Annotated in this window: 201 protein-coding genes, 2 tRNA genes, 1 pseudogene and 1 riboswitch (2 of these 205 cut by a window edge); of the genes and pseudogenes, 107 read left to right on the top strand and 97 right to left on the bottom strand. The window is 67.1% G+C overall.

Translation table 11 applies throughout. The features are described 5' to 3' along the window. The 3 genes from AGI3411_RS06380 to AGI3411_RS06390 form a co-directional block, all read right to left on the bottom strand. A protein-coding gene (locus AGI3411_RS06380; RefSeq protein WP_129526552.1) for a DEAD/DEAH box helicase crosses the window boundary here: on the bottom strand, window positions 1–845 show its 5' portion. 628 nt of this gene lie to the left of the window's left edge; only the first 845 of its 1,473 coding nucleotides appear in the window; it begins with the start codon at window positions 843–845; the stop codon falls past the left edge of the window. 374 nt (window positions 846–1,219) lie between these two features. Continuing rightward, the gene (locus tag AGI3411_RS06385; protein WP_129526553.1) at window positions 1,220–1,555 is read right to left on the bottom strand and encodes an AzlD domain-containing protein; all 336 of its coding nucleotides are present in this window, start codon (window positions 1,553–1,555) and stop codon (window positions 1,220–1,222) included. After that, a complete protein-coding gene (locus AGI3411_RS06390) occupies window positions 1,552–2,259 on the bottom strand; it encodes an AzlC family ABC transporter permease (RefSeq protein ID WP_129526554.1) in 708 nt (235 codons plus the stop codon). The genes AGI3411_RS06385 and AGI3411_RS06390 overlap by 4 nt, the downstream gene beginning before the upstream one ends. Before the next feature lie 287 nt (window positions 2,260–2,546). Between AGI3411_RS06390 and AGI3411_RS06395 the strand changes: the two genes are divergently transcribed. The 4 genes from AGI3411_RS06395 (at window position 2,547) to AGI3411_RS06410 (ending at window position 5,350) form a co-directional block, all read left to right on the top strand. Continuing rightward, entirely contained in the window at window positions 2,547–3,467 is a 921-nt protein-coding gene (locus tag AGI3411_RS06395) for a branched-chain amino acid transaminase (protein WP_129526555.1), read from the top strand. A 79-nt stretch (window positions 3,468–3,546) separates the two neighbouring features. Further along, window positions 3,547–3,768 (top strand): zinc-finger domain-containing protein, encoded by a 222-nt coding sequence (locus AGI3411_RS06400; RefSeq protein WP_043543783.1) that lies wholly within the window; start codon window positions 3,547–3,549, stop codon window positions 3,766–3,768. Between the two features lie 41 nt (window positions 3,769–3,809). Then, window positions 3,810–4,232: a YybH family protein gene (locus tag AGI3411_RS06405; protein ID WP_129526556.1), complete on the top strand. Its 423-nt coding sequence runs from the start codon at window positions 3,810–3,812 to the stop codon at window positions 4,230–4,232. Window positions 4,233–4,249: 17 nt separating this feature from the next. Continuing rightward, the gene (locus tag AGI3411_RS06410; protein WP_129526557.1) at window positions 4,250–5,350 is read left to right on the top strand and encodes a YheT family hydrolase; all 1,101 of its coding nucleotides are present in this window, start codon (window positions 4,250–4,252) and stop codon (window positions 5,348–5,350) included. A gap of 27 nt (window positions 5,351–5,377) precedes the next feature. Here the strand turns inward: AGI3411_RS06410 and AGI3411_RS06415 are convergent, their stop codons facing one another. Then, window positions 5,378–6,901 (bottom strand): M48 family metalloprotease, encoded by a 1,524-nt coding sequence (locus tag AGI3411_RS06415; protein ID WP_129526558.1) that lies wholly within the window; start codon window positions 6,899–6,901, stop codon window positions 5,378–5,380. 57 nt (window positions 6,902–6,958) lie between these two features. Between AGI3411_RS06415 and galU the strand changes: the two genes are divergently transcribed. Then, complete coding sequence (galU, locus tag AGI3411_RS06420) at window positions 6,959–7,810, top strand: UTP--glucose-1-phosphate uridylyltransferase GalU (RefSeq protein ID WP_129526559.1); 852 nt, start codon at window positions 6,959–6,961, stop codon at window positions 7,808–7,810. A gap of 19 nt (window positions 7,811–7,829) precedes the next feature. On the opposite strand, the gene AGI3411_RS06425 is transcribed toward galU, so the two are convergent. The 5 genes and pseudogenes from AGI3411_RS06425 to AGI3411_RS06445 all read right to left on the bottom strand — a co-directional run bounded on the left by AGI3411_RS06425 (window position 7,830) and on the right by AGI3411_RS06445 (window position 14,944). Continuing rightward, complete coding sequence (locus tag AGI3411_RS06425; RefSeq protein ID WP_129526560.1) at window positions 7,830–8,693, bottom strand: cytochrome c oxidase assembly protein; 864 nt, start codon at window positions 8,691–8,693, stop codon at window positions 7,830–7,832. A 96-nt stretch (window positions 8,694–8,789) separates the two neighbouring features. Further along, window positions 8,790–9,891, bottom strand: a pseudogene (locus AGI3411_RS06430) (porin). 53 nt (window positions 9,892–9,944) lie between these two features. Next, the gene (gene mgtA, locus AGI3411_RS06435; protein ID WP_129526561.1) at window positions 9,945–12,743 is read right to left on the bottom strand and encodes a magnesium-translocating P-type ATPase; all 2,799 of its coding nucleotides are present in this window, start codon (window positions 12,741–12,743) and stop codon (window positions 9,945–9,947) included. 417 nt (window positions 12,744–13,160) lie between these two features. After that, window positions 13,161–13,493: a hypothetical protein gene (locus AGI3411_RS06440; protein WP_129526562.1), complete on the bottom strand. Its 333-nt coding sequence runs from the start codon at window positions 13,491–13,493 to the stop codon at window positions 13,161–13,163. A 446-nt stretch (window positions 13,494–13,939) separates the two neighbouring features. Then, on the bottom strand, window positions 13,940–14,944 hold the full coding sequence (locus AGI3411_RS06445; RefSeq protein WP_129526563.1) for a sodium:calcium antiporter: 1,005 nt from the start codon (window positions 14,942–14,944) through the stop codon (window positions 13,940–13,942). A gap of 78 nt (window positions 14,945–15,022) precedes the next feature. Beyond that, window positions 15,023–15,182: riboswitch (yybP-ykoY riboswitch) on the bottom strand. A gap of 128 nt (window positions 15,183–15,310) precedes the next feature. On the opposite strand from AGI3411_RS06445, the gene AGI3411_RS06450 reads away from it, so the two are divergent. After that, entirely contained in the window at window positions 15,311–16,654 is a 1,344-nt protein-coding gene (locus tag AGI3411_RS06450; protein WP_129526564.1) for an aminopeptidase P N-terminal domain-containing protein, read from the top strand. A gap of 29 nt (window positions 16,655–16,683) precedes the next feature. Here the strand turns inward: AGI3411_RS06450 and AGI3411_RS06455 are convergent, their stop codons facing one another. After that, the gene (locus tag AGI3411_RS06455) at window positions 16,684–17,160 is read right to left on the bottom strand and encodes a TM2 domain-containing protein (RefSeq protein WP_129526565.1); all 477 of its coding nucleotides are present in this window, start codon (window positions 17,158–17,160) and stop codon (window positions 16,684–16,686) included. An 80-nt stretch (window positions 17,161–17,240) separates the two neighbouring features. Between AGI3411_RS06455 and AGI3411_RS06460 the strand changes: the two genes are divergently transcribed. From AGI3411_RS06460 to ruvA, 6 genes are all read left to right on the top strand, one after another. Further along, complete coding sequence (locus AGI3411_RS06460; protein WP_129526566.1) at window positions 17,241–18,410, top strand: UbiH/UbiF/VisC/COQ6 family ubiquinone biosynthesis hydroxylase; 1,170 nt, start codon at window positions 17,241–17,243, stop codon at window positions 18,408–18,410. Between the two features lie 116 nt (window positions 18,411–18,526). Further along, on the top strand, window positions 18,527–19,552 hold the full coding sequence (gene dusB, locus AGI3411_RS06465) for a tRNA dihydrouridine synthase DusB (RefSeq protein ID WP_165359096.1): 1,026 nt from the start codon (window positions 18,527–18,529) through the stop codon (window positions 19,550–19,552). Window positions 19,553–19,588: 36 nt separating this feature from the next. After that, entirely contained in the window at window positions 19,589–19,828 is a 240-nt protein-coding gene (locus AGI3411_RS06470) for a helix-turn-helix domain-containing protein (protein ID WP_006217670.1), read from the top strand. Window positions 19,829–19,931: 103 nt separating this feature from the next. Beyond that, the gene (purH, locus tag AGI3411_RS06475; RefSeq protein WP_129526568.1) at window positions 19,932–21,521 is read left to right on the top strand and encodes a bifunctional phosphoribosylaminoimidazolecarboxamide formyltransferase/IMP cyclohydrolase; all 1,590 of its coding nucleotides are present in this window, start codon (window positions 19,932–19,934) and stop codon (window positions 21,519–21,521) included. Next, window positions 21,521–22,069 carry a crossover junction endodeoxyribonuclease RuvC gene (gene ruvC / locus AGI3411_RS06480; protein WP_129526569.1) on the top strand — a complete coding sequence of 183 codons (549 nt, stop codon included), beginning with the start codon at window positions 21,521–21,523 and terminating at the stop codon, window positions 22,067–22,069. The genes purH and ruvC overlap by 1 nt, the downstream gene beginning before the upstream one ends. Window positions 22,070–22,188: 119 nt before the next feature. After that, a complete protein-coding gene (gene ruvA, locus AGI3411_RS06485) occupies window positions 22,189–22,761 on the top strand; it encodes a Holliday junction branch migration protein RuvA (protein ID WP_129526570.1) in 573 nt (190 codons plus the stop codon). 21 nt (window positions 22,762–22,782) lie between these two features. Here ruvA and AGI3411_RS06490 read toward each other — a convergent pair whose 3' ends face one another. The 5 genes from AGI3411_RS06490 to AGI3411_RS06510 all read right to left on the bottom strand — a co-directional run bounded on the left by AGI3411_RS06490 (window position 22,783) and on the right by AGI3411_RS06510 (window position 28,247). Then, the gene (locus AGI3411_RS06490) at window positions 22,783–23,691 is read right to left on the bottom strand and encodes a complex I NDUFA9 subunit family protein (RefSeq protein ID WP_129526571.1); all 909 of its coding nucleotides are present in this window, start codon (window positions 23,689–23,691) and stop codon (window positions 22,783–22,785) included. 102 nt (window positions 23,692–23,793) lie between these two features. Further along, entirely contained in the window at window positions 23,794–24,759 is a 966-nt protein-coding gene (locus tag AGI3411_RS06495; protein WP_129526572.1) for a threo-3-hydroxy-L-aspartate ammonia-lyase, read from the bottom strand. Between the two features lie 83 nt (window positions 24,760–24,842). Next, window positions 24,843–25,916 (bottom strand): Holliday junction branch migration DNA helicase RuvB, encoded by a 1,074-nt coding sequence (gene ruvB, locus AGI3411_RS06500; protein ID WP_043543803.1) that lies wholly within the window; start codon window positions 25,914–25,916, stop codon window positions 24,843–24,845. Between the two features lie 85 nt (window positions 25,917–26,001). Then, a complete protein-coding gene (risK, locus tag AGI3411_RS06505; RefSeq protein ID WP_129526573.1) occupies window positions 26,002–27,546 on the bottom strand; it encodes a sensor histidine kinase RisK in 1,545 nt (514 codons plus the stop codon). Next, the gene (locus AGI3411_RS06510; RefSeq protein ID WP_129526574.1) at window positions 27,546–28,247 is read right to left on the bottom strand and encodes a response regulator; all 702 of its coding nucleotides are present in this window, start codon (window positions 28,245–28,247) and stop codon (window positions 27,546–27,548) included. The genes risK and AGI3411_RS06510 overlap by 1 nt, the downstream gene beginning before the upstream one ends. A gap of 226 nt (window positions 28,248–28,473) precedes the next feature. On the opposite strand from AGI3411_RS06510, the gene AGI3411_RS06515 reads away from it, so the two are divergent. Both AGI3411_RS06515 and recQ read left to right on the top strand, forming a co-directional pair. Then, window positions 28,474–29,748 (top strand): fimbria/pilus outer membrane usher protein, encoded by a 1,275-nt coding sequence (locus AGI3411_RS06515; protein ID WP_244240269.1) that lies wholly within the window; start codon window positions 28,474–28,476, stop codon window positions 29,746–29,748. A gap of 94 nt (window positions 29,749–29,842) precedes the next feature. Further along, window positions 29,843–31,672 (top strand): DNA helicase RecQ, encoded by a 1,830-nt coding sequence (recQ, locus tag AGI3411_RS06520; protein ID WP_129526576.1) that lies wholly within the window; start codon window positions 29,843–29,845, stop codon window positions 31,670–31,672. Between the two features lie 6 nt (window positions 31,673–31,678). Here recQ and AGI3411_RS06525 read toward each other — a convergent pair whose 3' ends face one another. Both AGI3411_RS06525 and AGI3411_RS06530 read right to left on the bottom strand, forming a co-directional pair. Continuing rightward, window positions 31,679–32,731: a cytochrome d ubiquinol oxidase subunit II gene (locus tag AGI3411_RS06525; RefSeq protein ID WP_129526577.1), complete on the bottom strand. Its 1,053-nt coding sequence runs from the start codon at window positions 32,729–32,731 to the stop codon at window positions 31,679–31,681. After that, complete coding sequence (locus tag AGI3411_RS06530; protein WP_129526578.1) at window positions 32,728–34,071, bottom strand: cytochrome ubiquinol oxidase subunit I; 1,344 nt, start codon at window positions 34,069–34,071, stop codon at window positions 32,728–32,730. Before AGI3411_RS06530 ends, AGI3411_RS06525 begins: the two co-directional genes overlap by 4 nt. Window positions 34,072–34,207: 136 nt before the next feature. Between AGI3411_RS06530 and AGI3411_RS06535 the strand changes: the two genes are divergently transcribed. The 4 genes from AGI3411_RS06535 to minE all read left to right on the top strand — a co-directional run bounded on the left by AGI3411_RS06535 (window position 34,208) and on the right by minE (window position 38,206). Beyond that, window positions 34,208–35,974 carry a glutamine--tRNA ligase/YqeY domain fusion protein gene (locus AGI3411_RS06535; RefSeq protein ID WP_129526579.1) on the top strand — a complete coding sequence of 589 codons (1,767 nt, stop codon included), beginning with the start codon at window positions 34,208–34,210 and terminating at the stop codon, window positions 35,972–35,974. A gap of 147 nt (window positions 35,975–36,121) precedes the next feature. Further along, window positions 36,122–36,991, top strand: a complete 870-nt coding sequence (minC, locus tag AGI3411_RS06540) for a septum site-determining protein MinC (RefSeq protein WP_129526580.1) — start codon at window positions 36,122–36,124, stop codon at window positions 36,989–36,991. A 138-nt stretch (window positions 36,992–37,129) separates the two neighbouring features. Continuing rightward, window positions 37,130–37,945 (top strand): septum site-determining protein MinD, encoded by an 816-nt coding sequence (minD, locus tag AGI3411_RS06545; RefSeq protein WP_129526581.1) that lies wholly within the window; start codon window positions 37,130–37,132, stop codon window positions 37,943–37,945. A 3-nt stretch (window positions 37,946–37,948) separates the two neighbouring features. Then, window positions 37,949–38,206, top strand: coding sequence for a cell division topological specificity factor MinE (gene minE, locus AGI3411_RS06550; RefSeq protein ID WP_129526582.1), 258 nt, complete (start codon window positions 37,949–37,951; stop codon window positions 38,204–38,206). A 91-nt stretch (window positions 38,207–38,297) separates the two neighbouring features. Here minE and AGI3411_RS06555 read toward each other — a convergent pair whose 3' ends face one another. From AGI3411_RS06555 to AGI3411_RS06570, 4 genes are all read right to left on the bottom strand, one after another. Further along, window positions 38,298–38,522: a glycine zipper 2TM domain-containing protein gene (locus AGI3411_RS06555; RefSeq protein WP_129526583.1), complete on the bottom strand. Its 225-nt coding sequence runs from the start codon at window positions 38,520–38,522 to the stop codon at window positions 38,298–38,300. A gap of 189 nt (window positions 38,523–38,711) precedes the next feature. Beyond that, a complete protein-coding gene (locus tag AGI3411_RS06560) occupies window positions 38,712–39,245 on the bottom strand; it encodes an isochorismatase family protein (protein ID WP_129526584.1) in 534 nt (177 codons plus the stop codon). 261 nt (window positions 39,246–39,506) lie between these two features. Beyond that, window positions 39,507–41,180, bottom strand: a complete 1,674-nt coding sequence (gene ettA, locus AGI3411_RS06565) for an energy-dependent translational throttle protein EttA (protein WP_129526585.1) — start codon at window positions 41,178–41,180, stop codon at window positions 39,507–39,509. Window positions 41,181–41,286: 106 nt separating this feature from the next. After that, window positions 41,287–42,207: a DMT family transporter gene (locus AGI3411_RS06570; protein WP_129526586.1), complete on the bottom strand. Its 921-nt coding sequence runs from the start codon at window positions 42,205–42,207 to the stop codon at window positions 41,287–41,289. A gap of 96 nt (window positions 42,208–42,303) precedes the next feature. Here AGI3411_RS06570 and AGI3411_RS06575 point away from each other — a divergent pair, with 96 nt between their 5' ends. Together AGI3411_RS06575 and AGI3411_RS06580 are read left to right on the top strand one after the other, a co-directional pair. Further along, window positions 42,304–43,152, top strand: a complete 849-nt coding sequence (locus tag AGI3411_RS06575; RefSeq protein WP_129526587.1) for an AraC family transcriptional regulator — start codon at window positions 42,304–42,306, stop codon at window positions 43,150–43,152. Window positions 43,153–43,217: 65 nt separating this feature from the next. Then, window positions 43,218–43,745, top strand: coding sequence for a hypothetical protein (locus AGI3411_RS06580; protein WP_129526588.1), 528 nt, complete (start codon window positions 43,218–43,220; stop codon window positions 43,743–43,745). Window positions 43,746–43,803: 58 nt separating this feature from the next. Here the strand turns inward: AGI3411_RS06580 and AGI3411_RS06585 are convergent, their stop codons facing one another. The 6 genes from AGI3411_RS06585 to AGI3411_RS06610 all read right to left on the bottom strand — a co-directional run bounded on the left by AGI3411_RS06585 (window position 43,804) and on the right by AGI3411_RS06610 (window position 50,081). Beyond that, the gene (locus tag AGI3411_RS06585) at window positions 43,804–44,799 is read right to left on the bottom strand and encodes an ABC transporter ATP-binding protein (protein ID WP_129526589.1); all 996 of its coding nucleotides are present in this window, start codon (window positions 44,797–44,799) and stop codon (window positions 43,804–43,806) included. After that, window positions 44,796–45,842 (bottom strand): ABC transporter ATP-binding protein, encoded by a 1,047-nt coding sequence (locus AGI3411_RS06590; protein WP_244240270.1) that lies wholly within the window; start codon window positions 45,840–45,842, stop codon window positions 44,796–44,798. Before AGI3411_RS06590 ends, AGI3411_RS06585 begins: the two co-directional genes overlap by 4 nt. A 10-nt stretch (window positions 45,843–45,852) precedes the next feature. Continuing rightward, the gene (locus tag AGI3411_RS06595) at window positions 45,853–46,767 is read right to left on the bottom strand and encodes an ABC transporter permease (RefSeq protein WP_129526590.1); all 915 of its coding nucleotides are present in this window, start codon (window positions 46,765–46,767) and stop codon (window positions 45,853–45,855) included. Then, a complete protein-coding gene (locus AGI3411_RS06600; protein ID WP_129526591.1) occupies window positions 46,767–47,756 on the bottom strand; it encodes an ABC transporter permease in 990 nt (329 codons plus the stop codon). Before AGI3411_RS06600 ends, AGI3411_RS06595 begins: the two co-directional genes overlap by 1 nt. A 60-nt stretch (window positions 47,757–47,816) precedes the next feature. After that, window positions 47,817–49,388, bottom strand: a complete 1,572-nt coding sequence (locus tag AGI3411_RS06605; protein ID WP_129526592.1) for an ABC transporter substrate-binding protein — start codon at window positions 49,386–49,388, stop codon at window positions 47,817–47,819. Between the two features lie 195 nt (window positions 49,389–49,583). Next, window positions 49,584–50,081 (bottom strand): MarR family winged helix-turn-helix transcriptional regulator, encoded by a 498-nt coding sequence (locus AGI3411_RS06610; protein ID WP_129526761.1) that lies wholly within the window; start codon window positions 50,079–50,081, stop codon window positions 49,584–49,586. 330 nt (window positions 50,082–50,411) lie between these two features. Here AGI3411_RS06610 and AGI3411_RS06615 point away from each other — a divergent pair, with 330 nt between their 5' ends. The 14 genes from AGI3411_RS06615 (at window position 50,412) to AGI3411_RS06680 (ending at window position 67,726) form a co-directional block, all read left to right on the top strand. Next, the gene (locus tag AGI3411_RS06615) at window positions 50,412–52,634 is read left to right on the top strand and encodes an indolepyruvate ferredoxin oxidoreductase subunit alpha (RefSeq protein WP_129526593.1); all 2,223 of its coding nucleotides are present in this window, start codon (window positions 50,412–50,414) and stop codon (window positions 52,632–52,634) included. A 29-nt stretch (window positions 52,635–52,663) separates the two neighbouring features. Beyond that, window positions 52,664–54,208, top strand: coding sequence for an indolepyruvate oxidoreductase subunit beta family protein (locus AGI3411_RS06620; RefSeq protein WP_129526594.1), 1,545 nt, complete (start codon window positions 52,664–52,666; stop codon window positions 54,206–54,208). 26 nt (window positions 54,209–54,234) lie between these two features. Continuing rightward, window positions 54,235–55,212, top strand: a complete 978-nt coding sequence (locus AGI3411_RS06625) for a PDR/VanB family oxidoreductase (protein WP_129526595.1) — start codon at window positions 54,235–54,237, stop codon at window positions 55,210–55,212. A 23-nt stretch (window positions 55,213–55,235) separates the two neighbouring features. Continuing rightward, the gene (locus AGI3411_RS06630; protein ID WP_129526596.1) at window positions 55,236–56,555 is read left to right on the top strand and encodes an aromatic ring-hydroxylating dioxygenase subunit alpha; all 1,320 of its coding nucleotides are present in this window, start codon (window positions 55,236–55,238) and stop codon (window positions 56,553–56,555) included. Next, window positions 56,552–57,043: an aromatic-ring-hydroxylating dioxygenase subunit beta gene (locus AGI3411_RS06635; RefSeq protein ID WP_129526597.1), complete on the top strand. Its 492-nt coding sequence runs from the start codon at window positions 56,552–56,554 to the stop codon at window positions 57,041–57,043. The genes AGI3411_RS06630 and AGI3411_RS06635 overlap by 4 nt, the downstream gene beginning before the upstream one ends. 9 nt (window positions 57,044–57,052) lie before the next feature. Then, window positions 57,053–58,687 (top strand): AMP-binding protein, encoded by a 1,635-nt coding sequence (locus AGI3411_RS06640; RefSeq protein ID WP_129526598.1) that lies wholly within the window; start codon window positions 57,053–57,055, stop codon window positions 58,685–58,687. After that, the gene (locus AGI3411_RS06645; protein ID WP_129526599.1) at window positions 58,684–59,850 is read left to right on the top strand and encodes a thiolase family protein; all 1,167 of its coding nucleotides are present in this window, start codon (window positions 58,684–58,686) and stop codon (window positions 59,848–59,850) included. Before AGI3411_RS06640 ends, AGI3411_RS06645 begins: the two co-directional genes overlap by 4 nt. Continuing rightward, window positions 59,847–61,088: an SDR family NAD(P)-dependent oxidoreductase gene (locus tag AGI3411_RS06650; protein WP_129526600.1), complete on the top strand. Its 1,242-nt coding sequence runs from the start codon at window positions 59,847–59,849 to the stop codon at window positions 61,086–61,088. Before AGI3411_RS06645 ends, AGI3411_RS06650 begins: the two co-directional genes overlap by 4 nt. A 45-nt stretch (window positions 61,089–61,133) precedes the next feature. Beyond that, a complete protein-coding gene (locus AGI3411_RS06655; protein ID WP_013391690.1) occupies window positions 61,134–61,919 on the top strand; it encodes a cyclase family protein in 786 nt (261 codons plus the stop codon). 32 nt (window positions 61,920–61,951) lie between these two features. Continuing rightward, window positions 61,952–62,680 (top strand): SDR family NAD(P)-dependent oxidoreductase, encoded by a 729-nt coding sequence (locus AGI3411_RS06660; RefSeq protein WP_129526601.1) that lies wholly within the window; start codon window positions 61,952–61,954, stop codon window positions 62,678–62,680. 174 nt (window positions 62,681–62,854) lie between these two features. Next, window positions 62,855–64,003, top strand: coding sequence for an ABC transporter substrate-binding protein (locus tag AGI3411_RS06665; RefSeq protein WP_129526602.1), 1,149 nt, complete (start codon window positions 62,855–62,857; stop codon window positions 64,001–64,003). 154 nt (window positions 64,004–64,157) lie between these two features. Continuing rightward, entirely contained in the window at window positions 64,158–65,198 is a 1,041-nt protein-coding gene (locus tag AGI3411_RS06670; RefSeq protein WP_129526603.1) for a branched-chain amino acid ABC transporter permease, read from the top strand. Continuing rightward, a complete protein-coding gene (locus AGI3411_RS06675; protein WP_129526604.1) occupies window positions 65,195–66,988 on the top strand; it encodes a branched-chain amino acid ABC transporter ATP-binding protein/permease in 1,794 nt (597 codons plus the stop codon). The genes AGI3411_RS06670 and AGI3411_RS06675 overlap by 4 nt, the downstream gene beginning before the upstream one ends. Beyond that, on the top strand, window positions 66,989–67,726 hold the full coding sequence (locus tag AGI3411_RS06680; protein WP_129526605.1) for an ABC transporter ATP-binding protein: 738 nt from the start codon (window positions 66,989–66,991) through the stop codon (window positions 67,724–67,726). A 166-nt stretch (window positions 67,727–67,892) separates the two neighbouring features. Here AGI3411_RS06680 and AGI3411_RS06685 read toward each other — a convergent pair whose 3' ends face one another. Next, window positions 67,893–68,828 carry a glycosyltransferase family 2 protein gene (locus AGI3411_RS06685; protein WP_129526606.1) on the bottom strand — a complete coding sequence of 312 codons (936 nt, stop codon included), beginning with the start codon at window positions 68,826–68,828 and terminating at the stop codon, window positions 67,893–67,895. 223 nt (window positions 68,829–69,051) lie between these two features. Between AGI3411_RS06685 and AGI3411_RS06690 the strand changes: the two genes are divergently transcribed. Beyond that, entirely contained in the window at window positions 69,052–70,029 is a 978-nt protein-coding gene (locus AGI3411_RS06690; RefSeq protein ID WP_129526607.1) for a LysR family transcriptional regulator, read from the top strand. A gap of 135 nt (window positions 70,030–70,164) precedes the next feature. On the opposite strand, the gene AGI3411_RS30510 is transcribed toward AGI3411_RS06690, so the two are convergent. The 4 genes from AGI3411_RS30510 to AGI3411_RS06705 all read right to left on the bottom strand — a co-directional run bounded on the left by AGI3411_RS30510 (window position 70,165) and on the right by AGI3411_RS06705 (window position 72,867). Then, window positions 70,165–70,293, bottom strand: coding sequence for a hypothetical protein (locus tag AGI3411_RS30510; protein ID WP_006226408.1), 129 nt, complete (start codon window positions 70,291–70,293; stop codon window positions 70,165–70,167). A gap of 198 nt (window positions 70,294–70,491) precedes the next feature. After that, window positions 70,492–71,424 (bottom strand): sugar kinase, encoded by a 933-nt coding sequence (locus tag AGI3411_RS06695; RefSeq protein ID WP_129526608.1) that lies wholly within the window; start codon window positions 71,422–71,424, stop codon window positions 70,492–70,494. Next, window positions 71,417–72,058 carry a bifunctional 4-hydroxy-2-oxoglutarate aldolase/2-dehydro-3-deoxy-phosphogluconate aldolase gene (locus AGI3411_RS06700; RefSeq protein WP_129526609.1) on the bottom strand — a complete coding sequence of 214 codons (642 nt, stop codon included), beginning with the start codon at window positions 72,056–72,058 and terminating at the stop codon, window positions 71,417–71,419. The genes AGI3411_RS06695 and AGI3411_RS06700 overlap by 8 nt, the downstream gene beginning before the upstream one ends. Window positions 72,059–72,081: 23 nt before the next feature. Then, window positions 72,082–72,867 carry an IclR family transcriptional regulator gene (locus AGI3411_RS06705; RefSeq protein WP_129526610.1) on the bottom strand — a complete coding sequence of 262 codons (786 nt, stop codon included), beginning with the start codon at window positions 72,865–72,867 and terminating at the stop codon, window positions 72,082–72,084. A 240-nt stretch (window positions 72,868–73,107) separates the two neighbouring features. Between AGI3411_RS06705 and uvrA the strand changes: the two genes are divergently transcribed. The 3 genes from uvrA to AGI3411_RS06720 are packed head-to-tail and all read left to right on the top strand — an operon-like array spanning window position 73,108 to window position 80,702. Continuing rightward, window positions 73,108–78,870, top strand: coding sequence for an excinuclease ABC subunit UvrA (gene uvrA / locus AGI3411_RS06710; RefSeq protein ID WP_129526611.1), 5,763 nt, complete (start codon window positions 73,108–73,110; stop codon window positions 78,868–78,870). A 5-nt stretch (window positions 78,871–78,875) separates the two neighbouring features. Continuing rightward, a complete protein-coding gene (locus AGI3411_RS06715; RefSeq protein WP_129526612.1) occupies window positions 78,876–80,012 on the top strand; it encodes an aminodeoxychorismate synthase component I in 1,137 nt (378 codons plus the stop codon). A gap of 57 nt (window positions 80,013–80,069) precedes the next feature. Then, window positions 80,070–80,702: an aminotransferase class IV family protein gene (locus AGI3411_RS06720; RefSeq protein WP_129526613.1), complete on the top strand. Its 633-nt coding sequence runs from the start codon at window positions 80,070–80,072 to the stop codon at window positions 80,700–80,702. 25 nt (window positions 80,703–80,727) lie between these two features. On the opposite strand, the gene AGI3411_RS06725 is transcribed toward AGI3411_RS06720, so the two are convergent. Beyond that, window positions 80,728–81,630, bottom strand: a complete 903-nt coding sequence (locus tag AGI3411_RS06725) for a LysR family transcriptional regulator (protein WP_129526614.1) — start codon at window positions 81,628–81,630, stop codon at window positions 80,728–80,730. A gap of 210 nt (window positions 81,631–81,840) precedes the next feature. On the opposite strand from AGI3411_RS06725, the gene AGI3411_RS06730 reads away from it, so the two are divergent. The 3 genes from AGI3411_RS06730 to AGI3411_RS06740 are packed head-to-tail and all read left to right on the top strand — an operon-like array spanning window position 81,841 to window position 83,903. Beyond that, window positions 81,841–83,100 carry an aromatic ring-hydroxylating dioxygenase subunit alpha gene (locus tag AGI3411_RS06730; RefSeq protein WP_129526615.1) on the top strand — a complete coding sequence of 420 codons (1,260 nt, stop codon included), beginning with the start codon at window positions 81,841–81,843 and terminating at the stop codon, window positions 83,098–83,100. A gap of 2 nt (window positions 83,101–83,102) precedes the next feature. Beyond that, the gene (locus AGI3411_RS06735; protein ID WP_129526616.1) at window positions 83,103–83,576 is read left to right on the top strand and encodes an aromatic-ring-hydroxylating dioxygenase subunit beta; all 474 of its coding nucleotides are present in this window, start codon (window positions 83,103–83,105) and stop codon (window positions 83,574–83,576) included. A gap of 15 nt (window positions 83,577–83,591) precedes the next feature. Continuing rightward, on the top strand, window positions 83,592–83,903 hold the full coding sequence (locus AGI3411_RS06740) for a non-heme iron oxygenase ferredoxin subunit (protein WP_043542442.1): 312 nt from the start codon (window positions 83,592–83,594) through the stop codon (window positions 83,901–83,903). Window positions 83,904–83,931: 28 nt separating this feature from the next. Here AGI3411_RS06740 and AGI3411_RS06745 read toward each other — a convergent pair whose 3' ends face one another. The 4 genes from AGI3411_RS06745 to AGI3411_RS06760 all read right to left on the bottom strand — a co-directional run bounded on the left by AGI3411_RS06745 (window position 83,932) and on the right by AGI3411_RS06760 (window position 89,859). Continuing rightward, complete coding sequence (locus tag AGI3411_RS06745; RefSeq protein ID WP_129526617.1) at window positions 83,932–84,774, bottom strand: tRNA threonylcarbamoyladenosine dehydratase; 843 nt, start codon at window positions 84,772–84,774, stop codon at window positions 83,932–83,934. Window positions 84,775–85,272: 498 nt separating this feature from the next. Then, the gene (locus AGI3411_RS06750) at window positions 85,273–86,703 is read right to left on the bottom strand and encodes an efflux transporter outer membrane subunit (protein WP_129526618.1); all 1,431 of its coding nucleotides are present in this window, start codon (window positions 86,701–86,703) and stop codon (window positions 85,273–85,275) included. A 5-nt stretch (window positions 86,704–86,708) separates the two neighbouring features. Further along, on the bottom strand, window positions 86,709–88,667 hold the full coding sequence (locus AGI3411_RS06755; RefSeq protein ID WP_129526619.1) for a MacB family efflux pump subunit: 1,959 nt from the start codon (window positions 88,665–88,667) through the stop codon (window positions 86,709–86,711). 1 nt (window position 88,668) lies between these two features. Continuing rightward, complete coding sequence (locus AGI3411_RS06760) at window positions 88,669–89,859, bottom strand: efflux RND transporter periplasmic adaptor subunit (RefSeq protein ID WP_129526620.1); 1,191 nt, start codon at window positions 89,857–89,859, stop codon at window positions 88,669–88,671. A 411-nt stretch (window positions 89,860–90,270) separates the two neighbouring features. On the opposite strand from AGI3411_RS06760, the gene AGI3411_RS06765 reads away from it, so the two are divergent. The 6 genes from AGI3411_RS06765 to purU all read left to right on the top strand — a co-directional run bounded on the left by AGI3411_RS06765 (window position 90,271) and on the right by purU (window position 95,548). Further along, entirely contained in the window at window positions 90,271–91,479 is a 1,209-nt protein-coding gene (locus tag AGI3411_RS06765; RefSeq protein ID WP_129526621.1) for an MFS transporter, read from the top strand. Window positions 91,480–91,481: 2 nt separating this feature from the next. Next, window positions 91,482–92,141, top strand: a complete 660-nt coding sequence (locus AGI3411_RS06770) for a gamma-glutamylcyclotransferase (RefSeq protein WP_129526622.1) — start codon at window positions 91,482–91,484, stop codon at window positions 92,139–92,141. Between the two features lie 113 nt (window positions 92,142–92,254). Next, window positions 92,255–92,884 (top strand): pyridoxamine 5'-phosphate oxidase, encoded by a 630-nt coding sequence (gene pdxH, locus AGI3411_RS06775; RefSeq protein WP_129526623.1) that lies wholly within the window; start codon window positions 92,255–92,257, stop codon window positions 92,882–92,884. A gap of 39 nt (window positions 92,885–92,923) precedes the next feature. Further along, window positions 92,924–93,448: a flavin reductase family protein gene (locus tag AGI3411_RS06780; RefSeq protein ID WP_129526624.1), complete on the top strand. Its 525-nt coding sequence runs from the start codon at window positions 92,924–92,926 to the stop codon at window positions 93,446–93,448. Continuing rightward, a complete protein-coding gene (locus AGI3411_RS06785) occupies window positions 93,445–94,554 on the top strand; it encodes an NAD(P)/FAD-dependent oxidoreductase (RefSeq protein WP_129526625.1) in 1,110 nt (369 codons plus the stop codon). Before AGI3411_RS06780 ends, AGI3411_RS06785 begins: the two co-directional genes overlap by 4 nt. 139 nt (window positions 94,555–94,693) lie before the next feature. Continuing rightward, entirely contained in the window at window positions 94,694–95,548 is an 855-nt protein-coding gene (gene purU, locus AGI3411_RS06790) for a formyltetrahydrofolate deformylase (RefSeq protein WP_129526626.1), read from the top strand. Between the two features lie 38 nt (window positions 95,549–95,586). Here purU and AGI3411_RS06795 read toward each other — a convergent pair whose 3' ends face one another. Together AGI3411_RS06795 and AGI3411_RS06800 are read right to left on the bottom strand one after the other, a co-directional pair. Continuing rightward, the gene (locus AGI3411_RS06795) at window positions 95,587–97,260 is read right to left on the bottom strand and encodes a SulP family inorganic anion transporter (RefSeq protein ID WP_129526627.1); all 1,674 of its coding nucleotides are present in this window, start codon (window positions 97,258–97,260) and stop codon (window positions 95,587–95,589) included. A gap of 188 nt (window positions 97,261–97,448) precedes the next feature. After that, on the bottom strand, window positions 97,449–98,351 hold the full coding sequence (locus tag AGI3411_RS06800; protein ID WP_129526628.1) for a LysR family transcriptional regulator: 903 nt from the start codon (window positions 98,349–98,351) through the stop codon (window positions 97,449–97,451). Window positions 98,352–98,474: 123 nt separating this feature from the next. On the opposite strand from AGI3411_RS06800, the gene AGI3411_RS06805 reads away from it, so the two are divergent. From AGI3411_RS06805 to AGI3411_RS06815, 3 genes are read left to right on the top strand one after another with little or no spacing between them, the layout of a single operon-like run. After that, window positions 98,475–100,175, top strand: coding sequence for an acyl-CoA dehydrogenase family protein (locus AGI3411_RS06805; protein WP_129526629.1), 1,701 nt, complete (start codon window positions 98,475–98,477; stop codon window positions 100,173–100,175). A 48-nt stretch (window positions 100,176–100,223) separates the two neighbouring features. Next, on the top strand, window positions 100,224–101,204 hold the full coding sequence (locus AGI3411_RS06810; protein ID WP_129526630.1) for a Bug family tripartite tricarboxylate transporter substrate binding protein: 981 nt from the start codon (window positions 100,224–100,226) through the stop codon (window positions 101,202–101,204). 12 nt (window positions 101,205–101,216) lie between these two features. Beyond that, the gene (locus AGI3411_RS06815) at window positions 101,217–102,344 is read left to right on the top strand and encodes a CaiB/BaiF CoA transferase family protein (protein WP_129526631.1); all 1,128 of its coding nucleotides are present in this window, start codon (window positions 101,217–101,219) and stop codon (window positions 102,342–102,344) included. Window positions 102,345–102,364: 20 nt separating this feature from the next. Here the strand turns inward: AGI3411_RS06815 and ggt are convergent, their stop codons facing one another. Continuing rightward, on the bottom strand, window positions 102,365–104,122 hold the full coding sequence (ggt, locus tag AGI3411_RS06820; RefSeq protein WP_129526632.1) for a gamma-glutamyltransferase: 1,758 nt from the start codon (window positions 104,120–104,122) through the stop codon (window positions 102,365–102,367). Window positions 104,123–104,232: 110 nt separating this feature from the next. Between ggt and AGI3411_RS06825 the strand changes: the two genes are divergently transcribed. Beyond that, entirely contained in the window at window positions 104,233–105,138 is a 906-nt protein-coding gene (locus AGI3411_RS06825) for a LysR family transcriptional regulator (RefSeq protein ID WP_129526633.1), read from the top strand. Window positions 105,139–105,233: 95 nt separating this feature from the next. Here AGI3411_RS06825 and AGI3411_RS06830 read toward each other — a convergent pair whose 3' ends face one another. Next, window positions 105,234–106,226: a tripartite tricarboxylate transporter substrate binding protein BugE gene (locus AGI3411_RS06830; RefSeq protein WP_129526634.1), complete on the bottom strand. Its 993-nt coding sequence runs from the start codon at window positions 106,224–106,226 to the stop codon at window positions 105,234–105,236. A gap of 241 nt (window positions 106,227–106,467) precedes the next feature. Between AGI3411_RS06830 and AGI3411_RS06835 the strand changes: the two genes are divergently transcribed. After that, complete coding sequence (locus AGI3411_RS06835) at window positions 106,468–107,361, top strand: AEC family transporter (protein WP_129526635.1); 894 nt, start codon at window positions 106,468–106,470, stop codon at window positions 107,359–107,361. A gap of 97 nt (window positions 107,362–107,458) precedes the next feature. On the opposite strand, the gene fumC is transcribed toward AGI3411_RS06835, so the two are convergent. After that, window positions 107,459–108,844 (bottom strand): class II fumarate hydratase, encoded by a 1,386-nt coding sequence (gene fumC, locus AGI3411_RS06840; protein ID WP_129526636.1) that lies wholly within the window; start codon window positions 108,842–108,844, stop codon window positions 107,459–107,461. A gap of 163 nt (window positions 108,845–109,007) precedes the next feature. Between fumC and tsaE the strand changes: the two genes are divergently transcribed. Both tsaE and AGI3411_RS06850 read left to right on the top strand, forming a co-directional pair. Then, window positions 109,008–109,547, top strand: coding sequence for a tRNA (adenosine(37)-N6)-threonylcarbamoyltransferase complex ATPase subunit type 1 TsaE (tsaE, locus tag AGI3411_RS06845; RefSeq protein ID WP_129526637.1), 540 nt, complete (start codon window positions 109,008–109,010; stop codon window positions 109,545–109,547). After that, window positions 109,475–110,860 carry an N-acetylmuramoyl-L-alanine amidase gene (locus tag AGI3411_RS06850; RefSeq protein ID WP_165359086.1) on the top strand — a complete coding sequence of 462 codons (1,386 nt, stop codon included), beginning with the start codon at window positions 109,475–109,477 and terminating at the stop codon, window positions 110,858–110,860. Before tsaE ends, AGI3411_RS06850 begins: the two co-directional genes overlap by 73 nt. A 117-nt stretch (window positions 110,861–110,977) precedes the next feature. Here the strand turns inward: AGI3411_RS06850 and AGI3411_RS06855 are convergent, their stop codons facing one another. Then, on the bottom strand, window positions 110,978–111,619 hold the full coding sequence (locus AGI3411_RS06855) for a VTT domain-containing protein (protein WP_129526638.1): 642 nt from the start codon (window positions 111,617–111,619) through the stop codon (window positions 110,978–110,980). Between the two features lie 104 nt (window positions 111,620–111,723). On the opposite strand from AGI3411_RS06855, the gene mutL reads away from it, so the two are divergent. Further along, on the top strand, window positions 111,724–113,640 hold the full coding sequence (gene mutL / locus AGI3411_RS06860) for a DNA mismatch repair endonuclease MutL (RefSeq protein ID WP_129526639.1): 1,917 nt from the start codon (window positions 111,724–111,726) through the stop codon (window positions 113,638–113,640). A 2-nt stretch (window positions 113,641–113,642) separates the two neighbouring features. Then, entirely contained in the window at window positions 113,643–114,608 is a 966-nt protein-coding gene (gene miaA / locus AGI3411_RS06865) for a tRNA (adenosine(37)-N6)-dimethylallyltransferase MiaA (RefSeq protein WP_129526640.1), read from the top strand. Between the two features lie 96 nt (window positions 114,609–114,704). On the opposite strand, the gene purM is transcribed toward miaA, so the two are convergent. Beyond that, a complete protein-coding gene (gene purM, locus AGI3411_RS06870) occupies window positions 114,705–115,754 on the bottom strand; it encodes a phosphoribosylformylglycinamidine cyclo-ligase (RefSeq protein ID WP_129526641.1) in 1,050 nt (349 codons plus the stop codon). A gap of 418 nt (window positions 115,755–116,172) precedes the next feature. Between purM and hda the strand changes: the two genes are divergently transcribed. Genes hda through AGI3411_RS06890 form a run of 4 tightly spaced genes read left to right on the top strand, consistent with a single transcriptional unit; the run spans window position 116,173 to window position 119,420 of the window. Beyond that, window positions 116,173–116,874: a DnaA regulatory inactivator Hda gene (gene hda / locus AGI3411_RS06875; RefSeq protein WP_129526642.1), complete on the top strand. Its 702-nt coding sequence runs from the start codon at window positions 116,173–116,175 to the stop codon at window positions 116,872–116,874. After that, entirely contained in the window at window positions 116,871–117,569 is a 699-nt protein-coding gene (locus AGI3411_RS06880; RefSeq protein WP_129526643.1) for an HAD family hydrolase, read from the top strand. Before hda ends, AGI3411_RS06880 begins: the two co-directional genes overlap by 4 nt. Then, the gene (gene pcnB / locus AGI3411_RS06885; protein WP_129526644.1) at window positions 117,570–118,928 is read left to right on the top strand and encodes a polynucleotide adenylyltransferase PcnB; all 1,359 of its coding nucleotides are present in this window, start codon (window positions 117,570–117,572) and stop codon (window positions 118,926–118,928) included. It begins immediately after the preceding gene. Window positions 118,929–118,931: 3 nt separating this feature from the next. After that, window positions 118,932–119,420, top strand: a complete 489-nt coding sequence (locus AGI3411_RS06890) for a 2-amino-4-hydroxy-6-hydroxymethyldihydropteridine diphosphokinase (protein ID WP_129526645.1) — start codon at window positions 118,932–118,934, stop codon at window positions 119,418–119,420. 250 nt (window positions 119,421–119,670) lie between these two features. On the opposite strand, the gene AGI3411_RS06895 is transcribed toward AGI3411_RS06890, so the two are convergent. Genes AGI3411_RS06895 through AGI3411_RS06910 form a run of 4 tightly spaced genes read right to left on the bottom strand, consistent with a single transcriptional unit; the run spans window position 119,671 to window position 123,474 of the window. Then, window positions 119,671–120,585 (bottom strand): sugar kinase, encoded by a 915-nt coding sequence (locus tag AGI3411_RS06895; protein ID WP_129526646.1) that lies wholly within the window; start codon window positions 120,583–120,585, stop codon window positions 119,671–119,673. Window positions 120,586–120,623: 38 nt separating this feature from the next. Beyond that, on the bottom strand, window positions 120,624–121,457 hold the full coding sequence (locus AGI3411_RS06900; protein ID WP_129526647.1) for an HpcH/HpaI aldolase/citrate lyase family protein: 834 nt from the start codon (window positions 121,455–121,457) through the stop codon (window positions 120,624–120,626). After that, on the bottom strand, window positions 121,454–122,647 hold the full coding sequence (locus tag AGI3411_RS06905; protein WP_129526648.1) for a CaiB/BaiF CoA transferase family protein: 1,194 nt from the start codon (window positions 122,645–122,647) through the stop codon (window positions 121,454–121,456). The genes AGI3411_RS06900 and AGI3411_RS06905 overlap by 4 nt, the downstream gene beginning before the upstream one ends. Next, complete coding sequence (locus tag AGI3411_RS06910) at window positions 122,644–123,474, bottom strand: HTD2 family dehydratase (RefSeq protein ID WP_129526649.1); 831 nt, start codon at window positions 123,472–123,474, stop codon at window positions 122,644–122,646. Before AGI3411_RS06910 ends, AGI3411_RS06905 begins: the two co-directional genes overlap by 4 nt. Before the next feature lie 149 nt (window positions 123,475–123,623). Here AGI3411_RS06910 and AGI3411_RS06915 point away from each other — a divergent pair, with 149 nt between their 5' ends. Continuing rightward, window positions 123,624–124,517, top strand: a complete 894-nt coding sequence (locus AGI3411_RS06915; RefSeq protein WP_129526650.1) for a LysR substrate-binding domain-containing protein — start codon at window positions 123,624–123,626, stop codon at window positions 124,515–124,517. Between the two features lie 15 nt (window positions 124,518–124,532). Here AGI3411_RS06915 and paaG read toward each other — a convergent pair whose 3' ends face one another. From paaG to AGI3411_RS06930, 3 genes are read right to left on the bottom strand one after another with little or no spacing between them, the layout of a single operon-like run. Then, a complete protein-coding gene (paaG, locus tag AGI3411_RS06920; protein WP_129526651.1) occupies window positions 124,533–125,345 on the bottom strand; it encodes a 2-(1,2-epoxy-1,2-dihydrophenyl)acetyl-CoA isomerase PaaG in 813 nt (270 codons plus the stop codon). Continuing rightward, window positions 125,342–126,454, bottom strand: coding sequence for an acyl-CoA dehydrogenase family protein (locus AGI3411_RS06925; RefSeq protein ID WP_129526652.1), 1,113 nt, complete (start codon window positions 126,452–126,454; stop codon window positions 125,342–125,344). Before AGI3411_RS06925 ends, paaG begins: the two co-directional genes overlap by 4 nt. Before the next feature lie 37 nt (window positions 126,455–126,491). Further along, a complete protein-coding gene (locus tag AGI3411_RS06930) occupies window positions 126,492–127,682 on the bottom strand; it encodes an acyl-CoA dehydrogenase family protein (protein ID WP_129526653.1) in 1,191 nt (396 codons plus the stop codon). Between the two features lie 199 nt (window positions 127,683–127,881). Here AGI3411_RS06930 and AGI3411_RS06935 point away from each other — a divergent pair, with 199 nt between their 5' ends. Genes AGI3411_RS06935 through AGI3411_RS06955 form a run of 5 tightly spaced genes read left to right on the top strand, consistent with a single transcriptional unit; the run spans window position 127,882 to window position 133,009 of the window. Further along, window positions 127,882–128,286: a Zn-ribbon domain-containing OB-fold protein gene (locus tag AGI3411_RS06935; RefSeq protein ID WP_129526654.1), complete on the top strand. Its 405-nt coding sequence runs from the start codon at window positions 127,882–127,884 to the stop codon at window positions 128,284–128,286. Further along, complete coding sequence (locus AGI3411_RS06940) at window positions 128,283–129,455, top strand: thiolase (protein WP_129526655.1); 1,173 nt, start codon at window positions 128,283–128,285, stop codon at window positions 129,453–129,455. Before AGI3411_RS06935 ends, AGI3411_RS06940 begins: the two co-directional genes overlap by 4 nt. 17 nt (window positions 129,456–129,472) lie before the next feature. Further along, complete coding sequence (locus AGI3411_RS06945; RefSeq protein WP_129526656.1) at window positions 129,473–130,993, top strand: class I adenylate-forming enzyme family protein; 1,521 nt, start codon at window positions 129,473–129,475, stop codon at window positions 130,991–130,993. Between the two features lie 55 nt (window positions 130,994–131,048). Then, entirely contained in the window at window positions 131,049–132,026 is a 978-nt protein-coding gene (locus AGI3411_RS06950; RefSeq protein ID WP_129526657.1) for a Bug family tripartite tricarboxylate transporter substrate binding protein, read from the top strand. 17 nt (window positions 132,027–132,043) lie between these two features. Continuing rightward, window positions 132,044–133,009 carry an NAD(P)H-dependent flavin oxidoreductase gene (locus AGI3411_RS06955; protein WP_129526658.1) on the top strand — a complete coding sequence of 322 codons (966 nt, stop codon included), beginning with the start codon at window positions 132,044–132,046 and terminating at the stop codon, window positions 133,007–133,009. A 92-nt stretch (window positions 133,010–133,101) separates the two neighbouring features. Here the strand turns inward: AGI3411_RS06955 and AGI3411_RS06960 are convergent, their stop codons facing one another. Continuing rightward, entirely contained in the window at window positions 133,102–134,085 is a 984-nt protein-coding gene (locus tag AGI3411_RS06960) for a Bug family tripartite tricarboxylate transporter substrate binding protein (protein ID WP_129526659.1), read from the bottom strand. 186 nt (window positions 134,086–134,271) lie between these two features. Next, window positions 134,272–135,171: a LysR family transcriptional regulator gene (locus tag AGI3411_RS06965; protein WP_043542479.1), complete on the bottom strand. Its 900-nt coding sequence runs from the start codon at window positions 135,169–135,171 to the stop codon at window positions 134,272–134,274. 147 nt (window positions 135,172–135,318) lie between these two features. Between AGI3411_RS06965 and AGI3411_RS06970 the strand changes: the two genes are divergently transcribed. From AGI3411_RS06970 to AGI3411_RS06980, 3 genes are read left to right on the top strand one after another with little or no spacing between them, the layout of a single operon-like run. Continuing rightward, window positions 135,319–136,233, top strand: coding sequence for an SDR family NAD(P)-dependent oxidoreductase (locus AGI3411_RS06970; RefSeq protein WP_129526660.1), 915 nt, complete (start codon window positions 135,319–135,321; stop codon window positions 136,231–136,233). Between the two features lie 7 nt (window positions 136,234–136,240). Next, on the top strand, window positions 136,241–137,101 hold the full coding sequence (locus AGI3411_RS06975) for a MaoC/PaaZ C-terminal domain-containing protein (RefSeq protein ID WP_129526661.1): 861 nt from the start codon (window positions 136,241–136,243) through the stop codon (window positions 137,099–137,101). Next, window positions 137,098–138,333, top strand: a complete 1,236-nt coding sequence (locus AGI3411_RS06980; protein ID WP_129526662.1) for a CaiB/BaiF CoA transferase family protein — start codon at window positions 137,098–137,100, stop codon at window positions 138,331–138,333. The genes AGI3411_RS06975 and AGI3411_RS06980 overlap by 4 nt, the downstream gene beginning before the upstream one ends. 96 nt (window positions 138,334–138,429) lie before the next feature. Here the strand turns inward: AGI3411_RS06980 and AGI3411_RS06985 are convergent, their stop codons facing one another. Both AGI3411_RS06985 and AGI3411_RS06990 read right to left on the bottom strand, forming a co-directional pair. After that, on the bottom strand, window positions 138,430–139,953 hold the full coding sequence (locus AGI3411_RS06985) for a fumarate hydratase (RefSeq protein WP_129526663.1): 1,524 nt from the start codon (window positions 139,951–139,953) through the stop codon (window positions 138,430–138,432). A gap of 149 nt (window positions 139,954–140,102) precedes the next feature. Beyond that, window positions 140,103–140,870, bottom strand: coding sequence for a crotonase/enoyl-CoA hydratase family protein (locus tag AGI3411_RS06990; protein WP_129526664.1), 768 nt, complete (start codon window positions 140,868–140,870; stop codon window positions 140,103–140,105). 268 nt (window positions 140,871–141,138) lie between these two features. Here AGI3411_RS06990 and glyQ point away from each other — a divergent pair, with 268 nt between their 5' ends. From glyQ to def, 8 genes are all read left to right on the top strand, one after another. Next, on the top strand, window positions 141,139–142,050 hold the full coding sequence (glyQ, locus tag AGI3411_RS06995; RefSeq protein ID WP_088138525.1) for a glycine--tRNA ligase subunit alpha: 912 nt from the start codon (window positions 141,139–141,141) through the stop codon (window positions 142,048–142,050). Continuing rightward, a complete protein-coding gene (glyS, locus tag AGI3411_RS07000; protein ID WP_129526665.1) occupies window positions 142,051–144,189 on the top strand; it encodes a glycine--tRNA ligase subunit beta in 2,139 nt (712 codons plus the stop codon). Next, the gene (gene gmhB / locus AGI3411_RS07005; protein WP_129526666.1) at window positions 144,186–144,725 is read left to right on the top strand and encodes a D-glycero-beta-D-manno-heptose 1,7-bisphosphate 7-phosphatase; all 540 of its coding nucleotides are present in this window, start codon (window positions 144,186–144,188) and stop codon (window positions 144,723–144,725) included. The genes glyS and gmhB overlap by 4 nt, the downstream gene beginning before the upstream one ends. A 4-nt stretch (window positions 144,726–144,729) precedes the next feature. Beyond that, window positions 144,730–145,458, top strand: a complete 729-nt coding sequence (locus AGI3411_RS07010; protein ID WP_129526667.1) for a lysophospholipid acyltransferase family protein — start codon at window positions 144,730–144,732, stop codon at window positions 145,456–145,458. After that, window positions 145,445–146,422 carry a M48 family metallopeptidase gene (locus AGI3411_RS07015; RefSeq protein WP_129526668.1) on the top strand — a complete coding sequence of 326 codons (978 nt, stop codon included), beginning with the start codon at window positions 145,445–145,447 and terminating at the stop codon, window positions 146,420–146,422. Before AGI3411_RS07010 ends, AGI3411_RS07015 begins: the two co-directional genes overlap by 14 nt. 45 nt (window positions 146,423–146,467) lie before the next feature. Beyond that, entirely contained in the window at window positions 146,468–147,610 is a 1,143-nt protein-coding gene (locus AGI3411_RS07020; protein WP_129526669.1) for a 2-aminoethylphosphonate--pyruvate transaminase, read from the top strand. Window positions 147,611–147,621: 11 nt separating this feature from the next. Next, window positions 147,622–148,017, top strand: a complete 396-nt coding sequence (gene gloA, locus AGI3411_RS07025; protein WP_129526670.1) for a lactoylglutathione lyase — start codon at window positions 147,622–147,624, stop codon at window positions 148,015–148,017. Window positions 148,018–148,129: 112 nt separating this feature from the next. Continuing rightward, on the top strand, window positions 148,130–148,663 hold the full coding sequence (gene def / locus AGI3411_RS07030; RefSeq protein ID WP_129526671.1) for a peptide deformylase: 534 nt from the start codon (window positions 148,130–148,132) through the stop codon (window positions 148,661–148,663). 32 nt (window positions 148,664–148,695) lie between these two features. Here def and AGI3411_RS07035 read toward each other — a convergent pair whose 3' ends face one another. Beyond that, complete coding sequence (locus AGI3411_RS07035) at window positions 148,696–150,960, bottom strand: acyl-CoA dehydrogenase (protein ID WP_129526672.1); 2,265 nt, start codon at window positions 150,958–150,960, stop codon at window positions 148,696–148,698. Window positions 150,961–151,091: 131 nt separating this feature from the next. Here AGI3411_RS07035 and AGI3411_RS07040 point away from each other — a divergent pair, with 131 nt between their 5' ends. Further along, the gene (locus AGI3411_RS07040) at window positions 151,092–152,321 is read left to right on the top strand and encodes a nucleoside recognition domain-containing protein (RefSeq protein WP_129526673.1); all 1,230 of its coding nucleotides are present in this window, start codon (window positions 151,092–151,094) and stop codon (window positions 152,319–152,321) included. 40 nt (window positions 152,322–152,361) lie between these two features. Here AGI3411_RS07040 and pyk read toward each other — a convergent pair whose 3' ends face one another. Then, window positions 152,362–153,804 (bottom strand): pyruvate kinase, encoded by a 1,443-nt coding sequence (gene pyk / locus AGI3411_RS07045; protein WP_129526674.1) that lies wholly within the window; start codon window positions 153,802–153,804, stop codon window positions 152,362–152,364. 105 nt (window positions 153,805–153,909) lie between these two features. Between pyk and AGI3411_RS07050 the strand changes: the two genes are divergently transcribed. Then, window positions 153,910–155,052, top strand: coding sequence for a glycerate kinase (locus AGI3411_RS07050; protein ID WP_129526675.1), 1,143 nt, complete (start codon window positions 153,910–153,912; stop codon window positions 155,050–155,052). Between the two features lie 50 nt (window positions 155,053–155,102). Here AGI3411_RS07050 and rsmA read toward each other — a convergent pair whose 3' ends face one another. Genes rsmA through AGI3411_RS07065 form a run of 3 tightly spaced genes read right to left on the bottom strand, consistent with a single transcriptional unit; the run spans window position 155,103 to window position 159,916 of the window. Further along, window positions 155,103–155,894, bottom strand: coding sequence for a 16S rRNA (adenine(1518)-N(6)/adenine(1519)-N(6))-dimethyltransferase RsmA (gene rsmA / locus AGI3411_RS07055; protein ID WP_129526676.1), 792 nt, complete (start codon window positions 155,892–155,894; stop codon window positions 155,103–155,105). An 18-nt stretch (window positions 155,895–155,912) separates the two neighbouring features. Then, complete coding sequence (locus AGI3411_RS07060) at window positions 155,913–157,520, bottom strand: peptidylprolyl isomerase (protein WP_129526677.1); 1,608 nt, start codon at window positions 157,518–157,520, stop codon at window positions 155,913–155,915. After that, the gene (locus tag AGI3411_RS07065; RefSeq protein ID WP_129526678.1) at window positions 157,517–159,916 is read right to left on the bottom strand and encodes an LPS-assembly protein LptD; all 2,400 of its coding nucleotides are present in this window, start codon (window positions 159,914–159,916) and stop codon (window positions 157,517–157,519) included. Before AGI3411_RS07065 ends, AGI3411_RS07060 begins: the two co-directional genes overlap by 4 nt. Window positions 159,917–160,084: 168 nt before the next feature. Here AGI3411_RS07065 and AGI3411_RS07070 point away from each other — a divergent pair, with 168 nt between their 5' ends. The 6 genes from AGI3411_RS07070 (at window position 160,085) to AGI3411_RS07095 (ending at window position 165,081) form a co-directional block, all read left to right on the top strand. Further along, the gene (locus AGI3411_RS07070; RefSeq protein ID WP_129526679.1) at window positions 160,085–161,125 is read left to right on the top strand and encodes an aminoglycoside phosphotransferase family protein; all 1,041 of its coding nucleotides are present in this window, start codon (window positions 160,085–160,087) and stop codon (window positions 161,123–161,125) included. Then, the gene (gene murU, locus AGI3411_RS07075) at window positions 161,125–161,811 is read left to right on the top strand and encodes an N-acetylmuramate alpha-1-phosphate uridylyltransferase MurU (RefSeq protein ID WP_129526680.1); all 687 of its coding nucleotides are present in this window, start codon (window positions 161,125–161,127) and stop codon (window positions 161,809–161,811) included. The genes AGI3411_RS07070 and murU overlap by 1 nt, the downstream gene beginning before the upstream one ends. Before the next feature lie 144 nt (window positions 161,812–161,955). Then, window positions 161,956–162,654 (top strand): DUF6776 family protein, encoded by a 699-nt coding sequence (locus tag AGI3411_RS07080; RefSeq protein ID WP_129526681.1) that lies wholly within the window; start codon window positions 161,956–161,958, stop codon window positions 162,652–162,654. 122 nt (window positions 162,655–162,776) lie between these two features. Continuing rightward, the gene (locus tag AGI3411_RS07085) at window positions 162,777–164,405 is read left to right on the top strand and encodes an FAD-dependent oxidoreductase (RefSeq protein WP_129526682.1); all 1,629 of its coding nucleotides are present in this window, start codon (window positions 162,777–162,779) and stop codon (window positions 164,403–164,405) included. Continuing rightward, window positions 164,402–164,629, top strand: coding sequence for a hypothetical protein (locus AGI3411_RS07090; protein ID WP_129526683.1), 228 nt, complete (start codon window positions 164,402–164,404; stop codon window positions 164,627–164,629). The genes AGI3411_RS07085 and AGI3411_RS07090 overlap by 4 nt, the downstream gene beginning before the upstream one ends. Continuing rightward, window positions 164,626–165,081 (top strand): MarR family winged helix-turn-helix transcriptional regulator, encoded by a 456-nt coding sequence (locus tag AGI3411_RS07095; RefSeq protein WP_129526684.1) that lies wholly within the window; start codon window positions 164,626–164,628, stop codon window positions 165,079–165,081. The genes AGI3411_RS07090 and AGI3411_RS07095 overlap by 4 nt, the downstream gene beginning before the upstream one ends. Before the next feature lie 4 nt (window positions 165,082–165,085). Here AGI3411_RS07095 and AGI3411_RS07100 read toward each other — a convergent pair whose 3' ends face one another. From AGI3411_RS07100 to AGI3411_RS07110, 3 genes are all read right to left on the bottom strand, one after another. Next, a complete protein-coding gene (locus tag AGI3411_RS07100; RefSeq protein ID WP_129526685.1) occupies window positions 165,086–165,412 on the bottom strand; it encodes a 4a-hydroxytetrahydrobiopterin dehydratase in 327 nt (108 codons plus the stop codon). 98 nt (window positions 165,413–165,510) lie between these two features. Beyond that, entirely contained in the window at window positions 165,511–166,158 is a 648-nt protein-coding gene (locus AGI3411_RS07105) for a YiaD family glycine zipper/OmpA-like lipoprotein (RefSeq protein WP_129526686.1), read from the bottom strand. A gap of 157 nt (window positions 166,159–166,315) precedes the next feature. After that, a complete protein-coding gene (locus AGI3411_RS07110) occupies window positions 166,316–166,972 on the bottom strand; it encodes an HAD family hydrolase (RefSeq protein ID WP_129526687.1) in 657 nt (218 codons plus the stop codon). A 279-nt stretch (window positions 166,973–167,251) separates the two neighbouring features. Here AGI3411_RS07110 and AGI3411_RS07115 point away from each other — a divergent pair, with 279 nt between their 5' ends. Together AGI3411_RS07115 and AGI3411_RS07120 are read left to right on the top strand one after the other, a co-directional pair. Then, complete coding sequence (locus tag AGI3411_RS07115; protein ID WP_129526688.1) at window positions 167,252–167,620, top strand: hypothetical protein; 369 nt, start codon at window positions 167,252–167,254, stop codon at window positions 167,618–167,620. Window positions 167,621–167,709: 89 nt separating this feature from the next. Beyond that, window positions 167,710–168,711 (top strand): FKBP-type peptidyl-prolyl cis-trans isomerase N-terminal domain-containing protein, encoded by a 1,002-nt coding sequence (locus tag AGI3411_RS07120; RefSeq protein ID WP_165359087.1) that lies wholly within the window; start codon window positions 167,710–167,712, stop codon window positions 168,709–168,711. Window positions 168,712–168,757: 46 nt separating this feature from the next. Here AGI3411_RS07120 and AGI3411_RS07125 read toward each other — a convergent pair whose 3' ends face one another. The 8 genes from AGI3411_RS07125 to AGI3411_RS07160 all read right to left on the bottom strand — a co-directional run bounded on the left by AGI3411_RS07125 (window position 168,758) and on the right by AGI3411_RS07160 (window position 178,109). Further along, the gene (locus AGI3411_RS07125) at window positions 168,758–169,480 is read right to left on the bottom strand and encodes an SDR family NAD(P)-dependent oxidoreductase (RefSeq protein WP_129526690.1); all 723 of its coding nucleotides are present in this window, start codon (window positions 169,478–169,480) and stop codon (window positions 168,758–168,760) included. A gap of 2 nt (window positions 169,481–169,482) precedes the next feature. Beyond that, window positions 169,483–170,526 (bottom strand): histone deacetylase family protein, encoded by a 1,044-nt coding sequence (locus AGI3411_RS07130; RefSeq protein ID WP_129526691.1) that lies wholly within the window; start codon window positions 170,524–170,526, stop codon window positions 169,483–169,485. 30 nt (window positions 170,527–170,556) lie between these two features. Beyond that, entirely contained in the window at window positions 170,557–172,155 is a 1,599-nt protein-coding gene (locus AGI3411_RS07135; protein WP_129526692.1) for an ABC transporter ATP-binding protein, read from the bottom strand. Between the two features lie 3 nt (window positions 172,156–172,158). Further along, window positions 172,159–172,995, bottom strand: a complete 837-nt coding sequence (locus AGI3411_RS07140) for an ABC transporter permease (RefSeq protein WP_129526693.1) — start codon at window positions 172,993–172,995, stop codon at window positions 172,159–172,161. Continuing rightward, entirely contained in the window at window positions 172,992–173,969 is a 978-nt protein-coding gene (locus tag AGI3411_RS07145; RefSeq protein WP_425265321.1) for an ABC transporter permease, read from the bottom strand. Before AGI3411_RS07145 ends, AGI3411_RS07140 begins: the two co-directional genes overlap by 4 nt. A gap of 16 nt (window positions 173,970–173,985) precedes the next feature. Further along, entirely contained in the window at window positions 173,986–175,578 is a 1,593-nt protein-coding gene (locus tag AGI3411_RS07150) for an ABC transporter substrate-binding protein (RefSeq protein ID WP_129526695.1), read from the bottom strand. A gap of 90 nt (window positions 175,579–175,668) precedes the next feature. Next, a complete protein-coding gene (locus AGI3411_RS07155) occupies window positions 175,669–176,949 on the bottom strand; it encodes an aspartate aminotransferase family protein (RefSeq protein ID WP_129526696.1) in 1,281 nt (426 codons plus the stop codon). 56 nt (window positions 176,950–177,005) lie between these two features. After that, entirely contained in the window at window positions 177,006–178,109 is a 1,104-nt protein-coding gene (locus AGI3411_RS07160; RefSeq protein ID WP_244240279.1) for a phosphotransferase, read from the bottom strand. A 220-nt stretch (window positions 178,110–178,329) separates the two neighbouring features. Between AGI3411_RS07160 and AGI3411_RS07165 the strand changes: the two genes are divergently transcribed. Next, a complete protein-coding gene (locus tag AGI3411_RS07165; protein WP_244240271.1) occupies window positions 178,330–179,124 on the top strand; it encodes a GntR family transcriptional regulator in 795 nt (264 codons plus the stop codon). A gap of 226 nt (window positions 179,125–179,350) precedes the next feature. Here the strand turns inward: AGI3411_RS07165 and AGI3411_RS07170 are convergent. Together AGI3411_RS07170 and AGI3411_RS07175 are read right to left on the bottom strand one after the other, a co-directional pair. Continuing rightward, window positions 179,351–179,426, bottom strand: a tRNA-Lys gene (locus AGI3411_RS07170). A gap of 152 nt (window positions 179,427–179,578) precedes the next feature. Then, window positions 179,579–180,325, bottom strand: coding sequence for a 3-oxoacyl-ACP reductase family protein (locus AGI3411_RS07175; protein ID WP_129526698.1), 747 nt, complete (start codon window positions 180,323–180,325; stop codon window positions 179,579–179,581). Between the two features lie 116 nt (window positions 180,326–180,441). On the opposite strand from AGI3411_RS07175, the gene AGI3411_RS07180 reads away from it, so the two are divergent. Both AGI3411_RS07180 and AGI3411_RS07185 read left to right on the top strand, forming a co-directional pair. Continuing rightward, complete coding sequence (locus tag AGI3411_RS07180; protein WP_129526764.1) at window positions 180,442–181,068, top strand: TetR/AcrR family transcriptional regulator; 627 nt, start codon at window positions 180,442–180,444, stop codon at window positions 181,066–181,068. Between the two features lie 11 nt (window positions 181,069–181,079). Then, window positions 181,080–182,669, top strand: coding sequence for a sensor domain-containing diguanylate cyclase (locus tag AGI3411_RS07185; protein ID WP_129526699.1), 1,590 nt, complete (start codon window positions 181,080–181,082; stop codon window positions 182,667–182,669). An 8-nt stretch (window positions 182,670–182,677) separates the two neighbouring features. Here AGI3411_RS07185 and AGI3411_RS07190 read toward each other — a convergent pair whose 3' ends face one another. After that, complete coding sequence (locus tag AGI3411_RS07190; protein ID WP_129526700.1) at window positions 182,678–184,753, bottom strand: AsmA family protein; 2,076 nt, start codon at window positions 184,751–184,753, stop codon at window positions 182,678–182,680. Window positions 184,754–185,103: 350 nt separating this feature from the next. Between AGI3411_RS07190 and AGI3411_RS07195 the strand changes: the two genes are divergently transcribed. After that, window positions 185,104–187,029, top strand: a complete 1,926-nt coding sequence (locus tag AGI3411_RS07195; protein WP_129526701.1) for an LTA synthase family protein — start codon at window positions 185,104–185,106, stop codon at window positions 187,027–187,029. On the opposite strand, the gene AGI3411_RS07200 is transcribed toward AGI3411_RS07195, so the two are convergent. Then, window positions 187,013–187,618, bottom strand: coding sequence for a DNA-3-methyladenine glycosylase I (locus AGI3411_RS07200; RefSeq protein WP_129526702.1), 606 nt, complete (start codon window positions 187,616–187,618; stop codon window positions 187,013–187,015). The two genes, AGI3411_RS07195 and AGI3411_RS07200, sit on opposite strands and share 17 nt — an antisense overlap. Window positions 187,619–187,834: 216 nt before the next feature. Between AGI3411_RS07200 and AGI3411_RS07205 the strand changes: the two genes are divergently transcribed. Beyond that, window positions 187,835–188,296, top strand: coding sequence for a YkgJ family cysteine cluster protein (locus tag AGI3411_RS07205; protein WP_129526703.1), 462 nt, complete (start codon window positions 187,835–187,837; stop codon window positions 188,294–188,296). A 140-nt stretch (window positions 188,297–188,436) separates the two neighbouring features. Here the strand turns inward: AGI3411_RS07205 and AGI3411_RS07210 are convergent, their stop codons facing one another. Continuing rightward, window positions 188,437–189,216 carry a helix-turn-helix domain-containing protein gene (locus AGI3411_RS07210; RefSeq protein WP_129526704.1) on the bottom strand — a complete coding sequence of 260 codons (780 nt, stop codon included), beginning with the start codon at window positions 189,214–189,216 and terminating at the stop codon, window positions 188,437–188,439. Window positions 189,217–189,321: 105 nt separating this feature from the next. Between AGI3411_RS07210 and AGI3411_RS07215 the strand changes: the two genes are divergently transcribed. From AGI3411_RS07215 to AGI3411_RS07225, 3 genes are all read left to right on the top strand, one after another. Further along, complete coding sequence (locus AGI3411_RS07215; RefSeq protein WP_129526705.1) at window positions 189,322–189,762, top strand: ferric uptake regulation protein; 441 nt, start codon at window positions 189,322–189,324, stop codon at window positions 189,760–189,762. Next, window positions 189,759–190,178 (top strand): hypothetical protein, encoded by a 420-nt coding sequence (locus AGI3411_RS07220; RefSeq protein ID WP_129526706.1) that lies wholly within the window; start codon window positions 189,759–189,761, stop codon window positions 190,176–190,178. The genes AGI3411_RS07215 and AGI3411_RS07220 overlap by 4 nt, the downstream gene beginning before the upstream one ends. 147 nt (window positions 190,179–190,325) lie before the next feature. Beyond that, on the top strand, window positions 190,326–190,613 hold the full coding sequence (locus AGI3411_RS07225) for a ClpX C4-type zinc finger protein (protein ID WP_129526707.1): 288 nt from the start codon (window positions 190,326–190,328) through the stop codon (window positions 190,611–190,613). Between the two features lie 7 nt (window positions 190,614–190,620). Here AGI3411_RS07225 and AGI3411_RS07230 read toward each other — a convergent pair whose 3' ends face one another. After that, window positions 190,621–191,532: a LysR family transcriptional regulator gene (locus tag AGI3411_RS07230; protein ID WP_165359089.1), complete on the bottom strand. Its 912-nt coding sequence runs from the start codon at window positions 191,530–191,532 to the stop codon at window positions 190,621–190,623. 162 nt (window positions 191,533–191,694) lie between these two features. On the opposite strand from AGI3411_RS07230, the gene AGI3411_RS07235 reads away from it, so the two are divergent. The 4 genes from AGI3411_RS07235 to AGI3411_RS07250 are packed head-to-tail and all read left to right on the top strand — an operon-like array spanning window position 191,695 to window position 196,142. After that, on the top strand, window positions 191,695–193,392 hold the full coding sequence (locus AGI3411_RS07235; RefSeq protein ID WP_244240272.1) for a sulfatase-like hydrolase/transferase: 1,698 nt from the start codon (window positions 191,695–191,697) through the stop codon (window positions 193,390–193,392). Beyond that, the gene (locus tag AGI3411_RS07240) at window positions 193,382–193,834 is read left to right on the top strand and encodes a cupin domain-containing protein (RefSeq protein WP_129526710.1); all 453 of its coding nucleotides are present in this window, start codon (window positions 193,382–193,384) and stop codon (window positions 193,832–193,834) included. The genes AGI3411_RS07235 and AGI3411_RS07240 overlap by 11 nt, the downstream gene beginning before the upstream one ends. A gap of 60 nt (window positions 193,835–193,894) precedes the next feature. Next, a complete protein-coding gene (locus tag AGI3411_RS07245) occupies window positions 193,895–195,262 on the top strand; it encodes an MFS transporter (RefSeq protein WP_129526711.1) in 1,368 nt (455 codons plus the stop codon). A 19-nt stretch (window positions 195,263–195,281) separates the two neighbouring features. After that, window positions 195,282–196,142: an alpha/beta hydrolase gene (locus AGI3411_RS07250; protein ID WP_129526712.1), complete on the top strand. Its 861-nt coding sequence runs from the start codon at window positions 195,282–195,284 to the stop codon at window positions 196,140–196,142. An 11-nt stretch (window positions 196,143–196,153) separates the two neighbouring features. On the opposite strand, the gene ycaC is transcribed toward AGI3411_RS07250, so the two are convergent. Beyond that, a complete protein-coding gene (ycaC, locus tag AGI3411_RS07255; RefSeq protein WP_129526713.1) occupies window positions 196,154–196,780 on the bottom strand; it encodes an isochorismate family cysteine hydrolase YcaC in 627 nt (208 codons plus the stop codon). Window positions 196,781–196,985: 205 nt separating this feature from the next. Between ycaC and AGI3411_RS07260 the strand changes: the two genes are divergently transcribed. Further along, window positions 196,986–197,981, top strand: a complete 996-nt coding sequence (locus AGI3411_RS07260) for a LysR family transcriptional regulator (RefSeq protein ID WP_244240273.1) — start codon at window positions 196,986–196,988, stop codon at window positions 197,979–197,981. Here the strand turns inward: AGI3411_RS07260 and AGI3411_RS07265 are convergent. The 6 genes from AGI3411_RS07265 to AGI3411_RS07290 all read right to left on the bottom strand — a co-directional run bounded on the left by AGI3411_RS07265 (window position 197,900) and on the right by AGI3411_RS07290 (window position 203,729). After that, window positions 197,900–198,814, bottom strand: coding sequence for an SMP-30/gluconolactonase/LRE family protein (locus tag AGI3411_RS07265; RefSeq protein WP_129526714.1), 915 nt, complete (start codon window positions 198,812–198,814; stop codon window positions 197,900–197,902). The two genes, AGI3411_RS07260 and AGI3411_RS07265, sit on opposite strands and share 82 nt — an antisense overlap. A 56-nt stretch (window positions 198,815–198,870) precedes the next feature. After that, on the bottom strand, window positions 198,871–199,704 hold the full coding sequence (locus AGI3411_RS07270; RefSeq protein WP_043542530.1) for an NAD-dependent epimerase/dehydratase family protein: 834 nt from the start codon (window positions 199,702–199,704) through the stop codon (window positions 198,871–198,873). A gap of 37 nt (window positions 199,705–199,741) precedes the next feature. Further along, on the bottom strand, window positions 199,742–200,734 hold the full coding sequence (locus AGI3411_RS07275; RefSeq protein ID WP_129526715.1) for a TRAP transporter substrate-binding protein: 993 nt from the start codon (window positions 200,732–200,734) through the stop codon (window positions 199,742–199,744). A gap of 72 nt (window positions 200,735–200,806) precedes the next feature. Then, window positions 200,807–202,078, bottom strand: coding sequence for a TRAP transporter large permease (locus tag AGI3411_RS07280; RefSeq protein WP_129526716.1), 1,272 nt, complete (start codon window positions 202,076–202,078; stop codon window positions 200,807–200,809). After that, window positions 202,075–202,614 carry a TRAP transporter small permease gene (locus AGI3411_RS07285; protein WP_244240275.1) on the bottom strand — a complete coding sequence of 180 codons (540 nt, stop codon included), beginning with the start codon at window positions 202,612–202,614 and terminating at the stop codon, window positions 202,075–202,077. Before AGI3411_RS07285 ends, AGI3411_RS07280 begins: the two co-directional genes overlap by 4 nt. A gap of 179 nt (window positions 202,615–202,793) precedes the next feature. Then, the gene (locus AGI3411_RS07290; protein ID WP_129526718.1) at window positions 202,794–203,729 is read right to left on the bottom strand and encodes a 3-hydroxyacyl-CoA dehydrogenase family protein; all 936 of its coding nucleotides are present in this window, start codon (window positions 203,727–203,729) and stop codon (window positions 202,794–202,796) included. Between the two features lie 143 nt (window positions 203,730–203,872). Here AGI3411_RS07290 and AGI3411_RS07295 point away from each other — a divergent pair, with 143 nt between their 5' ends. After that, window positions 203,873–204,766 carry a LysR family transcriptional regulator gene (locus tag AGI3411_RS07295; RefSeq protein ID WP_043542535.1) on the top strand — a complete coding sequence of 298 codons (894 nt, stop codon included), beginning with the start codon at window positions 203,873–203,875 and terminating at the stop codon, window positions 204,764–204,766. Window positions 204,767–204,841: 75 nt separating this feature from the next. Here AGI3411_RS07295 and AGI3411_RS07300 read toward each other — a convergent pair. The 6 genes from AGI3411_RS07300 to mnmC form a co-directional block, all read right to left on the bottom strand. After that, window positions 204,842–204,917: transfer RNA gene (locus tag AGI3411_RS07300), tRNA-Lys, on the bottom strand. A 140-nt stretch (window positions 204,918–205,057) separates the two neighbouring features. Further along, on the bottom strand, window positions 205,058–205,855 hold the full coding sequence (locus tag AGI3411_RS07305; protein ID WP_129526719.1) for a MetQ/NlpA family ABC transporter substrate-binding protein: 798 nt from the start codon (window positions 205,853–205,855) through the stop codon (window positions 205,058–205,060). 56 nt (window positions 205,856–205,911) lie between these two features. Next, window positions 205,912–206,565, bottom strand: coding sequence for a methionine ABC transporter permease (locus AGI3411_RS07310; protein WP_043542537.1), 654 nt, complete (start codon window positions 206,563–206,565; stop codon window positions 205,912–205,914). Beyond that, on the bottom strand, window positions 206,522–207,610 hold the full coding sequence (locus AGI3411_RS07315; protein ID WP_129526720.1) for a methionine ABC transporter ATP-binding protein: 1,089 nt from the start codon (window positions 207,608–207,610) through the stop codon (window positions 206,522–206,524). The genes AGI3411_RS07310 and AGI3411_RS07315 overlap by 44 nt, the downstream gene beginning before the upstream one ends. Before the next feature lie 228 nt (window positions 207,611–207,838). Beyond that, complete coding sequence (locus tag AGI3411_RS07320) at window positions 207,839–210,064, bottom strand: glycoside hydrolase family 31 protein (RefSeq protein WP_129526721.1); 2,226 nt, start codon at window positions 210,062–210,064, stop codon at window positions 207,839–207,841. Between the two features lie 270 nt (window positions 210,065–210,334). Next, window positions 210,335–212,206 carry a bifunctional tRNA (5-methylaminomethyl-2-thiouridine)(34)-methyltransferase MnmC2/FAD-dependent 5-carboxymethylaminomethyl-2-thiouridine(34) oxidoreductase MnmC1 gene (mnmC, locus tag AGI3411_RS07325; RefSeq protein WP_129526722.1) on the bottom strand — a complete coding sequence of 624 codons (1,872 nt, stop codon included), beginning with the start codon at window positions 212,204–212,206 and terminating at the stop codon, window positions 210,335–210,337. A 142-nt stretch (window positions 212,207–212,348) separates the two neighbouring features. Between mnmC and AGI3411_RS07330 the strand changes: the two genes are divergently transcribed. Further along, the gene (locus AGI3411_RS07330; protein WP_129526723.1) at window positions 212,349–213,224 is read left to right on the top strand and encodes an inositol monophosphatase family protein; all 876 of its coding nucleotides are present in this window, start codon (window positions 212,349–212,351) and stop codon (window positions 213,222–213,224) included. Between the two features lie 8 nt (window positions 213,225–213,232). Here AGI3411_RS07330 and AGI3411_RS07335 read toward each other — a convergent pair whose 3' ends face one another. Next, entirely contained in the window at window positions 213,233–214,930 is a 1,698-nt protein-coding gene (locus tag AGI3411_RS07335) for an AMP-binding protein (RefSeq protein WP_165359090.1), read from the bottom strand. 77 nt (window positions 214,931–215,007) lie between these two features. Between AGI3411_RS07335 and AGI3411_RS07340 the strand changes: the two genes are divergently transcribed. After that, complete coding sequence (locus AGI3411_RS07340; protein ID WP_129526725.1) at window positions 215,008–216,204, top strand: M20 aminoacylase family protein; 1,197 nt, start codon at window positions 215,008–215,010, stop codon at window positions 216,202–216,204. A 3-nt stretch (window positions 216,205–216,207) separates the two neighbouring features. Here AGI3411_RS07340 and AGI3411_RS07345 read toward each other — a convergent pair whose 3' ends face one another. Beyond that, window positions 216,208–217,101, bottom strand: coding sequence for a LysR family transcriptional regulator (locus AGI3411_RS07345; RefSeq protein WP_129526726.1), 894 nt, complete (start codon window positions 217,099–217,101; stop codon window positions 216,208–216,210). A gap of 114 nt (window positions 217,102–217,215) precedes the next feature. Between AGI3411_RS07345 and AGI3411_RS07350 the strand changes: the two genes are divergently transcribed. The 4 genes from AGI3411_RS07350 (at window position 217,216) to pagP (ending at window position 220,996) form a co-directional block, all read left to right on the top strand. Continuing rightward, the gene (locus AGI3411_RS07350) at window positions 217,216–218,301 is read left to right on the top strand and encodes a YeiH family protein (RefSeq protein ID WP_165359091.1); all 1,086 of its coding nucleotides are present in this window, start codon (window positions 217,216–217,218) and stop codon (window positions 218,299–218,301) included. 106 nt (window positions 218,302–218,407) lie between these two features. Then, window positions 218,408–218,818 (top strand): acyl-CoA thioesterase, encoded by a 411-nt coding sequence (locus AGI3411_RS07355; protein WP_129526727.1) that lies wholly within the window; start codon window positions 218,408–218,410, stop codon window positions 218,816–218,818. 10 nt (window positions 218,819–218,828) lie between these two features. Then, complete coding sequence (gene mgtE, locus AGI3411_RS07360; protein WP_129526728.1) at window positions 218,829–220,301, top strand: magnesium transporter; 1,473 nt, start codon at window positions 218,829–218,831, stop codon at window positions 220,299–220,301. 137 nt (window positions 220,302–220,438) lie between these two features. After that, a complete protein-coding gene (pagP, locus tag AGI3411_RS07365; RefSeq protein WP_129526729.1) occupies window positions 220,439–220,996 on the top strand; it encodes a lipid IV(A) palmitoyltransferase PagP in 558 nt (185 codons plus the stop codon). A 10-nt stretch (window positions 220,997–221,006) separates the two neighbouring features. Here the strand turns inward: pagP and AGI3411_RS07370 are convergent, their stop codons facing one another. The 5 genes from AGI3411_RS07370 to AGI3411_RS07390 all read right to left on the bottom strand — a co-directional run. Further along, window positions 221,007–221,618, bottom strand: coding sequence for a gamma-glutamylcyclotransferase (locus tag AGI3411_RS07370; protein WP_129526730.1), 612 nt, complete (start codon window positions 221,616–221,618; stop codon window positions 221,007–221,009). A gap of 160 nt (window positions 221,619–221,778) precedes the next feature. Continuing rightward, entirely contained in the window at window positions 221,779–222,237 is a 459-nt protein-coding gene (locus AGI3411_RS07375) for an Lrp/AsnC family transcriptional regulator (protein ID WP_062685465.1), read from the bottom strand. Window positions 222,238–222,310: 73 nt separating this feature from the next. After that, window positions 222,311–223,093, bottom strand: a complete 783-nt coding sequence (locus AGI3411_RS07380) for an SDR family oxidoreductase (RefSeq protein WP_129526731.1) — start codon at window positions 223,091–223,093, stop codon at window positions 222,311–222,313. A gap of 127 nt (window positions 223,094–223,220) precedes the next feature. Next, window positions 223,221–224,915, bottom strand: a complete 1,695-nt coding sequence (locus AGI3411_RS07385; protein ID WP_129526732.1) for a thiamine pyrophosphate-binding protein — start codon at window positions 224,913–224,915, stop codon at window positions 223,221–223,223. A 52-nt stretch (window positions 224,916–224,967) separates the two neighbouring features. Continuing rightward, a protein-coding gene (locus AGI3411_RS07390) for a tripartite tricarboxylate transporter substrate binding protein (RefSeq protein ID WP_425265320.1) crosses the window boundary here: on the bottom strand, window positions 224,968–225,805 show its 3' portion. The gene runs 137 nt beyond the window's last position; 838 of the gene's 975 nt are visible here — the last part of the coding sequence; its start codon lies beyond the right edge, outside the window; the stop codon is at window positions 224,968–224,970.

A 225,805-nucleotide genomic window follows, 5' to 3' on the forward strand; every position in this document is an offset into this window, starting at 1 on the left:
TCGCGGGCCAGGCGCGCCGTGCCGATCTTGGTGTTGGAAAACACGATGACCTGGTTCAGGCCGCGCGACTTCACCAGGTGGACGACGGCGGCGCGCTTGGCGTCACTCGGCATCTTGTAGGCGATCTGCGTGATCGTCGCGGCGGTGGCGTTGCGCGCGGCGACTTCGATTTCGACGGGGTGGTTCAGGTACGAACGGCCGAGCTTGCGGATTTCGTTGCTGAACGTGGCGGAGAACAGCAGGCCCTGACGCTGCGGGGGCAGCAGGCGGATGATGCGCTCGAGGTCGGGCAGGAAGCCCATGTCCAGCATGCGGTCCGCTTCGTCGAGCACCAGGATGCCGACCTGGCTCAGGTTCACGTTCTTCTGCTCGACGTGGTCGAGCAGGCGGCCCGGCGTAGCCACCAGCACTTCGCAGCCGCGGCGCAGCGCCTCCTTCTGGGGACCGATATCGACGCCGCCGAACACCACCGCCGAACGCAGCGGCGTCTGCTTGCTGTAGCGCTTGACGCTTTCGTACACCTGATCCGCGAGTTCGCGCGTGGGCGTGAGGATCAGCGCGCGCACCGGATGGCGCGCGGGCGACGCGCTGGTGTTGGCCAGCGGCATGAGGCGATGCAGGATGGGCAGCGTGAAGGCCGCCGTCTTGCCCGTGCCGGTCTGCGCGGCGCCCATGACGTCACGGCCTTCCACCACGACGGGGATGGCCTGGGCCTGGATAGGCGTGGGAGTGGTGTAGCCGGTTTCGGCGACGGACTGCAACAGCAGGGGGTGCAGCCCGAAATCGGCGAACGTCGGCGCGGGCGCTTCAGCGGCGGGTGCTACGGGTTGGGTGGATTCAGTCATCAGGGTTAGGCAGATACCGGGACCAATGAAAAAGAACAAAACGAGAGTGCTGCATGCACTGCACTACATATGCATCGGGACAACCTGAACACGCGCAATCGCATCGCGACGGCACGCAAACAGACGCGAACCGCAAGCGGCATCGCGCGCAATCTGCATCCTGCCTTGCAGGCCAGGCGGCGCATTCTGGATTCGATACTTATGAGGGCAGTACCAGGCCCGGATTGCTGTGGATAACTTGATTTTAGCGCAGCCGCATTGCCGCACGGTCAAGCCGGCCTCCGAAAGGCGTTACGAAGCCCCTTGGAGGCATGCCGCAAGCGCCCGCCAGGCATACCAAAAGCGTCCACCAAATGGACACTTTCAAAAAAACGTCAGCCCGCCAGCCAGCGCAGGCCCCACAGGACCAGCATGCCCGCCACGATGACCAGGACCGCGCTGCGGGTACGCAGAAAAACCAGGACGGCCACCACGCCGGCGACCAGCTTGTAGTCGAACACGGGCCCCAGCCCCGCCTTCCAGGGCAGCAGGTCGGGCACGAGAATGGCGGTCAGGGCGGCGGCGGGTGCGTAGCGCAGGGCCCGGCGCACCCCATCCGGCAAGGGGATGTAGTCGCCGAACAGCATGAAGCCGGCGCGGGTCAGCACGCTGCACAGCGCCAGGAGCAGGATGGCGGAATAGACGTAGATTTCGGAAGGCCAGAGCGTCATTGGCGGGCCTTGAAGTAGCGTTCCGCGCCGATGCCCGCGACGACGCCCGCCACCACGGCGGCCGCCAGGCCCAAGCGCAGGGGCAGCGCCTGCCCGGTCCAGGCCACCAGCCCGGCCGCCAGCATGGAAACCAGCATGGGCTTGGAGTTGGCCAGCGGCACCGTGATCGCCAGCAGCGCCAGCACCGCGGCGAAATCCAGCGACCAGTCCGCGGGCACCATCGTGCCCAGGTAGATGCCGACGATGGAGGACGTCTGCCAGACGAGCCAGCCCGGCGCGATCGTTCCCAGGAAGTACCAGAGCTGTTCGCGCGTGCCGCGCTCGACCGCGTCGCCGTATCGCGGCATGAACAGCACGAAGCCCATATCGGTTGTGAAATAGCCGAGGCCCAGCCGCTTGGGCCAGGACAGGTGGCGGAAATAGGGCTGCAGCGCCGCGCCGAAAATCAGGAACCGCAGGTTCACGACGCAGCCCGCGGCAAAGATCAGCCAGAGCGGCGCGCCCGTGGCGATGAGCGGCAGGGACGTCAACTGGGCGGAACCGGCGTACAGCAGCAGGGTCATCGCCAGCGCCATGGATTCGGTCAGACCCGACTTGACCATGGCCACTCCGGTGACGAGCCCCCAGGTCGCCGTGGCGATCAATGCGGGCACGATGGCATGGACACCGGCGCGGAAAGCGGTGGCGCGTTCCCGTCGGACCACGGCTGGATCTTCGGTTTCAGGAAGCGCGGATTCAGAGGACAACGGCTGGCCTCTGGCGACTCGGACAGGACGACATGGATACTCTGGAGAAAAGGAACGCACGACAACCCGTTCGCCCGCCGGAATCACAACGCGCGGCCCTGGCGGCCGCGCCGGGGCGCGAATAGGCGCGTATTGTAACCTCGCTGCTTGATACAATATGCGCCTCAGGATTCTTGGGCCTTGCCGGCCGGGCGCGCAGCGATTGCGACGCCGCGGGCCGCGCACGCTCTATATGGGAGAACACCATGTCGATGGCTGACCGCGACGGTTTCATCTGGTATGACGGCAAGCTCGTCCCGTGGCGAGACGCGACGACGCACGTCCTGACGCACTCCCTGCACTATGGCCTGTCGGTCTTCGAGGGCGTGCGCGCCTACCGCGCCGAGATCGGCACCGCCATCTTCCGCCTCCAGGACCACACCAACCGCCTGTTCAACTCGGCGCATATCTACCAGATCCCCATGCCGTTCGATCGCGAAACGATCAACGAGGCCCAGCGTACGGTCGTGCGCGAGAACCAGCTGGAATCCGGCTACCTGCGCCCCCTGGTGTTCTACGGCCCCGAAAAAATGGGCGTCTCGCCCAAGGGCGCCCGGGTACACGTGGCGATCGCCGCCTGGCCCTGGGGCGCCTACCTGGGCGAAGAAGCCTTGTCCCAGGGCATCCGGGTCAAGGTGTCGTCCTTCGCGCGCCAGCACGTGAACGTCACTATGCCGCGCGCCAAGGTGGCCACCACCTACGCCAACTCCATCCTGGCCAATACCGAGGCCCTGCAGGATGGCTACGACGAAGCCCTGCTGCTGGATACCGAAGGTTTCGTGGCGGAGGGCTCGGGCGAGAACCTCTTCATCGTCAAGGACGGCGTGCTCTGCGAACCCGAGATCGCGTCCGCCCTGACCGGCATTACCCGCAGCACCATTCACGCGCTGGCCGCCGATCTCGGCCTGCGGGTGGTGACCAAGCGCCTGACCCGCGACGACGTCTACATCGCCGACGAGGCATTTTTCACCGGCACCGCCGCCGAAGTAACGCCCATTCGCGAAGTGGACAACCGCCAGATCGGCTCCGGCCGGCGCGGCCCGGTCACCGAGCAATTGCAGAAAGCATTTTTTGACGTGGTGAATGGCCGCAACCCGAAGTACCATCACTGGCTGAGCAAAGTCTAATCCGCGCGGCCTAGTCCCACGACCAGGCCGCACTACTGCCCCAACCTGCCGTTTACCGGTTTTTTTTTCAGGAAGATCCATGACCGCTGCTGCCCCGGCCGCCGTCCCCCACTCCCACGAAGTCATCGAAGTCGGCGCGGAAGACCTGCCCGTTTTCTGTCCCGGCCCCAAGGCGCCCCTCTGGAGCATGCATCCCCGCGTCTTCCTGGACGTGGCCCGCACCGGTTCGGCCAGCTGCGCCTACTGTGGCGCCGAGTACCGCCTGAAGGCCGGCACGGTCCTGCACGGCCACGGGCACTGATTCCCGCCACGCCCTATAACGCACGCCCCGTTTCCTCAGCCATGTTCGCCACGCCCGAAGAAGCAGAACACGCGTTCTACGAAGCCCTTGAGCAGGCGGACAGCGTCCGCCTGATGCAAGTCTGGGCGGACGACGAGGAAGTCGTCTGCATCCACCCGGGAGGCCTGCGCATCGTCGGCCACTCGGCGGTGCACGAGTCCTGGCAACAGATGCTGGCCAACGGCCCCCTGCACATCCGCCCGTTGCGCCCGCTGGTCATGCTCAGCATGATGTGCGCGGTACACGTGCTGGTGGAACAGGTGGCAGTGCGTACGCGGGAAGGCACGCAATTCGCCAATTGCTATGCCACGAACATCTACCACAAGGGCCCCACCGGCTGGCGCATGGTCATGCACCACGCTTCGCCGGCGCCCACGGAAGCCGGGGTGCTCGACTTGCACGACGTACCCGATATGTTGCACTGAACCGGGTGGATTCCTCGTTGGCCGCTGCTCGTCTTGATACAACGCCCTGCCCCGTTCCCTCCTGGCTGCCCGGAGGCGACAGCCAGACGGTTTACGCCGCCTTGTTCGCGCAGTACCACCGCATCGCGTTCGTGCGCGAACGGGTGGACACGCCCGACACCGATTTCGTCGACTTCGACTGGACCGGTCCGGGGCTGTTTCCGCACAAGGCGGCCGACGGCGCGCCAGTGAGCGGGCAGCGTCCCGTCGCCAACGGCAAGACCGCCGCGGCCAGGTGGATGACGGACGCGGACTGGAAATCGCTGCCGCACAATCCCGACACCCCTGCCCTGATCCTGTTCCACGGCCTGGAAGGTGGCAGCAACAGCCGCTATGCGCAGTCCATCGCGCATCATTTCCGGGCGCGCGGCTGGATCGTGGTGATCGCGCATTTCCGCGGCTGCTCCGGCGTGCCCAACCGCCTGGCGCGGGCCTACTACTCCGGCGACTCGGCCGAAGTGGGCTTCATGCTGGAAACCGTGCGCCAGCGCATTCCGCACGCGCGCTGGCATGCGGTGGGCGTCTCGCTGGGCGGCAACGCGCTGCTGAAATACCTGGGAGAACACCAGGAGGACACCCGCTGGCTGACCGCTTGCGCGGGCGTATCCGCGCCGCTGGACCTGGTGGCTTGCGGCAAGACGCTGTCCACGGGCGTGTTCAACCGCCGGGTCTACACCGCCCACTTCCTGAAGACGCTCAAGCACAAGGTGCTGGAAAAGGCGCACCGCTTCCCGGGCGCCGTGGACGTCATGCGCATTGCCCACGCGCACGATCTGCGCGAGTTCGACGATACCTACACGGCGCCCATGCATGGCTTCCGGAACGCGCTGGATTACTGGACGCGCGCGTCCAGCAAGCCCTGGCTGCCCAAGATAGCCGTGCCCACGCTGGTGCTCAATGCCCGCAACGATCCCTTCATCCCGGCCGCGTCGCTGCCCGGGCCGCAGGAGTGCTCGCCCTCCATCCTGCTTCACCAGCCCTCGGACGGCGGGCACGCCGGCTTTCCGACCGGCAGTTTCCCGGCCCACCTGAACTGGCTGCCGCAGCGGCTGGGGCGCTTCTTCGAATCCGGCCTGTAGGGCGGCGCGGGGCGCGTCCCGTGCGCCTCAGCCCGACTTGAAGCGTTCGAGCAGCTGGCGCTCTTCGGCCAGCTTGTCCTTCACTTCCTTGATCTGCACGTCGATCTGCGACTGCTCGTAGAAATCGGTGGACATGCCGCGCGCCTGCTGCAGCTGCGATTCGGCGGCGGCGAACGCGCCGGTCATCACATAGAAGCGCGCCAGATCCCTGCGCGCCTCCACGGGCTTGCCGTTGCGCTCCTCGCTTTGCGCCAGCATCTGGTACAGGCTGGGCTCGTCGTTGCCCCATTGCTTGATCTTGGCCCGCAGATACTCTTGCGCGTCCGTGTGGCGGCCGACGCTCTGCAGCGCCTGGGCGTAGGCGATGCCCAGGGCGCGCTGGTCGGGCCAGCGCTTGACGGCGGCCTGGGACAGTTCCAGCGCCTTGGGATATTCCTTGCGCGCCAGCGCGATGTCCACGCCGAGTTTCGCCATCTGGGACGAATTGCGGCCGTCCGCGGCGGCCAGGTTCAGGTTGCGCTCGGCCTCGGCCTGGTTGTTGCGCTGAAACGCCTGCAGCGCCAGGCCATAGTAGGCGGCGGAGCGGCGCACGCCGGAGAGGGCCTGCACCTCGTCCTGCAATTGCTGCCCGGCGGAACGCAGGCTGACGGCGTCGCGCCCCTGCACCACGCGCATCTTGGCGCGCAGGTACCAGAAATCGTCGCTGTCCACGTGGCGGGACGCCGGCAGGCCGCGCACGCGGTTCTGCACGTCGGACATACGTTCGATGGACAGCGGGTGCGTGCTGGCCCAGGAGCCGCCGCCCGCGCCTTCGTTCAGGCGCGACGCATTCATGAGGCGCGCGAACATCTGCGACATGCCCTGGGCGTCGTAGCCCGCCTTGGTGAGCATCTGGAACCCCGCGCGGTCGGCCTCGCGTTCCGCGTCGCGCGAGAAACCCAGCTGGCGGTTGATGGCCGCGGCCTGGCCGAACGCCGCCACGCCCACGGCCAGGTTGCCGCCGCCGCCAGCCAGGGCCGCCAGCAGCGCGCCGGCCAGGCTGGCCAGCATCAGCATGCCGTTCTGGTTCTGCTGCGTCATGCCGCGCGCGATATGGCGCTGCACGACGTGGCCGATTTCGTGCGCCAGCACCGCCGCCAGCTCGGATTCGCTGGCGGAAGACACGATCAGGCCGGTATTGACACCGATGTACCCGCCAGGCATGGCGAAAGCGTTGATTTCGGGGTCGCGCACGCCGAACATCTCGACGTCGGGCACGCCCCCGGGAGCGAAGGACGCCAGCTTGCGGCCCATCGTGGTGAGGTACTGGCTGAGTTCGGGGTCGTCGATGTAGGTCGGGTCGCGCCGGCCCTGGGCCATGATGGCCTGCCCCAGGCTGCGTTCCAGCATGGGGGACAGTTCGGCCGAGGAGGCCGAGCCCATGGAGGGCAGGCCCACCGGCTGCGCCCAGGCGGCAACCGGGAGGCCGGGCACGGCCAGGGCGGCGGACAGACCGATGATTGCGCCCCGTTTCGCAATCGAGCAAATGGATGGCATTTTCCTGCGGTTCATAAGCCTATGATAGCGATGCGCTTAAAATGTTTCATCGATACCCCCAACGAGGTCTCAATGCGTCCCGTCCGTAAAGCCGTTTTCCCTGTCGCCGGCATGGGCACGCGCTTCCTGCCCGCCACCAAGGCGATGCCCAAGGAAATGCTGCCCGTGGTCGACAAACCGCTGATCCAATATGCCGTGGAAGAAGCCGTCGCCGCCGGCATCACCGACCTTATTTTCGTGACAGGGCGCAACAAACGCGCAATCGAAGACCACTTCGACTCCGCTCCCGAACTGGAATCCGACCTGGAAAGCAAGGGCAAGCATGAACTCCTGGCGATGGTGCGGGGCATTCTACCCGCGCACGTCAACTGCCTCTACATCCGCCAATCGGCCCCGCTGGGGCTGGGCCACGCCGTGCTGTCGGCCGCTCCCGCCGTGGGCGACGAACCGTTCGCCGTGCTGCTCGCGGACGACCTCATCGATTCCGACACCCCCGCGTTGAAGCAGCTGGTGGACGTGGCCATCGCCCAGAACGCCAGCGTGCTGGGCGTGCAGGACGTGCCCCGGGCCGATACCCGCAAGTACGGGATCGTGGCCACCCGCGAGGGCGATGCCCGCTCGGACGGCCGCACGGAACGCGTCACCCATATCGTTGAAAAGCCCGATCCCGAGGCCGCGCCCTCGACGCTGGCCGTGGTGGGCCGGTACGTGCTGGAAGCCGCCATCTTCGACCACCTGCGCTCGACCAAGATGGGCGCCGGCAACGAAATCCAGCTTACGGACGGGATCGCCTCGATGATGCGGGAGCGCGCCGTGTTCGCGCACCGCTACGAAGGCGTGCGCTACGACTGCGGCAGCAAGGCCGGCATGTTCCAGGCCACCGTGGCGCTGGGCAAGAAATACCACGGCCTGGAACCGGAATGAACCCAGGCGCGGCAAGCGCCTAGGCTGACGACACCGCGCGGGCCTTGGCGCGCGCCTGCGCGTCGCGGTCCGCCTTGCGCAACCGCCCCCTGGCCGACAGCCGCATCAGGGTTCCCAGGGCCACCATCAGGCCGATCACCTCGACCAGCGCGGCCGGGATCCACATGGTCAGCCCGCCGATGGTCTGGTCGGTCTGGGCAGACATCGCGATAGCGCGGCCGCACAGCTCGAACAAAGGATAGATATCGCTTTCCGTGAAAGCGATGACCGCGCCCGCCACCATTTGCGGCAGCATCGTCAGCACGGGCGAAATGACCCGGCCGCCGGGCGTCATGGCCGCGGGCGGCGCGGGACGGCGGTCCAGGATCAGGTTCCAGTACATGAACCCACTGATCACCACCGACCAGTTCATCAGGCGGTAGAGCCGCCAGTCGAGCATCGAATAGAACTGCACCGACGGGATCAGCCAGACCAGCACCAGGAAGACGAACAGCGACGGCACGAAGATCTTGTTGGTCAACACCGCCACCGTGGCGCGGCCCGCGCCGGTGCGTAGGAAGTCGCGCAGCCGGATGCGCCAGGCCATGGGCAGGCCCGCCCGCATGACCTGCCCCGGGAACGCCGCCATCACCAGCAACGGCCCCAGATGGTGCAGGACCAGGTGCTGGATGCGGTGGATGAAGAACATGCGCTCGGCGTAGTAATCCAGCCGAGTGTGCATCGACAGGTACAGCAGCACCAGGCCGGCCCAGAACAGGACCTTGCGGACGCCGGTGACGTGGTGGACGCGCTGGCCGCGCACGAACAGCACGATGGCGACCAGAAAGGAAGCCACCAGCGTGGGAGAGAACTCCCAGGGTACGAGCCATTCGAGACTATCCATGCAAACCGTCCGGGAAACTTCGGGAAAGACGAGGACCGGGGCCAGGCGCCAAGTCCCGTCGATTGTAGTAGACCCCGGCGCGGACCGCCCCGGCCCTCAGAAACGGTGCGAAATGCCCGTACCGACCCGGGTGGTGTGGGAATGGGCGGGATCGAACTGGTCGTCCAGCGTGTAGTTCGAGGCATAGCCCGCAAAGGCATAGAGCGTCGTGCGCGGGGAAAGGCCGTAGGTGTAGCCCAGCGTCATCACCTGCGCATTGCGCGCCGCCGCGCCGTTGTCCCAGCGCCAGTCCGGATGCGCCAGCGACCATTGCAACAGCACGGTGCCGGGCCCCGCCGGCACGCTGGCGCCAACCAGCCAGGCGTCCACCGTGCCGCCGCGGACGAAGGCGGCCGGCCCCAGGTTCTGGCCCAGGCCGTCCGGATCGCCGCCGTCCATGCCGGCGTAGCCGTTGCGCTGGCGCGACCAGGCCAGGGACAGTTTCAGCACCTCGAAATCGTAGGAAGCCCCGAGCTGGACGGCCTGCGGCCGCCCATTGCTGCCCGCCGGCGCGTCCGCCAGCCGGAGTTGATCCCAGGTGGCGACCGCCAGCAGGGGGCCGTCCTCGTACTTCAGGCCCGCGCTGATCGCGCGGTTGTTCGCGGCGGTGCGGAAGCGGTCCCGGCCGTCGGCATCGAAGGCGTAGCCGACGCCCGCCTGGAAGCCCCGCCAGACCGGCGAGAAGTAGTTCACGAGGTTATCGAACTGGTAATTGTCGGATGCCTTGAACGTGGCGCCCATGCCCATTTCCTTCCAGGAGGCGATCTCCAGGGCGTTGCCGTAGACCTGCCCCACCGTGTGCTGGCGGCCCAGCCGCCATTCGCCGTAGTCGTCATGGCCAAGGCCGACCCAGGCCGCGTAGTTGAACAGGCGGTCGTCGTCCGCCGCTTTGCCCGAAGACGGATCGAAGCCGCTTTCCAGCTGGAAGCGGGAGCGCCAGCCGCCCCCCCATGTCTTCCGTTCCTGTCAGCCCCCACAGGGAGTCGGTGAGCCCGCCGTTGAGCAGGCCGGCATGGCTGCCCTGCCCCGACGTATTTGTCACGGCCATGCCGGCATCCACCACGCCGTACAGTTGCACGCCCGGGGTGCCGTCGGCGGCCGCCGCCGGGGGAAGCGCCATGCCTGCCGCCGCCAGCGCGCCCAGAAAAACAATCTTCATGAATATCTCCTGATTCGGCGGCGGGCATGCTGCCCGCCGCCTGGCGCCACGGCCTATTGCCAGCCGTAGCGGCGTACCCAGATCCCTTTCAGCAGCTGCGTCAGCACGCAATAGCCCAGCAGGATGCCCGCCAGCCACGGGAAGTAGCTCCACGGTAACGCCTGCAGCTGGAAGTACTGGGCCAGCGGCGAAAACGGCAGCAGCAGCCCCAGGGTCACCACCATCAGCGTCATCCCCATCAGCGGCCATGCGGCCCGGCTTTGCAGGAAGGGGATCTTGCGCGTGCGGATCATATGGACGATAAGCGTCTGCGACAGCAGGCCTTCGACGAACCAGCCCGACTGGAACAGCGTCTGGTGTTCCGGCGCGTTGGCCTGGAATACGTACCACATGAGCGCATACGTGGCGATATCGAAAACCGAGCTGATCGGCCCGAAGAACACCATGAAGCGCCCCAGGCCGTCGGGGTCCCATTGCTGGGGCCGTTTCAGCAATTCTTCGTCCACATTGTCGAACGGAATCGCCGTCTGGGAGATGTCGTACATCAAATTCTGCAACAGCAGATGGATGGGCAGCATGGGCAGGAACGGCAGGAAAGCGCTGGCCACCAGGACCGAAAAGACGTTGCCGAAATTCGAGCTGGCCGTCATTTTCAGGTACTTGAGCATGTTGCAGAAGGTCTTGCGGCCTTCGATCACGCCGTCTTCCAGCACCATCAGGCTCTTTTCCAGCAGGATGATGTCGGCGGCCTCTTTCGAGATGTCGACCGCCGAGTCCACGGAGATCCCCACGTCCGCAGCCCGCAGCGCTGGCGCGTCGTTGATGCCGTCGCCCATGAATCCCACCGTGCAGCCCTGCGCCCTGAGGCTGCGCACGATCCGCTCCTTGTGGGCCGGCGTCAGGCGGGCGAACACATTGGCTTCCCGCACGGAGGCGGCCAGTTGCCGGTCGTCCATTTTCTCGATGTCGGCGCCCAGATAGACCTTGCGGACCTCGAAACCCACTTCGCGGCAGACCTTCAGCGTGACCAGCTCCACGTCGCCCGTCAGCACCTTCACTTCGACGCCGGAATTCCTTAGCGCCGCGAGCGCCGGCCCGGTGGATTCCTTGGGCGGGTCCAGGAACGCGATGTATCCGACCAGCACCAGCTCGGACTCGTCCGCCACGCCATAGGCTTCCTGGGTGGGCGGCATTTCCTTGACGCCCACGGCGATGACGCGCAGGCCGTCGCGGTTCAGCTCCGCGGTGACGCGGCGGATGTCCGCCCGCCGGACCTCGGTCAGCAGGTGCACCTCGTTGCCCACCCGCAGGCGGGTGCACACGGACAGCATTTCCTCTAGCGCTCCCTTGCAGATCAGCTCGTGATGGTCGCGGCCGTTCTCGGTTTCGTTCACCACGACCGACATGCGGCGCCGCGAGAAATCGAACGGGATCTCGTCGACCTTGCGGTACTTCGCGGCCAGGTTCAGCTTGCGCTCCACTTCGGCGTGCTGCAGCACGGCCACGTCCAGCAGGTTCTTCAGGCCCGTCTGATAGTGGCTGTTGAGATAGGCATAGGCCAGCACGTCGTCGCAGCTTGCGCCGTAGACGTCTGTGTGCCGCTCCAGCACGATGCGGTCCTGGGTCAGGGTGCCGGTCTTGTCGGTGCACAGCACGTTCATCGCCCCCAGGTTCTGGATGGCGTCGAGGCGCTTGACGACCACTTTGCGGCGCGACATGCGCAAGGCGCCCTTGGCCAGCGTGGCCGTAACGATCATCGGCAGCATTTCGGGCGTCAGGCCCACGGCGATGGCCAGGGCGAACAGCAGCGCTTCCAGCCAGTCGCCCTTGGTGAAGCCATTGATCAGCAGGACGATGGGCGCCATGACCAGCATGAACCGGATCAGCACCCAGCTCACGCGGTTGATGCCTTGCTGGAACTGGGTGGGCGCCCGGCTGACCTGGGTGACGCGTCCGGCCAACTGGCCGAAATAGGTCCGCGATCCGGTCGCGACCACCAGTGCGCTGCCGGCGCCGCTGACCACGTTGGTGCCCATGAAGGCCATGTTCTCCAGTTCGAGCGCGTTGGCCGTCGAGGCGCGCTGGCGGGCGTACTTTTCGACGGGCAGGGACTCGCCGGTCAGGGCGGCCTGCGCCACGAACAGATCCTTGGCCCCGAGAATGCGGCAATCGGCGGGAATCATGTCGCCGGCCGACAGCAGCACCACGTCGCCCGGCACCAGCTCGGCCAGGGGAACCTCGACCTGCCTCGATCCGCTGACATGCAGCGTCCCGCCGAAAAAGCGGTGGGCGCCACTGCCGTCCGGATCGGCGGGATCGCTGCGCAGGACGGTAGCGGTGTTCTGCACCATGGCCTTCAGGGCCTCCGCCGACCGGTTGGAGCGCCGCTCCTGCGCGAACCGCAGCACGGTGGAAATCAGCACCATGGATCCGATGATGAGGGCCGCGGTCCAGGACTGGTCCTCGGGCTCGGCCATGCGGACGTCGGTGATCCACGACAGGATCGCCAGGGCGGTCAGCAGCAGGTTGAACGGGTTGCGGTAGGAGAGCCAGAGGTGGGCATACCAGGACAGCGGTTTTTCGTGATCGACCTCATTGGCGCCGTAACGCTCGCGCGAGGTCTGGGCCTGGGCTTCGGACAGCCCGCCCCGGCCGCTGCCGAACAGGGAGAACAATGCGCCGTCGTCCTGACGCGACAGGTCCAGCATCTGCCGGTTGGCATGGCGGCCGACCTCGGAGGATACGGTGGCGGCATCCCCGGCCCGCAAAGGCATCGGCGAGCGGCGGAAATGGCGGCCGGTGCGCCGCAAGCCGGCGGCGGACGAAAAGAATGACTTCAGGAACTTCATCATCGGAGTGCTCCGGATTCTTGGTGTTGTCGGAGACACGGACGCCCCCTCCGCGGCGGCCGCGCGCGGCCAGCCGGGACCGCGGCTTGCCTGGAGGGCAAACCGTCGGCCGGCTTACGGGCGTGCGCAGGCACCGGGGCGATGTTGCCGGTGTCCGGATCGCGTCGTAGATGCGCCGGGTGCGGAAAACGGAAGGGAAGCAGGAGGATCGATCCGGACCGGAAGAAAGGGCGCACGCGATGTGGGCCAGGCCGGGGATCCAGGGCTGCGGACTCCATACGGACCGGAATGACTATCCGATCGTCGGCTCGCAGCGAGAAGACGGGTCAGACAGGCATGCCGATGCCGCGCACGGGGCGCAATCGAGGCTCGGGGTCTAATGCACTGGGCATGATCTCTCCTGTGAGGGGAATGGCGGCGTCAGGCCAGCGCGGCCTGCGCGCCGAAATGCACGTGGCGCACCACGGGGTTGGCGCTCAGCCGGCGCGCCTGCGACATCAGCTCTGCCCGCAACTCCGGGGGGCAATTGACGGTGATGCAGGCGGACGCCATGCCCGGGTCCTGACCCTGATCGATCTGGACCTGCGAGACGGCCAGGCCGGCGGCGCTGAAGTCGAGATAGATCTGCTTGCGCAAGGCGCCCAGCTCGTCGCGCGGACAGATGACCGTCAAGCGCGAAGTGCCGCGGCGGCGGCTCAGGGCGGCGGCACGGTCCACGCCGGCGCGGCGCAGGAACAAGTCGAAGAAACGCATAACGACCTCCATTGCAAGAATGGGGAGCGTGATCGCGAGTACGCGCGCACGCCTGCGCGGCGCATGGCGGACGGACACGGAAAACAAACGTGCGCGAACGCGGGCGCTGCGGCTAGCGGCGGTTCTGGCGGTTTACGTTGGGGAGGTTCCCGGCAAGCCGATGGCTTGCGCTGTTGCCCCGGCCGGAGCCTGGGGCTTGGGATACGACCGCAACCTGTTCAACAGGCTGCGGCAGACGGAGTTCTGCGTGGACCTGTCAAACAGCGGCGTCGATGCAAGATCGACAACTTTCGCCGGAATCGGTATTCACGAAGACTGCTCCTGGGATGGATAACGCACAAGAGTTTACGCGGGTTTTTACTGATGGACAAGGCTTTGCCCACGGAAAAAGCGGGATTCGGTTCGAAAAAGCGGCGGCGCGGTCGGGATCCGCGCCGCCAGCCCGATCAAGCGTAGAAATGCCAGCCCAGATAAGCGGCGAACAAGGCGTACAAACCGCCCACCGCGGACAGGGCGGGCACGCTCATGGCCGAGCGGTGGAAACGCAGCCACAGCAGGCTGATCGACAGCATGGTGAACAGGCCCGCCGCCAGCAAGGGGGCGTCCAGCATCCACGGCGTCATGAAGATGCCCAGCGCGCTGGGGATGGTGGCCTGGATCATCATCGCACCCGAAATATTGGCGAGCGCCAGCCGCTCCTTGCCCTGCCGCACCCAGATCAGGGCGTTCATAATCTCGGGCAGCTCGGTCGCGACGGGCGCCAGCAGCAAGGCGGCGACGTGGGGCGAAGCGCCCATGGCCACGCCCAGCACCTCGATCTGATTCACGAAGACGTGCGACGCCCCGGCGATCACCACCAGCGCCAGGACCGTCTGCGTGATCGCCCAGGACAAGGCCGGATCCTCATCGCCGGGACGCAGCTTTAGCGGTTCCAGGTCTTCGCTGTCCAGGCTTTCTTCGTCGTTGCTGAGCTCGCGCTTGACGTAGAGGCCGTAGGTCGCCAGGAACAGGATGCCCAGCCAGGGCTTCCACGCGAACGCCAGCAGGCCCAGGCCCACCTTGAAGATGAAGATACCCAGAAACCAGGCCTGGTCGCGGGCCAGCCGGCGCTGATCCGCGTTGATACAGGCCGCCTGGTTGGGCCGGCCGCGGCGCGCGCGCCACAGGGCCAGGCCGACGACCGCATAGGCCAGCGTGGCCAGCACTAGCGGTCCGCCCATGGCCGCGCCGACACCGATGTCTTTTTGTTCAGGTGTGTCGCCAAAGACCACGGCCATGAAGGTCACCGCGCTTTCCGGCAAGGCGGTGCCGAAGGCGGCAAGCACGGTGCCGGTGGCGGTGGCGCCCAGCGCGAAGCGGTGGCCGACCCATTCGACGCCGTTCACGAAGAACTCGCACGCGAAATAGATCACTGCCGCAGACAGGAAGAACAGGAACAGGGTGAGCAACATATAGACGCAGCCGGACGAGCAGAAACCATTGGCGCGACATCGCGGCTCGCCCGGCTAGGGTGAACGCAATGCGGCCAAAGGTCTCGCCTGGCTGATCCATGCGGCGGGCGTGCCGCCGAGCATGGAAACCGCTAGCGCCATGGAGTTCTAGCGGCTGCTCTGCAGCGCTGAACCACCAAGTCTGTTGACGCTAGCTCCTTTGGGGGCAAAGGATGGCTACTCCCCAATGACAGAGCGGCGATTGTAGCAGCTTGGCCGCACCCGTCCAGCAATTCCCGCGATGGCGGCGCGGGGTGTCGTGTTTCGGGGATGGCGGGTAAAGTAAACGGCATCCGCACCTTTGCCGGGGTTTGCGCCCCGTCCGCCATGAGCCTGCCTCCCGACGACATTTCCCCTTTCGCCGCCCGGCGCCAGCGCCTGATGGACCAGATGCGCGCGGAGGGGGGCGGCATCGCCATCCTGGCGACCGCGCCGGAAGCCATCCGCAACCGTGACGCCGAATACCCGTACCGGCACGACAGCGATTTCTTCTACCTGACCGGTTTTACCGAGCCGGACGCCTGGCTTGTGCTGGTCGCCGGCGCGTCCGACCGCTCCCTGCTCTTCTGCCGGCCGCGCAATGTCGAGCACGAGATCTGGGAGGGCAAGCGCTTCGGCCCCGAGGCTGCCGCGGCGCATTTCGGCTTCGACGATGCCCACCCTGTCGACGCGCTGGACGAACTGATGCCCACGCTGCTGCTCGACCACCCCACGCTGTACGCCCCCCTCGCCGGTGACAAGCGCACCGACGGCCGGCTGCACCGCTGGCTGGCGGCGGCGCGCGAAGCCAGCCGCGGCGGGCATGCCCCGCCCGTCCGGCAGCAGGATCTCCGCGCGACGCTGGCGGAAATGCGGCTGATCAAGGACGCCTCGGAAATCGCGGCGATGCGGCGCGCGGCGAAGATTTCCGCCGGCGCCCACGTCCGCGCCATGCGCGTCTGCCGCGCCGGCATGCGCGAATTCGAGCTCGAAGCCGAACTGCTCTATGAATTCCGCCGCCACGGCGCGCAGTCGGTGGCCTACAACAGTATCGTGGCCGCCGGCGCGAACGCCTGCGTGCTGCACTATCCGGCCGGCGAAGCGGTGCTTCGCGACGGCGACCTGGTCCTGATCGACGCGGGCTGCGAAGTGGACAGCTACGCCAGCGACATCACCCGCACCTTTCCGGTCAACGGCCGCTACAGCGGCCCGCAGCGCGCGCTGTACGACCTGACGGTGGCCGCCCAGGAAGCCGCGGCCCAGGCCACGGCGCCCGGCCGCAACTTCAACGAAGGCCATCAGGCCGCGCTGCGCGTGCTGGCGCAAGGCATGATCGACCTGAAGCTGCTGAAGGGATCGCTGGACGGCGTGCTGGAATCCGGCGACTACAGCCGTTTCTACATGCACCGCACCGGGCACTGGCTGGGCCTGGACGTCCACGACGTGGGCGACTACCGCCAGCCCGGCCCCGCCCAGGGCGCCGAGCGCCCCTGGCGCAAACTGGAAGCCGGCATGATGCTGACCATCGAACCGGGCATCTACGTGCGGCCCGCCAACGACGTGCCCGAGGCCTACTGGAACATCGGCATCCGCACGGAAGACGACGCGCTGGTCACCGACGAGGGTTGCGAGCTCATCACGCGGGGCGTGCCGGTGCAGGCCGGCGAGATCGAGGCGCTGATGCGTGAATAGGCGCGGCCGGCATAGGCGCGCGGCCGGCGCTAGAAAACGTAGCCGTCCAGCCAACCCATGGCCACCCAGGTGTAGACCACCACCATGGCGATGGCGAACATCGAGGCGATGGCGCCGACCAGGCAGGCCATGATGGCGACCAGCACCGGCCCCCAGCCGGTTTTCGTGGGCCGACCCAGGCCGGCGTTGTAGAGCCGGTCGAATTTTTCGTCCGGCATCAGCGAGAACACCGCGCTTTCGATGAACCCGTCGATCATGGGGATGAACAGCAGGAAGAAGGCGGGGTTGTCGTACCAGACCGGATAGAAGCGGTAGGCGCAGAAGCCGCAGGCCAGGGCCAGCGCGGTCACCAGCCAGGCATGGCGGCGGCCCAGATACCACCAATGCGCGCCCAGCCAGCCGAACAGGCAGGCAAGCAGCCCCACGGCGACCTTACCGCGCGGGCGGCGGGCGGATGTGGCGGACAACGGGGAAGAAGCCTGGGCTTGGGCTTGGGCCTGCGTCATGTCAATCAACCGGAAAAGGAAACCATGGCGCCAAGACGCGCCGGCTGCCCGCGATTGTAGTGGACGGTTAAAATCCTCGGATGACCTCATCCGCCTTCGACATTGCGATTCTCGGCGCAGGCCCCGTGGGCCGCGTGCTGGCCCTGATGTTGGCGCGCGTGGCGCCGGATCCGGCCCGCATCGCCTTGCTCGCGGGCAACGCGCCCGTCCCGGCCGCGCCGGCGGCGGCCGTGCCCGCCACGGACCCCCGGGTGCTGGCCATGAACCACGGCAGCCGCGTGCTACTGGAGTCGCTGCATGCCTGGCCCGACCGCTCGGCCGACATCCGCAACATCCACGTGTCGCAACGCGGACGCCTGGGCCGCACCCTGATCCAGAATACCGATTTCGGCGTGCCCCAGCTGGGCAGCGTGGTTGCGTATTCCGGCTTGCACGCCAAGCTGGACGAGCGCGTGGCCGCCTGCGGCGTCACCGTGCTGGCGGGGCCGCCCGCCCAGATCGGCCGCCAGGACGCGGATGGCGTGCGCGTCCTGCAGGGCGAGGCCGAGCTGCTATGCCAGGTTGCCGTGCAGTCCGACGGCGCCGGCGCGGCCGACGTGCGCCGCGACTACGGTCAGCATGCCGTGCTGACCACGGCCCATGCAACCCTGCCCCGCCGCGGCTGGGCCTGGGAACGCTTCACGGCGGAAGGCCCGCTGGCCCTGCTGCCTCATCCGCAGACGCCGGACGCTTATTCGGTCGTCTGGTGCAGCGCGCCCGGCCGTGCCGCCGAACTGGCCGCGCTGGACAATGCCGCCTTTTCGCAGGCGCTGTCCGCGGCCTTCGGCGACCGCCTGGGCCGCCTGTCCAGCCAGGCGCCCCGCCACGTCTTTCCCCTGGCGCTCAGCGCGCGCCGCGCCCAGGTGCACGGCCGCGTGGCAGCGATCGGCAATGCCGCCCAGACCCTGCACCCCGTCGCAGGCCAGGGCCTGAACCTGGGCTTGCGGGATGCGGCCCGCCTGGCGCAGACACTCGGCGGCTGGCTGGCCCATCCCGGCGCCAACCCGGCCTCCGCTCTGACGGAATTCGCCCGCGCCCGCCACGTCGACCGCGCCCTCACCGCCGGCCTGACCGACCTGATGCCCCGGGTCTTCTCGACCGGCCTGGCCCCCGTGGAGCATGCCTGCGGCCTGGCCCTGCTGGCGCTGGACCTGGCATCCCCGCTGCGCGCACCGCTGGCGCAGCATCTGCTGCAAGGGTTCCGCGCCTGATTTCCCTTCAATCCGGCCCCGAAAAGGGGCGGGATCTGTTTGCCGTCGCCTCCTTTGGTTACCGGGCATTTGTCCGATGGAAAAAGGGGTTCGATCGAGCCGGTTAAAATGTGAGCATGCGCATAGGCCAATGGTCCCTTCCGAACAACGTTCTTGTCGCGCCCATGGCGGGCGTGACGGACCGTCCTTTCCGCCAGCTATGCAAGAAGCTGGGGGCGGGTTATGCCGTCTCGGAAATGGCCGCCAGCAACCCCAAGCTATGGGATAGCGTCAAGACCTCCCGGCGCCTGAACCACGACGGCGAAATCGCCCCGATCTCGGTGCAGATCGCCGGCGCCGACCCCGCCATGATGGCGGAGGCCGCGGTCTTCAACGCCAATAAAGGGGCCCGGATCATCGACATCAACATGGGTTGTCCAGTCAAGAAGGTCTGCAACGTCGCCTCCGGGTCGGCGCTGCTGCGCCACGAAGACCTGATCGCCCGCATTCTCGATGCTGTGGTGTCGGCCTGCGCGCCCCTCGGCGTTCCGGTCACCCTCAAGACCCGGACCGGCTGGGACCGCGAAAGCCGCAACGCCGTGCGGGTGGCGAAAATGGCGGAAAACGCCGGCATTTCCGCGCTGACCCTGCATGGCCGCACTCGCGCCGACCTCTATACGGGGGAGGCGGAATATGACACTATCCGCGCCGTCAAGGCCGAGCTCGATATTCCCGTGATCGCCAACGGAGATATCGATTCTCCTGAAAAAGCCAGGCGCGTCCTGGATTACACTGGCGCCGATGCGGTCATGATCGGGCGCGCGGCCCAAGGCCGTCCCTGGATTTTCCGCGAAATCGACCACTACCTGCGCACGGGCGAAACACTGGCCCCTCCCTCTTACGGGGAAATGCGCGAGCTGCTGCTCGAACACCTGGACGACCATTACCGGTTCTACGGCGAGCACACCGGCGTACGCACGGCGCGCAAGCACATCGGCTGGTATCTGGACGGCCTGCCGGGCGCGGATTCGTTCTGCGCCCGCATGAATCTGATCGACAATACCCGAGACCAGTGGCGGGCCGTGTCGGACTGGTTCGACATCATCTCGCGCGACGGCGAGCCTTATCCGGCGCCGGTCGCAGAAGCCCTGCTGGCGGCATGACCGCCTCAACACCAACATAAAAATATCTGTACTCAAATGAGCAAGAAAGATGTCCTGGAAGAATGCGTGCGCGCCAGCCTGGAGCGCTATTTCGAAGACTTGGGCGAATCCGAACCCCACGACATGTGGGACATGGTGATGCGTTGCGTGGAACGCCCGGTGCTCGAAGTAGCGCTGGAGCGGTCCGGCGGCAACCAGTCGCGCGCATCCGAGATGCTGGGCATCACCCGCAACACCCTGCGCAAGAAGCTGCTGGCGCACAATATCCAGGTATAGCTTTCCCACGCGGACGGCCGCCACAGCGCGCCGCCCGCTCCTCCAGATTTCCCATCCTGACCAGAACGAGAAAGGCGCACCCGCCCCACTCCCGTCCCTCACCATGAAAATCGAAACCGCCCTGCTTTCGGTGTCCGACAAGACCGGCATCGTTGAATTTGCCCGCGCCCTCGCCGCGCGAGGCGTGCGCCTGCTGTCGACCGGCGGCACCGCCAAGCTGTTGGCCGACTCCGGCCTGACCGTCACCGAAGTGGCCGCCCACACGGGTTCGCCCGAAATCCTGGACGGCCGCGTCAAGACGCTGCATCCGAAGATCCACGGCGGCCTGCTGGCCCGCCGCGACAGCGCCGAGCACATGGCTACCATCAAGGAAGCCGGTATCGATCGCATCGACATGCTGGTGGTCAACCTGTATCCGTTCCGCGAAACCGTGGCCAAGCCGGACTGCACCTTCGCGGACGCGGTCGAGAACATCGACATCGGCGGCCCGGCCATGCTGCGCGCGGCGGCCAAGAACCACGGCACCGAAGCCGGTGGCGTGACCGTCGTGATCGACCCGGTCGACTACTCGCGCGTGCTGTCGGAAATGGACAAGGGCGGCTCCACCTCCTACGGCCTGCGCCTGGCGCTGGCCGCCAAGGTCTACGCCCACACCGCCGCCTATGACGGCGCCATCGCCGCCTACCTGACCAGCCTGGCCGAAGCCGAGCCCAAGCAGGAGGCTGTGCCGGCCCGCAACGAATGGCCGGGCACGCTGACCCTGCAGGTCAAGCAGGAACAGGCGCTGCGCTACGGCGAGAACCCCCACCAGACCGCCGCCTTCTACGTCGACGCGCAACGTCCGGCCGGCCTGCTGGGCAACTACCGCCAGCTGCAGGGCAAGGAACTGTCCTACAACAACATCGCGGACGCCGACGCCGCGTGGGAATGCGCGCGCAGCTTCGAAGCGCCCGCCTGCGTCATCGTCAAGCACGCCAACCCCTGCGGCGTGGCCGTCGCGGCCAACACGCTGGGCGCCTACCAGCAAGCCTTCAAGACCGACCCGACGTCGGCCTTTGGCGGCATCATCGCCTTCAACCGCCCGGTGGACGCCGCCACGGCCGAAGCCGTGAGCGCGCAGTTCCTGGAAGTGCTGCTGGCTCCCGCCTACGACGGCGCGGCGCTGGCCATCCTGGCCGCCAAGAAGAACGTGCGCGTGCTGGAAGTGCCGATGGGCACGGGCCAGAACGCCTTCGACATCAAGCGCGTGGGCGGCGGCTGGCTGGTGCAGAGCCCGGACGCCTACAACGTGCCGCGCGATGCGCTCAAGGTGGTCTCGAAGCGCCAGCCCACCGAACAGGAAATGAGCGACCTGGCGTTTGCCTGGAAGGTCGCCAAGTACGTCAAGTCCAACGCCATCGTGTTCGTGGGCGGCGGCATGACCCTGGGCGTGGGCGCCGGCCAGATGAGCCGCATCGACTCTGCCCGCATCGCCTCCATCAAGGCGGAGAACGCCGGCCTGACCCTGCAGGGCTCGGCCGTGGCCTCCGACGCCTTCTTCCCGTTCCGCGACGGCCTGGACGTGGTGGTGGCGGCTGGCGCGACCTGCGTGATCCAGCCCGGCGGCAGCGTGCGTGACGACGAAGTCATCGCCGCGGCCGATGAGCACGGCATCGCCATGGTGCTGACCGGCACCCGCCACTTCCGCCACTGATGCGCGTCCTCGGCATCGATCCCGGCCTGCGCCGCACCGGCTTCGGTGTGATCGATGCCGACGGCCCGCGGCTGCGCTACGTCGCCAGCGGAACCATCGTGGTCCCGCCGGCGCTCACCCTCTCCGAACGCCTGAAGGTCATCCTGGACAACCTGCGCCAGGTGGCTCGCGACACGCAGCCCGACGTGGCCGCGCTTGAAATCATCTTCCTGAACACCAATCCGGCCTCCACCCTGCTGCTGGGCCAGGCGCGCGGCGCCGCGCTGTGCGCGCTGGCCGACAGTTCGCTGGCCGTGCATGAATACACCGCGCTGCAGATCAAGAAAGCCGTGGTCGGCACCGGCCGCGCCGCCAAGGAGCAGGTGCAGATGATGGTGCAGCACCTGCTGGCGCTGGACGGCGCGCCCTCGCCCGACTCGGCCGACGCGCTGGCCTGCGCGATCTGCCACGCCCATGCCGGGCCCATGCAGGAAAAGCTCGAACGCCTGGGCACCACGCTGCGCATGAGCGGCAAGACCCGCATCCGCAACGGCCGCCTGGTCGGCTGAACGCCTGCCGGCGCCCGGCCCTCGGCTTTCCCCATGCCGGCGCGCCCGCGCGCATAGGCGTATAGAATCCCCGGATTCGCCGCGCGTTGCGGCTTCACATCGCCAGGCCTTCAATCACCATGATCGGACGCATCACCGGAACCCTGATCGAAAAACTCCCGCCCACGATCTGCGTGGACGTGGGCGGTCTGGGCTATGACATCGACGTGCCCATGAGCACGCTGTACTCCCTGCCGGATACCGGCGCGCGCGTCACGCTCTACACGCACCTGACGGTGCGCGAAGACGCCCACATCCTCTATGGTTTCGCCACGGCCGGCGAACGCAGTGCCTTCCGCGAGCTGATCAAGGTCAGCGGCATCGGGGCGCGCACCGCGCTGTCGGTCCTGTCGGGGCTGTCGGTGGCGGACCTGGCCCAGGCCATCACCCTGCAGGAATCCGGCCGCCTGACCCGCGTACCCGGCATCGGCAAGAAAACCGCGGAACGCCTGCTGCTGGAAATGCGCGGCAAGCTAGGCGCCGACATTGGCGCCGCCGCCCACGCGGCGCCCGATAACCAGTCCGACATCCTGAACGCGCTGCTGGCGCTCGGCTACTCCGAGAAGGAATCGCTGTCGGCGCTGAAGACGCTGCCGGAAGGCGTCGGCGTGTCCGACGGCATCAAGCAGGCGCTGAAGGCGCTGGTGCGCTGAACGCGACGCCGCGCCCGGCCCCTACAGGTACCGCGGCGCGACGGCTTCCAGGCCGGTCGGCACCACGTGCAGTTCAGGGGCGATCGGCCCCGTGCAGATATTGTCGCGGCGCAGGGAATCCAGGTTGTCGCGCGACATCAGCGGCCTGCCCGGCAGGCATTCGAACAGCCCGGCCTGCATGCGGCCTATTCCCATCGGCATGCTGACCACCGGCCGGGGATGGCCGCTCCAGGCGGCGCACAGACGGGCGATCTCGCCCAGCGTATAAACCTGGGGGCCGCCCAACTCGTAAGTCTTGCCGCTGGTGTGCGCATTACCCAGCGCCGACACCAGCGCGGCCACCACATCGCCCACGTACACCGGCTGCATGCGCACGCCCGCGCCTGCCAGCGGCAGCACGGGCAGCCAGCGCGCGAGCCGCGCAAACATATTGGTGAACTGGTCGTCGGCGCCGAAAACGACGGAAGGACGGAAGATCGTCCATCCGCCCTGCTGCCAATCGGCGAATTCTTTCTTGATGGCGGCTTCGCCGTCGCCCTTGGAACGCTGGTACATGCTGTCGCCGTTGGCGTCCGCGCCCAGCGCGCTGACATGCAGCATGCGGGGCACGCCCTGGCGGCGGCAGGCCTGCGCAATGCGCTGGGGCAGGAGCACGTGCGCCCGGGCGAAATCCGAGCCATAAGGCCGGCCTGAATTTCCGTGCAGGATGCCCACCAGGTTCACGACGGCATCGCAGCCCTGCGTCAGACTATCAAGCGTGGCGTCGTCGTGGACATCGCATTCGAGCAGGGTGACGGTGGGAAGAATCTGCAGATCGCGCCCGCGGCCGTATAGACGGGTGGGCACGATGATCTGATGCTGATCGGCGGAAAGCCGCGCTACCAGATGGCGGCCGATGAAACCGGTGCCGCCGATGACAAGGATACGCATGTCGCAGCCCCTGTTCGTCAGGATTCACCCCGATTCTGCCCTGCACGGGCGACAACCGCAAGCGCGTATCGGCGGCCCCGACCCGGGGCCGCCGCCAGCCCGTCAGGCAGCCAGCAGCCTGGCGTAGGCCGGAAGGTCGACGTTGCCGCCGCTGATGATCACGCCGACCCGGGCGCCGCGCACCGGCACCACGTTCTGCATAACGGCCGTCGCCGCCAGGCAGCCGGTGGGTTCGACCACCATCTTCATGCGCTCGGCGAAGAATTTCATGGTGGCGACCAGTTGCTCATCGGTCACGGTGACGATGTCGCGGACATGTTTCTGGATCAGCGGGAAGGTCAGGTTGCCCAGGTGCGTCGTGGCGGCGCCGTCGGCCAGGGTCTTCGGGGCCGGGATTCGGACGATTTCACCCTTACGCAAGGATTGCTGGCCATCGTTGCCGGCTTCGGGCTCGACCCCGTAGACCAGGCAGCGCGGGCTCAGCGCGAAGGCGGACAGGGCCGATCCGGCCAACAGCCCGCCGCCGCCCAGGCAGACGAACAGGTAGTCCAGTTCGCCCACTTCCTCGAACAGTTCCTTGGCGGCGGTGCCCTGGCCCGCGATCACGTCCTCGTGGTCGTAGGGCGGAATCAGCGTGGCGCCGGTCTCGGCCTGGATGCGGCGCGCGATGGCTTCTCGGTCCTCGGTGTAGCGGTCGTAGGTGACGATCTTGCCGCCATAGCCTTCGGTGGCGGCGCGCTTGGCCGCGGGCGCGTCCAGCGGCATGATGATGGTGGCCTGCACGCCCTGCAGCCTGGACGCCAGGGCGATGGCTTGCGCATGGTTGCCCGACGAGAACGTCACGACGCCGGCGGCCCGCTGCTCGGGCGTCAGGCGGGCGATGGCGTTGTACCCACCGCGGAACTTGAAAGCGCCCATGCGCTGGAAGTTCTCGCACTTGAAGAACACCGTGGCGCCGCTGATCGCGTCGGCGGTGGCCGAGGTCAAGACGGGCGTGCGGTGCGCGTTGCCGGCCAGGCGCTCGCTGGCGCGCGCGACATCGTCATAAGAGGGCAATTCGGGCTGCATGGGGATTCGGTCCTTGGGTCGCGAAAGGGAAACGGAACCCCAGGATGATAAACCCGCCGCGCGCCGGCGGGCGGGCGGCGCGCCTATTTGCCGAAGAGATCGCCGGACCCGCTGGCGGTGCCGGCGGGCGGCGTCAGCCCCAGGTGACGCCAGGTCGTCAGCGTGGCGGTGCGGCCGCGCGGGGTGCGCTGCAGGTAGCCGTGCTGGATCAGATAGGGTTCGATGACGTCTTCGATCGTGTCGCGCTCTTCGCCGATGGCCGCCGCCAGGCTGTCCACGCCGACAGGCCCGCCGTCGAACTTGTGGACGATGGCCTCGAGCAGCTTGCGGTCCATCAGGTCCAGGCCCTGGGGATCCACCTCGAGCATAGCCAGCGCGCGCCCCGCGACATCCGCGTCGATGGTGCCGCCCGCCTTGACCTCGGCGTAGTCGCGCACGCGGCGCAGCAGCCGGTTGGCGATACGCGGCGTGCCCCGGGCGCGGCGCGCTACCTCGGCGGCGCCGTCGGGCGTGATGCCGGCGTTGAGCAGGCCCGCGCTGCGCGTCACGATGCGGCCGAGGTCGGTGGCGTTGTAGAACTCGAGCCGCGACACGATGCCGAAGCGGTCGCGCAGCGGGTTGGTCAGCATGCCGGCGCGCGTGGTGGCGCCCACCAGGGTGAAGGGCTGCAGGTCCAGCTTCACGCTGCGCGCGGCGGGGCCTTCGCCAATGAGGATGTCGATCTGGAAGTCTTCTAGCGCCGGGTAGAGGATTTCCTCGACCACGGGCGACAGGCGGTGGATTTCGTCGATGAACAGGACGTCGTTCTTTTCGAGGTTGGTCAGGAGCGCGGCCAGGTCGCCGGGGCGCTCCAGCACCGGTCCGGAGGTCTGGCGCAGTTGCACGCCCATTTCGTGCGCGATGATGTGGGCCAGCGTGGTCTTGCCCAGGCCCGGCGGGCCGAACAGCAGCACGTGGTCCAGCGCCTCGCCGCGCTTGCGGGCGGCGGCGATGAAGATCTCGAGCTGTTCGCGGGCGCGCTGCTGGCCCACGTACTCTTCCAGCGCCTTGGGCCGCAGGGCGCGTTCGATCGACTCCTCGTTGGGAGACACCGGCTGCGGCGCCACGATACGGGGGGCGTCGGGACGGGAGGAAAGCGAATCGGACTGGATGGCCATGGTGCGGAAACGGCAAAGGACGAAGCAGGATGCATCGTACCGTATGGACGGCCCGCCCTGGGGCGGCCCGGGCCGCCCGGTCCCCCTAGTCGGACTCGGACAGGGGCAGCTTGACCCGCACGCATAGGCCGCCGGATTCCGCCTCGCGCAGTTCCAGCGATCCGCCATGCGCGCGCGCGATGGCCTCGGCCAGGGCCAGGCCCAGCCCGACGCTGCCGGTGCGCGTGCGCGCGTCGTCGAGCCGGCTGAACGGACGCAGGGCCTCCTGGCGGCGCTCCGGCACGATGCCGGGGCCGTGGTCGGCCACGTCCAGCACCGCAAGGCGGCCTTCCCGGCGCAGCGTAACGTCGACCGGCGGCGCCCCGTGGTTCAGGGCGTTTCCGATCAGGTTGTCCAGCAGGCGGCCCAGCGCCACGGCGTCGGCCTGCACCACCAGCGCCGCCTCTTCGTCGCCGGTCCGCAAATGGATGTCGGTGCCCGCGCCATGCCAGGCGCCCACGCGCTCGGTCAGCCAGTCGCCCAGGACCATGGAGGCGTAGCGGTAGGCGGCGGGGTCGGTCCCCCGCACGAAGCCAATGAACTGATCGACCATATGCTGCATGTCCTGCAGGTCGGCGCGCAGGCCCTCCTTCAGCTTGGAGTCGTCGGCCATCTCGATGCGCAGCCACATCCGCGACAGCGGCCCCTTCAGGTCGTGCGGCAGGCCCGACAGCAAAGTCCGCCGTACCGAATCGGACTCGGACAGCGCATCCAGCATGGCGTTGAAGCGTTCGCCCAGCACGCGGGTTTCATGTGGGCCGGACGGCTCGACGCGCTGCGGCTGCCCCGCGGCAAGCCGGTCGGCGGCATCGGCCAGCCGGGTGATCGGACGCGTGATGTGCCAGGAGAAGCCCACGGCCAGCAACAACAGCAGCCCCAACCCGCCCAGCCAGGCGGCGATGAAGGGCGTGGCCACCGGCGGGTCCAGGCGGTCCAGCGGAATGACCAGCCATTCGCGCAGGCGCGGCACGTCCTCGCTGGCGGAATTGGGAGCCAGCGAAATGAAAATTTCCGGCGTGGGGCCGCGCGACAGCGCCACGCGCGTGCCGTCGTTCAGGCGCTCGTTGAGCTGCTGCACCAGCCCCCGCAGGTCGCGCCGGATATCGTCCGGCTCGGGCTTGTAGCGCCGCGCGTGTTCTTCGTGCTCGCGCGCGCGCTGCTCGGCGGAACGTTCGTCGTCACGCACTTCCGGAGGCGGCGGCGCTGGCGGCCCGTGCAATTGCGCCTCCGCCGACGGTGGTTGCGGGGGCGGCCGGGGGGCGGGCTTGGGCGGCGGAGGCGGACGGCGGCCATTGAAGCGCTGCAGCTTGGCCTCGGCCGGCAGGACGCGCGACCACAGGCGCCACTGGTTCTGCGAGGCGGTGCGCACGAAGTCGGCCCGGTCCTCTGCCGGCACCTGGGACACGGCGGCGCGCAGCGTGCGGATCGTGGTGGTGATGTAGCCGATCGCCACGTCTTCCATGAATTTGTGGCGGAAGTAGGACACAGTCACCAGCGTCGCCGCCTGCGTCAGCAGGACCGACCCCAGAATCAGCAGGATCAGCCTTGCCCGCAGCGACCGCGGCACCAGAAAGCCAGGAGAGAAGCGCATCAGGGCGAAAACCGGTAGCCGATTCCCCAGACGGTCTGGATCCAGCGCGGCTGCTTGGGATCGTCCTCGATGACGCGCCGCAGGCGCAGGATGGCGATATCGATGGCCCGGTCATTGCGCTCGCCGGCGTCATCGTCGCGCGCCAGGGCCAGCAGGCGTTCGCGCGACAGCGGCTTGCCGGCATTGCGCACCAGCGCTTCCAGCAGGTTGATCTCGCCCCCCGTGAGTTTGACCACGATGCCTTCGCGCGACAGTTGGCGCGTGGACGGGTCGAACACGAAGGGGCCGAACGAGACCGGCGCGTCCTTGGTCAAGGCGGACGGGCCGCGCTTGCGGCGCAGCACCGCCTCGATGCGGGCCAGAAGTTCGCGCGGGTCGAAGGGCTTGCCGACGTAGTCGTCGGCGCCCGCTTCCAGGCCGATGATGCGGTCAACCGCCTCGTCGCGGGCGGTCAGCAGGATGACGGGGATATCCTCGCCCTGCTCGCGCAGGCGGCGACAGGCATCCGCGCCATCGCCGCCGGGAAGCATGCGGTCGAGCACCAGCAGGTCGGGCGCGTAGCGGGTAATGCGGGCAGACAGGTCGGTGGCGTCCGGCGCCAGCAGCGTGTCGTAGCCGTGCCGGTTCAGGTAGTCGGCGAGCAGCTGCCGCAGGGCCGGATCGTCGTCGACGACCAGCAACTTGGTGTGAGGATTGTCCATGGATGCCATAGTGCGGTGCCCCGCACCCCGCCGCAAGAGGCAGGAAATCAACTGAAATATACCTGTTGCACGATGTTGGACGCCGTTTCGGGCCGGTTTATCCAGACGCTAGCCCCGGCGATAAAATAAGTGCCGGCCTGCCGCTGCCCGCTAAAGAACGTTTACAGCATCCGCGGTGTCCCCCCTCTACACTGTTCCTATGATCGCCCCTGCAATCATCCGGCGAATGTGGCTGTTGCGCGCGGCGCTGGCGGCCGGCGCGGCCTTGCCGCTGGCTCCCGCGTCCGGCGCGCCCGGTGCCGGCCTGTCGCCGTCCGGCTGGACGCGCGGCATCGGCGCCCTGGCGCCGGTCCAGCCCCTCCCCGTGCACCCTGCCCCGTCCCTGGAATCGCGCGCGGTTCCCCTGGATCCGTCCCCCTGCGATCTGCAAACGATGGAGCCTGCCGTGGACACTACGGTCCGCGGCACGGCCGGCATCGGCGACCTGGACCTGGGGATCCCCGGCACCGGCGCGGCGCTCTCGGGCGACGTCCAGCCGCTGCCGGCGGACTGCAAGGCGCTCGCCGCCCCCGAGGAAGCCCCTCCCGACTATTCCTTCGCGCTGGAAGACGGCGACTTTCCGCGCGTACCCGTCATCGTGATTTCCGGCGTGTCGCGCCCGTCGCGGCCGTGGTTCGCCTCCGCCAGCAGCCAGGAAGGCCTGCGCTATGAGGGCAGCCGCAACTGGGTCTACCGCAGCGCCGCCGGCCCGTCCGTCGCCGTGGGCAACATCACGGCCAACGCGCCGGCCTGGGGCAGCGGCGCCCCGGTGGGCGGCTTGCAGATCTCGAACTGGGCCGGCGCCGGCGCCACCGTCCCCGAAGGCAGCTTCGGCTATTCCTCATCGCTGGGACGCCTCAACAACATGGATCCCGCCGCCCGTTCGGGCGCCGTCGACTATGGGGCCTCGGTGGGCAGCGGCAGCGTGCGCTACGGCCTCACGCCCGTCCTGACCCTGGAAGGGCAGATGCAGAGCGCGCCCTCGCTCACCACGCGCGGCATGGGCACCACGTACACCGCCGGCGAATACGGCACGTTCCAGGCGGGCGCCACCCAAAGCTCGTTCGACGCGGTCAACGCCTGGCGCTACCGCTTCGGCTACAGCGTGGACGTGGCCGACACCGTCAACCTGGGCTATACGGCCGAACAAACCGGCGCCGGCTTCGGCGACCTGTCCATGTACTCGGGCGGCGCGGCCGCGACGGCGCAAACCCGCAATACGGTGTCGGCCGGCGTCCCCATCACGGGCTGGGGCGTGCTCAGCGGCACATACTCCGGCCTGCGCGAGGGCTCCGCGCTGGCCGAGCAGCGCGTGGGCCTGTCCCACAGCATGTTCGTGGCCCCCAAGGTGAAACTGGCGGTCGGCGCCGACCGCGACATCCTGTCGGGCGACTACGAGTGGCGCGCCAACCTGAGCATGCCGGTCGATACCTTCATGCGGGGCACCTGGCTGAGCTGGTAGGCGCGACACCGCGCGGACGGAAATCTCCCCCCCGGAAAGAAGGAGCCGGAATTGGGGCTTAAAATCCCTGCCATGATGCTCCCGGCCTACCCCCATGTCTGACGCGCGCGCCCTCAGCGTATTGCAGCGCGTTTTCGGTTACGAATCCTTCCGTGGCGACCAGCAAGCCATTGTCGATCAGGTGATCGGCGGCGGCGACGCGCTGGTCCTCATGCCCACCGGCGGCGGCAAATCGCTCTGCTACCAGGTTCCGTCGCTGGTGCGCGAAGGCACCGGCATTATCGTGTCGCCGCTGATCGCGCTGATGCAGGACCAGGTCGACGCCCTAACCGAACTGGGCGTGCGCGCGGCCTTCCTGAACTCCACCCAGGAGTGGCGGGTGGCCCGCGACGTCGAACAAGCCTTCCTCGCCGGCGAGCTGGACCTGCTCTACGTGGCGCCCGAACGCCTGCTGACCGACCGCTGCCTGCAATTGCTGGAGCGGGGCCGCATCGCGCTGTTCGCCATCGACGAAGCCCACTGCGTATCCCAATGGGGCCACGACTTCCGGCCGGAATACCTGGGCCTGTCGATGCTGCACGAGCGCTGGCCCGACGTGCCCCGCATCGCGCTGACCGCGACCGCCACCGAGGACACCCGCCGCGAAATCGCCCAGCGCCTGTCGCTGGACGACGCGCGCCACTTCGTCTCCAGCTTCGACCGTCCCAATATCCGCTACCGCATCGTCGAGAAGAACGAGGTGCGCAAGCAGTTGCTGGAAATGATCCAGACGGAACACGAGGGTGAGTCGGGCGTGGTGTATTGCCTGTCGCGCGCCCGCGTGGAAGAAACCGCGGAATTCCTGTGCAACCAGGGCATCGACGCCATGCCCTACCACGCCGGGCTCAGTGCGCAGGTGCGCGCCGCCAACCAGTCGCGCTTCCTGCGCGAGGACGGCGTGGTCATGGTCGCCACCATCGCCTTCGGCATGGGCATCGACAAGCCCGACGTGCGCTTCGTGGCGCATATCGACCTGCCCAAGTCCGTGGAAGGCTATTACCAGGAAACCGGCCGCGCCGGCCGCGACGGCCTGCCGGCCTCGGCCTGGCTGGCCTACGGTTTGCAGGACGTGGTGCAACAGCGCCGCATGATCGACGAATCGCCCGGCGAGGAAGCCTACCGCCGGCGTCTCGGCCAGCAGCTCGACGCCATGCTGGGGCTATGCGAAACGGTGGAATGCCGGCGCGTGCGCCTGCTGGCCTACTTCGGCCAGCAGATCACGGCCTGCGGCAACTGCGACGTCTGCCTGGATCCGCCCCAGGCCTGGGATGGAACGGTCGCGGCGCAGAAGGTGCTGTCCGCCGTCTACCGCCTCTGGAAAGAACGCGGCCAGCGCTACGGCGCGGGCCACATCATCGACATTCTGCGCGGCAAAGTCACCGAGCGCACCAGGCAGCACGGCCACGAAACGCTGAGCGTGTTCGGCGTGGGCGCCGACCTCAGCGATACCGCCTGGCGCGGCGTGCTGCGCCAGTTGCTGGCGCAGGGCCTGCTGACGGTGGACAACGAGGGATTCGGCACCCTGGCCCTGACCGAAGGCAGCCGGGCCGTGCTCAAGGGCGAACGGCAGCTGATGCTGCGCCGGGAGTCGGAAAAGAAAACTCGTTCGGGCAAGACCGGCAGCGGACGGCCCAAGGCGGCCGCCATCGACCTGCCGGCCGAGCTGCAGCCTGTCTTTGAAGCGCTGCGCGCGTGGCGCGGCGAGGTCGCCAAGAGCCACGGTGTGCCGGCCTACGTCATCTTCCATGACGCCACCCTGCGCGAGATCGCGCTGGCCCAGCCCGAATCCATGGACGCGCTGAGCCACATCAGCGGCGTGGGCGCCCGCAAGCTGGAAGCCTACGGCGAGGAAATCCTTCAGCGCGTCGCCAGGCCGGTGCTATAGGCGCGGTCAGCCCGGTGGCGGCAGCAGCGGCACCGGAGCGCGCTCCTTGCCGAACACCGAGCGGTAGGCCAGGATGTTGAACACCAGCACCACCGGGATCCCCACGACCGCGCCCGCCATCACGAGGCGCATCGACCCGAGCGCGCCGGCGCCGTCCCACAGCGTCATGTCGTCCAGGATCAGATAAGGGAACAGGCTGTAGGCCAGGCCGCTGAGCATCAGCAGGAACAGCGACACGCTCAGCACGAAGGGCAGCCAGCTGAAGCGGTCCGCCCGGCCGGGCAGCCGCGCCAGCAGCATTTCGACCGCCACGAAGCCTGCCAGCATCAGCAGCCAGACCGTGGCCGCCAGGCTCAGGTGGGCAATGTTGCTCCACTTGTAGAAGATGCCGGCGTTGGCCAGGCCCAGCGTTACCGCGATCGACACCATGCCCACCGCCGTCCAGCGGATGGCGTGGCGCGCCCAGTTGGCGGCGCGGCGCTGGAGATCGCCATCCACCCGCATGACCAGCCAGGCTGCGCCCAGCAGCACATAGGCCGCCACCGCGCACAGGCCCACGAACACGGAGAACCAGCCGTAACCGGCGTCGGACTGGTAACCCGTCGCGATCCGGCCCAGCATCATGCCCTGGCCGAACGCGGTGATCAGGGAACCCGCCCAGAACGCGAAGATCCAGCGCGGCTTCATTTCGTTGCGCGCGCGGATACGGAATTCGAACGCGACGCTGCGCAGCACCACGCCCAGCACCATGCAGGTCAACGGCCCGTAGAGCTTACCCAGCACCGCGCCCCAGGCGAAGGGAAACGCCGCAGCGAACAATCCCATGCCCAGCAGCAGCCAGAACTCGTTGGCGTCCCGCCACGGGCTCAAGAGGCTCATCATGCGGCCGCGCTCGTGCTCGGGCGCCAGCTGCAGCAGAATGCCTACGCCCAGGTCGAAGCCGTCCAGCACCATGCCCGCGGCGATTACCACGAACAGCAGCGCCATGAAGGCAAGCGGCATCCAGAAAGAAGGATCGTCGGCGTTCAGCCCTTGGGAGGCGGCCAGCATGGCGATCATGGCGCACCTCCACCCAGTTTGCGCACAGGCACGACGCCGTAGCGCGCCGCGTGGAACAGCATGCCGGCGAACGCGGCCAGCAACAGGGCGTACAGCACGCCGTAGCCGGCCATGCCGTACAGGACGGTGCTCGAAGACACCGAGCCCAGGATCTCGGATTGCGTGATGGTGCCGTTCACCGCGAACGGTTGCAGGCCGATGACGGACACCCACCATCCGGCCACGACGGCGATGCCGCCGGAAAACATCATGCCGCACACGACCCGCTGCCACCAGCGCGGCAGCGTCGACGGATCCAGCCCGCGCCGGAACGTCCACAGGAAGGTCACGCAGGCCACGGCCAGCATCAGCAGGCCCAGCCCGGCCGCCACCCGCAGCGACCAGAAGGTCAGCGCGACCGGCGGCAGCATGCCCGAATACTTGTCCAGCCCCTGGTAGGTGCCGTCCGGATTGCGATGCAGCCACATTCCGCCCATGTTGTGCAGGGTAACGTCGGCCAGGTTCGTGTGGTTGCGGGCGTCCGGCCAGCCGAACAGCACCAGTTGCGGCTCGGCGCCGCTTTCCCAGAAGCCGGCGGCCGCTGCCGCCTTGGCGGGCTGCAGCTTGGCGACCATCTGCCCGGCGCCGGTCGCCACCGGCAGCTGCAGGCAGGAAGCCACCACCGCGACGACCAGGGCGGTCTTGAACGCGCTGCGCTCGCCGTCGCCCAGCGGGCGCCGCAATGCCTGCAGCGCCGTCACGCCCATCATCAGGAAGGAGGCGGCCAGCGCCGCGCCCACCACCACCACGGCCATGCGCCAGCCCACCGACGGGTTCAGCACCACGGCCGTCCAGTCATAGACCTGGTAGCGGCCGTCGACCAGCAGGGCGCCGTCCGGCGTCTGCATCCAGGATTGCAGGGCCAGCACCCAGAACACCGCCACCAGCTGCCCCACCGCCACCATCAGCACCGCCAGCGTGTGGGCGCCGTCGGAAACGCGCCGCTGGCCGAACAGCATGACGCCGAGGAAACACGATTTCAGGATGAACGCCGACAGGATGCCGTAGCCCAGCAAGGGGCCGGCCACGTTGCCGATCTTGTCCATCAGCCCCGCCCACAGGCTGCCGATCTGGATAAGCACCGGCACGCTGGCCGCCAGCGTCAGCACGAAGGCCAGCGCGAATATCCGCACCCAGAAGCGGTAGGCGGCCGTCCACCCGCCATGGCCGGACCAGCGGGCGCGTATCTTGAAAAACAGCAACACCCAGGCAAGCGCCAGGGAGACGGCCAGGAACAGCGCCAGGAAACTCAGGCTGGCCACGAACTGCGCACGGGCCAGGGATAAGGTGGATATGTCCATGATGGCCCGTAGTTTAGAGCCAGTTACAAGACTGTGGGGCCAGATTGAAACCGGTTGCATACCTTGCGAAAAGAGGCCACCTGCGGAACGTGGCAAAATTGACTCTTTGTCGCTGCTTTTTCCTATTCTTTCAAGAATGACCTCCGCCACGACGCCGACCCCCGCCGCATCCAATTTCCTGTTGAATATCGTCCAAGACGACCTCGGAGCCAATCGCTTCGCTGGCAAGCGCTGGGCGGGCAAGCCCGGCCCGGCGGCGCAACAGCAGCAGGGCAGCCTGGACCCGGCCCGTATCCGCACCCGCTTTCCGCCGGAGCCCAACGGCTACCTGCACATCGGCCACGCCAAGAGCATCTGCGTGAACTTCGGGCTGGCGCGCGATTTCGGCGGCGTCTGCCACCTGCGCTTCGACGACACCAACCCCGAAAAGGAAGACCAGGAGTACGTCGACGCCATCATCGAGGCCGTGCACTGGCTGGGCTTCGACTGGAAGGCCGATGGCAACGACAACCTGTACTTCGCCAGCGACTACTTCGGCTACATGTACGAATTCGCCGAGGCGCTGATCGAGGCCGGCCACGCTTACGTGGACGAGCAGAGCGCCGAGGAAATCCGTGCCAACCGCGGCACGCTGACCGAACCCGGCGTCAATTCGCCCTGGCGCGACCGCCCCGCCTCGGAATCGCTCACGCTGCTGCGCGAAATGCGCGACGGCAAGCATCCCGACGGCAGCCTGGTGCTGCGCGCGAAGATCAACATGGCTTCGCCCAACATCAACTTGCGCGATCCGGTCATGTACCGCGTGCGCCATGCCACCCACCACCGCACGGGCGACCAATGGTGCATCTACCCGATGTACAGCTGGGCGCACCCGGTCGAAGACGCCCTCGAAGGCATCACGCACAGCGTCTGCACGCTGGAATTCGAAGACCAGCGCCCGTTCTACGACTGGATCCTGGCGCGCCTGGCCGAACTGGGCAAGCTGGCCCAGCCGCTGCCGCACCAGTACGAATTCGCCCGCCTGAACCTGAGCTACGTCGTCACCAGCAAGCGCAAGCTGCTGCAACTGGTGCGCGAAGGCCACGTGGATGGCTGGGACGATCCCCGCATGCCCACCCTCTTCGGTCTGCGCCGCCGCGGCTACACGCCGGCGTCGATCCGCCTGTTCTGCGAACGCACGGCCGTATCCAAGTCCGACTCCCGCATCGACTACAGCCTGCTCGAACAGGCCGTGCGCGACGACCTGGATCCCATCGCCGCCCGCTCCGTGGCCGTGCTGGACCCGATCAAGCTGATCATCACCAACTATCCGGAAGGCCAGACCGAGATCTGCACCGCGCCGCGCAACCCGCACGATCCGGAAGCCGGCGTGCGCGAATTCCCGCTGTCGCGCGAGCTCTGGATCGAACGCGACGACTTCCGCGAAGAAGCGCCCAAGAAGTACTTCCGCCTGTTCCCGGGCAACACTGTGCGCCTGAAGTACGGCTATGTGGTCCGTTGCACCGGCTTCGTCAAGAACGACGCCGGCGAGGTCGTCGAGGTCCATGCCGAATACCTGCCGGACACCAAGAGCGGCACGCCGGGCGCCGACAGCGTCAAGGTCAAGGGCAACATCACCTGGGTCAGCGCGGCCCACGCGGTGCCCGCCCAGATCCATCTCTACGACCGTCTGTTCGCCGACGCCCGCCCCGATGCCGGCGACAAGGACTTCCTGACCTGCCTGAACCCGAATTCCAAGCAGACCGTCACGGCCTGGCTGGAACCGGGCACCGTCGCCACCCCCGGCGCCACCTGGCAGTTCGAACGCCTGGGCTACTTCGTCGCCGACCAGAAGGACTCCACCCCCGAGGCGCCGGTGCTGAACCGTATCGTGACCCTGCGGGACTCCTGGGCGCAAGGCTGACGCGCCGCGTCCGCATTGCTGGGGAAAAGGCGCCTTTCGGCGCCTTTTTCATCGCTGGGCCGTCCCGGGGCGGGTTATCATGCCCGACATCCCGCAGCCGGTTGAGCGCCCCTGTTTCAGGCGCCCGGACCGCCAGCCAAAACCAAGATGAACACTGAATCCCTAGCCCTGGACTTCAAAAGCGCCACTCTGTATGCCATCAGGGTGGTTCTGCATAGCGCCGACCCCGAACACCTGGAGGCCGCGCTTGCCAAGCGCATGGCCGACGCCGGCAGCTTCTTCGAAAACGAACCCGTGGTCATCGACGCCAGCCGCGTCGAGGACACGCTCGATTGGACCGCCCTCGTGGCGGCGCTGCGGGGCCATAACCTGCCCCCCATCGGCGTCGTGGCCGAAGGCGCCAACCTGCAGGCCGCCCGCGAGGCCGGCCTGACGCCGGTGGAACTGTCCACGCCCCCCGCCCGGCCCGCTCCAGTCGTCGATACCGCGCCGCCCAACGATGTCGCCACGCCCGTGCCGTCCGTGCCGGCCGCCGCGGTCGAAACCGCGGCCGCGCCCACCGAAGCGGCGGCAGAAAGCGAAGCGCCCGCCCCCGGCAAACCCGATAGCGACCCGCTGCCCGCGCGTGAAGCCAGCAACGCCACCTCGGCCGCCAGCCCCACGCCCGCCGCCCCGCAATCGTCTTCGGCGCTGGTCATCACCAAGCCGCTGCGTTCCGGCCAGCGCGTCTACGCGCGGCACACGGACCTGGTGGTGATCGGCATGGTGAGCCAGGGCGCGGAAGTCATCGCCGACGGCAACGTCCACGTCTACGGCCCCTTGCGCGGCAAGGCCATGGCCGGCGCGCGCGGCGACACCTCGGCCCGCATCTTCACGACGCACCTGGACGCCGAGCTGCTGGCCGTGGCGGGCGTCTATCGCGTGGTCGAGGACAAACTGGACCGCACGCTGCAGAACCAGCCGGCGCTGGTCCGCCTGGACGGCGACACCTTGCGGATCGAGGCCCTGAAGGCGTGAGCCCCTACGCGGCACCTTCGGCTTGCGGCCCCCAAAGGGGGCAGGCCCGCGAAATTTCAACACATCCTGTAAGAAGCCTTACATGGGCTTTTTGCTTTACGATAACGCGATTTATTCGAACATAAGGGTTTGATCGTCATGACACGCATTGTTGTGGTGACTTCCGGCAAAGGCGGCGTGGGCAAGACCACCACCAGCGCCAGTTTTTCTGCGGGACTCGCGATGCGGGGCCACAAAACCGCGGTCATCGACTTCGACGTCGGCCTGCGCAACCTCGACCTGATCATGGGCTGCGAGCGCCGCGTCGTGTACGACTTCGTCAACGTGATCCAGGGCGAAGCCACTCTCAACCAGGCGCTCATCAAGGACAAGCAGCTCGAAAACCTGTTCATCCTGCCGGCCTCGCAAACGCGCGACAAAGACGCGCTGACGCAGGAAGGCGTGGAAAAGGTCATCAACGACCTGAAGGGCATGGGCTTCGAGTACATCGTCTGCGACTCCCCCGCCGGCATCGAGACGGGCGCGCTGATGGCCGCCTACTTCGCCGACGACGCGTTGGTCGTGACCAACCCGGAAGTCTCGTCGGTGCGCGACTCCGACCGCATCCTGGGCATTCTGGCCGCGAAGTCCCGGCGCGCGGTCGAGGGCGATGAACCCGTCAAGGAATACCTGCTGCTCACGCGCTACAGCCCCAAGCGCGTCGTCGACGGCGAAATGCTGTCGCTAGGCGACATCGAAGACATTCTGCGCATCAAGCTGATCGGCGTCATCCCCGAGTCGGAAGCCGTGCTGCAGGCGTCGAACCAAGGCCTGCCGGCCATCCACCTGAAAGACACCGACGTCTCCGAAGCCTACAAGGACGTCGTGGCTCGTTACCTTGGCGAAGACAAGGCCCTGCGCTTTACCGATTACGAAAAGCCCGGTTTCCTGAAACGCCTGTTCGGAGGCAAGTAAGCAATGTCCTTCCTGTCGTTTCTGCTCGGTCAAAAGAAGACTTCCGCCTCCGTCGCCAAGGAACGGTTGCAGATCATCCTGGCCCACGAGCGGGGCCGCGGCGACTCTCCCGATTACCTGCCGCAACTGCAGCAAGAGCTGATCGCCGTTATTTCGAAGTATGTGAAGATCAACCCCAATGACATCAAGGTGCACCTGGAACGCCAGGACACGCTGGAAGTGTTGGAAGTAAAGATCGAAATGCCTCAAAACGAGAACTGACGCCGCGTTGCGCGCCCGGATTCCCGGGTGCGCCGCGCAGAAAAAACGCCCGGCGATGCCGGGCGTTTTGCATTGAGCGGGTGCCGGGAGCTTAGTGCTTGCCGACCTGGTCGCCGATGACGCCGCCGATCGCCGCTCCGCCCACCGTACCGAGGATGCCGCCGTTGGTGATCACGGCGCCTGCGACGCCGCCCAACGCAGCGCCGCCGACGGCGCTCTTCTGGCGATGGCTCATGCCGTCCCAGGAAGAGCAGCCTGCCATGGCGGCGGTCATCGCCAGCGCGACACAGATTTTGGAGAGAGATGCGATTTTCATAATGCGATTCCTATTCTTACCCCCGGGACCGCGCCGATGATGCGGACGCGAGCGCGCGGACCCTTACGGGTTTGGAATCTTCAGGATCGCAAAATATCCCGGCCCTGGCTGTTAGGTTTGCCCATGAATTGTGTCAAAGGGCGAGGGAATCTTCGCGCCTCCCCGGAACAGTGTTGCAGCCGGCCGGCGCTATTTGACGAGACGTAACACTTCGCGGAAACGCGGATGCTCGCAGGTCCGCATCCATTCGAAAATCGCCATCTCGGACGTGACGATCTCGGCGCCATGCGCGCGCGCGCGGCGCAACGCAGCGTGATGATCGGAAGGCTTGCGCGAGCCCGCGGCATCGGCCACCAGCACCGCGTGGTAACCCAGATCGATCAGGCCGATCACGGTCTGCAGCACGCAGATGTGCGCTTCGCATCCGGCCACCAGGATGGTCTTGCGGGCGGCCGGCAGCCAGGCCTCGAAACCCGGTTCGAGCGCCGATGAAAAATGCATCTTCTGGAAGGTCGTCTGCACCTGCGCGCGCAGCGGCTCCACGGTGGCGCCCAGCATCTTGCCGTGATGTTCGGTGGCGGCCACCGGCACGTCGAGCAGGCGCGCGGCCTGCGCAAGCTTGTGGGCGGCATTGAGCACGGCTTCGCCGTCATGGATGACCGGCATCAGCCGGCCCTGCATGTCGACGATCAGCAACGTGGAGTCGGGGGCGGAAAGCAGCATGTCGGGAGGCTCCTGGATGAGGATCCAGGATAACTCGGCAGGGCTGCTTCCGGCAGGCTTCAGATCGAGTTGTGCTTGTCCTTGTGGTGTCAGACACCCGGGAAGGCTTGCCCGAAGCCGTAAGAACGTCTCGTACGGGTGTCAGACACCAAGATGGCAGTGTCTGACACCCTTACGAGACAGCCGTCAACCCATGGGGTGCATCGCGGGTGTCTGACACCCTCGAGATCAGCTTGCTATCCCCTCGTGTCAGACACCGATTTACTTCAGCGCCTTGTAGCGCAGGCGCTTGGGCTTGGCGCCCTCTTCGCCCAGGCGGCGCTTCTTGTCGGCTTCGTATTCCTGGTAGTTGCCGTCGAAGAACACGACCTGCGAATCGCCTTCGAAGGCCAGGATGTGCGTGGCGATGCGGTCCAGGAACCAGCGATCGTGGCTAATCACCATGACGCTGCCGGGGAACTCCAGCAGCGCGTCTTCCAGGGCGCGCAGCGTTTCCACGTCCAGGTCGTTGGACGGTTCGTCCAGCAGCAGCACGTTGCCGCCGGCGATCAGCGTCTTGGCCATGTGCAGGCGGCCGCGTTCGCCGCCCGACAGCTGGCCCACGACCTTGTTCTGGTCGCCGCCCTTGAAGTTGAAGCGGCCCAGGTAGGCGCGCGACGACATCTCGAATTTGCCCACGGTCAGCAGGTCGGCGCCATCGGAAACGGCGTCGAACACGGTTTTCTTGTCTTCCAGCGCATCGCGCGACTGGTCCACGTAGGCCAGCTTCACGGTCTGGCCGATCTTGACCTCGCCCGAATCCGGCTGCTCGCGGCCCGCGATCATGCGGAACAGCGTGGACTTACCGGCGCCGTTGGCGCCGATGATGCCGACGATGGCGCCCGGCGGCACCTTGAAGCTGAGGCTGTCGATCAGCAGGCGATCGCCGTAGGCCTTGCTGACGTTGTTGAATTCGATGACCTCGTTGCCCAGGCGTTCGCCCACGGGAATGAAGATTTCCTGGGTTTCGTTGCGCTTCTGGTATTCGTAGGACGACAGTTCCTCGAAGCGGGCCAGGCGCGCCTTGGCCTTGGCCTGACGGCCCTTCGGGTTCTGGCGCACCCATTCCAGTTCTTTCTTGATCGTCTTCTGGCGCGCGGATTCCGAAGCCTCTTCCTGCTTCAGGCGGTCTTCCTTCTGCTCCAGCCACGAGCTGTAGTTGCCCTTCCAGGGGATGCCGTAGCCGCGGTCCAGTTCGAGGATCCATTCGGCGGCGTTGTCCAAGAAGTAGCGATCGTGGGTCACGCCAACCACGGTGCCCGGGAACTTGTGCAGGAACTGCTCCAGCCACTCCACGCTTTCAGCGTCCAGGTGGTTGGTGGGTTCGTCGAGCAGCAGCATGTCGGGCTTGGACAGCAGCAGGCGGCACAGCGCCACGCGGCGCTTTTCGCCGCCGGACAGCTTGCCGACGATCGCGTCCCAGGGCGGCAGGCGCAGCGCGTCGGCGGCGATTTCCATCTGGTGCTCGATATCGTCCGCGCCGCTGGAGGCCGCGGCGGCGATGATGGCTTCAAGCTCGGCCTGCTCGGCGGCCAGGGCGTCGAAATCGGCGTCCGGCTCGGCATAGGCGGCATAGACCTCGTCCAGGCGCTTTTTCGCGGTGACGACGGCGCCCAGGCCTTCTTCTACCGCCTGGCGCACCGTGTGCTCGGGGTTCAGCTGCGGTTCCTGCGGCAGGTAGCCGATGTTCAGGCCCGGCATGGGGATGGCTTCCCCTTCGATCTCTTTATCGACGCCGGCCATGATCTTCAGCAGCGTCGACTTGCCCGAGCCGTTCAGGCCCAGCACGCCGATCTTGGCGCCAGGAAAAAACGAAAGCGAGATGTCGCGCAGGATCTGCCGCTTGGGCGGCACGATCTTGCCGACGCGGTTCATGGTGTAGACGTATTGGGCCATGGGCTCGTAGGGAAGATATAGCTGATAAACCGCTGATTGTAGGCCGGAACCCTGACCGGCGTATGGCCGCGGCCAAATGGCCGGACCGGCCTGCGCGGGCGGGCCTTCAAGCTGCCTTGGGCTGCCTCGCCGGGCGGCCCGCGCGCAGCTGCGCCAGCATCACCCCCGCCAGCGCCATCGCGCCGCCCACGATATGGAATACGTGGGGCTTTTCGTCCAGGAACACCGCCGCGATCGCCACGGTGGCGACCGGCATGACGTTCAGGAATATGCTGGCGCGGTTCGGCCCCAGGTGCTTCACGCCCTGCATCCACAGGAAAGGCGCGAACAGCGACGGAAAAATCGCCGCGTACAGCACCAGCGGCAGGTTGTCGCCATTGAGCGGCGAGGCAGGCGCCGCCAGGAAGGCTGGCAGCTGGAACAGCACGCCGAAGGCCACCTGCACGTACAGCGACTGCCACGGGCCCACGGGCAACGCCCAGCGGCGCAACAGCACGCCGTACAGCGCGTAGGCCAGCGCCCCCACGCCCATCAGCACGTCGCCGTGGTTGGCGCCCACCGACAGCAGCCGGGCGGGATCGCCCTCGCCGATCAGCAGGGCGAGGCCCGCCAGCGACAGCAGGCCGCCCAGCATCGCCATCAGCGACGGCAGCTCGCGCAGCACGACCGCCACCACGGCAATGGTCATCAACGGAATCATCGCCGTGATGATGCCCATGTTGGTCGCCGTGGTGCTGGCGGCGGCCACATAGGCCAGCCCCTGATACAGCGCCATTCCCAAGCCGCCCAGCACCGCGAGCTTGGGCAGGTTGGGCAGGATCAGGCGGCGCTGCGCCCAGACGCCCGGGAGCGCGAACGGCGTCAACAGGACGCCCGCCATCGCCCAGCGGTAGAACCCGATGGCGGCGGGCGCGATCACGCTCGCCGCCATCTTGGTCACGATCATGTTGACCGACCAGATCAGCGCCGCCAGGAGGGGGAACAGCAGGTAACGGACGGGCGGATGCGAGGCTTGGGCGGTGGGCATGACGGGCAAGGCGTAATGAAACAGAGTCGCAAGTGTATGGCCTGTCCGACATGCTGTATATAATGAAAAACAGACAAATCCAGATGAAGTTCCGACATGCCGCCAGCCGACGCCGCGCCGCTGCTGGCCAGCGACCTGCCCTACCCGCTGGCCTGCCGCATCCTGCACTTCACGCCCCATTCGCGCATGAAACGCCATGCCTCGCCGTGGGCGGAACTGAACTTCGCCGTCTCCGGGATCATGGAAATCGGCATAGGCGGCATGACCTACTTGTCGCCCCCGCAGTACGCCATCTGGATTCCGCCGCATGTCGAGCATTGCTGCCAGAACGAAGGCGAAGTGCATTACGCCTGCATCGATATTCCCGCGGCTGCGTGCGCCGGTTTGCCCGACAAGCCCTGCACGCTGGAGATCAGCCCCGTCATGCGCGCGATTCTGGCCGACTTCGAACGGCGGGGAATCAGCTATCCGGATACGCCTGAAGACCGGCGGATGGCGCAGATCGTCATCGACCAGGCCCGCCAGGCGCGCGCCTACGCCAGCTACCTGCCGAGCGCCACCGACCCGGTGCTTGCGCCCATCCTGTCAGCGCTGCAGCGCCGCCCGGGGGACAAGCGCGGCGCCGCGCATTGGGCCGCCACCGCCGGCATCACCGAGCGCACGCTGCTGCGCCACTGCCAGCAGCGGCTGGGCATGTCGTTCAATGAATGGCGGCAGCGGCTGCGCGTCGTCAGCGCCCTGGGCATGCTGGACGACGGCAAGCCCGTCCAGACGGTGGCGCGCGCGCTCGGCTACAGCACCCCGTCCGCCTTCATCGCGATGTTCCAGCGGCTGACGGGCGAATCGCCGGACAGCGCGCGCAGGCGCGGCCCCGGCGGCGCCTGCGCCGCCATGCCCCGGGAAAATCGCGTCGTCCAAGCGTCGGATGCAACACGGGGCCGATAGAGCGACAATACGCCTGACTTTCGTATTGCCGTGCCGTCGCGGCTTCATCGCGCCCAGGAACCCTCATGTCCGCCTCCGCCACTCCCCCAGCTTCCTTGACCCATTTCAACGCATCCGAACTGGACATGCTGGCCAAGACGGCCGACGCCCTGAGCGCCTACCTGGGCAAGCCCGTGCTGGCCGAAGTGGTGCTGGGCGACGACGGCACCGAATGGGTGACCTATGGCGTGCCGGTAGACGAAAACGCCAAGCCCGACGAGGAACAGACCCACGTCCAGCTGGGCGGCCCCGGCGCCCGGCTGCTGGGCAACCGCGGCGGGCTGCCTCAGTCCGACGATGACACCTACGACTGCCTCTACCTCTGGGCCATCGAAATCTCGCTGAATGAAGGCGAGCGCTTCGTCAAGCTCGATCACGACGGCGAGGAGTCCGCCTGGTCCGACAGCCTGGAAGACGTGCTGCCGTTCGCGCTCACCGAAGAACCCCTGCCGGATGATGCGGACGATGAGGATGACGAGGATGAGGACGACGAAGACGAAGACGAGGACGGCGCCCCCCTCGATCCTCCCCGCGATCACGGCCACCGCCACTGATCGGGCCGCGCCCGGCGGCTGACGAGGCCCGGCGGCGCGCTCCCCCCAATGCTGTGGATCACGCCGTGATCCGCCCCTCCTGCACCGCGTGGCAAGCCACCACCGAGACGCCTGCCGCCATCGCCGCGGGCGCTTCCCGCCTGCACCGCTCATTCGCGTGCGGGCAACGCGGGTGGAAGGTACAGCCCGGCGGCGGATTGAGCGGGTTCGGCACTTCACCCGCCACGGCCGTGCGCGGCTTGCCCGCGCCGTTGATGTCCGGGATCGCTTCCAGCAGCATCCTCGTATAGGGATGCCGCGGCCGCTGGAACAGCTCGTCGCGCGGCGCCACTTCCACCATGCGGCCCAGATACATCACCCCCACTCTGTCGGCCACGTGATGCACGACCGCCAGGTTGTGGGAAATGAACAGGTAGGTCAGTCCCAGCTTGCGCTGCAGGTCTTTCATCAGGTTCAGCACCTGGGCCTGCACCGACACGTCGAGCGCCGAGGTCGGCTCGTCGCACACCAGGAACTCGGGATTCACCGCCAGCGCCCGCGCGATCGAGATGCGCTGGCGCTGGCCGCCCGAGAACTGGTGCGGATAGCGCGCCTGGTCCGCCGGATCCAGCCCAACCTGTTTCAGCAGTTCGCCCACCCGGGCGCCGCGCTCGGCCGGTGTCATCTGCGTATGCGTAAGCATGGGTTCCGCGATAATGCGGCCCACCCGCCAACGCGGGTTGAGGCTTGCATAGGGATCCTGGAAAATCATCTGCAGGCGCTTGCGCAGCGCGCGGCCGCCCGGTTCCGACATGCGCGACAAGGGCTGTCCGTCGAAGCGGATTTCGCCGCGCGTCAGGCCGCACAGCCCGACCAGCATGCGCGCCACCGTCGACTTGCCGCAGCCCGACTCGCCCACCAGCGCCAGCGTCTCGCCGCGCGCGATCTCGAACGACACGCCGTCCACGGCGCGCAGCATCACTTGCGGTTTGCGGGCCAGCTTGCGCTCCAGCCACGGCGGCGACACATCGAACCAGCGGGCCGCGTCCTTCACTTCTACCAAGGGCATGTTCATGCCGACTCCTCTGATCCTTTGCCGCCGGGCAGCCCCTCTTGGGGGGTAGCAGGCCCGCTTGGCGCGCGCGGCGCGGCGGCCTCCGCTTCGTGCAGCCAACAGGCCGCCATGGACGTGCCCGCGGGCAGCAGCTCCGGCCGGTCCTGCGTGCAGCGCGGCAGGCGCCGGCCGCAACGCGGATTGAACGCGCAGCCCGGCGGAATGGCGTTCAGCCGCGGCATGCTGCCGTCGATCTGCACCAGCCTTTCGGCGTGCCCGTCGAGCGACGGGATGGATCCCATCAGCCCCGCCGTGTAGGGATGGCGCGGCTTGTGGATCACGTCCGCCACCGGACCGATCTCGGCCACGCGGCCCGCATACATCACCGCCACGCGGTCGGCGGTCTCGGCGATCACGCCCATGTCGTGCGTGATCAGCATCACGGCCGTGCCGTTTTCGCGGCACAGGCGCTTGAGCAATTCGATGATCTGCGCCTGGATCGACACGTCCAGCGCGGTCGTCGGCTCGTCCGCCACGACCAGCTTGGGTTCGGCCGCCAGGGCCAGCGCGATCACCACGCGCTGGCGCATGCCACCGGAGAACTGGTGCGGATAGTGGTCGATGCGCTCGCGCGCGGCCGGAATCCCGGTCTCCGCCAGCAGCTCCACGGCACGGTTGCGGGCCTGGGACCAACTCATGTCCAGGTGCGTCACGATGGTCTCCGCCAATTGCCGGCCCACCGTGTACAGGGGGTTGAGCGACGTCAGGGGATCCTGGAACACGGCCCCGATCTCGCGGCCGCGCACGCGGCGCATCTGCTCATCGGGCAGGTTGTCGATGCGCCGGCCCGCCAGCAGGATCTCGCCGGCGGCGATGCGCCCGGGCGGCTCCAGCAGACCGATGATGGAGGCGCCGGTCAGCGACTTGCCGGCGCCGGATTCGCCCACCACGCCCAGGACTTCGCCCGCCTGGATGGAAAACGACACATCATCCAGCGCGCACAGGGTGCCGCGGCGCGTGGGAAATTCCACGCGCAGGTTGCGGACTTCAAGTAATGCGCTCATGCGCGGTACCTCAATTCAATTTCGGGTTGAGCGCGTCGCGCAGCCAGTCGCCCAGCAGATTGACGGACAACACCAGCAGCACGAGCGCCGCGCCCGGGAAAATGGTGATCCACCACTCTCCGGAAAACAGGAAGTCATTGCCGATGCGGATCAGCGTGCCCAGCGAAGGCGCCGTCGGCGGCACTCCCACGCCCAGGAACGACAGCGTCGCCTCGGTAATGATGGCGGTGGCCAGGTGCACCGTAGCCAGCACCAGCACCGGCCCCAGCACGTTGGGCAGCACGTGGCGGAACATGATGACGGGCGATGCCACGCCGATCACCCTGGCCGCCTGCACGTATTCGCGGTTCTTTTCCACCAGCGTGGAGCCGCGCACCGTGCGCGCGTACTGCGGCCAGCCCGCCAGGGCGATCGCGCCGATCAGCACGGGGAAGGCGATCAGCTCGTGCAGCTCGCGCGGCACGGCGGCGCGCGCCACCCCGTCGATCAACAAGGCGATCAGGATGGCGGGGAACGACAGCTGCACGTCGGCGATGCGCATGATGAACGCATCGATCCGGCCTCCGGCGTATCCCGATATCAGCCCGAGCACGATGCCGATCAGCATGGACAGCATCACCGAGGCCAGTCCGATCAGCAGCGACACGCGGGTGCCGTACAGGATCGCGGAGTACAGGTCGCGTCCCTGGCTGTCGGTGCCCAGCAGATAGGTCGACTGGCCGTTGGCCTCCCAGGCCGGCGGCAGCAGCGCATCCAGCAATTCCACCTTGGTGAGGTCGAAGGGGTTGTGCGGAGCCACCCAGCCCGCGCCGAAGGAGCCGACAAGCAGGAGCGCCAGCAGTAGGGTCGCCGCAATGGCCACGGGAGCCCGGCGCCAGGCCCAGGCGATATCGCTGTCCCACCAGCGTTTGAGTACGGCGCGCATCAGTGAGCCCCCCCGCCGCGGGTCAGCCCGGAACGCAGGCGCGGGTCCACGACAAAATACAGAAGATCGACGATCAGGTTGATGACCACGAACACCAGCGCAATCAGGCACAGGTACGCGGCCATGACCGGCACGTCGGCGAATTGCACCGCCTGGATGAACAGCAGACCCATGCCCGGCCACTGGAACACGGTTTCCGTCACGATGGCGAACGCGATGATCCCGCCCAGCTGCAGGCCGGTGATCGTAATGACGGGCACCATCGTGTTCTTCAGCGCATGGCCGAAGTGGATGGCGCGGCGCTTCAGGCCGCGGGCGCGCGCGAACTTGATGTAGTCGGAACGCAGCACCTCCAGCATTTCGGAACGCACCAGCCGCAGCACCAGGGTCATCTGGAACAGCGACAAGGTGATGGACGGCAGGATCAGGTGCTTCCAGCCCGTGGCGGTGAAGAGCCCGGACGTCCACCAGCCGACGCTGACCGTATCGCCTCGCCCATAGCTGGGCAGCCAGCCCAGCTGGACGGAAAACACGAGAATCAGCAGGATGCCGATCAGGAACGTGGGCAGCGACACGCCCAGCAGCGAACCGGCCAGCAATAGCTGGGACACCAGGCTATTGCGCTTGAGCGCGGTGTAGACCCCCAGCGGCACGCCCACCAGCAGCGCCAGCAGGGCAGCCACCATGGACAGCTCCAACGTGGCCGGCAGGCGGGATTTCAGCAAGGACGAAACGGGTTCGCTCTGGCGCAGGGAGATGCCGAAATTCCCCTGCGCGGCATTGGCCACGAAGTGGCCGAACTGAACGATGGCAGGCTCATTGAGCCCCAGGCGTTCACGCAGCTCGATGCGCTCGGCATCGGTGGCGTCCTGCCCCAGCATAATGGTGACAGGGTCGCCGACATATTGAAAAAGCACAAAGGCCAGCAGCGCAACGGTGAGCATCACCGCTACGGCCTGCAACAGGCGACGCAGTATGAAAGCAAACATAGGCGGAAAAGGCAAAACGGCGGGAGTCCAGGACGGACCCCGCCGTTTGATTAGCCAGGATCAGTCAACCTTGACCCAATCGGCAACGAGACGATTGTCGGCACGGTGGATGACCGTGACGTTCTTGCGCATCGCCCAGGGAATGACCTGGTCGTGCAGGGGGATGTGGCCGAAGTCCTTGGCGTGTCCCTGCAGCACGGTAATGATGTCGGCGTCGCGCTTGGCCGGATCGGTTTCCGTCTTGATCCGGTCGATGATGACGTCCAGTTCCTTGTTGCTGTAGTTGCCCAGGTTGTACATGCCGTCCGCGCCCTCGCCCTTGGTGCGGATCAGGTTCTGCAGCGTGTACATGGCATCGAACGTCGGCACGCCCCAGCCGAACAGGTAGGCGCTGGTGTCGGACGACTGCACCTTGGGGAAGTAGGTGGCGCGCGGCATGGCGTTCATCGTCGCCTTCACGCCCACCTTGGCCCACATGCCGACGACGGCCTGGCAGATGGCTTCGTCGTTGATGTAGCGGTTGTTCGGACAGTCCAGCGTGAAGTTCAGGGTGCCGTCGTAGCCGGCTTCCTTCAGCAGCGCGCGGGCCTTTTCGGGGTCGTACGGCACGCGCTTGTGCAGGGATTCGGCCCAGCCGTGCACCTGCGGCGCGATCATCGTGCCGGTGGGCGCCGACAGGCCGCGCATCACCGCGCGCTTGATCGCGTCCACGTCGATGGCGCGGTACAGCGCCTCGCGCACACGGATGTCCTGGAAGGGGTTTTTGCCCTTGATGCCGGAATACTGGAGCTCGGGGCGCTTCTGGTCCAGGCCAAGGTAGATGGTGCGGTATTCGTTGCCTTCCACGACCTTCGCGGACTGGCGCAGGCGGTCCAGGTCCTGCGCGGCAGGGTCCAGCACGAAGTCGATCTCGCCCGACAGCAGGGCCGCGGTGCGGGTGGCGTTCTGCTTGATCGGCGTGAACACCACTTCGGTCACGTTGCCGACCTTGCCGGCCTTGTTCCACCAGTCCTTGTTTTCTTCGAACACGGTGCGCACGTCGACTTCGCGCGACTTGAGCTTGTACGGGCCAGTGCCGTTGGTGTTGCGCGCGCCGTAGGTTTCTTCCTTGTTGACGAAATCCTGCGGCTTGGCGATGTTGTTCTTCTCGGACCAGGCCTTGTTCATGATGAACACGTTGGTCAGCTGGCGCAGCAGCACGGGATTGGGCGCGGACGTCTCCACTTCGACCGTGAGCTCGTCGATCTTGCGCGCTTCCTTGATGCCCGTCGTGTAGGCCTTGTAGTTCGACGTGGGCGCCATGGCGCGATGGATCGAGAACACCACATCGTCGGCCGTGAACGCGGCGCCGTCATGGAACTTCACGCCAGGGCGCAGCTTGAAGCGGTACAGCGTGGGCGACACCTGCTCCCATTCGGTCGCCAGGCGCGGCGACACCTTGAAGGACTTGTCGTAGTCCACCAGCGGTTCGTAGATGTAGCTGTTGGCGGCAATCGTCATGCCTTCGTTCTGCGAGTGCGGGTCGAAGGTGAGGATGTCGCCCTGGGCGGCCCAGCGGAAGGTTTTGGCTTGCCCGATCGAGGGCACGGCCACGGCGGCGGCGATCGCGATAGCAATCAAAGTGCGGCGCATAGGTAACTCCTGACAGTAGTCTGAATACCGGCGCGATATTACCTACCCGCAAGAACCCCGTCAATTAAGGGTTTATGCGTACCGGAACAGGTTTTCACAGAGGGAAAACATATTGGGGACTCATATGCTTGTAACAAAATGATCGAAGCAAACGGCGTTCGGCGCACCAGGGCATCCCTGCCCCGCCGCCCCCGCCTAGTCGTCTTCCGGGACGGCTAATTCCAGCGGCACGTGCTCGGTCATCAGCACGTCCAGCATCTCGATCAGCAGCGCGGCCCGTTCCTCGCCGAAAGGCGCGAGCACCGCCTTCTGATGCTGCAGGGCCTGATCGCACAGACCGGCGATCAGGTTCGACCCCTTGGTGGTGATGCAGACCCGGGTCTGGCGCCGGTCCGCCCGCACGCCGGTGCGGGCCACCAACCCCTCGGCCTCCATGCGCTGCACCACCTTGCTCAGGGTGGGCTGCTTGGTGATGGCGAGCACGGCGAGCGTGCCGATGGTTTCGCCCGCGCTGCCCTGCAGGCTGGCCAGCACCCGCCACTGGGTGACCGACAGGCCGGCCGCCTTCACCTGCAAATGGAACTCCGCCGAAATCCGCTGGCTGGCCTGGGCCAATAGGTAGGCCAGATAGCCGTCGACGAAACGGGCGCCCGGCGCCGTCGTGGATGTGTCCCGTTGTTTTTCCAACCGCATGCTGCCTTGCTCCCATGCTTGCACCACGGCGGCGCAATCGCGCGCCCCGATGGGGCGCTTGCTGTTGCGCAACACAGGGTATTCCCGGAATCGCAACCCGTTTTTGCACCACGCCGGCACTCGCCGTGCGTCCTGAAACTAGAGAACAACGAGTATATACGTCCTTGTTTTAGCGTGATATTTTTTTCATTCCATGAAATTTCATCTTTTTTGTTGACAGCTAAAACGTTGACTCCTAAAGTATTTTTTAGATGAGTTTTTCCTGACGTGACGATGCTGCGCAGCAGCAAAGCTTGAGGACCCGCGGACCGGGCCGGGAAGGAGTTCTAGATGGCTGAAAGGTCTTTCAAGAAAGAAGTCCAGCAGTTGCGCATCGGCGCGGGCGAAGAGTTCCGCGGAGAGGGCATCCTCGCCGTCACGAAAGCCTTGCTGCAGTCCGGCGTGGGCTATGTCGCGGGCTACCAGGGCTCGCCGATCTCCCACCTGATGGACGTGCTGGCCGACGCCAACGACATCCTCCAGGATCTGGGCGTGCACTTCGAGGCCAGCGCCTCGGAAGCCACGGCGGCGGCCACTCTGGCGGCATCGGTCATGTATCCGATCCGCGGCGCGGTCACCTGGAAATCCACCGTGGGCACCAACGTCGCGTCCGACGCCCTGGCCAACCTGTCCTCCGGCGGCGTGACCGGCGGCGCGCTGGTCATCGTGGGCGAAGACTACGGCGAAGGGTCGTCCATCATGCAGGAACGCTCGCACGCGTTCGCCATGAAGTCACAGATCTGGCTGCTGGATCCCCGCCCCAACCTCGAAAGCATGGTCAAGGCGGTGGAAGACGGCTTCGAACTGTCCGAGGCCAGCAAGACGCCCGTCATGCTACAGCTGCGCATCCGCGGCTGCCACGTGCACGGCCGCTTCATCGCCAAGGAAAACAAGCGTCCGGCCTTCTCGCTGTCCCAGGCCCTGGAGAGCCCCGCGCGCGATACGAGCCGCATCGTGCTGCCGCCCGCATCCTTCCTGCACGAGCAGGAGAAGATCAAGGAACGCTGGCCCGCGGCCATCCGCTACATCAAAGAACACAAGCTCAACGAAACCTTCGACGGCGACCAGGACGATATCGGACTGATCCTGCAGGGCGGCCTGTACAACGGCGTCATCCGGGCGCTGCAATTGCTGGGCCTGGCGGACAACTTCGGCAATAGCCGCATCCCGCTGTACGTCATGAACGTGACCTATCCCGTCATCGAAGACGAGGTCATCGATTTCTGCCGCGGCAAGCGCGCCGTGCTGCTTCTCGAAGAAGGCCAGCCCGACTACATCGAGCAGAACCTGCACGCCGTGCTGCGCCGCGCGGGCGTCGGCACGCACCTGTCCGGCAAAGATGTCCTGCCCATGGCCGGCGAATACACCACCCAGGTCATGCGCGACGGCCTGCGCGAATTCCTCAAGCGCCAGCGCCCCGAGTCCCTGCAGACGCATCCCGCCGCCACGGCCGACGCCCAGGCCGTGGAGCGCCAGCTTGAAATCACGGAACTGGCGCGGCCCAAGCCCGCCCGCCCGGCCGAGCAGCCCATCACCTTCCACAAGCACGTGGAGGGCCTGGCGGCCGTGGTGCCACCGCGGCCGGCGGGCTTCTGTACCGGCTGTCCCGAAAGGCCGATCTTCTCGGCGCTGACGCTGGCGCAGGAAACGCTGGGCCAGCATCACATCTCGTGCGACATCGGCTGCCACCTGTTTTCCATCCTGCCGCCCTTCAATCTTGGCGCCACCACCATGGGCTACGGCCTGGGCGCCTCCAGCGCGGCCGCCTTCAACGTGCCCGCCGCCAAGCGTCCCATTTCCATCATGGGCGACGGCGGCTTCTGGCACAACGGGCTGGCCTCGGGCATCGGCAACGCGGTATTCAACAAGTACGACGGCGTCATCGTCATCGTCGACAACTTCTACGCCTCGGCCACCGGCGGGCAGGACATCCTGTCCTCGCGCGCCGAGAACCCGGACCGGTCGACCAACAACCCCATCGACCAGGCCGTGCGCGGCGTGGGCGTGAAATGGGTGCGCACGCTGGATCGGACCTATGACGTGGCGCGGGTCCGCGCCACCCTCGAAGAGGCGCTGACCACCGACGTCAAGGGCCCCAAGGTCATCATCGCGCAGTCGGAATGCATGCTGAACAAGCAGCGCCGCATCAAACCGCTGTTCAACAAGGCCGTGAAGGAAGGCAAACGCGCGGTGAAGGAACGCTTCGGCGTGGATCCCGACGTCTGCACGGGCGACCACGCCTGTATCCGCCTGTCGGGCTGCCCGTCCCTGACGGTCAAGGACAGCGGCGACCCGTTGAAGGAAGATCCGGTCGCGCACGTGGAAAGCAGCTGCGTCGGCTGCGGCAACTGCGGCGAGGTCGCCCACGCCGCCGTGCTGTGCCCGTCGTTCTACCGCGCCGACGTCGTCCACAACCCCACCGGCCGCGACCGATTCCTGGCCCGCGTGCGCGGAGCGGTCATCGGCCTGCTCCAGCGGCGCCGCGCAGCCCGCCTGGCCCATAACGCCCTCTGAGGCCCGTACACACTAAGGACACCCACCTCATGAAACCGGTGGCTATGCAACAAGGCAACCCGATCAAGATCGCCATCCTGGCCATGGGCGGCCAGGGCGGCGGCGTGCTGGCCGACTGGATCGTCGACATGGCCGAGCATGCCGGCTGGTGGGCGCAGACCACCTCGGTGCCCGGCGTGGCCCAACGAACCGGCGCCACGATCTACTACCTGGAACTGCTGCCTGAATCGGACGTGAAGCGCGCCGGACGGCAGCCGGCGCTGGCGCTGATGCCCACGCCCGGCGACGTGGACCTGGTGGTGGCGGCCGAACTGATGGAAGGCGGCCGCGCGATCCAGCGCGGCCTCGTCACGCCCGAGCGCACGGTGCTGCTGGCCTCTTCCCACCGCAGCTACGCGGTCAGCGAAAAGTCCGCACCCGGCAACGGCATCGCCGACCCGAACAAGGTCCTGGAAGCGGGCCGCGCCGCGGCCAAGCGCTTTCTGTGTTTCGACCTGCAGGCGCTGGCCGACCGCGCCGGAAGCGTCATCAGCGCCAGCCTGTTCGGCGCGGTGGCCGGCAGCGGCGCCCTGCCCTTCGCGCGAGAAGACTACGAAGCCACCGTGCGGCGCGCCGGCCTGGGCGTGGACGCCAGCCTGCGCGCCTTCGCCCTGGGCTTCGAATCGGCCGACCAGGCGCCCGCCCAGCCCGCTCCCATTGACCTGGAACGGCCGGTGCCGGCCGTGCCCGACGTCGCCGCCAGCCCCAGAACGCAAGCCCTGCTGGACACGATCAAGCGCGACTTCCCCGCCTGTGCGCAGCCCATGCTGGCCGCCGGTGTGCGCCGCCAGATCGAGTTCCAGGACCTGGCCTATGCCGGCGACTACCTGCGCCACATGAAAGCGATCCGCGACCTGGACGCCGCGCACGGCGGGGATGCCCGGCAATGGGCGCTGACCTGCGCCGCCGCGCGCTACGTGGCCACGGCCATGGCCTATGACGACGTGATCCGCGTCGCCGACCTGAAGACCCGCGGCTCGCGCTTCGACCGCGTGCGCCAGGAAGTCGGCGCCCGCCCGGGCCAACTGGTCTACACGACGGAATTCATGCACCCGCGGCTGGAAGAAATCTGCGGCACGCTGCCCGCCGGGCTGGGCCGCTGGCTGGAAAGCTCCAAGGCCTTCGGCGGCTTCGTCGAGCGCCGCCTGGGCCGCGGCCGCCGCATGCAGAGCGGCACGCTGGGCGGCTTCCTGATGCTGTACACGCTGGCCGGCATGCGGCGCTTTCGCCGCAGCACGCTGCGCCACCAGATCGAGACCGCCGGCCTGCGGCAATGGCTGGACCTGATCGCCAAACTGGCGCCGCGCGATTACGCGCTGGCGGTCGAAACCGTGAATTGCCGCCGCCTGGTCAAGGGCTACAGCGACACGCACGTGCGCGGCGGCGGCAAGTACCGCCAGTTGATCGCCGCGGCGGAACAACTCGCCGGCCGGCCCGACGCCGCCGCGACGCTGCGCGCGTTGCGCGACACCGCCCTGGCCAATGAGAAATGCGCGCCCATGGAACGCCAGTTGGCCGAAAAGCTGGCGGCCTGAGCCGAACACCGATAGGGACAAACGCCGTGCAAACATTGAAACTCATCGTTCGGGAAGTCCGGCAGGAATCGCCGCTGATCCGCTCGTTCCGGCTGGCGCGCGAGGACGGCGCGGCCCTGCCCGCCTTCGGGCCGGGCGCGCATCTGAAGGTATCGGTGCCGGGGCAGCGCGAGCCGCGCTGCTATTCGCTGGTGCAGCTTGCGCCCGAGGCGGGGCGGTTCGCCCAGCCCGCCGAGTACCGGCTGGGCGTGCGCCTGGAGGAATCCAGCCAGGGCGGGTCGCGCTACATGCACGCGCTGGCCGAAGGCGACACCCTCACGGTCGAGGGCCCGAAGAACGATTTTCCGCTGCACGAATCGCCCGCTGGCGACGAGCCCGTGGTGTTGATCGCGGGCGGCATCGGTATCACGCCGGTCGCCTCCATGGCCGCTGCCCTGAAATCCGCCGGCCGCGCCTTCCATTTGCACTATTGCGGACGGAGCAAAGACCAGCTGGCCTTCCTGCCCGAACTCGAAGCCCTGGCGGGCGGCGATCTCAGCACGCACGCCGACGACGATGCTTCCTGCCGCTTCGACCTGCTGGCGCTGCTGGACTCGGCGTCGCCGCGCCAGCACCTGTACGTGTGCGGCCCCAAGGGCCTGATCGACGCGGTCATCCACGAGGCCCGGGCCCGCCATTGGCCCGACGCCCACATCCATTTCGAGCTGTTCGCCACGGCCGCCCCGCAGGCCGGCGACCAGCCGTTCGAGGTCGAGCTGCGCCAGTCCGGTCGGGTGCTGACCATCCCCGCCGACAAGACCATCATCGACGTGATGGAAGAGGAAGGCTGCGATCCGATGTACGACTGCAAGCGCGGCGAATGCGGCGTCTGCCAGGCCACGGTGCTGGAAGGCGAACCCGACCACCGCGACTACTACCTCTCGGACACCGAGAAGGCCAGCGGCAAGATCATCCAGATCTGCATCTCGCGCGCAAAATCGGCGCGCCTGGTGCTGGACCTGTAGCCCCGACGCAAGGAAGCCCCACCATGGCCAAATACCGCGACAACCCCGACGCCATTCGTTCCCTGCTGCGCGACACCGAGGTGCACAAAGACCTGTTCGTCGACCAGGAACTGTTCGACCTGGAAATGGAACGCCTGTACGCCAACACCTGGGTCTACGTCGGCCACGACAGCCAGGTGCCGAACGCCGGCGACTACATCACCACCACGGTCGGCAACCAGCCCGTGGTGATGGTGCGCCACAGCGACAAGAGCGTGCGCGTGCTGCACAACCGCTGTCCGCACAAGGGCACGATGGTCGCGGGCGACGCCTGCGGCAACACCGGCAAGTTCTTCCGCTGTCCCTACCATGCCTGGACGTTCAAGACGGACGGCAGCCTGCTGTCGATCCCCCTGAAGAAAGGCTACGAGAACACCGGCCTGGAAAACTGCGAAGCCAGCCAGGGCATGGCCGCCGTGAAGGACGTCAGGAACCATCGCGGCTTCGTCTTCTGCCGGCTGAACCCGGAAGGCCAGTCCTTCGAGGAGTTCTTCGGCGAATCGCTGTCCACCCTGGACAACATGGTGGACCGCTCGCCCGAAGGCCGGCTCGAAGTGGCGGGCGGCGTGCTGCGCTACATGCACCGCTGCAACTGGAAGATGCTGGTCGACAACCAGACCGACACCTGCCACCCGATGGTGGCGCACGAGTCGTCGGCAGGCACGGCCGTGAAGGTCTGGGAACAGGCGCCGGAAGGCACGCCCAAGCCCATGGCCGTGGAACTATTCGCGCCGTTCATTTCCCCCTACGAGTTCTTCGAGAACATGGGCATCCGCGTGTGGGAGAACGGCCATGGCCATACCGGCGTATCGGACTCCATCCATGCCTCGTACTCCGGCATTCCGGGCTACTGGGATTCCATGGTCGCGGCCTACGGCGAGGACCGCGCCAAGCAGATCCTGGGCGACGTGCGCCACAACACCGTGTACTTCCCCAACATCATGGTCAAGGGTCCGATCCAGACGCTGCGCGTCTTCAAGCCCATCGCCGCCGACCGCACGCTGGTGGAATCCTGGACCTTCCGCCTGGTGGGCGCGCCCGACCTGCTGCTGGAGCGCACGCTCATGTACAACCGCCTGATCAACGCGCCGACCTCGGTGGTGGGGCACGACGATCTGGAAATGTACGAACGCGCGCAGGACGGCCTGCAATCGCGCGCGCGGGACTGGGTCAACGTGGGCCGGCTGTACTCGCCCGACGAGGTCGGCCAGAAGAACGTCGCCACCAATGGCACCAATGAATGGCAGATGCGCAACCAGTACCGCGCATGGGGCCGCTACATGACCGGACCGGAGTCGGTATGAGCGCAAGCGACCGCGAGTTGATCGATTTTGTCTACGCCGAGGCGCGCCTGCTGGACGAGCAGCGCTTCGAGGACTGGCTGAACCTGTACACCGACGACGGCTATTACTGGATGCCGCTGGCCCATGGCCAGACCGACCCCAAGCTGCACGCCTCGCTCATGTACGAGGACAAGCTGCTGCTGCGCGTGCGCGTGGAGCGGCTGGCCGGCCAACGCACGTTCTCGCAGCAGCCCAAGAGCCGCTGCCATCACCTGCTGCAGGCCCCCACGGTGGAACACGGCCATCTCGAAGCCGCCCCCGCCGAAGGCCGCCACGTGGTGCGCACCGCCTTCCATTACGTTGAAACGCGGCAAGACGCGCAGACGCTGTACGCGGGCTGGGCCACCCACCACCTGGTGGAGCAGGACGGCGCCTTGCGCATCCGTTTGAAGCGCGTGGACCTCGTCAACTGCGACGCGGCCTTCGGCAATATCCAATTGTTCATGTAGGAGCGGCTTGTGAGCACCACGGTCCATCAGGCATTCCGCGACACCGCTGCCCGCTACGGCGACCAGCCTTTCCTCTGCATCCTGCAGGAAACGGCGCAGGCCTACGGCATCGGCGCAGGCGAACTGGGCTACGCGCAGGCAGCCGACGCCATCGAAACGCTGCGCGCCGCCTACGCCCAGGCCGGCTACGGACACGGCCATCGCGCCGGGCTGCTGCTGGAGAACCGCCCCGCGTTCTTCCTCCACTGGTTCGCGCTGAACGCGCTGGGCGTGTCCGTGGTGCCGATCAATCCCGACCTGCGGGCGGCGGAACTCGAATACCTGACGGGGCACTCCGAGATCGCGCTAGCGGTGGCTTTGCCCGAACGCCATGGCGATCTGCTGGCGGCCGCGCAGCGCGCCGGCCGGGAACTGTGCGTGATGGGCCCGGACGGCACGCCGCCGCCGGCCCCGTTCGCAGCGCCCCTGGCGGGCGCGGAGCCCGGCATCCTGACCGAGTGCGCGCTGCTTTATACGTCCGGCACGACCGGCCGGCCCAAAGGCTGCATCCTGCCCAACCGCTACTTCCTGCACGCGGGCGGCTGGTACGCGCGCATCGGCGGCCTGGCCGCCCTGCGCCCCGGCCAGGAACGCATGCTGACCCCGCTGCCGCTGGTCCACATGAACGCCATGGCTTACTCGGCCATGGCCATGGTGCTGACGGGCGGCTGCCTGATCCCGCTCGACCGCTTCCATCCCAAGACCTGGTGGGACAGCGTGCGCGACTCCGGCGCCACGGTGCTGCACTACCTGGGCGTCATGCCCGCCATCCTGATGAAGGCCGAACCCTCGGCCCGCGACAGGCAACCCGCCATCCGCTTCGGCTTCGGCGCCGGCGTGGACCGCAAGCTGCACCAACCCTTTGAAGAGCGCTTCGGCTTTCCGCTGCTGGAAGCCTGGGCCATGACCGAGACCGGCGCGGGCGCCGTCATCATCGCCAACCAGGAGCCGCGCCACATCGGCAGCAGCTGCTTCGGCCGCGAGGAAGACGACGTGCTGGTGCGCATCGTCGCCGATTCCGGCGCCGAAGCCGACGCGGGCGAGCCGGGCGAACTGCTGGTGCGCCACGCCGGCGGCGACCCGCGCTACGGCTTTTTCGCCGGCTACCTCAAGGACGAGGACGCGACTTCCCAAGCCTGGGAAGACGGCTGGTTCCATACCGGCGACATCGTGCGCCGCGAAACCGATGGCGCGCTGCGCTTCGTGGACCGCAAGAAGAACGTCATTCGCCGCAGCGGCGAGAACATCTCCGCGGTGGAAGTGGAAAGCGTGCTACTGCAGCACCCGCTGGTCAAGGCCGTGGCAGTCGCCGCCGTGCCCGACGCGGTGCGCGGCGACGAGGTGCTGGCCTGCGTGGTGCCCGAGAGCCTGCCGGCCGAAGGCGCCGCCATGGAGCAGGCCGCGCACAGCATCGTGCAATGGAGCCTGGAACAGCTGGCGTATTACAAGGCGCCCGGCTACGTCGCCTTCGTCGATAGCCTGCCGCTGACCACCACCAACAAGATCCAGCGCGGCGAAATGAAAGCCCTGGCGCCCACGCTGCCCGGCACGGCCCGCTGCGTGGACACCGGCCACATGAAGAAACGCCAGGAGCCCACGCGATGAGCCGCCTGGGCTACGACGGCGTGGTGGCGGCCTTGCCCGTCACCATTCCCTATGAACGCTATTCGACCCACGCTGCCCATTGGTGGCTGGGACGGGCGCTGGGCGCGCTGATCCGCCAGGCCGGCATCGCCAAGACCGAGGTGGACGGGCTCTGCGTATCCAGTTTCACCCTGGCGCCCGACACGGCCGTGGGCCTGGTGCAGCACCTGGGCATGAGCCCGCGCTGGCTCGACCACATCCCCATGGGTGGGGCCAGCGGCGTGGCGGCCCTGCGCCGCGCCGCCCGCGCCGTGCAGGCGGGCGATGCCAGCATCGTCGCGTGCATCGCGGGCGACACCAACCACGTCGACTCGTTCCGCAACACGGTCAGCCAGTTCTCGCGCTTCGCGCAGGACGCGGTCTATCCCTATGGCGCGGGCGGTCCCAACGCCAGCTTCGCGCTGTTGACCGCCAATTACATGCGCGCGACCGGCGCCACCCGCGAGGACTTCGGCAAGCTGTGCGTGGCGCAGCGCGACAACGCCCTGCGCTATCCGCACGCACTGATGAAAAAGCCGCTGACCCTGGCGCAGTACCTGGATGCCCGCGTCATCACTGACCCGATCCACCTGTTCGATTGCGTGATGCCCTGCGCCGGCTCCGACGGCTTCTTGGTCATGAGCGAAGAACGGGCCCGCGCGCTGAACCTGCCCTACGCCCGCATCCTCTCCACCATCGAACGCCACAACGCCTGGATCGAGGATCCGATCCAGACGCGCGGCGGCTGGACTGTGGACCTGGATGAGCTCTACGGCCAGGCCGGCGTCCAACCTGGCGACATGGATTTCCTGCAGGCCTACGACGACTACCCCGTCATCAACCTGATGCAGATCGAAGACCTGGGCTTTTGCCCGAAGGGCGAAGCGCCGGATTTCGTGCGCAGCCACAGCTTCACCGTGGACGGCAGCTTTCCCTTCAACACCAATGGCGGCCAGCTGTCGGTGGGCCAGGCCGGCGCCTCCGGCGGCTACCTGGGCATGGTCGAAGCGCTGCGCCAGTTGAGCGGCACGGCCGGCGGCACGCAGGTGGCCGGCGCCCGCCTCGGCATGGTGAGCGGCTTCGGCATGATCAATTACGACCGCGGACTGTGTACGGCCGCGGCCATCCTGGGGAGCCACGCATGACCGAACCCTTGGCCAAGCCGCCCCGCAAGAATCCGATCGCCCGCACCCGCCAGCCGACGCTGCCGCCGGGCTGGCGCAGCCGCAGCGCGCTGGGGCTGACCGCCGCCGCGGCAGAAGGCCGCTTCGACCTGCAGACCTGCGCCGATTGCGGCGCGGTCCAATATCCCCCCCGCGAAGTCTGCGGCCATTGCCTGTCCGAACATCTACCCTGGCGCCCGGCCGATCCCAGCGGCGTGCTGCTGGTCAGCACCACCCTGCACCACAGCAACGACCTGTATTTCCGCGAACGCCTGCCCTGGCGCGTGGGCACGGTGCGCATGACGGCCGGCCCCTCGGTCGTGGCGCATGTGCACCAGGACTGCGTGGACGGCGACCGCGTGCGCCTGACGCTGAAGCTGGACCGCAGCGGCCAGGCCGTGATGATCGCCCTGCCTGAAAGGAACACTCCGAACATGGAAGACGATAAGACCCTGCGCGAAACCTCGTGCGATCCGAAGTTCCGCCGCGCGCTCGTCACCGACGGCAAATCGGCAGTGGGCCAGGCCGTGGCGCGCGCCCTGCTGGACGCAGGCTGCCCGACCGTGTTCCTGGGCGACCCGCAAGCCTGGAAACGGGACGCCGCCTTCGATGCGCTGGCGGCCGATGCGCGTGTACAGACGGTAGTGCTGGACGTGACCGATACCGATTCGGTCGAGCGGGTAGCCGCCTCCATCGGCGGCAAGGTCGAGATCCTGGTGAACACCGCTGACCAGGAGCGCGAAGGCGGCTTGCTGAACCGCAAGGACGTCAACACGGCGCGCGACGCCCTGGACGTGAACGTGCTGGGGCTGATGCGCCTGGCCCAGAGCTTCGGCCCGGCCCTGTGCGGGCGCGCCGCAGACGGCGTGAATAGCGCCACGGCCTGGGTCAACGTGCTGTCCATCTACGCCCACATGAACCTGCCGTCGCGCGGCATGTGGTCGGCGTCCAAGGCGGCCGCGCTATCCCTGGCGCAGTGCCTGCGCGCCGAGATGCGCGGCGCGGGCGTGCGAGTGGTGAACGTGTTCCCCGGGCCGGTGGACCACGAATGGGAACAGCGCACGCCGCCCCCGCGCGTGGCGCCCGCGGCGATCGCCGGCGCCATCGTGCGCGCGCTGAAGGAAGGCATCGAAGACGCATACGTCGGCGATGTCGCGCAGGAATTCCGCGCCCGGCTGGCGGAGAACCCCAAGGGACTGGAACGGGAGCTGGGAGCCTGACCGCCCTCCCTGCCCCGACAACGCACGAACCTAGAGGAACAGCACATGAGCCAAAACATTCTTGCCCAATTCATGGCCGAACTGATGTCCGGCCGCATCCGCGTGGTGGACCTGACCGAAACGCTGACGCCGGAATTCCCCACCATCGTGCTGCCGCCGGAATTCGGCCAGGCCTGGCCGTTCCGCATCGAGGAGATCTCGCGCTACGACGAGCGCGGCCCCGCCTGGTACTGGAACAACTTCTCGTGCTCCGAGCACACCGGCACCCACTTCGACGCGCCGGCCCACTGGGTCACGGGCAAGGACCAGCCGGACAACACGGTGGACACCATACCGGTGGAGGCCTTCATCGCCAGCGCCTGCGTCATCGACTGCTCGGCCGAGTCGCGCGACAACCCCGACTTCCTGCTGACCATCGACTTCGTGAAGAAATGGGAAGAACGGCACGGCCGCATCCCCGCGCGTTCCTGGGTGCTGATGCGTACCGACTGGTCCAAGCGCGCCAAGCCCGCCGACTACCTGAACCTGCAGGAAGACGGCGCGCACTCGCCCGGCCCGGACGCGGAAGTGGTGCCCTGGCTGATCAAGGAACGCGACGTGCACGGCTTCGGCACCGAGTCGGTCGGCACCGACGCGGGCCAGGCGCAGCACCTGGATCCCCCCTATCCCTGCCACTACTACATGCACGGCAACAACCGCTACGGCCTGCAATGCATGACCAACCTGGACCAGTTGCCGCCCACCGGCGCGGTGATCTTCTCGGCGCCGCTCAAGATCCGCAGCGGCTCGGGCAGTCCGCTGCGCGTGCTGGCGCTGGCGCCCAAGGCCTGAGCCGGCCTCACGACAACAACAGGGGGATATCCATGACGCACTCCAACGTCGCTATCGTGACCGGTGGCAGCGCCGGCATCGGCGCGGAAATCTGCCGCAGCATGCTGGACGCAGGCTACGACGTGATTTCCATGGCGCGCCGCACGGCCGACTTCAGCCATCCGCGTCTGCACAACATGCAGGTGGACCTGCTGGACGCCGAAGCCACCGCCCAGGCGGGCGCTGAAGCGGCGGCCAAGTTTTCCATCAGCCACGTGATCCACAACGCCGGCGTCATCTGGCCCAACCTGCTGCCGCAAGTCACGCAGGAGGAGCTGCACGGCCTGACGCAGATCCACCTGGGCGCGGCGATCAGCCTGGTGCAGTCCGCCCTGCCGGGCATGCAGGAACGCCAGTTCGGCCGCATCGTGTTGATGTCCTCCCGCGGCGCGCTGGGCCTGCCCACCCGCACCGCCTATTCGGCCACCAAGGCCGGCATGGTGGGCATGGCGCGCACCTGGTCGCTGGAACTGGCGCCCTATGGCATCACCGTCAACGTGGTGGCGCCGGGCCCGATCCAGACCGATATGTTCTACGAGGTGATCGAGCCCGGCAGCGAACGCGAGAAACAACTGGCCGCGGGCATTCCGGTCAAGCGCCTGGGCCGTTCCGACGACGTGGCGCGCGCCGTCATGTTCTTTGCGGATCCCGCCAACAGCTTCGTCACCGGACAGACCCTGTTCGTCTGCGGCGGCGCCAGCGTCAGTTCCATCACCATCTGAACGCGCGTTCCCGGAGCGCCGCTTCGGGTTTTGACGGATAGGTAAGCACTGCCACGCGGTCTACAGTGCTGAGCCTGCCCAGAGAAACTTTAAGCAACAAGTAATTCCAGCAGTCCCTGTTTTCTCCGTTTTCCAGCCGCACTCCCACCCTGCTCCCTATCCGGAGGTTTTGCCATGCTGTCGAAGAAACTCCCCCTGGCCGCCGCCGCGGTAGCCGCGCTGTTCGCGCTGCCCGCCCTGGCGCAAGTCAAAGTCGGCGTCGTCACCTCGTCCACCGGCCCCACGGCGCTGGTCGGCATTCCCCAGAAGAACACCGTGCCGCTGCTGCCCAAGAAAATCGGCGACCTCACGGTGGAATACATCTCGCTGGACGACGCCAGCGATTCCACCAACTCAGTCACGGCCTTCAAGAAACTGATCTCCGAGCAAAACGTGGACGCGCTGATCGGCCCGTCGGGCTCGCCCAACGCCATGGGCGTGATCCAGTTCGCGGCCGAGGCCGGCGTGCCGATGCTGGCGCCGGTGGGCACCGCCGCCGTCGTGCTGCCCATGAACGACCAGAAGAAATGGGTGTTCAAGACCACCCAGAACGACGACATCATCGCCCGCGCGCTGGTCGACCACATGGCCAAGTCCGGCATCAAGACGGTCGGCTTCATCGGCCTGAACGATCCCTATGGCGAGAACTGGTACAAGGTCTTCTCCGGCCTGGTCGCCGAAAAGGGCATCAAGATCACCGCCAACGAACGCTACCTGCGCTTCGACAGCTCGGTCACGGGCCAGGCCTTGAAGATCCTGGCCGCCAAGCCGGACGCCGTGCTGGTCGCCGCCCCGGGCGCCGCCAGCGTGCTGCCGCAGACGACCCTGTACGACCAGGGCTACAAGGGCAAGTTCTACCAGACCCACGGCGCGGCCCTGCCCGACTTCCTGAAGCTGGGCGGCAAGAAGGTCGAAGGCACTGTGCTGGCCGCCAGCCTGATGCTGGTGCTGCCGGAAATGCCCGACAGCAACCCCTCCAAGAAGGTCGCGTCCGACTACATCGCCGCCTACGAAAAGCTCAACGGCTCCAGGCCCGCCACCTTCGGCGCCAATGTCTTCGACGCCGGCCTGCTGCTGGAAAAGGCCGTGCCGCTGGCCGAGAAGGCCGGCAAGCCGGGCACCAAGGAGTTCCGCAGCGCGCTGCGCGATGCGCTCGAACAGACCAAGGAGCTCGTCGGCACGCAAGGCGTCTACAACATGTCGGCCGCCGACCACAGCGGCTTCGACGACCGCGGCCGCGAACTCATCACCGTCAAGGACGGCAACTGGACGCTGGTGAAGTAGAAAGGTTTTGCCCCCCCCCGAAGCGCTGACGCGCTTCCCCCCAGGGGGGCATGCCTGCGGACCGGCAAAGCCGGCTCCGCGGCATCCCGATGGGGAGGCGCTCAAGCGGAGATGAGGTATCTGCCATGTTTGTCTGTTCTATCCGGAAGTTCTAATGAATGCTCAGATTGCCCTGATACTTGGACAGGACGGCATCACTAATGGCGCCATCTACGCGCTGCTGGCCTTGTCCATCCTGCTTGTGTTTACCGTTACCCGCGTGCTGTTCATCCCCCAGGGAGAATTCGTAGCGTTCGGTGCGCTCACCATGGCCGCGCTCCAGGCCGGCAAGCCCGTGCTGCTGGTGTGGCTGCTGTTCGCCTTCGCGGTGGCCGAGGCCGCCGCCGACCTGATGGCCCGCCGCAAGCGGCCCGGCCGTGGCAGCGGCCTCTGGCGCATGGCCGCCAAGCTGGCCTATCCGCTGATTCTGGCGGCGCTGATCTACCGCGTGCCGCTGGCCCAGTTGCCCATGGCGGCGCAGGCGCTGCTGACGCTACTGCTGGTCGTGCCCATGGGGCCGCAGCTGTATCGCCTGTTCTACCAGCCCATCGCGTCGGCCTCGACCCTGGTGCTGCTGATCGTATCCATCGCCGTGCATCTGGCGCTGGTCGGGCTGGGGCTGCTCGCCTTCGGCGCGGAGGGCGCCCGCACCGCGCCGTTCAACGACGCGAGCCTCACGCTGGGGCCGCTCAACGTGAACAGCCAGGCGTTGTGGGTGGTCGCCGTGTCCGCCCTGCTCATCATCGTGCTTTACCTGTTCTTCGAACGCTCCATGTACGGCAAGGCGCTGCGCGCCGCCGCCTTCAACCGCCTGGGCGCCCGGCTGATGGGCATCTCGCCGATCTTCGCGGGCAAGGCCACGTTCTTCCTGGCCGCGCTGATCGGCACGGTGTCGGGTATTCTCATCGCCCCCATCACCACCATGTACTTCGACTCCGGCTTCATGGTCAGCCTGAAAGGCTTCGTGGGCGCCATCATCGGCGGCCTGGTGAGCTATCCGCTGGCCGCGGCCGGCGCCATCCTGGTGGGCCTGATCGAAGCCTTTTCCTCGTTCTGGGCCAGCGCCTACAAAGAAATCATCGTGTTCACGCTGATCATTCCCGTGCTGCTCTGGCGTTCACTGAAAAGCCATCACGTCGAGGAAGAAGACGAATGAATCCGCGCCACATCCTCTTCGCATTCCTGGCGTTGCTGGCGCTGGCCCCGCTGGCCCTGCCGCCTTTCTACGTCACGCTGCTGAACTATATCGGCCTGTACGCCATGGTGGCGCTGGGCCTGGTGCTGCTGACCGGCGTGGGCGGCCTGACGAGCTTCGGGCAGGCCGCCTTCGTTGGCGTGGGCGCTTACACGACGGCGCTGCTCACCACTCGCGCCGACACCCTGCCGTCATGGCTGGCGTGGCTGGGCGCCTCGCCCTGGCTGACGCTGCTGGCCGGGCTGGCGCTGACACTGGCGATCGCCTACCTGCTGGGCGCGATCACGCTGAAACTGTCCGGCCACTTCCTGCCGCTGGGCACCATCGCCTGGGGCCTGTCGCTCTACTTCGTCTTCGGTTCCGTCGAAGGCCTGGGCGGCCACACCGGCATTCCGGACATTCCCGCCATCAACCTGTTCGGCTGGCCGCTGACCCAGGGCGACAGCATCTACTACCTGATCTGGGCCTTCCTGCTGACGGCGGTGTGGTCGACACAGAACCTGCTGGACTCGCGCGAGGGCCGCGCCATCCGCGCGCTCAAGGGCGGCCGCGTGATGGCGGAGTCGATGGGCGTGGACACGGCCCGCTCGCGCATGGTGATCTTCATCATCGCCGCGCTGCAGGCCTGCGCCTCCGGCTGGCTTTACGCGCACATGCAGCGCTTCGTGAATCCCAACCCGTTCGGCCTGCAGATGGGCATCGAATACCTGTTCATGACCGTCATCGGCGGCGCGGGGCAGGTCTGGGGCGCGCTGGTGGGCGCGGGCGTATTCACGGTGCTCAAGCAATGGCTGCAGGACTGGATGCCGCGGCTGCTGGGCCAGACGGGCAACTTCGAGGTTATCGTCTTCGGCTTCGGCATGGTGCTGCTGCTGCATCGCGCCCGCAGCGGCCTGTGGCCGGTGCTGACCCGCTGCGTTCCGCTGAAGAAGCAGGTGCGCAAGCTGGACATGGATGCCGAGCCCCTGCCCCGCAAGCCCATGCCGCCGCGTGGCGAAGTGGTGCTCAAGGCCGTGGACGTGACCCGCAAGTTCGGCGGCCTGGTCGCCAACAACGCTATGAACCTGGAAATCCGGGCGGGCGAGATTCTCGCCCTCATCGGCCCCAACGGCGCGGGCAAGAGCACAATGTTCAACCAGATTTCCGGTGTGGACACGCCGACCTCGGGCCAAGTCACGCTGCTGGGCCAGTCCGTGGCCGGGGCGGGCGCGCGCAGGATCGCGCGGCTCGGCCTGTCGCGCACCTTCCAGCACGTGCGGCTGCTGGGCCGCATGAGCGTGCTGGAGAATGTTGCGATCGGCGCGCACCTGCGCGGCCACCGCGGCGTGATGCCGGCCGCCTGGCGGCTGGACCGCGCGGAAGAAGCGCGCCTGCTGGCCGAGGCCGCGCGGCAGGTCGAGCGCGTGGGTCTGGGCAAGCACCTGCACGACGACGCGGGTTCCCTCGCCCTGGGCCAGCAACGCATCCTGGAGATCGCGCGCGCGCTGGCGTCCGACCCGTGCATCCTGCTGCTCGATGAACCGGCGGCCGGATTGCGCTACCAGGAAAAGTGCGAGCTGGCGGACCTGCTGAAGAAGCTGCGCGCCGAAGGCATGGCCATCCTGCTGGTCGAACACGACATGGATTTCGTGATGGGGCTGGTGGACCGCGTCGTGGTCATGGATTTCGGCGAGAAGATCGCCGAGGGCCTGCCCGCCGAGATCCAGCACAACCCCGCGGTGCTTGAAGCCTATCTGGGCGGAGTGGAATAGATGAGCGCGAAACTGCTGGAAGTGCGCGGCCTGCACGTGGCCTACGACAAGGTCGAGGCCGTCTCGGGCGTCAGCCTGGCTGTGGGCGAAGGCCAGATCGTCACGGTGATAGGCCCCAACGGCGCGGGCAAGACGACGCTGCTGTCGGCGATCATGGGCGTGCTGCCGTCAAGCGGCGAGATCGTGTTCGGCGGCAAACGGCAGGCGCATGCCGAGATCGAGGAAATGGTGGCCGCCGGCATGAACCTGGTGCCCGAGAAGCGCGAGCTCTTCGCCGAGATGACGGTCGAGGACAACCTGATGCTGGGCGCGTTCCACCGCTACCGCAACGGGCTGCGCGACCAGGACGCAACGCTGGCCGAAGTCTATGAACTGTTCCCCCGTCTGAAGGAGCGCCACGCGCAGCTGGCGGGCACGCTGTCCGGCGGCGAACGCCAGATGCTGGCGGTGGGCCGCGCGCTGATGGCCAAGCCGCGGCTGCTGATGCTGGACGAACCCAGCCTGGGGCTGGCGCCCCGCATCGTGCGCGAAGTGTTCCGCATCGTGGCGCGCTTGCGGGAAATGGGCGTATCGATCCTGCTGATCGAGCAGAACGCGCGCGCCGCGCTGCAGGTGGCCGACTACGCCTACGTGCTGGAAACGGGCGCGGTCACGCTGGAAGGGCCCGCCGCGCAAGTGGCGGAAGATCCGCGCGTGGTGGAGGTGTACCTGGGACTGGGGCACGGAGGAAGTGCGTAGGGCGCCTGGCTTAATGTCTGACACCCGTACGCGATGGTGCAGCGAATCTGAGACGGTCTTGCCGGGTGTCTGACACTGTTTTTAGATTCAGCTGGTGTGTCAGACACCCGGGGAGGTTGTTTTTGCCTGGCAGGCCGTCTCGTAAGGGTGTCAGACACGCAGAGTATTAAGCTACGCCACGCCGTCTGTCCCGGCGATACAGCGCATAACCCAGCGGCCACATCGCCGCCACCATGAACCTGGCGACCGGATTGCTCAGGCGGTAGGCCTGGACCGCCGTCGGGACGCCGGAGTGCTTCAGGTGCAGGCGGAAGCGCGTGTAGCGCGCGGCGGCCATGATGAATTCGCGCGGCCGGTAGCGGAAGAATTCCAGGTGGTGCTGCAGCATGTCCCAGGCCAGCAGGTACAGGCCCTGGGCGTTGTTGGCGGCGGATACCGCGCCCTGGCTCAAACTGCCGGGCGTGTCGTGGTACGTGCGCACGACGCGGTTGATGAAGCGGCTGAGGTAGCCGGCGCGCGCGATCGCCCACCACACCAAGCTTTCGGGCACGAAACCCGCCACGTCCTCGGGGAAGGGATAGGTCCTGAGGATATCGGCGCGCATACAGCCGAATTTCTCGCCCTTGATGCGGTAACGGAAATAGACGTCCACCGCGGTGCTGTCGAACACGTCTTGCGGATAGCGGTCGCCGACGATGCTGCCGTCGGGACGCGCGCACAGACCCGTGACGGCGACGTACGATTCGCGGCGGGCGGGCGGGATGCTGTCCCAGGCGTCCTTGAAAATGGCAAGCGCGTCGGGGGGCATCTCGTCGTCGCTGTCCAGCCCGACGATCAGCTTGCCGCGCGCTTCGCGCACGCCGCGGTTGAACGCCGTTTTCTTGTGCTGGTTGTTCTGCCAGAAATAGCGGATCGGAAAATCGGCACGCGCCTGCCAACCCAGGATGGATTCGTGAGTGTTGTCGGTGGATCCATCGTCCACCACGACCCATTCGAAACCCCGGAAAGTCTGCCGGGAAAGCGACTCATATACCCTGTGCAGCGTACCCGCCCGATTATAGGTGGGCGTCAGAACGGTAAAAAATGTTGGCGTGTCGGTCATGCCCACTGTGCCCCTTTGCGATTCCTCATGCAACCGCTGCGGTCTTGGTTTTTGTGTACTCGCCTGAAGTGTAGGGGATATGCCTGCGCGAACAGAGGCCGCGGCATTCGAATTTGCAATCAAATCTGACAAAACGGTCTTTATTCCCGACTATCCGGGCGCTGGCGGCTTTGGGCAGCGCACCCGAGTGGCGTAAACTCGGGCGGCCAAATTCGGAATGCCTATGGAAGCGTCGACCGTCCAGCTCAATGACATTGCCTTGTTCGTGGAGGTTGCCAAGCGCAAGAGCTTCAGCCTGGCGGCGCGCGCGCTGAATATGCCCACGTCGACGTTGTCGCGCCGCATCAATGAGCTGGAACGCGCCATCGGCCTGCGGCTGATCAACCGGAACACGCGCCGGCTGGACCTGACAGAAGCCGGCGCGGCCTACATGAGCCGCTGCCAGGGGCTGATCGACGAAGCCCGGCTAGCGCACGAGCAGCTGCAAATGCTATCGGGCGGCCCGTCCGGCAATCTGCGGGTGTCCATGCCCTACAGTCTGGCGATGTGGCTGCTGCCGGAAACCATCAATGACTTTACGGAACGCTATCCCGACGTGGAGTGCGAGTTCGACCTGAGCATGATGACGGCGTCCGATGCGCAAGGCACGCCGTTCGACGTCGTGCTGCGGTTTGGCCGCGATTCGGATCATCCGCTCTCGACCGTGGACACGGGCAATGGCGTATCGCATAGCGGCGCGGTGGTGCAGGAATTGGTGTCGCTGGACAATTATCTGTATGCGTCCGACCGCTATCTGGCTCGCCACGGCGAACCCAATACGCCGGGCGACCTGACGCAGCACCAGTGCTTGCGCACTACCATCGACGAGGCGCATTCGCACTGGACGCTGCACAAGGGCGCCGTGAGCGAACGCGTGCCCGTCACGGGCCATCTGGCGGCCAACAATATGAGTATCGCGGGGACGCTGGCGGGCCTGGACCTGGCGATTACGCGTATGCCACACTGCCATGCGCTGGAGCCCATCATCAAGCGCAATTCGCTCAAGCGGGTGCTGTCGGGATGGTCGGTGGATCCGATTTCGATCTACGTGGTGTATCCGTCCAGCATCCAGCCGGCCAAGACGCGGGCGTTCATGGATTTCATCCTGCCCAAGCTCGGCCCGCCGCAGCCGCAGGACGAGGCGCTTGCCCCAGGCGCCTGACATCCCGGCGCCGGCCGCCGGGGTTCTGTGTTTCCCCCAACGTCCCCTTCTTCCGAAAACAAAAAACCCGCGCGGCGCGAGCCGGGCGGGTTTTTCTCAGATCGGGGCGGAAGCGGACTTCAGCCCGGCGCGTGATTAGACGCGCTTGATCTTTTCCAGCATCTTGAACACGCCCTTGGGCGACTTGACGAACAAGCGCTTGAAAGCCTTGCCCAGGCAACGGCGTTCCAGGGTGTTGCGACGCACGCGTTTGCGTTCGGCCATGTTTATTCTCCTGATGAAATTGTGCGGAAAAGGCGAGCCCGCACAACCGGGTACTGGGCTGGCGGAAAATTCGGGTAACTTGGCATTTTAGCCTGAAATTCGCGGCGAGCGCCAATGGCGGAAAATCCGGCGCCGCCCCGCGCAAGGCATGAAAATCGGGACGGAGTCCCGACGGCGCCTGCGCGAAGAGTGGGAAGATCAGGCGGAAACGTCCTTCAGCCGCTCCCAGACCTGCTCCGCGCGCGGCAAGGGGTCGACGGCGCCATAGCCCAGGGTGGACAACGCCGCTGCCGCATTGGCGTAGCGCACGGCGTCTTCCCAGGCGTCTCCCTGGCAGCGGCGCGCCAGCAGGCTGCCGGCGAAGCAGTCGCCCGCGCCGGTCGCGTCCACGGCCTGTACCCGCAAGGCGGGCATCGGAATGCGCTTGGCGCCATCGTCGATGATGGATCCGTCCTTGCCCAGCTTGAGGACCACCACGCCGGTGGCGCCGCCGTCGCGGATCCAGTCCAGCGTGCGTTCCGGATCGTCATTGCCGGTCAGATGCTGCATGTCGTCCATGCTGGGCAGGAACAGGTCGGCCGCGCGCATGGTTTCGCGCAGGACGGCGCGGGCGCGGTCGACGGGCCACAACCGCAGGCGCAGGTTGGAATCCAGGCTGACCTGCGTGCCGGCCGTCCGCGCGCGCTCGATGGCGGCGAAGACGGTGTCGCAGGCGCTGGTGCTGATCGCCAGGCTGATGCCCGATACGTGCAGGAAGCTGGCGCGTTCGATCAGGCCGGATTCCAGGCTGGCCGGCGTCATCAGGCTGGCGGCGGAGCCGCGGCGCAGGTAGCTGAAGGCGTGCCCATCCGGACCGTGCTGCACGAAGTACAGACCGGTGTGCGCGTCGTCGTCCACCTGCACGCCCGAGACGTCCACCCCCTCGGCCTGCCAGAGGTCCAGGAACTGCCGGCCGAAGGCGTCATTGCCCACGCGGGTCAGGTAGGCGCAACGCGCGCCCTGCCGCGCCGCAGCGATGGCGGCGTTGGACGTGTCGCCGCCAAATCCCTGCAGATACTGGCGCTGGTCCTTGTGCGTCTGGTTCAGCTCGACCAGCGGCTCGCCCAGCGCAACGATGTCGAAATCAGCCATGGGCGGCCTCGCGGGTGCGGACGATCTGCGCCACCAGCGCGGGGGTGTCGCGGGCGGCGAAGGCCGCCTTGTCGTAGAGGTTGCTGCCGATGCCCACCAGCGCCGCGCCGGCCGCGAAATACGTGCCCATGTTGTCCTGGGTAACGCCGCCCGTGGGGCAAAAGAGAACGTCCGGAAAGACGGATTTGAGCGCCGCCAGGTGCTTGGGCCCGCCGGTGTCCGCCGGGAAGATCTTAACGATATCGGCCCCGGCGCGGCGCGCCGCCAGCACTTCGGTGGGCGTGAACGCGCCCAGCAGGCACAGCGCGTCGGCCGCGTGCGCCATGTCGACGATGTCGGTGGCCAGCGCGGGCGACACGAGAAAATCGGCGCCCGCCACCAGCGCATCGCGCGCCTGGTGCTCATCCAGCACCGTCCCCACGCCCAGCTGCAGCGCGCTGCCGTGCTTGTCGCGCAGCGCGCGCAGAAGGTCGGTGACGCCGGGAATGGTCCAGGTCAGTTCCAGCGTGGCGCAGCCGGCGGCCACGGCGACTTCGGCCGCATACGCGGCGGTGGCCGCGTCCGTGTACCGCAACACGGGAACGACCCGGGCGGCCATCAGGGCGGCGAGCTTGGAAGCAAGGGGAGCGGTCATGGAATTCCTTTGGGAACTGGCGGTCAGGCGCCGCCGGGGGATACGGGCAGCAGGGCAAGCTTGGCGGCGGCGGCATCGCGCAGCCGCAGCAAGGGTGCGATGTAGGCGGCTTGCGGATCGGCGTGCCGCCGGAACAGCAGCGTACTGACGCTGACGCCCGCAACGGGCCGCCCCGCCGCGTCGCATAGCGCCACGCCATAGCAGACGATGCCGGCTTCGTTTTCCTCGTTGTCGGTGGCGTAGCCGCGCGCGACGGTTTCGGCCAGCTGGGCGCGCAGCGCGGGCAGGCTGGCCACCGTGCCGGGCATGCGCGCGGGTAACGGCAAGCCGCTCAGCAGGCGTTCGCGCGCGGTCTCGTCCAGCGCCGCCAGATACGCTTTGCCGACCGCGCTGGAATGCAGCGCCACCGACGCCCCCACGCGCGACGCCATGCGCACCGGGCCTGGGCTTTCCAGCTTGTCAATGTAGGTCATCTCGCGTCCGGCCGGAACCGCCAGGTGCACCGTTTCGCCGGTTTCATCGCGCAGGGCCTGCAGTTCGGGCGCCAGTTCGGCGCGCAGGTCGAACTGCGACCAGGCGCGGCTGGCCAGCGACATCAGCCTGGGCCCCAGGCGGTAGGCGCCGCCGGTTTCGGCCAGCATGCCCTGTTCGGCCAGGGCCGCGACGATCCGGTAGACGGTGGGCCGGGGATAGCCGCAAGTGCGCGCCAGCGACGCGGCGGTGGGCGGCTGCGGCGCGTCGGCCACCGCCTGCAGCACGGTCATGAACTTGGCGAACGCCGCGGCGCCCGCGACCTTGGTTTCCAGCAAAGGGGTCTCCTGCCCAGGACGACTCGCCGCGCGCGGCAGGCAAGCAGAAAGTGCCGGCCGGACAGCGCTAAATTCAGACGAATCTGCGATACTGTTTATTTGTACAGCTAGCGAGCCAGTTTTGTCCATATATTGGACTCATGGCTCATGATGTAGGCAATTATTTCATATCGCCGCGCTCGGAACCAGCGACGGGTCGTCGCTCGGGCAGGCCTCTTCCCTCAGGCTACGATACCGTCCATGAGCTCTCACATTCGCATCGTTGGCGCCCGCCAGAACAATCTCAAGAACCTGGACCTGACCATCGCCACCGGTGAACTGGTCGTCGTGACCGGCGTATCAGGGTCCGGCAAGAGTTCGCTGGCCTTCGACACCCTGTACGCCGAGGGGCAGCGCCGGTACGTGGAAACCTTCTCGCCCTATGCGCGCCAGTTCCTGGACCGCATGGACAAGCCCCAGGTAGACCGCATCGAGGGCATCCTGCCCGCCATCGCCATCGACCAGACCAATCCGGTGCGCAGCTCGCGCAGCACGGTCGGCACGATGACCGAACTGAACGACCACCTGAAACTGCTGTTCGCGCGCGGCGCCCGGCTGTATTGCCGCGGCTGCGGCAAGGTGGTGCGGCGCGACACGCCGGATTCCGTCTACCACTCGCTGGCCGAACGCGCCGCCGCCGCTGGCGACCCGCGGCTGGTGGTGACCTTCCCCATCGCCGTCCCGTCCAACTTCACCGAAGAAGAGGTGCGCGGCTTCCTGGAGCAGCAGGGCTACACCCGGGTGCACGCCGAAGAAACCGCCGCGCCGCGCGCGGCCGCTCCGGCCAAGGGCGCCAAGAAGGCCAAAGCCGCAAAGGCCGGCACCGAATCGCGCCGCATCCTGCATGTGATCCAGGACCGCTTCCGCTTTGCCGGCACCGAGCGCGAACGCATCATGGAAGCGCTGGACACCGCGCTGCGCATGGGCGCCGGCCACCTGGCCGTGTACGTCATGGACGCCGAGGGCGGCAACGCCCACATCTGGAAGTACAGCGACCGCCTGCATTGCGCCGACTGCGATATCGAATACACCGACCCGCTGCCCAGCAGCTTCTCGTTCAATTCGCCGCTGGGCGCGTGCGAAGCCTGCCGCGGCTTCGGCCGCGTGATCGGCATCGATTTCGGCCTGGTCATCCCGGACGAAAACAAGACGCTGCTGGAAGGCGCCATCAAGCCCTGGACGACCCCATCCTACAAGGAATGCCAGGACGAGCTGCAGAAGTACGCGCCGAAGGCCGGCGTGCCGCTGGGCGTGCCCTGGAACAAGATGAGCGAAGAGCACAAGCGCTGGGTGCTCTACGGTACGCCCGACTGGAAGGGCGGCAGCGATGCCTGGAAGCACCAGTGGTACGGGGTGCAGCGCTTCTTCGACTGGCTGGAAACCAAGGCCTACAAGATGCACGTCCGCGTGCTGCTGTCGAAGTACCGCAGCTACACGCCCTGCCCCACCTGCAACGGCGCGCGGCTCAAGCCCGACGCGCTGCTCTGGCGCCTGGGCACCAAGGAAGAAGCCGATACCGTGCTGCCGCCGGAAGACGGCCGCTACAAGCGCTTCATGCCCGTGGGCGCCAACTGGAGCCGCGATCAGTTGAACGGCCTGGGCGGCCTGTCCATCCATGACGTGATGCTGCTGCCCATTGAACGCGTGCGGCATTTCTTCGACACGCTGTCCTTCTCCGGCGCGCTGGACGCCGCCACCGACCTGCTCATGACCGAGGTCCGCGCACGGCTCAAGTTCCTGTGCGACGTAGGCCTGGGCTACCTGACGCTGGACCGCCAGAGCCGCACGCTATCGGGCGGCGAGGTGCAGCGCATCAACCTGACCACGGCGCTGGGCACCTCGCTGGTGAACACGTTGTTCGTGCTGGACGAGCCCTCCATCGGCCTGCACCCGCGCGACATGCACCGCGTCGTCGAAGTCATGCACCGCCTGCGCAACGCCGGCAACACGCTGGTGGTGGTGGAGCACGATCCGCAGGTCATGGTGGCCGCGGACCGCATCATCGACATCGGCCCCGGCCCCGGCGAACGCGGCGGCCGTATCGTATTCGACGGCACGCCCGCGCAGCTGCGGGCGGCGCCCACGCTTACCGGCGACTATCTCGGCGGACGCCAGCGCGTAGAGGCGCCGCGGCCCATGCCCGTGGCGAAGAACACGCCGCGCCTGTTGCTCGAAGGCGCCACCGCGCACAACCTGAAGGACGTTTCCGTCGAACTGCCCCTGGGCCGCCTGGTCTGCGTGACCGGCGTGTCCGGTTCGGGCAAGTCCACGCTGGTGCAGGACGTGCTGTACCCCGCGCTGCTGAAGCAGAAGGGCAAGCCGTCAGAGGCGCCCGGCGCGTTCAGCCGCCTGCTGGGCGCGGAACAGATCGCGGACGTCGTCATGGTGGACCAGACGCCCATCGGCAAGACGACCCGCTCCAACCCCGCCAGCTACGTGGGCGCGTTCGACGCCATCCGCAAACTGTTCGCCCAGGCGCCGCTCGCGCGCGAACGCGCCTATACGGCGGGCACGTTCAGCTTCAACGGCGGCGACGGCCGCTGCCCGACCTGCGGCGGCACGGGCTTCGAGCACGTGGAAATGCAGTTCCTATCGGACGTGTACCTGCGCTGCCCCGATTGCGACGGCAAGCGCTTCCGCCCCGAAGTGCTGGAAGTGCGCGTCGAGCATCTGGGCAAAAGCGCGTCTATCGATCAGGTGCTGGAGATGACCGTCAGCGAGGCGCTGGACTTCTTCAAGGGCCTGCGCGACGTGCAGACCGGGCTTGCGCCGCTGGCCGACGTGGGCCTGGAGTACGTGCGGCTGGGCCAGCCCGTGCCGACGCTGTCGGGCGGCGAAGCGCAGCGGCTGAAACTCGCCGGCCACCTGGCCGAAGCGGCGCGCAGCGGCATCTCGACCGCCAAGGTCGCCAAGAAGGGCAGCCTGTTCCTTTTCGACGAACCCACCACCGGTCTGCACTTCGACGACGTGGCGCGCCTGATGCGCGCCTTCCGCAAGCTGCTGGCCGCGGGCCATACCCTGCTGGTCATCGAACACAACCTGGACGTCATCCGCGCGGCCGACTGGCTGATCGACCTGGGTCCCGAAGGCGGCGACGCCGGCGGCCAGGTCGTCGGCGTGGGCACGCCGCAGGATCTGATGGACAACCCGCAATCGCACACGGGCGCGGCGCTGCGCGATTACGAAGTCAGCATCCTGCCGGCGGACGTGATCGTGACGAGCGATGCCGATGCGCAGGAAGTGGAACAGGCCGGCCTGACCGCACGCATCGCCGAACCCGGCGCGGCCTACGGCGCCGGGATGGGCACGCCGCTGCAATCCCTGGTGCGTGCCCGCCGCCAGGACAACATGGCGATCGAGATCCGCAACGCCCGCGAGCACAACCTGAAAAACGTCAGCGTGGAAATCCCGCGCGACAAGTTCACCGTCATCACGGGCGTGTCCGGCTCGGGCAAGTCCACGCTCGCCTTCGACATCCTGTTCAACGAAGGCCAGCGCCGCTACCTGGAATCGCTGAACGCCTATGCGCGCGCCATCGTGCAGCCCGCCGGCAAGCCGGACGTGGACGCCATCTTCGGCATCCCGCCCACGGTCGCCATCGAGCAGCGCACCAGCCGCGGGGGCCGCAAGTCCACCGTGGCCACGATGACGGAAATCCACCATTTCCTGCGCCTGCTGTACGTCAAGCTGGGCACGCAATACTGCCCCGATTGCAACGTCGCGGTAGAACCGCAGAACGCCGACCAGATCGTGGCCCGGCTGCTGCGCGAGCACAAGGGCGAGCACATCGGCCTGCTGTCCCCGCTGGTCACCGCGCGCAAGGGCTACTATACGGACCTGGCCAAATGGGCCGGATCGAAGGGCCACTCGCATCTGCGCGTGGACGGCGAATTCATCCCCGTCGCGCCCTGGCCGCGCCTGGACCGCTACAAAGAACACACGATCGAACTGCCGGTCGCCGACGTCGTCGTGGACCCGGCGAACGAAACCGAACTGCGGGCGGCGGTCAAGAGCGCGCTGGAAAACGGCCAGGGCGTCATGTCCGTCGTCTGGCCGGTGAACAAGCTGCACGAAGCGCTGAACAGCGAACTGCAGCAGCAGCATTTTTCGGTCAAGCGCGCGTGCCCGTCCTGCGGCACCAGCTTCCCCGAACCCGATCCGCGCCTGTTTTCGTATAACTCCAAGCACGGCTGGTGCACGGGCTGCTTCGGCACGGGCCTGCAGTTGCAGGGCTTCGACGAAGAACAGACCGGCGAGGAAACCGCCTGGAACGCCTGGTACGAAGGCGAGGCCAAGGTCTGCTCCGTCTGCGACGGCCAGCGCCTGAACCGCGTGGCGCGGGCCGTGCGCTGGCGCGACAAATCGATCGCCGAGCTGGCCTCGCTGCCCGTGTCGGACGCGCACACCTTCTTCACCGGCCTGGTGGCGCGCGGCCGCGAGGGCGAGATCGCCCGCGACATCCTCGCGGAAATCCGCGGCCGCCTGAACTTCATGCAGGAAGTGGGCTTGAACTATCTGGCGCTGGACCGCGCGGCGCCCACGCTTTCCGGCGGCGAGGCGCAGCGCATCCGCCTGGCCGCGCAGCTGGGCTCCAACCTGCAGGGCGTCTGCTACGTGCTCGACGAGCCCACCATCGGCCTGCATCCGCGCGACAACCGCATCCTGCTGGACGCGCTGGCTCGCCTGGAAGGCAACGGCAACACGCTGGTGGTGGTGGAGCATGACGACGACACCATCCGCCGCGCCTCGCACATTATCGACATCGGCCCGGGCGCGGGCATCCGCGGCGGCCGCGTGGTGGCGCAAGGCACCGCACAGGATCTCGTGGAAGCACCCGAGTCCGTCACCGGACGCTATCTGGCCAAGCCGCTGCAGCACCCGCTGCAGGGTCGCCGCGCGGTGGAGGCCGACACGCCGATGATCGAGATCAAGGGCGCCCGCCTGCACAATCTGCGCAGCGTGGACGCCAAGATCCCGATCGGACGTCTCAGCGTGGTGACCGGCGTGTCGGGCTCGGGCAAATCGACCCTGGCGCGCGAAGTGCTGCTGGACAACCTGACGCAGGCCGTCTCGAAAGGCAAGGCGCCGGGCTGGGGCGGCTGCGATGGCATCACGGGCTGGGAAGCCATCGACCGCGTCCTGGAAGTGGACCAGACTCCCATCGGCAAGACGCCGCGCTCGTGCCCGGCTACTTATGTGGGCTTCTGGGACGACGTGCGCAAGCAGTTCGCCGATACCCGCGAAGCGCGCATGCGCGGCTGGACGGCGGCGCGCTTCTCGTTCAATACCGGCGACGGCCGCTGCCCGATCTGCGAAGGCCAGGGCATGCGCACCATCGAAATGAACTTCCTGCCGGACGTGAAGGTGCCGTGCGACGCCTGCAACGGCGCGCGCTTCAACAGCGACACGCTCAGCGTGCAGATGCGCGGCAAGAACGCGGGCGAACTGCTGTCCATGGAAGTGGACGACGCCATCGGCTACTTCGCGGCGCATCCCAAGATCCACCGCCCCCTGCAGCTGATGCAGGACGTGGGCCTGGGCTACCTGACCCTGGGGCAGCCCTCGCCGACCCTGTCCGGCGGCGAAGCCCAGCGCATCAAGCTGGTCACCGAGCTATCCAAGGCCAGGCTCACCGACGGCCTGATCAAGACCGGCCGCGCCTCCCGCATTCCCCATACGCTGTACGTGCTGGACGAACCCACGGTCGGCCTGTCCATGGCCGACGTGGAGAAGCTGATCCACGTGCTGCACCGCCTGGTGGAAGCCGGCAACACCGTCGTGGTGATCGAGCACAATCTCGACGTGATCGCCGAAGCCGACTGGCTGCTGGACCTGGGCCCCGAAGGCGGCACGGGCGGCGGGCGGCTGGTGGCCGAAGGATCGCCCGAACATGTCGTCACCCTGAGCGACCATTCCCACACGGGCCGGGTCCTGAAGGAATTCCTGGCACATCAACAGCAGTAAGAAGCATGGAATGTCGTTTTGAAGACCGGCTGGCCGGCAACGCGCTGCGATTGGAGGGCTTCTGCTCCCGGATCGAAGCGCGTACGGTCGCCGAAGTCGCCCCCGCGCTGGCCGCCATCGAGGCCGCGCGGCGGCAGGGCCGCTGGGTAGCGCTCCTGCTGAACTATGAGCTGGGCGAATGGCTGTTGCCGGAAGCCGCGCTGGCGCCGCCCACGGGGCCCTGGACGCCGCCCTGCGGCGGCGGCGAGCCACGCCTGACCGCGCTGGTATTCGAGCGCAAGATCGACGAAGCGCCCTGGGATGCGCCGGACGCCACCAGCGCCCCCGCGGCCATCAGCCTGCCCGCGCCGCGCATGGCCGAACCGGACTACGTGCGGCAGATCGAGGCGATCCGCGCGCTGATCGGCGACGGCGAGCTGTACCAGGTGAATTTCACCCAACCACTGGATCTGCGGTACCAGGGCGATCCCGCCACGCTGTACCGGCGCATCGCCGCCCGCAACCCGGTGGCGCACGGCGCATTCATCCAGGATGGCGCGCGCACGGTACTGTCCTTTTCGCCCGAACTGTTCGTGCGCCGGGACGGCCCGCGCCTGACCACGCGCCCCATGAAGGGCACGGCCCCGCGCCATGCCGACCCGGCCGAAGACGAGCGGCTGGGCCAGGCGCTGCTGGCCAGCGGGAAGAACCGCGCCGAAAACCTGATGATCGTCGACCTGCTGCGCAACGATCTCGGCCGGCTGGCCGAGCCGGGCTCGGTCCAGGTGGACGCGCTGTTCTCGCTGGAACGCTACCCCACCGTCTGGACCATGACGTCCACGGTGTCCGCGCTGGCGCCCCGCGCCAGCCTGGAAGACGTGCTGCGGGCGCTGTATCCCTGCGGGTCCATCACCGGCGCGCCCAAGGTGGCGGCCATGCGCCGGATCCGCCAGATGGAGGCGGCGCCCCGCGGCCTGTATTGCGGCAGCATCGGCTGGCTGGCGCCAGACGGCGATTTTTCGCTGAACGTCGCGATCCGCACGCTGCTCCTGGATGACTCGGGCCATGGCGTCTACAGCGTGGGCGGCGGCATCGTGCATGATTCCGATCCCGCCGAGGAATGGCAGGAATGCCACTGGAAAGCCCGGATTTTACGGGCGTGAGCCCCAGGACGAAGGCCGCGGTAGTAGGATAGAACGCGGCCGCCCTAGGAGAGTCTTATGCAACCCGAACTGATCGAGACCATCCTGGTCGATGCCGAACGCCGCGTGCCACTGCTGACCCGCCACCTCAAGCGCCTGGAGGCGTCCTGCAAGGCGCTGGGCTATGGCTGGGGCGGCCGGGCCGTGGAAGGCGACATCATGATCGCCGCGCTGGGCCTGGCGACCCCGGGGCCGCATCGCCTGCGCCTGCTGGTGGCGCGCGACGGCAGCCGCAGCATCCAGACCGCCGCCCTGCCTCCCCTGCCCGCGAAGCAGGAAGCCATGCTGGCGCCCGAAGCGCTGCGTTCCTCCGAACCGCTGCTGCGCTACAAGACGACCTACCGGCCCTGGTACACCAAGACCATCGAATGGCTGCCCTCGCATCCGCACATCTTCGACCTGCTCTACCTGAACGAGCGCGGCGAGCTCTGCGAAGGCAGCCGCAGCAACGTCTACCTGCGCATGGATGGCGACTGGTACACGCCGCCCGTAGACAGCGGCTGCCTGCCCGGCGTGCAGCGCGCCGAACTGCTGGACACCGGCCGCGTCGAAGAACGCGTCCTGACCCTGGCCGACCTGCATGCCGCCGAGGAAATCCGCCTGTCCAACGCGCTGCGCGGCTGGTTCCCGGTAACCCTGCGCGAAGCCTGAGGCCCGCACGCGGGCGCCGTCCGGCTCAATCCGCGAACTCGTCCACCACGACCTGCCGCAGCCATTGATTGGCGGGCTCGCGGTGGTTGCGGGCGTGCCAGAACACGTTGATCACCGACTCCGGGATCTTCACCGGACAGGCCGCGGCGGCCAGGCCAAAGGGGCTGCAGGCGCAGTCGGCGAAGCGCCGCGGCACCACGGCGATCATGTCCGTGGCGGCGAGCACCGGCCCCACGGCCATGAAGTGCGGCACCGTCAGGCGCACGCGCCGCCGGATGCCGGCCTGCCCGATCACTTCGTCCACCACGCCATGGCCGGTGCCTTCCGACACGATGGCCACGTGCTCCGCCGCGCGGAACTGCCTGGCCGATACGCCGGTGCGCGCCAACGGGTGGTCCCGCCGGAAGATGCACACATAAGGCTGGCGGAACAGCAGCCGCTGGAAAAAGCCGCTTTTCAGGCTGGGCAGGAAGCCCATGGCCAGGTCGATCCGGCCGCGCTCCATTTCGTCCTTCACGTCGATCGAGGTCGTGCGCACCGTGCGGACGGTAACGCCCGGCGCGGCGCGCTCCAAGGCACGCATCAGCCGGGGCAGGAAGTAGGTCTCGCCCACGTCGTTCACCCCGATCACGAATGCGCGCTCGCTGTGCGCGGGATCGAACGCCGCTCGCGCGTTCAGCGTGCTGTGCAAGGCGTCCAGGGCATCGGCAATGGGCCGCGCCAGGGCTTCCGCGTAGGGCGTGGGCACCATGCCGCGCGAGGTTCGCAGGAACAGCTCGTCGCCCAGCAGCTTGCGCAGCCGGCCCAGCGCGTTGCTGACCCCGGGTTGAGAAATCCCCAGGCTCTCCGCCACGGCCGATACCCGTCCGTGCTTGCGTAATTCATTGAAGACGACCAGCAGGTTCAGGTCCACGTCTTGCAGGTTCATGCGCTTGTCTCCACCAATATTCGTTTTGGTGATTTATCTCATTGATCAGATTCTATTTATTTATTTCACGCCCTGCCCGATCATGCGAAAAACGCCTGCGCCCATGCCGCGCAGGCTCTGCCCGGCCGCTCAACGGTCAGCCGAACCAAGGAGACCCGCCATGCATCCCAGCACGCGCCCCGTGGCCGCGCCCTGTCCCCGGGGCACGCCATGAATGCCCCCGAAGCCCCCCTCGAATTCGTACCGCCCTGGCAAGGGGACGGATCCCACCGCATCCCCTTCGGCGTCTATACGGACGCCGCGCTGCACCAGCGCGAAATGGACCGGTTCTTCTACCGCGCGCACTGGAGCTACGTGGGCCTGGAGGCCGAAATCCCCAAGCCGGGCGATTTCAAGCGCACCGCCGTGGGCGAGCGCTCCGTCATCCTGCTGCGCGACAACGACGGCCAGGTGCGCGTAGTGGAAAACGTGTGCGCCCACCGCGGCGTCCAGTTCTGCCGCGAACGGTCCGGCAACCGCAGCGAATTCGTCTGCCCGTATCACCAGTGGAACTACGACCTGCAGGGCAACCTGATCGGCGTGCCGTTCCGCCGTGGCGTCAAGCAGGACGGCCGGGTCAATGGCGGCATGCCGCCCGACTTCAAGCCGGAGGAGCACGGCCTGACCAAGCTTGCCGTGGCCTGCCGCAACGGCGTGGTCTTCGCCTCGTTCGACCATGACGTGGAGCCGCTGGAAGACTACCTGGGGCCGGATATCCTGCATTACTTCGACCGTGTCTTCGACGGCCGCGAACTGGTGATCCACGGCTACAGCCGCCAGCGCATACCGGGCAACTGGAAGCTGATGCAGGAAAACATCAAGGATCCCTACCACCCCGGCCTGCTGCACACGTGGTTCGTCACCTTCGGCCTGTGGCGGGCAGACAACCGCTCCGAACTGAAGATGGACAACCACTTCCGCCACGCCGCCATGATCTCCACGCGCGGCCAGGGAGGCAAAGGCAGCGTGACCAGCGGCGTTTCCAGCTTCAAGGAGCAGATGTCGCTGAACGACGACCGCTTCCTCGACATCGTGCCGGAGCCCTGGTGGAACGGCCCTACCGCCGTGCTGATGACGCTGTTTCCCAGCGTCATCATCCAGCAGCAGGTGAATTCCCTGTCCACCCGCCACATCCAGCCGGTGGGCCACGACGCGTTCGATTTCGTCTGGACGCACTTCGGCTTCGCCGACGACACGCCCGAGATGACCCGCCGCCGGCTGCGCCAGGCGAATCTGTTCGGCCCGGCGGGCTTCGTGTCCGCGGACGACGGCGAAGTCATCGAGTTCTCGCAATCGGGCTTCGAACAGAAGCCCTGGCACCGCAGCGTGGCTGAGCTGGGCGGCAAGACGGCCGAGAACACGGACCACATGGTGACCGAAACGCTGATCCGCGGTATGTACGCGTACTGGCGCCGGGTGATGGAGGCCTGACGATGCTGGACTTTGCGCTCTACTACCAATTGACCTGCCTGTACAACGACTACGCCGCCGCGCTGGACGCGGAGGAATGGGAGAAGTGGCCCGACTTTTTCATGGAAGACTGCGTGTACAAGGTACTGCCGCGCGAAAACCATGAGCGCGGCTATCCCCTGGCGACCATGGCGTTCGAAAGCCGCGGCATGCTGAAAGACCGTATCTACGGCGCCACCGACACGATCTTCCACGATCCGTATTACCAGCGCCATGTCGTGGGCGCGCCGCGCGTGCTTTCCGTGCAGGGCGACCGCATCGAATCCGAAGCCAACTACGCCGTGTTCCGCACCAAACCGAGCCAGCTGACCACCGTGTTCAACGTGGGCCGCTACCTGGACGTGGTGCGGCGTGGCCCGGACGGCTTGAAGTTCGAATCGCGGCTGTGCATCTTCGACAGCGAACTCGTGCCGAATTCACTCATCTACCCCATCTGACGAGGACACAGCACAATGAGCATGCAATGGATCAAGGCCATCGCGCGGGCCGACGTGCCGGAAGAAGACGTGATCGCCGTGGAGGCGGGAGGCCGCGAGATCGCGTTCTACGGCGTGGACGGCGAGGTCTACGCGACCGACAACCTCTGTACGCATGGCAATGCGCGGCTATGCGATGGCTTCCTGACCGGGCACGAGATCGAGTGCCCACTGCACCAGGGCCGCTTCGACGTGCGCGACGGCCGGGCGCTCTGCTCGCCGCTGCGCGACAACATCGCCACCTACCCCGTCAGGATCGAGGACGGCATGGTGTTCGTGGCGCTGTGAGCATCGGGCCACGCAGGGGGCCCGGCATTCACACGGCGAGGCGCAGCGCCTCGTTGGCGGCGGCCATCCCCATGGCCGCGGTGACGGTCACGACCGAACCATAGCCCGCGCAGGACAATCCCTGCGGCGCCAGGGCCTGGCCCGAGGCGCCCATGTCGTCCTCGCCCTCGGTGGCGCGGGTCCAGGCGTCCGGCAGGATTGCAGGCTGGTCGAACCACAAGGCATGGATGCCCATCTTCGGCACGCGCTTCAAAGCCTTGCCGTTCGGGTCGGAAGCGCGCGGAAACCCGTGCTCGCGCCGCAGCTTGTTGCGCAGCTTGGACAGCAGCGCGTCGTTCACGGCCGCGGACAGGTCACCCGCCCGCAAGGCCAGCGGATCCGTCTTGCCGCCCGCCCCGCCGCATAGCAACATGGGCACGCCCAGCGCCCGGGCATGCAGAATCATGGCGATCTTCGCGGCCGCCTGGTCGGTGCAGTCGATGATGACGGTGTACGGGCCCGGCAGCACCTCGGCGACATTCTCCGGCGACACGAAGTCGTCCACGCGCGTAAGACGGCATTCCGGATTGATGGCCAGCACCCGCTCGGCCATCGCGTCGACCTTGGATTGCCCGAGCGTCGACGTCAGCGCATGGATCTGCCGGTTGACGTTGGATTCGGCGATGTGGTCCAGGTCGATCAGCGTCAGCGCCCCGACCCCGCAGCGCGCCAGCGCCTCTACCGTCCAGGACCCGACGCCCCCCAGGCCGGCGACCGCCACATGCGCGTTACGGAGGCGGGCGGGCGCTTCGGGGCCATACAACCGCGACAGGCCGCCGAAGCGGCGGTCCAGGTCAGCGGGTTCCTGGGGGAGGAGTTCTGGGGAGTTCATGGGGGGGTATTTTAGGGCAGGCTGCTGAGGGTTGGTTCTTGATACGCCCGGCACGGGGGCACCCTGGGGGGCGCCCCCGCGCCGGGCTCCATTGCAGCCATCTTGACGGCCGGCGGGGCGGGCGGCGTGCTTGGCCTTCTGCTGCCCGGGGGATGCGCGGAAGATCTTGCAGGGACGCCAAAGCCGGCCGCGCGGGCGGCCTTCTTTGGCATATGGGCGTCGTCAACCGTAGCGCCGAACGCTGCGCGCCTGCGCACGGCACTGCAAGTGTCTGACACCCCAAGAAATGCCCTAAAGCCCGCCGCCGATGCCCACGGGTGTCTGACACCAACCAACACGCCGCCGCCCCCTCCCACACGCGAAGCGGCATCACCTCGCCGCAAGACAGTGCGTAAGCCCCAAAAGGCCGCCCGGGTGGCCGGCCTGGGGCGGGCCCCGCAAGATCCACCGCCTTCCCCCCGCCGCGACAGACGTCTCAAGAACTCCCGTCCCAACAGATTAAGAACTCCCCGTCACAAACCCCGCCCCGTCGCCAACAGCATCATCCCCCCCTAACGCCTGATACACCGTCACCTGGTTCACCAACCGGTTCAACATGTTCTCGTCCCGCGCGATCTCGGCGGTCCTGCGCTTTTCCTGCGCGTCCAGCCAGTCCTTCAGCGGCACCGCTCCCGCCCGGTACCGCACCTCGTACAGGCTTTCCGCCCGGCGGGCCGCGCGCAGGGAAGCGTCCAGCTGCTCCGCCTGCAGCGCCAGCTGGGTGCGGTTCGACAGGGCGTTTTCCACGTCCGACATCGCCTGGTACAGCGCCTGGCGGAAGTTCACCACGCGTTCCTCGTAATCCGCCTTGGAGATCTTGATGTTCAGCTGCATCTGGTTCCATTGCAGGAAAGGCAGCGTCAGGCCCGCGCCCAGGGATCCGATCGGGTTCTGCAGAATGTCGGCCAGCGTCGGGCTGGCGCTGCCCAGGGCGCCGGTGAGGGTCAAGGGCGGGTAGAAGCTGGCGCGGGTTGCGTCGACGATGGCCAGGGCTTCACGCAGACGCAGCTCGGAAGCGCGCAGGTCGGGGCGGCGGCCCAGCAGCTCGGCAGGGACGCCGGCGCGGGCCTCGGGCAGCGGATATTGCGGCAGCCGCGCCGGGTCCGCCATGGTGCGTTCCGGCGGGCCGTCGAACAGGATGGCCAGCGCATTCGCGTACTCCACCCGCGCCTGTACCAGCAGCGCATGGGCGGCCTGCTGGCTGGCCACGGTCTGCTCCGCTTCGGCCATTTCCAGCGCCGACGCTCCGCCCGCCGCGTACTGGGCGCGCACCAGGTCCTGCGTCTTGCGCGCGTAGGCGATGCTCTCCTCGCTGCTGGCGATACGCTGGTTGATGAAGCCGGTCTGCCAATACAGCGTGGCCGTGGTGCCAACCAGCGACAACGCCGCGCTCTGGCGGTCCTGCTCGGTCGCCAGCGCTTCCCATTGCGCCGCATCGCGCTGGCGGGACAACTTGCCCCACAAGTCCACTTCATAGCTGACGGTCAGCTCCGCCGCGTTGTTCCGGGTGGTGATGCGTTCGCCGCTCAGCGTGCGCGTGCGGGTGACGTTGGCGCTGCCGCCCAGCTGCGGGAACAGCTGGTCCTCGGACAGGCCGGCCTGGTACTGCGCGCGGCGCACGCGGATGGCGGCGGCGGCCAGATCGTTGTTGCGCGCCAGCGCGCCCTCGACCAGCCCATTGAGCACCGGATCGTTGAAATTCCGCCACCACGCGCCGCCGTCTGCCAGCGGACCTGCCTGGGCCGATGGGGCCGACGGCGCATGGGTCCAGGCCGCGGGCGCCGAAGTCGCCGGCGGCTCGTAGTCGGTGCGCAACAGGCTGCCGCAGCCGCCGAGCGCGAGCAGCAGCGCCAGGGCCGCAGGTTTGCAGATCAGGGAAACCGCTTTCATCGTCCTCATTCCCGGGCCAACGCCTCTACGGGATCCAGGCGCGCCGCATTGCGCGCCGGCAAATAGCCAAACAGCACTCCGATCAGCGTCGAGCAGGTGAACGCCGCCACCATGGCCGCCGTGGAGTAGATCATCTTGAACGACCCGCCCGTGGCCTTGGACACCAGCACGCCCAGCCCCAGGGAAAGGACGATGCCGATCGCCCCGCCGATCAGGCACACCAGCACCGCTTCGATCAGGAACTGCTGCATGATGTCGCTGCGCCGGGCGCCCACCGCCATGCGCACGCCGATCTCGCGGGTGCGCTCGGTGACCGACACCAGCATGATGTTCATGACGCCGATCCCGCCCACCATCAGCGAAATCAGCGCGATCATGGACACCAGCAGCGTCATCGTCGCCGTGGTGCGTTCGATGGTCTTGCGGATCGCGTCCGTATTGAACACGAAGAAGTCTTTCACCACGTGCCGGCGCGTCAGCAGGCGCACGATGGCCTGCTCGGCCGCGGCGGGCGGTGACGCGTCGTTGACGCGGACCGTGATGCTCTTCAGGTGCTGCTGCCCAAGCACCCGGGACAGCGCCGTGGTGTAGGGGATCCACACATTCAAGGTGTCGTTGCTGCCGAAAACCGTATCCTTCTTCTGCGTCACCCCGATCACGCGCGCCGGCATGGAACCCAGGAACACCACCTGTCCGATCGGGTCGGTATGCGAGCCGAACAGCGCCTTGCGGGTGCCGTCGTCGATCACCACCTCCTGGGCCCGGCGGGTCACGCTGGTGCCGTCGAAGAACTTGCCCTGGGCAAGCTTGATCGCGCGCACGCGGAAATACTGTTCGCCCACGCCCTGGATCGCACCATTCACGGACACGTTGCGGTAGCGCAGCGTATTGCTGGTGGCGACCTCGGGCGTCACGCTGTCCACGTAGGATTCGCGGGCCAGCGCATCCGCGTCGGCGGCCACCAGGGTGCGGATATTGACGGCTTTCTCGTCCCCGAAATCCTTGCCGGGAAAGATCTCGACGGTATTGGTACCGATTTCGCTGATGTCGTCCAGGATCTTGCGGCGCGAGCCCTCGCCCAGCGCGACCACGGACACCACGGCCGCGATGCCGATGATGATGCCCAGCATCGTCAGCGACGTGCGCAGCCGGTGCGCATTCATGGCGAGCAGCGCCATGCGCAGGGCTTCGCCGCAACGGTCCAGGTATGCCTGCCAGGCCGGCCGCTGGGCCAGCGCGGGGGCCTCGTCCCGGGCGATCTCGCGCCGCGGGGCGTCGGGATTGCGATGGTCGGAAACGATCTCGCCGTCGCTGATCTCGATGATGCGCTGGGCGTGGCGCGCCACGTTCATATCGTGGGTCACGATGATGATGGTGTGCCCCGCCGCGTTCAGTTCCTCCAGGATGCGCAGCACTTCCTGTCCGGTATGCGTGTCCAGCGCGCCGGTCGGCTCGTCGGCCAGGATGATGTCGCCGCCGTTCATCAGCGCCCGCGCGATACTTACGCGCTGCTGCTGGCCGCCGGACAGCTGCCCCGGCCGGTGTTCGGACCGATCGCCCAGCCCCAGCCGCTCCAGCAGGGCCTCGGCGCGCGCCAGGCGCGCCTCGCGCCGCTTGCCGGCATAGACGGCCGGCACTTCCACGTTGCCCTGCGCGGTCAGATCCGACAAAAGGTGGTAACGCTGGAAAATGAAGCCGAAATGCTCGCGGCGCAATTCGGCCAGCTCGTCCGGGTCCAGTTCGCCCGTGCTGCGTCCGCCGACCCGGTATTCGCCGCAGGTGGGACGGTCCAGGCAGCCCAGGACGTTCATGAGCGTGGACTTGCCCGAGCCGGACGCGCCCACGATCGCCACCATCTCCCCCGCCTCGATGGTCAGGTTGACGTCCTTCAGGACGGCTATGGTCTGCTCGCCCGCGGGAAACTCCCGGCGCACGCCGGCCAGCGCGATGAGGGGGCCGTTCATCTCAGGCACCCGGGGCCGTCGCGGCCGCCGGCGCGGCATCGGCCGACACGACGCGCTCGCCTACCTCCAGCCCCTCCAGCACCTGCGCCTGGACGTTGTTGTTCATGCCGATCCGGACCTGGCGCACTTCCGTCTTGTTGTCCTTCAGGACCACGCGCACGGCATAGCGGCCGTCCTGGCCGCGCTTGCCCAGCGCCGAGGCCGGCACCACCACGGTGTCCTTGGCCTCGCCCAGCACGATAAAGACCTGCGCGGTCATCGAAATGCGCAGCTTTTCGTCGGGATTGGGCACGTCGAACAGGCCGTTGTAATAGACGGCGGCGCTCGTGGAGCTGCTGCTGGAAGATGAGGTCAACGCGGACGTTGCATCGTCCTTCTGGATGGAGTCCGGCGCGGGCTCCACCGCGCGCAGCTCGGCGTGGTAGCGCTCGTCGGGTTCGCCGAGGATGGTGAAGTACACGGGCAGGCCCGGCTTCACGCGGGTCACGTCGGCCTCCGAGATCTGCGCCTTGACCGTCATGGTGTCTACCTGGGCCACCTTGATGATGGTGGGCGCGCTCTGGATCGAGTTGACGGTCTGCCCTTCCTTGGTAACCACGGCAACGACCACGCCGTCGATGGGCGACGCGATGCGGGTGTAGCCCAGATTGACCCTGGCCGTGTCCACCTGGATCTCGGCCTGCGCGATCTGGGCGTCCAGCGACGCGATCTCGGCGCGGGTGACCCCCAGCGTGGCCTCGGCGGTCTCGTAAGCCTCGCGCGAGCTGGCGTCGGCCGCCAGCATCTGGCGCTGGCGGCGGAAGGCCAGTTCGGCCTGCTTCAGCATGGCGACCTTGGCGGCCCGCTCCGCGCGCCGGGTCTGCAAGGCCGCCTCGGCGTTGCGCAGGTCGTTCTGCTGGGTCAGGTCGTCGATCTCGGCGACCAGCTGGCCTTTCTTGACCCGGTCGCCCAGCGCCACCTTCAGGGATTTCAGCTGCCCGGAAACCTGGGCGCCCACGCTGACGCGCTCGATGGCGTCGATCGTGCCGCTGGCCAGCACGCTGTCCTCGAGGTTGGCGCGGGTGACCTCGGCCACGGCGAAGGTGGGCGGCGGCGGCGCAGAGAAAAAAGCGGCGCGCACGGCGAACACGGCGAGCAGGAGCAGGACGGCGATCAGGGCGTAGCGCTTGGACTTACTGCGGGACTTTTTCATTGAACCTGCCGAATGGGGCGCCGGGCTTCCGCCTCGCGCCGGTATTGCAAATTGCGGGCAACGCCGGGACGGCCAGCGCGCGATGCCCGCTCATCCTAAACGTGCAATCCGCCCAAACCATGGCCAATCTGTGGAAAAACAGTGAAAAACAGTAAAGCGCCACGGGCGTCAACGGCCCGGGCGATTGTTCCGTTGCGAGAACGATACAACGCTTTGGCGCGGCCCGGCGCCGACCTCTTGCGCCCAGAAGAGCCGAACGTGCCGCCATCTTGTGCAATAAGCACGCCAGTTCGCTCCTAGATGGCAGCCATCATGAAATGGCTGTTTGGCGCCAATTGCGGCACTGCAAAACACGCTCGCCTCGACATTGGGCGACGATATGGACAGAATGAACGCAGTTAAGCCGTATCCGTGTCTACCTCCCATAGATCCCCCTCCTCGCCTTCCAGTTCCCCGGAATTTTCCGGGGCGGTCATGCTGTGCCTGCTGGCCATGATGAACCACGTGGCCCTGACCGGGGGACGCATCACCGTCTCGCTGACCGCGCTGCAAATGGGGCTATCTACTTTCAAGGTGGGCACGCTGGTCGCGGTGTTCGCCGTGCTGCCCATGCTGTTCTCGGTACGCGCGGGGCGCTGGGTCGACCGGGTCGGCATCGTCCGTCCGCTGGTCATCGGCACGACGCTGGTCGCCGTCGGCACCGCGCTGCCCTTCATTTCCCAGACTCAATTAGCCCTGCTGATCGCGTCCTGCTGCATCGGCATCGGCTTCATGCTGCACCAGGTCGCCACCCAGGACCTGCTGGGCCACGCCGAACCCACGCAGCGGCTGCGCAATTTTTCCTTCATGTCGCTGGCCTTGGCGGGGTCCGGGTTCTCCGGACCGCTGATCGCGGGCCTGGCGATCGATCATCTGGGCACCCGGCTGGCCTTCGGCCTGCTCACCCTGGGGCCGCTGCTGTCGGCGGGCGGGCTCTATATGTTGCGTCACCAATTGAAAGAGGTCGATTCGCAGCTGTCGGGCGCAAAAGAGGCCGAACGCCGCCGCGTTACCGAATTGCTTGCCGTGCCGGCACTGCGCCGCATCCTGATGGTGAACACCATTCTATCGGGCGCCTGGGACACCCATTTGTTCGTCGTTCCCATCTTCGGCGTGGCCATCGGTCTGTCGGCCACCACGATCGGCGTCATTCTTGCGTCCTTCGCGGCGGCAACATTCGTGATCCGCCTCGTTCTTCCCTTGATCCAGCGCCGGGTGCGTTCCTGGACGCTGGTGCGGGCCGCCATGGCGACCGCAGCCATCGATTTCCTGCTTTACCCGATGTTCACCGACGTTACGGCCCTGATCGTGCTGTCTTTCATCCTGGGCCTGGCCCTGGGGTGCTGCCAGCCCAGCATGCTATCCCTGCTGCACCACCATTCGCCCCCGGGACGGGCCGCCGAGGCCGTGGGCCTGCGGATGGCCCTCATCAACGGCTCCCAGGTCTCGCTGCCGTTGACCTTCGGCGCGCTCGGTGCGGTAATTGGCGTTGCCCCCCTTTTCTGGGCCTATTCCCTGGCCTTGATGGCCGGGGGCTGGGTCAACCGCAATCCCCCGATCGAATCTGACCGGAAACCGTAGTCGTGAACAATCCGTCTTCCCCTCCCGCCGGCATCCCCGGCGCCAGCCTTCCATTCCGCCTCTGGACGCCCGAAGAGCGCCAGGGCTCCCTGGACGAGGCCTTGCGCCACTGGCAATCGGGCGAGGACGTGTGGGTGTACGGGTATGGTTCGCTGATCTGGCGCCCCGATTTCGACTTCATGGAGCGCCGGCTCGCCACCCTGCGCGGCCACCACCGGGCGCTGTGCCTGTGGTCACGCGTCAACCGGGGCACGCCGGAATGCCCGGGCCTGGTGTTCGGCCTGGACCGGGGCGGCTCCTGCCGCGGCGTGGTGTACCGGCTCGCGGGCGATCAGGTGCCCAATTACTTCCCCGCGCTCTGGGAGCGCGAGATGTCCACGGGCGCCTACCTGCCTCGCTGGCTCAACTGCACGACGCAAGCCGGCACCGTCCGGGCGCTGGTCTTCATCATGAACCGGGACAACCCGGCCTATATCCGCGCCCTGCCCGAGCCCGAGCTGCTGGCCATCGTGCGCCGCGCCGCCGGCCGCTACGGCCCCTGCACCGACTACGTCGTGCAGACCGCCCAGGCGCTGCGCGCCGCCGGCATCCATGACGCCCGCCTGGACGCCATCGCCCGCCGGCTGGAACTGGACGGACGCCCCCTGCCCGAAGGCGCCTGAGGCAAACGCCGCGGTTTCCCGGCGTTCTTGCCGGAGACCTGAGCGGGGTCAATAGAGGGGCCGGGGTCCAGGCGGTATAAACTCCCTGTTATCAACGCTGAATCCTTACGCCCATGTCCGTCTCTGATCTGCGTCAAAGTTACGAGAAGAACGTCCTGCTCGAAAGCCAGGCCTGCACTTCGCCGTTCGCGCAATTCACCCTCTGGTTCGACGAAGCCCTGGCTTCCAAGGTGCCCGAACCCAACGCCATGACCCTGGCCACGGTGGACGCCAACGGCCAGCCCAGCGCGCGCATTGTCCTGATCAAGGGCTTCGACGAGCGCGGGTTTACGTTCTTCACCAACTATGAATCCCGCAAGGGCCTGGACCTGCAGGCCGAGCCGCGCGCCTGCCTGCTGTTTTTCTGGCAACCGCTGGAACGCCAGGTCCGGATCGAGGGCGTGGTGGAAAAAGTGGCCGCCGAGGAATCGGACGCCTACTATCACAGCCGGCCCGCCGGTTCGCGCATCGGCGCCTGGGCATCGCGCCAGAGCCAGCCCATCACCCGCGACGAGCTGGAAGCCCGCGAGCAGGAATTCCGCGAGCGCTTCGGCGAAGAGCCGCCGCGCCCCCCGCACTGGGGCGGTTACCGCCTGAAGCCCACCGCCTTCGAATTCTGGCAAGGCCGGCCGTCGCGCCTGCACGACCGCCTGCGCTACGTCGCCGAAGGCGCGGCCTGGAAGATCGAACGCCTGTCGCCTTGATGCCGGGCGCCCCGTGCGCCCGCCCCAATCCACGATTGCATGACCGCCTCCTCCCCTGATTTTGACGCCGCTTTTTTCCGCACTGCGCTGGGCCGCTACGCCACGGGCGTGACCGTCGTGACGACCGCCGGCCTCGATGGCGCGCCCATCGGACTGACCGTGAGCTCCTTCAACTCCGTGTCGCTGGATCCGCCGCTGGTGCTGTGGAGCCTGTCCCGCAGTTCGTCCTCGCTGGCCGCCTTCGAGCAGTGCGAGCGCTACGTCGTCAATGTGCTGGGCGCGGAGCAGATCGCGCTTGCGCGCCGCTTCGCCACGGGCAAGACCCCCGACCGCTATGCCGGGCTGCCCGTGCACCACGCCCCGGGCGGCACGCCCATGCTGGACGGCCACTGCGCGGCCTGGTTCGAATGCCACAACCGCCGCCGCTACGTAGAGGGCGATCACGTCATCATGGTGGGCGAGGTGGAACGTTGCGGCCATAGCGCCGAACCGCCGCTGGTCTTCCATGCCGGCGGCTTCGACCTGACTCCCGCCGGCGACCGCTCGGAAAGGAAGGCGCCATGAGCGCAGACATCGATTGCGTCGTGATCGGCGCGGGCGTGGTGGGCCTGGCGATTGCGCGCGCGCTGGCCCAGTCCGGGCGCGAGGTGCTGGTGGCGGAAGCCACCGAGGCCATCGGCACCGGCACCAGCTCGCGCAACTCCGAAGTCATCCACGCCGGCATCTACTACCCGGCGGGCAGCCTCAAGGCCCGTCTGTGCGTGCGCGGCAAGCACCTGCTTTACGCCTATTGCGCGGAACGCGGCGTGCCGCACAAGCGCCTGGGCAAGCTCATCGTGGCCGCCAGCCCTGAACAGGCCGCGCAGCTGGAAAGCATCGCCCAGCGCGCCCGCGCCAACGGCGTCGACGACCTGCAGTTCCTGTCCGGCGAAGACGCCATGCGCCTGGAGCCGGCGCTGCAATGCACCGCCGCCCTGTCATCGCCGTCCACCGGTATCGTGGACAGCCACGCGCTGATGCTGTCGTTCCAGGGCGACGCCGAGAACGCGGGCGCCCAATGCGTCTTCCACACGCCGCTGGTGTCCGGCCGGGTACGCCCCGAAGGCGGTTTCGACCTGCAATTCGGCGGCGACGAAGCCATGAGCCTGAGCTGCAATGTGCTCATCAATTCGGCCGGCCTGCAGGCGCCCGCGCTGGCGCGCCGCATCGACGGCGTGCCGGCCTCCAGCATTCCCACCGATTACCTGTGCAAAGGCAGCTATTTCACGCTGTCTGGCCGCGCGCCCTTTTCCCGCCTGATCTATCCCGTGCCGCAGCATGCTGGCCTGGGCGTGCACCTGACGCTGGACATGGGCGGGCAGGCCAAGTTCGGGCCCGACACGGAATGGGTCGGCACCGAAGACTACACGCTGGACCCGGCACGCGCGGACGTGTTCTACGCGGCGGTCCGCAGCTATTGGCCGGACCTGCCCGACCATGCGCTGGCGCCCGGCTACACAGGCATCCGTCCGAAGATATCCGGCCCCCACGAACCCGCCGCCGACTTCGTCATCGCCGGGCCTGCCGTGCACGGCGTGCCCGGGCTGGTCAACCTGTTCGGCATCGAATCGCCCGGGCTGACATCCAGCCTGGCCCTGGCGGAAGAGGCCCTGGCCCGCCTTGCTGAATGAGAGCCACCACGCCGCGCACGCGACGCGTGCCGCCCGCCGCCCGAAAAAACTGCCCTCCCTTGGAGCGGCCCGCCGGGAGCGCGCGCGCTTGCCGTCGCCCGTTTTCCGTTTTCTTCTCCTTTTTCTTGCCCCCTGAACCATGCAGCACAACGACTACATCCTGACCCTGTCCTGCCCCGACCGCACGGGCATTGTGTACCGCGTCAGCGGCCTGTTGTTCGAGCTGGGTTGCAATATTCTGGATTCGCAACAGTTCGGCGACGAGGAAACCGGCCGCTTCTTCCTGCGCGTGCACTTCGACGCGCCCGCCGGCGTGTCCGAGAGCGAACTGCGCGCCCGCCTGGCGCCCATGTCCGACGAGTACGGCATGGAGCTGAAGCTGCACGATGCGCGCCGCAAGGAACGCCTGCTCATCATGGTGAGCAAGCAGGGCCACTGCCTGAATGACCTGCTGTTCCGCGTGCACAGCGGCCACCTGCATGCCGAAGTGGCCGCGATCGTGTCGAACCACAACGACTACGCGGGCCTGGCGGCGTCCTATGGCATTCCGTTCCATCACCTGCCGGTCACGGCCGGCACCAAGGCGGAACAGGAACGGCAGGTGCTGGCCCTGGTCGAGCAGGAAGGCATCGACCTGGTCGTGCTGGCCCGCTACATGCAGATCCTGTCCGAGGACATGTGCCGCGCGCTCAACGGCCGCGCCATCAATATCCACCACAGCTTCCTGCCCAGCTTCAAGGGCGCCCGCCCCTATCACCAAGCGCATGCGCGCGGCGTCAAGATCATCGGCGCCACCGCCCACTACGTGACGTCGGACCTGGACGAAGGCCCGATCATCGACCAGGACATCGAACGCGTGGACCACACGATGACCGCCCAGGACCTGACCCAGGTCGGCAGCGACATCGAATCCCTGGTGCTGTCGCGCGCCGTGCGCAGCCACGTCGAACACCGCATCCTGCTCAACCGCAACAAAACGGTGGTCTTCCGCTAGGAAGGCGGCTCGGGCGGGGAACTCCCCGCCCGCCGCGCCTACGGGCCATCTTCCGCTTGCGCGGCGGCCACGGCCGCCGCCGTGGCGCTCGCGACGTCGGGCTGGAGATGCCCCTGCAGCCGCTTGTACAGGCCGATACGGCGCACGATGTCCAGCGGCTGGCCCATCAAACCCGAGACGATCAGCCGCACCTGGCGAGCATCGCACACGCTGCTCAGCCCTTCGAGCGCCTCGGCCCCGGTCGAATCCACATAGATCACATTCTTCAGGTCCAGCACCAGCGCCCGCGCGGGCAGGTGGTCCTCCAGCGACTCCACCAGCTTGGTGGCGCCGAAGAAAACCGTGCCATACAGCCGCCAGACGGCCACCTTCCCCTCCAGGCCGGCCAGCAGGGGCTGCTCGGCAGCCGTGATCCGTTCGGCGCGCGACAGGCTGGAGATGCGGTAGATGAAAGTAATGCAGGCCGCGAAGATGCCGAATTCCACCGCGATCGTCAGGTCGAAGATCACCGTCAGCAGGAACACCGACACCAGCGTGATGCGGTAGGGCAGCCGATAGGTCTTGAGCCGCGTGAACTCGCGCCACTCGCCCATGTTCCAGGCCACGAACATCAGGATGGCCGCCAGCGTGGCCAGCGGAATGGAGGCCGCCAGCGGCGCGGCCACCAGGATCACCAGCAGCAGCACCCCCGCATGCACCATGCCCGAGACAGGGCTGGTGGCGCCGCTTTTCACGTTCGTCACCGTGCGCGCGATAGTGCCCGTGGCGGGCATGCCGCCGAAAAAGGGCGTGACGAAATTGGCGATGCCTTGCGCCATCAGTTCCTGGTTGGGATCGTGCCGGTCGCCGATCATGCCGTCGGCCACGCGCGCGCACAGGAGCGATTCGATGGCGCCCAGCACCGCCAGCGTAATGGTCGGCATGAGCAGGAAGCGGGCCGATTCCCAGCTGAACGCCGGCAACGTGAAATCGGGCAACGCCGCCGGGACGCCGCCAAAGCGGCTGCCGATGGTCTCGACGGGCAGCTGGAACAAGGCCACCGCCGCCGTGGCCAGCGCCAGCGCAACGATGGAGCCGGGCACGCGGGTCAGTCTCGCCGTCCGGCGGCCGCCCCATTTCGGCAGCCAGCGCTGCCAGCCGACGATCACCGCCAGCGACACCAGCGCAACGCCGGCGGCCCAGGGGTTGAGCGTGGACAGATGGCCGCCCAGCGCGCCCAGGATGCCGAAGAAGTCGCCTGGCATCTCCGGAATCGAGAGCCCCAGGAAATCCTTGATCTGCGACAGCGCGATCAGCACCGCGATGCCGTTGGTGAAGCCGATGATGACCGCCACCGGAATGAACCGCACCAAGGTTCCCAGCCTGAGCAGCCCCATCACGAACAGCAGCACGCCCGACAGCGCGGTAGCGATGATCAGGTTGGCCACGCCGTACTGCTGCACGATGTCGTAGACGATGACGATGAACGCGCCTGCAGGCCCGCCGATCTGCACCCGGCTGCCCCCGAGCAGAGCGATCAGAAAGCCCGCGATGATGGAGGTGAAAAGGCCTGCCTCCGGCTTGAGGCCCGAGCCGATGGCAAATGCCATGGCCAGGGGCAGCGCCACCACGGCCACCGTGAGGCCGGCGCCCAGATCCTGCAGGAAGCGGGTGCGGTCGTAGCCGCGCAGCGCGCCGAACAGGCGTGGATGAAAGGAAAAGGGAATGTCCACAATCGACTCCGGAGAAGTGAAACTGAAACGCCCTGAGGGGGTTCAGTACTTCGCCGGAGGTCCGCAATGGCGCAGGCGTGTAATGAAACGCCTGCGGCGCGACAGCGGCAGGATCGGTAAGTAGGACATGGCCGGACCAGTGTACTCCCGCTGACCCGCGTTGGCGCGCCCCGTCCGGATGCCGCGCGTCACGGAATGGCGGAGCCAGCCCAATCATGGTGCGCCACCATTTCCACCGCCTTCTCCTGCAGCGGCGTGCGCGCGGCGCCGGGCCAGATCGCCTGGCTGACCGAACGGGCCGCGTGCTCGAACGCGATGAAGCGCGTGCCCGCCAGGCCGCTGCGCGACAGGCAGGCCGGCACGATGGACACGCCCAGCCCTTGCGACACCAGCGACGCGACGCTCAACCAGTGCCTCACTTCATGCCGGATGACCGGCATGAAGCCGGCCGACACGCACATGGCCAGCACCGTCTCGTAATAGCTCGGCGACGCCGCCCGAGCGAAGAACACGAAATCGTCCCCCGCCAGCTCCGCCAGCTTGAGCGATTCGCGGCCGGCCAGCGGATGGCCGTCCGGCAGGCACACCATGAAGGGCTCGGCCACCAGGTCCCGCGCCTCCACCCCTTTGGGCAAAGGGTTGGCATGGATGAAGCCCAGATCCTGCTCGCCCCGGCGCACGGCCTCGATCTGGTCGTGCGAATTCAGTTCGGTCAGCACGTGCTCCACGTCGGGCAACTCGGCCCGCATCGCGCTCAGCAGCGCGGGCAGGCCCCGGTACAACATAGAGCCGACGAACCCGATGCGCAGCCTGCCGCGCAGGCCCGCGTCCACGCGCTGCACCAGCGTGCGCACCTCTTCCGCCTGGCGCAGCAGCGTCAGGGCTTCGCGGTACAGCACCTGCCCGGCGTCGGTCAGTTCCACGTGGCGGCTGCTGCGGTTCAGCAGACGGGCGCCCACGCTCTCCTCCAACTGCCGGATGGCGTAGCTCAGCGGCGGCTGGGAAATATGCAGCCGGACGGCCGCCCGGCTGAAATGGCGCTCTTCCGCCACGGCGATGAAATACCGCAACAGGCGCGGATCCAGGTCCATGGTCTTCCCCTTGTTTTTCGAATCTATACTTTTTTTAGATTGTTCTACACAAAAACGGTATTTGTATAGATTAATCTGCCCGCGCACCATCGGACATCTCCCCGTTTTGCACAGGATGCCGCCATGGATGCCCCCGTCAAGACCGCTACGCCCGCCGCCACGCCCATTCCGGATTCGCGCGGCCTGAACCTGTTCCGCGCCGACCCCTACGCGGCGGCGCTCAGCCAGCGCTACCTGCCCCCCGCGCTGCATGCCCACCTGCTGCCCCACCTGGAGCGGCTGGGCGAGCTGGCCGGCGGCGCCATGGACGAACTGGCCTCGACGGCCGACAAGCACCCGCCCACGCTCTCGGTGCGCAACCGCGCCGGCACGGACGAATCCCGCATAGACAAACACCCTGCCTACGTCGAGCTCGAACGCCTGGCCTACAGCGAGTTCGGCCTGGCCGCGCTATCACACCGGGGCGGCGTGCTGGGCTGGCCCGAGCCCATGCCGGCCTCCGCCAAATACGCGCTCAGCCACCTGTTCGTGCAGGCGGAGTTCGGCCTGTGCTGCCCGGTCAGCATGACGGACTCGCTGGCGCGCACGCTGCGCAAGTTCGGCGACCCAGCGCTGGTGGAGCGGGTCCTGCCGCAAGTGACGTCCCAGGATTTCGACACGCTGCGCCAGGGCGCCATGTTCATGACGGAGCAGGGCGCGGGATCGGACGTCAGCGCCACTGAAGTCACGGCCGAGCGCCAGGACGATGGCACCTGGCGCCTCCACGGCGACAAATGGTTCTGCTCCAATCCGGACGCGGGCTACGCCATGGTGCTAGCGCGCAGCGAACCGCAGGCCGGCCTGAAGGGCGTGTCGCTGTTCCTGCTGCCGCGCGACCTCCCCGGCGGCGAACACAACCACTACCGCATCCTGCGCCTGAAGGACAAGCTGGGCACGCGGTCGATGGCCAGCGGCGAAATCCGCCTGGAAGGCGCGGTGGCGTGGCTGGTCGGCGAGCGCGGGCGCGGCTTCAAGCAGATGGCCGACATGATCAACAACTCGCGTCTGTCCAACGGCATGCGCGCCGCCGGCCTGATGCGCCGGGCCGTCACCGAGGCGGTCTACTTCTCGCAACACCGCCGCGCCTTCGGCAAGCGCCTGATCGACATGCCGCTGATGCAGCGCCAGCTGGTCAAGATGACGGTCTGGGCCGAACAGGCGCGCAGCGTGATATTCCAGACGGCGCGCGCGCTGGCCGACGCCGACCAGGGCAGCGGCGATCCCGCGCTGGCCCGCATCCTGACCCCGCTCATCAAGTTCCGCGCCTGCCGCGACGCCCGCAAGGTCACCGGCGACGCGATGGAAGTGCGCGGCGGCTGCGGCTACATCGAGGAATGGACGGAGCCGCGCCTGGTACGTGACGCGCACCTGGGCTCCATCTGGGAAGGCACCAGCAACATCGTGGCGTTGGACGTGCTGCGCGCCATCACCAAGGAACAATCGCTGCCCGCGCTGCACAGCCATGTCGACCGCCTGCTGGCCGACGGCGCGCCCTGCCCGCCCGCGCTGGCCGCGTTGCAGGCCCGCGCGCTGGAACAGACCTACGCGCTGGCCGAACACGCCGCGCAAGGCAACCACCCCGAACTGGCCCGCCAGGCAGCGTCGCTGCTGTATCACGCCGTGTCCATGGCCGCCTTGCGTTGGGAAGCCGCCGCCCCCGGCCTGGAAAGCCGGGCGCAACTGGCCGACCAGGTGCTGCTGCACCGCCTGGGCCCGCGCGATCCCTACGCCATCCCGCCCGATGAAAGCGCGGCTTGCCAGGCAATCCTGCAATACGCGCTGTAAACCGACGCCGGCGGCACAGCCGGCGCGTCCCTACCACTGGAGACAAGCATGAATCGTTACCTCGCCCCCTTGCTGCTGGCCGCCGCCGCGGCCATCCCCTCGGCGCCCGCGCTGGCCGCGGACGCCTACCCCTCGGAACGGCCGGTCACCCTGATCGTGCCTTTCCCGCCCGGCGGCCCCACCGACGCCCTGGCGCGCAGGCTGGCGGACAAGCTCCGGCAGCCGCTGAAGCAGAATGTCATCGTCGAAAACCGCAGCGGCGCGGGCGGCAACATCGGCTCGGAGTACGTGGCCATGGCCAAGCCCGACGGCTACACCCTGCTGTTCGGCACCTCCGGGCCGCTGGCGATCAACGTCAGCCTGTACAAGAAGCAGGGCTACGACCCGCAGACCAGCTTCGCCCCCATCATCCGCATCGGCCACCTGCCCAACATCCTGGTCGTGAACCCGTCCGTGCCGGCGAACAACATGCAGGAGCTCATCGCCTACGCCAAGAAAAACCCCGAGGCGCTGAGCTACGCCTCGTCGGGAAACGGCGCGTCCTCGCACCTCGCCGGCATTCTCTTCAACCGCATGGCCGGCACCCAGATCATGCATATCCCCTACAAGGGCACCGGCCCCGCGCTCAATGACCTGCTGGGCGGGCAGGTGTCCATGTCATTCACGGACATCCTGACCGCGCTGCCCTACGTCAAGGCCGGCAAGCTGCGCGCCATCGGCCTGGCCAGCGCCCAGCGCTCCGACGCGCTGCCCGACCTGCCCACGCTGTCCGAGCAAGGGCTCAAGGGCTACGACGTCAGCGTGTTCTTCGGCATCGTGGCGCCCAAGAACACGCCCGCGCCGGTCGTGGACACCCTGAACCGGGCGTTCCAGGCCGCCCTGTCCGATCCCGAGGTGGCCCAGACGCTGCGCAGCCAGGGCATCGTCGAAGCCCAGGACAAGACGCCCCAGGGCCTGTCCGCCTTCATCTCGGCCGAAGTTCCCAAATGGCGCGACGTAATCGCCAGCGCCCACGTTTCCATCGACTGAACGGATCCCTGCATGGCTTCAACGCAACCCAACCCCGGCTCCCTGGCCGGCTGCAAGGTGATCGACCTATCCCGCGTGCTGGGCGGTCCTTATTGCACGCAGATCCTGGCCGACCACGGCGCCGACGTGCTCAAGATCGAGCCGCCCGGCGGCGACGAAACCCGGGGCTGGGGGCCGCCCTTCCTGGGCGATACGGCCTCCTACTTCATTGGCGTAAACCGCAACAAGGAAGGCATGACGCTGGACCTGTCCCAGGAAGCGGGCCAGGAACTGCTGCGCCGCCTGCTGGCCGACGCCGACGTGCTGGTCGAGAACTTCAAACCCGGCACGCTCGAGAAATGGGGCTTGGGATACGAGACGCTGAGCCGGGAGTTTCCGGCGCTGATCCATTGCCGGGTCAGCGGCTTCGGATCCGACGGGCCGCTGGGCGGCCTGCCGGGCTACGACGCCTGCGCGCAGGCCATGTGCGGCCTCATGAGCGTGAACGGCGACGCGGAGGGCGAGGCCACCCGGGTCGGCCTGCCCGTGGTGGACATGGTGACCGGCCTGAACGCGGCGGTGGCCATCCTGCTAGCGCTCAACGAGCGCGGCCGCAGCGGCCTCGGCCAGTTCCTGGACATCACGCTGTACGACTGCGCCCTGTCGCTGCTGCATCCGCACGCGCCGAACTACTTCTACAGCGGCAAGGTGCCCGCGCGCAGCGGCAACGCGCACCCGAACATCGCTCCCTACGAAACGCTGCCCACCGCCAGCGGCCCGATCTTCCTTGCCGTGGGCAACAACCGGCAATTCGCGCAGCTGGCGCAAACGCTGGGCGCGCCCGCGCTGGCCGAAGACCCGCGCTACGCGGCCAATGCCGACCGCCTGCGCAACCGCCAGGCGCTGCGCGACGACCTGTCCGCGCTGTTGGCCGGACACGACGCGGCCGGGCTGGCCGACCGCCTGCTGCGCAGCGGCGTGCCCGCGGCCGCCGTGCTGACGGTGGACCAGGCGCTGGCGCACCCGCATACGCGGCACCGCGGGATGGTGCTGGAGCAAGGCGATTACCGCGGCGTGGGTTCCCCGATCAAGCTGTCGCGCACGCCCGCGACGCTGCGCAAGCTGCCACCGGCGCTGGGCCCGGCCACGCGAGACGACTAGGCTCCCGATGCCGCGGCGGCTCAGCCCCCTTGGGCCAGGCCTTCGCGGCGCGGATCCACGCCCCCCTGCAGCCCGTCGGCGCCGATCACGATGCCGTGGATGCCGCTGGGAAACTCGGTGATGCGCACCGGGTGCCCCATGCGTTCGAGCGCAGGCGCCAGGGCCTCCAGCGGCGTGCCCTTCTCGAGTTCGGTTTCCTTGTTGCGGCTGCCCATGTTGGGCAAGGCGATGGCGGCCTGGATATCCAGGCCCCAGTCCAGCACGCCCACCAGGGTCTTGGCCACGTAGTTGATGATGGCGCTGCCGCCGGGCGAGCCCACCAGCATATAGGGCTTGCCGTCGCGCAACACGATCATCGGCGCCATCGCGCTGCGCGGCCGCTTGCCGGGCTCGATGCGGTTGGCCACGAGCCTGCCCTCGGGATCCCGGTACGACGAGGAAAAGTCCGTCATCTCGTTGTTCAGCAGGAAGCCGCGCACGAAAATCTTGCTGCCGAATTCGCTCTCGATGGTGGTCGTCATGCTCAGCGCATTGCCCTCGGCGTCTACCGCCACCAGGTGGCTCGTGGAGGGCAGCTCGAGGGCATTGTCCTTGCCCAGCGACAGGAGCTTGCCTTCGGGATCGCCGGGCAGCGCCACCTTCATGCTGCGATCCGGCCGGATCAAGGCGCCGCGCGCGCGCAGGTACGCAGGGGCCAGCAAGGCGCTGACGGGCACCGGCACATAGGATGGGTCCGCGACGTAGAAATCGCGGTCGGCGAACGCCAGCCGGCCAGCCTCGGAAAAATAGTGCACCGCCTCCACGCTGCCCGGCGCGTACTGGCCGATAGGGAACTGCTCCAGTTCGCCCAACATCTGCAGCACGGCGATGGGGCCGCTGCTGGGCGGCCCCATGCCGCACAACTGGTAGCCGCGGTAGGCGCCGCAGACGGGCGGACGCTTCTTGGCGCGATAAGCGGCCAGGTCGGCCAGGCTCAGGTCGCCGGGCACGGCATGGCCGTGCACCGCGGCGACGATGTCCCGCGCGATGCCGCCCTGGTAGAACGCCTCCGCGCCCTGCTCCGCCACCGCGCGCAGCGTGCGCGCGAACTCGGGATTCTTCAGCACGTGGCCGACGGGCCAGGCCTCGCCGCCCGGCGCGTAGAAATAGGCCGCCGCCGCGGGCTGCGCGGGCAGCGCCTTGTTGCCCGCCAGCAGCGCGTGCAGGCGCGGCGACACGGCGAAGCCCTGCTCGGCCAGCCGGATCGCGGGCTGGAACAGGTCGGCCCAGGGCAGCACGCCATTCTCTTTGTGCGCCAGTTCCAAGCCGCGCAGCAGGCCGGGCACGCCGACGGACATGCCGTTATTGACAGCTTGCGCGAAAGGCAGCGGCTTGCCCTGGGCATCCAGGAAGCGGTCCTGGCGGGCCGCCGCGGGCGCGGTCTCGCGGCTGTCGTAGGTCTGGATGCGGCCGGTCCGAGCCGAATACAGCACCATGAACGCGCCGCCGCCGATGCCGGAGGATTGCGGCTCCACCAGGTTCAGCACCAATTGGGTAGCGATGGCGGCGTCCACCACGCTGCCACCCCGGCGCAGCATGTCGTCGCCCGCCTGCGTCGCGAGCGGGTTGGCCGACACCATCATGAAATGCGATGCCCGCACCAGCTGGCGGGCCTGCGTGCCGCTGGCGGCCTCCGGATTGAGGTCCTCGGCCGCGTGCGGCATCCGGCCCCAAGCGGCGGGCACGGCGGACATAGCGGCGGCAAGCAGGATCGCGGCGGCATGGCTGGATGCGCGCATGGGGAACTCCGATAGGCGCCGGCATACCGGCAGGCGTCCATCATATCAACGCGTCCGCCCGGCGCATCCGGCATAGAATCCCGGTTCCCGTCCACTGCCCCCGTCGTGCCATGCGCCTGCGCCACATCGAGATTTTCGAAGCGATCCGTCGTACCGGGTCCCTGACCGAGGCCGCGGCCGCGCTGCACATTTCGCAGCCCGCGGCCAGCAAGCTGCTGGCGCACGCCGAGGCCCAGCTGGGCTTCAAGCTGTTCGAGCGTGTAAAGGGCCGGCTGGTCGCCACCCGCGAAGCCGATATCCTCACCCCCGAGGTCGCGCGCCTGAACCAGGACCTGAACAGCGTGCGCAGGCTGGCCGCCAGCCTGCGCGACCGGCCCAACGGCCACTTGCGGCTGGGCTGCGCGCCCGCGCTGGGCCTGGGGCTGCTGCCGGGCGTGGTGCGCGACAGCCGCGATGCCCAGCCCGGCATCACCTTCGACATCCATACGCACCACAGCGCCGAGCTCGTGCAGGGCCTGCTGACACGCGAACTGGACCTGGCCATCACCTTCGACACGAACGACTATCCGGGCCTCACCCGGCTGGGCCTCGGCCATACGGAACTCGTGCACCTGAGCCGCAAGCCCGGCGCGGGCCCGCTGCGGCTGTCGGCGCTGTCGACCATGGCGGGCGACACGCTGATCGTGCTGGACGCCGGCGACGCCTCGGGCGCCCTGCTGCAGATGGCGCTGGACGCCCAGGGCCTGGATCCGCAGGTCGCCATCCAGGTGCAGACCCATTACGTGGCCTGCGCGCTGGTCGATGCCGGATGCGGCGACGCCATCGTGGACGCGATCACCGCCCAGGCGATGCTGCGCCCCGGCATGAGCCTGCGCAGGCTGGATCCGCCGTTGCGGGTTCCCATCAGCATCATGGTGCGCAACCAGGACCCTTTGTCCGCGCTGCACCGCGACCTGATCGAACGGCTGAAGGCCGGCTGCGAAGCGCGCCTGGCCGCCCTCGACGGCCCGCGCTGAGAACGCCGGCCTTCCGCAAAAACACAACGGGCGCCCGAAGGCGCCCGTTGCATTTCATAGAGCTGGGGGCAGGCGGAACCCGCCCCCGCGCGCCATCAGTCCAGCTTGATGTTCTGCTTCTTCACGACGTCCTTCGCCCAGTCGTACTGCTCTTTGATTTCCTTGGCGAATTCTTCCGGCGTGTTGCCCGACGGCGCCGAGCCTTGGTCGTCCAGCGCCTTGATGACCTTCGGGTCCTTCAGGGCCACGACGGCCGCGTCGCGCAGCTTGTTCACGACTTCCATGGACGTGCCCTTGGGAGCCAGCAGGCCGTACCAGACCGGCTGGTTCAGCACCGGGAAGCCCGCGTCCTTGAACGTCGGCACGTCCTTGATGGCTTCGATGCGATCCGGCCACGCGATGGCCATGGCGCGCAGCTTGCCCGCCTGGATCTGCGGCATCGACGACGGCAGGTTGTCGAACAGGATTTCGATCTGGCCGCCGACGGCGTCGGCCACGGCCGGGCCCGAACCCTTGTACGGCACGTGCACGATGTCCGTGCCGGTGGCCATCTTGAACGATTCGCCCATCAGGTGCAGCACGCCGCAGGTGCCCGAGCTGCCATAGGAGTACTTGCCCGGGTTCTTCTTCAGCTCTTCCAGGAAGCCCTTGAAGTCCTTGGCAGGGAACTTCGGGTTCACGGCCACGACGTTGGCGGTGTTGGCGAAGTTGGTGACCGGCTGGAAGTCCTTGATCGGATCGTAGGGCAGGTCATTGGGACGGCAGGCGGGGTTCACGGCCATCGTCGACACGGTGGCGATGGACAGCGTGTAGCCGTCGGCGTCGGCGCGCGCGGCTTCGGACGCGCCGATGGCGCCGCCCGCGCCACCCTTGTTTTCCACGACCATGGGTTGGCCCAGTTCCTGGCTCATGCGCTGCGTCACGAGGCGCGCGATGATGTCGGTGGAACCGCCAGGCGCAAACGGGACGATGACACGGATGGGCTTGCTCGGGTACTTGTCGGCGGCGTGCGCGGCGGAGGCGCCAAGGGTACCGGCAGCGCCTGCGGCCAGGGCGATGGCCGCGGCCAGGGAACGGACTTTGTTCATAGAAGTGTTTCCTCCAATATTGCTGGCCCGCATGTGAACGGGCCGTCTGTGATGTGCCCGCCTGTAGACGGGTCAGCAATTGACGGTGGCGGCGCGTTGCTGGGGTGCTGGTCGAATCGCACTGCTTTTGTAGGTTGCTTGTGGCACACGCGGCCGCCAGAATGACGGAGAATAGCAGCAAATGCTTACAGTCGCATAGCGCGCCGATCCCCGGTTGACGCCCATCAATTCGTACTCGCCAATGTCGGTTGCCCTCCTGGTTTTCCCTGATTTCATGCTGGTTGCACTGGGTTGGGCGCTGCGCCACAAACTGGGTTTTTCCCGGGAGTTCTTTGCCGGAACCGAGCGGCTGGTCTACTTCGTCCTATTCCCCGCCCTGCTGTTCCAGTCCATCATCCGCACCCCCATCACGGCCGGCAACGCCGCCATGCTGTTGCAGGCCACCGCGGCCGTCGTGGGTTCGGGTGTCGCGCTGTCCTGGCTGGCGGGCCTGGTGCTGCGGCCCTCGTCGCTGGGCCTGGCCTCGTCGGCGCAATGCGGCTATCGCTTCAACACCTACATCGGCCTGGCGCTGTCCGCCAGCCTGGGCGGCACGCAGGGCCAGACGATCATGGCGTTGATCGTCGGTTTCGCGGTGCCGATGGCCAATCTGGCGGCGGTCTACGGCCTGGCTCGCCACAGCGGCGGCAGCCTGCTGCGCGAATTGGCGCGCAACCCGCTGCTGGTCTCCACCCTGCTGGGGCTGGCCTGCAACCTTGCGGGCCTGCACCTGCCCGGCCCCGTGGACACGGTGCTGGCCCGGCTGGGCGCGGCGGCGATCGCGCTGGGCATCATCTGCGTGGGCGCCAGCCTGTCCTGGGAAGGCGGCAAGGGCTATGGCGCGCTGATCGCGTGGATGCTGTCGGTAAAGCTCGTGGCGCTGCCCGCCGTCGCCTGGCTGGTGGCGGGCCTGCTGTGCCTGCCGCCGCTGGAAACGCGGATGCTCCTGCTGTTCGCGGCCCTACCCACGGCCTCCGCGGCCTATGTGCTGGCGATGCGCATGGGCGGCGACGGCCGCATGGTGGCGGTGCTGATATCGCTGGGCACGCTCTTTTCCGCCCTGACGATCCCGCTGTGGCTGCTGCTGGCCGGCTAGGCGGGGTGCGAGACCGTACAAGTGTCAGACACCAGATCCGCCCCCCAGGCCGCCCGCCCCCTCAGGGACTAGCCAGCGAGTGCGGCGCGGGGACCCACTATTTATTGGTCATCGAAGCCGGCACTACCCATTCGGCGAACTGCGCCTCGGTCAGGTAGCCCAGCGCCAGCGCCGACTCCTTCAGGGACAGGCCTTCCTTGTGCGCCTTTTTCGCGATCTGCGCGGCCTTGTCGTAGCCGATGTGCGGGTTCAGCGCCGTCACCAGCATCAGCGAACGGTCCACCAGCTCGGCGATGCGCTCGCGATTGGGCTCGATGCCCGCGGCGCAATGCTTGTCGAAGCTGGCCATGCCGTCGGTCAGCAGGCGCACGGATTGCAGGAAGTTGTGGATCACCAGCGGCTTGTACACGTTCAGCTCGAAATTGCCGCTGGCCCCGCCGATGTTGATCGCCACGTCGTTGCCCAGCACCTGCGCGGCCAGCATCGTGACAGCTTCGCATTGCGTCGGGTTGACCTTGCCCGGCATGATCGAGCTGCCCGGCTCGTTCTCGGGAATGCTGATCTCGCCCAGGCCCGAGCGCGGGCCGCTGGACAGCCAGCGCACATCGTTGGCGATCTTCATCAAGCCGGCCGCCAGCGACTTTAGCGCGCCATGCGCGAACAGCAGCGCTTCGTGCGAAGCCAGGGCCTGGAACTTGTTGGGCGCGGAAACGAAGGCCGTGCCGGTGGCGTGCGCCAGTTCGGCCGCCACCTTGGCGCTGAACTGCGGATGCGCATTCAGGCCGGTGCCCACCGCGGTCCCGCCGATGGCCAGCTGGTGCAGGCCCGGCAGCGTGGCGCGGATCTGCTGTTCGGCCAGATCCAGCTGCGCGACATAGCCGGACAATTCCTGGCCCAGGGTCAGCGGCGTCGCGTCCTGAAGGTGCGTGCGGCCGATCTTGACGATGTCGTAGAACGCCGCGCTCTTGGCGGCCAGCGTAGCGCGCAGCGCCTTCAGCGAGGGCAGCAGGTGGTGCTCGACCTGCACGGCGGCCGCCACGTGCATGGCGGTGGGAAAGGTGTCGTTGGACGACTGCCCGCGGTTCACGTGGTCGTTCGGGTGGACCTTGCGCTCTTCGCCACGCACGCCGCCCAGCAGTTCGGAGGCGCGGTTGGCCAGCACCTCGTTCATGTTCATATTGCTTTGCGTGCCCGAACCGGTCTGCCAGACCGACAACGGGAACTCGCCGGGCCATTTGCCGGCGACCACTTCATCGGCGGCGCGGATGATGCCGTCGGCGATTTTCGGGTCCAGCTCGCCCAGGTCGGCATTGACCTTGGCGGCCGCGCGCTTCAGGCGCGCCATCGCCTCGACCAGCGGCGCCGGCATCTTTTCCGTGGAAATCGCGAAGAAATGCAGCGAGCGCTGCGTCTGGGCGCCCCAAAGGTGGTCTTCGGGCACTTCAATCGGGCCAAACGTGTCTTTTTCGATGCGGGTCTTCATGGCGCGTACAACTCCGTGGCAACGTCGATAGCGGCCGGCAGCAGCGTTCCGGCCACGCTGATTTTGAGAATGAAAATCACTACTAGATTAGCAGAAACCCGCATTCCTATAATTGCGCGTACATCCGTGTTTCCTCCACCGTTTTTACCACTCGCCCCGCGCCATGTCCGCCCCTCTTTGCAGCCTGACCTTGCACCTGCCCGACGAATCCGCCACGGAGTCGCTGGCGCGGCAGCTCGCCCCCCTGGTTTCCGGCCGGGACACCGGGCTGGCGGGCGCCCGCATCCACCTCCAGGGGGACCTCGGCGCAGGGAAAACGGCCTTCACCCGGGCGCTGTTGCGCGAATGCGGCATCACAGGGCGAATCAAAAGTCCAAGCTACGCGCTGCTTGAATCCTATAAAGTTTCTAACTTATACTTCTATCACCTTGATTTTTATAGATTTAGTGATTCGCGCGAATGGTTGGACGCAGGATTCCGGGATTTGCTGCGTGACGACACGGTCGTTTTGATCGAATGGCCTGAGCGGGCGGAGGGCCTTTTACCCCCGCCCGACCTGCTGATATCCCTCGCCTACGCCGGCGAAGGACGTGACGCCACCCTGACCGCGTACACCGCTCGAGGACAAACATGGTTGAACGCGATTGTCCCCCCGCCCTCAGTGGCGCCCTCCCCTCGGCAGGCGCCACCCGGCGCCGCCTGATCAGCGTCGCCGCCACCCTGCTCGTCCTGCCGGTTCTGCCGCGCCTGGCCCAGGCCGCGACGATCCTGGCTGTGCGTACCTGGCCGGCCGACGAATACACCCGGGTTACGCTTGAGCTCGACAGCGAACTCAAGGCCGAACAGTTCACCCTGGAAAACCCCCACCGCCTGGTGGTGGATATCGAAGGGCTGACCATCAGCGCCGCCCTGAACGACCTGGTTTCCAAGGTCCGGCCGGACGACCCCTATATCCAGAGCCTGCGCGTGGCGCAGAATCGCCCGAACGTCGTGCGCCTGGTGTTCGACCTGAAGCAGCCGGTGGCGCCGCAGGTATTCACGCTCAAACCCGTGGCCGACTACCAGTACCGCCTGGTGCTGGATCTGTACCCGAAAATCGCCCAGGACCCGCTGATCGCGATCCTGAACAAGCAAAGCGGCCCCGACGTCGACGATCCGCTGGCGCGCATCCTGGAAGACATCCAGCGCAACCCGGTGACCCGCGCCGACCCGCCCGAGCCGCCGCGCGTCAAAGGCCAGCAGCCGGCCGCGCCCCTGCCCTCCACGCCCAAGCCTCCGCCCGCCACCGCGAGCCGCGGCAAGCAGCGCATGCTGACCATCGCGCTGGACCCCGGCCACGGCGGCGAGGATCCGGGCGCCATCGGCAGCAGCGGCCTGCGCGAGAAGGACGTGGTACTGCGCATCGCCCGGCGCCTGAAGGCGCTGATCGACAGCCAACCCTACATGCGCGCCTATCTCACGCGCGACGACGACTACTTCGTGCCTCTGCACGTGCGTGTGCAGAAGGCGCGGCGCGTGCGCGCCGACCTGTTCATCTCCATCCACGCCGACGCCTGGATCAAGCCCTCGGCCAACGGCTCCTCGGTGTTCGCGCTGTCCCAGCGCGGCGCCACCAGCACCCAGGCGCGCTGGATGGCCGACAAGGAAAACGCGGCCGACCTGATCGGCGGCGTCAACCTGGGCAGCCACGACCGCCAGGTGGCGAAGGTGCTGCTGGACCTGTCCACCACCGCGCAGATCAACGATTCGCTGAAGGTCGGCAGCGCCTTCCTGGACGAAATCAAAAAGATCAACCGCCTGCACAAGAACAGCGTCGAGCAGGCCGGCTTCGCCGTGCTGAAGGCGCCGGACATTCCGTCGGTGCTGGTCGAAACCGCCTTCATCAGCAATCCGCAGGAAGAGGCCCTGCTGCGCAGCAGTTCGCACCAGGACAAGCTGGCGCAGGCCATGATGACGGGCATCCAGCGCTACTTCACCGCCAATCCGCCGCTCGCGCGGCTTGGCGACGTCAGCTAAAGCCGCCCTTGCGGAAGGCCGCTACCTCCTGTAGCGGCCAGGCAAACAAAAAGGCGATGCGCCCATTGCGCGCATCGCCTTTTTTGTTTTTGCCGCCACGCCGGGGCGCGGGCGACCTCAAGGCCCGCTGCGGCGCGCCTTGAATAGCTTGAAGAGCCCGGCCCCGATCACCGGCACGATCGCCGCGGCCAGGCCCAGCAACACAATGGTGTTCAGGTGTTCGCGCACCAGCGGGATGTTGCCGAAGAAGTAACCCGCGGCCACCAGGCTGATCACCCATAGGAGCGCGCCCAGGATATTGAATAGCTGGAAGCGGGCCAGCGGCATGTCGGCCACGCCCGCCACGAACGGCGCGAACGTGCGCACGACCGGAATGAAGCGCGACATCACGATGGTCTTGCCCCCGTGCTTTTCGTAGAACGCGTGCGTGCGCATCAAGGCGCCGCGATCAAGGAAACGCAGGTTCATCGAGAACACGCGAGGCCCGATATAGCGCCCCACGGCGTAGTTGACCGTGTTGCCGGTGATCGCCGCGACGATCAGCAGGCCCGCCATCAGGAAGGGATCGATGTGGCCGGTCGCGCCGAAGGCCCCGGCGATGAACAGCAGCGAATCCCCCGGCAGGAAGGGCAGCACGACCAGCCCCGTCTCCGCGAACACAATCAGGAACAGCACCAGGTACACCCACACGCCATACTGATCGACCCAGACGCCCAGCGTCTGGTCGATGTGGAGGACCATATTGAAGAATTCAAGCATCGAAACAACCCTGCGGTGGGAACGGAATAAGTGTCAGCGACTATAGCCCACCCGCCCATGACGCTAAAATCATCCGCATAGCCATGCCAGAAACGTCCAGCAACATGACAGAACGCCGCTCCATCCTTGCGCTTCCCGACCTGCTGATCAGCCAGATCGCCGCCGGCGAGGTCATCGAGCGGCCAGCCTCCGTGCTCAAGGAAATCCTCGAGAACGCCATCGATGCCGGCGGACGCGCGATCGAAGTGCGGCTGGAGGGCGGCGGCATCCCGCCCGATGAACTGCCGCTGGCGCTCGCGCGCCACGCCACCAGCAAGATCCGCTCGCTGGGCGAACTGGAATCGGTGGCGTCCATGGGGTTCCGGGGCGAAGCCCTGGCGTCCATTGCCTCGGTGGCCCAGGTCACCATCATCTCCCGCACCCGCGACGGCGAACATGCCTGGCAGATCGAAGCCGGCAGCATGCAGGTCACCCCTGCTTCGGGCCCGCCCGGCACCACGGTCGACGTGCGCCAGCTGTTCGATGCCGTGCCTGCCCGCCGCAAGTTCCTAAGGTCCGAGGCCACGGAGTTCGGCCATTGCGTGGACGCCATGGAGCGCATCGCGCTGGCGCATCCGCAGATCGCCTTCCGCCTGTTCCACCACGACCGCGCGCAGCGCCAATGGCTGCCCGCCGAACCGCCCCAGCGCATCCGCGACGTGCTGGGCGCGGAGTTCGCCGAGCACGGCCTGCTGCTGTCGCATTCGGTCGGCAACGTCAGCCTCGCCGGCATGATCACCCGCCCCACCGCCGCGCGCGCCCGGGCAGACCGCCAGTACCTGTACGTCAACGGCCGCTACGTGCGCGACCGCACGGTCAGCCACGCCCTGCGCGCCGCTTACGCCGACGTGCTGCACGGCGACCGCCAGCCCGCCTACGTGCTGTTCCTGGATATCGACCCAGCCGCGGTGGACGTGAACGTCCACCCCGCCAAGCACGAAGTGCGCTTTCGCGACAGCGGCGCCGTCCACCGCTTCGTTTCCCATGCGGTCGGCCAGACGCTGGCGCAAACCGGCGGCTCCGCCGTGGTCGCCCCGGCCAGCCAGGACGACGACGCCGGATTCGAAACGGCGGCCCCGTCGGCCCCCGCGGCCGGCACGCCGCCGCAAGCCGTCCCCGAGCCCGCCTCCTCCCGGCCCGCGGAATCGCCCAGGCCGGCCTACAGTGGCAATGGCGGCGCGTCCTACGGGCTGCGCCCCTCGCCCGCGCCGCAGCGTCCGCACACCCAGGTCCCGTTCCGGCTGCATGCCGAGCCTGCCGGGATCCCCGCTGCGGACTGGCAATCGCTCTACCGGCCGCTCGACGAGGACTCGGCCGCCAAAGCCGCGTCCCTGCGCGAGCCCGACCCAGCCTCCGCGGCGCCGGCCGCGCCCGCGCAGGCCATGCCGGCGGACGAAGAACACCCGCTGGGCATGGCCCTGGGGCAATTGCACGGCATCTACATCCTGGCGCAGAACCGCCGCGGCATGGTGCTGGTGGACATGCATGCCGCCCATGAACGCGTGGTGTACGAACAGCTCAAGCAGGCGCTGGACGCGCGCAGCCTGCCGCGCCAGGACCTGCTGGTGCCCGTGGTCTTCCACGCCCAGGAAAAGGACGTGGCGCTGGTCGAAGAATTCGAAGAGCAGCTGCAAGGCCTGGGCTTCGAGATGCGACCTTCCGGCCCCACCTCGATCGCCGTGCGCTCCGTGCCGGCCATCCTGGCGCGCGGCGACATCGAAACCCTGGCCCGCGCGGTGCTGCGCGACCTGGGCGCCGTGGGCGTCTCGCGCCTCCTGACCGAACAGCGCAACGAATTGCTGTCCACCATGGCCTGCCACGGCTCCGTGCGCGCCAACCGCAAGCTCACCATCGAAGAAATGAATGCGCTGCTGCGCCAGATGGAAGCCACCGAGCGCGCGGACCAGTGCAACCACGGCCGTCCGACCTGGGTGCAATGGTCGGTGTCCGATCTGGACAAGCTCTTCCTGCGCGGGCAATAGGCTTGTCTTCGCCCGCGCTTTCCTCCGCCGCCGCGCGCCGGGTCATCTGCCTGGCCGGCCCCACCGCCGCCGGCAAAAGTGCGTCTACCCTGGCGCTGGCCGAACGCTGGCCGCTGGAAATCGTCAACGTGGATTCGGCGACGATCTACAGCGGCATGGACATCGGCACGGCCAAGCCATCGCCCGACGAACAGGCGCGCGTTCCGCAGCACCTGCTGGACATCCTGGACCCCGTCCAGTCGTACTCCGCCGCCGAATTCGTCGCCGACGCGCTGCGCCTGATCGACGAGATCCGCTCGCGCGGCCGCATTCCGCTGCTGGCAGGCGGCACCATGATGTACTACAAGGCGCTGCGCGACGGCCTGGATGACCTGCCCCAGGCCGACCCGGCGCTACGCGCCGAACTGGAGGCCCGCGCGGCCCTCCAGGGCTGGCCAGCGCTGCATGCCGAGCTGGCCCTGCTGGACCCCGTGACCGCGGCCCGCCTGGCGCCCAACGACAGCCAGCGCATCCAGCGCGCGCTCGAGATCTGCCGGCTTTCGGGTCAACCCATGTCGGCCCTGTTGCTGCGCGGCCAGCGCCAGCGCGATGACAGCGGCAACCAGTACGTCACCATCAGCCTGGAACCTTCCGACCGCGCCGCCCTGCACGCGCGCATCGAACAGCGCTTCGACGCCATGCTGGCCAAGGGGCTGCTCGACGAGGTGCGCGGCCTGCACGCCCGGGCCGACCTGCATCCAGGCCTGCCGTCCGTGCGTTGCGTGGGGTACCGGCAAATGTGGGCGCACCTGGACGGTGAAATCGACCTGGACACCGCGCGCGAACAAGGCATCGCCGCCACGCGCCAGCTGGCCAAGCGCCAGATCACCTGGCTGCGCGCGCAACCCGAGCGCGCCATCGTGGACTGCCTCGCGGCGGATGCCGTGGCGCAGACCATCGATGCGGTGGCAGTAATGCTGGGGGAGTGATTGGGTGACAGATTTAAAGTCAGGCGGTGTCAGACACCCGGGGAGATCGGCTTCGGCTTGTGCCGGCGGCTCTTAGGGTGTCTGACACGCGCAGGATCAGACGACGAAAGTCTGCGCCATGCCTTCTTTCTGCTCGACGATTTCGCCCAGCGTGCTGACGGTTTCGCCCTGCTCGCGCAGCGTGGCGGCGATGGCTTCGGCGTCGGCCGGGTCCACGACCAGCACCATGCCGATGCCGCAGTTGAATACGCGGTACATCTCGGTGTCTTCGACGCCGCCCTGTTCCTGCAGCCACTGGAACAGCTTGGGCATTTCCCAGTTGGCGCGATGCAGCTGGGCCGCCAGGCCGGGCTGCAGGATGCGCGGCACGTTGTCCAGCAGGCCGCCGCCCGTGATGTGGGCCAGGCCCTTGATGCTGGCGCCGTGCTTGGCCAGCGCGGCCAGCACCTGCTTCACGTAGATGCGCGTCGGCGCCATGACGACGTCGACCAGCGGCTGGCCGTGGAAGTCGTCGTCGGGCTTGGCGTTGGCGCGCTCGAGGATCTTGCGCAGCAGCGAATAACCGTTGGAGTGCGCGCCGCTGGACGCCAGGCCCAGCACAACGTCGCCGGTCTTGATCGTTTGGCCTGTGATGATGGCGGACTTTTCGACCGCGCCCACCGCAAAGCCGGCCAGGTCGTACTCGCCGTCAGGGTACATGCCCGGCATCTCGGCGGTTTCGCCGCCGATCAGCGCGCAGCCCGACAGCTCGCAGCCCTTGGCGATGCCGCCCACCACCGACGCCGCCGTATCCACCGAAAGCTTGCCGCAGCCGAAATAGTCCAGGAAAAACAGCGGTTCCGCGCCCTGCACCAGAATATCGTTGACGCTCATGGCGACCAGGTCGATACCCACGGTGTCGTGGCGGTTCCAGTCGAACGCCAGGCGCAGCTTGGTGCCCACGCCGTCGGTGCCCGAAACCAGCACGGGCTCCTTGAACGTCTTCGGCACTTCGAACAAGCCGCCGAAGCCGCCGATACCGGCCAGCACCCCGGCACGCATCGTGCGGGCCGCAAGCGGTTTGATACGGTCGACCAGGGCGTCGCCTGCGTCGATGTCGACACCGGCATCGCGGTAGGTCAGAGGGGCGGTAGGTTGATTCGTCATGAGAAATGCCGTGGGGTATGTAACAATTGCAGGGATTTGGGTGGAACGCCCCGCATTTTACGATGTTGCGGGCTCGAGCAGGGATTGTCCCCGCCTGGGCGCCGCGAAAGCGGCCCGGGAACGGGAGGCAGAATCGCGCAAAGCCACGCCGGCCGGCGGGCTCGGACGCGACACTGCCCCCTCAGGTGGTTTAAAGTGTAGGGTTCGCCGGTATTGATTTTGCCAGTTTCTGACGGCTGAAGCCCGACGCGGCCCTGTTTCGGCTTGCATTGCGCCCGGCTCCGGCCCCTGTATTACCGTTTTTTTGGCTTTTCGGCACCCGGCGGCGCTGCCCGGCATGCCGCTCGCGGAACCCCGCCAAGTGGACTCGCGGCGTTGGTTTTCTGGTGCTCCGAACAAGCCTGATTGATAAGCTCTCATGAACCGCCAGCTGCTGCTCGACGTTCTTCCCGCGCCAGCGCCATCGCTGAACAACTATATCGCCGGCCCCAACGGAGAAGCGCTCGCAGCCGTGCGCGCGCTCGAACCCGGCCGCGCCTTGTATATCTGGGGCGCCGCGGGTTGCGGCCGCAGCCATCTGCTGCGCGCGCTGACCGCGCGGCGCGACGCCGTCTACATCGACGCCGCCAACGGCGAGAACATGTTGCGCCGCCTGGCCGAAGCCGACTCCAAGTCGCCCATGCCCAAGTTCGTGGCGGTCGACGACGTGCACCGCATGAACGACAGCCGCCAGGCCGCCCTGTTCGCCCTATACAACCGCTGGCGCGAATCCGCCGCGACGGGCCGTGCCTTCGCGCTGGCCCTCGCGGGCGACCGCGCCCCCTTGTCCATGCCGCTGCGCGAAGACCTGCGCACGCGCCTGGGCTGGGACCTGGTGTTCCGCCTGGATCCGCTGTCCGACGCCGACAAACTGGCCGCCCTGTCCGCCCAGGCGGCCGAGCGCGGCATGCACCTGGCCCCCGAAATCATCAACTGGATGCTCACGCACCACGAGCGCGACATCCGCAAGCTGGCGGCGCTGCTCGACGCGCTCGACCGCTATTCCCTGGCCACCGGCCGCCCTATCACCCTGCCCCTGCTGCGCGCCATGCTCGCAGACCCTGATTCGCAACGCACATGACCACCCGACGTCTCGCCCTGTTCGACCTGGATCACACCCTGTTGCCGCTCGACAGCGACTACCAATGGGCCGACTATCTGGCACGCACGGGCCGCGCGGGCGATCCCGACGAAGCCCGCCGCCGGAACGACGATCTGATGGACCGCTACAACCGTGGCGAACTGACCGCCGAGCAGGCCGCCGAGTTCATGCTCGGCCTGCTGGCCGCGCACACGCCCTACGACCTGGCGGCCTGGCACGAAGCGTTCATGGAAGAGGTGATCCGCCCGTCCATGACGCCCGCCGCGCGCGACCTGGTGCAATCGCACCTGGAAGCGGGCGACCTGTGCGCGGTCGTCACGGCCACCAACAGCTTCGTCACCGCCCCCATCGCGCGCGCCTTCGGCGTGCCCCACCTCGTGGCGACCGATGCGGAATACCTGCACGGCCGCTACACCGGCCGCATCCTGGGCACGCCCAGCTTCAAGGAAGGCAAGGTCGTGCGCGTGAACGACTGGCTGGCCGGCATGAACCTGGGGCTTGCGGATTTCCCGGAATCGTTTTTCTATAGCGATTCGGTGAATGATGTCCCCCTGCTCGAGAAAGTGACCCGTCCGATCGCCGCGAACCCCAGCCCCTCCCTGCGCAAGATTGCCCAGGAACGCGGTTGGCAAGTGATCGACTTGTTCGACCACATGGAAGATGCGAAGTCCTAAATGATCACTGAAACCATAAAAAAATTCGTCGGCCGACTGTTCGCGCCGGCACCCCGGGGGCCGTTGCGCATCGCGCGCGACAAACACGGCATAGACCGCCGCAACGTATCGCGACACGCGATCAAGGTCTGCGAAGTCCTGCGCCAGCACGGCTATGAGGCCTATATCGTGGGCGGCGCGGTGCGCGACCTGATCGTCGGACTGGAACCCAAGGATTTCGACGTGGCCACCAACGCCACGCCCGAAGAGATCCGCCCGCTGTTCCGCCGCGCCCGCATCATCGGCCGCCGCTTCCAGCTGGTGCACGTGGTGTTCGGCCAGGAAATCATCGAAACCTCCACCTTCCGCGCGCCCGCCTCGGAAGACCAGGAGACCGACGAACACGGCCGCATCCTGCGCGACAACGTGTTCGGCACGCAGGAAGAAGACGCCAAGCGGCGCGACTTCACCATGAACGCGCTGTACTACGACCCGCACACCGAGGAAGTCATCGACTACCACAATGGCGTGGCCGACCTGAAGAAGCGCCAGATCCGCATCATCGGCGATCCCGCCAAGCGCTACCGCGAAGACCCGGTCCGCATGCTGCGCGCCGTGCGCTTCGCCGCCAAGCTCAATGGTTCGATCGATCCGGCCACGCGCCAGCCGATCGGCACGATGGCCGACCTGATCGAGAACGTGCCGGCCTCGCGCCTGTTCGACGAAATGCTCAAGCTGCTGACCTGCGGCCATGCCATGGACTGCCTGCGCCAGCTGCGCGCGGACGGCCTGCACAAGGGCTTGCTGCCCCTGCTGGACGTCGTGCTGGAACAGCCCGGCGGCGAGCATTTCGTGGAGCTGGCGCTGGAACGCACCGATGCGCGCGTGCGTTCGGGCAAGACCATCAGCCCGAGCTTCCTGTTCGCCGCGCTGCTGTGGCAGCAGGTGGACGTGCGCTGGAAGCAACTGCGTTCCCAGGGCGAGCACACCATTCCCGCGCTATCGCAGGCCGCCGACTCCGTGCTGGACGAACAAACCGAGAAGCTCGCGATCCAGCGCCGCTTTTCGTCGGACATGCGCGAAATCTGGTTCATGCAGCCGCGCTTCGAGCGCCGCATGGGCAAGAGCATCTTCCGCATGATCGAGCAGCCGCGCTTCCGCGCAGCCTGCGACTTCCTGCAATTGCGCGCCGCCGCCGGCGAGTTCGACAGCGTGCTGGCGCAATGGTGGATGGACCTGGCCAATGCCGACGACGTCACCCGCGCCGACATGATCGAGGAAATCGCCCGCCAGCCGCGCGACGCCGGCGATGCGCCCGCCCCGCGCAAGCGCCGTCGCCCGCGCCGCTCGCCCTCGCGCGGCACGCCCAGCGCCGGCTGACCCATGCCGCCCGCCTCCGTCCGCGCCTACGTCGGCTTGGGCGCCAATCTCGGCGACGGCGCGGCGACGCTGCGCCAGACGCTTGCCGAGCTGCGCGACACCGACGGCATCCTGGCGGTGGCGGCCTCGCCGTTCTACCGCAGCGCGCCGGTGGAGGCCACCGGCCCGGATTTCGTCAACGCGGTGGCGGCGGTGGACACCCGCCTGAGCCCGCTGGCCTTGCTGGACGCCCTGCAAGCGCTGGAAAACCGCCACGGCCGCCTGCGTCCCTACAAAAACGCGCCGCGCACGCTGGACCTGGACCTGCTGCTGTATGGCGATATCCAGATGGACCACGAGCGCCTGTCGCTGCCCCACCCCCGCATGCACCTGCGCGCCTTCGTGCTGCTGCCGCTGCGCGACCTGGCGCCGGACCTGACGCTGCAAGGCAGGCGCATCGACGACTGGATCGGCGAGATCCACGGGCAGGACATCCATCCCTCCGGTGTCTGACACCCGCCCTATCCAGGTAGCCGATCCTGCCTGTGTCTGACACCCGTTCTATCCAGGTGGCCGATCCTGCCAGTGTCTGACACCCGTACGAAATGGCCTGACGATTGCCGGATTGCCTTCACGGGTGTCTGACACGTGTTCTGTATGAACGGCTTCAAAGTCAGCCGGTGTCAGACACCCGGGAAGACCGTCCCATGCATGGCGGACTGTCTCGTAAGGGCGTCAGACACACGGAAAGGAAGGCGGGGTGTCAGACACACGGAAGATCCGGGATTTTCGGCCCGAACGCCATCATCGCCCTCTCCACGTCCTCGACCTGCGGCAAACCCGCTTCGTTGCCCAGGCGCTGGATCTTGTGGGCGGACGCGGCCCGTGCGAACGTGAAGTGTTCCGACCAGGGCTGTTCCGGCCGGTTCAGGTAAGACCAGACGTAGGCACCGCGGAACACGTCGCCCGCCCCCGAGGTGTCGACGATGCTCGACCCCGGCACGTCCAGCGAAGGCAGGACATCCACGGTGCCCGCCTCGTCGTACCAGAGCATCCCACGCTCGCCCATCGTGACGGCGCCGATGCGGCAGCCCCTGGCCTTGAGCAGGTCCAGCAGGCCCTGAGGCGACAAGCCAAGCTGTTCGCACATGCGCTCGGCGCAGACCGCCACGTCGATGTAACGCAGCAACTCGTCGGTGTTCTCGCGCACGCTCCCGCCATCCAGCGAAGTCAGCACGCCCGCCTGGCGGCAGGCCCGGGCGTAATGCAGGGCTGCGTCGGGCTGGTGCCCGTCCAGGTGCAGGGCGCGGTAGCCGCCGATGTCCAGGCGGGGAAAGTCGTTCAGGTAATCCACGTCGCGCGCGCGGACGATCGCCCGCTTGCCGCCGTTGGGCATGATGAAGGACAAGGAGGAACGGCGCACCTGGCGCACATGCAGCGACACGCCATGCGCCGCGGCCATGTCGGTGTACATATGGCCCAGCCAGTCGGGCGCCAGCGAACAGATCAGGTCGGGCGGCGAGCCCAGCCGCGCGCAGGCGAACGCGGCGGTGACCGCATTGCCGCCGAAGGATACGGCGTAATCCCGCGCCACGCTCTTCTCGTCGCCCGTGGGCCAGTTGTCGGCCAGCACTGTGACGTCGATATAGGTGTGTCCAATGAAGAGCGCTTCGCGCATAGGCCTGCCAGAAAGAGATTGATCGGGATGGTGCCCCCCTACACGCCGGTGGATTCCCCCGCTTGCGCCAGCACCAGGCGCGCGCGCGCGATGACCGGCGCGTCGACCATCTTGCCTTCCAGCATGAAGGTGCCCGCGGCGGTGTCGCGATGCGCGGCGATGACGCGGCGCGCCCATTCGAGTTCGTGCTGCGCCGGCACAAAGGCGGCGTGTATCACGGCGACCTGCGTGGGATGGATGCACAGCATGCCGCCGAAGCCCATCTGCTGCGCCCGGCCCGCTGCCTGCGCCAGCCCGGCCTGGTCCTGCACGCCGGGAAACACGCCGTCCAGCGCGGGCGCCAGGCCGGCCGAGCGGCTGTGCAGCAGTACCTGCACACGCGCCTGGTCCAGGACCGTCGCGGCGCCAGGGGTGTCGGGTGCCAGCCCCATGTCCAGGCCGTAGTCCAGGCTGCCGAACGCGAGCCGCGCCACGCCGGGCGTCGACGCGACCTCGGCGGCGTTGAGGATTCCCTGGGCCGTTTCCAGGATGGGAATCACGGGCAGACCGGTCTGGGCCACGTGGCGAACCTGCGCCAGGCTTTCGGCCTTGGGCAGCAGTATGCCGGCCACGCCGGGCTTGCCGCGGCAGGCTTTCAGGTCGTCGTCGTGCCAGGACGTGGAGGCATCATTGATGCGCACCCATAGCCGGGCGCGGGGATTCGTCCCCAGGAAATCGCACAGGGCTTCCCGGGCGGACGCCTTGGCCAGATGCTCGACCGCGTCTTCCAGATCGACGATGACGGCATCCGCGCCGGCGGCGAGCGCCTTGGGGATGCGCTCGGCCCGCGAGGCAGGCACGAACAGGGCGCTACGGACGACAGGATGGGTCACACGACCTCCGAGGCATGGAACTGCGCCACCTGATCAGGCGCGTATCCCAATGATGCTAGCACCGCATCCGTGTTTTGGCCCACCGCCGGCACGGCCTCCATGCGCGGCGCGAAGGCGTTGCTGCTGGCCGGAGGCAGCAGCGCCGGCAGTTCGCCGGCGGGGCTGCCCACCTTGCTCCAGCGGTCGCGCGCCTGCAATTGGGGGTGCGCCCACACGCCCGCCATGTCGTTCACGCGGGCATTGGCGATCTGGGCGTCCTCCAGGCGCTGCGTCACCTGTTCAATGGACAGGTCGGCGAACGCCGCCACGATCAGCGCCCGCAGGTCGTCGCGGTTCGCGGTGCGCAGCGAATTGGAAAGGAAGCGCGGATCTTCCGCCAGTTCGGCCTGGCGCAGCACCTGGGCGCAAAAAACGCGCCATTCGCGTTCATTCTGCAGGCCCAGCATGATGGTGGAACCACCGCCCACGGGGAACGGCCCGTAGGGATAGATGGAGGCATGGGCGGCGCCCGCGCGCACGGGCGGGGAAGCGCCGTCGAACGCATAGTACATCGGGAATCCCATCCATTCGACCATGCTCTCCAGCATGGAGACGTCCAGGCGGCTGCCCTGTCCGGTCTTCTGGCGCAGCAGCAGGGCGTTCAGGATGGCCGAGTAGGCGTACATGCCCGCGGCGATGTCCGCGATGGAGCAGCCCGCCTTGACCGGGTCGTCCTTGGTGCCGGTCACGGACAGGAAGCCGCTTTCGCTCTGGATCAGGAGGTCGTAGGCCTTCTTGTCCTGGTAGGGGCCGCCTTCGCCGTAGCCGGAAATGTCGCAGACGATCAGGCGCGGATACTTCTTGTGCAGGGCGTCGAAGGACAGCCCCAGCCGCGCTGCGGCGCCCGGGGCGAGGTTCTGCACCAGCACGTCGGCCGATTCCAGCAGGCGGTCCATGATGCCGCCGGCTTCCTCGCGCTTGAGATCCAGCGTCAGGCTTTCCTTGGAGCGGTTGGTCCAGACGAAGTGCGAGGACAGGCCGCGCACACGCTCGTCATAGCCGCGGGCGAAATCCCCGCTGCCCGGGCGTTCGATCTTGATGACGCGCGCGCCCATGTCCGCCAGTTGGCGGGTGCAGAAAGGCGCGGCGATGGCGTGTTCGAGACTGACGATGGTGATGCCGTCCAGCGGACGGGGGGCCTGCTTGCTCATTCGGAGAACCTCAATTCAGCTTGGTGGGCCAGCGTGCCATCCTGCTCGGCCCAGAGCTGGGCCACGCCCGGCTCGGTCAAGCGGCCGGCGACCTGGAAGGGCGCGGGTGCGATCAGCGGGCGCAGGCCGCGGTACGACAGGTGGGTGAGACGCGCCTTGGGATGCGCGCGCGAGAAGGCGGCGACCATCTCCGTGGCGATGAGCGGGCCGTGCACGACCAGGCCGGGATAGCCTTCGGTGCCGGTCACGTAAGGATGGTCGTAATGGATGCGATGGCCGTTGAAGGTCACCGCCGAATAGCGGAACAGCAGCACGGAAGACGGTTCGACCGTGTCGCGCCACTGCGCCTGGGGCGCCGGTTCGCTGCCCGTGAGCTTGGGCGGCGTGGGCTGGCGGTAGACGATGTCCTGCTCTTCCTGGATGACGATTTCGCCCGCCTGGTGGTATTCGTGGCGCACCGTCACGAATAGCAACGCGCCGGTGCGGCCCGTTTTTTCCTTGACGTCGATGACGGTGGACACGCGCTCGGCCGGCACGCCGACCTTCAGCGGCTGGCGGAATTCCACACGGCCGCCCGCCCACATGCGGTTGCGGTCCTGGGCGGGCGGCAGAAAGCCGCCCCGCGAGGGATGCCCATCCGTCCCCAACCCATCCATGCCTACCGTGCTGATGAAGAACGCCCATTGCCACAGCGGCGGCAGGGCGTCTCCCTGGCCGGGCGCCGGACCGCCCAGAGTGGCGGCGATGCGCGCGGCATGGCCCGGGTCCATGGCGTCCGCCTTCCGTTCGCCGCTGCCGATCCATGCGGCCGGAGCTATAGTCGTCATGCCGATATCCTTAGGTGGGGTTTTTACAGCCTGAAGCATGCCCGCAAGCGCTTCGCATTGTGAATTCGTTTTTCCTCAAGGCAGGGTTTGCGGCGCCTGAATCGGACCGCACCCCCGCCGCCCCGGCCCCGCGCCGTAATATATGGGCTATGCACTTCGACCTCGCCGACCTCCGCCTGTTCATCCACATCGCCGAATCCCCCAGCCTGACCCAGGCGGCCAAGCGGGCGCATCTGTCCCTGGCCGCCGTCAGCGTGCGGATCAAGGCGCTTGAAAACCAGCTGAATTCCCGGCTGCTATACCGCGACAGCCGGGGCGTGGAGATCACGCCCGCGGGTCAGAAACTGCTGCAGCACGCCCGGGTCATCATGCGCCAGGTCGACCACCTGAAGCATGACTTCCAGGAGCAGGCGGATGGCGACGCCGGCCACATCCGCATTTTCGCCAACACCACGGCGGTCACGGAGTTCATGCCGGGCATCCTGGCGCAATTCCTGTCCGGGCACCCGGGCGTCACGGTGGACCTCCAGGAACGGCTGACGCGCGATATCGTGCGCGGGGTGCTGGACGGCACCACCGACCTGGGCATCGTGGCCGGACCGGTGGACGCGCCCGAATTGCAGGCCATCCACTTCAGTACCGACAAGCTCGTGCTGGTGGTGCCCAACGGCCATCCGCTGCAGGACCAGGAAAAGGTCAAGCTGGCCGACGCCGTGCGCTATCCGTTCATCACCATGCACGAAGGCTCCACGCTGGTGGCGTTCCTGCGCGATCAGCTGGAGCGCGTCGGCCAGCGCCTGCCCCAACGCATCCAGCTCTACAGCTTCGACTCGATCTGTCGGATGGTCCAGGCGGGCGTGGGCATCGGCGTCATCCCCGATTCGGCCGCGCGGCGGTACGGCGCCGACATGAAGCTGCGCGTGGTGGAACTGGACGAGCCCTGGGTCGTGCGCGAACGCAAGCTGCTGGTGCGCGACATCGACGCCCTGCCCGGCTGCGCGCGCGAGCTCATCGAGCAGATCCAGGGGACCCGGGCGCCCTGACGGCCGCCCCTCGCCTCAGGTGCCGGTGAAGGCCGGCGGACGCTTCTCCGCGAACGCCCGCATCCCTTCCAGGTAGTCGCCGGTCTGGCCGAGCTGCCGCTGCAGGCTGCATTCCAGGTCGAACTGCTGCGCCAGCGTATTGCCGCTGGACGCGTGCAGTGCCGCCTTGGTGGCCGCGTAGGCGCGCGTGGGGCCCGCCGCCAGTGTGGCCGTCACGTCGGCCAGCGTGTCCGCCAGCGCCGCGTCCGGCACTACCCGCCAGATCAACCCCCAGGACTCCGCCTGCGCGGCGCTCACGGCCTCGCCGAACAGCGCCGCGCCCATGGCCCGGGCCGAGCCCACCAGGCGAGGCAGAAACCAGGTGCCGCCCGCATCGGGCAGCAGCCCGATCTTGCTGAAGGCCTGGATGAAGCGGGCGGACTCCACGGCGAAGACCACGTCGCAGGCCAGCACCAGGCTCGCCCCCGCGCCGGCCGCAACGCCGTTCATGACGCACACGACGGGCACGGGCAAGGCGCGCAGACGCATGATGAGCGGCCGGTAGCGCTTCTCCAGCCCTTCGCCCAGGTCGCGGCGCGAGCCATCGTCCGCCGGTTTGCGTTCACCCAGGTCCTGGCCGGCGCAAAAACCGCGGCCGGCGCCGGTGAGGACCAGCCCGCGCAGGCCGGGTTCGGCCTCCAGCGTGTCCAGCGCCCGCGCCAGCTCGGCGTGCATGGTTTCCGTGAAGCTGTTCAAGCGGTCGGGCCGGTTGAGCGTGATGCAGCCCACGCCCTTTTCCAGGGTGAAACGGATCTGCGTGTAGCCGTCGCGAGGGGCCGCTGCCGTCATGCCAGCAGCTCCAGGACGGCCAGCTGTTCGGCGGTGTCGCCCAGCAGCAGGTCCACGGCGGTCAGGCGCTTGAAGTAGTCGCCCACCTCCAGTTCGTCCGTCATGCCCATGCCGCCATGCAATTGCACGGCCATCTGCGCCACCAGCCGGCCCGCGCGCGCGGCCTCCAGCTTGGCCGAAGCGATCATGCGCCGGCGCTGCGCGGCATCGGATTCGGTCAGGGCCGCCACCGCCACGTAGGCCATCGACAGGGCGAGTTCCTTGGCCACCAGCATCTCGGCCAGGCGATGCTGCAGCGCCTGGAAGGACGCCAGCGGCTGGCCGAACTGCTGGCGGGTCTTCAGGTAATCGACGGTGATCTCCAGCAGGCGCTCCATGGCGCCCGCGGCATGGGCGCACAAGGCTGCCGTTCCCCATTGCAGGGCCTGGGCCAAGGCATGCACCGCCGCCTCGCCTTGCGCCAGCAGGGCATCGGGCGGCAGGATGGCCCCGTCCAGGTCCAGACGGGCGCAGCGCGCGCCGTCCAGCGTGAGGGTGTCGGTCACGCGCACGCCCGGGGTGTCCGCCGGCACCGCCAGCAGCACGGCGCGCCCATCGTCGCATCGCGCGCTCACCAGCCACGCGGAGGCCGCCGCGCCATGCCAGACCAGGTGCTTGGCGCCGTCCAGCCGCCAGCCGTCGGCGGTTTCGGCGGCGCGGCAATCTTGCGGATCCGTGTCGTAGCGGCGTCCCGGCTCCTGGTAGGCCACGCTGACTATGGCCTCGCCCGCCGCGATCGACGGCAGCCAGCGGGCCCGCGCCGCATCGCCGCAGGCATCGAGCAGCGCCGCGCCCATGACAGCGCTGGGAATGACGGGCTCGGACACCAGCCCCCGCCCCAGTTCCAGGTGCACCGGCAGCAGGCTGGCCGGCACCTCGCCGAATCCGCCGAAATCCTGGGAGATGTTCAGCCCCAGCACGCCCAGCTCCGCCAACGCGCTCCAGGCCTGCTGGTCCAGCGTACCGGCGGCCTGCCGCAAGCGGCGCTGGGGAAAGGTCCATGCCTGGTCCACCAGGCGGCGCAGGCTGTCCGCCAGCATGCGTTGTTCTTCGGTATAAATGAAATCCATCGTCGCGCTCCTGTCGATACACCCTGGCGCCGCGGCCTTAGAGGCCCAGCACCTGGCGGGCGATGATGCCCTTCTGCACTTCGGTCGTGCCGCCGTAAATGGAGGTCTTGCGCATATCGGCATAGCCCGCGCCTGCCGCCGCGGCCATCTCGGGTCCAGGGCCCTGGAAGGCGGCGTCGGCGGACATCCAGTCCGGGTCGTACGGCCAGGCATCCGGCCCCGCCACCTCCATCTGCAGCATGGCCAGGTCCTGCTGGATTTCCGAGCCGCGTATCTTCAGCACGGAGGCCTCCGGACCGGGCGCCCCATCGTTACTGGACGCCACCCGCAGCAAGAGCATTTCCAGCGCCATGATGTCCACCTCGATGCGGGAAATCCGGTCGCGCATGCGGCCATCCGACAGCAGGGGCCGCCCGTGCGAGCGGGCGTTCTCCGCCATGCGCTTCAGAATGCCCAGTTCACGATGGCAATGGCCCAGCCCGGCGATGCCGGTGCGCTCATGGCCCAGCAGGTACTTGGCGTAGGTCCAGCCCTGGTTTTCCTCGCCGATGAGGTTGGCCGCGGGCACGCGCACGTTCTCCAGCCACACTTCATTGACGTCGTGGCCGCCGTCCAGCGTGCGGATGGGGCGGACCGTAACGCCCGGATCCCGCATGTCCAGCAGCAGCATCGAAATACCGCGCTGCGCCCGCGCGCCGGGGTCGGTGCGCGCCAGGCAGAACATCCAGTCGGCGTACTGGGCCAGCGTGGTCCAGGTCTTTTGGCCATTGACCACGAACCCGTCGCCGTCGCGTTCGGCACGCGTCTTCAGCGAAGCCAGGTCGGATCCCGAGCCCGGTTCCGAATAGCCCTGGCACCACCAGTCCTCGACCCGCGGAATCCGCGGCAGGAAGCGGGCCTGCTGTTCGGCGCTGCCGTACTTCATCAGGACCGGGCCGATCATGGACAGCCCGAAGGGCAGCAGGCGCGGCGCGCCCGCCTTGAAGCATTCCACTTCGAAGATCAGGCGCTCCAGCGCGTTCCAGCCGGTGCCGCCGTGTTCGACGGGCCAGCTCGGCGCGCCCCATCCCTGGTCGGCCAGGATGTTGTGCCAGCGCACGTAGTCGTCGCGTTCCAGCCGCTGGTGCAGCAGCACCTTGCCGCGGATGTCCTCCGGCAGCTTGGCCTCGGCGAACGCGCGCACCTCGTCTCGGAATCGGCGCTCTTGCGGCGTCCAGGTCAGGTTCATGGTCTACCTCCTTTCCCGGTATCTAGCCACGCCCCCGGCTGCCGGGCAATCTGCCTCTGCCGAAGACCGGCTTCGGGCTGGGTGTAGGGGCTCGCCCACTACGGTCCGGCGGAAGGCCTGCTTCAGCAATGAAGAATGGCCCTGCGCGGCGGCAGTGCCGACACTAGGGCCTGTTGACACTAAAGGGCCTCATCGCATCATGACCGTTCCCGCCTCCCAGGAAACCGCGCCGCAGGGCGTCGAAGCGCAGTACCGCCAGGCGCTCGACCAGGGCCGCTTCCTCATCCAGCGCTGCACTGGCTGCGACCGCGCCGTGTTCTATCCCCGCATGATCTGTCCGCATTGCGGCGCGGATTCGCTCGCCTGGATCACGCCCGACGGGCGCGGCACCGTCTACTCCACCACCGTCGTGCGGCGCAAGCCCGACGCGGGCGGCGACTACAACGTGGCACTGGTAGACCTGCAGGAAGGCGTCAGGCTCATGAGCCGCGTGGAAGGCTTGGCGCCCGAAGCCGTGCGCATCGGCATGGCCGTGCGCGCCCAGGTCGCGCAGCAGGACGGGCGCGGCCTGGTGGTGTTCGTTCCCTGCAAGGAGGCGCAATGAAGCTCGACGATCTGCGCGGCGCCGTGGCGGTGGCCGGTGTCGGCCACGCGGGCCTCGGCCAGGCCGCTGGCCATACTGAAATGGAAATCCTGGTGCAGGCAGCGCAACGCGCGGTGGCGGACGCCGGCCTGTCCATGCGCGACATCGACGGCATCTGCACCGCCAGCGTGGCCGCCCCGATGTGGGCGATGCCTGTCATCGAACACCTGGGCATCCGGCCCACCTTCATCGACAGCACGATGCTGGGCGGCTCGAGCTTCGTCGCGCACCTCATGCCCGCGCTGCATGCGCTGGCATCGGGCCAGTGCAACGCCGTGCTGGTGTGCTACGGCAGCACCCAGCGCACCTCCACGCTGAGCCGGGCCGAAATCGGCCGCGTGCGCAAGCAATTCGACCCCCAGCCCTATGAAACGCCTTACGATCCGCTGAGCCCCCTGTCGTCCTACGCGCTGGCTGCCGCCCGTCACATGCACCAGTACGGCACGCGCCGCGAGCACCTGGCCCAGGTGGCGCTGGCGGCCAATCAATGGGCTCAGCTGAATCCCGAGGCGCAGCTGCGCGAGCCCGCCACGCTGGAGCAGATCCTGGCGTCGCGCATGGTGTCCGATCCCCTGAGCGTGCGCGACTGCTGCCTGGTGACCGACGGCGCGGGCGCGTATGTGCTGGTGCGGGCCGACCGCGCGCGCGACCTGCCCCGCCCGCCTGTCTATGTGCTGGGCAACGCCACCGCGGTCTGGAACCGGCAGATATCGTCCATGGAAGACCTGACCGTGACGGCCGCCGCCGAATCGGGCCGGCGCGCGTTCGACATGGCGCGTGTAGCGCCCGCCGACATCGACGTGGTGGAGCTCTACGACGCCTTCACCATCAACACCCTGCTCTTTCTCGAAGACCTGGGCTTCTGCGCCAAGGGTGAAAGCAAGGACTTCATCGCGGACGGCGCGATCGCGCCGGGCGGCAGGCTGCCCGTGAACACCAACGGCGGCGGACTGTGCTGCGTGCATCCCGGCATGTATGGCGTCTTCATCATGATCGAAGCCGTCCGGCAATTGCGCGGCGAATGCGGGGCGCGCCAGGTGGCCGGCGCGCAACTGGCCCTGGTGCACGGCAACGGCGGCACGCTGTCCAGCCAGTCCACGGCAATCCTGGGCACCCGGGCCACTCTCTGAACGACGCGATCCCCCCAATGCCCCACACCGCCCCCCACACCCGCATCCATGACGTGCTGGCGCAGCAGGCAAGCCTGCGGCCGGACGCCGTCTTCCTGTACGAGGAAGGCGGCGGCACCTTGAGCTATGCGCAATTCTGGCAACGCGTGCAGGACGTCGCCCGATGGCTGCAAGCACAGGGTGTGCAGCCCGGCCACCGCGTCATGACAGTGGGTGAGAACTGCAGCGCGATGATCGCCGCCCTGTTCGGCTGCAGCCTCGCGGGCGCCTGGCCAGTCGGCGTGAACGCCCGCCTCTCGACCCGTGAAATCGGCAACATCCGCCAGCATGCGCAGCCCGAAGTGACGCTCTACACCACCGGCATTTCGCCGGATGCGCGCAGCCATGCCGGCGCGGCGGGCGCAAGCGACGCCGAGCCCGCAGTCTGGGGGCCCGGGGTGCAGGCCCTGCGGGCGGACGCGCCCACGTCCCCGGAAACGGGCGGCCACGCAAGCGAAGTGGCCACCCTCATCTACACGTCGGGCACGACCGGCGCCCCCAAGGGCGTCATGGTGCCGCACCGGGGGCTGCTGCACTTCGCCCGCGTATCGGCCGCGTCGCGCCGCCTCACCCCGCACGACATCGGCTACGCGGCGCTGCCTATGTCGCACATCTTCGGAATCGCCACCGTGCTGATGGCCACCGCGCATGCCGGGGCCAGCCTGGTGTTGCGCAGCCGCTTCGATTCTCAAGACGCCTTCAAGGCGCTGGCCTGCCCCGGCGTCACCATCCTGCAGGGCGTGCCCACCATGTTCAGCCGCATGATGGCCGCCGCGCCCCCCAGGGCCTCGCTGCGCGCGCCCGCGCTGCGCTACGTCTACACCGGCGGCGCGGCGCTGGACCCAACCCAGAAGCGCGACGTGGAGCGCTACTTCGGCGTGCCGATGCACCATGGCTACGGCATCACCGAGTACGCGGGCTCCATGTTCATCACCGACATCGATGCGCCGCGCACAGACTGCTCCGCCGGCACTGCGGTAGCGGGAGTGGAACTGCGCATCGGAACGCCGGACAGCGGCGCGCCCGTTCCCGGCCAGCGCGGGGACATCCTGATCCGAGGCCCGGGCGTGATGCTGGGCTACTACCGGGATGCCGCGCAAACGGCGCAGGCCCTGCTGCCCGGCGGCTGGCTCCAGACCGGCGATATCGGCTACGTCGACGCTGGCGGCGCGCTGTTCATCTCGGGCCGTTCCAAGGACCTGATCATCCGCTCGGGCTTCAACGTCTACCCGATCGAAGTCGAGTCCGTCATCAATGCGTTTCCCGGCGTGCGCCTGTCCGCCGTGGTGGGCCGCGCAACGGCCGACCAGAACGAGGAAGTCATCGCCTTCGTGGAACCCCTGGCCGGCGCCTCGCTCGACCTCCAGCTGCTGACGCTGCACCTGCGGGCCCAGCTCGCGCCTTACAAGCGGCCGGCCCGGATCATTCCCATCGACACGATTCCCACCACAGTCAGCGGCAAAATCCTGAAGCAGCCGCTGAAAGAAAGGCTGGCGTAGCGCGGACGAACCGCTGCGCTCCACGACTGGCCCAAGCACACAAGGAGACATGAGCATGCGCATCAAGACCCTGTTCGCCGCGGCAGCCGCCACGGCGATGATCACCATCGGCCAGTCCGCCTGGGCCCAGGCCCCTTATCCGGACCGCCCCATCCGGCTGCTGGTGGGCTATGCCCCGGGCGGGCCCGTGGACACCACGGCCCGTGTGTTCGCCAAGTACCTGGGCGACAAGCTCGGCCAAGCCGTCGTCGTGGAGAACCGTGCCGGCGCCAGCGGCATGATTGCCTCGGACGCCACCGCCAAGGCGGCTCCCGACGGCTACTTGCTCGGCTTCGCGGCCAGCCCCACGCTCACCATGTCGCCCCTGGTGCAACGCAGTACGCTGTTCGACCCGCGCAAGGACTTTTCGCTGATCGGGCTGGTCGTGGACTATGCCAACGTGCTGCTGATCGGCCCGCAGATTCCCGCCAAGGACGTGGGCGAACTCGTGACCTACGCGCGCGCGCATCCGGATGCGGTGTCCTTCGGTTCCGCCGGCATCGGCGCCTCGAACCACCTGTCCGCCGAACTCCTGAAAAAGCAGGCTGACGCGCCGATGCTGCACGTGCCCTACCGCGGCAACTCCCCCGCCATGATGGACGTGGTGAGCGGCAAGGTGACGTTCATGTTCGACATCACCAGCACCGCCATTCCCTTCATCAAGAGCGGCAAGGCCCGCGCGCTCGCGGTCACGTCCAAGACGCGCAATCCCGAACTGCCCGACGTGCCCACGATGATCGAAGCCGGCATGAAAGACTATGAAGTCGTCGGCTGGTACGCGCTGGTGGGCCCGAAGCAATTGCCCGATGCCGTGTCCGCGCGCCTGACCCGGGCCCTGGCCGACGTGTCCAAGGACCCGGCGTTCCGCCAGGCCATGGTCGACGGCGGCTACGCCATTAACAACGGCGACTCGAAGGCCCTGCAGGCCCGCATCGATCGCGAGTACGCCTTGTGGTCCGACGTCATCCGAAACGCCAACATCCAGGCCAACTGAAGCTCCGGAGCGCCATGATGAACCCGCCGTCCGCCTTGCGCGCCCAGACCCGCCTGCCGGTCATCGGCGCCCCGATGTTCCTGGTCTCCGGCCCCGAACTCGTGATCGCGCAATGCGGTGCGGGCATCATCGGCACGTTTCCTTCCCTCAACGCCAGGCCGCAGGAGCAGCTGCACGCCTGGATCAGCCGCATCGAAGAGGGCCTGGCGGCGCGGCGCGCCGCGGATCCCGAAGCCAAGGTGGCGCCCTACGGCGTGAACCTGATCGTCCATCCCAGCAATGCACGCTGGCAGGGCGACCTCGAGATCTGCGCCGAACGCCGCGTGCCGCTTCTCATCACCTCGCTGCACGCGCCCGAGGCCGCGGTGCGCGCCATGCATCCGCGGGGCGGCCTGGTTTTCCACGACGTCACCACCGTGCGCCACGCCAAGCGCGCGCTCGATGCCGGCGTAGACGGCCTGATCCTCGTCGCCGCCGGCGCGGGCGGCCATGCGGGGCAGGTGAACCCCATCGCGCTGGTCAACGAGATACGCGCCTTCTACGACGGCCCGCTGGCGCTGTCCGGCTGCATCAGCCACGGCAAGGACATCCTGGCCGCGCAAGTCATGGGCTGCGATTTCGCCTACATGGGCACGCGCTTTATCGCCACGCAAGAGTCGCTGGCCGGCGACGCCTACCGGGAAATGGTGCTGCAGGCGCAAGCCGCCGACGTGGTCTATACCCCCTACTTCTCGGGCGTGCCGGCGAACTACCTGTCGGCCAGCATCCTCGCGGCGGGGCTAGACCCCGCAGTGCTCGCGAAACACCGCGAGGCCCCGCCCCCGGCCCTGGACAAAAACTCGCGTCCCAAAGCCTGGAAAGACGTCTGGAGCGCCGGCCAAGGCGTGGGCGCGGCGCAGGAGATCCTTCCGGTGGAAACGCTAGTGGCGCAGTTGGAAGCGGAATACCTGGGCGCCCGGGAAGCGGTAGCCCTTCGTGTCTGACACCCGTAGTGTCTGACACCCGTACGAGACGCACTCCATTTCGCCCTGTCGTCTCCCGGGTGTCAGACACGGAGGTGTCCGGCACGCCGCTCCTACTCCAGTTTGATCCCCGCCGTCTTGATCACCTCGCTCCATTTCGCGATCTCGGCCTGGACGAACTCGCCGAACTGCGCGGGCGTGCCCGGCCTGGGCTCCGCGCCCGCCGCGATCATGCCTTTGGCGATGGCCGGATCCGACAGCACCTTCACCATGTCGGCATTCAGCCGCGCGACGATGCCGGCGGGCGTTCCCTTGGGCGCCAGCACGCCGCTCCATGAATAGGCCTCGTAGCCCGGCAGGCCCGACTCCGCGATGGTGGGCAGGTCGGGCAGCATGTCCGAGCGCGCCGGATTGCCGACGCCCAGCGCGCGCACCTTCCCCGCCTTCAGGTGCGGCACGGCGGACGGGCCGTCGGCGAACATCACCTGCACCTGCCCGCCCAGCAAGTCCTGCATGGCGGGCGCGCTGCCCCGGTAGGGAACATGCTGGATTTTCACGCCCGCCATCGCATTGAAGAGTTCGCCCGCGAGGTGCGTGCCTCCCCCCGTTCCGGACGAGCTGAAGGCCAGCTTGCCCGGATTGGCCTTTGCGTAGGCGATCAGTTCGCTGACGGAGTTCACGGGCAGCGACGGATTGACCACCAGCACGATGGGAAAGACCGCCGCCATGCCCACCGGCTCGAAATCGCGGCGGATATCGTAGCTGAGGTTGTCGCGCAGGCTGGGCAGCACCGCATGATGGATGGAGGCGAAGAAGAAGCTGTAGCCATCGGGTTCGGCCTTGGCGGCGAACTGCGCGCCCACGATGCCGCCCGCGCCGGAACGGTTGTCCACGACCGTGGGGACGGACCACAACTGGCCTAGCGGCTGCGTGGTGAAGCGGGCTGTGGTGTCCACCGGCCCGCCCGCTGGAAAAGGCACGATGAAGGTGACGGCGTGGCCCGGCCAGGCGGCGGCCCGGGCCCAGGACGGAAAAAGGGTGGCGGCGCACGCGGCGCCCAGCCCCGCGATCACGCGGCGGCGTTGAGTATCGGTCACGGCTGTCTCCTGGGTCTTGTTTTTCACGGCCTGGTCTCGGGAAGCCTTGCCTGCCGCGTTATTTATTATTTTCCGAATGCGCGCATCCGCCGCTACACATTTCCGGAAGCCCCTCTTTCGTACGACGCCGATGTTCGGTCACCGGACACTCTTTGGCCGCCGACCTGCCGCGCAAAGCCCTGCGCGCTACTGCCCGCGCGCGGCGCGCTGCAAATGGCCGATGAAGCATTCCGCGAAGCTGGGCAGGTCGCGGCCCCGCTGGCGGCACAGCAGGCGGTCGCGCAAGGCCCACGGATCGTTCAGTTTCAGCACGTGCAGCGCATCGGGACGGCTGTAGCGCGCCGCGCAGGCGCGCGGCACCACGGCAATGCCGGCGCCGGCTTCCACCATCCGGCATACGGCCTCGAAGCTGCCCACGTGCACGCGCTGGCAAATGCGTTTGCCCAGGCCGCTGGCGATGTCTTCGAGGAAGGTCTGGATGGCGCTGTCCGGATGGATGCCCACGAACTGGTAGGCATCGACCAGGTCGACGAAGTGCGCGGACTCCTGCGACGCCAGCGGATGATCCAGCGCCGTCACCACGGTGAGTTCATCGCGGAACAGGGGCGTGACGTCCAGCCCTTCCACATCGATGTTGCCCGCCACCAGCCCCAGGTCGCCCGCGCCCGCGCGGATCGCGATGACGATGTCGCCCGAGATCTTCTCTTCCAGTTCCACGTCCACGTCCGGGTTTTCCGCAAGAAACGTGGAGAGCGCATCGGCCAGGAAGGAATTGGTGGCCGTGGTGTTGGCCAGCAGGCGCAGGCGCCCCTTCAAGCCGCTTGCGTAGGGCTGGAGATCCGCGTTCAGGCACTCGAGCTGGCGGAAGACGGCGTTGGCGTGCTTGAGCAGCACCTCGCCCGCCGGCGTCAGCGCGACGCCAGTGGCCATGCGCACCAGCAGCCTGGCCTTGAAGGCCTCTTCCATGTTCTTCACCCGAGCGCTCGCCGCGGGCAAGGACAGGAAGGTCCGTTCCGCGGCACGGGTCAGGTTGAGTGTTTCCCCCACGTTCAGAAACAAACGCAGGTCGGTCAAGTCATGTCTCATGTTCCACCACGCAGAAGGGGGTCATTTCTAATTTTGAATTCTGCGAATGCCCTGCCGAATCTACCATGGTGCATCCCTGTAAACCAGACTGGTTGATACGGAACTGTTTTCCACGCGGCGCAGGCCGCAGCAAAGGAGTCATCCTCAATGAGCGGCATCGTTTCCGGCAAGGTAGTGATCGTTACGGGCGCGGGCGGCGGCATCGGCCGCAGCATCGCGCTGGCCATGGCGCAGGCCGGCGCCAAGGTGGTCGTGAACGACATCGGCGTATCGCTCGCGGGCGAAGGCGGCGCGGAAGGCCCGGCGCAAGCCGTCGTCCGGGAGATCCTCGCGGCCGGCGGGCAGGCAGTGGCCAACACCGACAGCGTCGCCGCCTACGACAGCGCCAGCCGCTGCGTGCAGGCCGCAATCGACGCCTATGGCCGCATCGACGCCGTGGTCAATAACGCCGGCAATCTGCGCGACCGCGTTTTCCACAAGATGAGCGAAGAGGAATGGCGGCAGGTGCTCGACGTGCACCTGAACGGCTCGTTCTTCATGAGCCGCGCCGCCGCGCCCTACTTCCGCGAACAGGAATCCGGCGCGTTCGTGCACATGACGTCCACCTCCGGCCTCATCGGCAATTTCGGCCAGGCGAATTACGCGGCGGCCAAACTGGGGATCGTCGCCCTGTCGAAATCCATCGCGCTGGACATGGCGCGCTACAACGTCCGCTCCAATTGCATCGCGCCGTTCGCCTGGAGCCGCATGACCAGCTCCATTCCCGCGGAAACCGACGAGGAAAAGGCCCGCGTCGAGAAGCTGAAGAAAATGGAGGCCGGCAAGGTCGCCCCTATGGCCGTCTACCTGGCCAGCGACGCAGCCAGCGAAATCACCGCGCAGATCTTTGCCGTGCGCGCCAACGAGATCATGCTGATGAGCCAGCCGCGGCCGCTGCGCACCGTGCACCACAGCGAAGGCTGGACGCCCGAGCGCATCGCCGAAATCGCCGTGCCCGCCATGCGCAAGCACTTCTACGCGTTGGAGCGCTCGCCCGACGTAATCGACTGGGATCCGATCTGAGGCCGCCATGCCCCTGGACTATGCAACCGTGAAGGACTGGCGCTTCGACGACGTGCGCCAGCGCTACGACGAAAAAGATGCCATGCTGTATGCGCTAGGGATCGGCCTGGGGCAGGACCCCGAAGACACCGGCCAGCTGCGCTACGTCTACGAAAAGGACTTGCAGGCGTTTCCCACGCTTTGCGTCGTGCTGGGCTACCCGGGCTTCTGGGTCCAGGACCCGCGCGCCGGCATCGACTGGGTCAAGGTGGTGCACGGCGAACAGCGGCTGACCCTGCACGCGCCGTTGCCAGCCTCCGGCGTGGTCGTCGGCAAGAGCCGCAACACGCACGTGATCGACAAGGGCGCGGACAAGGGCGCCATCATCGTCACCGAGCGCACGCTGCACAGCGAAGACGGCACCTGCCTGGCCACCCTGCAGCAAAGCACCTTCTGCCGCGGCGACGGCGGCTTCGGCCAGGGCGACGCCAGCCCGCCGCCCCTGCCCGCCGCGCCCGATAGCGAACCGGACCTGCGTTGCGAGCTCCGCATTCCGCCGAATGCCGCCTTGCTGTACCGGCTGAACGCGGACCGCAACCCGCTTCACGCCGATCCGGAAGTCGCGCGCCAGGCCGGCTATCCCCGGCCCATCCTGCACGGGCTCTGCACCTACGGGCTCGCGGCGCACGCGATCGTGAAAACCTGCTGCGGCTACGACGCCTCGCGTCTGGCCAGCCTGAACACGCGCTTTTCCGCACCGGTGTATCCCGGCGAAACCCTGCAATGCGACATATGGCGGATGCCCGACGGACAGGTCCGCTTTCTTGCACGCGCCCGCGAACGCAACGTGGTCGTGCTCAGCAACGGCACCGCGACGGTGCAGCCATGATGCGGCCGCCCGCGCTCGATGGCATCCGCGTGCTGGACCTGTCGCGCATCCTGGCCGGCCCGTGGTGCACGCAGAACCTGGCCGACCTGGGCGCCGACGTCATCAAGGTCGAACGCCCGCGCGTGGGCGACGACACGCGCGCCTGGGGCCCGCCCTTCCTCAAGGACGGCAACGGCCAGGACACGAATGAATCCGCCTACTACCTCAGCGCCAATCGCAACAAGCGCTCGATCGAGGCCGACATGGCCACGCCGGAAGGCGCGGCCCTGATCCGCGAACTGGCGGCCGTGTCCGACATCCTGGTCGAGAACTTCAAGGTGGGCGGCCTGGCCAAGTACGGCCTGGACTACGACAGCCTCAAGCAGATCAACCCCCGCCTGATATATTGCTCGGTCACGGGATTCGGGCAGGACGGCCCCTTTGCCCAGCGCCCCGGCTATGACTTCATGATCCAGGGCATGGGCGGCCTGATGAGCATCACCGGCGAACGCGACGACCTGCCCGGCGGCGGCCCGCAAAAAGCGGGCGTGGCCGTGACGGACATCGTTACCGGCATGTACGCCACGGTCGCCGTGCTTGCGGCCCTGCAGGAACGGCACCGCAGCGGCCTGGGCCAGCACCTGGACATCGCGCTCCTCGACAGCCACGTGGCCCTGCTGGCCAACCAGAACTCCAACTACTTCAACTCCGGGTTGGCCCCCACGCGCGCCGGCAACGCGCACCAGAACGTCGTGCCCTACCAGGTGTTCGCCGCCAGCGACGGTCATCTGATCGTGGCCACAGGCAACGAATCGCAGTACCGCGCCTACTGCACGGCCATCGGCGCGCCGGAACTCGGAGACGACCCGCGCTACGCCACCAACCGCCTGCGCGTCGCCAACCGCGAAGCGCTAGTCGGCAGGCTGGCCGATCTCATGCGCCAGGGCAAGCGCGACGACTGGATCGCCAAGCTGGAAGCCGTCGGCGTGCCCTGCGGCCCCATCAACAACATCGCGCAGGCCTTCGCGCACCCGCAAGCGCACGCGCGGCAGCTGCGCCGCGACCTGCCCCATCCCGCCGGCGGCATCGCCGCCGTCACCGCCAGCCCCTTGCGGTTCTCGGCCTCGCCGGTTGCATACCGCCGCGCCCCACCACTGCTGGGCGAGCACACCGAGGAAGTGCTGCGCGACGTGCTGGGGAAATCGGCGGAAGCGATTGCGGCGTTCAAGGCGGCCACCGCGCGGGCGAACTAGGACGGCGGGCGCGTTACGCAACGTCCCGCAAGCCGGGGTGCCGCCCAAAAAAAACGGCCGCTGATTCTCCAGCGGCCGTTTTCGCGTCAGGGCGGCTTACGCCACGGCGACGGGGATCTTGCCGATCTTGGCCTGCCATTCCTTGGGCCCGGTCGTGTGGACCGAGGTGCCCTGGGCGTCAACCGCCACGGTCACCGGCATGTCCTTTACGTCGAACTCATAGATGGCTTCCATGCCCAGGTCGGCAAAGCCCAGCACCTTGGCGCCACGGATGGCCTTGGACACCAGGTAGGCGGCGCCGCCGACGGCCATCAGGTAGGCCGAGCCGTGCTTCTTGATGGACTCGATCGCGACGGGGCCGCGCTCGGACTTGCCGATCATGGAGATCAGGCCGGTCTGCTCCAGCATCATGTCGGTGAACTTGTCCATGCGGGTGGCGGTGGTGGGACCGGCCGGGCCGACCACTTCGTCGCGCACCGGATCCACCGGGCCGACGTAGTAGATGACGCGGTTGGTGAAGTCCACGGGCAGCGGCTCGCCCTTGGCCAGCATGTCCTGGATGCGCTTGTGCGCGGCGTCGCGGCCGGTCAGCATCTTGCCCGACAGCAGCAGGGTCTGGCCCGGCTTCCAGCTGGCGACTTCTTCCTTCGTCAGCGTGTTCAGGTCGACCTGCTTGGACTTGTTGTAGTCAGGGGCCCAGTGCACTTCCGGCCATTCGGACAGCGCGGGCGGATCGAGGCGCGCGGGGCCCGAGCCGTCCAGTTCGAAATGCGCGTGGCGCGTGGCGGCGCAGTTCGGGATCATGGCGACGGGCTTGGAGGCCGCGTGCGTCGGGAAGGTGCTGATCTTGACATCGAGCACGGTGGTCAGGCCGCCCAGGCCCTGCGCGCCGATACCCAACGCGTTGACCTTTTCATACAGTTCGATGCGCAGCTCTTCCAGCTTGTTCTGCGGGCCGCGGGCCAGCAGCTCGTACATGTCGATGTCTTCCATCAGCGACTGCTTGGCCATCAGCATGGCTTTTTCGGCGGTGCCGCCGACGCCGATGCCCAGCATGCCCGGCGGGCACCAGCCGGCGCCCATCGTCGGGACCGTCTTGAGCACCCAGTCCACCAGCGAGTCGCTGGGGTTCAGCATCGCAAACTTGGACTTGTTTTCCGAACCACCGCCCTTCGAGGCGATCTGCACGTCGACCTTGTCGCCCGGGACAAGTTCGACGTGCAGGATACAGGGCGTGTTGTCGCGCGTGTTCTTGCGCGCGAACAGCGGGTCGTCCAGCACGGAGGCGCGCAGCGGATTGTCGGGATTCAGGTAGCCGCGGCGCACGCCTTCGTCGCTCAGTTCCTGCAGCGTGCGCTTGGTGTCGAAGCGCACGTTCATGCCGACCTTCAGGAAGACGTTCACGATGCCGGTGTCCTGGCAGAGCGGGCGCTTGCCTTCGGCGCACATGCGCGAGTTGGTCAGGATCTGGGCCATCGCATCGCGCGCGGCCGGGCTTTCCTCGCGCTCGTAGGCGCGCGCCAGGTGGCGGATGTAGTCGACGGGGTGGTAGTAGCTGATGAACTGGATCCCGTCGGCGATCGACTGGATGAAGTCTTCTTCTTTGATGATGACGGACATGGCGATATACGGTCTAAGGGGATAACGAAAAAACGCGGCCGACCGGGCCGGCCGCGCACATAAGGACTATTTTTGCCGCCGGGCCGCCCCAAGGCAAAAAGCGCCCCCTCGGGGGGCAGCCAGCGCCCGCGGGCGCGCGGCGTGGAGGCTCATTTCCCCTGCCACACCGGCTTGCGCTTCTCGGCGAAAGCGGTGGCGCCTTCCTTGGCGTCGGCCGAGGAAAAAATATGGGCGATGAGCGGACGCTGGCGGTCGAACATGCCTTCCTGGTCCCAGTCGCCGGACTGCGCCACGATGCTCTTGGCGGTCTGCACGGCCAGCGGGCCGTTCTCGACGATGGCGCGGGCCAGTTCCAGGGCGCCGGCCAGGGCGCCGCCCGGCTCGGTCAGGCGGTTCACCAGCCCAAAGGCGTGAGCGCGCTCGGCCGTGAGCATTTCGCCGGTCAGGATGACTTCCATGGCGATATGGTACGGCAGGCGGCGCGGCAGGCGCAGCATGCCGCCGGCGCCCGCCACCAGGCCGCGCTTGACTTCCGGCAGCCCGAACTTGGCGTTGCTGGCGGCCACGATCAGGTCGGAGGCCAGCGCCATTTCGCAACCACCGGCCAATGCATAGCCTTCGACGGCGGCGATCAGCGGCTTCTTGGGCGGACGCTCGTTCAGGCCGGCAAAGCCGCGGCCTTCCACGTACGGACGCTGCCCCGACTTGGCGAAGGCCTTCAGGTCCATGCCCGAGGAGAACGTGCCGCCTCCGCCCGTCAGGATGCCGATGCGGATGTCGTCACGGCTGTCCAGTTGGTCCAGCGCCGCGGCCATGGCCTGCGCGGTCTCCAGATTGATGGCGTTCTTGGCTTCGGGACGGTTGATCGTAATGATCTGGATGCCGTCGGTGACTTCTACCGTGATCAGGTCGGACATGGGGTGCTCCTTTTTCGGGGGGCCTCGGAATCGGATTCCTGGCTTTTATATAAGACTTGGCTCAACCCGGAATCATACGATCATTGGTTTGACGCTGCTGCCGCCCCCTCGGCCAGACGTCCACCAGGAGCACATTGGGACGGTTCCCAGGCCAAGGATGTAACCATCCGGCCGCCGCCTGGGAGCAGGACCGCCCGGCGCCAGTTAAAATGCCAGGTTTCCCACGCCCAGGGCAAGCCTTGCCCGGCGGCCGAATTCCAAGAATCCTATGCTCACCTTTCAGCAAATCATCCTTACGCTCCAGGAATACTGGGACAAGCAGGGTTGCGCCCTGCTGCAGCCCTACGACATGGAAGTCGGCGCCGGCACCTCGCATACCGCCACGTTCCTGCGGGCGATCGGCCCCGAACCCTGGCGCGCCGCCTACGTGCAGCCGTCGCGCCGCCCCAAGGACGGACGCTACGGCGAAAACCCCAACCGCCTGCAACATTACTACCAGTACCAGGTCGTGCTGAAGCCGGCGCCTCCGGAAATCCTGGATCTCTACATCGGTTCGCTCAAGGCGCTGGGCATCGACCCGACGCAGCACGACATCCGCTTCGTCGAGGACGACTGGGAAAATCCCACGCTCGGCGCCTGGGGCCTGGGCTGGGAAGTCTGGCTGAACGGCATGGAAGTCACCCAGTTCACCTACTTCCAGCAAGTGGGCGGCCTGGACTGCACGCCCACCACCGGCGAAATCACCTACGGCCTGGAGCGCCTGGCCATGTACCTGCAGGACGTGCAAAGCGTGTACGACCTGGTCTGGACCGAAGGCGCCAACGGCAACCGCGTGCTGTACCGCGACGTGTTCCACCAGAACGAGGTGGAGCAATCCACCTACAACTTCGAGCACTCGTCGGCCGACATGCTGTTCTCGCACTTCAATGACTACGAAGCCGAGGCCAAGCGCCTGATGGACGTGCCCCTGGCGCTGCCGGCCTACGAGGCCGCGCTGAAGGCCGCGCACACCTTCAACATGCTGGACGCGCGCGGCGCGATCAGCGTCACCGAGCGCGCCGCCTACATCGGCCGCATCCGCAACCTGTCGCGCGCCGTCGCGCAGGCCTATTACGATTCCCGCGAACGACTGGGCTTTCCCATGCTGGGCCGCGACAAGGCCGCCGGGGAGGCAGCATAAATGACGACGAACATCCGCCCGCTGCTGGTCGAACTGCTGACCGAAGAACTTCCGCCCAAGGCCCTGCAGAAGCTGGGCCAGGCCTTTGCCGAGGGCGTGCGCGCCACGCTGGAGCGCCACGGCCTGCTGGCCGCCGGCTGCGCCGCGACCGCGTATTCCACGCCGCGCCGCCTGGCCGTGCACCTGTCCGCCGTGCTGGCGCAGGCGCCTGACCAGCCCTACGCCGAAAAACTGATGCCGGTGAAGATCGGCCTGACCGAAGACGGCCGTGCCACCCCCGCGCTGCAGAAGAAGCTGGCCGCCAAGGGCCTGGAGAACCTCGACGTCTCCACTCTGGACCGCGAATCCGACGGCAAGCAGGACTACCTGGTCGCGCGCGGCACCGCCCCCGGCGCCCAGCTGGCCGCCGGCCTGCAGGAAGGCATCGACGCCGCGATCGACGGCCTGCCCATTCCCAAGGTCATGCGCTACCAGTTGGCCGACGGCGTCACCACGGTCAAATTCGTGCGCCCGGCGCACGGCCTGGTCGCGCTGTTCGGCGCCGACGTGGTGCCCGTCTCGGCGCTGGGCCTGTCGGCCGGCCGCGAAACCCTGGGCCATCGCTTCATGAGCGCCGGCCCGGTGTCGTTCGCCGATGCCGACGCCTATGCCGCCGCCCTGGCCGAGCGCGGCAGCGTCGTGGCCTCGTTCGAGGGCCGCCGCGACGAAATCAAGCGCCAGTTGCTCGACCATGCCGGCCGCCTGTCCGCCACCCTGGGCGACGACCCGGAAGTGGCCGCGCTGCTGGACGAAGTCACCGCGCTGGTCGAGCTCCCCACCGTCTACGTGGGCCAGTTCGAAGAGCAGTTCCTGCAAGTGCCGCAGGAATGCCTGATCCTGACCATGCGGCTGAACCAGAAGTACTTCCCGCTGTTCGATCCGGCCACGGGCCGCCTGACGCACCGCTTCCTGATCGTGAGCAATATGCGCACGGACAATCCGGTGAACATCGTCGAGGGCAACCAGCGCGTGGTGCGCCCGCGCCTGGCGGACGCGCAGTTCTTCTTTGAAACCGACCGCAAGACGCCGCTGGCCGCGCGCGTCGAGCAGCTCGGCTCCATCGTCTACCACAACAAGCTGGGCACGCAGCTGGAACGCGTGGAGCGCGTGCGCGCCATCGCCCGCGGCGTGGCCGGACAGCTGGGCGGCGACGTCTCCGCCGCCGACCGCGCCGCCCTGCTGGCCAAGGCCGACCTGGGCTCCAACATGGTCGGCGAATTCCCCGAACTGCAAGGCGTCATGGGCGCGTACTACGCGGCCGGCGACGGCGAGCCCGACAGCGTCGTGCAGGCCCTGCGCAACCAGTACCGCAACCGTTACGATGCGCCCGTCACCCAGGAATCGCTGACCGCCGCCGTGCTGTTCATCGCAGAGCGCGTGGAAACGCTGATCGGCATCTGGGCCATCGGCCTGGCGCCCACCGGCGAACGCGACCCCTTCGGCCTGCGCCGCGCCGCGCTGGGCCTGATCAGCGCGTTCGAACAGCTGGCCGCGGGCGGCTGGCTGAAGATCAGCCAGGACGGCCCCCTTTCGCTGGACGGTCTTTTGGAACTGGCGGCGGGCACCTTCCCCGCCGGCAAGATCCCGGCCGACACGCTGGCCGAGGTCCGCGCCTTCATCTACGAACGCTATCGCAACCAGCTCATCAATGAATTCGACCGCAATGCGGTGGAAGCCGTCATCGCGCTGACCCCGCCCCTGCACCAGGTGGCCGAGCGCGTGCGCGCCGCCGCCGCGTTCGCGCAGTTGCCGGAAGCCGCCAGCCTGGCCGCGGCCAACAAGCGCATCGGCAATCTGCTCAAGAAGGCCGAAGGCGAGATCGGCGCGGTGAACGACGCCGCCCTGGTAGAGCCCGCCGAAAAGGCGCTGGCCGCCGCCGTATCCGCCCTGCGCCCGAAGGCCGAGGCGCAACTGGCCGCGGGCGACTTCGCCGGCAGCCTGACCACGCTGGCCCAGGCCCGCGAGCCCGTTGACGCCTTCTTTGCCGACGTCATGGTCATGGCCGAAGACCCGGCCGTGCGCGCCAACCGGCTGGCCCTGCTGGGACAGCTGCATGGCCTGATGAATCAGGTGGCAGACATTTCCAGGCTCGCACAGTGAAACTGATCATCCTCGACCGCGACGGCGTCATCAACCAGGACAGCGATGCCTTCGTCAAGAACCCCGACGAATGGATCGCCCTGCCCGGCGCCCTGCACGCCATCGCCCGGCTGACGCAGGCGGGCTGGAAGGTGGTGGTTGCCACCAACCAGTCGGGGCTGGCCCGCGGCCTGTTCGACATGGATACCCTGACCGCCATCCACGCCAAGATGCGGCGCGAGCTGGCCGCCGCCGGCGGCAGCATCGATGCCGTGTTCATGTGCCCGCACGGCCCGGACGACAACTGCACCTGCCGCAAGCCCCGGCCGGGCATGTTCGAGCAGATCGGGCACCGCTACGACGTGGACCTGGCCGGCGTGCCGGCGATCGGCGATTCGCTGCGCGACCTGCAGGCCTCGTCGTCGGTCGGCTGCTCGCCCTGGCTGGTGCTGACCGGCAACGGCAGCAAGACGCTGGCCAAGGGCGGCCTGCCCGAGAACACGCGCGTGTGCGATGACCTGTCGGCAGTGGCCGACGCCCTGCTCCAGGACAGTTGACCCGATGGCCCGGCTACGCTCGCTGCTGTATTTCCTGTTCCTGGCCGTCACGGTCATCCCTTACGCCTTCGCCTGCGTCCTGTGGGCGCCGCTGCCGCTGCACTGGCGCTACAAGCTGACGGTCGGCTGGCCGCGCCTGGCCATCTGGGGCGCGCGCGTGATCTGCGGCATCCGCTGGCAGGTCAAGGGCTGGGAAAACCTGCCTGACGGCCCGGCGGTGCTGCTGTCCAAGCACCAGTCGGCCTGGGAAACGCTGTTCTTCCCCGCCTACATGCCCCGCGAAGTCTGCTTCGTCTACAAAAAGGAACTGCACATGGTGCCGTTCTTCGGATGGGGCCTGGCGCTGCTGCGCATGATCGCGATCGACCGCTCGAAGGGGCGCGACGCCTTCGATCAGGTGGTCAAGCAAGGCCAGACCCGCCTGGACGAAGGCCGCTGGCCCCTGCTGTTTCCGGAAGGCACCCGGGTCGCGCCGGGCAAGGTCGCGCGCTACAAGATGGGCGGTGCGCTCCTGGCGTCCCGCACCGGCGCCGCCGTCATTCCCGTCGCGCACAATGCCGGCGAGTGCTGGCGGCGCAACGCCTTTGTGAAACAACCGGGCATGGTCACCCTGTCCATCGGTCCCGCGATAGAATCCAAGGGTCTCTCCCCCGAGGAACTGAACCAGAAGGTTCAGGACTGGATCGAAGGGGAAATGCGGCGTCTCAATCCTGAAAGGTATGTCCAGCCCTGATCAGCTCGAACTCCTGTTCGACGTGCAGCCAAACGGCGCGCCCGCCAGCGCGCCGCAGCTGGGCGGCGCTACCGGCGCGTCCCCGCTTCAGCCTACGCCTCCCAAGCCGCTCTACCCCGACGCGCCGCCGCCCTCCGGCCCCGCTGGCGAACCGCTGCTGACACTCTCCCCCAACGCCTCGTCGCGCGTGCCGACGCCCTGCCCCGACCCGCTGCCGCCCGGCGCGCGCTGGCGCGAAGTCCCGACCGAACAGCAGCCCATCGGCTTTGTGCTGCTGCGCTCGCGCCGCCGCAGCATCGGCTTCGTGGTCACGGACGACGGCCTGCGCGTCACCGCCCCCAATTGGGTCACGCTGGCGCAGGTCGACGACGCGGTGCGCGAAAAATCGCGCTGGATCCTCGCCAAGCTGCGCGAATGGCATGCCCGCAAGCAGCAGCTGGCCATGGCGCACACGCGCTGGCTGCCGGGCGGGGAACTGCCCTACCTGGGCAAGCGCATCGTGATCGGCGTAAGCGGCGACAGCCGCCAGGCCTATCTGTCCGGCAACGCCGAGGCCCCCCAGGACGGCGACACGCTGTGGCTGGCGCTGCCCTCCTCGGCGGACCAGGGCCGAATCCGCGACTCGGCGCAGGCCTGGCTGCAACAGCGCGCCGGCGCCTGGTTCGGCGCCCGCCTTGCCCACTTCCTGCAGATCAGCGGGCTGAAAATCAGCCGCTGGCGCCTGTCGTCGGCGGCCACGCGCTGGGGCTCCTGCACCAGCGACGGCAACATCATGCTGAACTGGCGCCTGATCCATTTCGCACCCGCTATCATCGACTACGTCATCGCGCACGAGCTCGCCCATCTGCGTGAAATGAACCACAGTCAGGACTTCTGGCGCGAGGTGGGCCAGATACTGCCCGGCTTCGAAGATGCCAAGAACATCCTGCGGCGTCACGACCCCGCATCCCTGCCTCAATTCTGAGTCAACTTGAAGTTTGGTGCCCGTTCCCACACAAGGAGCCTTGAAATGTTGCTGCTGATTCCCGGCCCGGTCACGACCGACGCGCGGGTGAAGGCCGCCATGGCGCAGGACTACGCGCCCTGGGACAACGATTTCCGCCAGGCCTATCGGCAGGTCTGCGACAGCGTGCTGCGCGTGGCGCAGGCCGCGCCCGATGAACACGCCGCGCTCGCGCTGCCCGGCTGCGGCCACTTCGCCGTCGAAGCCGCGATCCGCACCTTCGTCCCGCAGGGCGGCAGGCTGCTGGCGCCCTCCACCGGCGCCTACGCCGCCCGCCTGCAAAGGCTGGCAGCCGACGCGGGCCGGATCGCCGTGCCCCTGCCCGTGGGCGCGGCCGAACGGGTGGCCCCGCAAGCGGTGGCCGCCGCGCTGGAACGCGATCCCTCACTGACGCACCTGGCGCTGGTCTACAGCGAAACCGGCAGTGGCATCTGCCACGACGTGCCGGAACTGGCGCGCATCGCGCATGCCCTGGGCCGCCGCGTCATCGTCGACGCCGTGTCCGCCTTCGGCGCGCTGCCCCTGGACCTGCGCGACCTGCCCGCCGTAGACGCCGTGGTGCTGACGGCCAACAAATGCCTCGAAGGCCTGCCCGGCGCCGCTTTCGTCGTGGCCCGGCGCGACAGCCTGGAGGCCGCGCGCGGCAATGCCGGCAGCTGGTCGCTGGACCTGGCCGACATCTACGAGCACACCCTGCAGCCGAACGCCGGCCCGCGCTTCACGCCGCCCGCGCCCACCCTGGCCGCGCTGGCCGTGGCGCTGGACCTGTATCATGAAGAAGGCCGCGAGGCCCGCCTGGCGCGCTACACGGCGAACATGCGCACGCTGTACGACGGCATCGGCGCACTGGGCCTGGTCCCGTACCTGCCGCCCGCCCTGCAAGGCCCCATCGTCGTCAACGTCCGGGCGCCGGACGCGCCCACCTGGAACCTGCAGCTGTTCGTCGACGCGCTCAAGCGCCGCGGCTACGTGCTCAGCAACTTCTACAACACCGAACAACCCACGTTCCGGGTCGGCTGCATCGGCGCCTTCGGCCCGGACCAGATGCGCCAGGCCGTCGACGCCATGGGCGCCGCGCTGGGCGATATCAGCATCACCCGGGAACCCGCCGCCAGCGGCGGATTCTTCCCGTTCCCCCTCACCGCTTAAGGAAGACATCCATGCGTATGCTCCACACCATGCTGCGAGTCGGCAACCTCGACAAGTCCATCGACTTCTACACCAACGTGCTCGGCATGCGCGTCCTGCGCCGCAAGGACTACCCCGACGGCAAGTTCACGCTGGCCTTCGTCGGCTACCAGGACGAGTCCGAGGGCGCCGTCATTGAACTCACCCACAACTGGGACACGGAAAAATACGACCTGGGCACGGCCTACGGCCACATTGCCCTGGAAGTCGATAACGCTTACGAAGCCTGTGACAAGGTCAAGGCCAAGGGCGGCAAGGTCACCCGTGAAGCCGGCCCGATGAAGCACGGCAAGACGGTCATCGCTTTCGTCGAAGACCCGGACGGCTACAAGATCGAGTTCATCGAGAAGAAAGGCCGCGAAGACTAAAAGTCCTGGTGTCTGACACCCCGGGAGGCTGCTCCAAGCTCACCGGGTGTCTCGTAAGGGTGTCAGACACTGACGTGCCAGACACAGGCAAACTGAAAAGCAAGAAACTCCCATGATCCATCCCATCCTGAAAATGGGCGACCCGCGGCTGCTGCGCGCGGCCGCGCCCGTGGAACGCTTCGACACGCCCGAGCTGCACGCGCTGATCGACGACATGTTCGAAACGATGGCCGCCGCCCAAGGGGTCGGCCTGGCCGCGCCGCAGATCGGCATGGACCTGCAACTGGTGATCTTCGGTTTCGACCGCAACGAACGCTATCCCGACGCACCGCCCGTGCCGCAGACCATCCTGTGCAATCCCGTCATCACGCCGCTGTCGGACGAGATGGAAGACGGATGGGAAGGCTGCCTGTCGGTGCCGGGCCTGCGCGGCCTGGTGCCGCGCTACCGCCATATCCGTTATCGCGGGCGCGACCCCTACGGCCAGCTCATCGAGCGGGAAGCCGACGGCTTCCACGCCCGCGTGGTGCAGCACGAGTGCGACCACCTGATCGGCCGCCTTTATCCGTCCCGCATCCAGGATTTCTCGAAGTTCGGCTTCACGGAGATCCTGTTCCCGGACATGGACCCCAACCAGGACGACTAAGCACCCCGGTTGAACGCCCCGGGGGCCCCCGGTCAGGCGCCCTCGCCGGGTTGCGCCGCATCCGCCCGCGCGACGGACGGCGACAGGTCCTCGGGCGCGAAATCGTCCACCTGCAGGACCTGCGACACCAGGGTTTCGGCCTCCTCGAATGCCGCCGCCTGCGCATCCGTGATCGCGCCGCGCCGGTGCGCCTCGCGCCAATCGCGCACGCCCGATTGGCGCAGCCGGTCGCGCAGCGGCTGCACCGCGTCCGCCAGCGCGAACGCGCGAGTCAACAGGCCAACCGGATCGTTTCCGGCATGTGAGCCGCCCGGGTCGCGGTGCAGATCGGCGGCCAGCCGCGCATGCGTGGGGGACGGTTTGAGCAGCAGTTCCGCGCAGGCGCGGGTCAGGGCGTCGCTCGGCCCCCGCGCCAGGCGCAGCGGCAGGATGGCCGCGCGCAAGCCCCACGCCAACACGCGGCCGGGCAGGTTGCGCAGCACCTGGTCCATGCTTTTCTCGATGCTGGCGTAACCCTGCTCCAGGCACCAATGCACCAGGGGCAGGTCATCGTGCTTGCGGCCCTCGTCTTCCCAGCGCTTGAGGACCGCGGACTGCAGATACAGTTCGGACAGGATGTCTCCCAGCCGCGCGGAGATCATTTCGCGGCGCTTCAAGCCCCCGCCCAGCTGCGCCAGGGTGGCGTCGGCCAGCAGCGCGAAGCCCGAGGCATAGCGGCCTAGCCGCCGGTAGTGCCCGGCCGTAGGGCCGGACGCCGGCGCGGGCGCCAACGCACCGCCCGTCCAGGCGCGGCCGATGGCGCGCAACGCGTTGATCCCGGCATGGCGCAGGTGGCGCCAGAATACATCGTGGAAAACGGCGATGCCGCGCTCTTCGTCGGGATTGCCCAGCGCCAGGATTTCCGGCATCAGGTAGGGATGGGCGCGGATCGCGCCCTGGCCGAAGATGATCAGGTTGCGCGTGAGGATGTTGGCGCCCTCGACCGTGATGGCGATGGGCACGGCGCGGTACAGCGCGCCCAAGTAGTTGCTGGGGCCGTCGATGACGGCGCGGCCCGCATGGATGTCCATCGCGTCGTTGACCGAACCGCGCATGCGTTCGGTGGCGTGGTACTTCATGATGCCCGAGACCACCGCCGGCTTCACGCTCTGGTTCAGCGCGGCGCAGGTCAGGCGCCGGGCGGCTTCCACCAGATAAGCGTTGCCCGCCAGGTTCGCCAGCCGCTCCTGCACGCCTTCGAACTTGCCGATGGGGATGCCGAATTGCTCGCGCACGCGCGCATACATGCCCGTGGTATGCGCGCACATCACCGCGGCGGCGGCCGACAGCGACGGCAGGGAAATCCCCCGCCCCGCCGCCAGCGCGCTCATCAGCATCTGCCAGCCATGGCCGGCGCGTTCCGCGCCGCCGATCAGCGCGTCCAGGGGCACGAACACGTCGCGCCCGCGGTTGGGCCCGTTCTGGAAGACCTGCATCGCCGGAAGATGGCGCCGGCCGATCTCCACGCCAGGCGCCTCGGTCGGCACCAGCGCGACCGAAATGCCGATGTCCTTGGGGCCGCCCAGGATGCCGTCCGGATCCGACATCTTGAACGCCAGGCCCAGCACGGTCGCCACGGGGCCCAGCGTGATGTAGCGCTTGTGCCAGTTCAGGCGGATGCCGATCAGCTCGCGGCCGTCCACCACTTGCCGGCAAACGACGCCCGTGTCCACCATGGACGCCGCGTCCGAGCCCGCCTCGGGGCTGGTGAGGCCGAAGCACGGCACTTCGCTGCCGTCCGCCAGCCGGGGCAGCCAGTAGTCGCGCTGGGCCGGCGTGCCGAACTGCATCAGCAATTCGCCGGGGCCCAGCGAGTTGGGCACCATGACCGTCACGCCCGCGGTGATGGAATAGGCCGAAATGCGGCGCACGACCTCGGAATGCGCATAGGGCGAGAACCCCAGGCCGCCGTAGCGCCGCGGGATGATCATGCCGAAGAAACGCTCTGCCTTCAGGAAGGCCCAGACCTCGGGCGGCAGGTCGCGCCGGTTCCAGGTGATGTCCCATTCGTCCAGCATGGCGCACAGCCGGACCACCGGGCCTTCGATGAAGCGCTGCTCGTCGGGCGTCAGCGTTGCGGCGGGCACGTCCAGCAGCTTGCGCCAATCCGGGTTGCCGGTGAACAGGTCTGCGTCCCACCAGGTGTCGCCGGCTTCGATGGCCTCGCGCTCGGTCGGCGACATGGCCGGCAGCGCGTTGCGCGCCCAGCGGTACGCGGGTTCCGAGATGCGGCGCCGGCGCCAGGCATTGAAATCCATGAGTGTCTCTCACTGTTATGTGTTATTGCCCTAGGGCCAAAGTACCAGAATTGGCAAGCCCGGGCCAAGCTGCGGCTTGCCGGGATGCGACAATGGGCGGCGCAACGAATCGCTATCCGGGCACTTTCCGCATGCTGAACAAACTCTGGCTGGGCTTCTTCCTTACCGCGGCCGCGGCCGCGCTGTACCGCTGGCTGGCCATCGGCGACCCCGGGGTCTTCCACCTGATGGTGGCAAGCCTGTTCGACATGGCCCGCGTCTCCGTGGAAGTCATGGTGCTGCTGTTCGGCACGCTGACGCTGTGGCTGGGCTTCCTGCGCATCGCCGAAGGCGCCGGGCTGGTGGAAAAGCTGGCGCACCTGCTGGGCCCGCTATTTGCGCGCCTGATGCCCGAGGTGCCTCGCAACCACCCCGCCATCGGCCTGATCACGCTGAACTTCGCGGCCAACGGCCTGGGGCTGGACAATGCCGCCACGCCGATCGGGCTGCGCGCCATGCGCGAGCTGCAGTCGCTGAACCCCACGCCGGAAACCGCCACCAACGCGCAGATCCTCTTTCTGGTGCTGAACGCGTCGTCGCTGACCTTGCTGCCGGTCACGCTGTTCATGTTCCGGGCGCAACAGGGCGCGCCGGATCCGACCCTGGTGTTCCTGCCCATCCTGCTGGCCACCAGCGCGTCGACCCTGGCGGGTTTCCTGGCGGTGGCTGCCTGCCAGCGCCTGCGCCTGACGGACCCCGTCGTCATGCTGTGGCTGGGCGGCGCGGCGCTACTCATGGGCGGATTCATGGCGCTGCTGGCGAGCATGTCGGCCGCCGCCATCGCCTCGCTGTCGTCGCTGCTGGGCAACCTGACCCTGTTCGGCATCCTGCTCGCGTTCCTGATCGCGGGCGCCTGGAAGAAGGTGCCGGTCTACGAAGCCTTCATCGACGGCGCCAAGGAAGGCTTCGACATCGCCAAGAGCCTGCTGCCCTATCTGGTGGCCATGCTGTGCGCGGTCGGCGTGCTGCGCGCCTCCGGCGCGCTGGACTTCCTGCTCGACGGCATCCGCTGGATGGCCCAGCACGCGGGCTGGGACACGCGCTTCGTGGACGCCCTGCCCACGGCCCTGGTCAAGCCCTTCTCGGGCAGCGCGGCGCGCGCCATGATGCTGGAGACGATGGCGCATTTCGGCGTGGACAGCTTTCCAGCGCTGCTCTCGGCCGTCGTCCAGGGCAGCACCGAGACCACGTTCTACGTACTGGCGGTGTATTTCGGATCGGTGGGGATCCTGCGCGCGCGCCACGCCGTCGGGTGCGCCCTGATCGCCGATCTGGCCGGCGTGCTGGCCGCCATCGGCGTGTGCTACTGGTTCTTCGGCTGAGGCCCGTGCGGCCGGGAACGCATCCCGGCCGCCCAGGACATCAATCCACCAGCAGGATCTTCATGCCGTTGGTGCCGCCGCTGTCGCGGTAGAAATCGCCCTTCGTCAGGATCACCCAGTCGCCGGTCTGGACCAGGTTGCGGCGGCGCAGTTCCTCGATGGCTGCATTGCTCAGGTCGGCGGGCTCGTAGTCCGAGGGCGCGAACGGAATCGTGTAGACGCCGCGGAACATCGCCACGCGGTTCTGCGTGACGCTGTGCGGGCTGTAGCAGTAGATCGGCACGCCCGAGCGGATGCGCGACATGATCAGCGGCGTATGCCCGCTTTCCGTCAACGAAATGATGGCTTTCACCCCGGGGAAATGGTTGGCCGCGTACATGGCGGCCAGCGCGATGGTTTCGTCGCAACGCGAGAACGTCTCGCCCAGGCGATGGTGCGACTTCGTCGACGTGGGATGCTTTTCCGCGCCCAGGCATACGCGCGCCATGGCCTGCACCGTCTCCACGGGATACTGCCCCGACGCGCTCTCCGCCGACAGCATCACGGCATCGGTGTAGTCCAGCACGGCGTTGGCCACGTCGGACACTTCCGCCCGCGTCGGCATGGGGCTGGAGATCATCGATTCCATCATCTGCGTCGCGGTGATGACGACCTTATTGAGGGTGCGCGCGTGCTGGATGATGCGCTTCTGGATACCCACCAGCTCGGCGTCGCCCACTTCCACGCCCAGGTCGCCGCGCGCGACCATCACGCCGTCGCTCGCGCGGATCAGGGCGTCCAGCGCTTCGTCGTCCGCCACGGCTTCCGCGCGCTCGATCTTGGCGATGATCCAGGCCTGGCTGCCGGCCGCCGCCAGCAGCGTGCGCGCCTCGTCGATGTCGCTGCCATAACGCGGGAACGACACCGCCACGTAGTCCAGCTCCATTTCGGCCGCCAGCTTGATGTCGACCCGGTCCTTGTCGGTCAGGCTGGGCGCGGACAGGCCGCCGCCACGCCGGTTGATGCCCTTGTTGTTCGACAGCGGGCCGCCCACGGTCACCGTGGTGTGGACCTCGTCGCCTTCGACGCGGTCCACCACGAGCACCACACGGCCGTCATCGAGCAGCAGCTCGTCGCCCACGCGGCAGTCCTGCACGAGTTCGGGGTAGTCGATGCCCACGATGCTGGCCGTGCCCGCCTCCTTGGGATGCGCGCGCGACAACGTGAAGGGCTGCCCCACCTGCAGCTGGACCTGCTTGTCCGTGAAGCGCGCGATGCGGATCTTGGGCCCTTGCAAGTCGCCCATGAGGGCCACGAAACGCCCTTGCCTGGCGGCGATCTCGCGCACCAGCCGGGCGCGTTCGCGATGGTCGTCCGCGCTGCCGTGCGAGAAGTTCAGGCGGGCGACGTCCAGGCCCGCGCGGATCATCGCTTCGATGCGCTCGGGCGTCGAGGTCGAAGGTCCCAGGGTGGCGACAATTTTGGTGCGGCGCAATACTGGCATGACGGTCCACTCTCGCTAAATCAACGGAAGCGTTATGGTACGCCGCCTGCGTATGGGCGGGTATCATGGGCATCACTCCAACCCTCAACCGGCCCGTTCGAATCCGTGAAAATCGTCATCGCTCCCGACTCTTTCAAAGAAAGCGTTTCCGCGCCCGATGCGGCCGCGGCCATTGCGCGCGGCGTCAAGGCCGCCTTCCCCGGCGCCCATACGGTGTGCATCCCGATGGCCGACGGCGGCGAAGGCACGGTCGAGGCCGTGCTGGCGGCAACCGGAGGCAAGGCGCAGCAGCTCGAGGTGAACGACGCGCTGGGCTACAAGGTCGATGCAGTCTGGGGGCTCCTGGACGATGGCACTGCTGTGATCGAAATGGCCGCGGCGGCGGGCCTGGAACTGATTTCCCCGGCCAAGCGCGATCCGATGCGCGCCAGCAGCCATGGCGTGGGCGAACTGATGCTGGCGGCGGTGAACGCGGGCGCCAAGCGCCTCATCCTGGGCCTGGGCGGATCGGCCACCAACGACGCCGGCGCCGGCATGCTGACGGCCTTGGGCGTGCGCCTGCTGGACGCGGACGGCCGCAGCCTGCCGCCGGGCGGCGGCGCGCTCGGAAAGCTGGCCAGCATCGATACCCGCGGCCTGGATCCGCGCCTGGCAGACCTTGCCATCGACATCGCTTCCGACGTGGACAATCCGCTGTGCGGCCCGCAGGGCGCATCGCATGTGTTCGGCCCGCAAAAGGGCGCCACCCCGGAGCAGGTGTTGGCCCTGGACCAGATGCTGGCGAACTTCGCCGACGTGTGCGCGCGGCACCTGGGCGTGGATCACCGCCACGAACCCGGCGCGGGCGCGGCTGGCGGGCTGGGCTTCGCCGCAAAGGCATTCCTCAACGCCCGCTTCCGGCCCGGTGTGGAAATCGTGGCGGAATTGGGCGGCCTGGCCGACGCGGTCGAAGGCGCCGCGCTCGTGTTCACCGGCGAAGGCCGCATGGACGCGCAGACCCTGCGGGGCAAGACACCCGCCGGCGTCGCCAAGATCGCCCAGCGCGCGGGCGTGCCGGTCGTGGCGCTGGCCGGCTCGCTCGGCGAAGGCTATGAGGCCCTGCACGCGGGCGGCATCAGCGCCGCGTTCAGCCTGGCGCCCGGCCCCATCACGTTGCAGCAGGCGCTGGCGAACGCCGAGAAACTGCTGAGCGAGCGCGCCCGCGACGTGATGCAGCTGTGGATGGCGGCGCAAAAGCGCATGCTGTAAAAATCAAAAAAAGCCCGCGTCAGCGGGCGTTTTCTTTGGCGGGAGGGGGTTCAACCGGCCTGCAGCAGGCCGGCCTCGACCAGCGCGTCCGACAAGCGGATATACCGATCCACCGAGATATCCTCGGCACGCGCGGTGGGCAGGATGTCCAGGGCTTCCCAGGGCACCTGCGGGGCCCAGTCCGCCAGCACCCGGCGCAGCATCTTGCGGCGCTGCGAGAACGCGCGGGCCACGACCGTCTCGAAGGCGCGTTCGCTGACCGGACGCAGCCGCTCTGCCGGCAAGGGCACCATGCGCACGATCGCCGACACCACCTTGGGCGGCGGGTCGAAGGCCTCGGGCGGCACATCGAACAGCTTGTGCATGCGATAGCGCGACTGCAGCATCACCGACAGGCGGCTGAAGTCGCCCGAACCCGGCTGCGCCACCATGCGGTCGATCACTTCCCGCTGCAGCATGAAATGCTGGTCGCGGACGTGATCGGCCCACGTCATGAGGTGAAACAGCAAGGGGCTGGAGATGTTGTAGGGCAGGTTGCCCACAACCCGCAGCGCACCGCCGAACTGGGAAAAATCCACCGTCAGCGCGTCCGCCTCGACCACGGTCAGGCGGCTTTCATCGAACTGCTTGCGCAAGCGGGCGGCCAGGTCGCGGTCGATCTCGACCGCGGTCAGGTGATCCAGACGTTCAAGCAGCGGCCGGGTCAGCGCGGACAGGCCCGGCCCGATCTCGACCACGGTATCGCCGCGGGCGGGATCGACCGCCCGGACGATGGACTCGACGACGCTCTCGTCGGTCAGGAAGTTCTGGCCGAAGCGCTTGCGCGCCTGGTGTTGAGACATGTAAAGCCCGTAATGCGTTTAGCGGTTGTTCTGCTGGATCTTTTGCTGCTTTTCCAGGCGGTTGTCGATATACGCCTGCGCGCGCAACTGCTCCAGCCAGTCTTCGAACGCGGGCTGGGCGCGGCGTTCGAACAGGGTCTGGCGGGCCTTCATGCGGGCCATGTCGTCGGACGCGTCATGCTGGCGGCGCTCTTCCACCTGGATCAGGTGCCAGCCGAAAGGCGACTGGACGGGCTGGCTGATCTCGCCCGGTTGCAGGGCGTTCATGGCGGCCTCGAACGGCGGCACGGTTTCGCCCGGGTTCAGCCATCCGAGTTCGCCGCCTTGCGGGGCCGTCGCGTCCTGCGAGTATTGGCGCGCCATGTCTTCGAACTTGGCGCCGCCGCTCACCAGCCGCTGGCGGACCTGCTCCAGGCGCTGCCGCGCCAGCTCGTCGCTCATGACGGTGGAGGTCTTGATCAAGATATGGCGCGCGCGCGTCTGCACGACTTCCACCGGCCCCTGCTGCGGGCGCGCAGCGGGTTGCGGTGCGGGTGCCGGGGCAGGCGCCGGTGCGGGCGCACGGGCCGTGCGGTTGGGCGCGGGCTGCGCCGTGCCGCGGTCCATCACCTTGACGATGTGGAAACCGTTGCCGCTCTGGATCAGGTTGCTGACCTGGCCTTTCTGCAGGCCGCTAATGGCGTTCACGAACAGGTCGGGCCAGCCGTCCAGCGGACGCACGCCCATGACACCGCCCTGCAGGGCCTCGGGGCCGTCGGAGGATGCGGCGGCCAGGCTGGCGAAATCGTCGCCGCGCTTGGCCTGCGCCAGCAGGCCTTCGGCCTTCTTGCGCAGTACGGCCAGTTGTTCCGGCGACGACCCTTCAGGCACGCGCACCAGGATCTGGGCCAGGGCATAGAGCATCGGCCCGGATGGCGCGGCGGCCTGCTCGGGCGCGGGTTGCGGCTGAGCCTGCGGCTGCTGCGCCGGCCCGGGCGCGGCGGCGAATGCCGGATTGCGGCGCTGATCCTTCAGGAAGGCGTCGACCTCGGCATCGGAAATGACAATGGTGGAATCCACCGCGCGCTGGCGCAGGCGATCCGTGCGGATCTCGTCGCGCAGCGACTTGCGGTAGGACTCCCAGGAGGTGCCCGATTTTTCGATCTCCTGGCGCAGCTGGGCCACGGTGATCTTGTTGCGGCTGGCGATGGTCTGGATGGCCATGTCGATCTGCGCGTCATCCACTCGGATGCCCAGGCGGTCCGCCTCGTGGCGCTGCACACGCTCCGTGATCAGGCGCTGCAGCACCTGGTGCTGCAGGGTCTGGTCGTCGGGCACCTGGATGCCGCGGGTTTTCAGTTCGCCCGCGATGCGCTGGGATGCGTCGCGCAGCTCGCGCAGCGTGATCACGTCCTTGTCGACGACGGCTGCAATCCCGTCGACGAACTGCTCGCCCTGCGAAGCAGGAGCGGCGTTCTTCTGCGCGGCCGGGGCCTTCGCGCCGTTCTGTGCGGAAGCGGCCTTGGCGCCATTGTTCGAGCCCTTGCCGTTCTGCTCGGCCGCATATGCGGCAGGCAAGCCGGCGCACACCGCCAGCAGCAACGCATTACGGGAGAGGCGGCGCAAAGAGTGCAACCTACGCATCATTCATACCTTTCAAATGTGGTCCCGGCGGGCACAGGCGGCGTAATGCGCGAGTAGCCGGGGATACTTCTGTTCAGCAGGTTCATCGGGTCGGTTCCCAGGGAACCCAGGCCGGTCAACTCGAGCTGGAAGAACACAGCGGAGTTGGCGTCCGTCGCCGACACGGCGTAGCGCTGGTAGACCACGCGGCCCACCCAGCAGCAATCGCCTTTGTACTCCAGACCGGCAATGGCCTGCGTCACCCGGGGCGATTCCGTTGTGTTGGCGATCGTGCTGGAAGGACCGGAGCGCAAGGAGTAATCAACCCGGCCCACGCCGTACCAGCGCTTGCTGAACGGCCATTGGAGCGCCAGGCTGACCTGGTTCTGGCCCTGCGGCTGGTAGGCGACGCCCGGTTGGGGATCGCGCTGGTAGCGGTAGGACACCGCCACCGTAGTCAGGCGCTGCGGCGACCAGCGCGCGCTCACCAGGCCGCGCGACCAGTTGCTATCGTACGGGTTGTATTGCGCCGCGACTTCGGTGGTGAGCGTGTCGGTCAAGGCCGCGCTGGCGCCCACCAGGAAGTCGGAGCGCACGTTCTCGCGGGGCGTCTCGCCGGGCAGCGTGACCTTCTGGTCCGCGAAATACAGGCGCTGCGCCACGGACAGCGAGAGGCGCTCGAAACCGGTGTTGGCGTCCAGCCAGCGCGAGGTCAGCGCCGCGGTAAGCTGGTTCGCGTTCGCGATGCGGTCCCAGCCGCCAGTGTAGATGTTTTCCTCGAAGGCCTGCGAGAAGCTGAAGTCCGCCAGCGACGTGTCGTAGACGGGCATCTTGGACTGGTCGCGGTACGGCACGTACAGGTAGTACAGGCGAGGCTCCAGAGTCTGCGTGGACGCCTTGCCGAACAGCGAGGTATCGCGTTCGAAGATCAGGCCGGTATCCAGCGACATGATGGGCACCGTGCGCGACTGCGACTGACGGTAGCCCGCCGAGGTGCCGGCCTCGGGAGTATTGGCATTGAGGCCGAGCCAGTCGCGGCCGTACCAGTTGGTCTGGTACTGCGTGTAGTTCACGCCGACCTTCGGCACGACGAACCAGCCCGGCTTCACGATCGGATACGACACCGTCGGGTAGCTCTGGAGACGGTCGCCCTGCTGCCCCTGGCGCACGCCGCCCACCGTGGGAATGCTGAAGCGCACGGCCGTGGAGGTCCAGTCGACGTCGAAGCCGCCCCAGTCGTAGCGCGCGCCCCGCAGGTACAGTTCCGGCACCTTGTCGTACGGCGGCACCAGCGGCGCGTCGGGATCCTGTAGCGTCTGGAACTTGTAGACCTGGGCGTAGGCGCTCCAGTAGCTCGGCGACGCCCAGCCCACGCGCGCGCGCTGCGGCAGGTAGGTCGTGGACGCCTGGTTCAGGCCCAGCTGGGAGATATCGCGGAAATAGTCGTCGTCCGAAACCTTCGCGATGTCCCAGTCCGTGTAGAACCCATGGGAGAACATCTGCTGGTGGCGCCACCAGTACATCCAGCGGTCCTCGCCCGTGACGTGGTCATCGGGCAGGTAGGTGCCGTTCACGATGCCGCCGTAGCTCGACCCGAGGTAGCGGAATTCGCCGCCCATCTGCAGCCCGCGCTTGGAGAAATAGCGCGGCTGTATGGTCATGTCGTAGTTGGGCGCCAGGTTCAGGTAGTACGGCAGCGAAAGATCGAAGCCGCCCTGGCTCGTGGTGCCGTAGGTCGGCATCAGGAAACCCGACTTGCGTTCCTTCTTGACCGGAAAGGTCATGTAAGGCGAAGCCAGGATCGGAACGTCCTTGAAGTACAGCACGCCATTGCGCGCCACGCCTTCGTTCTCGTCGAAATCGATGTCGACTGTATTGGCCTTGATGTACCAGGACGGCGTCTCGCAGGAGCAGCCGCTATAGGTCACCGTATGCAGCCGCATCTGCGACTTGCTGAAGATGTCCGCGTGCTCGGCGACCGCGAAGCCGCCCGCGGCGCCCATCCAGAAATTGGGCTTTTCGATCTCGCCCGAATATTTGTCCACGTTGAACTTGGCGTTCGGCCCCGTCACCAGGGTGCCGTCGCGCATCATGCGCGCGCTGCCCTGGACCTCGACTTCGCCCGTGTCCTTGCGGTAATTGATGCGGTCGCCCTTGATCACTCCGTCGATGCGGCGCACCTGCGCGTTGCCGGACAGGGTCAGATCGGAATCGGGATCGCCCTCGATCGTGTCCGCTTCCATGAAGGCGGGAATGTTGTCGTCGGGCAGGCGATGCATCCGCAGGCCCGGCGATGTGCGCAGCACCGGCGCCTGCGTGGCCGACGTGACGGCGGGAGCGGCGCTCTGGCTGCCTTGAGCCTGGACGGCTCCGGCGGCCAAGCTGACAGCAGAGAGGATCAACCACCGAACCTTGCGCACGAGTGAAAACAGCCCTTTTTGACGATGGGGAAACCCGACACCGGCACCCACGAAGGGCCAATGCTAACGGAAACGAGCCGGTATTATAGAGAAGCCGCGCCATAGGCCCAGCCCTAAGTGCGCCCGACACAATTTTCTGCAATATTGCCTTACTGACACGGATCTTCCTTGAAAAACGATCACGACCCCCGCCTGGCGCAGATCCGCAACTGGCTGAGCGGCCTGCCCGCCGCCCTGAACCTCGCCGTGGAAACGTTGCGTCCGGCGTCCTCCGATGCCAGTTTCCGGCGCTATTTCAGGCTGGACGCCGGCGAGCGCACCCTGATCGTCATGGACGCCCCGCCAACGCACGAAGACACCCGCCCCTTCCTGCAGGTGGCCCAGTTACTGGCGGACGCGGGCCTGAACGTTCCCGCCGTCCTCGAAAAAGACCTGGACCAGGGTCTGCTGCTGCTGACCGACCTGGGAGAAAAAACCTACTACCAGCGCATCCAGGATGGGCTGACGGACAGCCAGCTCCAGGCGCTGTACCGCGACGCCCTCGGCGCGCTGGTCAAGCTGCAGCAGGCATCCACCGCCGGCCTGGCCACCTACGACACGCCCCGGCTGGCCGACGAACTGAAGCTGTTCCCCGAATGGTACGTGGGCAAGCACCACGGCGTCACCCTGGACGACAAGACGGCGAACGCGCTGGACAAGATCTTCGCCCTGCTCTCGGCCAGCAACGGCGGCCAGGCCCAGGTGCTGGTGCACCGCGATTTCCACTCGCCCAACCTGATGGTCTGCGACGACCCGCGGTATGGCCCCAACCCCGGCGTCATCGACTTCCAGGACGCGCTGGCCGGCCCGATCACCTACGACCTGGCTTCGCTGGTCACCGACGCCCGCACCACCTGGGAAGAACCCCAGCAGCTGGACTGGGCCATCCGCTACTGGGAAATGGCGCGCGCGGCAGGCCTGCCCGTGGACGCCGACTTCGCCGAATTCCACCGCGCCTATGAATGGATGGGGCTGCAGCGCAACCTGCGTATCCTGGGCGTGTTCGCGCGGCTCAACCACCGCGACGGCAAGGCGCACTACCTGGCCCACATCCCGCGCATGAACGGCTACGTTCGCCAGGTGGCCCAGCGCTACGGCGTCTTCACCCCCCTGCTGCGCCTGCTGGACAAGCTGGACAACCGCGAAGTCTCCGTCGGGTACACGTTCTGATGCGGGCCATGATTCTTGCGGCGGGCCGCGGCGAGCGCATGCGCCCGCTGACGGACCGCCTGCCCAAGCCGCTGCTGTCGGTAGGCGGCCAACCGCTAATCGTCTGGCACCTGCGGCGGCTGGCCGCCGCAGGTATCCGCGACATCGTCATCAACCATGCCTGGCTTGGCCACGAGATCGAGCGCGCGCTGGGCGACGGCAGCGAGCACGGCGTGCGCATTCGTTATTCGGCCGAGGCGGCCGCGCTGGAAACCGCGGGCGGCATCGCCCAGGCGCTGCCCCTGCTGGGCGACGCGCCCTTCCTGGTGGTCAATGGCGACGTCTGGTGCGACTGGGACCCGGCATCGGCCGCCCCCCTGGCCCGGGACCTGCCCGAGGGCGGCGCCTGGCTGCTGCTGGTAGACAACCCCGTCCAGCATCCGGCCGGCGACTTCCATCTGGCGGCGGACGGGCGCGTCCACGCCCAGGGTGAACCGCGTTTGACCTTTTCCGGTATCGGCGTCTACCATCCGTCGTTATTCGCGGATGTCGTCCGGGGCACGGCGGCGCCCCTGGCGCCCTTGCTCAGGCAGGCCATGGCCCGGAACCTCGCGCGCGGTGCGCGCCACGAGGGCCGATGGACGGACGTCGGCACGCCGCAGCGGCTGGCCGACCTGGATGCCGAGCTCAACAGCAGGGCCCGTTGATGTCCACATATTTCACAATATCAACGTGCGCAACCAGGATTGTCCGCGCACCCAACGCCCCCGGCTAACGGGGTATTCTCTGACGCTTTGACCGCGCGCAGCGCGCGGATGAGCCTACATACAGGAAGTTTTCTAGGAATGGGGATGTTCGGAAGATCGCAACGGGCCGTGTTCAAGCCCTCCGTATACCAGCCGGGCCAACGCACGCGGCGCATGCCGCGCTGGCTTGTCTTGCTGCTGGTGGGCATTGCCCTTGGAGCGGGCGGCGTGCTCTTCCTCCAGACCAACTACGGCCCGCAACGCCTGACCGTGGAGCAATCCGAACAGCTGCACACCGAACTCAGCGCGTCCAACCTCGAACGCCAGCGCCTGCAAAGCCAGCTCGAGGAAACCACGCAACAGCGCGACGCCAACAAGTCCGGCCACGAAAAGCTGACCTCCGATCTGGCCGAGGCCCGCAGCAAGATCGAAACCCTGAACAAGGAACTGGTGCTGTTCCAGGACGCCATGCCCGCCGATCCGCGCGGCGGCAACCTGGGCATCCGTTCCGCCACCTTCAAGCGCGCGCCGGGCCTGCTGGACTTCCAGGTCCTGGTCATGCGCGAAGACCGCCAGGGCGCGCCGTTCAAGGGCACCCTCACGTTCTCCATCGAAGGCACGTACTCCAATGGCCGCGCCGCCACGGTCACGCCCGAGGGCCCCACCCTAGACGTAGACCGCTACGACTACGCGATCGGCCAGCTGAAGCTGCCCGACGGCTTCACGCCCAAGGTCGTGGTACTGCGCGTCCTGGACGGCGCGCAGAAGCAGCACGCGATGCGCATCTATTACGTGCGCAACTGACCGGCCAGCCCCCCCCAAGAGACCCGCCCTGATCCGGCGGGTTTTTTTTGTCCGGCCGAAATAGTTGTGCCCACAACCACTTGAGCATATAGTTGCGTAAACAACCAAACTGACGAGACAACATGACGCTCCCCTCCCACGTACCCGTCCTCATCGCCGGCGGCGGCCCCGTCGGCCTGATGCTGGCCGCCCTGCTCACCGAATACGGCATCGCCTCGCTGACCCTGGAGGCGGACGACGACTACTGCAGCGGCAGCCGCGCCATTTGCATTTCGCGCCGGTCGCAGGAAATCATGGGCTGGGTCGGCGCGGACCGCGCCCTCACCGCCACGGGCCTGGCCTGGACGGGCGGACGCAGCTACTACCGCGACCGCGAAGTGCTGCATTTCGAAATGCCCCACGAACCGCTGCAGCGCTATGCGCCGATGATCAACATTCAGCAGTACGCGGTGGAGGAATATGCCCACCAGGCCATGCAGCGCCATCCGGAACTGGCCTCGCTGCAATGGTCGGCCCGTGTGACGGGCCTGCGCGCCGATGCCGGCGGCGTGACGGTCGAGGTGGACAGCGAAGGCCGGCGCCAGACCGTGCGCGCCGACTGGCTGATCGCCTGCGACGGCGGCCGCAGCACCGTGCGCGAAGCGATGGGCCTCAAGCTGGAAGGCATGCAATACGAGGGACGCTACGTCATCGTCGACATCGAACAGGAATCCCAGCGCCCGGTGGAGCGCCTAGCCTGGTTCGACCCCCCGTCCAATCCCGGTTCCACCCTGCTCATGCACCGCCAGCCCGGCAACGTCTGGCGCGTGGACTACCAGATCCGCGACGATGAAGACCCCGAGGAAGCGGTCAAGCCGGAAAACGTGCTGCCGCGCGTCCAGAGCCATCTGGACATGATCGGCGAGACCGCTCCCTGGAAGCCCCTGTGGATCTCGATCTACAACGCCAAGTGCCTGACGCTGGACAGCTACCGCCACGGCCGGGTCCTGTTCGCGGGGGACGCCGGCCACCTGGTGCCGATCTTCGGCGTGCGCGGCTTGAATTCGGGGCTGGACGACGCCGGCAACCTGGCCTGGAAACTGGCCTGGGTGCTGAAAGGCCAGGCGCCCGACAGCCTGCTGGACAGCTACAGCGTGGAACGCGTCCATGCCACCCGGCAGAACCTGGCCTATGGCGCCAAGAGCACCGAATTCATGGCCCCGCCCGACTACGGCTTTCGCCTGATGCGCGAGGCGGCGCTGCGCCTGGCGCTGGTAGACGAGGCGGTGCGGCCGCTCATCAATCCGCGGCAGTCAGCCCCCATCTCGTACGACACCTCGCCGCTGAACCTGGACGACCGGGCGCCGCAGGCCGGCGCCGCCACACCCGGCCAGCCCGCGCCGGAGGCACTGCTGCAGGACGGCGAAACACCACGCCACCTCAGCGAATATTTCGGCGCCGGCTTCGTGGCGCTGGCCGTATCGCCCGGCGCCGCGCTGGCCGCGGGTCTCGACGCGCTGGCTGCGTCTACCGGCAATGCCCCTCATCCGCTGCGCGTGCTGCGCATCGGCACGGACGCGGGCAGCCTGCGCGACACGCACGGGCAGTTGCGCCAGCGGTATGGCGGCGACGCCGGCACCGTCTACCTGATACGCCCGGACGGCTACGTCCTGGGCCGCTGGACCGCGCCCACGGCGGGCGCCCTGCTCGCGGCGCTGAAGCCCTATTACCCCGCCATCGACCTGGGCGCCAACAAGGAAGACCAAGCATGAACAACGACGAACTCGACCAGGCCTATACCGGCATGGCGCAGGCTCTCTCCCGGGTCGGCGAAGTGCAGGCGCCGCTCTTCCTGTCCATCCTGAGCCTGTCGCTGCTCGCCCGGCTGCCGGACGCAACAGAAGCCGCCGCGCTGCTGGCCCAGGCCGAGGCGGCCTGCCTGGCCAACGGCCCTGTGGCAAACTGTTCCGCCGCCCCCACCACCAGCCCGACGTGACTCAGCCCGCCCTCGAACGATTCCTGACTTATCGCCTGCACGTGCTCAACAAGATCACGGACCGGGATACGAATCGCGCCTATCTGGCCGATTGCGGCATTCCGTTGGGCGAAGCGCGCTGCCTGGCGGCCATCGGCCGCTACGCCCCGCTGTCGGTCAATGACCTGGCGCGCGCGGCCAACCTGAACAAGGGGCAGGCCAGCCGCTCGGCGCAGGCGCTGGTGGAGCGCGGCCTGGTTGAAAAAAACCATTCCGAATCCGATGGGCGCGGCGTGGTCCTGGCGCCGACCCCGGCAGGCGTGGCGCAGTACCAGCACATCATCAGCCTGATCGCCCGGCGCAACGAAGAGATCTTCTCCTGCCTGAACGCGGACGAGCAGCAGGTCCTGGGCGGTCTTCTGGACCGCCTGATCGACCACCTGCAGGCCGCCGAGGGCCACGAGGAAGGCTGAGCCGTCAGGCCCCGCCCTTCGGCGCGGTCGCGCCCAGTTGCGCGGCCGCCTCGTCCATGAACTGCGCCAGGCGCACGTCCAGCTCGGTCACGCCGCCCGCGTCATGGGTGGTCAGGACCACGTCCACGCGGTTGTAGACATTGGTCCATTCGGGATGGTGGTTCAGCTTTTCCGCGAACATCGCCACGCGCGCCATGAAGCCGAACGCGGTATTGAAATTGGCGAAGCGGAAGCGCTTCTCGATGGCATCGCGCATCGCCACCGCCTGCCAGCCGGACAGGGCGGCCACCGCGGTATCGGTGCCGATGCGGGCGGGAGGAAACATGCTCATGGCGGACTCCGGAAAAAAACTGCCCCGTGAAAAACGGAAGACGGCCGCGCAATGCGCAGGCCGCCTTGAACACGGGGACAAGGGCAAGCGCCCCCGGGTTACTGCTTCACCGCGTAAAGGTAGATCTCCACCCGGCGGTTCAGCGCGCGGCCTTCGGCGGTCGCATTGTCGCCGATCGGATCGTTCGGGCCCCGGCCTTCCACGGACAGGCGGCCGGCGGCCACGCCCTGCTTGCCCAGGTAGTCCGTCACGCTCTTGGCCCGGTTGACCGAAAGCGTCTGATTGTGCGCCAGCGAGCCGGTGCTGTCGGTATGGCCGACGACCTTGGCCCGCAGCTCGGGATGCTGGTTGAGCGAACGCGCGACGCTGTCCAGCACGGGCAGCAAGGCGGGCTTGAGTTGCGCCTTGTCGGTATCGAACGACACGCCGCTGGGAATGTTGACCTTCAGGCTGCCGTCGGGCATTTCAACCACGTCGATCCCCAGCGAGGACGCGCCCGAATTCTGCACGTCTTCCTTGACGACCTTCCAGTTGTACCCGACCAACCCGCCCGCCACCGCGCCGATGCCGGCGCCGATGGCCGCGCCCTTGCCATGGCCGATCAAGGCGCCGATGCCCGCGCCGATCGCCGCGCCGGCACCCGTGCCCACGGCGGTATTGGTCTGCTGTTGCGTGGCGCATCCGGCCAACAAGGCCCCCGACGCCGCGACAATTGCGATACGGTTGAGTATTGTTCTTGAACGCATGGCAACCTCCACTTCCTGTCTGTATGCCGGGTCATCCCGGCCTGCTCATGCTAGCAAGCGCGGCGGAGGATATCGGCAACATTTTGTACTTCCGAAAGGGGCATGTGAAAACAGCGCCGGCATTCAGCCCGCGGCGTAATGCCGGCGGGAATACTGGTCAGCCGGCATGGAATCCGGCCAGCCACGGCAGAGCCTCTTCCAGCCGAGAAGACTCCCGTTCCGGCCGCGCCGCGCCGTCCGGCAGCGACAACGCCACCCGGTTGTGCCAGTACGTGCGCAGCCCCACCTTGCTGGTGCCGAACATGTCGTAGCCGGATCCGGCGATGAACGCGGCTTGCGACGGCTTCGCACCCAGACGCGCCAGAGCCAGTTCGTACGGACGGGGATCGGGCTTGTAATAACCCGCCTCCTCGGACGTCACCACCACGTCCCAGTCCACGCCCAGCAGGCGGGCCGCGCGGCGTCCCAGGCGGTCCGAGCAATTGGTGACCACCGCCAGGCGGCAATGCGGACGCAACGCCTGCACCAACTCGCGCGCGCCGTCCCAGACGGGCAGCTCATCCCAATGGGCCTCCAGCGCGGCCGGCGCCGTGGCGGGCAGGCCTACCGCGGCAGCGGCCGCTTCCACCAGCTGTTCATAGGGCTGGTAGGCCCCGCAGCCATACGTGCGGCGCAGGTACTCCGCGCGCCAGGCCCGGCCGGCGGGCTCGGACCCTGCCGCGCGGTTCCAGACCGTCCAGGAATCGAGCAAGGCGGTAAGCAGATCGAACAGCACGGCGCGCGGATAGACGGACGTAACGGCAGGGCTGGGCATGCGGTGCTCTCTCGGATTGGCGATGGACCCACTATAAATAGTCCCGCGCCCGCCGTGGTTCATCGTCCGTTTACCCATGGTTAAGCCAGGCCTTAATGCGACATGCGCAACACAAACCCGACGAGTCCGATATTCAGCGCGCTGGCATCTATGGTCTATTGCTGATCAAAACCTCGATACCCCTCGAATCGATGCGATTGCCGTCGCCGCCTCTCCGCGGCGCGATCGGCCACCGCCGGTTGGTCAGGCGGTTTCGCATTCTTCCCTGGATCAGCATTCATGAAATTTCTCCCAGCCGGCGCAGCCATTCTGTCTGCCGCGTTAGTCCTGGCAGGCTGCAGCGCCCGCCCCGCCGCCCTCGTCTCCAAAAATGACGATGCCCTCGACAAGAACCAGCAGTGCTATCAGGAGTTTTCCGCGCTGAAGCAATTGAACCCGGACGCCTACGAAACCTACAGGGCCCAGCTCGCCGCCATCAACGAAAACTACGATCTCTACAAATCCAACGCTTCGGCAATCGACGGCAAGGCGGCCGAAGTCATGCAGACCGAAATCGACAGGGTGCTTTCCCTGGTGTGCTTCCGCATCAACAACGCCATCTATTCCAACATGATGCAGCGTGCGCAGGGCCTGCACAGCCAGCTATGAGAAAACATATAGGCACCGCGCTGTGCTGCGCGCTCGCGTTTTCCAGCGGAAAGGCATCCGCTTCCGAAACCAGCCTGCTGGATAGGTTGGTGGATGAGAGAATCATCGGAAGCGAATCCTCCCGGCGCGCGATCCCGCCGCCTGCTCCCGCGCCCGTGGCGCCGCAATCGGCTGGACAAATCGACGAGCTGACCCAGCAACTGAACGACGCGCTGGCGCAAAAATACGCGCTGGAAAACGAACTGGCCGCCTTGCAGGCAGCGGCCAACAGCCGCCCCGCCCATGACGCATCCGAAGACGGCTCCGATGCCGCCGGGATGGAAATCGCCGGCCTGAACAAGCAGGTCGCCGAACTGCTCGCGCAAAACCAGACCCTGGCGCAGCAGCGGGAGGAACAGGAACGTGCGCTGGCGGACCTGCGCATGGCCAGGCAGCAGGCCGGCGAAGCAAAAGAAGGAATCCCTGGCCCGGCCAAGCGCGTCACGATCAACGGCTCGGCCCCGAAGGACGTCCGCATCAGCTACGCGCTGGGCGCCTGGTACGGAGACAGCGCGCCGCAGGAAACACGAAAGCTGCTATCCATCGGCAAGAAGCTGGACCTGCCCGCGTTCGCTCAAGGGTTCAACGACAGGGTCGCCAACAGCATGCAGCTGCCCCAGGACCAGATTTCCGCCGAGATTGCCAGCGTGGACCAGCAACTGGATGCCGCCATGCTGTCCAGGAATGAAAAGCTGAGCAAGGTCCTGCTGGCGGAGGCCGCAAAAGAAAAAGGCGCCGTCAAGATGCCGGATGGCACCGTGTATCGCATCCTGAAGAAGGGCAAGCCGCCCATGGCGACCGCCCAAAGCGAAATCCTCTTCCAACTGGAAGAAAAGCTGGGCTCCGGCGAAGTGCTTTCCTCCGGGGAAGAGGCCACCAGCAAGGTCACGGACCTGCCGCCGGCGTTCCAGGCGGCCGTCACCCAACTTGGGCTGGGGGGCTCCGCGAAATTCCACGTTCCGGCGAAGCTGATTTATGGCGACTCGGGCAGCAGCGACATCCCGCCCGGCGCGATCTCGATCATGACGATCAAGATCGTCGGAATCAAGTAAGGCGCCATCGCCCCCCCGAGGCTCGGCGCTACCACAGCAAATGGCCTCAGAACGCCGTTTCCACTCGCCAACTCACCGGAATTTCCGCCACGCTGGCCGTGGCGGGCAGCTCCAGCGCCATTCGGGCGATCCTGGCGACTTCCTGGGGCTGCGTCAGTTGCGATTTGATGGACTCCTCCACGCCGTCGGCCATATCGGTGGCGACGAAGCCCGGGCAGATCGCGGTGCATCGGATGCGATCCGTTTCGCCAGCGTGGCGGATGCCATGCGCCAGCATCAGCGCGGCGGCCTTGCTCATGGAATACAGCCCGCCTTCCGCCGCGCGCACGCGCTTGCCGGCCAGCGAGGCGATAACCAGCACCTTGCCTTCCGGCGCCGCCCGCAAATGCGGCCACACCAGCCGCGTCAGGCGCATGGGCGACTTGACGTTGACGGCGAAGATGTCGTCGAAATCCTGGTCGCTCGCCTCGATCACGGACTTGCCGCTCAGGATGCCGGCGTTGTGCACGATGGCGTCGATGCGTCCGAAATGTCCGTGCGCCGCCGCGACCCAGGCGGCTTCGCTTGCCGGATCGCGCGCATCGAAGGGCGACCAATGGCAATGGTCCGCCCCATATTCCTCCAACGCCGTCACGGGCTGGCGCGTCCCGGCGGACACCCGCCAGCCATGCGCCAGCAGTTCCCGCGCCAGGGCCAGCCCGATGCCCCGGCTGGCGCCGCTGATCAGCACGACTCGGCCCGCGCCCTCCTCGCATGCAGCAGTCGTCATGCCTAAGCTCCCTGGCGTTTCAGATAGCCTTCGACCAGCGAATTGACGTTGGCGCGCAGCGTATCGACCTTGTAGCCCCCTTCCTGCACGAACAGGGTCGGCAGGCCAAGCTGGGCGATCCGGTCACCCAGCAGCGCGTAGTCGGCCGTGTCGATATCGAGGTTGCCGAACGGATCGTGCCGGAACGTATCGAAGCCCGCCGCCACCACCAGCATGCCGGGCGCGAAATCCTTGATGCGTTCGAGTGCATGGTCGAAGGGACCAAGGTAGCCGCTGATCGCCGTGCCGCCTTCCATGGGCAGGTTGCAGTTGTAGCCCTCGCCCGCGCCCGTTCCGGTTTCGTCGGCATAGCCGCAGATGAACGGGAACAGCGTTTCGGGCTTGCCGTGCAGCGACACGGTCAGCACATCGTCGCGGTCATAGAAGATCTGCTGGGTGCCGTTGCCATGATGCACGTCGATGTCCAGCACGGCCACGCGGCCGAAGCGCTTGGCCAGGCGCTGCGCGGCGATCGCCGTATTGGCGATGTGGCAGCCGCCCATCGCCAGGTCTCGCATGGCGTGGTGGCCGGCCGGCCGCAGCAGCGCATAGGCGCTACGCTCGCCCGCGATGATCGCGTCGGCCGCCGCCACCGCGGCGTCGACGCTGCCGTTCATGTTGCTCCAGGCATCCTGGACCAGCGGCGAGCCGCCGTCGCCCAGATACTTACCGGCGAGCGTCACCGGGATATGCGTGCGCAACGTCGGGAAATAGCGGTTCGTCGTAATGTAGGGCCGCACTTCGAACGACGCTTCCGGCGCCTTGGACCACTCATCCCAGGCGGTTTCCAGATAGTGCAGATAGTCGGGCGCGTGGACTTCGAACAATTCGACGGGGCGTTCGGCGGCGCGCGGGACGAACTGGCAATCCAGGCGCAGGTCATCCTTCAGCGCGGCCAGGATTTCGATGCTGCGTTCGGCGCGATCGTGGTGCTGCTTGAGCAGGCCACGGATCATGGCGTTGCCGGGCCAGGGCACGTCATGGGTCGGGGAGATGAAGGCTTTCACTGCGCGATCCTATAAAGCGTGTGGGGGTGGTTATTTCCAGCTTCTTCCGGGCACCGCGGCGATCAGCTCGCGGGTGTACTCGTGCTGCGGGCTTTCCAGGACCTGGGCGGTCGGGCCCTGCTCGACGATCTCGCCATGCTTGAGCACGATGACGCGGTCGCATAGCTGGGAAGCCACGCGCAGGTCATGCGTGATGAAGAGCATGGAAAGATGCAGCTCGCGCTTCAGTTGGCGCAGCATGGCCAGCACCTGGTCCTGCACGGAGACGTCCAGCGCCGACACCGGCTCATCCGCCACGATCAGTTCCGGCGTCACGGCGATCGCGCGGGCAAAGCCCAGGCGCTGGCGCTGGCCGCCCGAGAACTCATGCGGATAGCGGTCCAGCGCGGACGGATCCAGCTTGACCAGCTGCATCAATTCGCGCGCCCGGCCCATCGCCGCGCTGGCCGACATGCCATGACGGCGCATGCCGCCGGTCAGGATGCGCGCCACGGTGTGACGCGGGTTGAGCGAGCCGTACGGATCCTGAAAGATCATCTGCACCGAACGGCGCCGCGCCGGATCCGCGAACGCGCCTTCCGCCAGCAGATCGGCGTCGCGCAGCCGCATCTCGCCGCCGTCAACGGAAACCAGGCCCGCCAGCATGCGACCGATGGTCGACTTGCCCGAGCCGGATTCGCCCACCAGCCCCACCGTCTCGCCGCGCCGGATATCGAACGACACGCCTTTGACCGCCGGAAACTGCTGGGCCGGGCCGAACCACTTGCCTTTGCGCAGGTACGTCTTGCGCAGATTCCTGACCGTGAGCAAGGCGTCGGGCTGGACCTCGCCGGCAGGCGGCGGCCGGAACGACGGCACGGCGGCCAGCAGCGACTGCGTATATGCTTCCCGGGGATCGCGCAGCACCTGCTGCGCCGGGCCGGACTCGATCACGCGGCCGCCCTGCATCACGACGATGCGGTCGGCGATTTCCGACACCACGCCGAAGTCGTGCGTGATGAACAGCACGGCCAGCCCCTTGCGCTGCTGGATGTCCTTGATCAGGGCCAGGATCTGCGCCTGCGTGGTGACGTCCAGCGCCGTGGTCGGCTCGTCGGCGATCAGGATGTCGGGCTCCAGCGCCAGGGCCATGGCGATCATGACGCGCTGGCGTTGTCCGCCCGACAGTTGGTAGGGATAGGAATCGGCGATGCGGGCGTGGTCCGGCAGGCCGACCGAGGTCAGCAGCTCGCCCACGCGCGTATCCACCTGGCTGGCGTCGCGCATACCATGCGTGCGTAGCATCTCGCCAATCTGGCGGCCGCAGCGCATCAACGGGTTGAGCGCGCTGAGCGGCTCCTGGAACACCATGGCAATGCGCTTGCCGCGCACCTTGCGCAGCTCGCCCAGCGGCATGCCGGCCAGTTGCAGCTCGCCCAGCCGGATATCGCCGCCGGCGATCCGCAAACCGCGCGGCAGCAAGCCCAGCACGGCATGCGCCAGCGTGGACTTGCCCGACCCGGACTCGCCCACCACGCACACGATTTCGCGCGGATTCAGGGCGAGGCTGACGCCATCCACCGCCAGCGCGCGGTCGCCGCCCGCCGGCAGCGAGATCGACAGGTTTTCAATCTGAAGCAACGGCGTCACGGCTCACCCCTTGCGATGGAGACGGGGATTGAGCGCATCGTTGAGCCCCTCTCCCATCAGGTTGACCGCCAGCACGGTGACGAAGATCGCCACGCCCGGGAACAGGCACATCCACCAGGCCAGCCGCAAGAAGGTGCGTGACGCGCCCACCATGTAGCCCCAGGTCATCAGATTGGGATCGCCCAGGCCCAGGAAGCTGATAGCGCTTTCCAGCAGGATGGCGTTGGCCACCATCAGCGAAGCCATCACGATCAGCGGCGACACGCAGTTGGGCAGGATCTCGGCAAACACGATGTGGATGCGCGAATAGCCCTGAACCGTGGCGGCCTCCACGAACTCGCTGGACTTGACCCGCATGAATTCGGCGCGCACCAGCCGGGCGATCGGCGGCCAGCTCACCAGCGCCACGGCGGTAATCACCGAACCGAAAGACGGCTGGAAGATCGCCACCAGCACGATGGCGAACAGAAAGCTGGGGATGGTCTGGAAGATCTCGGTCACGCGCATCAGCAGCTCGTCCCAGCGCCCTCCCAGGTAGCCGGCGGGCACGCCCACCAGCATGCCGATGAATACCGCCACCACAGTCGCCACCACGCCCACCAGCAGCGAGGCCTGCGCGCCATGCACGATGCCCGCCGCGATATTGCGTCCCATGGAGTCCGCCCCGAGCCAGGCGCCGGCCTCCTCGAACGGATGCAGGAACGGCGCTTCGGTGGCGTCCCAGGGGTTGACGGGATAGAGCCACTGGGCGCCCAGGGCCATCAGCACGATGGCGGTCAGGCAGACCAGCCCCACCACCGCGCCGGCATTGCTGAAATATCGCTTGATCAATGACTTCATGATTGACTCTGCATGCGAGGATCGACGACGCGGTAGACCAGGTCAGTGAGCAGGTTGAACGCCACCACCACCACCGACGTGCAGAAAAACACGCCCAGCAGAACGGGATAGTCGCGCTGCTGCAGTGCGTCGAAGGCCAGCCGGCCGATGCCAGGCCACGCGAACACGGTTTCGACCAGCACCGAGCCGCCGATCAGTTGGCCCGCCTGCATGCCCGCCAGGGTGATGACCGGCAGCACCGCATTGCGCAGTTGGTGCACCCACACCACCCGGCCCGACGACAGGCCCTTGGCCCACGCCGTCTTGACGAAATCGGCGCCCTGGATCTCGTTCATGGAGGCGCGCGCCAGGCGCGTGTAAACCGCCAGGTTGAAGCCCGCCAGGGTGACGATGGGCAATAAGGCATGCTTCGCGATGTCCAGCATTCGCGCCACGCCGGTCAGCGACGACCCCATGGTCTCGTAGCCGAACGCCGGCAGCCAGCCCAGGCTGACCGAGAATCCCAGCACCAGCAGCAGGCCGACCCAGAAAATGGGCGTGGCGTAGAACGCCAGCGACGCCGCGGTGATGGCCGAATCCAGCCACGAGCCCCGGTAGCGGCTGGCCAGCGCCCCCAGCAGGATGCCTCCCAGCAGGGCAATGAGAAAGGCCGGAATCGCCAGTACCAGTGTGGCCGGCAAGCGGTCGGCGATCATGTCCCAGACGGGGCGCTGCTGCCGGTAGCTGTATCCCAGATCCAGCGTGGCGATGGATTGCAGATAGCTCCCCAGCTGCACCACCAGGGGTTGATCGAGCTTGAACTCCTGGCGCAACTGTTCCAGGAACTTCGCGTCGGACGACCCGGCTTCGCCGGCCAGCACGCTGACCGGGTCGCCGGGCGCCATGTGCACCAGGGCAAAGTTGATGACGGCGACTGCGACCAGCACCGTGACCGATTTGCCCAGCACGGAAAGTAAGGGCCGCAGCCACCTCATCATCCGTTCTCCCCGCTTACTTCTCGATGTAGGTCGTCGCGAAGCTTTCCGCCACGCCGATGGCGGACGTCGTCACGTTCTTGACCTTCTTGTTGGTAATCGTGGGGAAAGCCAGTTCGACCAGCCAGGCCGTCGGCGCATCCTTGGCCACCTGGCCGTAGGCCTGCGAATACAGCTGCTGGCGCTTGAGCGGATCGACTTCCTTCGCGGCGGCGACCAGCGCGGCGTCCACGTCCTTGTTCACATAGCCCGATGTGTTGGTGCCGTAGCCGCCCTTGTGGATGTTGTCCGAACGGTAGGTGCGATCCACGCCCAGCGCCGGATCCGAGTACTGGTACAGGTACTCGACCACGGAATCGAACTCCCAGTTGGAATAGCGGCGCGCCCAGCTGCCGGCATCGGTGCTTTCCAGCACCACGGCGACCCCCACCTTGGACAGCGAATTCTTGACGTACTCGGACACCTTATTCCAGGTGTCGCCGTATGGCAGACCCAGCAGCTTGATGCTGGCGCGCTTGCCGTTGGCGTCGGGCTTCAGGCCCATTTCGTCAAGCAGCGCGATGGCCTTCTTCGGGTCGTAGTCATAGCGCGGCAGCTTGTCGTCGTAGAAGCGCGTCACCGACGACACCGGGCCCGTGGCCGGGCGCGCGGCGCCAAAGAAAATGCGTTCGGCGATGAACTTGCGGTCGATGGCGTACTGGATGGCCTGGCGGAAACGCGCATCGTCCAGCGGCTTGGTGCGATGGTTGAGCTCGATCGCGGCGTGCGAGCCGGTGAACTCGTAGCCCTGGGTCGTCACTTCCAACTGCGGATTGGCCTTGATCTGCGGCAGGAAGGCGAAGTCGATGTCGCCAAAGCTGGCCACCTGCACCGAGCCGCTTTCCAGCGCCACCAGGCGCGAGTTTGCGTCCGGAATCACCTGAAAGTAGATCTTGTCCAGGTACGGCAGGTTGGGACGCCAGTATTTGTCGTTGCGCTCCAGCAGCACGAAGCGGCCGCGCTGCCATTCCTTGAACTTGAACGGCCCGGTGCCGATCGGCGTCTGGTTGGCCGGGTTGTTGCGGAAGTCCGTACCCTTGTAGATGTGGGCCGGCACGATGGGCGCGGACGACACCTCGAAGGCGTTGATGAACGGCGAGTACGGCTCCTTGAGCGTGATGACGACAGTCAGCGGACCGGTCTTCTCGATGCTCGCCACATGGCTGAGGTTGTTGCGCGCGCGCGCATGCACCTCGGGCAGGTATTCCTTGAGCGAGAACAGCACGTCATCGGCGCCGAACGGCTTGCCGTCGTGCCAGGTCACGCCTTCCTGCAGCTCGAAGGTATAGGTCAGGCCGTCGGGCGATACCGTCCACGACTTGGCCAGGCTGGCCTGGGGATTGAGCTTGAAATCATAGGTCAGCAGGCTCTCATAGATTTTGCCGCCGACGATTTGGGTAGGCGTCTGCTGGTTCAGGCCCAGCATCAGAATGGGCGGCTCGGGATTCAGGATGACGTTGAGCGTGCCGCCATGCGTCTGCGCCATGGCTGACGCGCCTGCCCCGATGGCGGCTGCGCCCGCCAGCAGGACATTCAGTGCGGTTTTCCTGAAGAACATAGTGTTGCGCATGATGATTCCCTTGCGTATTCGACGTGGTGGAGTGGGACCGGTCTTCTCTTGTGTAGCGTCTTGTTGTCTTGGTGTCTTGTTGGCGGTTGCTTAGCGCATCGCCATGCGGCACTGCTCGTCCAGCGCCGCGGCCAGGATGCCGGCATGTTCAGGCTGGAACACCAGCGGTGGACGGATCTTGAGCGTGGAGGCATTGCGGCCGGCCGTGCCCAGCAGCACGCCGGACTGGCGCAATCCGTTGACGATCCGTTGGGTCAGGCGGGCGGCATGCGCCGCATCTCCATCGGGCGCGACGATATCGACGCCCCAGTACAGGCCCTGCCCGCGCACCGCGCCCAGGCAATCGTGGCGCTGCGCCAGATCGTCCAGCGCCTGCGCCATCACCTGGCCGGTGCGCTCGACATGGGCCGGCGCATCCAGGCGCGCCAACTCGTCCAGCACGGCCAGCCCGACGGCCGACGACACGGTGTTGCCGCCGAACGTATTGAAATACCGGCACTGCCGGCCGAAGACCTCGACCAGGCGCGATTGCGCAACCAGGCCGCCGATCGGATGTCCGTTGCCCATGGGCTTGCCCATGGACACCATGTCCGGGATCACGCCGTCGCGCTGAAAGGCCCACCAGTTGGCGCCCATGCGGGCAAAACCGCCCTGCACTTCGTCGGCGATGAACAGCCCGCCCCGGGCGCGCACGCGCTCGGCCGCCAGGGTCAGCGCTTCGCTGGGATCGGCGTACATGCCGTCGCTGGCGAATACGGTGTCGACCATGAGCGCGGCCACCGGCGTGCCGGCGGCTTCCAGCTCGTCGGCCGCCGCGTCCACGCTGGCGGCGAACTGCGCCGCGACCGCTTGCGGCGTGCCCTCCAGGAGGCAGGGCGCCGGAATCGTGCGCACGTGCGCGCCGACGGGACGCAGCGACGGCGACACGTCGGCCAGCGCCATCGTCACGCCATGGTAGGCATTGGCGGTAACGATCACGCCCCGCCGCCCCGTCGCCTCGAAGGCGATGCGCAGCGCCAGGTCATTGGCCTCACTGCCCGTGCAGGTAAACATGGCGGTGTCCAGCGCGTCCGGAAACAGCGCCAGCAAACGCTCGGCGTAACGCACCACGCCGTCGTGGAGATAACGCGTGTGCGTGTTCAGCACCGATGCCTGCCGCGACAGCGCCTCAACCACCGCGGGGTTGGCATGGCCGACCACCGGCACGTTGTTGTAGGCATCCAGGTAGCGGCGCCCCGACGCGTCGTACAGCCATACGCCCTCGCCGCGCACCAGTTCCACCGGCTCTTCGTAGAACAACCGGTAGGCCGGCCCCAGCGCCTTGCGCCGCGCCAACAGATCTTGCTGCGTCTGGTTGCTGTTCACTGTCATCGCATGTCCTTCGCTCGATTCTTGCGCTGCCTTGCGCAGCTCCATGCAGGGCGCGCTCAACGCGCGCCCTGGCTCCATTCGTCGTACAGCTCGTTGAACAACGCCGTCGCCGCCGCCCGGCTGCGCAGGATGTAGGCGCCGTTGCCGGGAAAACGCAGGGCGCGCCAGGACGGAATCGCCATGCGCTGCACCAGCCGGGCCAGCACCAGATCCAGCACGCGGCGCCGCTCCTGCGGCGTCAGCGGCGACACCGACTCGTAGCCCGCCACCACGGCCGACAGCACGTCCAGCGGATTGCCGGCAGCCGTCATCTGGTAGGACGCGGCGATGGCGATCTCGGCGATGCGCGGCGCATGGACCATGTCGCCGAAGTCCAGAATGCCCGCCAGGTCCGTGCCCGCCTCATTCACCAGGATGTTGCTGGGCGACAGATCGTTGTGAATGATCTGGCTGGGCAGCGCCGCCAGCGCCGGCACGACGTCCTGCTCGAACACGTCCAGATAGGCCGCGATGCGCGCCCGTTCGTCCGGAGACTCGACCGCCCCCAGCATCGGCCGCACCCGCGCCACCTGGCAGGCATCCCACAGGAACAGGCGATGCGCCGCCGGATGCTCGAAGTCGGCAAGCTGGACGTCCAGCAGCCCCGCCGCCCTGCCCACCGCATGCCAGGACTGCGGCCCGGCCGCCATGGCCGTTCCTGCCCGGCCGGGCAGGTAGCCATAGGCGCGCACCCTCACCGGTCCAGCAACCGCAGGCACGAGAAAATCCAGCCAATCCTGCGCCATCGCGCCGTCGTCGCAACCCGGCCTGAGATCCGAATCCGCTGCCAGTCCCGCCGCGTCGGCGGGCTGGTGATGCGGCGCCCGCACCGGGCCCATGCCGCTGCGGCGCGCTTCGAGGTGCTTCAACACCGCGATCTGCATGCGCGTCTCATCCAGGCTTTCCGCGCCGTTGATGAACTTCAGCGTCAGCGACTCGCCGTCCGCCCGGCTGATCCGGAAATTCATGTCGCGCTCGCCCGACAGCGGTGCGCACTGCGCGTAACCCGGGTAGCAGGCCCTGGCCACACGCTCGGCATCCTCCTGCCGGACCGGGGGAGGCGAATTGACCAGCAGGGCGTCCACCGGATCTTCCATGCCGGCGGCGGCATTCGACAGCATCACGAGATATTCCGAATTAAATATTTGATGCATCATGCATCAAAAATCAGAAATGACGACATCGGTGTAATCCCGAAGACGGGAAATCCCGGCAAAGCCCCTTCAGAAGCGTGGTTTTGCCTATAAGGCTGATAAAGTAGGGCGTGGGCCGCGAGCCCGCCATCCGCCCGCCCGGGCAGACTTCTCCGTGGCGACCTTATGACTCTTGGCACGTACTTTGATGCATCATCCGAGCGCAAGCCCCTATTCCGACCCTAACGCCGACGCCCCCGCGCCGCCGCTGCAACCGCCGCAAGCAGAGGCCCGCTTCTCGGCCATGCAGTACGAAAGCATGGGCAACCGGGTCTACACCCGGATCTGCAGCGCCCTGATGGAAGGCCAGCTCCGGCCGGGAGACCGGTTGCGCATCCGGGAGCTGGCAGCAGAGCTGGGCACCAGCATCACCCCCGTGCGCGACGGCGTGCTGCGCCTCGTGCAGGATGGCGCGCTGGTCATGCGCAGCGCGCGCGACATCCGGGTAGCCGAAGTCACCCTGCCCGAATACCTGGAAATCCGCGACATCCGCCTGGAACTGGAGGGCATGGCCGCCGCGCGCGCCGCCGAAGTCGCCACGGCCGACGACATCGCGCGCATGGAAGCCCTGATCGCGCAGAACGAACAGGCCCTTGCCGCCGGCGACGTCCTCGCCGCCATCAGCCTGAACCAGCACTTCCATTTCGAATACTGTCGCATCGCCAACATGCCGGTGCTCCTGAGCATCCTGGAACGGCTATGGCTGAAGATGGGCCCGTTGATCGCCCAGTGCTATACGGCGGGCGGGCGCGACATGATCGACGGCCACTACTCCCTGCTGACGGCCATGCGCAACCGCGACAGCCAGGCCGCCCGGGTCGCCGTCCAGACGGATATCCTTTCCGGCGGGCAAGTGATCCTGGAGCTGAAGAAGCGCTCAGCGCAGGCCGCCCAAAGTGCCGGTGCCGCGCAAGCGGCAAAACCGGCGCGGCCGTCGACGTGAAGACAATGAAATAGCGGCTGGCCGAGCGGATCGGCCGCCGGCCAGCCAGCGCCTCATGGCATGAAGCGCCTTGCGATGCGCGCCACGACGTTCGCCAGAAGTGCGCTGGCCGCCGCAGCAACGAAGCAGGCTTGACGCCGCTGCGCGACAACAACGCGAGCAAGGCGCCGGAAAACAAAAAGCCCACCGAAAACGGTGGGCTTTTTTCTGGTGCTACCAGGAATTCTGGTGGGCTGTGAGTGGCTCGAACACTCGACCTACGGATTAAGAGTCCGCTGCTCTACCAACTGAGCTAACAGCCCTTAGCAATGCACGCAATCCCGATTTGCTTTGCTGCGCTTTTACTGCCGGCGCCGCTGCGTTTCGTTATGTGTGTAGTGCGAAGAAGCAAGATTATATGTAGCTTTTTTGGTTTGTGCAAGTCGCGTGCAAAAAACTTTCGATACGCCCCGCATCAAGCGGCGAAGCCGCCGTCCACGGCCAGGCTCGCGCCCGTGATGTAACGCCCTTCGGGGCCGGCCAGGAAGGCGACCATGCCAGCGATGTCGCGGGGTTCGCCATAGTGCGGCAAGGACAGCACCGCGACCATATCCCCCGCCCGTTCACCGTCGGCGGGATTCATGTCGGTGTCGATCGGACCGGGATGCACGACGTTGGCGGTGATGCCGCGCTCGCCCAGGTCGCGGGCCAGGCCTTGTGTCAGGCCGACCAGCGCTGCCTTGCTTGCGGCATACAGCGCCACGCCCGGGCGGCCGGCACGGGCCGCCAGGCAGCTGCCGATATTGATGATGCGGCCGCCGTCCGGCATGGATGCCTGCGCCGCCTGGATCGCGACGAACGGCGCGCGGACGTTGATGTCCATTGTCCGCTCGTAGTCGTCCAGGCTGGCGCCGCCGATGGGGCCCGCGATAAAAACGCCCGCGTTGTTGACCAGCACGTCCACCGGCCCAAGCTCGGCAACGGCGTGTTCGACCGCGCGGCGGACGGCGGCGGCGTCCATGGAGTCGGCCTGGATAGCGCGCGCGCGGCGGCCGCCGGCGGACAGCTCCTGCGCCAGCGCCTGCGCGCCGGCGGCTGAAGACTCGCTCACATAAGTGAACGCCACGTCGGCGCCATCGGCCGCCAGGCGGCGCACGATGGCCGCGCCGATGCCTCGACTGCCGCCGGTGACGAAAGCAACTTTCCCAGTCAGGTTTTGCATGGTTGAACTCATATTTGTAGTGATCAGTACAAATATATTCGCCGAGACTGGCCTCGCGCGTCAATTGTTTTTTTAGCGATCAACACAAAATTCACGCCACAGGTAAAATCATGGCCATGGCAGAACGTGGGCGCCCCCGGAACTTCGACCGAGCCCAGGCCTTGCGCAAGGCCATGGATGTGTTCTGGTCGAAGGGATATGAAGGAGCATCGCTGACCGATCTGACGGAAGCGATGGGCATCAACTCGCCCAGTCTTTATGGCGCCTTTGGCTCGAAGGAAAGCCTGTTCCGCGAAGCCGTGGAGCTCTACCGCGACACCGAAGGCGGCTCGGGCAGGCGCGCCCTCGAGGACGCCCCCACCGCGCGAGAAGGCATCCAGTCGATGCTGCTGGCTTCGGCCGAACGCTTCACCGCTCCCGGCCATCCGCCCGGCTGCATGATCGTGCTGGGCGCGCCCTCGGGCTGCGTGAACCACGCCAGCGTGGGCGACTTCCTGGGCGACAACCGCCGCGAAATGCAAAGCCGGATCCTGGCTCGCCTGCATGCCGGCGCCGCCAACGGCGAGCTGCCTGCCGGCGCCGACCTCAAGGGCCTTGCCGCGTTCTACACCACCGTGCTGCACGGCATGTCGATCCAGGCGCGCGACGGCGCGACTCGCAAGACCTTGCAGGCCGTGGCCAGACAGGCGATGTGCGCCTGGGATGCGTTGGCCGGGGCACTGCCGGACCACGCCCGCCCCTGACGGACCACTGCATGTTCCGCATCGACCTGCGGCGCCTCATCCTGTGGATCAGCCTGCTGTCGATCATCCTGGTGCTGGCAGGCGGCCTGCATGCCAGCTCTCTCGTGCAGCGCGACCTGCTGCTGCGCAACGCGCTGGAGGTCAACCGGGTCTATGCGTCCAAGCTGGCCAGCGCAAGCGACTCGTTCCTGACCGACCTGCAGCGCTACCTGGCATACAGCGCGGACATGCTGTCCGACATGGAAAGCCACCCGGAACACATGAGCGCGGAGACTCGGCGCCAGGAACGGCAGCTGGGCCATTTCAATTCCAGTTTCGTCGTATCGCCGCAAGGCAAGGTGCTGGCCGAGCCCACGTCCTCGCCGCAGCTGCTGGGCCAGAACCTGCGCAGCAAGGCCTTCCGCAATGCGTTGACGGCCAGGCAGCCCACCATCAGCGAACCCTTCCAGACCCGCAGCGGCCTCTGGCTGATCCTGTACACCCATCCCATCTTTTCCCGCGATCAGCGCTATCTCGGCTATATCGCGGGCACGCTCTACCTGCACGGAGACAACGTGCTGGACCGGCTGCTCGGCGAGCACTTCTACCGCGACGACTCCGCGCTGTACGTCGTGGATCGCAACGGCACGCTCATCTATCACCCCGACGACGGCCGCCTGGGGCAGGCCAGCCCCGACAATGAAGCCTTCGCCTCGGCCCGTCGCGGCGAAACCGGCGAAATGCGCTACACCGACGGCCAGGGCCGCGACATGCTCGCGGGCTACGCGCCAGTGCCGAGCACCGGCTGGAGCATCATCGCGCAGCGCCCCGTCGACACTACGCTGCAGCCTCTGAACGCCCTGCTCATGGCCACCGCCAGCAACACGCTGCCGCTGCTGCTGCTTTCCGTGGCGTTCATCTGGCTGCTGTCGCGCTGGATCGCCCGGCCGCTGGGCGAGTTGGCCAGCATCGCCAAGCACATGCAGAACCCGGATTCCGCGGACCGGATCCGCAACGTGCGCTCGTGGTATTTCGAAGCGGCGCAACTCAAGCGCGCGCTGCTCATGGGGCTGGCCTCGCTGCACCACAAAATCCGCGACCTGCGCCGCGAAACCACGACGGACACCTTGACCGGCCTGTTGAACCGGCGCGGCCTGGACGAGGCGCTCGCGCTGCTGCAGGCCGAGGACGAACCGGTGGCGATCGTGGCCATCGACATTGACCATTTCAAGACCATCAACGACCGCTACGGCCACGCCGCCGGCGACCGCGCGCTGCAGATGCTGGCAATGCTGATGAGCGAAGGCTCCCGAAGCGGCGACACGCTGGCGCGCGCCGGCGGCGAAGAATTCGTCATGCTGCTGCCCGGCGCGCCGATGGCGGCCGCGATCGCCATTGTCGAACGCCTGCGCCTGCGGATGGCCTCGCAGCACGGTGTGGCGCCCGCCCCCATCACTATTTCGGCGGGCGTGGCGGCCTATCCGGAACATGGCGCGACGCTGGACGCCGTCTACCAGCGCGCGGACCAGGCGCTCTACTACGCCAAAAACCATGGCCGCAACGTCGTCTGCGTCGCGGACGACAATACCCAGGCCGGTTCGCGGCTCGCCCCGCCGGCCTGAAGCCCCGCCTACTTCCTGGCCGGCGCCGGCGCCTTCGGGGGCTTGCGCATCTGCTCGAGCAGCGGGCCGCACGCGTTTTCGTCGGTGGTGCTGGGCGCGATCAGCGCCAGCAAGCCGGCCGCCGGGGTAAGCAGCACGCCCAGGGCCACCATCCCGGCGCCGCGCGCCGCCAGCGGCAATGCATGCACGCCCACGTCCGGCGAGCCGAAGGACCCCTGCACGTACAGCGGCGAACGCAGCGAGAAGATGCGAAAGCCCTTGCTGTCCGGCGTGATGTCCATATCCAGCGTCTCGTTCTTGAAGTCGGCCGTGCCGGTAATGCTGATCAGCGCGTTCTCGGTGTCGAACACGAAAACGCGCGGCGTCATGACGCCCTGCTTCATCTGCAGGTCGGCGGCGCCGCAATTGATCTTCACTTCGTCATCGCCGAACAGCTTGGACATGACGTAATTGCCGACATTCAGCCCCGCGATCTCCATCAGGCTGCGGCTGATCACGCCGTCGTTGACCAGCATCTTCACGTCACCCGTGGCCGTGCCCAGGAGCGCGGCCACGGAGTTGCCCGTGCCGCTCACGGCCATGTCGCCGTTCAATTCGCCCAGCGTCTTCTGCATGGCGGGCGTCGCGGGAAAGAGCTGCTTGAGCCGCAGGCGGCGCGCGTGCAATTCCACGCGGCCGGTCAGGAGCGTACCGGCGCCGTCCAGGCGGATCGTGGAGTTGATGCTTCCGCCCGCCATCCCGAAGCGCAGCGGATCCAGGGTCAGCTTGCCGTCCTGCAGCAGCACGTGCACGGAGAGGTCCGACAGCGGCAGCTTGCTGGCGTGCACGATGCGGCCGGCCTCCAGCGATACGTCGGCGTCCATGTCGCGCCAGCGGTCCGTGCGGAACGCCTGGGTGGGCAGCACCTTGCCGCCCTTGGGTTTGGCCGGCGCATCCTTGGCCTTGTCCGTTTCCGCTCCCGCGACCTTGCCGGAGGGCACGCCGATCAGCGGCCCCAGATCGGCCATGCGCAACTGCTTGGACGACAGTTTGCCGGTCAGCTTGGGCCGGGGCGCACCCAGGGCGAATGAAATGTCGCCGTGCAAGTCGCTGTTTCCAACCTTACCGTTGAACCCCTTGTAGTCGAACACGGCGCCGCCCGGATTGCGCAGCTTGGCGACCAGATGCCCGTCGGTGGAGTACGGAGGCGTATCCGGCAAGGTGACGCCGGTCAGCGGATACAGCTGGGCCATCGAGGCGCCGGACAGTTTCAGCCGCAGGTCGAGCGCCCCCAGGTTGACGGGGTCGGTCAAGGTGCCGGTGACCGCCGCGCGGGTCCCGCCGATCGTCACGTCCGCCTGCACCGGGAACGGTTGCCTGTCGTCCTGCAGGGCCAGCATGCCGCCGACCTTGCCTTCGCCCTTGGTGGCCAGGCCCTTGTACTTGCCCGCCACCTTCCAGCCGAACACGTAGTCGCGCGGCGCGGCCTTCGCGCCGTCTTCCTCCGCGAAGGCCGCGCCCGCCACGTCCGCGAACGGCACGGGCTTGCCCAGCGGATCCACCTGCACGGTCAGGTCCGCCTTGAGGATCTCGTCGACCAGCCCGACGCGGCCCTTGTCGAAACCGATTTCGTTGATATCGAGCACCCAGGGCGACGGCTCGCCGGTCTCGGGCAGCGTGAATTCCCAGTTCGCCCGGCCGTCCGCCAGCCGCTCCAGGTCGGCCGCCGGTTCGGTCAACTGGATCCGGCGGATGACCACGCGCTGGCGCAGCAGCGGCAACGGCGCGAGGCTGAACTCGCCGCGCTTGAGCGTAGCGAACTGGGGCGCCTTGGCCCAGGGCGCGTTGCCCACCGAGATATCGTTGGCGATGACGCGCGGCCAGGGCACCCAGGCCCGCCAGCCGCCCTCCTCCGGCTGCCGCGACCATTCGACGCTGAGGTCGCCGTTGATGGCGAACGGGCGGCCGATCGCGGCGCTGACCCGTTCGTTGAGCATGGGCTTGGCCCGATTCCAGTCGAAAGTGGCGATCCCCACCGCCAGCACCGCCACGAGGAGCACCGCTCCCCCTACAATCCCGATCGCTATTTTTCTTGAGCGCGTCATGGTTATGATCCTTGCCATTGCGGCCGGCGTACCGCGGCCGGCCATCGCTACCCTTAAAGGGTATCGCGGCACACCGTGCCGGCCGGGCGCGATGGCCCCATAATGTATGCGGATCTTTCCATGCCCATTCGCCCTGGCGGCGCCTTGCGGCGTGCCCCGCCCGGCGTTTTCTCAGCATGATGCGTGCCCGGCCGCGAGGCGGCCGGTTACAAAGCGAAATGGCTCCGTACGGCGAAATGCGGCAGGCACGCCGGCGCCGAGTGAATTTTCGACGCCGGCACGGTTCAAATGGCCGGACGCGAAAGACAACCGGCCCGTCACGCCGGATTGCTGAATAACCTGGAGGCCCGATGCGGCATTCGACCTTGATTTTCGTGGTGGCGGCATTTGCGCTGCTGACGCTCAGCCGCCTGGCGCTGGCCACCTGGCAGTTCAAGCGGGTGCGCAATGCCGGAGGGCTGCTGCCATTGTTGCTGGGCGGGTTGCGCATCGACGCGCACCAGATCGCCGTGCTGGCGGCGCTGCCTGCCGTGCTGTCGCCGCTGCTGGGGCATTTCCCGCTGGCCGCGACGCTGGCCGGCTACTGGTACCTGGCAGCATTCATCCTGCTGGCCTTCCTGGAAGTGGCCACACCGCCGTTCATCCTGGAATACGACAGCCGCCCCAACCGCCTCTTCGTCGAATACCTGAAGCATCCGCGCGAAGTCTCCGGCATGCTCTGGCGCGGCTACAAGACAGCGCTGGTGGGCGGCCTCGGCGTCCTGGCGCTTATTGGCTGGGGAGCCTATGGCCTGTTCGGCGACGCCCGGCCGGACGCGCAGCTCGTCTGGTGGCAGATGCCGATCGCCAGCGTGGCGATCCTGGCGATCGTCATCCTGGCCATCCGCGGCACCCTCGGCCATCGCCCGATCAACCCGTCCTCGGTGGCCTATTCCTCGGACGGCATGCTCAACACCCTGGCGCTGAATTCGCTCTACAACGTCTTCTATGCGGTCTACAGCATGAAGAACGAGAAGTCCGCCTCGGCCGTCTACGGCGGCATGGACGACGACAAGATGCACGAGCTGGTGCTGGCGCGGGCCGGCCTGCCCGTTACCCCCCCCAATCCGGAGTACCCCAGCCTGCACCGCCAGCCGGCCAGCCGCCAGACGGCGCGGCCGCTCAACCTGGTCATCATTCTGGAGGAAAGCCTGGGCGCGCAGTACAGCGCCGGACTGGGCGGCGCCGACCTGACGCCGGAGCTGGACGCGCTGGCGCGCGACGCCTGGACGTTCACCCGCGCCTACGCCACGGGCACCCGCTCGGTGCGCGGCCTGGAGGCGGTGGTCACCGGCTTCCTGCCCACGCCCGCGCAGGCCGTGCTGAAACTGCCCCGGTCGCAGCGGGGCTTCTTTTCGCTGGCCGACCTGCTCGGCCGGCACGGCTACCATTCGCGCTTCATCTACGGCGGCGAATCGCACTTCGACAATATGAAGGGTTTTTTCCTGGGTAACGGCTTCCGGGAAATCGTGGACCGCGCCGATTTCGTGGATCCGGCATTCGTCGGCACCTGGGGCGCCTCGGACGAAGACATGTTCAATCAGCTGGACCGGCTGCTGCGCGAAGATGCCGACCGGCCGACCTTCACGCTCGCCTTCAGCGTGTCGAACCATTCGCCGTGGGAATACCCCGCGGGCCGCATCCAGACCGATGGCAACCCAGCCACCGTGGAGAACACCGTCCGCTACGCCGACTGGGCGCTGGGCCGCTTCTTCGAGCGCGCCAAGGCCGCGCCCTACTGGGAGAACACTGTGTTCCTGATTGCCGCCGACCACGACTCCCGGGTCTTCGGCGCCAGCCTGGTGCCGGTACGGCACTTCCACATCCCCGCGGTGATCCTGGGCGCCGGCATCGAAGCGCGCCGCGACGACCGCCTGATCAGCCAGATCGACCTGCCGCCGACCCTGCTATCGCTGATCGGCGTGGACACCGAGCACCCGATGATCGGGCACGACCTGACCCGCAGCTCGCCCGGCCGGGCCATCATGCAGTACGACAACACCTACGGGTACCTGAAGGAAGACGAACTGCTGGTGCTGGCGCCCAACAAGACGCCGGTGCAGTACCGCTACACCGCGCCCGAAGACTACGCGCCCGCAACCCTGGACCCTGCCCTGGCCACCGAAGCGCTCGCGCATGCGCTGTGGCCCAGCTGGGCCTACCGGGAAGGACGCTATTGCCTGCCCGGAGCCGCCGTTGCGGACCCTACGAGCGGAACCGCTACGCCGGCCGCTTGAACACCTTGCGCGCTTTTTCGCTGGCGGCGCGGCAGTGGCAATCCGGGCTGTGATCGTTCACCATGCCAACGGACTGCATGAACGCATACACCGTGGTGGGGCCGACGAACTTCCAGCCCAGCTTCTTCAGCGCCTTGGACAGGGCCTCGGATTGCGCGGACGTTGACGCGCCATAGGTGGACGGCGCGCCGGGCGGAGCCTCGAAGCGCCACAGATAGGCGCCCAGCGAGCCTTCGCGCTGGATCATTTCCAGCGCCCGGGCCGCGTTGTTGACCATGGCTTCGATCTTGCCGCGATGGCGCACGATGCCGACGTCGGCCAGAAGCGCCTGCACCTCTTTTTCGCCGAACCGCGCCACCTTGGCGGGATCGAAACCGGCAAAGCCGCGCCGGAATGCGTCGCGCTTGGACAGGATGGTGCGCCAGCTCAGCCCGGACTGGAAACCCTCCAGGCAGAGCTGTTCGAACAGCGCCCGGTCGTCGGCTTCGGGGTAGCCCCATTCGGTATCGTGATAAGCCATGTACTCGGCGGACGTATCCACCCAGCCGCAGCGGGCGAGTCCGTCGGGGAATTCGGTCTTGGCGTTCAATTCAGGCTCCTGGGCCGCAATCGGGTGATCGATGCTACCCCAGCAACGTCCCCGAAAAAAGATAGGGCAGCCGAAAAAAATCCATAGCGGCCGCGATACCTATCCAGCTACTATTTGCGGCCCTGATCCCGCGCCGGCCCTGACCGCGCGCTCCGGCGCCTCTTGGGGCTTTGCGTACCTGCCGGGGCTGGACAGGTTTTCGCACAGCCGCGCGCCATGTCCCTGCTCGTCTCTTCTCTCGTCACCTTCGTCTCGCCCGCCGTCCTGGCAGGAGACGACCCGGCAGCCAACCCCTGCCTGGATTGCGGAGCATGCTGTTCGCACTTCCGGGTGTCGTTCTATTGCGGCGAACTGGCGGGCGAAAACGGCGGCCACGTGCCCGTGGAACTCGTCACCCAGCTGAGCCCGCTGCGGGCCTGCATGAAAGGCACCGAAACCGGCGGCGGCCGCTGCATCTCGCTGCGGGGAGAGCTCGGCCGGCCCGGCATCCACTGCGCCATCTACGACAACCGTCCGACACCTTGCCGGGACTTCGACATCTGGATGCCCGACGGCTCGCCCAACCCCGATTGCCAGCGCCTGCGGCTGCGCCTGGGGCTGGCGCCGGTGCCGCCGCGCCCGGACGCCGAGAACGACCCGCAAGGCCCGATGCATCCCAATCAGCCGGCCGCGGCCTGACCCGTCCGCGCAGACAACGCAGGACTGAAGCAGGTCTTCCCCGACGCTGCCCTGCCCTGGCGTCATGCCAGGCAAGTGGCTTGGGGCGATGTGTGAAACTGCCGGAACACCCTGAAAAACCGTAAAACCGGCAGCGTGCGTTATCCGCGCCCCGCCAGGTAGCGGGTGGGCGTGGCGCCGAACGCCGCCCGGAAGCTGCCGATGAACGCGCTGGTGCTCTCGTACCCCACCGACAGCCCGGCCTCGGTGACCGAGCCGCCGCGGCACAGCAGTTCCAGGGCACGCAGGAGGCGGGCCTGCTGGCGCCATTGCCCCAGCGTCACCCCCGTTTCTTGGCGGAACCGGCGCATCAGCGTGCGTGAGGACATATTGAGCCGTTGCGCCCATTCATCGATACCCGCGGTGTCGTCCGGCGTATCCAGCAGCGTGTGAGCCAGGTCCTGCAGGCGCGGATCGGCCGGCATGGGCAGGAGCACCGGCTCGTGTTCACGGTGCTTGAGTTCTTCCAGCAGCACGTCGAACAGCTGCGCTTGGTAGGCCGGCGGCACCGCCTCCGCGCCTGCCCCCGTGAAGCGGTCGATCAGGGCCTCGATCAGCTTGGACGACGGCCAGGACCGGCAGATGTCCGGCAAACGCCCGCAGACGTCCTGCCGCACGTACAGGAACGATCCGCGCGCCTCGCCGAACCACCGGGCCGCGTGCTGCACGCCGGGCGGAATCCAGCCCAGGCTGCCCGGCATCACCGTCCAGACCTCAGTGCCCGCCTGCACCACCACCAGCCCCTCGTGGACCAGCACCAGCATGCCCTCTTCATGGACATGCAAGGGCACGGCGATGCCTTTGGATTCGCGGCGTCCCTGGACGCTGAAAGGCGTCAGCAGGACGTCCGGCACGACGGGAGCGATGGCCACATGAAACATGGTTGGCAGGTTTGAGCTACTGATTGACGGTTTCCGAGAAGCGGAGCTTTTTGAAAATGTACATCATTCTCATCAGAGCCTCAGCCCCCCTGACGGAGAAACATCATGGATCACTCACTGTTGCGCCATGCCGGCATCAAGGCCACCTTCCCCCGGATGAAGATCCTCGACATCTTCTACCAGCATGCGGGCCTGCACATGAGCGCGGCGGACGTCTACCGCAGTCTCATTTCGGACCGCAGCAATATCGGCCTGGCCACGGTCTATCGCGTCATTACACAACTTGAAGGCATCGGCCTGCTCAAACGAACTCAGCTCGACGCGCACACCACCGTGTACGAGCTCAACGACAAAGGACACCACGACCACCTGGTCTGCACGCATTGCGGGCGGATCCTGGAGTCCAGCGATCCCGCCATGGCGCAACTGGTCAGGAAGATCGCCAAGCGCAGCGGCTTCCTGCTGGATTCCTACAGCCTGGTGCTCTACGGCGGCTGCGGCTGCCGGCAAGGCGCGCCTACCCCCTCTCACGGAGAATTCGAATGAACCGCGAACACTTTTTCTTCCACGACCTGTCCCAGTTTCCCATCGTCACCGCCCGGCATGGCGGCGCGCCCGAAGGCTACTCGGCCACCTGGATACGCGAAATGGAAATGCTGGTGGAAAATCCCCAGTCTTTCGTCATGGTCGTGCCCGACATGCGGCAAGAAGCCGGCCATGCCGACCGCAAGGCCATGATCGAGTGGCAGACAGCCAATATGCCGCGCCTGAAGGCCCGCTGCCGGGCGTTCATCGCGGTGGAAGGCGACGCGGACGCGCTGGACAAGATGCGCAAGCGCGGCGAGAAGATGACGCGCACGTTCGGCGTGCCTTTCCTGGCGGTCGCGACCACCGGCCAGGCGACGCAATGCGCCCGTGAATTGCTGGGCCAGGCCGGGCCGGGCGGCTTCGTCGTGAATTAGGCGTCGGCGTATCCGCGGCGCCGCCCGCGGCCTCATTTCCCGGATCGATCGGCTTAAGAGTTCGCGCGCCGCGCCGTTGTTCATGACAGGGCGCCGGCATTCGCGGCGTCCGCGTTCCCGCCAACCCGTAGATGAGCCGCCAGCCGCATGAACCGTGCCCTCGCTTGTATATTCTGCCGATCGACGCTCGCCCAAGGCGCGCCGCTGCTCGAGAAAAACGGCGCGGCCATCTGCAAGGGCTGTGTCGACAGCTTCTCGGCCCTGTTCGCCGAACGCGCCTGGGTCATGGCGGCAAGCCTCGAAGAGCAGCTGGACGTGCTGCTGGAGGAAAGCCAGCGCGCCCTCGCACACAGCGAATCCCTGTCCGAACGCGCCCGAAGCTGCGGCCTGAGCCTGAACGAACTGTCGGCCATGCCGGCGCGCAGGCTGTCCTGAGCGGCGCTCAGTGCGGCACGATGTTCCGCTGCGCCGCGGCTTCGGCGACGAAGGCATCCAGCAATCGCTGGGCCGGCACGGTCAATGGCGTGTCGGCCCGGTACAGCGCGTGGATGGTGGTGCTGCCCAGCGTGTCGGCAATCGGCAGTTCGATCAGGTCCATGGCAGGGCCATAGCGCTCGAAGAAGCCCTTGGGCATGATGCCAACCACGTCCAGCCTGGGCATCAGCGCCAGCAACGTGGCAAAAGACTCGCATTCGAGCCGCACCTGCGGACTGCGCTCCCCCGAGGGGTCGAAGCGCAGGTTGCGCGGATCGCCTGGGCCGCCCGCCGGGCCGGTCAATACCCAGTCGGCGTCAACCAGCTTCGCGAGCTTCTTCGCGCGCGCCAGCGGATGGCTGCGCCGCGCGGCGATGACGATATCGCTGTCGAATAGCGGCTGCACCAGCAGGTCCCGCCCCGCGCCGCCCGTCGGCAAAGGCCCCAGGGCCAGGTCCAGTTCTCCGGCGCGCACCTGTTCCAGCGCGCGCGGATAAAGCGTGTCGCGCACACACAGCCTGACCTGCGGCCACCTGACGCCGAAACGCTCTACCGCACCCGGCGCAAGCAGGATCGCGGCCACGGGGGAGACTCCGACCGTCACCTGCGCCTCGGCGTGCCGCAAGTGCCAGGCCACCTCCTCTCGTCCGCGCTCCAGTTCGCGCATCGCAGTGCCGGCCCGAGCCGCCAGCAATTCGCCTGCGGACGTCAACCGCACCCCCTTGGGCATGCGCAGCACAAGCGCCGTGCCGAATTCATCTTCCAGCTGACGCAAGGCCTTGGTCAGGGCTGGCTGCGTGACGTTCAGGATCTGCGCCGAAGCGCGCAGGCTGCCGGTTTGGGCGATGGCCAACAGCAGATGGAGGTGTTGCAGGCGCATGGACGGTCTCCGCGGAAGCGATAACCCATGGTAATCGACTAAGAAAAATGTGAAGCGATTTTTGCCGGACGGGCCTCTACGATCTGTCGAATCCGGCCTGGCCGGCGGCCAGCCAGGCAAGGCCGCAATCCCTTTCCACGGGAGCATCCATTGCAAAAGCGAGTGAAGAACGTCCTGTTCATCATGTGTGACCAGCTACGCGCCGATCATCTGTCCTGTTTCGGACATCCGACGCTCAAGACCCCGAATATCGACGGCCTGGCCGCGCGCGGCATGATCTTCGACAGGGCCTACGTCCAGTCCCCCGTCTGCGGCCCATCGCGCATGAGCTACTACACCGGCCGCTACGTGCACTCGCACGGGGCAAGCTGGAACTTCGTGCCGCTCAAGGCCGGGGAGATGACGATCGGCGACCATCTGCGGCCGCTGGGCGTGCGTTCGGTCCTGGTCGGGAAAACCCATATGCGCGCCGACCTTGCCGGTATGTCGCGGCTGGGTATCGACCCTGCCTCGCAGGTCGGAATGCGTATCGCCGAATGCGGCTTCGATTCCTACGAGCGCGACGACGGCATCCACCCCTACTCCGGCCATGATCCCGACCCCGCCTATAACGCCTACCTGCGCGAGCAGGGTTTCGATGGCGATAACCCGTGGGAAACCTGGGCAAACTCCACCGTCGAAGACGACGGCACGATACGTTCCGGCTGGTTCCTCAAATATTCGAATCGGCCCGCGCGCGTGCCGGACGAGCATTCCGAGACCCCCTACATCACGCGCCGCGCCATGGATTTCATCCGCGACGCCGGCGACCAGCCGTGGTGCCTGCACCTTTCCTACATCAAGCCACATTGGCCCTACATCGTCCCCGAGCCCTACGCCAGCATGTACGGGCCGGAAGACGCCCTGCCGGTGGTCCGTTCGGACGCGGAACGCCAGGATCCCCACCCCGTCTACGCGGCCATGATGGACCACCGCGTCTCGCGCACGTTCTCGCGGGACGGCGTCAGGGATGCGGTGATGCCCGGATACATGGGCCTGATCAAGCAGATCGACGACCAGCTGGGCGTCCTGTTCGCCTTTCTTGAAGCGCAGGGCCTCATGGACTCCACCATGATCGTCTTCACCAGCGATCACGGGGACTACCTGGGCGACCACTGGATGGGAGAAAAAGACCTGTTCCACGAGCCCGTCATCCGCGCGCCCCTGATCATCTACGACCCCGACGACCGCGCCGACGCCACGCGGGGCACGCGCTGCGACGCCCTGGTCGAGGCGGTGGACCTGGCCCCGACCTTCATCGACGTCTACGGCGGAGAGCCAGTTCCGCACGCGGTCGACGGCTGTTCACTGCGCCCATTGCTGTTCGGTCTGCGCCCCGCCGCCTGGCGCGAACACGTGGTCTGCGAATACGACTTCGCCTTCCAGGATTCGCGCATCGCGCTCGCCGCCAAGCCGCGCGACGCATGGATGCGCATGATTTCGGACGGCCGTTGGAAATACGTGCTGTTCGAGCGCTACCGGCCGATGCTGTTCGACCTGGCCGCCGACCCCAACGAATTCACGGATCTTGGCGCCTCGCCGGAACCGGAACATGCCGCCGCGCGCACGCGCCTGCACGAAGCGCTGTTCCGGTGGGCGCGGCAGCCACGCCAACGGGTCACGATCGCGGACGGCACCATCGAGTCCACCGAGATCCAGCCGCGCATCTCCGAAGGCGGCATTCTGATCGGCTATTGGGACGAGGCGGACCTTGCGCAAGCCCGCCAGTCCTTCAAGCCCCGCTTTGCATCCACCAACCCGCTGGTCAAGCCCACTCTCGACCGGCTGACCCACCCCCAAGGAGTCAAACATGATGATTGAAACCCCCGACATCACACGCACCCAGACAGGCATCGACGGCGTCTCGTGGAACATCCTCGGACAGGTCTACGTGCCCAAGCAGGTCAGCGGCGACAGCATCGCCTGGCATGCCACCTTTCCCGTCGAAACCTTCGTGCCACCGCACGTGCACCCGCAACAGGACGAATACATCTTCGTGCTCGACGGGCAGATCGACCTGCTGCTCGACGGCCGCAAGACTTCCGCCAGCACCGGCGACCTGGTGCGCATGCCCCGCGGCATATCCCACGCCTTCTTCAACAACTCGGGCAAGCCCGTCACCGCCCTGTTCTGGGCCGCGCCGGCCGGCAAGCTGCTCGAGCTCTACCGCCGCATCCACAACATGTCGAACCCGGCGGAGGTATCGCAGGTGGCGCGCGACTACGATGTCGTGTTCCTTCCTCCGGTCTCGGCCGCCGCCTAGCGCAAGACAGCGCGGCAGGCATGGACATCATCCCGGCTTGATAACCAGAGGTTCGATGCGATGAATACCTTGGCAGACAACAGCGTCGCGGTCGACGCGATGGACTCGGCGGCCGTGACGCGGCGCAAGGCATGGGGCGTTACCGTGATGCTTATGCTTTTCATGGTGTTGAATTTCGGCGACAAGGCCGTCCTCGGGCTGGTCGCCAAGCCGGCGATGGCCGATTTGGGGCTATCGCCGATAGCGTTCGGTTTCATCGGCAGCAGCTTCTTCTTCCTGTTCAGCCTGAGCGCGATCGCGGTCGGCTTCCTGGCCAATCGCGTTTCGAGCCGCTGGCTGATATTCGCGCTGACGCTCATCTGGGCCGCCGTCCAGTTCCCCATCCTGGCGGGCGGCGGCGCAACCGTGCTGCTCGTCTGCCGCATCATCCTGGGAGCCGGCGAAGGGCCCGCGCTGCCGATCGCCCTGCATGCCACGCACGGCTGGTTTCCTGCCGAAGACCGCGCCCTGCCCAGCAACCTGATCGCCGTCGGCCCGACCCTCGGCGCCGCGATCGCCGCCCCCGTGCTGTCCTGGGTCATCGCCGCGCCCGGACTCGGATGGCGCTGGGCCTTCGGCCTGCTCGGCATCGCCGGCCTGGCATGGGGCATCGCGTGGGCCTGTATCGGCAAGGATGGCCCCTACCGGCGCGGCCCCGGCGCCTGCGAGGGCGGCCACGTGACCAGCTCGGCCACCGAAAAACTCAGGTCCGTGCCGTTGGCGCGAGTGTTCCGCTGCAGGATGTGGCTCGTCGCCACGCTGGCGGGCTTCTCCTGTTTCTGGGCACAGGGCGCCATGACCACCTGGGTGCCGCAATACATTGGCGGCGTGCTCGGCGTCGAGGCCTCCCGGGTCGGCCTGGTCTACGCCCTGCCCTGGACCTTCGGCACGATCCTGCTCGTGGCGCTGGGCTTTGCCGGACGCCATCTCATGCGCAAAGGCGGCTCCGCCCACCTGGCCATCGCCGGATTGTTCGGCGCGTCCCTGGCCGTGTCGGGCGCGAGCCTGCTGTGGCTGCCGTACACGTCCGGGCCTCTGGCAATGGCCTTGACCACGGTCGGTTGGGGCGCATTCCTGGTGTTTCCGATGGCCCCGACGGCGGTTGCCTACGCCGTAAACCCTGGACAGCGGGCGGCCGTCATCTCTACCATGGTCGGCATCGCCTCGATCGGCGGCGTCATCGCTCCCGCGGTATTCGGTTGGCTGGTCCAGAAGGCCGGGTATATCGCGTCGGACAGCGGCCCGGGCGACCCGGCGTTGCTCGCGCAGGGCCTGAACGGCGCGTTCTCGCTCACCGGCCTGCTGCTGCTCGCCACCGGCCTGGCGGCGATGACGCTGATCAATCCCGAAAGCACCGCGGCCCGCTTACAGCGGCATGCAATCGAATAACCCAATGAATGTTCCGACCATGAGCGCTACTCCCTCCTCTGGCCCCGACGCCGACGCCGAATTCCAGTATGTCGCCGGGCAGGCCCGGCCGGCCTTCACGGCCTTGTTCGCGGAATTCGAAGCCCGCAGCGCCGCCGCCGTCCAAACCGAAGACTGCCAGCTCGATCTGGGCTATGGCCCAGGGCCGCGCCAGGCCTTCGATTTTTTCGCCGCTATCGGCCAGCCGCGAGGAACGCTGGTCTACTTCCATGCCGGCTATTGGCAATCGCGCGACAAGGCACCGTTCCGCTTCATCGCGCCGGCGTTCACCCGGCTCGGCCTGAACGTAGCCCTGGTCAACTATCCGCTCTGTCCCAGCGTGTCGCTGGGCCCACTGGTGGAAGCGGCCAGCGCGGCGATCGGACCGGTCGCCGCGCACGCCCGCGGCAGCGCGCCCGGCCCCTTGCCCATCATATTGTCCGGGCATTCGGCCGGCGGCCACATCGCCATCGAACTGGCCCTGGAAAGGGCAGGCAGGCCGCAGGAAGCAGCCATCGCCGGCGTCCTGGCGCTCAGCGGCGTCTACGACCTCGCGCCGCTGGTCGGCACCTCGTTGAACCGGAACCTGATGCTGGACGGCGCCAGCGCATGCGCGCATTCGCCGCTGCACCGGCTGAAGCCCGGTTGCCCGCCTGCCCTGTTCGCCGTGGGGCAGGACGAAACGCCCGCCTTCGTCGAGCAGAGCCGCCGCATGTACGAAGGCTGGCGGCAAGCAGGCAATGAAGCGGAGCTGGAAGTCACGCCCGGCGCCGATCATTTCAGCCTGCTGCAACAGCTCGCGGCAACCGACAGCGCGCTGTACCGCCGCGCCACCGGCCTGTTCGACACAGTCCTTGACTGAACAACCCAGCCTTACTTGCTGGCCTTGACGGTCGAATACGAGGCCATCAGGTTGCGGTAGTCGGGGATATGGTTGGCGAACAGCGTGCCCAGGCCTTCGATGTCATTGCGCCAGTCGCGATGCAATTCGCAAGCCACGCCAAACCAGCTCATCAGTTGCGCGCCAGCCTGCTCCATGCGGCTCCAGGCGGCATTGCGGGTCACTTCGTTGAAGGTGCCGGAAGCGTCGGTGACGACGAATACGTCAAAGCCTTCTTCCAGCGCCGACAGCGCAGGAAATGCCACGCACACTTCCGTGACGACGCCCGCGATGATCAGCTGCTTCTTGCCGGTGGCCTTGACCGCCTTGACGAAGTCTTCGTTGTCCCACGCATTGATGTTGCCGGGACGGGCGATGTAGGGCGCCTTCGGGAATTTGTCCTTCAGTTCCTGCACCAGCGGACCATTGGGTCCGTCTTCAAAGCTGGTGGTCAGGATGGTTGGCAGCTTGAAATAGTCGGCCAGGTCGGCCAGGGCCAGGACGTTGTTCTTGAACTGGTCGGGCTGGAAATCCCGCACCAGCGACAGCAGGCCGGTCTGGTGATCGACCAGCAGCACCGCGGCCTGGGTCTTGTCGAGTTTCACATAGGGCTTGGCCATGAATTTCTCCGGGAATGGGTTGGACGCGAACAAGAGTAGTCCAGTCCGGACACGGCGGGGAGCAAGCCGGGTTTCCTTGCGCCGAACACCAGATTCGTCAGCACCGAACGAGAAAGCAGGCCTTGCGCGGACGCGCTCGTCCGCGCCCGCGGCAGTAAACTAACGGCCTTGTTCGCACGAACGCCGGTCAGCCGAAGGAAGCACCATGCAATGGCGATACGACGACATGGAAACCTTCGTACAAGTGGTCCGGTGCGCAGGCGTGACGGGTGCGGCCAAGCACCTCAAACTGACGAAATCCGTGATCAGCAAGCGGGTTCGCGACTTCGAACTGGCCCTGGGGCTCCAGCTTTTCCAACGGCTCCCCGGCCGGCTGGAACTTACCGAGGCCGGCGAGGCCCTCTACGATCGCATCGCGCCTCTGCTGGGCGAACTGCACGAAGCCGTGGAAGACATGGTGCCGAGTAGTGGCGGCTCGCTGCGCGGCCGCCTCCGCATCTCCACGCCCATGTCGTTCGGCATCCGCTACCTGGGCCCGGTCATCGCCGACTTCGGCCGCCTGCACCCCGATCTCGAAATCGCGGTCGACTACGACGACCGCCCGGTCTCGCTCGCCCACGGCGGGTACGACGTCGCCGTTCGGATCGGGCACTTGGAGGATTCCTCGCTGAAGACGCGCACGCTTGGAGAATGCAAGCGCCTGATCTGCTGCAGCCCCGACTACGCGCAACGCCGCGGGATGCCGGGCAACGTGGCCGGCCTGGCGGAACACGATGCGATCGATTACGCCTTGGTGCACGCCAGGCGCTTTTGGCAATTCGAAGGGCCGCAGGGGGAACCGGTCACCGTGGCGATGCGGTCCCGGATCCTGGCCAACAATGGAGAAGCCATCCGCGACATGGCCATCGCGGGGCTGGGCATCGCGTCCCTGCCGGCGTTTCTCGTCGCGGAAGCGATTGGCGACGGGCGCCTCATCGCCATCCCCCTGGAAATGCAGCAGCGCCCATACACCATGGCGGCCCTGTACCCGAACACCAGGCATGTGCCCGCCAAGGTCCGCACTTTTATCGACCACCTGGTGCGGATGTTCCAGCTGCATGCGCCCGGCGAGTTGCCGGGTCAGACGCCCGAATACATGACGCGCCCCGGTACAGGCATCGGCGCTGTCAGGATCGACCCCGACTCGGACTCGGTGATGTAAAGCGTCTTGCGGTCCGCCCCCCCGAACGCAATATTGGTGGTCAAGGCTCCCAGCGGGGAATTGATGCGCAGCATAGGTTCGCCGCGATTGCTGAATAGCCAGACCGCGCCCAGGCCGACATGCGCTACCGCCAGGTTGCCTTGCTCGTCGATGGCAAGGCCATCTGGCCCGCCTCCGCCGGACATCTGGATGAAGGTGCCGACCTTGGTCACATGGCCGTCGCGCGTCAGCGGAACGCGCCAGATGGCGTTTGCCCGGGTTACCGCCACGTACAGAACGGACTCGCTCGGATCCAGTACCAGACCGTTTGGGCTGGGTATGTTGTCCAGCAGGCAATCGACACTGCCATCCGCCCGGCGCCTGAAGACGCGGCCCGTCTGATCATGCCAGCCGGTCAGGCCCTGGTCGGTGAAATACAGATCGCCGTTGGACGCGAATACCAAGTCGTTCACGGCCTTTAGCCGCTCAAGGTGGACCCGTTCAAGGACAGGCCTTACCTCGCCGGTTTCCGGTTCGAGCTGAACGATGCCGCGGGCATAGTCCGCAATGAAAATGCGGCCGTCCCGATGGATTTTGAGGCCATTGGGCTCGCCATCGTAATCGGCAATCAGTTCAAACCGGCCTTGACCGTCGACCCGAAATACCCGGCCCCAGGGCACGTCCACGCAATACAGGCGGCCCTGGGCATCGAAGGACGGCCCCTCCAGCAGGGAATGCGGCGGTTGATTGCCGGGCTGATAGCGATGCCACTCGGACGTGCCTTCCGGCTTTCTGAATGCGTCGGGCAGACGAGCAAAGACTTGGGCTTCGATGGCTGGCGGAACGGCGTACATGGTTTTCCCGTGGCAACTGGTTATTCGTGGACGGCAACGATCTCGAAACGGAGGCCTCAGGAGATCCTGTCGGTTGTGCCGACAAACTCCAGGGGGCAATAGAAGCCGCCGTGGAACTGGGCGGCTATCGGATCCTCGGGTATGTTCCTGGCCAGGATCTCCGCCGCGAAAACCTCGGAGTCGTCTTGCGGCTGGTAGCCCAGGAACTTCACATTGGAGTTGTCCCAGCGATTGCGAAGATTGTTCGACACGCCATAGGCCACGGCAAAATGGTACGACTCGTGCTCGATGCAGCAACGCGCCAGTTCTGCCATGTCCTTGTGGCTGATCCAGGTCAGCAGTTGCCGGGCCTCGCTAGGATGGTCCGGGGTGCGGAACGTGCCGATCCTCAGGCACGCGACCGACATGCCGTACTTGTCGGCATACATCCGCCCCAAGGCCTCGCCAAACACCTTCGAAACCCCATAAAGCGAATCGGGCCTGGGCTGCACGGTGTTGTCCAGGAATTTTTCCCTTCTGTGATAGCCCACCGCATGGTTCGAACTGGCGAAAATGACGCGGGGCACGTTTTGGCGACGGGCGGCTTCGAACACGTTGTAGCAGCCATCGATATTCATTGGAAGGATTTTCTCCCAGGTGTCCACGCCAGGAATCCCGGCAAGGTGGACAACGCAATCGATGCCTTCCATGCAGCGCTCTACGGAGCTCATGTCCCGCACGTCGATCGCGCAGATTTCCTCGCCCGCTTGCGCGGGCTCCTGCTCGGCGATATCGGCCAGGCGCAGCAAGGCGTAGCGGCCGCGCAACTGATCGCGCAGGCATTTGCCTATGTTCCCTGCCGCTCCCGTGATCAGCACCCGCAGGTCTTCAGGCTTTGTGAAGCAAGTCATTGGTCTTCCTGTGTCTTTCCCGAGGCGGGGCAATGGGTTATTTCTTGGCGCTGGCCTTGGCGGCAATCACGGCGTCATAGAGCGCCTGGCCATTGGGCGCTTCGCCGATCAGTTTCTTTACGACCGGCCTTGTCGCCTGCACCAGGGAATCGAGATCGCTCGGGTAGACAATCGCAACGCCCTTCTCCTTCATGGTTACCATCCCTTCGTCATAGACCTTCTTGTAATAGTCGCGGGCGTAGGCCATCGCTTCATCGGCCGCTTCCTTGACGATTTTCCGCTCATCGTCGGAAAGGGAATCCCAGCGGGTCTTGGACATGACCAACAGCGCTGGGTGAATATTGACATGCGTCATGTTGAAGTACTTGGACACTTCGATGAATTTGTCGGACACGAATTGGTCGGGCGTGGTCTCGCCGCCATCGATAACCTTCTGCTGCAGCGCCAGGTACAGCTCGGAATACGCCATCGGGGTAGCCTGCGCGCCCAGGGTCTTGTAGCTTTCAACATATCCCGGCGACTGGATGACGCGGATTTTCATGCCCTTCAGGTCATCGGCAGAATTGATGGCCCGATTCCCGAAAACATTGCGCTCGATGGCCGAGAACCAGCCCAGACCCACCAGGCCATATTTGGGAAGAATATTCATGAACTTGTCGCCGACAGGGCCGGCGAGAATTTCGTTGGCCTGCTGAACGCTGTCGAACAGGAAAGGCGTATCGAAAACCAGGAATTCCTTCACCACGTTGTTCAACGCCGGCTGGCCGGTAACGAACAGATCGGTAGCGCCGGCCACGGCACCCTGGATCATGGTGAGCTCCCCGCCCAATTGCGAATGCGGGAATACCGTGACAGTGATCTTTCCGTTCGATTTCTCCTTCAGGATATCGGCGAACTTTTGCGTTCCGACATGGAACGGGCTGTCCGTGGTGAGCGTATGCCCCACGTCCATATTCAATGCATGGGACGGCGCAGAGAACATCAGCGCGCTCAAGGCCCCGATGCCGATTATTTTCTTGAAAGCCTTCATTTTTTGTCTCCTGGATTATTTCTGGATTTATGTTTTTTCGGTTTGCGCCGAGTTTCCACCCGGCGCCGCTATCTACAGAAACGCCCTGCTGAGGGCGGGAACGTAAGAGATGATCAGGATGTCCACGATCAGCACCGCCAGAAAGATGACCAGGTAGCGGGCCAATTGGTGCATCTTCAACTGGGCAACCTCACACACCACAAACAGGTTGACCCCTACCGGCGGAGTGACCATGCCAACAGCCAGATTGGTAATGACGATCATGCCGAAATGGATGGGATCGATTCCGAAACTCATACTGATCGGAGCAAGGATCGGCACGATGATCAGGATCGCGGCCAGCGCTTCGATGAACATGCCAACAACGAACAACATGCCGTTCACCAGCAGCAGGAAGGCAAAGGGGCTGGTGGTCACCGATCCGAGCGTGGCGGCCACGCGTTGCGGCACCTGGTTGATCGTCAACAGATATGCAAACACGGCGGCAAAGGCAACGATCAGCAAGATGATCGCGGACATCACGGCGGCACGTCCGAAAATGCCGAGCAGGTTCTTGAGCGTGATTTCCTTGTATACGAACATCCCCAGCGCCAGGCCGTAAAGGACCGCAATACAAGAAGCTTCGGTGGGCGTGAACAGGCCGCCATATATACCGCCCAGGATGATGACGGGCATCATCAGGGCCAGCGTCGCGTCGCGCAAGGCCACCAGCACGCCTTTGGTCCAATCCTTCAGGCTCAGCGCGCGAACTTCATCAAAGCCCTTGATGCTGGCAATCACGCAGACCGTCAGGATCAGCGATACGGCGATCAGGAGCCCCGGGAGAATCCCCGCGATGAACAGCGCCCCGACCGACACGTTGGCCGTCAGCGCATAGACGATCATCGGAATCGAAGGCGGAATAATGGCTCCCAGCTCACCGGAAGACGCCGCGATCGACGCCGCGAACGATCGTGGATATCCCTTCTTCTCCATTTCGGGGATCAGCACGGATCCGATGGCGGCGGTGGTCGCGGAGGAAGATCCCGACACCGTGGCGAACAGCAGGGACGTCAATACCGCGACGGCGCCCAGGCCCCCCCTGATCCAGCCGACAAACGCGTTGGCCAACTGGACCAGCCTGCGCGCGACGCCTCCCGACTGCATGAGATGGCCCGCAAGGATGAAAAACGGCACGGCCATCAGGCTGAATGAGTCCAGCGACTGGAAAGCCATCTGCACCACGATCAGCAGCGACCGGTCGCCCGACTGCAGCGCCATGGCCGCAGACAGGCCCAGCGCCGTCATGATCGGCGCGCCTATCAGCATGATCAGGAAAAACGACAAGCCAAGAACCAGGATCATAATGCCCCCTCGACACTATTCTTTATTTCCATCGCCTCTTCCATTTCCGCCGATTCCCGCTGCGGCGACTCCACGTTCAGCAGTTCCTTGACTGCATTCGTAAGCGTGTTCGCGCACATGAGCAGGCAGCCGGCAGCCATCAACGAATAGACATAGGCCATCGGCATTTCCATCGCGGGCGACCACTGCTTCAGCCCGAGCTCGATCAATCGGATGGATTTCCAGACCAGCAACAGCGCAAGCGCCAAGGTCAGGACATGGGACAACAGCCGCAGCCAGCGGGCAAGACGCTCCGGGACCAAGCTGATGAATACGTCGACGCCGATCAGGCGCAGATGATAGGCAGCCACCGCGCCGCCGATGAAGACGCTCCCGACCATCATGTAGCGCGCGATTTCTTCCGCCCATGGCGCGGAAAATGGAATACCGGTGTAGGTATAAAGAAGCCGGGCGAAAACCGAAACCGAAATGGTGACAATCATGCCGAGCAGCAGCAGCCCGGCGCATTTTTCCGCAACGTTGTTGACGGAATCCATGGTTCGCTGCACGGCCTGGAACTTCCTGTGGGAGGCAGGGCCTTCGCTCATACGACCTCCCCGCTTTTTTTGTCTCGCTTCATCAACCCACCCCTTTTTGCTTGATAGGAATCTGCGTTGCAGACTTGTCTTATTGGTGTTTTTTTATGGTTGCCGCGTTTGCCTTTGTATAGCCAATTTCAGTTATTTGCCTCTTCATCCGAAAGAATGCGCGCGGCCTTGAGCAGCGCCGTCTCGTATCGCTTCTGTTCGGCTGCCACTTGTTCGGGAGTCCATTGGTAAAACCCGCGCAACGATGGGGATTTCACGCCGATATTTCCGTTTGCCACCAGTTCGCGCATATAGGCGCTGGGTTCCTGGTCGGTACGCAGGTAGGGATACATCGTCGCCGCCGCGGCGCAATGGATATCGATCCCGGCCAGATCCTTCTGCAGCAAGGGGCCGGCCGCGATGTACCGGAACCCGAATCCATACCGGACGGCCGCATCCACGTCTTCCGGCGACGCGAAATCATCTTCGACCAGCGCGATTGCCTCGCGCATCAGGGCGTGCTGAATCCGGTTGGCAAGAAATCCCGGAATATCGCGCTTGACCCGGATCGGTTTTTTTCCGACTGCCCGCATGATTGCGCTGACCTGCTCGGCCGTCGATGCGTCCGATACCGCGCTGCAAACCACTTCGACGGCCGGCACCAGATGGGCTGGCATAAAGAAATGCAGCCCGAGCATGCGGTTTTGTGTCGCCAGGTTTTTCCCGATCTGGCTGATTGGAAAACTCGATGAATTACTGGTCAACGGCGTTGGCGCCGCGCACAGGGCTTCCAGTTCGGCAAACACCGCCTGTTTGAGTTCGAGATTCTCGAATACGCATTCGATGACAATATCGACATCAGCCCAATCGACCTCCGCCAGCGCGCCATAAATGGCCGGCGGGGCGGCGCTGCCGTCAGCACCGAGCGCCCGGGCAGCCGCATCCACTTTTCCAGGGAGCGCGAGCCGCGCCGACGCATCCGATTCAACCACGTGGACGCTCCACTGCGCCACGTTGAACATGGCGGCCACCGCGCATCCCATTGTTCCGCCGCCCACCACAACCACCTTATTGACGCCGCTCATTATTTATTCCCGATTAAAGGCTTGGTTAAGTGCTGGGTATCAATGTACAGAGGCGCCTGTGATTGGTAAAATTCAAATAAACGAATAGAGTTTTCAAAAATATCAATAGTTCATCTATCGCGGCATCGAATGGAGCTTCGGCAATGCTGGGGGATCTCAAGCAACTCCGCGCGTTTCTCGCGATCGCTCGCCTCGGAAACTTCACCCGGGCCGCGTACGAGCTGAACATCTCGCAATCGGCGCTCACCATACAAATCCAGCAGCTCGAAGCGCATTTGCGCACGCCGCTGTTCGATCGCAATCGCCGGTCCGTAAACCTGACGCCGCAAGGCCTGGAACTGTTTCCAAGAATTGAGCGTGTGGTTGCTGAAATTGAAGACCTGGTCACCCACGCCCGGGAGGCGAGCGACCCGGACCGAGGCACGGTGACCGTCGCCGCCTTGCCTTCGCTGGCGGCGGGCCTGCTGCCCCGCGCGATACACCGGCTGAACCGTGATTACCCACGCATCACCGTCCGCATACGGGACACGGTTGCCTCGCGCCTTACCTACATGATCCGGAATGGAGAGGTCGACTTCGGGGTGGGAAGCCCGGTCAAGCGCGATCAGGAACTGGTCTGGGAAAAATTGATGACTGACCGCTTTTGCGCTTTTGTCGCTCCGGATTACCCCTGGACGACGCGCGACACAGTGGCGCTCAGAGATCTGGCCGGCCCGCCTCTTATCCTTCCCGTGAGGGAAAGCAGCATCCGCATGCACATTGAAGCGGCGGCCGACAAGAACAAGATCTCGCTGCCCGCGGCGTATGAGGCCGTCTACAACTCAACGATCATGGCGATGGCGGCGCAAGGGCTCGGGGTAGCCATTCTCTCGGAGTTGGTTGCGCGCGGTGGAGACACCAGCCGCCTGCGGCGCATTTCGATCGATGATCCGCCGCTGTACCGGTACATCGGCATCCTGCGGCGGGCGGGGCGGTCGCTGTCTCGGCCCGCCGAGCGGCTTGCCGCCGTACTGCGGGAAGTCGCAAGCGAGGATTGAAGGGGCGAAAAAAAAGCACCGCGATCGCTCGCAAATGCTTGATTCTCTTCCCGCTTTCGTTAAAAGGCGGGGGGGTGGTGGGCTGAGCGAGACTCGAACTCGCGACCAACGGATTAAAAGTCCGCTGCTCTACCGACTGAGCTATCAGCCCGACCGAAGCCAGAAATTATGGCGCACTTGGAGGCGTTTGTCAAAAAAAGACGGCCGAATGCCTTCCCCAGCCCTGGCTTCCAATGAAAACGGCCGCCAATGGCGGCCGTTTCCGGGGATGGAGATGGCGCGATCCCGGCTTTACCAGGCGGCCACCACGGCGCCCTTGTACTTGGTCTCGATGAATTGCTTCACGGCCGGGCTGTGGTAGATGCTAACCAGCTTGGCGAACTCGGGACGATCCTTGTCCTTTTCACGCACGACCAACACGTTGGCGTACGGCGAGTCAGGCGATTCCTGGGCAATGGCGTCCGTGGCGGGGTTCAGGCCAGCTTCGAGCGCGAAGTTGGTGTTCACGGCCGACGCGTCGGTGTCGTCCAGCGAGCGCGGCAGCTGGGCGGCGTCCAGTTCGATGAAGCGCAGCTTCTTGGGGTTCTCGACCACGTCGATCGGGGTCGCCTTCAGGCCGATGCCGGGGCGCAACTTGATCAGGCCACTGGCCTGCAGCAGCAACAGGGCGCGGCCGCCATTGGTCGGGTCGTTCGGCAGCGCGAAGCGGGCGCCTTCCTTCAATTCGGACAAGGACTTGATCTTCTTGCTGTAGATGCCGATGGGGAAGATCACGGTCTTGGCGATGCTGACCAGCTTGTAGCCACGGTCGGCGTTGGCGTTGTCCAGGTAGGGCTGGTGCTGGTAGCTGTTGGCGTCGAGGTCGCCCGAGGCCAGCGCCACGTTGGGCTGCACGTAGTCGGAGAATTCGATGACCTCGATCTTCAGGCCCTGCTTGGCGGCCTCCTGCTTCACCACGTCGAAAATCTGGGCGTGCGGGCCGGCGGTGACGCCGATCTTCAGCGGCTTGTCCTGCGCCAGCGCGGGTTGGGCGAATACGGCGGCGCCCAGGGCGAACGCGGCCAGCGACTTCAAAACCTTGATGCTCATGTTGCGGATATCCCGAATGTCGGAAGTGGGGGAAGAAAGCAGGGGCTCGCGCCCGGTCAACGATGCGAAATGCGGCGCACGTAGCGGTCACCCAGGCTCTGAATGACCTGAACCAGGACGATCAGCACGATGACGACCGCGGCCATCACGTCGGACTGGAAACGCTGGTAGCCGTAGCGGATGGCCAGGTCGCCCAGGCCGCCGCCGCCGATGGCGCCGGCCATCGCCGAATAGCCGATCAGGCTGACGACCGTCACGACGGTGGCGGCCACCAGCCCGGGCAAGGACTCGGGCAGCAGCACCTTCAGGATGATCTGCATGGGCGATGCGCCCATGGCGCGCGCGGCGGTGATCAGCCCCGGGTCGACTTCGCGCATGGCGTTCTCGGCGATACGGGCCATGAACGGAATGGCGGCGACCGACAAGGGCACGATGGCGGCGGTGGTGCCGATCGACGTTTGCGCCACGAAGCGCGTGAATGGAATGATCGCGACCATCAGGATGACGAACGGCACCGAGCGCGTGGCGTTGATGACCGCGCCCAGCACGTGATTGACGGACTGATTCTCGAGCATGTTGCCGCGGGCGGTCACGGTCAGGACCACGCCCAGCGGAATGCCGACCACCACCGCAATGGCGCTGGCCACGCCCACCATCAGCAGGGTGTCAAGCAGCGACGTAATAAGCAGGTCGATCAGTTGCGGGCTCATGAGCGATTTCTTCAACGGTGATGTCACGGGCCGTCAGAGCGGCAATCGCCTCTTTGACGGCGGCGGGCGCGCCTTGGGCCAGCACGAACATCGTGCCCACGGCCACGCCCTGGATGTCTTCGACGCGGGCCTGGATCAGGTCCACGTCCAGGGAAAACTGCTTGTACAGGTCGGACAGGAACGAACCCGACGCGTCGTTGCCGGTGAGCGACAGGCGCAGCAGGCGCAGCGCCTGCCCCGGCCTGTCCGCCGCCAGCTTGCCGATACGCTGCTTGACCGCGGCCAGCGTAGCGTCGGTCAGGTCGGACGCGGTAGCGGCCGACACCATGGCGCGGGTCACTTCGTGGCGGGGCTGCGCGAACACTTCGCGCGTGCTGCCCATTTCCACGACTTCGCCCTGCGACAGCACGGCAACGCGGTCGCAGACCTCGCGCACCACTTCCATCTGGTGCGTGATCATGACCACGGTCACGCCGGTCTTGCGGTTGATGTCGCGCAACAGGGCCAGGATGTTGTGCGTGGTTTCCGGGTCCAGGGCGGACGTGGCTTCGTCGCTGAGCAGCACGTCAGGGTTGTTGGCCAGGGCGCGCGCGATGCCGACGCGCTGCTTCTGGCCGCCGCTGATCTGGCTGGGATAGCGGTCGCGCAGGTGCTCCAGGCCCACCAGCGCCAGCAGGCGCTCCACGCGGGCCGGAATCTCGGCCTTGTCGACGCCTGCGATTTCCAGCGGCAGCGCCACGTTGCCGTACACCGTGCGGCGCGACAACAGGTTGAACCCCTGGAATACCATGCCGATGCGGCGGCGCTGGGCCCGCAATTGCGCTTCGTTCAGGCCCGTCAGGGGCTGGCCGCCGATGGCGATCGTGCCTTCATTGGGGCGTTCCAGCAGGTTGATGCACTGGACCAGCGTGCTTTTGCCGGCCCCGCTGGGGCCGATGATGCCGAAGACCTCGCCCTGCTCGATGTGCAGGTTGATGCCTCGCAGCGCCTGGAATTGTCCATGCGGCGTAGCATAGGTCTTGGATAGGTTCTCGATGTGAATCATGGCAAGCGATTTTGTATCTTCTCTCTTCTAAAGAGAACGACCGTTTTTTTCATTTTTAATAACTTTAAGTAATATAAGAGCCCGCGCCTCCGCCTGCCGGCCTCGCCGGAAGGCGCCAGCCCTAACGCGGAAATGGGCAGCCGGGAAGGAAAGCCCTCCTGACTGCCCATCTGTTTCTCCTGGCCGCGCGCCGCGAGGCGGAGACCTCGCTGGGGGTAACCCGCTACGTTAACGGGCGCGCGAGATCCGGACCTCGGCGCCGCGGCGCTTGACCTCCAGCCCCTCGGACGGAGAAATACGCAGGCCTTCCAGCCCCTTGATGTAGCTGGAACCCTGCATCTGCATCACGCGGATCTTGTTGCGCATGACGACCGGGTTGTGCACCGGCATGCCGAACATCCAGACTTCGTCCAGGATGCGGGCCGAGTTGAACTCGCCCGTATGCTGCGCGGCCGGTCCAAGACAGAGCATATGCCCTTCTCGGCCGAACACCGGGAACTGGCCGAGCTCGCATTCGATCGTCCAGGTGGTGCCGCCTTCGTAGCGGTGCCCCGTATTCAGGTCCCACCAGGCGTCACCCTTGGGCAGGTACACACGCACCTGCTTGCCGGGTTCGGTCACGGGGGCCACCAGCAGCGCCGGGCCCAGCAGATATTGCAGGTCCCAATCGTGCGCGTGGGGATCGTTCGGGAACGACAGGGCCATCGAACGCTGCACCGGCAGGCCGGTACGCGCCGAATCCTCGATGGCGCCCAGCACATAAGGCACCAGGCGATAGCGCCATTGCAGCCACGTTTTGGCCTGCGCCAGGGTGTCTTCGCCGAAGTCCCAGGGCATCAGGCCTTCCACGCCCTGGAAGGAGAAGTTCGACGAAAACACGCCGGCGGTCAGCCAGCGCAGGTAGAGTTCAGGCGTCATGCCGGCGCGGTCGCGCGAGGCCGAGCCGATGCCGTGCACTTGCACCGGCAGGCCGCTGGCGCCGATCGACAAGGCGGTGCGCAGCGTATGGCGCAGGCCTTCCCAGCTGTTCTCGACCTGCGGCCCCACCTGCCACGGCAGGCGCTGCGCGGCGGGGAACAGATCGGAACTGGGCACCACGCCTTCCGGCGGGACCTTGAGGCCGGCGACCGCGTCGAACAGCGCGCGGCGCACCAGCAGCGGATACATGCTGCGCAGCGCGGGGCCGGTTTCGCCGTTGCGGGCCGTTACGCCGTCGGGGATGGCGATCTGGGCGTCGCACGCGGGCGCGTCCAGGCCGTCTTCCACCAGTTGGCGATGACGTTCCACCCACAGGTTGTAGATATCGCGGTAGGTCAGGTCCAGCAGGCCATAGGGTTGCCCCGAAGTGGCGGTGTTGCCGTCGAACACCTGGGCCGAACCGTCATCCTTGGTCAGCAGCCAGCCGCGGTCTTCCAGTTCCTCGAAAAGCGGGCTGGTCTTCAACACGCCGGGGAAACCGGACGCGGCGACATGCACGTTGTGCTTGTGAAAGAGCGCCAGCATCTGCTTGGCGCCCGGGAAGCGCTGGGTATCCCATTCGAAAACCGTCTTGTCCGCCTGGAAACCCCAGGCCGCCGGCTGGGCCAGCGTCACGGCGTCGACCGGAATCTGGTTTTCGCGCATGCGAGCCACCAGGGCGGCCGTCTCGGTGGGCATCTCGCCCGAAGCCTGTTGCAGCCACACGCCCATCGCCCACAGGGACGGCTGGCCGGCCCGGCCGGTCAGCGCGGTGTACTGGTTGAGGATTTCACCGGGCTCGCCGACGAACAGGAACAGATCGAGGACCGCGTCATCCACGGTCAGCACGTAGGCGGAATCCGTGGGCGCAACGCCCACCGAATGTTCCACGCGGCGCATCGTGTTTACGTAGACACCCCAGCCGCGCGGGCTCCAGGCCAGCGGCAGCGCGCGGTGCTCCGGATCGTCGGACACCACGGATTCCTCGCGGCGGTTCAGGTCGCCCGGGGTCTCGCCCAGGCCGAACACGCGTTCGTCGGACTGCAGCGTGAAGCCCGCCGTCCAGACGGCGTCTTCGGCCTGGTCCAGGGCGTTGTGCCCGAATGCCGGCGCATGCGCCGACACTTCGGACTCGAACACCCGGTCCTCGTTGCGGTAGAGCGCCACGCGCACGGGGTTGGATCGGAGTTCCAGGACGACATCGCCTTGGGCGATTCGCCAGCCGTCTCCGTCGTCGCGCGGAACAATAGTTGCTTCGCCCACGGCCTCCTGGCGCGCAAGCAGCATCTCCGCCACGGCGCGCGCGCGCGCGCCGGGCTTGTCATCGGTAAGGTGGTTCGCCTCGCCGCAGCGCAGGCGAAAAACACCAGGCGCATGCGCCTCGACTACCAGGTGCAACCCATCGCCCGCGTCGAAATCGATGCGACTGGGGCGGGACGTCAGCAGCTCGACGTTATCGAGCTGGGTAGTATGGGCAAAGTCGAACTTGGGCGGCACAGAGCATCCCCCGGCTTAAGCCAAAAACCATCAAAAGACGCTATTTTGACGGATTTGGGCTTTGAAATAAACTCGGTCCCTCTTTTGGACGGCCAATTCATCCATAAAAGGGGTCTAAAGCCCCGGTCATTGCCCGTGGGCACAGGTGCCTGCCGGGCCGCCGAAACGCCGAGCCCGGCACCAATTCAGGCCCAATTGGCGCCAAATCCTGGCAATTCGTGCATTCTACGCCACCTGGCAACCCTTCCCCGCTCTCCGTCCCGGCTTTTTTCAGCGGGGAGAAACCAGTCTGACCAAGTCCGTTTCAAGCGGCGAGGGTTCGCCCTGCAAACGGGCCGCGATCACGTCCCCCATCAAGGCCGACCACGACAGGCCCCGCGAGGCATACCCGGCGGCGAGCCACAGGCCGGGCGCATGCGGCAGCTCGCCCACGGCCGGCAGCCTTCCCGGCAGCACGGCCCGCCATCCCGCCCAGCCCGGCAGGCTGCCCGGCACCAGAGCGTCGAAGTCCGGATGGCCTGCGCCCAACAGGCCGGCCGCCTTGTCCAGCGTGACGCGCTGCCCCTCGGCGCCGACCCGGGCTTCGCTCGCGCCATGCACGTACGTGCTGCCGACAACACAGCCCTCTCCCGTATCCGGCAGCAGATAGCCTTCTCCACCAACGATGCAACGCGGTCCGCCCGCCAGGGCCGCCGCCGGCACCAGCGTCACCTCGCCGGCCAACGCGTGCATCTGCGCCACGCGCGGCAGCGGATCCAACAGCCCGCTCGCCGCCAGGACGGCCTGCGCGCCGGCCGCGTTGGCAAGAATGACGGTATCCGCCCGCGCAAGTTCGGCACCCGCCGCATCCCGCACGCTCCAGCCCGTTCCGACCCGCTCGACCCGTTCCGCCCTGGCGGGCAGCACTGTCACGCCGGACGACGCCAGCAAGGCTTCTATCAGGCGGCCCGGCTGCACCAGCATGCCGCGCGCAAAGAACACGCCGCCCCGCGCCAGCGGCAGCCCGGCCAGCGCGCTGGCTTCATTCTGGCTCACCTGGCGCACCCATTGCTCCGGGAACGCCAGCGCCTCCAGCGTGCCCGCCATCGCCGCGGACCGGCCCGCGTCGCGCTCGAGCTGAACGGTGCCGCAGACCCGAGGCGCCGCGCCAGGCGGCAGGCCCAGCCACCGCGCCAGGGCCCGCTCGCTGCCCGCGCGCGACAGGCGGGCCCGCGCGTTGTCATCGCGCGCCAGCACGGGCGTCAGCGCCGCGGCGATGTGCTCCGCATGGGCGGGCGCGCCCTGCGCCCGGCCCGCGTCGATTACGGTCACGCGCCACCCGCGGACAGCCAGCGCCTGGGCGATGCCGCCCCCGGCCAGCCCCGCGCCCACCACAACGGCATGACTGGCCCCCGCGGGGCGCAGGGCCGCTGCCACGCGTCCCTCTACGGCGGCTTCGCCCGTCGTCATATGCCATTTGCCGCCATAGCCCGGGGCGCGGCGCGCGTTGAAGCCAGCCTCCTGCAATGCGCGGCGCAGCTCTCCAGTGCAGGCCCACGTCGCCACCGTGGCGCCGGGCGCGGCCAGTCCGGCCAGGTCGCACAGCAGCGATACCGCCCACATCCGGGGATTGCGCTCGGGCGCAAAGCCGTCCAGGAAAAACGCGTCCACCCGCGCGCTCAACCGCGACGCCAGGACTTGCACGTCGCCGAAGCCCAGCGTGAGCGTGACGGCCCCCTCTTCGAATTCCAGGCGATGCAGGCCCGGCAGCAGGTCTGGCCATTGGACCGCCAACTGCCGTCCCAGATCGGCCAGCGGTTCAGGCGCGTAGCGCTCCAGCAACGCGGCCAGATCCTCGCGGGAGAAAGGGTGCCCCTCGATCGAAACCACGTGCAGCGCCGCGGGGCGCTGGGGATCTTCCCGCCAGGCCTGCCAGAGCGCCAGAAAGTTCAATCCCAGCCCGAAACCGGTCTCGCAGACGGTGAACGCACCGCGTCCGCGCCAGCGCTCGGGCAGGCCGTTGCCGCGCAGGAACACATGCTGAGCCTGCCCCAGTGCACCGGACGGCGAGTGATAGACATCGCCGTAGACCGGGCTGTACAGCCGGCCGTCAGCATCGAATTCGGCCACTGCGGGAATCAGGGGAGCAAAGGTAGCGGACATGAAAACAATGGAAACAAGCGGAATTGGGACAAACGCGAATTATCGAATAATGGGCGCCCCTGCGTTGGGCAGACGCCACGCGGCAAGCCGGTTTCGAGCGCCTGCCACGGGTTTGACGCATACATGGGCTTACACTGGTTTCATGGATACTTACGATCAGCCCCGTTCACTGGCCTCCCCCATCGACCTGTGCGCCGCGATCGACGCGGCCGTCACGGCGGCCCATGCCGGCGCAGCCATCCTGCAATCCTACGCGCATCACCGTGCCGATCTCGTGATCGACCGCAAGGCGCGCAACGATCTCGTCTCCCAGGCGGACCGCGAGGCGGAAGCTGCGATCATCCAGGAGCTGCAAGCCCGCACGCCGAAGTTCGGCATCGTCGCCGAGGAAACCGGCGGCAAGGCGCAGGGCGCGGCCACCTGGTACATCGACCCGCTGGACGGCACCACCAACTTCCTGCACAACATCCCGCACTACGCGGTATCGATCGCACTGATCGCGCACGCGGGCACCGCCGTCTCGGCGAACGAAACGCTTGCGGAAGACACCCCCGTGGTGGGCGTGGTCTACGACCCGAGCCGCGAGGAACTCTTTACCGCGGTCTACGGGCTGGGCGCCTGGCTCAACGGCCGGCGCATCCAGTGCTCCCGCACGCAGACGATCGAAGACGCTGTCCTCGCCACGGGCTTCCCGTTCCGGGACTTCTCGTTCGCGGGGCAATACATGCCCATGCTGCACGACGCCATCAACCGCGCGCGCGGCGTGCGCCGCATGGGCGCGGCCGCGCTCGACCTGGCCTGGACCGCTTGCGGCCGCTACGACGGCTACTGGGAAATGGGGCTGGCGCCGTGGGACGTGGCCGCCGGCACGCTGATCCTGCGCGAAGCGGGCGGCGCCTGCTCGGACATGCACCAGCAGGATCCCTGGCCCATCGGCGGGCGCGTCGTGGCCGGCAACCGGGCCATCGAACGCGCCTTGCACGACATGATCGCCCCTCACCTCGACAAGAAGGGCTGACCCGGCGTTTACGCCGCCTTGTCCGTCCCGGGCGCGGCGGCGTCGGGCCGCAATTCGCGGCGCAGGATCTTGCCCACGTTGCTCTTGGGCAGCTCGTCGCGGAACTCCACGAAGCGCGGGCGCTTGTAACCCGTCAGCCGTTCCCGGCACCAATCCTGGATCTGCGCCTCGGTCAGCGACGGGTCCTTCTTCACCACGAACACCTTGACGGCCTCGCCCGAGTGTTCGTCCGGCACGCCGATCGCCGCGCATTCCAGCACGCCCGGGTGCTGCGCCACGGCCGCCTCGACTTCGTTCGGATAGACCTTGAAGCCGGACACCGCGATCATGTCTTTCTTGCGGTCGACGATGCGGGTATAGCCCTGCTCGTCCATGATGCCGATGTCGCCGGTGCGGAAGTAGCCGTCGGCGGTCATGGACTGCCGTGTTTCCTCGGGCTTCTGCCAATAGCCCACCATGACCTGGGGCCCGCGGATGCTGACCTCGCCGCGCTCTCCCAGCGGCACCTCGCGGCCCTCGTCGTCCAGGATCGCCACGTCGGTGGACGGCAGCGGCAAGCCGATGGACCCCGAATACGCCGTGGCGTTGGTGGGGTTCACCGTTGCCACGGGCGAGGTTTCGGACAGCCCATAGCCTTCGACCAGCGGCCTGCCCGTGACCTTCAGCCAGCGCTCGGCCACCTGGCGCTGCACCGCCATGCCGCCGCCCAGGGTCAGGCGCAGGGCGGAAAAGTCCAGCCGGGCGAAGTCCTCGTTGTGGGCCAGCGCGTTAAACAGCGTATTGACGCCGGGGAAGACGTTGATGGGCACCTTGCGCCATGCGTTGATCAGGGACGGCTGGTCGCGCGGATTGATGATGAGCACGTTGCGCATGCCCGCGTGCAGGCCATACAGCCCGCATACGGTCATGGCGAACACGTGGTAGAGCGGCAGCGCGCTGATGATGGTGAGCTGTTGGCCCGCGAGGTCGTGCACGACCGGCTGCGCCACCGCTTCGGTCTGAAGCACATTGGCCGTCAGGTTGCGGTGCGACAACATGGCGCCCTTGGGCACGCCGGTGGTGCCCCCGGTGTATTGCAGCACCGCCACGTCGTCCATCGACAGGGTCGGCGGCGTAAACGACAGGTTCGCGCCGTCGCCCAGCACCTTCGGCAACATGCGGGCGCCGTCGATGTGCCAGGCGGGAACGATCTTCTTGACGTAGCGGGCGGCCAGGTTGACCAGCGGCGCCTTCAGACCGCCGAGCAGGTCGCCCGGCCCGGTCACGACGATATGCTTGAGCTGCCCCCGATCCGTCACGCGCTGCAGGGTATGCGCGAAGTTCTCCAGGATGACGATGACGGACGCGCCGCTGTCCAGCAGCTGGCGCTGCAGCTCCTCGGCCGTGTACAGGGGGTTGACGTTGACCACGACGAGACCGGCGCGCAGCGTGCCCAGCATGCTGACCAGGTAGGCGGGCACGTTCGGCATCATCAGCGCAACCCGCGCGCCCTTGGGCAGGCCCAGGCTTTGCAGCCAGGCGGCGAATGCCCGCGCGTGGGCGTCCAGTTGCGCGTAGGTGATGTCGCTACCCATCGCGGTGCAGGCGATGCGCGTAGCGTACTGCTTGCAGGCCCGATCCAGCAGGTCGGTCAGGGAGGAATATCCCTCGGTCGAGATCTCCGCCGGAACGCCTTGCGGGTAATGGGCAAGCCACGGACGCGTCATGGTATTTGTCTCCATTAAATTGGTTTTTGATTGATGATACCCTTGTTGCGTTCCCTAATTTCGCCCGAGCGCTCCCCATGAAACTCCTCGAACCCATCGTCGCGTGGCATCACGACATTTCCAAGATTCGACGCGACATCCACGCGCATCCCGAACTGGCCTTCGAGGAATTCCGCACGGCCGACGTGGTGGCCGCGCAACTTGAAGAATGGGGCATCGAAATCCATCGCGGGCTGGGCGGCACGGGCGTCGTCGGGATCATCCGCGGCAACCAGCCGGGAGACCGCGCCGTGGGCCTGCGCGCCGACATGGACGCGCTGCCCATGCAAGAGGTCAACACGTTCGCGCATGCCAGCAAGAACGACGGCAAGATGCACGCCTGTGGCCATGACGGCCACACCGCCATGCTGCTGGCTGCGGCGCGCTACCTGTCGCAGCACCGCGACTACGCCGGCACGGTCTATGTCATCTTCCAGCCCGCCGAGGAAGGCGGCGGCGGCGCCAAGCGCATGATCGACGACGGCCTGTTCACGCGCTTCCCCATGGAAGCGGTGTTCGGCATGCACAACTGGCCCGGCATGAAGCCCGGCCAGTTCGGCCTGACCCCCGGCCCCATCATGGCGTCCAGCAACGAATTCTCCATCGTCGTGAAGGGCAAGGGCACGCACGCTGGCATGCCCAATCTGGGCATCGACCCGGTCATGGCGGCCGTGCAGCTGGCCCAATCCCTGCAGACCATCATCACGCGCAACCGCAATCCGCTGGACGCGGCCGTGCTCAGCATCACCCAGATCCACGCGGGCAGCGCCGACAACGTCGTGCCCAACCACGCCGAATTGCGCGGCACCGTGCGCACGTTCACGCTGGAAGTGCTGGACCTGATCGAACGCCGTATGGGAGAGATCGCGCGGCATACCTGCGCCGCCATGGACTGCGAAGTGGAATTCACGTTCCAGCGCAACTACCCGCCCACCATCAACCATCCCGAAGAAGCCGCGTTCTGCGCCGACGTGATGCGCGACATCGTCGGCGACGCCAACGTCAATGACCAGGTCCAGCCGACCATGGGCGCGGAAGACTTCGCCTTCATGCTGCAGGAACTGCCGGGCTGCTATGTGTGGATCGGCAACGGCACGGGCGATCACCGCGACAGCGGCCACGGCCTGGGCCCCTGCACGCTGCACAACGGCAGCTACGATTTCAACGACGAGCTGCTGCCGCTGGGCGGCACGTACTGGGTCCAGCTAGCGCTCAAGCGCCTGGCCAAGGCCTGATCCCTACACGCCGTCCGGCGCGCCGACCGCCAGGCACATCGCCAGGAAGCGTTCGGCCGCGCGGGCGGCAGCGTCCGCATGCGGCACCAGGATGCTCAAGGTGCGCGTCAGCGGCTTGGGCAGCAGGCGCAAGGCCGCCAGCGCCCCGTCTTCGTGCCGCATCGACATGACGGACACGAAGCCTACCCCCAGCCCCGCGCGCACCGCCTGCTTCACCCCCTCTACCCCAGCCAGTTCCAACCCCACCGAAGGTGCCAGCCCGGCGTCGGCGAACGCCCGCTCGACCAGCCGGCGCACGCCCGAGCCCGGCTCGCGCATGACCAGGGCGGACGCGGCCAGATCGCGCAGCGTCACCGCCCCCTTGCCCGCCAGGGCGTGGTCCGCCCGCACGATCGCCACCACTTCATCCTGCCGCCAGGCGTGCACCGCCGTATCCGCGGGCAGGCCGGCCGGCACATCCCCCTCGATGAACGCCAGGTCCAGGGCCGGCAGGCGCTCGACGATCTCGCGCGTGTTGCCGTCGGACAGGTGCAGGCTGACCGCCGGAAACGCATGACGGAAGTCCGCCACCAGGCCGGGCAATAGATAGCTGGCGGGCGTGGTGCTGGCGCCCAGGCGCAGGGCGCCCGTCTCCAGGCCGCGCCACGATTCACGCACGGCCTGGGCCTGCCGGTACACCTGGCGCAGCTGCCTGGCCTGCTCGGCCAGGCGCTCGCCTGCTTCGGTCAGGGCGATGCCATGCCCGCTGCGGCGGTACAGGGGCTCGCCGAACCATTCCTGCAGCATGCGCAGTTGGCCGGAAACCGCGGGCTGGGACAGGTTCAGGGTTTGGGCGGCGCGGCTGATGTTGCCGGAATCGGCTACGCAGGCGAAGGTCAGGAGCTGGTCGGGGGTCATATCGTCTTAATTATCATTTTTTCCGATATTACATATAAAAAATAACAATTTTTCAAATAATAGGCCTGAAATTAATATTTCGTCTAGTTATTTAGATATGCCACAAGGCCAATCATGAGCAATTCCTCCAGCACCGCCGTCCCCCTGCCCGCCACATCGGCCACGCCCGCTGCGCCGCCGGCGGCGACGCCCTGGCGCGACAAGCTCAACGGGGTGTTGTTCGTCGGGCTGTTGGCCGGCGCTGTGATGCAGCTCGCCGACCTCCCCGCCATCCGGCAGCTTGGTTTTTCGCCGCTGGTAGTGGGCATCGTCTGCGGCATGCTCTACGGCAACTTCCTGCGCGGCACGATGCCTGCCGACTGGGGCGTGGGCGTGAATTTCACCGCGCGGCGCCTGCTGCGTATCGCCGTGGCCTTCTATGGGCTGAACATCAGCATCCAGCAAATCGCGGCCGTCGGCCTGCCCGGGCTAGCCGTCTCGGTTGCGGTGGTGCTGGGCACCCTGCTGATCGGCACGCTGGCCGGCCAGCGCCTGCTGGGCCTGGACCGCGACACGGCCATGCTCACCGCCGCCGGCAGCGCCATCTGCGGCGCCGCCGCCGTCCTGGCGTTCGAACCCACGCTGCGGGCCGCCCCGCACAAGAGCGCCGTGGCGGTCGCGACCGTCGTGCTCTTCGGCACCCTGTCCATGTTTCTGTACCCGGTGCTCTACCACGCGGGCTGGCTGAATTTCGACACCCAGGCGCTGGGCATCTACATCGGCGGCACGATCCACGAAGTGGCCCAGGTCGTCGGCGCAGCCAGCAACATCGACCCCGCCACCACGGAGGTCGCCACCATCGTGAAGATGACCCGCGTCGCCCTGCTGGTCCCGGTTCTGCTGGTGCTGGGCATGTACCTGCGCAGCGCCGCCTCGCATGCCGGCGGCGAGGCCAAGGGCGCCAAGCTGCCCATTCCCTGGTTCGCAGTGGGCTTCCTGGCGCTGGCCATCGTCAATTCGCTGGACATCATTCCTGCCGACGCCGTGGCCGCCATCCGCCGCCTGGACGTCTTCGCGCTGACCATGGCGATGACGGCGCTGGGCATCGAAACCCGCTTCGCCCAGATCAAAAAGGCCGGTCCGCGCGTGATGGCATTGGGCCTGATCCTGTATGCCTGGCTGTTGGTTGGCGGCTACGCTATCGTCAAGTTGGCCTACTGATCCCAGGCCCGCCCCGGCAAAGCGCCGCGGCGGGCCTCGCGCACGCACGCGGCAGTCTCGTTTTTCCTGCATAATCGGCTGGTTCTCTTGCAGTGGAGTCGGCCGCATGACCTCCAGCACCAAAACCCCTTTCACGACCTTGCCCGCCGACCGCGACCCGGTATTGCGCGTCATGCCGATGCCGGCGGATGCCAATATCCACGGAGACGTTTTCGGCGGCTGGATCATGTCCCAGGTGGATATCGCCGGCTCGATCCCCGCCGCGCGCCGCGCCGCCGGCCGGGTGGCCACCGTCGCGGTCAATGCCTTCCAGTTCAAGCAGCCCGTGTTCGTGGGCGACCTGCTCAGTTTTTACGCCTCCATCGTCAAGACCGGCACGACCTCGATCACCGTGTCGGTCGAGGTCTACGCGGAACGTCAGCGCCTGGACGCCGAGATCGTCAAGGTCACCGAAGCCACGCTGACCTACGTCGCCACCGACGAAGCGCGGCGCGGCCGCCCCCTCCCTACCCTTTGAGCCGTAACGCATGACGCAGTCCGCCGCCGCGCAGAAACCGCCCGCGACGCCCCGCCGCCTCGACCCGGAAGACGCCCAGCACGCCTTGGCGGAGGTGCAGGAACGCCTGCGCCGCCAGCAGCTGGTGGCCGACCTCGTGCATCGCCAGGAAGAAGGCGACTCGAAGGCCTCGCTGGTCGAAGACCTGGTGCATCGTCAGCATGAAGCCGAACTCAAGACCCTGCTCGACGGCCTGCATCCCGCCGACATCGCCTTCATCCTGGAATCGCTGCCCAAGGACGAGCGCCAGGCCATCTGGGCGCTGGTCAGCCCCGAGCACGACGCAGACGTCCTGCTGGAAGTCGAAGACTGGGTGCGGGAATCGCTCATCGAAGCGATGGACCGCCAGGACCTGGTCGCCGCCACCGGCAACATGGATGCCGACGAGCTGGCCGACCTGGCGCCCGACCTGCCGCCCGACGTGGTGGCCGAAGTCCAGAAGGGCCTCACCGAAGAAGAACGCGCGCAGCTGCTGGAGGCCATGGGCTATCCGGAAGACAGCGTGGGCGCGATCATGGACTTCGAAATGGTCCGGGTGCGCGAAGACGTGACGCTGGAAGTAGTGCTGCGCTACCTGCGCCGCCTGCACGAACTGCCCGACCACACCGACCAGATCTTCGTGGTGGACCGCCAGGACAAGCTGCAAGGCATCCTGCCCCTGTCGCGCCTGCTGGTCAGCGAACCCGAAACCGAGGTGCGCGCGGTCATGAACTCGGACTTCCTGGCGTTGAACCCGCTGGATTCCGACGCCGACGCCGCCGGCGCCTTCGAACGCTACGACCTAGTGTCCGCCCCCGTGATGGACGATCAGGGCCGCCTCATCGGCCGCGTCACCATCGCGGACGTGGTGGACGTGATGCGCGAAGACTCGCAGGAACAGGCGCTGTCGCGCGCCGGTCTGCAGGAAGAGGACATCTTCGCGCCGGTGGCCACCGCCCTGCGCAACCGGGCACCCTGGCTGCTCTTCAACCTCTGTACCGCGGCCACGGCATCCTTCGTGGCCTCGCAATTCGAAGGCACGGTCAGCCAGATCGTGATCCTGGCGTTCCTGATGTCGATCGTGGCGGGCATTGGCGGCAACTCCGGCAACCAGACCATGACGCTCATCATCCGGGCGCTGGCCATGGGCCGCATCACCGGGCGCAATCTCTGGCAGCTGGTCAAGCGCGAGCTCTTCGTGACGCTGATGGTGGGGCTGTGCGGCAGCCTGGTCGCCGCCTTGTTCGCCTGGGTGATCTCGCATTCGGTGTCCATCGCGCTGGTGATGATGGCCGCCATGGTCTGCAATATGCTCGTGGGCGCGTCGGTGGGCGTGCTGGTGCCGATGGTGCGCGCCCGCTTCGGGAAGGATCCCGCGATGGGCTCCTCGGTGCTGCTCACGTTCGCCACGGACTCGCTGGGCTTCTTCATCTTCCTGGGCCTGGCGACGATCTTCCTGCTGTAGCCCTGCCGCAACAGCCATCCGCGCCTTTGCCCTGCTTTTCCCTTGGGCAGGCGCGATTGACAGCTAGCTGACAGGGATGATGACGACCGTTCCATTACAGTAATGGAATTGTCATTTTCATCCGTTCAGTGCCCGCAATGATCGCCAGACTCCGGGCAGCGATTCTCTGCCTGCTGCTCTTCTTTCCCTTCGCCTCCGCCGTTCAAGCCTGTGAAAGCCTGCCCTCGTGGGCGCAATCGGCGTGCAACCGCCTCGACCAGATCTGGACCGAGGGCGGCAACGACCTCTACCTGACCGGCTACTCGTGGCACAACCGCGCCACCTACAGCCGCGAAAAAATCGACAGTTTCAACGAACTGGCCTGGGGCGGCGGCTATGGCCGCAGCATCTACGACGAAGACGGAGACTGGCAGGGCCTCTACGCCATGGCCTTCCTGGACTCGCACAGCAAGATCGAGCCCATCGCGGGCTATGGCTTCCTGAAGATCGGCCAGATCAGCGACAACTTCCGCCTCGGCGCGGGCTACACCATCTTCCTGACGGCGCGCCACGACATCATGAGCTACATGCCGTTCCCCGGCATCCTGCCGCTAGTGAGCGCGGGCTACAAGGACGCCATGCTCTACGCGACCTACATCCCCGGCTCGAGCGGCGCGGGCAACGTGCTGTTCGTGTTCGGCCGCTGGCAGTTCTGACCGGCGGGCCTCAGCAGGCCAGCCCCAGGCGGCGGACCAGGTCACCCAGGCGCCAGTCGTCGATCCCGTGCGCGCGCAATGCGCGCGCCGTTTCCACCACGTAATCCAGGCAAGGCCCCGACTGCCCGACGGCATTGCGCACCGAGGCCAGCAGGCGGTCGTCGCTGATGCCGGCGGCGTATTCCTGGCAGGCCCGGTTCAACAGGAACACCAGCCCGCGCACCGGCGCGGCCTCGGTGTAGCAGGTAAGCCAGCGGGGCGAATAGGCGCCCGTGACCATTTCCCGGACCCACAGCGCCCGGAATACGGCCGGCACGTCGCAAGCCGCCACCAGGAAGGCCACCCCGCGGCAGCAACCGCCGCGGTCCAGGCCGAACACCAATCCGGGATTGTCGGGCGAGCCGCGATGGTCGTGGGACCACAGGCACAAGGACCGGTGGTAGCCACGCACGGTGGCCAGACGCCGTTCGCGCCACGCGAAACCGGGATGCCAGATCAGGGAACCGTAGGCGAACACCCACAGATCATCGGCGCCATTCCAGCCGGCCAGCAGATCCTCCACCGACAGCGCGCGCCGCGATTTTGCCGGGCCGGCGCAGCCGGCGGGTACTGCCAACGACATAGGGTCCTCTGATATCCCGGTTCATTCCACGTCTGGAATGCCGGATATCCTACGCCCTTGCCCGCGCAAAAGGATTGCGAGATGGGGGGCGGCCGAGGCTCCGAACGGAATTTGCATCCCGCGCGGCGGCCGCCAGGGAAATAAAATTGCGCACCCGCGCCTACACCGAATCCAGCGGCAGTTCGGTCGTGCTCTTGATGACTTCCATCGAAAAACTGGCGCTGACATCCAGCAGGTCCACGGCGCCGATCAGGCGGCGATAGAAACGGTCGTAGGCCGCCATGTCTTCGACCACGACCTTGAGCAGGTAATCGACGTCGCCCGCCATGCGGTGGAATTCCACCACGTTGGGCAAGGCCATCACGGCATTGATCAGGCTCTGCGTCCACTTCTCGTTGTGCTGGCTGGTCCTGATGGACACGAAGACGGTCAGGTTCAGGCCCAGGGCGCGAGGATCCAGCAGGATGGCGTTGCGCGCGATGACGCCGTCATCCTTCAGCTTCTGGATGCGGCGCCAGCAGGGCGTCACGGACAGATGCACCTGCTCGGCGATCTCGGCAACCGAACAGGTAGCGTCTTTTTGCAGCAAGGCCAGTATCTTGATGTCGGTCTGGTCCATGGGGAGTCCTCACGCGATCGGCCCCAATCTTGCCCGTTCGGCCCGCCGGCGTCCAGCCGTCCGCCCCCTCCCGTCAGTACGTGCCGGGGTAGCCGCCGCCGTCGATGAGGATGTTCTGCGCCGTCATGTAGCCGGCATGGGCCGAACAGACATAGGCGCAGAGGGCGCCCAGTTCCTCGGGCTGACCATAGCGGCCCGCGGGGTTCGAGCGCCCGCGCTCATCCCACAGCTGCTCGAAGCTCTTGCCGCCGGACTGCTCCAGCATGCCTTGTATATGCCGGACCTGCGCATCGGTGGCGAAAGCGCCCGGCAGCAGGTTGTTGATGGTGACGTTGTGGCGCACGGTCTGCCGCGCCAGCCCGCCCACGAAGCCGATCAGGCCCGAGCGCGCGCCGTTGGACAAGCCCAGTTCGGCGTGCGGCGCCTTCACGCTGCGGGACACGATGTTCACGATGCGCCCGAAACGCCGTTCGATCATCCCGTCCACGACGCGCCGGATCATATCGATGGGGCCGAGCATCATGGCATCCAGCGCAGCGACCCAGTCGTCGTGCGTCCAGTGACGGAAGTCGCCCGGCAACGGTCCGTCGGCATTGTTGATCAGGATATCGGGCTGCGGACAGGCGGCGATGGCCGCGTCGCGGCCTTGCGGCTGCGTCAGATCGGCCGACACCCAGCCCACGCCCGCTCCCGTTTCGCGCGAAATCTCGGCGGCGGCCTGCTCCAGGGTCGCCGGATTGCGGGCCGCGATCGTGACCGCCACGCCTTCGCGCGCCAATTGCAGGGCGCAGGCCCGGCCCATGCCGCGGCTGCCGCCAAATACCAGTGCCGTCTTGCCGCTGATCCCAAGATCCATGCCTGACTCCCCTGTCTTTGCGGACGATCCCCGGTGGTTCGCCCTGCCGAAGCAAATCAGTATAGGTCTGGCGCCGCCAGGAATGGCGGCGCCGCCGCGCCGGGGGATACCGGCGCGGCCGTCCGGATCAACCCATCCACTGGCTGACCGGCGCCGCGGCGTCCTGCAGCGGCTGGGCCACCACGTCGATCAGCGCCGGGCCGTCGTGCTCCATGGCCGCCTTGATGGCCGCGTCCAGCTTGGCGGGATCATCCACACGCCACGCCTTCACGCCGTAGGCCTCGGCGATGCGCGCGTGGTCGGTGCGGTCGAAATCCACGCTGTAGTAGCGTTTGTCGTAGCCCGCCTTCTGGCTGGCCTTGATCCAGCCATAGACCGAGTTCGAGAACACCACCATCAGCAGCGGCGCCTTGTGCCTGACGATGGTTTCCAGTTCGCCGACCGTGAAGCCGAAGCTGCCGTCGCCCATCACCGACACGCACTTGGACTGGGGCCGGCCCACCCACGCCCCCAGCGCGGCGGACATGGAGAAGCCCAGCGCGCCATGCGCCCGGTTGGTGATGAAGTGGCGGCCGGGGCGCGACACGTCGTAATAGGCCGAGAAGTACGGGCAAGGCGTGCCCGGGTCGGCGCAGACCACGGCGTCGTCGGGCAGCAGGCGGTTGAGGGACTGCACCACGCGCTCGGGGCGGATGGGCGCCTCCAGACTGCTGGCCAGCGGTTCCAGTTGCGCCTGGCGGGCCACCTTGGCGCGGCCGGCCAGCACTGCGCCGTCGGCCGCGTCCGAAGGACGGTGCGCCAGGCGCTCGGCCACTTCGGCGCCCAGCGCCTCCAGCGCCAGCTTGGCATCGCCCACCATGCCGACTTCGGTCAGGTAGTTGGCGCCGATCACCATCGGGTCGATATCGATGTGCAGGATCGGCACGTTGCGGTTGGGGAAGCGCCAGTGCTCGGTCGAGGTCGACCCCGCGCGGCATCCGACGAACAGCACCACGTCCGCAGCGGCCACCACGTCCCGCGTCGCCATGACGCCGCCGTTGGAGCCCACCACGCCCGCGTTCAACGGGTGGGTATCGGCCAGGCTGCCCTGCCCGCTCACCGTCACGCAGACCGCGGCCTTGAGCGCTTCGGCCAGTTGCTGCAAGGCATCGCTGGCACCGGCGATGACCACGCCGCCGCCGCAGATGATCACCGGGGCGCGCGCGCCGACCAGCCGTTGCGCCGCGCGGGCCACGTCGGCGGGATCCGGCGCGAAGCGCATCGCGGGGAAGCGGCTGTGCTCAGGCTGGGCCCAGATGTCGGACGCGTCCACCTGCTGCTTCATGACGTCGTACGGGAAGCACAGATGGGCCGACCCGGGCTTGCCGGTCGTCATCGCGCGAAAGGCCGCCCGCACCATGCCGGGAATCTGGTCCGCGCGGTCGATCGTGCGGTTCCATTTGGTCAGCGGACGGTACAGCGCTTCCTGGTCCAATTCGGTCAGGGGGTACTTGCCGCGCGAGCCCACCGCCACGTCCGACGTGATGCCCAGCACGGGCACGGACGACTCGTTGGCCTCCACCAGTCCGGGCAGCAGGTAGGTTGCCCCGCCGCCGCTGGGGCCTTCGCACACGCCGACCTTGCCGGTCACGCGGGCATAGGCGTCCGCCATGTAGCCGGCGCTGCGCTCGTCGCGCGTCAGGATGTGCCGCATGCCGTGGTCCAGGCGGTACAGCGCGTCATAGAACGGCAGGCTGGTGTCGCCGCACAGGCCAAAAATATGTTTGACGCCGTTGTGCTGCAGCATCCGCACCATGGCTTCGGCGCCGGTCAGGTTTTCCATGTCATCTCCACGTGTTGCTCGCGCACGGCCGGGGTGTCCGGCCGCTCGCCGTTCAGTTGTCCAGATTGATGTTGCTGCTCTTGATGAAGGCGCTCCAGCGGTCGTATTCGGACTTCACGTAGGCGTCCAGCGCCGGGCCGTCCGAGGCGACGATCTCGAAGCCCGCCTCCGTCACCTTCTTCCTGATTTCAGGATCGGCCAGCACGGCCTGGAAGTCCGCGGTCAGCTTTTTCACGGTGGCTTCGGGCGTGCCCTTCGGGGCGAACATGCCGCTCCAGGAGTAGGCGACAAACCCGGGGAAACCGGATTCGGCCACCGTCGGCACGTTGGGCAGCTCGGGCAGGCGCTTGTCGCCGGCCACAGCCAGCGGCTTGATCTTGCCGGCCTGGATCTGGCCGCGCAGCGCCGCGAAGCTCAACCATGTCATGTTGGCCTGTCCGCCCACCACGGCCTGGATGGCCGGTCCGCCGCCGCCATACGGCACGTGAAGCAGTTCGACTTTGGACAGGCGCTTCAGCTCTTCAGGCGCCAGGTGGTTCAGCGACCCCACGCCGGTGGACGCGTAGTTGAACTTGTTCGGCGGCTGCTTGGCAGCGGCGGCCAGGAATTCCTTCAGGTTGTTCCCCGGCACGCTCGGGTTGGCGCCGATCACCAGCGGGAAACGCACCGTCTGCGAGATCGCCACGAAATCCTTGAACGTGTCATAGGGCAGCTTGGGCTTCACGGCGGGATTGATGCCGTGGTTGTCGAAACTGACCAGGAGGGTATTGCCGTCCGGCTCGGCGCGTGCCACGAACGCGGTCGCGATCTGGCTGGCCGCGCCCGGGCGGTTCTCCACCACGACTGCGCGGCCGCCCAACTGCTCCGACAGGCGCGGCTGCAAGATGCGA

Origin of the sequence: Achromobacter agilis, assembly GCF_900496965.1 — a bacterium.
Classification (GTDB): Bacteria; Pseudomonadota; Gammaproteobacteria; order Burkholderiales; family Burkholderiaceae_B; genus Achromobacter; species Achromobacter agilis.

What these genes read in the sequence shown, in the direction of transcription:
- AGI3411_RS06385 (WP_129526553.1), bottom strand. Translation starts at nt 1,555, where the DNA reads ATGACGCTCTGGCCTTCCGAAATCTACGTCTATTCCGCCATCCTGCTC.
- AGI3411_RS06395 (WP_129526555.1), top strand. Translation starts at nt 2,547, where the DNA reads ATGTCGATGGCTGACCGCGACGGTTTCATCTGGTATGACGGCAAGCTC.
- AGI3411_RS06400 (WP_043543783.1), top strand. Translation starts at nt 3,547, where the DNA reads ATGACCGCTGCTGCCCCGGCCGCCGTCCCCCACTCCCACGAAGTCATC.
- AGI3411_RS06405 (WP_129526556.1), top strand. Translation starts at nt 3,810, where the DNA reads ATGTTCGCCACGCCCGAAGAAGCAGAACACGCGTTCTACGAAGCCCTT.
- AGI3411_RS06415 (WP_129526558.1), bottom strand. Translation starts at nt 6,901, where the DNA reads ATGAACCGCAGGAAAATGCCATCCATTTGCTCGATTGCGAAACGGGGC.
- galU (WP_129526559.1), top strand. Translation starts at nt 6,959, where the DNA reads ATGCGTCCCGTCCGTAAAGCCGTTTTCCCTGTCGCCGGCATGGGCACG.
- AGI3411_RS06425 (WP_129526560.1), bottom strand. Translation starts at nt 8,693, where the DNA reads ATGGATAGTCTCGAATGGCTCGTACCCTGGGAGTTCTCTCCCACGCTG.
- mgtA (WP_129526561.1), bottom strand. Translation starts at nt 12,743, where the DNA reads ATGATGAAGTTCCTGAAGTCATTCTTTTCGTCCGCCGCCGGCTTGCGG.
- AGI3411_RS06440 (WP_129526562.1), bottom strand. Translation starts at nt 13,493, where the DNA reads ATGCGTTTCTTCGACTTGTTCCTGCGCCGCGCCGGCGTGGACCGTGCC.
- AGI3411_RS06445 (WP_129526563.1), bottom strand. Translation starts at nt 14,944, where the DNA reads ATGTTGCTCACCCTGTTCCTGTTCTTCCTGTCTGCGGCAGTGATCTAT.
- AGI3411_RS06450 (WP_129526564.1), top strand. Translation starts at nt 15,311, where the DNA reads ATGAGCCTGCCTCCCGACGACATTTCCCCTTTCGCCGCCCGGCGCCAG.
- AGI3411_RS06455 (WP_129526565.1), bottom strand. Translation starts at nt 17,160, where the DNA reads ATGACGCAGGCCCAAGCCCAAGCCCAGGCTTCTTCCCCGTTGTCCGCC.
- AGI3411_RS06460 (WP_129526566.1), top strand. Translation starts at nt 17,241, where the DNA reads ATGACCTCATCCGCCTTCGACATTGCGATTCTCGGCGCAGGCCCCGTG.
- dusB (WP_165359096.1), top strand. Translation starts at nt 18,527, where the DNA reads ATGCGCATAGGCCAATGGTCCCTTCCGAACAACGTTCTTGTCGCGCCC.
- AGI3411_RS06470 (WP_006217670.1), top strand. Translation starts at nt 19,589, where the DNA reads ATGAGCAAGAAAGATGTCCTGGAAGAATGCGTGCGCGCCAGCCTGGAG.
- purH (WP_129526568.1), top strand. Translation starts at nt 19,932, where the DNA reads ATGAAAATCGAAACCGCCCTGCTTTCGGTGTCCGACAAGACCGGCATC.
- ruvC (WP_129526569.1), top strand. Translation starts at nt 21,521, where the DNA reads ATGCGCGTCCTCGGCATCGATCCCGGCCTGCGCCGCACCGGCTTCGGT.
- ruvA (WP_129526570.1), top strand. Translation starts at nt 22,189, where the DNA reads ATGATCGGACGCATCACCGGAACCCTGATCGAAAAACTCCCGCCCACG.
- AGI3411_RS06490 (WP_129526571.1), bottom strand. Translation starts at nt 23,691, where the DNA reads ATGCGTATCCTTGTCATCGGCGGCACCGGTTTCATCGGCCGCCATCTG.
- AGI3411_RS06495 (WP_129526572.1), bottom strand. Translation starts at nt 24,759, where the DNA reads ATGCAGCCCGAATTGCCCTCTTATGACGATGTCGCGCGCGCCAGCGAG.
- ruvB (WP_043543803.1), bottom strand. Translation starts at nt 25,916, where the DNA reads ATGGCCATCCAGTCCGATTCGCTTTCCTCCCGTCCCGACGCCCCCCGT.
- risK (WP_129526573.1), bottom strand. Translation starts at nt 27,546, where the DNA reads ATGCGCTTCTCTCCTGGCTTTCTGGTGCCGCGGTCGCTGCGGGCAAGG.
- AGI3411_RS06510 (WP_129526574.1), bottom strand. Translation starts at nt 28,247, where the DNA reads ATGGACAATCCTCACACCAAGTTGCTGGTCGTCGACGACGATCCGGCC.
- AGI3411_RS06515 (WP_244240269.1), top strand. Translation starts at nt 28,474, where the DNA reads ATGTGGCTGTTGCGCGCGGCGCTGGCGGCCGGCGCGGCCTTGCCGCTG.
- recQ (WP_129526576.1), top strand. Translation starts at nt 29,843, where the DNA reads ATGTCTGACGCGCGCGCCCTCAGCGTATTGCAGCGCGTTTTCGGTTAC.
- AGI3411_RS06525 (WP_129526577.1), bottom strand. Translation starts at nt 32,731, where the DNA reads ATGATCGCCATGCTGGCCGCCTCCCAAGGGCTGAACGCCGACGATCCT.
- AGI3411_RS06530 (WP_129526578.1), bottom strand. Translation starts at nt 34,071, where the DNA reads ATGGACATATCCACCTTATCCCTGGCCCGTGCGCAGTTCGTGGCCAGC.
- AGI3411_RS06535 (WP_129526579.1), top strand. Translation starts at nt 34,208, where the DNA reads ATGACCTCCGCCACGACGCCGACCCCCGCCGCATCCAATTTCCTGTTG.
- minC (WP_129526580.1), top strand. Translation starts at nt 36,122, where the DNA reads ATGAACACTGAATCCCTAGCCCTGGACTTCAAAAGCGCCACTCTGTAT.
- minD (WP_129526581.1), top strand. Translation starts at nt 37,130, where the DNA reads ATGACACGCATTGTTGTGGTGACTTCCGGCAAAGGCGGCGTGGGCAAG.
- minE (WP_129526582.1), top strand. Translation starts at nt 37,949, where the DNA reads ATGTCCTTCCTGTCGTTTCTGCTCGGTCAAAAGAAGACTTCCGCCTCC.
- AGI3411_RS06555 (WP_129526583.1), bottom strand. Translation starts at nt 38,522, where the DNA reads ATGAAAATCGCATCTCTCTCCAAAATCTGTGTCGCGCTGGCGATGACC.
- AGI3411_RS06560 (WP_129526584.1), bottom strand. Translation starts at nt 39,245, where the DNA reads ATGCTGCTTTCCGCCCCCGACTCCACGTTGCTGATCGTCGACATGCAG.
- ettA (WP_129526585.1), bottom strand. Translation starts at nt 41,180, where the DNA reads ATGGCCCAATACGTCTACACCATGAACCGCGTCGGCAAGATCGTGCCG.
- AGI3411_RS06570 (WP_129526586.1), bottom strand. Translation starts at nt 42,207, where the DNA reads ATGCCCACCGCCCAAGCCTCGCATCCGCCCGTCCGTTACCTGCTGTTC.
- AGI3411_RS06575 (WP_129526587.1), top strand. Translation starts at nt 42,304, where the DNA reads ATGCCGCCAGCCGACGCCGCGCCGCTGCTGGCCAGCGACCTGCCCTAC.
- AGI3411_RS06580 (WP_129526588.1), top strand. Translation starts at nt 43,218, where the DNA reads ATGTCCGCCTCCGCCACTCCCCCAGCTTCCTTGACCCATTTCAACGCA.
- AGI3411_RS06585 (WP_129526589.1), bottom strand. Translation starts at nt 44,799, where the DNA reads ATGAACATGCCCTTGGTAGAAGTGAAGGACGCGGCCCGCTGGTTCGAT.
- AGI3411_RS06590 (WP_244240270.1), bottom strand. Translation starts at nt 45,842, where the DNA reads ATGAGCGCATTACTTGAAGTCCGCAACCTGCGCGTGGAATTTCCCACG.
- AGI3411_RS06595 (WP_129526590.1), bottom strand. Translation starts at nt 46,767, where the DNA reads ATGCGCGCCGTACTCAAACGCTGGTGGGACAGCGATATCGCCTGGGCC.
- AGI3411_RS06600 (WP_129526591.1), bottom strand. Translation starts at nt 47,756, where the DNA reads ATGTTTGCTTTCATACTGCGTCGCCTGTTGCAGGCCGTAGCGGTGATG.
- AGI3411_RS06605 (WP_129526592.1), bottom strand. Translation starts at nt 49,388, where the DNA reads ATGCGCCGCACTTTGATTGCTATCGCGATCGCCGCCGCCGTGGCCGTG.
- AGI3411_RS06610 (WP_129526761.1), bottom strand. Translation starts at nt 50,081, where the DNA reads ATGCGGTTGGAAAAACAACGGGACACATCCACGACGGCGCCGGGCGCC.
- AGI3411_RS06615 (WP_129526593.1), top strand. Translation starts at nt 50,412, where the DNA reads ATGGCTGAAAGGTCTTTCAAGAAAGAAGTCCAGCAGTTGCGCATCGGC.
- AGI3411_RS06620 (WP_129526594.1), top strand. Translation starts at nt 52,664, where the DNA reads ATGAAACCGGTGGCTATGCAACAAGGCAACCCGATCAAGATCGCCATC.
- AGI3411_RS06630 (WP_129526596.1), top strand. Translation starts at nt 55,236, where the DNA reads ATGGCCAAATACCGCGACAACCCCGACGCCATTCGTTCCCTGCTGCGC.
- AGI3411_RS06635 (WP_129526597.1), top strand. Translation starts at nt 56,552, where the DNA reads ATGAGCGCAAGCGACCGCGAGTTGATCGATTTTGTCTACGCCGAGGCG.
- AGI3411_RS06645 (WP_129526599.1), top strand. Translation starts at nt 58,684, where the DNA reads ATGAGCCGCCTGGGCTACGACGGCGTGGTGGCGGCCTTGCCCGTCACC.
- AGI3411_RS06650 (WP_129526600.1), top strand. Translation starts at nt 59,847, where the DNA reads ATGACCGAACCCTTGGCCAAGCCGCCCCGCAAGAATCCGATCGCCCGC.
- AGI3411_RS06655 (WP_013391690.1), top strand. Translation starts at nt 61,134, where the DNA reads ATGAGCCAAAACATTCTTGCCCAATTCATGGCCGAACTGATGTCCGGC.
- AGI3411_RS06660 (WP_129526601.1), top strand. Translation starts at nt 61,952, where the DNA reads ATGACGCACTCCAACGTCGCTATCGTGACCGGTGGCAGCGCCGGCATC.
- AGI3411_RS06665 (WP_129526602.1), top strand. Translation starts at nt 62,855, where the DNA reads ATGCTGTCGAAGAAACTCCCCCTGGCCGCCGCCGCGGTAGCCGCGCTG.
- AGI3411_RS06670 (WP_129526603.1), top strand. Translation starts at nt 64,158, where the DNA reads ATGAATGCTCAGATTGCCCTGATACTTGGACAGGACGGCATCACTAAT.
- AGI3411_RS06675 (WP_129526604.1), top strand. Translation starts at nt 65,195, where the DNA reads ATGAATCCGCGCCACATCCTCTTCGCATTCCTGGCGTTGCTGGCGCTG.
- AGI3411_RS06680 (WP_129526605.1), top strand. Translation starts at nt 66,989, where the DNA reads ATGAGCGCGAAACTGCTGGAAGTGCGCGGCCTGCACGTGGCCTACGAC.
- AGI3411_RS06685 (WP_129526606.1), bottom strand. Translation starts at nt 68,828, where the DNA reads ATGACCGACACGCCAACATTTTTTACCGTTCTGACGCCCACCTATAAT.
- AGI3411_RS06690 (WP_129526607.1), top strand. Translation starts at nt 69,052, where the DNA reads ATGGAAGCGTCGACCGTCCAGCTCAATGACATTGCCTTGTTCGTGGAG.
- AGI3411_RS30510 (WP_006226408.1), bottom strand. Translation starts at nt 70,293, where the DNA reads ATGGCCGAACGCAAACGCGTGCGTCGCAACACCCTGGAACGCCGTTGC.
- AGI3411_RS06695 (WP_129526608.1), bottom strand. Translation starts at nt 71,424, where the DNA reads ATGGCTGATTTCGACATCGTTGCGCTGGGCGAGCCGCTGGTCGAGCTG.
- AGI3411_RS06700 (WP_129526609.1), bottom strand. Translation starts at nt 72,058, where the DNA reads ATGACCGCTCCCCTTGCTTCCAAGCTCGCCGCCCTGATGGCCGCCCGG.
- uvrA (WP_129526611.1), top strand. Translation starts at nt 73,108, where the DNA reads ATGAGCTCTCACATTCGCATCGTTGGCGCCCGCCAGAACAATCTCAAG.
- AGI3411_RS06715 (WP_129526612.1), top strand. Translation starts at nt 78,876, where the DNA reads ATGGAATGTCGTTTTGAAGACCGGCTGGCCGGCAACGCGCTGCGATTG.
- AGI3411_RS06720 (WP_129526613.1), top strand. Translation starts at nt 80,070, where the DNA reads ATGCAACCCGAACTGATCGAGACCATCCTGGTCGATGCCGAACGCCGC.
- AGI3411_RS06725 (WP_129526614.1), bottom strand. Translation starts at nt 81,630, where the DNA reads ATGAACCTGCAAGACGTGGACCTGAACCTGCTGGTCGTCTTCAATGAA.
- AGI3411_RS06730 (WP_129526615.1), top strand. Translation starts at nt 81,841, where the DNA reads ATGAATGCCCCCGAAGCCCCCCTCGAATTCGTACCGCCCTGGCAAGGG.
- AGI3411_RS06735 (WP_129526616.1), top strand. Translation starts at nt 83,103, where the DNA reads ATGCTGGACTTTGCGCTCTACTACCAATTGACCTGCCTGTACAACGAC.
- AGI3411_RS06740 (WP_043542442.1), top strand. Translation starts at nt 83,592, where the DNA reads ATGAGCATGCAATGGATCAAGGCCATCGCGCGGGCCGACGTGCCGGAA.
- AGI3411_RS06745 (WP_129526617.1), bottom strand. Translation starts at nt 84,774, where the DNA reads ATGAACTCCCCAGAACTCCTCCCCCAGGAACCCGCTGACCTGGACCGC.
- AGI3411_RS06750 (WP_129526618.1), bottom strand. Translation starts at nt 86,703, where the DNA reads ATGAAAGCGGTTTCCCTGATCTGCAAACCTGCGGCCCTGGCGCTGCTG.
- AGI3411_RS06755 (WP_129526619.1), bottom strand. Translation starts at nt 88,667, where the DNA reads ATGAACGGCCCCCTCATCGCGCTGGCCGGCGTGCGCCGGGAGTTTCCC.
- AGI3411_RS06760 (WP_129526620.1), bottom strand. Translation starts at nt 89,859, where the DNA reads ATGAAAAAGTCCCGCAGTAAGTCCAAGCGCTACGCCCTGATCGCCGTC.
- pdxH (WP_129526623.1), top strand. Translation starts at nt 92,255, where the DNA reads ATGTCCGTCTCTGATCTGCGTCAAAGTTACGAGAAGAACGTCCTGCTC.
- AGI3411_RS06780 (WP_129526624.1), top strand. Translation starts at nt 92,924, where the DNA reads ATGACCGCCTCCTCCCCTGATTTTGACGCCGCTTTTTTCCGCACTGCG.
- AGI3411_RS06785 (WP_129526625.1), top strand. Translation starts at nt 93,445, where the DNA reads ATGAGCGCAGACATCGATTGCGTCGTGATCGGCGCGGGCGTGGTGGGC.
- purU (WP_129526626.1), top strand. Translation starts at nt 94,694, where the DNA reads ATGCAGCACAACGACTACATCCTGACCCTGTCCTGCCCCGACCGCACG.
- AGI3411_RS06800 (WP_129526628.1), bottom strand. Translation starts at nt 98,351, where the DNA reads ATGGACCTGGATCCGCGCCTGTTGCGGTATTTCATCGCCGTGGCGGAA.
- AGI3411_RS06805 (WP_129526629.1), top strand. Translation starts at nt 98,475, where the DNA reads ATGGATGCCCCCGTCAAGACCGCTACGCCCGCCGCCACGCCCATTCCG.
- AGI3411_RS06810 (WP_129526630.1), top strand. Translation starts at nt 100,224, where the DNA reads ATGAATCGTTACCTCGCCCCCTTGCTGCTGGCCGCCGCCGCGGCCATC.
- AGI3411_RS06815 (WP_129526631.1), top strand. Translation starts at nt 101,217, where the DNA reads ATGGCTTCAACGCAACCCAACCCCGGCTCCCTGGCCGGCTGCAAGGTG.
- ggt (WP_129526632.1), bottom strand. Translation starts at nt 104,122, where the DNA reads ATGCGCGCATCCAGCCATGCCGCCGCGATCCTGCTTGCCGCCGCTATG.
- AGI3411_RS06825 (WP_129526633.1), top strand. Translation starts at nt 104,233, where the DNA reads ATGCGCCTGCGCCACATCGAGATTTTCGAAGCGATCCGTCGTACCGGG.
- AGI3411_RS06830 (WP_129526634.1), bottom strand. Translation starts at nt 106,226, where the DNA reads ATGAACAAAGTCCGTTCCCTGGCCGCGGCCATCGCCCTGGCCGCAGGC.
- AGI3411_RS06835 (WP_129526635.1), top strand. Translation starts at nt 106,468, where the DNA reads ATGTCGGTTGCCCTCCTGGTTTTCCCTGATTTCATGCTGGTTGCACTG.
- fumC (WP_129526636.1), bottom strand. Translation starts at nt 108,844, where the DNA reads ATGAAGACCCGCATCGAAAAAGACACGTTTGGCCCGATTGAAGTGCCC.
- tsaE (WP_129526637.1), top strand. Translation starts at nt 109,008, where the DNA reads ATGTCCGCCCCTCTTTGCAGCCTGACCTTGCACCTGCCCGACGAATCC.
- AGI3411_RS06850 (WP_165359086.1), top strand. Translation starts at nt 109,475, where the DNA reads ATGGTTGAACGCGATTGTCCCCCCGCCCTCAGTGGCGCCCTCCCCTCG.
- AGI3411_RS06855 (WP_129526638.1), bottom strand. Translation starts at nt 111,619, where the DNA reads ATGCTTGAATTCTTCAATATGGTCCTCCACATCGACCAGACGCTGGGC.
- mutL (WP_129526639.1), top strand. Translation starts at nt 111,724, where the DNA reads ATGACAGAACGCCGCTCCATCCTTGCGCTTCCCGACCTGCTGATCAGC.
- purM (WP_129526641.1), bottom strand. Translation starts at nt 115,754, where the DNA reads ATGACGAATCAACCTACCGCCCCTCTGACCTACCGCGATGCCGGTGTC.
- hda (WP_129526642.1), top strand. Translation starts at nt 116,173, where the DNA reads ATGAACCGCCAGCTGCTGCTCGACGTTCTTCCCGCGCCAGCGCCATCG.
- AGI3411_RS06880 (WP_129526643.1), top strand. Translation starts at nt 116,871, where the DNA reads ATGACCACCCGACGTCTCGCCCTGTTCGACCTGGATCACACCCTGTTG.
- pcnB (WP_129526644.1), top strand. Translation starts at nt 117,570, where the DNA reads ATGATCACTGAAACCATAAAAAAATTCGTCGGCCGACTGTTCGCGCCG.
- AGI3411_RS06890 (WP_129526645.1), top strand. Translation starts at nt 118,932, where the DNA reads ATGCCGCCCGCCTCCGTCCGCGCCTACGTCGGCTTGGGCGCCAATCTC.
- AGI3411_RS06895 (WP_129526646.1), bottom strand. Translation starts at nt 120,585, where the DNA reads ATGCGCGAAGCGCTCTTCATTGGACACACCTATATCGACGTCACAGTG.
- AGI3411_RS06905 (WP_129526648.1), bottom strand. Translation starts at nt 122,647, where the DNA reads ATGAGCAAGCAGGCCCCCCGTCCGCTGGACGGCATCACCATCGTCAGT.
- AGI3411_RS06910 (WP_129526649.1), bottom strand. Translation starts at nt 123,474, where the DNA reads ATGACGACTATAGCTCCGGCCGCATGGATCGGCAGCGGCGAACGGAAG.
- AGI3411_RS06915 (WP_129526650.1), top strand. Translation starts at nt 123,624, where the DNA reads ATGCACTTCGACCTCGCCGACCTCCGCCTGTTCATCCACATCGCCGAA.
- paaG (WP_129526651.1), bottom strand. Translation starts at nt 125,345, where the DNA reads ATGACGGCAGCGGCCCCTCGCGACGGCTACACGCAGATCCGTTTCACC.
- AGI3411_RS06925 (WP_129526652.1), bottom strand. Translation starts at nt 126,454, where the DNA reads ATGGATTTCATTTATACCGAAGAACAACGCATGCTGGCGGACAGCCTG.
- AGI3411_RS06930 (WP_129526653.1), bottom strand. Translation starts at nt 127,682, where the DNA reads ATGAACCTGACCTGGACGCCGCAAGAGCGCCGATTCCGAGACGAGGTG.
- AGI3411_RS06935 (WP_129526654.1), top strand. Translation starts at nt 127,882, where the DNA reads ATGACCGTTCCCGCCTCCCAGGAAACCGCGCCGCAGGGCGTCGAAGCG.
- AGI3411_RS06940 (WP_129526655.1), top strand. Translation starts at nt 128,283, where the DNA reads ATGAAGCTCGACGATCTGCGCGGCGCCGTGGCGGTGGCCGGTGTCGGC.
- AGI3411_RS06945 (WP_129526656.1), top strand. Translation starts at nt 129,473, where the DNA reads ATGCCCCACACCGCCCCCCACACCCGCATCCATGACGTGCTGGCGCAG.
- AGI3411_RS06950 (WP_129526657.1), top strand. Translation starts at nt 131,049, where the DNA reads ATGCGCATCAAGACCCTGTTCGCCGCGGCAGCCGCCACGGCGATGATC.
- AGI3411_RS06955 (WP_129526658.1), top strand. Translation starts at nt 132,044, where the DNA reads ATGAACCCGCCGTCCGCCTTGCGCGCCCAGACCCGCCTGCCGGTCATC.
- AGI3411_RS06965 (WP_043542479.1), bottom strand. Translation starts at nt 135,171, where the DNA reads ATGAGACATGACTTGACCGACCTGCGTTTGTTTCTGAACGTGGGGGAA.
- AGI3411_RS06970 (WP_129526660.1), top strand. Translation starts at nt 135,319, where the DNA reads ATGAGCGGCATCGTTTCCGGCAAGGTAGTGATCGTTACGGGCGCGGGC.
- AGI3411_RS06975 (WP_129526661.1), top strand. Translation starts at nt 136,241, where the DNA reads ATGCCCCTGGACTATGCAACCGTGAAGGACTGGCGCTTCGACGACGTG.
- AGI3411_RS06980 (WP_129526662.1), top strand. Translation starts at nt 137,098, where the DNA reads ATGATGCGGCCGCCCGCGCTCGATGGCATCCGCGTGCTGGACCTGTCG.
- AGI3411_RS06985 (WP_129526663.1), bottom strand. Translation starts at nt 139,953, where the DNA reads ATGTCCGTCATCATCAAAGAAGAAGACTTCATCCAGTCGATCGCCGAC.
- AGI3411_RS06990 (WP_129526664.1), bottom strand. Translation starts at nt 140,870, where the DNA reads ATGTCCGACCTGATCACGGTAGAAGTCACCGACGGCATCCAGATCATT.
- glyQ (WP_088138525.1), top strand. Translation starts at nt 141,139, where the DNA reads ATGCTCACCTTTCAGCAAATCATCCTTACGCTCCAGGAATACTGGGAC.
- glyS (WP_129526665.1), top strand. Translation starts at nt 142,051, where the DNA reads ATGACGACGAACATCCGCCCGCTGCTGGTCGAACTGCTGACCGAAGAA.
- AGI3411_RS07010 (WP_129526667.1), top strand. Translation starts at nt 144,730, where the DNA reads ATGGCCCGGCTACGCTCGCTGCTGTATTTCCTGTTCCTGGCCGTCACG.
- AGI3411_RS07015 (WP_129526668.1), top strand. Translation starts at nt 145,445, where the DNA reads ATGTCCAGCCCTGATCAGCTCGAACTCCTGTTCGACGTGCAGCCAAAC.
- AGI3411_RS07020 (WP_129526669.1), top strand. Translation starts at nt 146,468, where the DNA reads ATGTTGCTGCTGATTCCCGGCCCGGTCACGACCGACGCGCGGGTGAAG.
- gloA (WP_129526670.1), top strand. Translation starts at nt 147,622, where the DNA reads ATGCGTATGCTCCACACCATGCTGCGAGTCGGCAACCTCGACAAGTCC.
- def (WP_129526671.1), top strand. Translation starts at nt 148,130, where the DNA reads ATGATCCATCCCATCCTGAAAATGGGCGACCCGCGGCTGCTGCGCGCG.
- AGI3411_RS07035 (WP_129526672.1), bottom strand. Translation starts at nt 150,960, where the DNA reads ATGGATTTCAATGCCTGGCGCCGGCGCCGCATCTCGGAACCCGCGTAC.
- AGI3411_RS07040 (WP_129526673.1), top strand. Translation starts at nt 151,092, where the DNA reads ATGCTGAACAAACTCTGGCTGGGCTTCTTCCTTACCGCGGCCGCGGCC.
- pyk (WP_129526674.1), bottom strand. Translation starts at nt 153,804, where the DNA reads ATGCCAGTATTGCGCCGCACCAAAATTGTCGCCACCCTGGGACCTTCG.
- rsmA (WP_129526676.1), bottom strand. Translation starts at nt 155,894, where the DNA reads ATGTCTCAACACCAGGCGCGCAAGCGCTTCGGCCAGAACTTCCTGACC.
- AGI3411_RS07060 (WP_129526677.1), bottom strand. Translation starts at nt 157,520, where the DNA reads ATGATGCGTAGGTTGCACTCTTTGCGCCGCCTCTCCCGTAATGCGTTG.
- murU (WP_129526680.1), top strand. Translation starts at nt 161,125, where the DNA reads ATGCGGGCCATGATTCTTGCGGCGGGCCGCGGCGAGCGCATGCGCCCG.
- AGI3411_RS07080 (WP_129526681.1), top strand. Translation starts at nt 161,956, where the DNA reads ATGTTCGGAAGATCGCAACGGGCCGTGTTCAAGCCCTCCGTATACCAG.
- AGI3411_RS07085 (WP_129526682.1), top strand. Translation starts at nt 162,777, where the DNA reads ATGACGCTCCCCTCCCACGTACCCGTCCTCATCGCCGGCGGCGGCCCC.
- AGI3411_RS07090 (WP_129526683.1), top strand. Translation starts at nt 164,402, where the DNA reads ATGAACAACGACGAACTCGACCAGGCCTATACCGGCATGGCGCAGGCT.
- AGI3411_RS07100 (WP_129526685.1), bottom strand. Translation starts at nt 165,412, where the DNA reads ATGAGCATGTTTCCTCCCGCCCGCATCGGCACCGATACCGCGGTGGCC.
- AGI3411_RS07105 (WP_129526686.1), bottom strand. Translation starts at nt 166,158, where the DNA reads ATGCGTTCAAGAACAATACTCAACCGTATCGCAATTGTCGCGGCGTCG.
- AGI3411_RS07110 (WP_129526687.1), bottom strand. Translation starts at nt 166,972, where the DNA reads ATGCCCAGCCCTGCCGTTACGTCCGTCTATCCGCGCGCCGTGCTGTTC.
- AGI3411_RS07115 (WP_129526688.1), top strand. Translation starts at nt 167,252, where the DNA reads ATGAAATTTCTCCCAGCCGGCGCAGCCATTCTGTCTGCCGCGTTAGTC.
- AGI3411_RS07125 (WP_129526690.1), bottom strand. Translation starts at nt 169,480, where the DNA reads ATGACGACTGCTGCATGCGAGGAGGGCGCGGGCCGAGTCGTGCTGATC.
- AGI3411_RS07140 (WP_129526693.1), bottom strand. Translation starts at nt 172,995, where the DNA reads ATGAAGTCATTGATCAAGCGATATTTCAGCAATGCCGGCGCGGTGGTG.
- AGI3411_RS07145 (WP_425265321.1), bottom strand. Translation starts at nt 173,969, where the DNA reads ATGAGGTGGCTGCGGCCCTTACTTTCCGTGCTGGGCAAATCGGTCACG.
- AGI3411_RS07150 (WP_129526695.1), bottom strand. Translation starts at nt 175,578, where the DNA reads ATGCGCAACACTATGTTCTTCAGGAAAACCGCACTGAATGTCCTGCTG.
- AGI3411_RS07155 (WP_129526696.1), bottom strand. Translation starts at nt 176,949, where the DNA reads ATGACAGTGAACAGCAACCAGACGCAGCAAGATCTGTTGGCGCGGCGC.
- AGI3411_RS07160 (WP_244240279.1), bottom strand. Translation starts at nt 178,109, where the DNA reads ATGCTGTCGAATGCCGCCGCCGGCATGGAAGATCCGGTGGACGCCCTG.
- AGI3411_RS07165 (WP_244240271.1), top strand. Translation starts at nt 178,330, where the DNA reads ATGCATCATCCGAGCGCAAGCCCCTATTCCGACCCTAACGCCGACGCC.
- AGI3411_RS07175 (WP_129526698.1), bottom strand. Translation starts at nt 180,325, where the DNA reads ATGCAAAACCTGACTGGGAAAGTTGCTTTCGTCACCGGCGGCAGTCGA.
- AGI3411_RS07180 (WP_129526764.1), top strand. Translation starts at nt 180,442, where the DNA reads ATGGCAGAACGTGGGCGCCCCCGGAACTTCGACCGAGCCCAGGCCTTG.
- AGI3411_RS07185 (WP_129526699.1), top strand. Translation starts at nt 181,080, where the DNA reads ATGTTCCGCATCGACCTGCGGCGCCTCATCCTGTGGATCAGCCTGCTG.
- AGI3411_RS07190 (WP_129526700.1), bottom strand. Translation starts at nt 184,753, where the DNA reads ATGACGCGCTCAAGAAAAATAGCGATCGGGATTGTAGGGGGAGCGGTG.
- AGI3411_RS07195 (WP_129526701.1), top strand. Translation starts at nt 185,104, where the DNA reads ATGCGGCATTCGACCTTGATTTTCGTGGTGGCGGCATTTGCGCTGCTG.
- AGI3411_RS07205 (WP_129526703.1), top strand. Translation starts at nt 187,835, where the DNA reads ATGTCCCTGCTCGTCTCTTCTCTCGTCACCTTCGTCTCGCCCGCCGTC.
- AGI3411_RS07210 (WP_129526704.1), bottom strand. Translation starts at nt 189,216, where the DNA reads ATGTTTCATGTGGCCATCGCTCCCGTCGTGCCGGACGTCCTGCTGACG.
- AGI3411_RS07215 (WP_129526705.1), top strand. Translation starts at nt 189,322, where the DNA reads ATGGATCACTCACTGTTGCGCCATGCCGGCATCAAGGCCACCTTCCCC.
- AGI3411_RS07220 (WP_129526706.1), top strand. Translation starts at nt 189,759, where the DNA reads ATGAACCGCGAACACTTTTTCTTCCACGACCTGTCCCAGTTTCCCATC.
- AGI3411_RS07225 (WP_129526707.1), top strand. Translation starts at nt 190,326, where the DNA reads ATGAACCGTGCCCTCGCTTGTATATTCTGCCGATCGACGCTCGCCCAA.
- AGI3411_RS07230 (WP_165359089.1), bottom strand. Translation starts at nt 191,532, where the DNA reads ATGCGCCTGCAACACCTCCATCTGCTGTTGGCCATCGCCCAAACCGGC.
- AGI3411_RS07240 (WP_129526710.1), top strand. Translation starts at nt 193,382, where the DNA reads ATGATGATTGAAACCCCCGACATCACACGCACCCAGACAGGCATCGAC.
- AGI3411_RS07245 (WP_129526711.1), top strand. Translation starts at nt 193,895, where the DNA reads ATGAATACCTTGGCAGACAACAGCGTCGCGGTCGACGCGATGGACTCG.
- AGI3411_RS07250 (WP_129526712.1), top strand. Translation starts at nt 195,282, where the DNA reads ATGAGCGCTACTCCCTCCTCTGGCCCCGACGCCGACGCCGAATTCCAG.
- ycaC (WP_129526713.1), bottom strand. Translation starts at nt 196,780, where the DNA reads ATGGCCAAGCCCTATGTGAAACTCGACAAGACCCAGGCCGCGGTGCTG.
- AGI3411_RS07260 (WP_244240273.1), top strand. Translation starts at nt 196,986, where the DNA reads ATGCAATGGCGATACGACGACATGGAAACCTTCGTACAAGTGGTCCGG.
- AGI3411_RS07265 (WP_129526714.1), bottom strand. Translation starts at nt 198,814, where the DNA reads ATGTACGCCGTTCCGCCAGCCATCGAAGCCCAAGTCTTTGCTCGTCTG.
- AGI3411_RS07270 (WP_043542530.1), bottom strand. Translation starts at nt 199,704, where the DNA reads ATGACTTGCTTCACAAAGCCTGAAGACCTGCGGGTGCTGATCACGGGA.
- AGI3411_RS07275 (WP_129526715.1), bottom strand. Translation starts at nt 200,734, where the DNA reads ATGAAGGCTTTCAAGAAAATAATCGGCATCGGGGCCTTGAGCGCGCTG.
- AGI3411_RS07280 (WP_129526716.1), bottom strand. Translation starts at nt 202,078, where the DNA reads ATGATCCTGGTTCTTGGCTTGTCGTTTTTCCTGATCATGCTGATAGGC.
- AGI3411_RS07285 (WP_244240275.1), bottom strand. Translation starts at nt 202,614, where the DNA reads ATGGATTCCGTCAACAACGTTGCGGAAAAATGCGCCGGGCTGCTGCTG.
- AGI3411_RS07290 (WP_129526718.1), bottom strand. Translation starts at nt 203,729, where the DNA reads ATGAGCGGCGTCAATAAGGTGGTTGTGGTGGGCGGCGGAACAATGGGA.
- AGI3411_RS07295 (WP_043542535.1), top strand. Translation starts at nt 203,873, where the DNA reads ATGCTGGGGGATCTCAAGCAACTCCGCGCGTTTCTCGCGATCGCTCGC.
- AGI3411_RS07305 (WP_129526719.1), bottom strand. Translation starts at nt 205,855, where the DNA reads ATGAGCATCAAGGTTTTGAAGTCGCTGGCCGCGTTCGCCCTGGGCGCC.
- AGI3411_RS07310 (WP_043542537.1), bottom strand. Translation starts at nt 206,565, where the DNA reads ATGAGCCCGCAACTGATCGACCTGCTTATTACGTCGCTGCTTGACACC.
- AGI3411_RS07315 (WP_129526720.1), bottom strand. Translation starts at nt 207,610, where the DNA reads ATGATTCACATCGAGAACCTATCCAAGACCTATGCTACGCCGCATGGA.
- mnmC (WP_129526722.1), bottom strand. Translation starts at nt 212,206, where the DNA reads ATGTCCGCTACCTTTGCTCCCCTGATTCCCGCAGTGGCCGAATTCGAT.
- AGI3411_RS07330 (WP_129526723.1), top strand. Translation starts at nt 212,349, where the DNA reads ATGGATACTTACGATCAGCCCCGTTCACTGGCCTCCCCCATCGACCTG.
- AGI3411_RS07335 (WP_165359090.1), bottom strand. Translation starts at nt 214,930, where the DNA reads ATGACGCGTCCGTGGCTTGCCCATTACCCGCAAGGCGTTCCGGCGGAG.
- AGI3411_RS07340 (WP_129526725.1), top strand. Translation starts at nt 215,008, where the DNA reads ATGAAACTCCTCGAACCCATCGTCGCGTGGCATCACGACATTTCCAAG.
- AGI3411_RS07345 (WP_129526726.1), bottom strand. Translation starts at nt 217,101, where the DNA reads ATGACCCCCGACCAGCTCCTGACCTTCGCCTGCGTAGCCGATTCCGGC.
- AGI3411_RS07350 (WP_165359091.1), top strand. Translation starts at nt 217,216, where the DNA reads ATGAGCAATTCCTCCAGCACCGCCGTCCCCCTGCCCGCCACATCGGCC.
- AGI3411_RS07355 (WP_129526727.1), top strand. Translation starts at nt 218,408, where the DNA reads ATGACCTCCAGCACCAAAACCCCTTTCACGACCTTGCCCGCCGACCGC.
- mgtE (WP_129526728.1), top strand. Translation starts at nt 218,829, where the DNA reads ATGACGCAGTCCGCCGCCGCGCAGAAACCGCCCGCGACGCCCCGCCGC.
- pagP (WP_129526729.1), top strand. Translation starts at nt 220,439, where the DNA reads ATGATCGCCAGACTCCGGGCAGCGATTCTCTGCCTGCTGCTCTTCTTT.
- AGI3411_RS07370 (WP_129526730.1), bottom strand. Translation starts at nt 221,618, where the DNA reads ATGTCGTTGGCAGTACCCGCCGGCTGCGCCGGCCCGGCAAAATCGCGG.
- AGI3411_RS07375 (WP_062685465.1), bottom strand. Translation starts at nt 222,237, where the DNA reads ATGGACCAGACCGACATCAAGATACTGGCCTTGCTGCAAAAAGACGCT.
- AGI3411_RS07380 (WP_129526731.1), bottom strand. Translation starts at nt 223,093, where the DNA reads ATGGATCTTGGGATCAGCGGCAAGACGGCACTGGTATTTGGCGGCAGC.
- AGI3411_RS07385 (WP_129526732.1), bottom strand. Translation starts at nt 224,915, where the DNA reads ATGGAAAACCTGACCGGCGCCGAAGCCATGGTGCGGATGCTGCAGCAC.